At 62.8% G+C, this 228,659-nt stretch carries 208 protein-coding genes and 7 pseudogenes (2 of these 215 cut by a window edge); 145 read left to right on the top strand and 70 right to left on the bottom strand.

Features of this window, described 5'->3' with window-relative positions:
• The 7 genes and pseudogenes from VG99_RS15945 to VG99_RS10900 form a co-directional block, all read right to left on the bottom strand.
• Positions 1 to 732: pseudogene (locus VG99_RS15945) on the bottom strand (hypothetical protein) (it extends 273 nt beyond the left edge of the window).
• 193 nt (positions 733 to 925) lie between these two features.
• Positions 926 to 1,390, bottom strand: coding sequence for a DUF3304 domain-containing protein (locus VG99_RS10925; RefSeq protein ID WP_044499919.1), 465 nt, complete (start codon positions 1,388 to 1,390; stop codon positions 926 to 928).
• Between the two features lie 194 nt (positions 1,391 to 1,584).
• On the bottom strand, positions 1,585 to 2,334 hold the full coding sequence (locus VG99_RS10920) for an HPP family protein (RefSeq protein WP_044499917.1): 750 nt from the start codon (positions 2,332 to 2,334) through the stop codon (positions 1,585 to 1,587).
• The gene (locus VG99_RS10915) at positions 2,276 to 5,866 is read right to left on the bottom strand and encodes a T6SS effector BTH_I2691 family protein (protein WP_044499915.1); all 3,591 of its coding nucleotides are present in this window, start codon (positions 5,864 to 5,866) and stop codon (positions 2,276 to 2,278) included. The genes VG99_RS10920 and VG99_RS10915 overlap by 59 nt, the downstream gene beginning before the upstream one ends.
• Positions 5,863 to 6,738, bottom strand: a complete 876-nt coding sequence (locus tag VG99_RS10910; RefSeq protein ID WP_044499914.1) for a DUF4123 domain-containing protein — start codon at positions 6,736 to 6,738, stop codon at positions 5,863 to 5,865. Before VG99_RS10910 ends, VG99_RS10915 begins: the two co-directional genes overlap by 4 nt.
• Positions 6,735 to 7,445, bottom strand: a pseudogene (locus tag VG99_RS10905) (bacteriophage T4 gp5 trimerisation domain-containing protein); the annotation flags it as partial. The pseudogene VG99_RS10905 and the gene VG99_RS10910, both read right to left, overlap by 4 nt.
• A 309-nt stretch (positions 7,446 to 7,754) precedes the next feature.
• Positions 7,755 to 10,163 carry a penicillin acylase family protein gene (locus VG99_RS10900; protein ID WP_044501604.1) on the bottom strand — a complete coding sequence of 803 codons (2,409 nt, stop codon included), beginning with the start codon at positions 10,161 to 10,163 and terminating at the stop codon, positions 7,755 to 7,757.
• Positions 10,164 to 10,285: 122 nt separating this feature from the next.
• Between VG99_RS10900 and VG99_RS10895 the strand changes: the two genes are divergently transcribed.
• Genes VG99_RS10895 through mnmH form a run of 3 tightly spaced genes read left to right on the top strand, consistent with a single transcriptional unit; the run spans position 10,286 to position 13,488 of the window.
• Positions 10,286 to 11,287 (top strand): patatin-like phospholipase family protein, encoded by a 1,002-nt coding sequence (locus VG99_RS10895; RefSeq protein WP_044499913.1) that lies wholly within the window; start codon positions 10,286 to 10,288, stop codon positions 11,285 to 11,287.
• Positions 11,288 to 11,344: 57 nt separating this feature from the next.
• On the top strand, positions 11,345 to 12,382 hold the full coding sequence (selD, locus tag VG99_RS10890) for a selenide, water dikinase SelD (protein ID WP_044499912.1): 1,038 nt from the start codon (positions 11,345 to 11,347) through the stop codon (positions 12,380 to 12,382).
• Positions 12,382 to 13,488: a tRNA 2-selenouridine(34) synthase MnmH gene (gene mnmH, locus VG99_RS10885; RefSeq protein ID WP_044499910.1), complete on the top strand. Its 1,107-nt coding sequence runs from the start codon at positions 12,382 to 12,384 to the stop codon at positions 13,486 to 13,488. Before selD ends, mnmH begins: the two co-directional genes overlap by 1 nt.
• A 29-nt stretch (positions 13,489 to 13,517) precedes the next feature.
• Here mnmH and VG99_RS10880 read toward each other — a convergent pair whose 3' ends face one another.
• From VG99_RS10880 to VG99_RS10870, 3 genes are all read right to left on the bottom strand, one after another.
• Entirely contained in the window at positions 13,518 to 14,090 is a 573-nt protein-coding gene (locus VG99_RS10880) for a Smr/MutS family protein (RefSeq protein WP_044499909.1), read from the bottom strand.
• A 60-nt stretch (positions 14,091 to 14,150) separates the two neighbouring features.
• Positions 14,151 to 14,924, bottom strand: a complete 774-nt coding sequence (locus VG99_RS10875) for a hypothetical protein (protein ID WP_044499907.1) — start codon at positions 14,922 to 14,924, stop codon at positions 14,151 to 14,153.
• 72 nt (positions 14,925 to 14,996) lie between these two features.
• Positions 14,997 to 15,764: a sulfite exporter TauE/SafE family protein gene (locus VG99_RS10870; RefSeq protein ID WP_204216717.1), complete on the bottom strand. Its 768-nt coding sequence runs from the start codon at positions 15,762 to 15,764 to the stop codon at positions 14,997 to 14,999.
• Positions 15,765 to 15,880: 116 nt separating this feature from the next.
• On the opposite strand from VG99_RS10870, the gene aroC reads away from it, so the two are divergent.
• The 4 genes from aroC to VG99_RS10850 are packed head-to-tail and all read left to right on the top strand — an operon-like array spanning position 15,881 to position 19,140.
• Positions 15,881 to 16,972 carry a chorismate synthase gene (gene aroC, locus VG99_RS10865; RefSeq protein ID WP_044499905.1) on the top strand — a complete coding sequence of 364 codons (1,092 nt, stop codon included), beginning with the start codon at positions 15,881 to 15,883 and terminating at the stop codon, positions 16,970 to 16,972.
• Between the two features lie 44 nt (positions 16,973 to 17,016).
• Positions 17,017 to 18,159, top strand: a complete 1,143-nt coding sequence (locus tag VG99_RS10860; RefSeq protein WP_044499904.1) for an MFS transporter — start codon at positions 17,017 to 17,019, stop codon at positions 18,157 to 18,159.
• A gap of 34 nt (positions 18,160 to 18,193) precedes the next feature.
• Entirely contained in the window at positions 18,194 to 18,379 is a 186-nt protein-coding gene (locus VG99_RS10855; protein WP_044499902.1) for a PLDc N-terminal domain-containing protein, read from the top strand.
• The gene (locus tag VG99_RS10850; protein ID WP_044499900.1) at positions 18,376 to 19,140 is read left to right on the top strand and encodes an SDR family oxidoreductase; all 765 of its coding nucleotides are present in this window, start codon (positions 18,376 to 18,378) and stop codon (positions 19,138 to 19,140) included. The genes VG99_RS10855 and VG99_RS10850 overlap by 4 nt, the downstream gene beginning before the upstream one ends.
• A 66-nt stretch (positions 19,141 to 19,206) precedes the next feature.
• On the opposite strand, the gene VG99_RS10845 is transcribed toward VG99_RS10850, so the two are convergent.
• Complete coding sequence (locus VG99_RS10845; protein WP_044499899.1) at positions 19,207 to 19,980, bottom strand: ferredoxin--NADP reductase; 774 nt, start codon at positions 19,978 to 19,980, stop codon at positions 19,207 to 19,209.
• 108 nt (positions 19,981 to 20,088) lie between these two features.
• Here VG99_RS10845 and VG99_RS10840 point away from each other — a divergent pair, with 108 nt between their 5' ends.
• The gene (locus VG99_RS10840) at positions 20,089 to 21,021 is read left to right on the top strand and encodes a LysR family transcriptional regulator (RefSeq protein WP_044499898.1); all 933 of its coding nucleotides are present in this window, start codon (positions 20,089 to 20,091) and stop codon (positions 21,019 to 21,021) included.
• Here VG99_RS10840 and VG99_RS10835 read toward each other — a convergent pair.
• Both VG99_RS10835 and VG99_RS10830 read right to left on the bottom strand, forming a co-directional pair.
• The gene (locus VG99_RS10835) at positions 21,015 to 21,551 is read right to left on the bottom strand and encodes a glycine zipper 2TM domain-containing protein (protein WP_044499896.1); all 537 of its coding nucleotides are present in this window, start codon (positions 21,549 to 21,551) and stop codon (positions 21,015 to 21,017) included. The genes VG99_RS10840 and VG99_RS10835 overlap by 7 nt on opposite strands.
• 80 nt (positions 21,552 to 21,631) lie before the next feature.
• Positions 21,632 to 22,519 carry a LysR family transcriptional regulator gene (locus VG99_RS10830; RefSeq protein WP_044499894.1) on the bottom strand — a complete coding sequence of 296 codons (888 nt, stop codon included), beginning with the start codon at positions 22,517 to 22,519 and terminating at the stop codon, positions 21,632 to 21,634.
• 141 nt (positions 22,520 to 22,660) lie between these two features.
• On the opposite strand from VG99_RS10830, the gene leuC reads away from it, so the two are divergent.
• The 16 genes from leuC to VG99_RS10750 all read left to right on the top strand — a co-directional run bounded on the left by leuC (position 22,661) and on the right by VG99_RS10750 (position 41,004).
• Entirely contained in the window at positions 22,661 to 24,094 is a 1,434-nt protein-coding gene (gene leuC / locus VG99_RS10825) for a 3-isopropylmalate dehydratase large subunit (RefSeq protein WP_044499891.1), read from the top strand.
• Positions 24,091 to 24,738, top strand: coding sequence for a 3-isopropylmalate dehydratase small subunit (gene leuD / locus VG99_RS10820; protein ID WP_044499890.1), 648 nt, complete (start codon positions 24,091 to 24,093; stop codon positions 24,736 to 24,738). The genes leuC and leuD overlap by 4 nt, the downstream gene beginning before the upstream one ends.
• 24 nt (positions 24,739 to 24,762) lie before the next feature.
• On the top strand, positions 24,763 to 25,845 hold the full coding sequence (gene leuB / locus VG99_RS10815; RefSeq protein WP_044499888.1) for a 3-isopropylmalate dehydrogenase: 1,083 nt from the start codon (positions 24,763 to 24,765) through the stop codon (positions 25,843 to 25,845).
• A gap of 79 nt (positions 25,846 to 25,924) precedes the next feature.
• A complete protein-coding gene (asd, locus tag VG99_RS10810; RefSeq protein WP_044499886.1) occupies positions 25,925 to 27,037 on the top strand; it encodes an aspartate-semialdehyde dehydrogenase in 1,113 nt (370 codons plus the stop codon).
• An 86-nt stretch (positions 27,038 to 27,123) separates the two neighbouring features.
• Complete coding sequence (locus VG99_RS10805) at positions 27,124 to 28,143, top strand: aspartate-semialdehyde dehydrogenase (protein ID WP_044499884.1); 1,020 nt, start codon at positions 27,124 to 27,126, stop codon at positions 28,141 to 28,143.
• A 218-nt stretch (positions 28,144 to 28,361) separates the two neighbouring features.
• Positions 28,362 to 31,145 carry a motility hub landmark protein FimV gene (locus VG99_RS10800; protein ID WP_044499883.1) on the top strand — a complete coding sequence of 928 codons (2,784 nt, stop codon included), beginning with the start codon at positions 28,362 to 28,364 and terminating at the stop codon, positions 31,143 to 31,145.
• 3 nt (positions 31,146 to 31,148) lie between these two features.
• Complete coding sequence (gene truA / locus VG99_RS10795; RefSeq protein ID WP_044499882.1) at positions 31,149 to 32,006, top strand: tRNA pseudouridine(38-40) synthase TruA; 858 nt, start codon at positions 31,149 to 31,151, stop codon at positions 32,004 to 32,006.
• A gap of 57 nt (positions 32,007 to 32,063) precedes the next feature.
• Positions 32,064 to 32,678 carry a phosphoribosylanthranilate isomerase gene (locus VG99_RS10790; RefSeq protein ID WP_044499881.1) on the top strand — a complete coding sequence of 205 codons (615 nt, stop codon included), beginning with the start codon at positions 32,064 to 32,066 and terminating at the stop codon, positions 32,676 to 32,678.
• Positions 32,671 to 33,888 (top strand): tryptophan synthase subunit beta, encoded by a 1,218-nt coding sequence (trpB, locus tag VG99_RS10785; protein ID WP_044499880.1) that lies wholly within the window; start codon positions 32,671 to 32,673, stop codon positions 33,886 to 33,888. The genes VG99_RS10790 and trpB overlap by 8 nt, the downstream gene beginning before the upstream one ends.
• 10 nt (positions 33,889 to 33,898) lie before the next feature.
• A complete protein-coding gene (gene trpA / locus VG99_RS10780; protein ID WP_044499879.1) occupies positions 33,899 to 34,702 on the top strand; it encodes a tryptophan synthase subunit alpha in 804 nt (267 codons plus the stop codon).
• A gap of 54 nt (positions 34,703 to 34,756) precedes the next feature.
• Positions 34,757 to 35,671, top strand: coding sequence for an acetyl-CoA carboxylase, carboxyltransferase subunit beta (gene accD, locus VG99_RS10775; protein ID WP_044499878.1), 915 nt, complete (start codon positions 34,757 to 34,759; stop codon positions 35,669 to 35,671).
• Positions 35,671 to 36,954 (top strand): bifunctional tetrahydrofolate synthase/dihydrofolate synthase, encoded by a 1,284-nt coding sequence (folC, locus tag VG99_RS10770; RefSeq protein ID WP_044499877.1) that lies wholly within the window; start codon positions 35,671 to 35,673, stop codon positions 36,952 to 36,954. The genes accD and folC overlap by 1 nt, the downstream gene beginning before the upstream one ends.
• Positions 36,955 to 37,587: an SPOR domain-containing protein gene (locus VG99_RS10765; protein ID WP_044499875.1), complete on the top strand. Its 633-nt coding sequence runs from the start codon at positions 36,955 to 36,957 to the stop codon at positions 37,585 to 37,587. It begins immediately after the preceding gene.
• A gap of 133 nt (positions 37,588 to 37,720) precedes the next feature.
• Entirely contained in the window at positions 37,721 to 38,203 is a 483-nt protein-coding gene (locus tag VG99_RS10760; protein WP_044499874.1) for a CvpA family protein, read from the top strand.
• Between the two features lie 57 nt (positions 38,204 to 38,260).
• The gene (gene purF, locus VG99_RS10755; protein ID WP_044499873.1) at positions 38,261 to 39,766 is read left to right on the top strand and encodes an amidophosphoribosyltransferase; all 1,506 of its coding nucleotides are present in this window, start codon (positions 38,261 to 38,263) and stop codon (positions 39,764 to 39,766) included.
• A gap of 17 nt (positions 39,767 to 39,783) precedes the next feature.
• On the top strand, positions 39,784 to 41,004 hold the full coding sequence (locus VG99_RS10750) for an O-succinylhomoserine sulfhydrylase (protein ID WP_044499872.1): 1,221 nt from the start codon (positions 39,784 to 39,786) through the stop codon (positions 41,002 to 41,004).
• Between the two features lie 43 nt (positions 41,005 to 41,047).
• Here VG99_RS10750 and VG99_RS10745 read toward each other — a convergent pair whose 3' ends face one another.
• Positions 41,048 to 42,013 carry a GGDEF domain-containing protein gene (locus tag VG99_RS10745; protein ID WP_044499868.1) on the bottom strand — a complete coding sequence of 322 codons (966 nt, stop codon included), beginning with the start codon at positions 42,011 to 42,013 and terminating at the stop codon, positions 41,048 to 41,050.
• Complete coding sequence (locus VG99_RS10740) at positions 42,010 to 43,068, bottom strand: response regulator (protein ID WP_044499866.1); 1,059 nt, start codon at positions 43,066 to 43,068, stop codon at positions 42,010 to 42,012. The genes VG99_RS10745 and VG99_RS10740 overlap by 4 nt, the downstream gene beginning before the upstream one ends.
• A 218-nt stretch (positions 43,069 to 43,286) precedes the next feature.
• On the opposite strand from VG99_RS10740, the gene VG99_RS10735 reads away from it, so the two are divergent.
• Positions 43,287 to 43,571, top strand: a complete 285-nt coding sequence (locus VG99_RS10735) for a ComEA family DNA-binding protein (protein ID WP_052508782.1) — start codon at positions 43,287 to 43,289, stop codon at positions 43,569 to 43,571.
• Positions 43,572 to 43,615: 44 nt separating this feature from the next.
• Here the strand turns inward: VG99_RS10735 and VG99_RS10730 are convergent, their stop codons facing one another.
• Entirely contained in the window at positions 43,616 to 45,055 is a 1,440-nt protein-coding gene (locus VG99_RS10730) for a methyl-accepting chemotaxis protein (RefSeq protein ID WP_044499862.1), read from the bottom strand.
• A gap of 222 nt (positions 45,056 to 45,277) precedes the next feature.
• Here VG99_RS10730 and rnd point away from each other — a divergent pair, with 222 nt between their 5' ends.
• Together rnd and VG99_RS10720 are read left to right on the top strand one after the other, a co-directional pair.
• Complete coding sequence (rnd, locus tag VG99_RS10725) at positions 45,278 to 46,429, top strand: ribonuclease D (RefSeq protein ID WP_044501602.1); 1,152 nt, start codon at positions 45,278 to 45,280, stop codon at positions 46,427 to 46,429.
• Positions 46,426 to 46,719: a YcgL domain-containing protein gene (locus VG99_RS10720; RefSeq protein WP_044499861.1), complete on the top strand. Its 294-nt coding sequence runs from the start codon at positions 46,426 to 46,428 to the stop codon at positions 46,717 to 46,719. Before rnd ends, VG99_RS10720 begins: the two co-directional genes overlap by 4 nt.
• Here VG99_RS10720 and VG99_RS10715 read toward each other — a convergent pair whose 3' ends face one another.
• Entirely contained in the window at positions 46,720 to 47,121 is a 402-nt protein-coding gene (locus VG99_RS10715) for an NINE protein (RefSeq protein WP_044499859.1), read from the bottom strand.
• Between the two features lie 68 nt (positions 47,122 to 47,189).
• On the opposite strand from VG99_RS10715, the gene VG99_RS10710 reads away from it, so the two are divergent.
• Genes VG99_RS10710 through VG99_RS10700 form a run of 3 tightly spaced genes read left to right on the top strand, consistent with a single transcriptional unit; the run spans position 47,190 to position 50,246 of the window.
• Entirely contained in the window at positions 47,190 to 48,548 is a 1,359-nt protein-coding gene (locus VG99_RS10710; protein WP_082050030.1) for a YcjX family protein, read from the top strand.
• Positions 48,545 to 49,573 carry a TIGR01620 family protein gene (locus VG99_RS15525; RefSeq protein WP_052508780.1) on the top strand — a complete coding sequence of 343 codons (1,029 nt, stop codon included), beginning with the start codon at positions 48,545 to 48,547 and terminating at the stop codon, positions 49,571 to 49,573. The genes VG99_RS10710 and VG99_RS15525 overlap by 4 nt, the downstream gene beginning before the upstream one ends.
• On the top strand, positions 49,560 to 50,246 hold the full coding sequence (locus tag VG99_RS10700) for a hypothetical protein (protein ID WP_044499857.1): 687 nt from the start codon (positions 49,560 to 49,562) through the stop codon (positions 50,244 to 50,246). Before VG99_RS15525 ends, VG99_RS10700 begins: the two co-directional genes overlap by 14 nt.
• A gap of 9 nt (positions 50,247 to 50,255) precedes the next feature.
• On the opposite strand, the gene cmoB is transcribed toward VG99_RS10700, so the two are convergent.
• Together cmoB and cmoA are read right to left on the bottom strand one after the other, a co-directional pair.
• Entirely contained in the window at positions 50,256 to 51,227 is a 972-nt protein-coding gene (gene cmoB / locus VG99_RS10695) for a tRNA 5-methoxyuridine(34)/uridine 5-oxyacetic acid(34) synthase CmoB (RefSeq protein ID WP_044499853.1), read from the bottom strand.
• Positions 51,224 to 51,964, bottom strand: coding sequence for a carboxy-S-adenosyl-L-methionine synthase CmoA (gene cmoA, locus VG99_RS10690; protein ID WP_044499851.1), 741 nt, complete (start codon positions 51,962 to 51,964; stop codon positions 51,224 to 51,226). Before cmoA ends, cmoB begins: the two co-directional genes overlap by 4 nt.
• A 257-nt stretch (positions 51,965 to 52,221) precedes the next feature.
• On the opposite strand from cmoA, the gene VG99_RS10685 reads away from it, so the two are divergent.
• Positions 52,222 to 52,755, top strand: coding sequence for a type IV pilus assembly protein FimV (locus VG99_RS10685; protein WP_044499850.1), 534 nt, complete (start codon positions 52,222 to 52,224; stop codon positions 52,753 to 52,755).
• Positions 52,756 to 52,829: 74 nt separating this feature from the next.
• On the top strand, positions 52,830 to 53,996 hold the full coding sequence (locus VG99_RS10680; protein WP_158023915.1) for a type IV pilus assembly protein FimV: 1,167 nt from the start codon (positions 52,830 to 52,832) through the stop codon (positions 53,994 to 53,996).
• Positions 53,997 to 54,029: 33 nt separating this feature from the next.
• Here the strand turns inward: VG99_RS10680 and lon are convergent, their stop codons facing one another.
• Positions 54,030 to 56,429, bottom strand: coding sequence for an endopeptidase La (lon, locus tag VG99_RS10675; protein ID WP_044499847.1), 2,400 nt, complete (start codon positions 56,427 to 56,429; stop codon positions 54,030 to 54,032).
• A 148-nt stretch (positions 56,430 to 56,577) separates the two neighbouring features.
• Here lon and putA point away from each other — a divergent pair, with 148 nt between their 5' ends.
• Positions 56,578 to 59,730, top strand: coding sequence for a bifunctional proline dehydrogenase/L-glutamate gamma-semialdehyde dehydrogenase PutA (putA, locus tag VG99_RS10670; protein WP_044501599.1), 3,153 nt, complete (start codon positions 56,578 to 56,580; stop codon positions 59,728 to 59,730).
• Between the two features lie 54 nt (positions 59,731 to 59,784).
• Complete coding sequence (putP, locus tag VG99_RS10665; protein WP_158023914.1) at positions 59,785 to 61,248, top strand: sodium/proline symporter PutP; 1,464 nt, start codon at positions 59,785 to 59,787, stop codon at positions 61,246 to 61,248.
• 27 nt (positions 61,249 to 61,275) lie between these two features.
• Here the strand turns inward: putP and VG99_RS10660 are convergent, their stop codons facing one another.
• A complete protein-coding gene (locus tag VG99_RS10660; protein ID WP_044499844.1) occupies positions 61,276 to 63,291 on the bottom strand; it encodes a S9 family peptidase in 2,016 nt (671 codons plus the stop codon).
• A 67-nt stretch (positions 63,292 to 63,358) separates the two neighbouring features.
• On the opposite strand from VG99_RS10660, the gene VG99_RS10655 reads away from it, so the two are divergent.
• Entirely contained in the window at positions 63,359 to 63,724 is a 366-nt protein-coding gene (locus VG99_RS10655; protein ID WP_158023913.1) for an MFS transporter, read from the top strand.
• A 2-nt stretch (positions 63,725 to 63,726) separates the two neighbouring features.
• Here the strand turns inward: VG99_RS10655 and VG99_RS10650 are convergent, their stop codons facing one another.
• The 4 genes from VG99_RS10650 to cysK all read right to left on the bottom strand — a co-directional run bounded on the left by VG99_RS10650 (position 63,727) and on the right by cysK (position 67,798).
• Positions 63,727 to 64,305, bottom strand: coding sequence for a TetR/AcrR family transcriptional regulator (locus VG99_RS10650; RefSeq protein ID WP_044499842.1), 579 nt, complete (start codon positions 64,303 to 64,305; stop codon positions 63,727 to 63,729).
• 195 nt (positions 64,306 to 64,500) lie between these two features.
• Positions 64,501 to 64,707, bottom strand: a complete 207-nt coding sequence (locus VG99_RS10645) for a cold-shock protein (RefSeq protein WP_036989629.1) — start codon at positions 64,705 to 64,707, stop codon at positions 64,501 to 64,503.
• Positions 64,708 to 64,968: 261 nt separating this feature from the next.
• Positions 64,969 to 66,708 (bottom strand): bifunctional isocitrate dehydrogenase kinase/phosphatase, encoded by a 1,740-nt coding sequence (gene aceK / locus VG99_RS10640; protein WP_044499841.1) that lies wholly within the window; start codon positions 66,706 to 66,708, stop codon positions 64,969 to 64,971.
• Positions 66,709 to 66,823: 115 nt separating this feature from the next.
• Positions 66,824 to 67,798 carry a cysteine synthase A gene (gene cysK, locus VG99_RS10635; RefSeq protein WP_044499839.1) on the bottom strand — a complete coding sequence of 325 codons (975 nt, stop codon included), beginning with the start codon at positions 67,796 to 67,798 and terminating at the stop codon, positions 66,824 to 66,826.
• 102 nt (positions 67,799 to 67,900) lie between these two features.
• On the opposite strand from cysK, the gene VG99_RS10630 reads away from it, so the two are divergent.
• The 7 genes from VG99_RS10630 (at position 67,901) to VG99_RS10600 (ending at position 75,351) form a co-directional block, all read left to right on the top strand.
• Positions 67,901 to 68,977, top strand: a complete 1,077-nt coding sequence (locus tag VG99_RS10630; protein ID WP_044501597.1) for a DUF748 domain-containing protein — start codon at positions 67,901 to 67,903, stop codon at positions 68,975 to 68,977.
• A gap of 121 nt (positions 68,978 to 69,098) precedes the next feature.
• Positions 69,099 to 69,944 (top strand): AAA family ATPase, encoded by an 846-nt coding sequence (locus VG99_RS10625; RefSeq protein WP_044499838.1) that lies wholly within the window; start codon positions 69,099 to 69,101, stop codon positions 69,942 to 69,944.
• A gap of 75 nt (positions 69,945 to 70,019) precedes the next feature.
• A complete protein-coding gene (locus VG99_RS10620) occupies positions 70,020 to 71,198 on the top strand; it encodes a vWA domain-containing protein (protein ID WP_044499837.1) in 1,179 nt (392 codons plus the stop codon).
• Between the two features lie 404 nt (positions 71,199 to 71,602).
• The gene (locus tag VG99_RS10615) at positions 71,603 to 71,821 is read left to right on the top strand and encodes a DUF1653 domain-containing protein (RefSeq protein WP_044499835.1); all 219 of its coding nucleotides are present in this window, start codon (positions 71,603 to 71,605) and stop codon (positions 71,819 to 71,821) included.
• A gap of 98 nt (positions 71,822 to 71,919) precedes the next feature.
• Positions 71,920 to 74,535 (top strand): type I DNA topoisomerase, encoded by a 2,616-nt coding sequence (gene topA / locus VG99_RS10610; protein ID WP_044499834.1) that lies wholly within the window; start codon positions 71,920 to 71,922, stop codon positions 74,533 to 74,535.
• 11 nt (positions 74,536 to 74,546) lie between these two features.
• A complete protein-coding gene (locus tag VG99_RS10605) occupies positions 74,547 to 75,050 on the top strand; it encodes a DUF6586 family protein (RefSeq protein WP_044499833.1) in 504 nt (167 codons plus the stop codon).
• A gap of 61 nt (positions 75,051 to 75,111) precedes the next feature.
• Positions 75,112 to 75,351, top strand: coding sequence for a hypothetical protein (locus tag VG99_RS10600; protein ID WP_044499831.1), 240 nt, complete (start codon positions 75,112 to 75,114; stop codon positions 75,349 to 75,351).
• Positions 75,352 to 75,386: 35 nt separating this feature from the next.
• Here the strand turns inward: VG99_RS10600 and sulA are convergent, their stop codons facing one another.
• Positions 75,387 to 75,881 carry an SOS-induced cell division inhibitor SulA gene (gene sulA / locus VG99_RS10595; RefSeq protein ID WP_052508778.1) on the bottom strand — a complete coding sequence of 165 codons (495 nt, stop codon included), beginning with the start codon at positions 75,879 to 75,881 and terminating at the stop codon, positions 75,387 to 75,389.
• Positions 75,882 to 75,895: 14 nt separating this feature from the next.
• A complete protein-coding gene (lexA, locus tag VG99_RS10590; protein WP_044499830.1) occupies positions 75,896 to 76,507 on the bottom strand; it encodes a transcriptional repressor LexA in 612 nt (203 codons plus the stop codon).
• Between the two features lie 168 nt (positions 76,508 to 76,675).
• Here lexA and VG99_RS10585 point away from each other — a divergent pair, with 168 nt between their 5' ends.
• The 3 genes from VG99_RS10585 to nagZ all read left to right on the top strand — a co-directional run bounded on the left by VG99_RS10585 (position 76,676) and on the right by nagZ (position 78,961).
• Positions 76,676 to 77,317: a TetR/AcrR family transcriptional regulator gene (locus tag VG99_RS10585; protein WP_044501595.1), complete on the top strand. Its 642-nt coding sequence runs from the start codon at positions 76,676 to 76,678 to the stop codon at positions 77,315 to 77,317.
• Positions 77,318 to 77,439: 122 nt separating this feature from the next.
• The gene (locus VG99_RS10580; protein ID WP_044499828.1) at positions 77,440 to 77,922 is read left to right on the top strand and encodes a L,D-transpeptidase; all 483 of its coding nucleotides are present in this window, start codon (positions 77,440 to 77,442) and stop codon (positions 77,920 to 77,922) included.
• Positions 77,923 to 77,974: 52 nt separating this feature from the next.
• Positions 77,975 to 78,961: a beta-N-acetylhexosaminidase gene (nagZ, locus tag VG99_RS10575; protein WP_044501594.1), complete on the top strand. Its 987-nt coding sequence runs from the start codon at positions 77,975 to 77,977 to the stop codon at positions 78,959 to 78,961.
• A 10-nt stretch (positions 78,962 to 78,971) separates the two neighbouring features.
• Here the strand turns inward: nagZ and mfd are convergent, their stop codons facing one another.
• Positions 78,972 to 82,475, bottom strand: a complete 3,504-nt coding sequence (gene mfd, locus VG99_RS10570) for a transcription-repair coupling factor (RefSeq protein ID WP_044501593.1) — start codon at positions 82,473 to 82,475, stop codon at positions 78,972 to 78,974.
• A gap of 207 nt (positions 82,476 to 82,682) precedes the next feature.
• On the opposite strand from mfd, the gene VG99_RS10565 reads away from it, so the two are divergent.
• From VG99_RS10565 to sthA, 11 genes are all read left to right on the top strand, one after another.
• Entirely contained in the window at positions 82,683 to 83,663 is a 981-nt protein-coding gene (locus VG99_RS10565; protein WP_044499827.1) for a TerC family protein, read from the top strand.
• A gap of 123 nt (positions 83,664 to 83,786) precedes the next feature.
• Complete coding sequence (locus VG99_RS10560; RefSeq protein ID WP_044499826.1) at positions 83,787 to 85,226, top strand: glyceraldehyde-3-phosphate dehydrogenase; 1,440 nt, start codon at positions 83,787 to 83,789, stop codon at positions 85,224 to 85,226.
• Between the two features lie 313 nt (positions 85,227 to 85,539).
• On the top strand, positions 85,540 to 86,877 hold the full coding sequence (locus tag VG99_RS10555; protein ID WP_044499825.1) for a Na(+)-translocating NADH-quinone reductase subunit A: 1,338 nt from the start codon (positions 85,540 to 85,542) through the stop codon (positions 86,875 to 86,877).
• A gap of 3 nt (positions 86,878 to 86,880) precedes the next feature.
• On the top strand, positions 86,881 to 88,092 hold the full coding sequence (locus VG99_RS10550; protein ID WP_044499823.1) for an NADH:ubiquinone reductase (Na(+)-transporting) subunit B: 1,212 nt from the start codon (positions 86,881 to 86,883) through the stop codon (positions 88,090 to 88,092).
• Positions 88,085 to 88,876 carry a Na(+)-translocating NADH-quinone reductase subunit C gene (locus VG99_RS10545; protein WP_044499821.1) on the top strand — a complete coding sequence of 264 codons (792 nt, stop codon included), beginning with the start codon at positions 88,085 to 88,087 and terminating at the stop codon, positions 88,874 to 88,876. Before VG99_RS10550 ends, VG99_RS10545 begins: the two co-directional genes overlap by 8 nt.
• On the top strand, positions 88,873 to 89,547 hold the full coding sequence (locus VG99_RS10540) for an NADH:ubiquinone reductase (Na(+)-transporting) subunit D (protein WP_204216715.1): 675 nt from the start codon (positions 88,873 to 88,875) through the stop codon (positions 89,545 to 89,547). The genes VG99_RS10545 and VG99_RS10540 overlap by 4 nt, the downstream gene beginning before the upstream one ends.
• Positions 89,547 to 90,155 carry an NADH:ubiquinone reductase (Na(+)-transporting) subunit E gene (gene nqrE, locus VG99_RS10535; protein ID WP_044499819.1) on the top strand — a complete coding sequence of 203 codons (609 nt, stop codon included), beginning with the start codon at positions 89,547 to 89,549 and terminating at the stop codon, positions 90,153 to 90,155. The genes VG99_RS10540 and nqrE overlap by 1 nt, the downstream gene beginning before the upstream one ends.
• A gap of 16 nt (positions 90,156 to 90,171) precedes the next feature.
• Positions 90,172 to 91,395 (top strand): NADH:ubiquinone reductase (Na(+)-transporting) subunit F, encoded by a 1,224-nt coding sequence (gene nqrF / locus VG99_RS10530; protein ID WP_044499818.1) that lies wholly within the window; start codon positions 90,172 to 90,174, stop codon positions 91,393 to 91,395.
• Between the two features lies 1 nt (position 91,396).
• Positions 91,397 to 92,419, top strand: a complete 1,023-nt coding sequence (locus tag VG99_RS10525; protein ID WP_044499817.1) for an FAD:protein FMN transferase — start codon at positions 91,397 to 91,399, stop codon at positions 92,417 to 92,419.
• Between the two features lie 3 nt (positions 92,420 to 92,422).
• Entirely contained in the window at positions 92,423 to 92,656 is a 234-nt protein-coding gene (gene nqrM / locus VG99_RS10520; protein WP_044499816.1) for a (Na+)-NQR maturation NqrM, read from the top strand.
• A gap of 55 nt (positions 92,657 to 92,711) precedes the next feature.
• Positions 92,712 to 94,109: a Si-specific NAD(P)(+) transhydrogenase gene (gene sthA, locus VG99_RS10515; RefSeq protein WP_044499815.1), complete on the top strand. Its 1,398-nt coding sequence runs from the start codon at positions 92,712 to 92,714 to the stop codon at positions 94,107 to 94,109.
• Between the two features lie 17 nt (positions 94,110 to 94,126).
• On the opposite strand, the gene VG99_RS10510 is transcribed toward sthA, so the two are convergent.
• From VG99_RS10510 to VG99_RS10500, 3 genes are read right to left on the bottom strand one after another with little or no spacing between them, the layout of a single operon-like run.
• Positions 94,127 to 94,864, bottom strand: coding sequence for a glycerophosphodiester phosphodiesterase (locus tag VG99_RS10510; RefSeq protein WP_044499813.1), 738 nt, complete (start codon positions 94,862 to 94,864; stop codon positions 94,127 to 94,129).
• An 8-nt stretch (positions 94,865 to 94,872) separates the two neighbouring features.
• On the bottom strand, positions 94,873 to 95,169 hold the full coding sequence (locus tag VG99_RS10505) for a hypothetical protein (protein WP_044499812.1): 297 nt from the start codon (positions 95,167 to 95,169) through the stop codon (positions 94,873 to 94,875).
• A complete protein-coding gene (locus VG99_RS10500) occupies positions 95,166 to 95,744 on the bottom strand; it encodes a PilZ domain-containing protein (RefSeq protein WP_044499811.1) in 579 nt (192 codons plus the stop codon). The genes VG99_RS10505 and VG99_RS10500 overlap by 4 nt, the downstream gene beginning before the upstream one ends.
• Before the next feature lie 87 nt (positions 95,745 to 95,831).
• On the opposite strand from VG99_RS10500, the gene VG99_RS10495 reads away from it, so the two are divergent.
• Together VG99_RS10495 and lolD are read left to right on the top strand one after the other, a co-directional pair.
• A complete protein-coding gene (locus tag VG99_RS10495) occupies positions 95,832 to 97,076 on the top strand; it encodes a lipoprotein-releasing ABC transporter permease subunit (protein WP_044499809.1) in 1,245 nt (414 codons plus the stop codon).
• Positions 97,069 to 97,758: a lipoprotein-releasing ABC transporter ATP-binding protein LolD gene (gene lolD / locus VG99_RS10490; RefSeq protein ID WP_044499808.1), complete on the top strand. Its 690-nt coding sequence runs from the start codon at positions 97,069 to 97,071 to the stop codon at positions 97,756 to 97,758. The genes VG99_RS10495 and lolD overlap by 8 nt, the downstream gene beginning before the upstream one ends.
• On the opposite strand, the gene VG99_RS10485 is transcribed toward lolD, so the two are convergent.
• The gene (locus VG99_RS10485; RefSeq protein WP_044499807.1) at positions 97,759 to 98,283 is read right to left on the bottom strand and encodes a DUF2062 domain-containing protein; all 525 of its coding nucleotides are present in this window, start codon (positions 98,281 to 98,283) and stop codon (positions 97,759 to 97,761) included. It lies immediately after the preceding gene.
• A 101-nt stretch (positions 98,284 to 98,384) separates the two neighbouring features.
• Between VG99_RS10485 and VG99_RS10480 the strand changes: the two genes are divergently transcribed.
• The 7 genes from VG99_RS10480 to murB are packed head-to-tail and all read left to right on the top strand — an operon-like array spanning position 98,385 to position 104,846.
• Entirely contained in the window at positions 98,385 to 100,691 is a 2,307-nt protein-coding gene (locus VG99_RS10480) for a DNA internalization-related competence protein ComEC/Rec2 (protein WP_044499806.1), read from the top strand.
• Between the two features lie 24 nt (positions 100,692 to 100,715).
• Positions 100,716 to 101,396 carry a MotA/TolQ/ExbB proton channel family protein gene (locus VG99_RS10475; RefSeq protein ID WP_044499805.1) on the top strand — a complete coding sequence of 227 codons (681 nt, stop codon included), beginning with the start codon at positions 100,716 to 100,718 and terminating at the stop codon, positions 101,394 to 101,396.
• A 2-nt stretch (positions 101,397 to 101,398) separates the two neighbouring features.
• A complete protein-coding gene (locus tag VG99_RS10470) occupies positions 101,399 to 101,830 on the top strand; it encodes an ExbD/TolR family protein (protein WP_044499804.1) in 432 nt (143 codons plus the stop codon).
• 23 nt (positions 101,831 to 101,853) lie between these two features.
• Positions 101,854 to 102,858, top strand: coding sequence for a tetraacyldisaccharide 4'-kinase (gene lpxK, locus VG99_RS10465; RefSeq protein ID WP_044499802.1), 1,005 nt, complete (start codon positions 101,854 to 101,856; stop codon positions 102,856 to 102,858).
• A 13-nt stretch (positions 102,859 to 102,871) separates the two neighbouring features.
• A complete protein-coding gene (locus tag VG99_RS10460) occupies positions 102,872 to 103,057 on the top strand; it encodes a Trm112 family protein (protein ID WP_044499801.1) in 186 nt (61 codons plus the stop codon).
• Positions 103,058 to 103,059: 2 nt separating this feature from the next.
• The gene (kdsB, locus tag VG99_RS10455) at positions 103,060 to 103,824 is read left to right on the top strand and encodes a 3-deoxy-manno-octulosonate cytidylyltransferase (protein WP_044499800.1); all 765 of its coding nucleotides are present in this window, start codon (positions 103,060 to 103,062) and stop codon (positions 103,822 to 103,824) included.
• Positions 103,821 to 104,846 (top strand): UDP-N-acetylmuramate dehydrogenase, encoded by a 1,026-nt coding sequence (gene murB / locus VG99_RS10450; RefSeq protein ID WP_044499799.1) that lies wholly within the window; start codon positions 103,821 to 103,823, stop codon positions 104,844 to 104,846. Before kdsB ends, murB begins: the two co-directional genes overlap by 4 nt.
• Before the next feature lie 72 nt (positions 104,847 to 104,918).
• Here the strand turns inward: murB and rne are convergent, their stop codons facing one another.
• The gene (gene rne / locus VG99_RS10445; protein WP_076939749.1) at positions 104,919 to 108,248 is read right to left on the bottom strand and encodes a ribonuclease E; all 3,330 of its coding nucleotides are present in this window, start codon (positions 108,246 to 108,248) and stop codon (positions 104,919 to 104,921) included.
• 531 nt (positions 108,249 to 108,779) lie between these two features.
• Between rne and rluC the strand changes: the two genes are divergently transcribed.
• From rluC to VG99_RS10430, 3 genes are read left to right on the top strand one after another with little or no spacing between them, the layout of a single operon-like run.
• Positions 108,780 to 109,748, top strand: coding sequence for a 23S rRNA pseudouridine(955/2504/2580) synthase RluC (rluC, locus tag VG99_RS10440; RefSeq protein WP_044501591.1), 969 nt, complete (start codon positions 108,780 to 108,782; stop codon positions 109,746 to 109,748).
• Position 109,749: 1 nt separating this feature from the next.
• Positions 109,750 to 110,424, top strand: a complete 675-nt coding sequence (locus VG99_RS10435; protein ID WP_044499798.1) for an HAD-IA family hydrolase — start codon at positions 109,750 to 109,752, stop codon at positions 110,422 to 110,424.
• Positions 110,425 to 110,457: 33 nt separating this feature from the next.
• The gene (locus VG99_RS10430) at positions 110,458 to 111,426 is read left to right on the top strand and encodes a S49 family peptidase (RefSeq protein ID WP_044501590.1); all 969 of its coding nucleotides are present in this window, start codon (positions 110,458 to 110,460) and stop codon (positions 111,424 to 111,426) included.
• Between the two features lie 8 nt (positions 111,427 to 111,434).
• Here the strand turns inward: VG99_RS10430 and VG99_RS10425 are convergent, their stop codons facing one another.
• The gene (locus tag VG99_RS10425; protein ID WP_044499796.1) at positions 111,435 to 112,013 is read right to left on the bottom strand and encodes a Maf family protein; all 579 of its coding nucleotides are present in this window, start codon (positions 112,011 to 112,013) and stop codon (positions 111,435 to 111,437) included.
• 257 nt (positions 112,014 to 112,270) lie between these two features.
• On the opposite strand from VG99_RS10425, the gene VG99_RS10420 reads away from it, so the two are divergent.
• From VG99_RS10420 to VG99_RS10365, 13 genes are all read left to right on the top strand, one after another.
• Positions 112,271 to 112,657 (top strand): YceD family protein, encoded by a 387-nt coding sequence (locus VG99_RS10420; protein ID WP_052508777.1) that lies wholly within the window; start codon positions 112,271 to 112,273, stop codon positions 112,655 to 112,657.
• Positions 112,658 to 112,676: 19 nt separating this feature from the next.
• Positions 112,677 to 112,859 (top strand): 50S ribosomal protein L32, encoded by a 183-nt coding sequence (rpmF, locus tag VG99_RS15780; RefSeq protein ID WP_074778555.1) that lies wholly within the window; start codon positions 112,677 to 112,679, stop codon positions 112,857 to 112,859.
• A gap of 3 nt (positions 112,860 to 112,862) precedes the next feature.
• Positions 112,863 to 113,885, top strand: coding sequence for a phosphate acyltransferase PlsX (plsX, locus tag VG99_RS10415; RefSeq protein ID WP_076939748.1), 1,023 nt, complete (start codon positions 112,863 to 112,865; stop codon positions 113,883 to 113,885).
• A 63-nt stretch (positions 113,886 to 113,948) separates the two neighbouring features.
• Positions 113,949 to 114,896: an ACP S-malonyltransferase gene (gene fabD, locus VG99_RS10410; protein ID WP_044499793.1), complete on the top strand. Its 948-nt coding sequence runs from the start codon at positions 113,949 to 113,951 to the stop codon at positions 114,894 to 114,896.
• A 1-nt stretch (position 114,897) separates the two neighbouring features.
• Positions 114,898 to 115,641 (top strand): 3-oxoacyl-ACP reductase FabG, encoded by a 744-nt coding sequence (fabG, locus tag VG99_RS10405; RefSeq protein ID WP_044499792.1) that lies wholly within the window; start codon positions 114,898 to 114,900, stop codon positions 115,639 to 115,641.
• 172 nt (positions 115,642 to 115,813) lie between these two features.
• Positions 115,814 to 116,050 (top strand): acyl carrier protein, encoded by a 237-nt coding sequence (acpP, locus tag VG99_RS10400; protein WP_044499790.1) that lies wholly within the window; start codon positions 115,814 to 115,816, stop codon positions 116,048 to 116,050.
• Positions 116,051 to 116,242: 192 nt separating this feature from the next.
• Positions 116,243 to 117,481: a beta-ketoacyl-ACP synthase II gene (gene fabF, locus VG99_RS10395; protein WP_044499789.1), complete on the top strand. Its 1,239-nt coding sequence runs from the start codon at positions 116,243 to 116,245 to the stop codon at positions 117,479 to 117,481.
• Positions 117,481 to 118,326 (top strand): aminodeoxychorismate lyase, encoded by an 846-nt coding sequence (gene pabC, locus VG99_RS10390; RefSeq protein ID WP_239419888.1) that lies wholly within the window; start codon positions 117,481 to 117,483, stop codon positions 118,324 to 118,326. Before fabF ends, pabC begins: the two co-directional genes overlap by 1 nt.
• Positions 118,327 to 118,334: 8 nt before the next feature.
• On the top strand, positions 118,335 to 119,402 hold the full coding sequence (gene mltG, locus VG99_RS10385) for an endolytic transglycosylase MltG (protein ID WP_044501588.1): 1,068 nt from the start codon (positions 118,335 to 118,337) through the stop codon (positions 119,400 to 119,402).
• Positions 119,399 to 120,031 (top strand): dTMP kinase, encoded by a 633-nt coding sequence (tmk, locus tag VG99_RS10380; protein WP_044499787.1) that lies wholly within the window; start codon positions 119,399 to 119,401, stop codon positions 120,029 to 120,031. The genes mltG and tmk overlap by 4 nt, the downstream gene beginning before the upstream one ends.
• Positions 120,024 to 121,019, top strand: coding sequence for a DNA polymerase III subunit delta' (locus VG99_RS10375; RefSeq protein ID WP_076939747.1), 996 nt, complete (start codon positions 120,024 to 120,026; stop codon positions 121,017 to 121,019). Before tmk ends, VG99_RS10375 begins: the two co-directional genes overlap by 8 nt.
• 51 nt (positions 121,020 to 121,070) lie before the next feature.
• Positions 121,071 to 121,427 (top strand): PilZ domain-containing protein, encoded by a 357-nt coding sequence (locus VG99_RS10370; protein WP_044499786.1) that lies wholly within the window; start codon positions 121,071 to 121,073, stop codon positions 121,425 to 121,427.
• Between the two features lie 2 nt (positions 121,428 to 121,429).
• Positions 121,430 to 122,209: a TatD family hydrolase gene (locus VG99_RS10365; protein ID WP_044499784.1), complete on the top strand. Its 780-nt coding sequence runs from the start codon at positions 121,430 to 121,432 to the stop codon at positions 122,207 to 122,209.
• A 4-nt stretch (positions 122,210 to 122,213) separates the two neighbouring features.
• On the opposite strand, the gene wrbA is transcribed toward VG99_RS10365, so the two are convergent.
• From wrbA to VG99_RS10350, 3 genes are all read right to left on the bottom strand, one after another.
• Entirely contained in the window at positions 122,214 to 122,813 is a 600-nt protein-coding gene (gene wrbA, locus VG99_RS10360) for an NAD(P)H:quinone oxidoreductase (RefSeq protein ID WP_044499783.1), read from the bottom strand.
• A 76-nt stretch (positions 122,814 to 122,889) separates the two neighbouring features.
• A complete protein-coding gene (locus VG99_RS10355; RefSeq protein ID WP_044499781.1) occupies positions 122,890 to 123,588 on the bottom strand; it encodes a pirin family protein in 699 nt (232 codons plus the stop codon).
• Positions 123,589 to 123,906: 318 nt separating this feature from the next.
• Positions 123,907 to 125,058, bottom strand: a complete 1,152-nt coding sequence (locus VG99_RS10350) for an aminotransferase class V-fold PLP-dependent enzyme (RefSeq protein WP_044499780.1) — start codon at positions 125,056 to 125,058, stop codon at positions 123,907 to 123,909.
• 172 nt (positions 125,059 to 125,230) lie between these two features.
• Here VG99_RS10350 and VG99_RS10345 point away from each other — a divergent pair, with 172 nt between their 5' ends.
• Positions 125,231 to 125,869, top strand: coding sequence for a TetR/AcrR family transcriptional regulator (locus VG99_RS10345; RefSeq protein ID WP_044499779.1), 639 nt, complete (start codon positions 125,231 to 125,233; stop codon positions 125,867 to 125,869).
• Between the two features lie 51 nt (positions 125,870 to 125,920).
• The gene (locus VG99_RS10340) at positions 125,921 to 126,943 is read left to right on the top strand and encodes an amidohydrolase family protein (protein ID WP_044499778.1); all 1,023 of its coding nucleotides are present in this window, start codon (positions 125,921 to 125,923) and stop codon (positions 126,941 to 126,943) included.
• A 40-nt stretch (positions 126,944 to 126,983) separates the two neighbouring features.
• On the opposite strand, the gene VG99_RS10335 is transcribed toward VG99_RS10340, so the two are convergent.
• Positions 126,984 to 128,672, bottom strand: coding sequence for a carboxylesterase/lipase family protein (locus tag VG99_RS10335; protein WP_052508776.1), 1,689 nt, complete (start codon positions 128,670 to 128,672; stop codon positions 126,984 to 126,986).
• 182 nt (positions 128,673 to 128,854) lie between these two features.
• On the opposite strand from VG99_RS10335, the gene VG99_RS10330 reads away from it, so the two are divergent.
• From VG99_RS10330 to VG99_RS10275, 11 genes are all read left to right on the top strand, one after another.
• Positions 128,855 to 129,754, top strand: coding sequence for a radical SAM protein (locus tag VG99_RS10330; protein WP_044499774.1), 900 nt, complete (start codon positions 128,855 to 128,857; stop codon positions 129,752 to 129,754).
• Positions 129,751 to 130,365: a DUF4823 domain-containing protein gene (locus tag VG99_RS10325; RefSeq protein WP_044499773.1), complete on the top strand. Its 615-nt coding sequence runs from the start codon at positions 129,751 to 129,753 to the stop codon at positions 130,363 to 130,365. Before VG99_RS10330 ends, VG99_RS10325 begins: the two co-directional genes overlap by 4 nt.
• A gap of 30 nt (positions 130,366 to 130,395) precedes the next feature.
• Positions 130,396 to 130,986, top strand: coding sequence for a DUF1285 domain-containing protein (locus tag VG99_RS10320; RefSeq protein WP_082050028.1), 591 nt, complete (start codon positions 130,396 to 130,398; stop codon positions 130,984 to 130,986).
• A 184-nt stretch (positions 130,987 to 131,170) separates the two neighbouring features.
• Entirely contained in the window at positions 131,171 to 133,324 is a 2,154-nt protein-coding gene (locus VG99_RS10310; protein WP_158023912.1) for an adenosylcobalamin-dependent ribonucleoside-diphosphate reductase, read from the top strand.
• A 75-nt stretch (positions 133,325 to 133,399) separates the two neighbouring features.
• Complete coding sequence (locus VG99_RS10305) at positions 133,400 to 134,095, top strand: TSCPD domain-containing protein (protein WP_044499768.1); 696 nt, start codon at positions 133,400 to 133,402, stop codon at positions 134,093 to 134,095.
• Between the two features lie 372 nt (positions 134,096 to 134,467).
• A complete protein-coding gene (locus VG99_RS10300; protein WP_044499767.1) occupies positions 134,468 to 134,941 on the top strand; it encodes a hypothetical protein in 474 nt (157 codons plus the stop codon).
• A complete protein-coding gene (locus VG99_RS10295) occupies positions 134,938 to 135,504 on the top strand; it encodes a hypothetical protein (RefSeq protein WP_052508775.1) in 567 nt (188 codons plus the stop codon). The genes VG99_RS10300 and VG99_RS10295 overlap by 4 nt, the downstream gene beginning before the upstream one ends.
• Positions 135,505 to 135,556: 52 nt before the next feature.
• Entirely contained in the window at positions 135,557 to 136,351 is a 795-nt protein-coding gene (locus VG99_RS10290) for a hypothetical protein (protein WP_044499765.1), read from the top strand.
• 53 nt (positions 136,352 to 136,404) lie between these two features.
• Positions 136,405 to 137,100 (top strand): C39 family peptidase, encoded by a 696-nt coding sequence (locus tag VG99_RS10285; protein ID WP_044499764.1) that lies wholly within the window; start codon positions 136,405 to 136,407, stop codon positions 137,098 to 137,100.
• Between the two features lie 51 nt (positions 137,101 to 137,151).
• On the top strand, positions 137,152 to 137,895 hold the full coding sequence (locus tag VG99_RS10280; RefSeq protein ID WP_044499763.1) for a hypothetical protein: 744 nt from the start codon (positions 137,152 to 137,154) through the stop codon (positions 137,893 to 137,895).
• Positions 137,896 to 137,976: 81 nt separating this feature from the next.
• Complete coding sequence (locus tag VG99_RS10275) at positions 137,977 to 139,167, top strand: autotransporter domain-containing protein (protein WP_052508846.1); 1,191 nt, start codon at positions 137,977 to 137,979, stop codon at positions 139,165 to 139,167.
• 3 nt (positions 139,168 to 139,170) lie between these two features.
• Here the strand turns inward: VG99_RS10275 and VG99_RS10270 are convergent, their stop codons facing one another.
• Positions 139,171 to 140,496, bottom strand: coding sequence for a sigma-54 dependent transcriptional regulator (locus VG99_RS10270; protein WP_044499761.1), 1,326 nt, complete (start codon positions 140,494 to 140,496; stop codon positions 139,171 to 139,173).
• Positions 140,497 to 140,675: 179 nt separating this feature from the next.
• Between VG99_RS10270 and VG99_RS10265 the strand changes: the two genes are divergently transcribed.
• A complete protein-coding gene (locus tag VG99_RS10265) occupies positions 140,676 to 142,235 on the top strand; it encodes a DNA recombination protein RmuC (protein WP_044499760.1) in 1,560 nt (519 codons plus the stop codon).
• A 41-nt stretch (positions 142,236 to 142,276) separates the two neighbouring features.
• On the opposite strand, the gene rnk is transcribed toward VG99_RS10265, so the two are convergent.
• Positions 142,277 to 142,684: a nucleoside diphosphate kinase regulator gene (gene rnk / locus VG99_RS10260; protein WP_044501582.1), complete on the bottom strand. Its 408-nt coding sequence runs from the start codon at positions 142,682 to 142,684 to the stop codon at positions 142,277 to 142,279.
• 187 nt (positions 142,685 to 142,871) lie between these two features.
• Between rnk and VG99_RS10255 the strand changes: the two genes are divergently transcribed.
• The 5 genes and pseudogenes from VG99_RS10255 to VG99_RS10235 form a co-directional block, all read left to right on the top strand.
• Positions 142,872 to 144,212, top strand: coding sequence for a TAXI family TRAP transporter solute-binding subunit (locus tag VG99_RS10255; protein ID WP_044501581.1), 1,341 nt, complete (start codon positions 142,872 to 142,874; stop codon positions 144,210 to 144,212).
• 97 nt (positions 144,213 to 144,309) lie between these two features.
• Positions 144,310 to 145,227, top strand: a complete 918-nt coding sequence (locus VG99_RS10250) for an AAA family ATPase (protein WP_044499756.1) — start codon at positions 144,310 to 144,312, stop codon at positions 145,225 to 145,227.
• Positions 145,227 to 146,186: a DUF58 domain-containing protein gene (locus VG99_RS10245; protein WP_044499755.1), complete on the top strand. Its 960-nt coding sequence runs from the start codon at positions 145,227 to 145,229 to the stop codon at positions 146,184 to 146,186. The genes VG99_RS10250 and VG99_RS10245 overlap by 1 nt, the downstream gene beginning before the upstream one ends.
• Complete coding sequence (locus VG99_RS10240; protein ID WP_044499754.1) at positions 146,183 to 148,228, top strand: transglutaminase TgpA family protein; 2,046 nt, start codon at positions 146,183 to 146,185, stop codon at positions 148,226 to 148,228. The genes VG99_RS10245 and VG99_RS10240 overlap by 4 nt, the downstream gene beginning before the upstream one ends.
• A 90-nt stretch (positions 148,229 to 148,318) precedes the next feature.
• Positions 148,319 to 148,648, top strand: a pseudogene (locus tag VG99_RS10235) (DUF3429 domain-containing protein); the annotation flags it as partial.
• Positions 148,649 to 148,779: 131 nt separating this feature from the next.
• Here VG99_RS10235 and VG99_RS10230 read toward each other — a convergent pair.
• Positions 148,780 to 149,121 (bottom strand): zinc ribbon domain-containing protein YjdM, encoded by a 342-nt coding sequence (locus VG99_RS10230; RefSeq protein ID WP_044499751.1) that lies wholly within the window; start codon positions 149,119 to 149,121, stop codon positions 148,780 to 148,782.
• Positions 149,122 to 149,912: 791 nt separating this feature from the next.
• Between VG99_RS10230 and VG99_RS10225 the strand changes: the two genes are divergently transcribed.
• Positions 149,913 to 151,586 carry a sodium:solute symporter family protein gene (locus VG99_RS10225; RefSeq protein WP_044499750.1) on the top strand — a complete coding sequence of 558 codons (1,674 nt, stop codon included), beginning with the start codon at positions 149,913 to 149,915 and terminating at the stop codon, positions 151,584 to 151,586.
• A gap of 58 nt (positions 151,587 to 151,644) precedes the next feature.
• Entirely contained in the window at positions 151,645 to 151,776 is a 132-nt protein-coding gene (locus VG99_RS16320) for a putative transporter small subunit (protein ID WP_239419885.1), read from the top strand.
• A gap of 9 nt (positions 151,777 to 151,785) precedes the next feature.
• On the opposite strand, the gene VG99_RS10220 is transcribed toward VG99_RS16320, so the two are convergent.
• The 6 genes from VG99_RS10220 to VG99_RS15520 all read right to left on the bottom strand — a co-directional run bounded on the left by VG99_RS10220 (position 151,786) and on the right by VG99_RS15520 (position 158,368).
• Positions 151,786 to 153,984, bottom strand: coding sequence for an FUSC family protein (locus tag VG99_RS10220; RefSeq protein ID WP_044499748.1), 2,199 nt, complete (start codon positions 153,982 to 153,984; stop codon positions 151,786 to 151,788).
• A gap of 93 nt (positions 153,985 to 154,077) precedes the next feature.
• Entirely contained in the window at positions 154,078 to 155,997 is a 1,920-nt protein-coding gene (locus VG99_RS10215) for an FUSC family protein (protein ID WP_044499746.1), read from the bottom strand.
• A complete protein-coding gene (locus VG99_RS10210) occupies positions 155,987 to 156,454 on the bottom strand; it encodes a MarR family winged helix-turn-helix transcriptional regulator (RefSeq protein ID WP_204216713.1) in 468 nt (155 codons plus the stop codon). The genes VG99_RS10215 and VG99_RS10210 overlap by 11 nt, the downstream gene beginning before the upstream one ends.
• Before the next feature lie 81 nt (positions 156,455 to 156,535).
• The gene (locus VG99_RS10205) at positions 156,536 to 156,979 is read right to left on the bottom strand and encodes a CopD family protein (protein WP_044499744.1); all 444 of its coding nucleotides are present in this window, start codon (positions 156,977 to 156,979) and stop codon (positions 156,536 to 156,538) included.
• 32 nt (positions 156,980 to 157,011) lie between these two features.
• Positions 157,012 to 157,893, bottom strand: coding sequence for a mechanosensitive ion channel domain-containing protein (locus VG99_RS10200; protein WP_044499743.1), 882 nt, complete (start codon positions 157,891 to 157,893; stop codon positions 157,012 to 157,014).
• Positions 157,894 to 157,972: 79 nt separating this feature from the next.
• Positions 157,973 to 158,368 carry a lysozyme inhibitor LprI family protein gene (locus VG99_RS15520; protein WP_052508774.1) on the bottom strand — a complete coding sequence of 132 codons (396 nt, stop codon included), beginning with the start codon at positions 158,366 to 158,368 and terminating at the stop codon, positions 157,973 to 157,975.
• A gap of 289 nt (positions 158,369 to 158,657) precedes the next feature.
• On the opposite strand from VG99_RS15520, the gene VG99_RS10190 reads away from it, so the two are divergent.
• Genes VG99_RS10190 through VG99_RS10175 form a run of 4 tightly spaced genes read left to right on the top strand, consistent with a single transcriptional unit; the run spans position 158,658 to position 164,050 of the window.
• Positions 158,658 to 159,842 carry a glycosyltransferase family 1 protein gene (locus tag VG99_RS10190; RefSeq protein WP_044499741.1) on the top strand — a complete coding sequence of 395 codons (1,185 nt, stop codon included), beginning with the start codon at positions 158,658 to 158,660 and terminating at the stop codon, positions 159,840 to 159,842.
• On the top strand, positions 159,830 to 161,086 hold the full coding sequence (glf, locus tag VG99_RS10185; RefSeq protein WP_239419882.1) for a UDP-galactopyranose mutase: 1,257 nt from the start codon (positions 159,830 to 159,832) through the stop codon (positions 161,084 to 161,086). Before VG99_RS10190 ends, glf begins: the two co-directional genes overlap by 13 nt.
• A 25-nt stretch (positions 161,087 to 161,111) precedes the next feature.
• Positions 161,112 to 162,260, top strand: coding sequence for a beta-galactosidase (locus VG99_RS10180; protein ID WP_044499740.1), 1,149 nt, complete (start codon positions 161,112 to 161,114; stop codon positions 162,258 to 162,260).
• On the top strand, positions 162,257 to 164,050 hold the full coding sequence (locus VG99_RS10175) for an ABC transporter ATP-binding protein (RefSeq protein ID WP_044499738.1): 1,794 nt from the start codon (positions 162,257 to 162,259) through the stop codon (positions 164,048 to 164,050). Before VG99_RS10180 ends, VG99_RS10175 begins: the two co-directional genes overlap by 4 nt.
• Here VG99_RS10175 and VG99_RS10170 read toward each other — a convergent pair.
• Entirely contained in the window at positions 164,041 to 164,886 is an 846-nt protein-coding gene (locus tag VG99_RS10170) for an MBL fold metallo-hydrolase (protein WP_044499736.1), read from the bottom strand. The genes VG99_RS10175 and VG99_RS10170 overlap by 10 nt on opposite strands.
• A 350-nt stretch (positions 164,887 to 165,236) precedes the next feature.
• On the opposite strand from VG99_RS10170, the gene VG99_RS10165 reads away from it, so the two are divergent.
• A complete protein-coding gene (locus VG99_RS10165) occupies positions 165,237 to 166,145 on the top strand; it encodes an alpha/beta hydrolase family protein (protein ID WP_044499735.1) in 909 nt (302 codons plus the stop codon).
• 62 nt (positions 166,146 to 166,207) lie between these two features.
• Here VG99_RS10165 and VG99_RS10160 read toward each other — a convergent pair whose 3' ends face one another.
• Both VG99_RS10160 and VG99_RS10155 read right to left on the bottom strand, forming a co-directional pair.
• A complete protein-coding gene (locus tag VG99_RS10160; protein ID WP_082050027.1) occupies positions 166,208 to 166,927 on the bottom strand; it encodes an extensin-like domain-containing protein in 720 nt (239 codons plus the stop codon).
• Positions 166,928 to 166,965: 38 nt separating this feature from the next.
• The gene (locus VG99_RS10155; RefSeq protein ID WP_044499734.1) at positions 166,966 to 167,526 is read right to left on the bottom strand and encodes a sugar O-acetyltransferase; all 561 of its coding nucleotides are present in this window, start codon (positions 167,524 to 167,526) and stop codon (positions 166,966 to 166,968) included.
• A gap of 135 nt (positions 167,527 to 167,661) precedes the next feature.
• Here VG99_RS10155 and VG99_RS10150 point away from each other — a divergent pair, with 135 nt between their 5' ends.
• Both VG99_RS10150 and VG99_RS10145 read left to right on the top strand, forming a co-directional pair.
• Positions 167,662 to 167,943: a hypothetical protein gene (locus tag VG99_RS10150; protein WP_052508773.1), complete on the top strand. Its 282-nt coding sequence runs from the start codon at positions 167,662 to 167,664 to the stop codon at positions 167,941 to 167,943.
• A 5-nt stretch (positions 167,944 to 167,948) separates the two neighbouring features.
• Positions 167,949 to 168,836 carry an AEC family transporter gene (locus VG99_RS10145; protein WP_044499731.1) on the top strand — a complete coding sequence of 296 codons (888 nt, stop codon included), beginning with the start codon at positions 167,949 to 167,951 and terminating at the stop codon, positions 168,834 to 168,836.
• A gap of 13 nt (positions 168,837 to 168,849) precedes the next feature.
• Here VG99_RS10145 and VG99_RS10140 read toward each other — a convergent pair whose 3' ends face one another.
• The 3 genes from VG99_RS10140 to rimO all read right to left on the bottom strand — a co-directional run bounded on the left by VG99_RS10140 (position 168,850) and on the right by rimO (position 171,256).
• Positions 168,850 to 169,344, bottom strand: a complete 495-nt coding sequence (locus VG99_RS10140) for a PaaI family thioesterase (RefSeq protein WP_044499729.1) — start codon at positions 169,342 to 169,344, stop codon at positions 168,850 to 168,852.
• An 80-nt stretch (positions 169,345 to 169,424) separates the two neighbouring features.
• Complete coding sequence (locus VG99_RS10135) at positions 169,425 to 169,745, bottom strand: thioredoxin family protein (RefSeq protein ID WP_204216760.1); 321 nt, start codon at positions 169,743 to 169,745, stop codon at positions 169,425 to 169,427.
• A gap of 164 nt (positions 169,746 to 169,909) precedes the next feature.
• The gene (gene rimO / locus VG99_RS10130) at positions 169,910 to 171,256 is read right to left on the bottom strand and encodes a 30S ribosomal protein S12 methylthiotransferase RimO (RefSeq protein ID WP_044499726.1); all 1,347 of its coding nucleotides are present in this window, start codon (positions 171,254 to 171,256) and stop codon (positions 169,910 to 169,912) included.
• A gap of 161 nt (positions 171,257 to 171,417) precedes the next feature.
• Here rimO and VG99_RS10125 point away from each other — a divergent pair, with 161 nt between their 5' ends.
• The gene (locus tag VG99_RS10125; protein WP_052508772.1) at positions 171,418 to 171,801 is read left to right on the top strand and encodes a hypothetical protein; all 384 of its coding nucleotides are present in this window, start codon (positions 171,418 to 171,420) and stop codon (positions 171,799 to 171,801) included.
• A 279-nt stretch (positions 171,802 to 172,080) separates the two neighbouring features.
• Here the strand turns inward: VG99_RS10125 and VG99_RS10120 are convergent, their stop codons facing one another.
• From VG99_RS10120 to VG99_RS10110, 3 genes are all read right to left on the bottom strand, one after another.
• Positions 172,081 to 172,299 carry a YgdI/YgdR family lipoprotein gene (locus tag VG99_RS10120; protein WP_044499724.1) on the bottom strand — a complete coding sequence of 73 codons (219 nt, stop codon included), beginning with the start codon at positions 172,297 to 172,299 and terminating at the stop codon, positions 172,081 to 172,083.
• Between the two features lie 142 nt (positions 172,300 to 172,441).
• Positions 172,442 to 175,036, bottom strand: coding sequence for a bifunctional aconitate hydratase 2/2-methylisocitrate dehydratase (gene acnB / locus VG99_RS10115; RefSeq protein WP_044501575.1), 2,595 nt, complete (start codon positions 175,034 to 175,036; stop codon positions 172,442 to 172,444).
• Between the two features lie 293 nt (positions 175,037 to 175,329).
• Positions 175,330 to 176,190 (bottom strand): universal stress protein, encoded by an 861-nt coding sequence (locus VG99_RS10110; RefSeq protein ID WP_044499723.1) that lies wholly within the window; start codon positions 176,188 to 176,190, stop codon positions 175,330 to 175,332.
• Between the two features lie 170 nt (positions 176,191 to 176,360).
• On the opposite strand from VG99_RS10110, the gene VG99_RS10105 reads away from it, so the two are divergent.
• Positions 176,361 to 176,972, top strand: coding sequence for a MiaE family protein (locus VG99_RS10105; RefSeq protein ID WP_044501574.1), 612 nt, complete (start codon positions 176,361 to 176,363; stop codon positions 176,970 to 176,972).
• Between the two features lie 77 nt (positions 176,973 to 177,049).
• Entirely contained in the window at positions 177,050 to 177,868 is an 819-nt protein-coding gene (locus tag VG99_RS10100; protein ID WP_044499720.1) for a substrate-binding periplasmic protein, read from the top strand.
• A gap of 11 nt (positions 177,869 to 177,879) precedes the next feature.
• On the opposite strand, the gene VG99_RS10095 is transcribed toward VG99_RS10100, so the two are convergent.
• A complete protein-coding gene (locus tag VG99_RS10095) occupies positions 177,880 to 178,827 on the bottom strand; it encodes a LysR family transcriptional regulator (protein ID WP_044499719.1) in 948 nt (315 codons plus the stop codon).
• Positions 178,828 to 179,005: 178 nt separating this feature from the next.
• Here VG99_RS10095 and VG99_RS10090 point away from each other — a divergent pair, with 178 nt between their 5' ends.
• Positions 179,006 to 180,214, top strand: coding sequence for an acyl-CoA dehydrogenase (locus tag VG99_RS10090; RefSeq protein WP_044499718.1), 1,209 nt, complete (start codon positions 179,006 to 179,008; stop codon positions 180,212 to 180,214).
• Positions 180,215 to 180,358: 144 nt separating this feature from the next.
• Here the strand turns inward: VG99_RS10090 and infA are convergent, their stop codons facing one another.
• The 3 genes from infA to aat all read right to left on the bottom strand — a co-directional run bounded on the left by infA (position 180,359) and on the right by aat (position 182,182).
• Positions 180,359 to 180,577, bottom strand: coding sequence for a translation initiation factor IF-1 (gene infA / locus VG99_RS10085; protein ID WP_036989719.1), 219 nt, complete (start codon positions 180,575 to 180,577; stop codon positions 180,359 to 180,361).
• Between the two features lie 128 nt (positions 180,578 to 180,705).
• The gene (locus VG99_RS10080; RefSeq protein ID WP_044499715.1) at positions 180,706 to 181,413 is read right to left on the bottom strand and encodes an arginyltransferase; all 708 of its coding nucleotides are present in this window, start codon (positions 181,411 to 181,413) and stop codon (positions 180,706 to 180,708) included.
• On the bottom strand, positions 181,406 to 182,182 hold the full coding sequence (gene aat, locus VG99_RS10075) for a leucyl/phenylalanyl-tRNA--protein transferase (protein WP_076939746.1): 777 nt from the start codon (positions 182,180 to 182,182) through the stop codon (positions 181,406 to 181,408). The genes VG99_RS10080 and aat overlap by 8 nt, the downstream gene beginning before the upstream one ends.
• Positions 182,183 to 182,359: 177 nt before the next feature.
• On the opposite strand from aat, the gene VG99_RS10070 reads away from it, so the two are divergent.
• From VG99_RS10070 to VG99_RS10025, 10 genes are all read left to right on the top strand, one after another.
• Positions 182,360 to 184,762, top strand: coding sequence for a DNA translocase FtsK (locus tag VG99_RS10070; protein ID WP_052508771.1), 2,403 nt, complete (start codon positions 182,360 to 182,362; stop codon positions 184,760 to 184,762).
• Positions 184,763 to 184,786: 24 nt separating this feature from the next.
• On the top strand, positions 184,787 to 185,425 hold the full coding sequence (lolA, locus tag VG99_RS10065; RefSeq protein WP_044499713.1) for an outer membrane lipoprotein periplasmic chaperone LolA: 639 nt from the start codon (positions 184,787 to 184,789) through the stop codon (positions 185,423 to 185,425).
• Between the two features lies 1 nt (position 185,426).
• A complete protein-coding gene (locus tag VG99_RS10060; protein ID WP_044499712.1) occupies positions 185,427 to 186,761 on the top strand; it encodes a replication-associated recombination protein A in 1,335 nt (444 codons plus the stop codon).
• Positions 186,758 to 187,129 carry a fluoride efflux transporter CrcB gene (gene crcB / locus VG99_RS10055; RefSeq protein WP_044499711.1) on the top strand — a complete coding sequence of 124 codons (372 nt, stop codon included), beginning with the start codon at positions 186,758 to 186,760 and terminating at the stop codon, positions 187,127 to 187,129. Before VG99_RS10060 ends, crcB begins: the two co-directional genes overlap by 4 nt.
• A 38-nt stretch (positions 187,130 to 187,167) precedes the next feature.
• Positions 187,168 to 188,451 carry a serine--tRNA ligase gene (gene serS, locus VG99_RS10050; protein ID WP_044499710.1) on the top strand — a complete coding sequence of 428 codons (1,284 nt, stop codon included), beginning with the start codon at positions 187,168 to 187,170 and terminating at the stop codon, positions 188,449 to 188,451.
• A gap of 117 nt (positions 188,452 to 188,568) precedes the next feature.
• Positions 188,569 to 189,963 carry a siroheme synthase CysG gene (gene cysG / locus VG99_RS10045; protein WP_044501571.1) on the top strand — a complete coding sequence of 465 codons (1,395 nt, stop codon included), beginning with the start codon at positions 188,569 to 188,571 and terminating at the stop codon, positions 189,961 to 189,963.
• A 12-nt stretch (positions 189,964 to 189,975) separates the two neighbouring features.
• The gene (corA, locus tag VG99_RS10040; protein ID WP_044499709.1) at positions 189,976 to 191,040 is read left to right on the top strand and encodes a magnesium/cobalt transporter CorA; all 1,065 of its coding nucleotides are present in this window, start codon (positions 189,976 to 189,978) and stop codon (positions 191,038 to 191,040) included.
• A 134-nt stretch (positions 191,041 to 191,174) separates the two neighbouring features.
• Positions 191,175 to 192,851, top strand: a complete 1,677-nt coding sequence (locus VG99_RS10035; protein WP_044499708.1) for a carbon starvation CstA family protein — start codon at positions 191,175 to 191,177, stop codon at positions 192,849 to 192,851.
• A gap of 32 nt (positions 192,852 to 192,883) precedes the next feature.
• A complete protein-coding gene (locus VG99_RS10030; protein ID WP_204216759.1) occupies positions 192,884 to 193,129 on the top strand; it encodes a cory-CC-star protein in 246 nt (81 codons plus the stop codon).
• Between the two features lie 9 nt (positions 193,130 to 193,138).
• On the top strand, positions 193,139 to 194,146 hold the full coding sequence (locus VG99_RS10025) for an ArsA family ATPase (RefSeq protein ID WP_044499706.1): 1,008 nt from the start codon (positions 193,139 to 193,141) through the stop codon (positions 194,144 to 194,146).
• Between the two features lie 21 nt (positions 194,147 to 194,167).
• Here VG99_RS10025 and VG99_RS10020 read toward each other — a convergent pair whose 3' ends face one another.
• Entirely contained in the window at positions 194,168 to 195,700 is a 1,533-nt protein-coding gene (locus VG99_RS10020; protein ID WP_052508770.1) for a L,D-transpeptidase family protein, read from the bottom strand.
• A 260-nt stretch (positions 195,701 to 195,960) separates the two neighbouring features.
• On the opposite strand from VG99_RS10020, the gene VG99_RS10015 reads away from it, so the two are divergent.
• The 3 genes and pseudogenes from VG99_RS10015 to VG99_RS16480 form a co-directional block, all read left to right on the top strand.
• Positions 195,961 to 196,704 (top strand): murein L,D-transpeptidase catalytic domain family protein, encoded by a 744-nt coding sequence (locus VG99_RS10015; RefSeq protein WP_044499705.1) that lies wholly within the window; start codon positions 195,961 to 195,963, stop codon positions 196,702 to 196,704.
• Positions 196,705 to 196,816: 112 nt separating this feature from the next.
• Positions 196,817 to 198,289, top strand: a pseudogene (locus VG99_RS16485) (cache domain-containing protein); the annotation flags it as partial.
• A gap of 339 nt (positions 198,290 to 198,628) precedes the next feature.
• Positions 198,629 to 199,156, top strand: a pseudogene (locus tag VG99_RS16480) (methyl-accepting chemotaxis protein); the annotation flags it as partial.
• Here the strand turns inward: VG99_RS16480 and VG99_RS10005 are convergent.
• From VG99_RS10005 to VG99_RS09995, 3 genes are read right to left on the bottom strand one after another with little or no spacing between them, the layout of a single operon-like run.
• Entirely contained in the window at positions 199,126 to 200,622 is a 1,497-nt protein-coding gene (locus VG99_RS10005) for an efflux transporter outer membrane subunit (RefSeq protein WP_420848296.1), read from the bottom strand. The pseudogene VG99_RS16480 and the gene VG99_RS10005 overlap by 31 nt on opposite strands.
• Complete coding sequence (locus VG99_RS10000) at positions 200,622 to 203,696, bottom strand: efflux RND transporter permease subunit (protein ID WP_044499699.1); 3,075 nt, start codon at positions 203,694 to 203,696, stop codon at positions 200,622 to 200,624. The genes VG99_RS10005 and VG99_RS10000 overlap by 1 nt, the downstream gene beginning before the upstream one ends.
• Position 203,697: 1 nt before the next feature.
• Positions 203,698 to 204,774: an efflux RND transporter periplasmic adaptor subunit gene (locus VG99_RS09995; protein ID WP_044499697.1), complete on the bottom strand. Its 1,077-nt coding sequence runs from the start codon at positions 204,772 to 204,774 to the stop codon at positions 203,698 to 203,700.
• 301 nt (positions 204,775 to 205,075) lie between these two features.
• Between VG99_RS09995 and VG99_RS09990 the strand changes: the two genes are divergently transcribed.
• From VG99_RS09990 to arfB, 10 genes are all read left to right on the top strand, one after another.
• On the top strand, positions 205,076 to 205,624 hold the full coding sequence (locus tag VG99_RS09990; protein ID WP_044499696.1) for a hypothetical protein: 549 nt from the start codon (positions 205,076 to 205,078) through the stop codon (positions 205,622 to 205,624).
• Entirely contained in the window at positions 205,624 to 205,950 is a 327-nt protein-coding gene (locus VG99_RS09985) for a winged helix-turn-helix domain-containing protein (protein ID WP_044499694.1), read from the top strand. Before VG99_RS09990 ends, VG99_RS09985 begins: the two co-directional genes overlap by 1 nt.
• A gap of 17 nt (positions 205,951 to 205,967) precedes the next feature.
• Positions 205,968 to 206,858: a MotA/TolQ/ExbB proton channel family protein gene (locus VG99_RS09980; protein ID WP_082050025.1), complete on the top strand. Its 891-nt coding sequence runs from the start codon at positions 205,968 to 205,970 to the stop codon at positions 206,856 to 206,858.
• A gap of 2 nt (positions 206,859 to 206,860) precedes the next feature.
• Positions 206,861 to 207,295, top strand: a complete 435-nt coding sequence (locus tag VG99_RS09975; RefSeq protein WP_044499691.1) for a biopolymer transporter ExbD — start codon at positions 206,861 to 206,863, stop codon at positions 207,293 to 207,295.
• A 325-nt stretch (positions 207,296 to 207,620) separates the two neighbouring features.
• On the top strand, positions 207,621 to 208,019 hold the full coding sequence (locus VG99_RS09970) for an energy transducer TonB (RefSeq protein ID WP_044499689.1): 399 nt from the start codon (positions 207,621 to 207,623) through the stop codon (positions 208,017 to 208,019).
• A 25-nt stretch (positions 208,020 to 208,044) separates the two neighbouring features.
• Positions 208,045 to 210,621 (top strand): ankyrin repeat domain-containing protein, encoded by a 2,577-nt coding sequence (locus tag VG99_RS09965; protein ID WP_158023910.1) that lies wholly within the window; start codon positions 208,045 to 208,047, stop codon positions 210,619 to 210,621.
• Positions 210,622 to 210,679: 58 nt separating this feature from the next.
• Entirely contained in the window at positions 210,680 to 212,218 is a 1,539-nt protein-coding gene (locus VG99_RS09960; RefSeq protein WP_076939745.1) for a phospholipase D family protein, read from the top strand.
• Between the two features lie 71 nt (positions 212,219 to 212,289).
• Positions 212,290 to 213,285, top strand: coding sequence for an Lnb N-terminal periplasmic domain-containing protein (locus VG99_RS09955; RefSeq protein ID WP_044499681.1), 996 nt, complete (start codon positions 212,290 to 212,292; stop codon positions 213,283 to 213,285).
• 76 nt (positions 213,286 to 213,361) lie between these two features.
• Positions 213,362 to 214,081 (top strand): glutamine amidotransferase-related protein, encoded by a 720-nt coding sequence (locus tag VG99_RS09950; protein ID WP_044499680.1) that lies wholly within the window; start codon positions 213,362 to 213,364, stop codon positions 214,079 to 214,081.
• A gap of 83 nt (positions 214,082 to 214,164) precedes the next feature.
• Positions 214,165 to 214,578, top strand: coding sequence for an alternative ribosome rescue aminoacyl-tRNA hydrolase ArfB (gene arfB / locus VG99_RS09945; protein ID WP_044499679.1), 414 nt, complete (start codon positions 214,165 to 214,167; stop codon positions 214,576 to 214,578).
• 4 nt (positions 214,579 to 214,582) lie between these two features.
• On the opposite strand, the gene VG99_RS09940 is transcribed toward arfB, so the two are convergent.
• Complete coding sequence (locus VG99_RS09940; protein WP_044499678.1) at positions 214,583 to 215,440, bottom strand: PA4780 family RIO1-like protein kinase; 858 nt, start codon at positions 215,438 to 215,440, stop codon at positions 214,583 to 214,585.
• Positions 215,441 to 215,521: 81 nt separating this feature from the next.
• Positions 215,522 to 216,739: a serine hydrolase domain-containing protein gene (locus tag VG99_RS09935; RefSeq protein WP_044499675.1), complete on the bottom strand. Its 1,218-nt coding sequence runs from the start codon at positions 216,737 to 216,739 to the stop codon at positions 215,522 to 215,524.
• A gap of 169 nt (positions 216,740 to 216,908) precedes the next feature.
• On the opposite strand from VG99_RS09935, the gene VG99_RS09930 reads away from it, so the two are divergent.
• Positions 216,909 to 217,283 carry a YkgJ family cysteine cluster protein gene (locus VG99_RS09930; RefSeq protein WP_044499673.1) on the top strand — a complete coding sequence of 125 codons (375 nt, stop codon included), beginning with the start codon at positions 216,909 to 216,911 and terminating at the stop codon, positions 217,281 to 217,283.
• 100 nt (positions 217,284 to 217,383) lie between these two features.
• On the opposite strand, the gene VG99_RS09925 is transcribed toward VG99_RS09930, so the two are convergent.
• Complete coding sequence (locus VG99_RS09925) at positions 217,384 to 219,048, bottom strand: electron transfer flavoprotein-ubiquinone oxidoreductase (RefSeq protein WP_044499671.1); 1,665 nt, start codon at positions 219,046 to 219,048, stop codon at positions 217,384 to 217,386.
• A gap of 308 nt (positions 219,049 to 219,356) precedes the next feature.
• On the opposite strand from VG99_RS09925, the pseudogene VG99_RS16220 reads away from it, so the two are divergent.
• A pseudogene (locus VG99_RS16220) lies at positions 219,357 to 219,539 on the top strand (electron transfer flavoprotein subunit beta/FixA family protein); the annotation flags it as partial.
• A pseudogene (locus VG99_RS16215) lies at positions 219,513 to 219,662 on the top strand (electron transfer flavoprotein subunit alpha/FixB family protein); the annotation flags it as partial. The pseudogenes VG99_RS16220 and VG99_RS16215, both read left to right, overlap by 27 nt.
• Before the next feature lie 83 nt (positions 219,663 to 219,745).
• On the opposite strand, the gene lpxH reads toward VG99_RS16215, so the two are convergent.
• Both lpxH and VG99_RS09910 read right to left on the bottom strand, forming a co-directional pair.
• Positions 219,746 to 220,471: a UDP-2,3-diacylglucosamine diphosphatase gene (lpxH, locus tag VG99_RS09915; protein WP_044499668.1), complete on the bottom strand. Its 726-nt coding sequence runs from the start codon at positions 220,469 to 220,471 to the stop codon at positions 219,746 to 219,748.
• A 9-nt stretch (positions 220,472 to 220,480) separates the two neighbouring features.
• On the bottom strand, positions 220,481 to 220,975 hold the full coding sequence (locus VG99_RS09910) for a peptidylprolyl isomerase (protein WP_044499666.1): 495 nt from the start codon (positions 220,973 to 220,975) through the stop codon (positions 220,481 to 220,483).
• A 178-nt stretch (positions 220,976 to 221,153) separates the two neighbouring features.
• Between VG99_RS09910 and VG99_RS09905 the strand changes: the two genes are divergently transcribed.
• On the top strand, positions 221,154 to 222,821 hold the full coding sequence (locus VG99_RS09905; RefSeq protein ID WP_044499664.1) for a glutamine--tRNA ligase/YqeY domain fusion protein: 1,668 nt from the start codon (positions 221,154 to 221,156) through the stop codon (positions 222,819 to 222,821).
• Between the two features lie 3 nt (positions 222,822 to 222,824).
• Positions 222,825 to 224,210: a cysteine--tRNA ligase gene (cysS, locus tag VG99_RS09900; protein ID WP_044499662.1), complete on the top strand. Its 1,386-nt coding sequence runs from the start codon at positions 222,825 to 222,827 to the stop codon at positions 224,208 to 224,210.
• Between the two features lie 57 nt (positions 224,211 to 224,267).
• Here cysS and VG99_RS09895 read toward each other — a convergent pair whose 3' ends face one another.
• Positions 224,268 to 225,680, bottom strand: a complete 1,413-nt coding sequence (locus VG99_RS09895; protein WP_044499661.1) for an alanine/glycine:cation symporter family protein — start codon at positions 225,678 to 225,680, stop codon at positions 224,268 to 224,270.
• A 152-nt stretch (positions 225,681 to 225,832) separates the two neighbouring features.
• Between VG99_RS09895 and VG99_RS09890 the strand changes: the two genes are divergently transcribed.
• The 4 genes from VG99_RS09890 to VG99_RS09875 form a co-directional block, all read left to right on the top strand.
• Positions 225,833 to 226,741 carry an AEC family transporter gene (locus VG99_RS09890; RefSeq protein WP_044499659.1) on the top strand — a complete coding sequence of 303 codons (909 nt, stop codon included), beginning with the start codon at positions 225,833 to 225,835 and terminating at the stop codon, positions 226,739 to 226,741.
• Positions 226,742 to 226,941: 200 nt separating this feature from the next.
• Positions 226,942 to 228,069: an NAD(P) transhydrogenase subunit alpha gene (locus VG99_RS09885; RefSeq protein WP_044499657.1), complete on the top strand. Its 1,128-nt coding sequence runs from the start codon at positions 226,942 to 226,944 to the stop codon at positions 228,067 to 228,069.
• 2 nt (positions 228,070 to 228,071) lie between these two features.
• Positions 228,072 to 228,395 carry an NAD(P) transhydrogenase subunit alpha part 2 gene (locus tag VG99_RS09880; protein WP_044499656.1) on the top strand — a complete coding sequence of 108 codons (324 nt, stop codon included), beginning with the start codon at positions 228,072 to 228,074 and terminating at the stop codon, positions 228,393 to 228,395.
• 6 nt (positions 228,396 to 228,401) lie between these two features.
• On the top strand, positions 228,402 to 228,659 hold the 5' portion of the coding sequence (locus VG99_RS09875) for an NAD(P)(+) transhydrogenase (Re/Si-specific) subunit beta (protein WP_044499655.1). It continues 1,158 nt past the right edge of the window; the window shows 258 of its 1,416 coding nt (coding positions 1–258); it begins with the start codon at positions 228,402 to 228,404; its stop codon lies off the right edge, out of view.

The following is a 228,659-nucleotide window of genomic DNA, read 5'->3' as shown; positions in this document are numbered from 1 at the left end:
ACGAAGAACAAACCATGCAAGACATCCTTGATATCACCCTTGCGCAGGCTGGTCACGATGGACGCTATCTGTGTTTCTTCATAAGGTCGTTTTCCGAGGCGAGTGTCTGGAACTGCGTCCGGGCCGACTTCCATATAACTCCGAATACATTCCCAGAGGCACATGGCGGTAGTGCCGCCGCCACAACTGAAGCCAATGCTGTAGTGTTTATCCGATTCATAAGCCTTCGGATCAGGATTGGTGAAACCGACCATCAGCAGCCCTTGAGTCGTTTTGCCGTGCTGCCCGATGTTGTCCACTGCCACGGCCTGCGCCTCAACCTGCTCCCACGGCACTATCCAATGGCTACCATCCTTCAAGGTCACGCATACCACACGCCGCTGCCGGTTGAAGCGGGTCGGTGGGGGGACTGGTTGGGTCAAGCTATAAGCAATGATCAGAGCGGGTATACCAAGAATAACCCCTCCTCCGATCAAAGATCAGTTGAGTCAGCTCTGGAAGCGGTTCCCGGGTATAGGCTCCCACCAATAGAAAAATCATAAATACCGGCCACATAACCATCACTGCCGAGCCGATACTGTACTCGCCAATATCAAGAAACACGTCGTTCTTGCGCCAGATGATATTCAGCATGTCGCTGGCTGGTTGGCCAGTCGGAATATGTGGCGGGGCAAGGTAGTCATCACGGGAGAACAGGCCCTTTCTGCTGGTGCCTCCTGCGGGTTGAATCATACGGAGTCCTTGGGCTGCAGATACCTAATACTATCCAGCCGATAAGGCCCGGTCCGCTCCAGCGCGACGCTAGTATCTCCCGGGCGCAGCTCGATTATTTCGCCCTCGCTGAGCAGGGCATCAGGACCCAGGGTGTAGGCTATTCCACGGTTCCCACCTATCACCGCCTCCATATCATGGAAGCTCCGGTTCGTCATTGAGCATTCCTTTGATAATAGTAGTCCGCCAACTCTTCTTTCAACGGACTACCGGCGCTTTGGTTCCAGCCCAAACGTACCTGGTTACCTGGCAGGAAATGTACATGCAGCGCGTCATCGTTCCGCTGCCTGGGAGGGTTTGGAACTTCTATTTCATAGCGCTCCTCCTTCAGGCCTTCATCGAACTGCTCCTGGGTAACATCTACAATCCAGACTACCTTCAAGGTGTCTCCACGGATGCGCCAGCAGCAGGTAACCCCGCCATTCCCCCCCCAGTTGTCATTGACCCAAAAACTAAAAACTGGCCGATCCGTATGGTTATATCCATAGAGAAAGGCGTCCCCCGGGCGCTGGTATTGCCAAAGTAGATAGCCGCCGATCATAAGCAAGTAAAAGAGGATCACCATTGGCCAGCGGATGGCCTTGGGGATGGATAACCACTTTCGGTAGAGGTTAGTCATCGATTCCCCCAAACTCCGATATCAGTGTTATACGCTCGGGCCTTCAACGACCATTCCGCCAATGCCGGCTCATCCTTGTACTGCCAGTCCAGCTGGGGAGGCAGCGTCAGGGGTTTGGGTGTAAACATCTGCAGTCTCCGTTGCAACCAGCTGCGTCTTTTCGGCTGGCAATCTCCATGGGCAATATCACGCCATCAGGCATAGATGGGGATATAGGCCTCTTCATAGGGCGTGGATTCGGGCAGTTGCTCGCGGATGATGGTAATCAGGTCGTCGAGCTGGGCTTTGCGGCAGTAGAGTAAGCGGTCCGTATCAATCATCCGCCCCTTTCCTTCGTCGGACATTGGATTGAAGTAGGTAAAATCCAAACCTATGATCGCGCGCCGCCGGAATACGATCATCCTGGTAAAATCAGTCCACGGATGAAAACCCTGGTGAAACTGCTCATGCATCCTTCGGAACTGACTGGACGTCCCCATCCGCAGGTACATCAGCCCCATCAAGCCCGGCCCGGCAATGGCGCCGATCAGCGCCGCCGGGTGCACCGTGGCCAACATCAGCATCGCCACGCCGGTAATGCCGCCCGCCCACTTCAGCAGCCGGGGCAGCCACTCGGGAAATTCCTTCCATTCGCAGAACTCCAGCCCGGAGGAAGTGAGCCGGTAGGCGAATTTGGTTGTCTGGTGGGTCATGCTGAAAGCCCCACTCATGACAACCATATAAAGCAAGCCACCAATAAGTAACTGATCCCCCAGATCCGATGCCATTGATGGAAGCAACCAATAAAGACAGGGTATTTGAACGATCAAGAAGAAGGCTGCAATTCCATTGGCAATATCTGTGTTATAGGGCCGAGCCTTCAGCGACCACTCGGCCAGAGCCGGCTCATCCTTGTGCTGCCAGTCCAGTTGTGGCGGCAAGGTCAGGGATTTGCGTGAGAACATCTGAAGTCTCCATAAAAGGTGCTGGCAGGGTAATCATTTGTGGCTTTACGACGGCGCGTGAGAGGAGCTCTCCTTCCACAGGGCTATTCGACAGCGGATCGCTGATCAGCTCGGCGGTTCGGGTTGCGTTCATCAGGTTGGCTCTGAACATGAAGCGCATGGGTTCACGTGCCTTGTCCAGTTCCGGGTAGCTCAGTTCAAGCTCAACATAGGAAGCACCGCTGACCGGTATCCAGGTGCGCCAGTGGTAATAACTGGCCTCAGCGGTGTAACCAAGGTCACCCGGTAGCTTGTCGTTGTTATCAACGGGGGGCATATGTGAAAGCGGGTCGTCCTCCAATGTCGGGCTCCAGTAGCCACCGCCCAGGCGGTCGTATGCCTGCTGTTCCAGCGCGATCACGCTTTTGCTCCATAGAAACCCGCCGGTCTTGCGCACAAATACGGCCCTGATCTCGCAACTCTGGCCTGCCAGCTGGGCAGGCAGGCTGATCTGCAGCCAGGCACCATCGAGCCCATTCCAATGGGGGTTATTGGTCGAGCGGACGCTGACGCCCGGGGTCAGACAGATCTGCGCCAGTTGCCACAGACTCTGCCCGTGGGCTTCATCGGTGTAATCCATCGGAATGGCGGCCCTTCCCCAGTAGCTCTGGTACAACCAGAGTCGCAAACCCTCACGGTGATAGAGGCTGACCAGTACGCTGGCGACCAGATAGATCAGACCTACAATGGCCAGCAAGCCGACCATCCAGCCACCCATGACCCAAGCGAAGTTAAAATACAAGCCTGAGAGACTGCCAAACATCTGGATAGAGCCCAGGAACCCCATCGCATAAAGTGAGCCTAACTGCAGGTTGAGGGCCACGGTCTGCTCCTGGCTGGTCGCCCGCTCCATCTGTCGGTCGATCTGCGCAATCTCGCTTGCTGCCGCAATGACATTCAGTGCCGCCATGCCAACGGTGCGGGCAATAAGGCGCTGGGCGAGTTTGGCGTGGGTAAATTGGCTTTCTTTCAACCAAACTCGTGCCCCTGCCTGGGCCAGTTCAAGTGTCTGGCCTCGGATCACCCCCACCATATTCCCAACTCGCGCCCACATCGGCATCACCATCAGCGCCATCAGCAGCGAGCCGGCAGTAGCCAACGAGGTGAGCAACTGGTTCTTCTCCGCACCGGTGAGGTAGCCGTCGTAATGCACCGCATGGGTGGTCACCATCAAGTTCCACAGGCCCAGGCCGGCCAGTAGCGCGGGCAGCGTTCCGCCCAGATTGAGATCGACCCAGGCTTTGGTGCGAGCGGCATAGGCAGCGGGGCTGGTCGCCTTGAGGTGCAGCTGGGTTTGCACTTCGGACTGGCCAACCGTAAACAGCAACACCTCAAGCTGTTGAACGCTGAGCGTGGTGCTGCGGGACTGGCCTTTCAATACGCCATATACATGCCGGGGCCGGTTATTTTGGTGGTCCTGCATCGCCACATCCAGTGCTCGCAGATCCTTGCGCGCTGACTTCTTGTCGTACCAATTGCCTGATCTTCTCAGTGTTCCTTGCTGACCTCGCTGCTGCTTGGCTATTGCCTGTTGGTCCATGGTCCATTGCTGCTGCTCACGGGGGAAGTTTTCGTTAAGCTTCAAGGCGACCATGTCAGAAACCTCATGGCTTACCACGATCTGGGTGAGCGAAAAGCGCAGTACTCGCACCGCCGTCGCCTGGTTATTGGCCTGGGCCTGAAGTGCCGGCAAGAACAAGGTCGACAGTCGATTCCACACGTCACGGGCGGTCTCAAGCGTGGCCTGACGCAGCGCGTCCATGCTCAGGCGAGCGGTCTCCGACAGGGACTGATAGAGGCGGCTGTTTTGCACCGCTTCCAGGCTGAGTACATCCTGGGCATTCCCCACACCTTTGAGCATGCGCTGCCAGAAGTCACCCCCGGTATTGATCTGACCACTGATGTCAGGCTGTTGCCCCAGACCGTCGATTGTTCCGTTGGTGCTGTAGTTGTAGGCGATCTGTTCCAGGGCCTGGGCCAGTTCCTGGTTGAAATTGAACAATGCCAGACCTACAAGACTGTTTTCCTCGGCCACCTGGCGGTACAGCCATGACTGCCCCTGGAATTCGACCTGGGCCAGCCGCATGATGCTGTTGTTCAGCGCGGGCGAGTCCACTTCATCGCTGCTGCAGCCCCCCAGGCTTTGCGCGATTCCTTCGACCCATTCAAGCAGCTCGACGCTCTGTTGGGCGTTACAGGTATCGTGAAAAAGCGCTTCGGGTTCCGGCCGGAGACGTTCCAGCCAGCGTATCAGGTCGGTCTCGCAAGCCTGGACGTGACGACGCAGACGCAGCAACTCGTCAGCACGCTCATTCAGGAAGGTGCAGACTTCGTCATAGCGAACATCGTTACGCCAGGTGTTCTTGGCCTGCCAGTCCCTGGACATGTCGCCCCATGCCGGATGGTTGTGCGACACCTGCCACTTGTCGCGCATGATATCCACATCGATCTGGTGTGCGTGCAAGGCGCCGGCAACCGCACCTAACTCAGCATACGCGCCACCATGCGCATAGGCATAGCTGGTGAGAAAGCGGTGCGCATCGGCAGTGAATGCAAGCCGCTGCTGCAGGTCGTCCTTCACCGCCGTCGGCATGACTGCGTCCAGGTCGACGCCGCAGGCCTGATGCACAGCCAGAGCACTTTGAATGGTGTTGCGGTACTGGATGTCGAACTCGCCGATCTCTGCCAGACGACCGTTGAGCTGCATGTTCAGATCCTGAATGACCGCCAGAGGATCATCCAGCGCGATAAACAAGGCCGTATCCTGATCCGGTACCGCGCCCAACACCTGAGCATCGCTGATGCCGGGTTTGACTTGCATGGCCGGGTGTTCGCTGTTCGGCTCCCCCGTGGTGGGCACGAAGGTCGTCTCGAAACCGGGGACCGCTCCGGCGCTGCTGATATCGGCTACACAGTCGCCCAGAGTGCGCAACGGGGCGCCATGGGCAATCTGCAGGCCGTTGCAGTAGCTGCCCAGATCCAGGTCGCGCATCCACTGCGTCTGCTGCTGAACATTGCTGCGCATTCGTTCGCAGATGCGCCATGTCCATTGCATCGGCGAGTAAGCCAGGCGCAGACGACTGCTGCGCGGGTAAAGCAGATAGGGTCGGGGCTCGCCGGCATTGTCGCGCGCGTCCTGCCCCAGCTCCCGCTCTGTCCAGACCATCCGGGTGAACAGATGGCCCTGTACGCGGTACTCATGAAAGGTGCGCGCCACTTCGTCCCAGACATACAACCAGCCATCACGCAGCTGACGCAGTGTATAGCTGCGCGACTCCAGAGGCGGCAGATGCCCGGCGTCGAAACCTGTCGGCAGAGGATTCGGCCCCTGTGACGAGCCCTTGGCAGGCGACTCATCCAGTGCATAGCGTACCGGGAAGATCGCCACTTCCTGTGCACGCAGCGGGCACTGTGCATTGGCACTGGCAGGCTTGTCCTCGAACTGCTGATTGCGTTGGGCCTGCGCGAGGGATAGCGGATGTGCGACCGTCATGAAAGTCCCTTCTGCTGACAGTTGAGAAAATCGGCTTCGAAAGCCTGAATGCGTGCATCCGGAGGGACGCGCTTCATATGAGAGTTATCAGTCAGCCAGACGGCATACCGGCCCTCCTCGGCACTGCACACCTCATCGCCGAGCCGAGCATGCAGTTCCAACCAGATGGCGATACTACGTTCGGTCGTCAACCCCCAGGCCTGGGCGGCCTGATATTGTCGGACAATCCAGTCGCCCCAATGATTGCCATGCTTGTCCCTGAAGTCAGGTTGGGTCTGCTCAAACCAGCTATCAAGCCGGTCAGCAAAGCGTCGCTGGTAGGCCTGTTCCAACGCATGGATCTGTGGTTCCTCCAGGTGGTCGAGCTTGGCGCGTAAAAGTGAGCTCATGTGCACGGGCGAATGAAACCTGAGCCACTTCGTTTGTTCCAGAACCTCCCATCGAGGTCTGTGGGCCGCCATTCGCCATTCATCTATCGGTCCCAGTATGGTAGACAGTGCCCCTGGGCTATAGCTGGCTAACCAGAATTGAGCTACCAGCGGATCGGCAAAACGCAGCAGACTGTCACTCGCCAGCGTATCGCTGACCTGTACGAATTGCCGCAGGTGGTCGGCCACCACCAATATTGGCGCCTTGCTACGCAGTACCGACGCGCAGGCCTGCAATGACAGGTCGTCCTCCAAATTCATCAGCAGCCCACTGCTCGAGAGTGGCTGCACCAGCACAGGTCCAATATCGGCCAGCTCCCGCCAGGGAGTGCATGCGTACAGGGGCTCAACCTCCAGCGGTTCATCCTGTAGATACAGCCAGGGCAGGAGCTGCTCACGTAGTACACCGTCAAACAGTAGATAGGACTGGGTAGCTGTACTCATTGCCCAGTTCCTTCCGCCTGCGCCGGCTGTTCGGATTGCTGGCAGATGTCGCAGCGCGGCGCCACACGCATCAATGCCTGACGCTGCGCCTGCACCAACAGGTTGCCGCCTTCTGCCACCTTGGGCGCCACCGTTTCCCCCGGCATCAGTGGCTTGGCTCCTGAGCCTTTGCCCGGGCTTCCACCTGAATTCATCTTCACGCTCGGCCCCACCAACGTGACTCCACTCGGATCGATCTTCAAGAAGCTGCCACCGACCTTGAAGGTAATTTCGCTGCCGGCATCGAGGACGACCTTGAGGCCGCTGGAAAGGTGGATTTCTTGGCCGGCTTCGATGAACTGGCCTTGGCCAAGCTTCACATGCTGATTGCCCACCACCGTCAGGTGATCGTCGGCCTTGATCTCGGTCTTGCGATCAGCGTGGGTAGTGTGGTGCTCCTCAGCCAGGAGTTCGGTGTAACTGTTGGCTTCGACGCGGTCGTGGCGTTCGTGGCCGACGCGGATGTGCTGGTCGTGCTGGATGTTCTGGTCCCAGTCGCGCTGGGCGTGGATGAAGATCTGTTCTTCACCGGCCTTGTCTTCGATGCGCAGTTCGTTGAAGCCCTCGCCGCCGGGGCTGCTGAGGGTCTTGAAGACGCTTCTTGTCTTGTGTTCTGGCAGGGGGTACGGGACTTGATGCGTCTTGTGGTAGAGGCAGCCGGTGACGAGCAGCCCTTCGATATCCAGGTCCGGCCGTTCGCTCACCAGGTCCAGTTCGAAGCAGTAGGGCTGGCTGATGGCTTCGGTACCCTGGAAGGCCAGCACCTTGAAGTCGTGGTCCAGGTGGGGCATGGCGAGGGTGAAATGGGCGGTATTGGCCGGGGCGAACATCCTGTTTCCCTTTGTCTGACGAAACAAAGTGGCCGTTATAGCAGAGGCTGGCTCAAGAATCGCTTCGGGGAATCAGGATTGTGCGGCAGTTGGCAAACGCAGGGGGGCTGAAGCCGGAACGGGGCGTTCCGGCTTCAGCATCGGCGGCTATCGACGGGCCGGGCGCAGGGTCAGTTGGTCAGGCAGGGCGTGGATACCCAGCCAATCAAACAGTTGGGTTCGATAGTTGCCCTGGGCAAACAATTGGGCCTGGTCGTCATAATGGGGGTCGAAAGGATTGCCGGATTGCCCCAGCGGGTTGATGCCCAGGGCTGATTCCAGGTTGCCAAGGTCGATCAGGCGGCGGGTCGAGGGGCCTGCTTCCACTTCGTAGCGCTCGCCGCCACGTTTGAAGGCCATGTTGTTCATGCTGCCATCGGTTCCGCTGACCGTTACACGGGCGCTGTTAAGCCGTCCGGCAAAGGGGATCTTGTCTGCCAGGGGATGCTTGTGCCGCAGGCTGGCGACGCTGCCCCAGGTCCATTTCTCCGGGGTCATGCCCAATTGTTCGCTCAGCCCCTCGATGGTCCTGATCCAGGCCTGTTCGATGGCCGACTGTCGGCCATCCATGATGGGTTGCTGGCGATTGTCCCACCAGGGCGAAGCGGGTTTCCAGAATAGGCTGGCGAGTGTTTTCCGGGCCATGAAGGTATCCCGGAAGTGCTCGTAATGCTCACCCAGTTCATCGGCGAACAGTGCTGCCATGAGATTGTCTTCCCACCGCTGATACAGCAGGGCGCCGACGCTTTCAGGGGTGAAGCGACCATCCCAATCAGCCAGTATCTGGCGGGCCCGTTCGGCGACGGGGCGTAGGTCCTGGTCGAGCAGTGTGCTTTCGAGCAGGGGCAGGGCGTCCTGCGCCATGGCGACTGCATGGGGGCGATGGCTGTCCAGCTGCATGGCTTTGAATACGGAAAAGTCGAGATTGTCCCGGCTTTCCAGCAATTCGCCCAGGCGCTCGGCGCGTTCCGCAGGCGCGTAATAGCCGGGCACGACGCGCCGCAGGCTGGGCTCGGGGAAGGGGTTGTTGGCGCTGTAGATGATGCCGGAAGGCGGGTTGACTACCCGCGGATTAGCGCTGAAGGGCTGGTAACCAAGAAAGTCGTCCCGGCGATTGCTGCCGTCCAGCAGGCTGAAGCTGTTGTTGCTGTTGGGCCAGCGTTTCAGGCGGCCCGTGGCCCACATGGCGATGTTGTCGTTGACGTCGGCATAGATGACGTTGAGTCCCGGGGACCAGTGAAGCGCGGCGGCCGCTTCGAATTCGGCCAGGCTGGTGGCCCGGGCGTAGCGATAGAAGGACTCGGTGGAATCGCTGCCGGGGGTGAGGAAGGTCCAGAACAGACTCACCGGCTGGGGCGCCGGACTGCCGTCCTCTGCCGGGGTCGTCAGATGATCATTGATGATAGGACCATGGCGCGAGCTGCGCAGGCGCACCAGCCGATCCTCCTGGCCGCGGACCTTGATGACTTCCTCATGCACCGTCAGGTTCTGCCAGCGCTCACCGACGCGCACCTGGTTGGGGTTGTCGGGATTGACCCGTTCCCGGTAGAAGTCGATCTCGTCGTTCATCAACATGGTCAGGCCCCAGGCGTGATGGCGCGTCTGGCCCAGCAAAGGGAAGGGCAGACCGGCCAGGAAGTGGCCATAGACCTCATGTTCAGGGGTGCGGATATGGGCTTCATACCATACCGCCGGGACGGCAAAGCCGATGTGCGGGTCGTTGGCCAGCAGCGGACGGCCGCTGGCGCTGAGGGCGCCCTTGACCACCCAGGCGTTACTGCCCTGAAACTGCCCTGCGGGCAGCCGTTCCTGCACCTGGGCCAACTGATCCAGGACCGGTTTCAGCAGGTCGACACTCATCGGGTTGCTTGCGGGGCGCGGCGGCAGTCCTTCCGGTGCGCCGGGCACCAGATCCTGCACATGGCGCTCACCGAGCGTGCCGCGGACATGATCCACCAGCGCATCGGTACGGAAGGCCTCGGCGAAGGAGTACGCCATGTAGCCCATCACATGGGCAATATCTTCGGTCGAGAAGTAATCCGGCTTGGTCAACAGGGCGCGGTATTCCACGGGAATGCGGCCCTGGTCGATATATTGGTTGATGCCGTCCTGATAGGCTTTGATCAGCCGGACATGGGGACGATCTGTTTGCTGCTCCAGCTGTGCAGCGTACTGGCGGGCGTGTCGGCTGATGCCAAGGGTACGGAAGAACTTGTCAGTGGCGTAGCTCTCCTGGCCGAACAGCTCGGCAAGACGCCCGCCGCCGATCCGCCGCAGGATGTCCATCTGGAACAGGCGGTCCTGGGCGTGCAGGTAGCCGAGGGCGCGATAGGCATCTTCCTCATGCTGGGCATCGATGTGGGGCACCCCCCAGGCATCGAAGTACACCGAGACCTCTTCCTGCAATCCCTTCAAGCGTAACGAACCGCTGCGCTGGGCTTCGGCGCTGTGCAGAATCCAATGGCCGAGGGTCGTCAGCGCAACGGCGACGATGAGCACGGCGGCAATGATTTTCAAACAGAAACGGGTGCGAGGCTGGATCACGGCTGGCCTTGTAACAGAGAATGGTTCCTGAGCGGGGCATCATGCTGAGACAGCGACCCGGCGTCAATCGGGATTCAATACGGAGATGAGGAAATATGACCCAGAGCGTAGCACTGGTGCTGGGAAGCGGGGGCGCCAGAGGGTACGCCCACATAGGCGTGATCGAAGAGATCGAGCGACGCGGCTATTCGATCGAATGCATTGCCGGCTGCTCGATGGGCGCGGTGATCGGTGGGGTGTATGCCGCCGGCGGCCTGCAGGCCTACCGCGAGTGGGTGTCCGGGTTGGCCTATCTGGATGTGCTGCGGTTGCTGGACTTCGGGTTTGGCAGTCTGGGCGCCATCCGCGGAGAGCGAATCTTTGCGCGGTTGCACGAGATTGTCGGTGATATCAGGATCGAGGAGTTGCGCATCCCCTTCACGGCGGTGGCCACGGATCTGACCAACCAGCAGGAAGTGTGGTTCCAGCAGGGCAGCCTGCAGCAGGCGATGCGTGCCTCGGCGGCCATCCCCAGTCTGTTCTCCCCGGTACGCCAGGGCAGCCGCGTGCTGGTCGACGGCGGCCTGTTGAATCCGTTGCCGATCATCCCGGTCGTCTCGGCCCATTGCGACCTGATCATGGCAGTCAATCTCAACGCCAACCATGCCAACGGCTACGTCTTGCCGGTCATCGAACGGCCTGCGCCGATCCGCCAGCAGCTGGAGCAGTGGATGGACTCTTTGAGCCTGCGCAACCTGCTGCATTGGCACAGCGCTGAAGAGGATGACCCGCAGGGCAAGCTCGACTATGTCAGTGAAGAGGTTACCCCCGCTGAAGCGGCTGCGAGCCGCAGCGAGGATGAGACCAAGCCGGTGCAGGCGGACATTCCCATCGGTCCGGCCAGCATGCTGGAACTGGTCAACCTGTCCTTCGAAACCATGCAGGCGTCCTTGACCAAGTACAAGATCGCTGGCTACCCGCCCGATGTGGTGTTCGACATACCCAAGCGGTTGTGCAAGTTCTTCGAGTTCCAGCGCGCCCCGGAACTGATCGAGTTGGGCCGTATCATTGCCAGCGATACGCTTGATCGGTTCGAGCAGGGCAAGCCGCAGGTTTGACAGCAGGCTGGATGTCGGCCTGTTAGAATGCGCGCTGAGTTTTCAGCGGAGGCAGTCATGACCGATACAGTGCGCTTGACCGAGTACAGCCATGGGGCTGGCTGCGGTTGCAAGATTTCCCCCCAGGTGCTGGATGAAATCCTCGCCAGCCACCAGCCGGCGCCGGATTATCCCCAGCTCTGGGTGGGCAACAGCAGCCGTGATGACGCCGCGGTCTTCGGTCTGGATGATGAGCGGGGCATTGTCAGTACCACCGACTTCTTCATGCCCATCGTCGATGATGCCTACGATTTCGGGCGCATCGCCGCCACCAATGCCATCAGTGATATCTATGCCATGGGCGGCACGCCGCTGATGGCCATTGCTATCCTCGGTTGGCCGGTCAATGTGCTGCCTGCCTCCGTCGCCGCCCAGGTCATGGCCGGCGCGCGAGCGGTCTGCGCCGACGCCGGCATGCCTTTGGCGGGCGGGCATTCCATCGACGCACCGGAGCCGATCTTCGGCCTGGCGGTGACCGGGCAGGTTACCCGCCAGCAACTCAAGCGCAATGATACGGCCCGGGCCGGTGCGCGCCTGTATCTGACCAAGCCATTGGGCATCGGCATCCTCACCACCGCCGAGAAACAGAAGAAGCTGCGCGAGCAGGACATCGGCGTGGCGCGGGACCTGATGTGCCAGCTCAACCGCATCGGCGCCCGCTTTGCACAGCTCGACGGGGTACAGGCCATGACGGATGTCACCGGCTTCGGCCTGTTGGGGCACCTGGCGGAAATGGCCGAGGGCTCCGGTGTGCTGGCGCGGGTTACCGAGTCCGCCGTGCCGCGGATCGAGGGCGTGGAGCATTATCTGGCCGCTGGCTGTATCCCTGGCGGCACCGGCCGCAACTTCGCCAGCTATGGGCACAAGCTGGCCGACATGCCGGAGCAGTGGCGCCAATTGCTCTGTGACCCGCAGACCAGCGGTGGGCTGCTGGTGGCAGTTGATCCGCAAGCCGAAGCTGGATTCCTGGCTGTGGCCCAGGAGGAGGGCCTGGCCCTGCAGCCCATCGGTGAGCTGTTGGAGCATCAAGGTGGTCACTGGGTCGAGGTTGTCTGATGCGGGATAACAGCGACGACTACCGCAGCCTGTTCCTGGCCAAGGTGCCGATGATGGACGTGCGCGCGCCGGTTGAGTTTGGCAAGGGCGCCTTCCCCGGTGTGATCAATCGCCCGTTGATGAATGATGAAGAGCGGCGGTTGGTGGGCACCTGCTACAAGGAGCGGGGGCAGGAAGCGGCCATTGCGCTGGGCCACAAGCTGGTCAATGGCGAGCTGAAGGCGGCGCGCATTGCGGCCTGGCAAGCCTTCGCTGAGGCGCATCCCGACGGCTATCTGTATTGCTTCCGCGGTGGCTTGCGCTCACAGCTGGTGCAGCAATGGCTGGCCGAGGCCGGGGTTGAATATCCGCGGGTAATCGGCGGCTACAAGGCCATGCGGCGGTTTCTTATCGACACCCTTGATGAGGCCGTGCGCGATTGTCCGCTGCACCTGGTGGCCGGCCTGACCGGCACGGGCAAGACCGAAATCATCACGGCACTCGACAACAGCCTTGATCTCGAGGGGCACGCCCATCACCGCGGCTCGAGTTTCGGCCGCCACGCCACGCCGCAGCCGACGCAAATCGATTTCGAGAACCGTCTGGCGATCGAGGTGCTGCAGGTTCGGGCGCAGGGTGCAGGCAGCCTGGTCCTGGAAGACGAGGGTCGCATGGTCGGCAGCTGTTCGGTGCCCCTGGAGCTGTACCGCACCATGCAGACGGCGCCGCTGGTGTGGTTGGAAGACAGTCTCGACAACCGGGTGACGCGCATCCTTGGCGACTATGTCATCGATATGCATGCCGAGTTTGTGACGCAGCACCCGCACGACGCCGAGCTGGCATTCGAGGCCTTTGCCGAGTACCTGCTGGGTAGTCTGCTCCGCATCCGCAAGCGCCTGGGCCCGGAGCATTTCCAGACGCTGGATGAACTGATGCGCCAGGCCCTCGAGGAGCAACGGCGCAGCGGTGATGTCCAGGCCCACCGGGGCTGGATCGAGGGGCTGCTGCGGGATTACTACGACCCGATGTACGCCTATCAGCGTGGGGCGAAGGAAGAGCGGATCGTGTTTGCCGGGGAGCGGGACGCGGTGATCGGGTATTTGCGAGAGGCTGCGCTGTCGTCCTAGCAGCCGCGCCTCGCGGCGCTGGGCGCTGGTCAGTCGTCCCGGCCTTCGAGCATCTCACGTCGTAACAGCACGTACACCGACCCGGTCCCGCCGTGGCGGGGCACGCAGGAGGTGAATCCCAGCACCTTGGGGTGTTGCCGCAGCCAGGTATTGACGTGGCTCTTGAGAATCGGGGTGCGGCCATCCTTGCGCTGCGCCTTGCCATGGGTGACACGCACACAGCGGATCTCCAGCTGGGTGGCCTCCGCCAGGAATTCCCACAACAGCTCCCGCGCTTTCTCAACGGTCATGCCGTGCAGGTCGATGCTGCCGTCGAAGGGAATCTGACCGGTCTTCAGCTTGCGCAGCTGGCTTTCCTGCACGCCATTGGCGGTCCAGGCGAGTTCTTCCTCGGGCGCTACATCAATCACGAAGTGGTCCGATAAACCGTCGACCCGAGTTCGTGCCTGCGGCTGGGTTGCCCGCTGGCGCAGCGCCTGCAGTTGCGCACGGTCGCTCCGCGGCTTGCCGGTGTCGGCGCGGTCGGTGGTGATGGGTTTTATCCCCCGGGTGGCCTGGCGGAACAGCTCCAGGTCATCCACGTCGTCGTTATCCTGGGTCATGGTGGCGGCTAGGTCGGCTCGATGAACAGGGCGGCAGTTTACCAGATCAGCCAGTGCCGATCAGCGCAGGACCACCCACAGCAGCATCAATGCCTGGAAAATGGAGAACACAATCAGGCAGCCGATGGCGAAGCGATGGCCGATATCGTTGCGCTTGTACTCGTCCAGGGTGGCCTGCAGGGAGGTCAACTGGCCCTGCTGCTGGCGGTTAAGGGTCTCCTGTTCGCGCAATTGCCGCAGGGTATCGGCAATGTGCAGTTGCTGGACCCGCTCCACATTCCAGCTGGCCACCAGGTCCTTGACCCGGTTGGCCTGCGCCTTGCCTTCGGTGCGCGCATCATTGGTCCAGGTCAGGTGAAAGCCCGCCCGTTTGAACAGACGCTCGCGGATCTGCCGGGATTCTTCGGTGGGTACCTCGCTGGCTTGGAGCACGATGGGCGTCACGGCGTAATCAGCACAGTGGCGTTGGCACCAGTCGATCAGTTGCGCCAGCATGAAGCCGGCCAACCCGCGCTGGGGCGGGAATATACGCAGCCCAGTCAACGGACCGAAGCGCACCCGCTGGTGGCGATGGTCGATCAGTACCTCGATGAAATTGGTATCCGGCGGCACGGTTTCATCTTCGATCCGCAACTGCAGGCGCAGCAATTCCAGCTGGGCTACACGTTCGCGCGTGACGGCGATCTGGGCCAGGCGCTCGCCATGCAACATGAGCCGGCCCTTGAATACCGGCTTGAGCTGGATCCAGTAGAATTCCGACGGCCGCGCGTGGGCGAAGGGATCGCGCACAGGTGGCGTATCGGGCGCCGCTGAATGGGTCTGGTCATCGTTCATGGATGGGATTCCTGCCTGCATACCCCGTTATCGGCGGCGCGCTATGGTTCTTGAATGGGATTCGCCGGGCTGTCACCCGCTTACCGCCTGCCAGATCAAGCGCAGGGCGAGCAGGGTCAGCAGGGCGTTGAAAATCAGCGTGAAGCGCCTGTCCGTAAGCCGTCGCAGCAGTTTCAGACCAACCCAGGTGCCCACCGCCCCGGCGGCAATCATCAGCAGGATCAGGCCCAGCCACTCGGCAAAGACAAATCCGGCGGCGCCATAGATGATCGCCTTGGGCGCGTGCTGCAGGCACATGGCGGTAGCGAAGGTGGCGACGGTGGAGAAGCGTTCGCCTTTCTGCTGCTGTTTGACAAAGGCGGCGACCAGCGGGCCGGTAGCGCCGACAAACAGGCTGACAAAGGTGGTAACGGCCGCCGCTACCAACGTACCCACCGGGCCAGTGGCCACCGCCGGGATCGGCGGGCCCCAGCACAGCAGCAGGATGAAGCCAGCAATACAGAGCTGCACCAACGCCAGCGGCAGGTCGACCAGGAACAGGCTGCCCAGCCAGGCACCCAGCAGCGCGCCGGGAGCGAACCAGAGGATCAAGCGCAGGTTGATATGGCGCAGAGTCATGCTCGCGCGGCTGAGGTTGGAGCCCAGCTGGACCATCCCGTGGACGGGAATGATCGCCGCCGGTGGCATGACAATCGCCATGATGGCCAGCAGCAATACACCGCCGCCGATGCCCAGCGAGGCGGTAACCGCCGAGGTGAGGGCAGACACTGCAACCAGCACTGCGCTGGTCAGCGGCGGCAGGGCAGCGGGCAGCAGGAGATCCAGCAGTGCTTGCATCATTGACTCGGCTCGTCGGGGGCGGGCGGTCAAGACTACCGCCGCCATCCCAGGCTGTCACCCATGCCGGCCGAACGTTATACTGCCTGCCTTTCACTGATCTGGAATGGATGGCACGCATGGCCGGAAACACCTTTGGTACCCTGTTCACCGTCACCACTGCAGGCGAAAGCCATGGCCCGGCACTGGTTGCCATCGTCGATGGCTGCCCGCCGGGGCTGGAGCTGACTGCCGCCGACCTGCAGGCGGACCTGGACCGGCGCAAGCCTGGCACCAGCCGCCATACCACCCAGCGTCAGGAGCCGGACGAGGTGGAGATCCTCTCCGGGGTGTTCGAGGGGCGCACCACCGGCTGCCCGATCGGTCTGCTGATCCGCAATACCGATCAGAAGTCCAAGGACTACTCGGCGATCAAGGACCTGTTCCGTCCGGCCCATGCGGACTACAGCTATCACCACAAGTACGGCACGCGCGACTACCGTGGCGGCGGGCGCTCTTCCGCCCGGGAGACTGCGATGCGGGTCGCGGCCGGCGCCATTGCGCGCAAGTATCTTGCCAGCCAGGGCATTACTGTGCGTGGCTATATGAGCCAGCTGGGTCCGATCGAGATTCCCTTCAAGAGCTGGGAGTCGGTCGGTCAGAACGCCTTCTTCAGCCCCGACTCGGACAAGGTGCCGGAGCTGGAAGCCTATATGGACCAGCTGCGCCGCGACCAGGATTCGGTGGGTGCCAAGATTACCGTGATCGCCGAAGGCGTACCGCCGGGTCTGGGCGAGCCGATCTTCGATCGCCTGGATGCAGAGCTGGCCTATGCGCTGATGAGCATCAACGCGGTCAAGGGTGTGGAGGTGGGCGCGGGTTTTGCTTCGGTCAGCCAGCGCGGCACCGAGCACCGCGATGAGCTCACGCCGGGCGGGTTCCTAAGCAACAACGCCGGCGGTGTGCTGGGCGGGATTTCCTCCGGCCAGCCGATCATCGCCCACCTGGCCCTCAAGCCGACCTCCAGTATCACCACGCCGGGCCGCTCCATTGATGTCAACGGCAACCCGGTCGACGTAATCACCAAGGGGCGCCATGACCCTTGTGTCGGGATTCGGGCAACGCCCATCGCTGAAGCCATGATGGCCCTGGTGCTGATGGATCATCTGCTGCGCCATCGCGCTCAGAACGGTGACGTGCGCGTCGATACGCCGGTGCTTGGCCAGCTCTGACTGCGCGATGAGGCAGGCTTTGCTGTGTAAGGCAGGGCCCTGAGGTGCTGCCGTACTGGCGACTGTCCAGCTTCTATTTCTGCTACTTCGCCCTGTTGGGCGGGGTGGCGCCTTTCCTGTCACTGTATTTCCATCATCTGGGGTTTTCCGCGGCGCGCATTGGCGAGCTGGTGGCCATCCCCATGTTGATGCGCTGCATCGCGCCCATTCTCTGGGGCTGGCTGGGCGATCGCAGCGGCCAGCGGCTGTTGATTGTGCGGCTGGGCGCCTTGCTGACCGCGGTTACCTTCACCGGCATACTCTGGCGCCAGGATTATCTGTGGCTGGCGCTGATCATGGCATTGCACAGTTTCTTCTGGCATGCGGTGCTGCCCCAGTTCGAAACCATCACCCTGGGGCATCTAGGGGAACAATCGGCGCGCTACAGCCGGATCCGCCTGTGGGGTTCGGTGGGCTTCATCGTCACCGTGGTGGTGCTGGGGCTGTTGCTGGAGCGCTTCAGCCCGGCGATCTATCCCCAAGTCATGCTTGGCATCATGCTAGCGATTTTCCTCTGCAGCCTGCTGGTGCCGCCAGCGCCGCGCCAGGCAACACGACCCGCCGCGGCCGCCGAGGGATTCCTCCGGCAATTGCGCCGGCCTGGGGTGCTGGCGTTCTTTCTCAGCGCCGGCCTGATGCAGCTATCCCATGGTCCTTACTACACCTTCCTGACCCTGCATCTGGAGGCGCTTGGCTATGGCCGTGGTGTGATCGGCGCCATGTGGGCCCTGGGTGTGGTGGCGGAGATCATCCTGTTCCTGGTGATGAGCTCGGTGCTGGCCCGCTTCTCGCTCAAACAGTTACTGGTTGGCAGCTTTGTCCTGGCGGCACTGCGCTGGCTGCTGTTGGGGTTGTTGGCGGATAACCTGGTCTGGCTAACGCTGGCGCAGCTACTGCACGCGGCTACCTTTGGATGTTTCCATGTCGCCGCCATCCATTTTGTCCACCGCAGCTTCGGCGAGCAGCATCAGGGCCAGGGGCAGGCGTTGTACGCTACGCTGTCCGGCTGTGGCGGGGCGCTGGGCGCGCTTTATTCCGGGTACAGCTGGCATGGCCTCGGCGCCGGCTGGACCTTCGCCCTGGCCAGCCTGGCGGCAACGCTCGCAGCGCTGCTGTTGTGGCGCCGGATGCCTGCCCAGCCGGGCTGATAGTCTATAGTGGGCAACAACGGAGGTTAGCTGAATGAACACCAACTTCATTGTCGTGATGGGCGGATTGGCCCTCTTGCTACTGGCGCTGTCCGCCATCAGCAGCATTGCCCAGAGCACCGAGTCGCGTTCCCGCAAGACCGGTTGGATTGCGCTGGTAGCGCTACTGCCGCTGGTAGGCTGGGCAGTCTGGTGGCGCAAGGGGCCGAAGCGGCCATGAACAACGACCTGACCGCACGGGTGGCGCTGGTAACTGGCGCCGCACGGGGAATCGGCAAGGGCATTGCCATCAGTCTGCTGCGCGCGGGCTGGTCCGTGGTGCTGGGCGATGTGGATGAAAGCGAGGGTCTGGCCGCGGCGGAAGAGCTGGCGCGGCTGGGGACGGTGGAATTCGTCCCGCTGGATGTGGCGGATGAGGCCAGCGTGCTGGCGGCGGTGGAGCAGATCGAGGAAGACTTCGGGCGGCTTGATGGCGTGGTCAACAATGCCGGACTGGCCGACCCCGACAACGGCCCGCTGGAACAGCTCAGCCTGGAGGCCTGGAATCGCTTGCTATCGGTCAACCTGACCGGCGCCTTCCTGGTTTCCCGGCAATGCATTGGGTTGCTTCGCGAGAGCGGCGGCGCCATCGTCAATATCGCCTCTACCCGGGCGCTGCAGTCGGAACCCAACACCGAAGCCTATGCCGCGAGCAAGGGTGGGCTGGTGGCACTGACCCACGCGATGGCGGTGAGCCTCGGCCCGGATATTCGCGTCAATGCGGTCAGCCCTGGCTGGGTCGACACCCGGCCCGACGCGCTCCAGGCCAGCGACCCGCTGCGGCAGGTAGATCACGAGCAGCATGCAGTGGGGCGGGTAGGGCAGCCGGAGGATATGGGTGAACTGGTGGCCTTTCTGCTGAGTCCGGCGGCGGCCTTCATCACCGGCCAGAATATCGTTGCCGATGGCGGCATGACCCGGCAGATGATTTATCGGGAATAACCACAGTAGCGGCAAAAAGAAAGGCGCCCGGATATGATCCGGGCGCCTTGACCTGCAGGGTCGTGATTACTTCTCGACGAAGGCGCGCTCGATGGCGTAATGCGCCTGAACGCCCTGGCGGGATTCCTGGAAGCCCCAGCCGTCCAGAATGGCAGTGAGGTCCTTGAGCATGGCCGGGCTACCGCAGAGCATGAAGCGGTCATCCTCCAGGTTGGGCTTGGGCAGGCCGATATCTTCGAACAGTTTGCCACTGACCATCAGGTCAGACAGGCGGCCTTGGTTGCGGTAGGGCTCCCGGGTCACGGTGGGGTAGTAGATCAGTTGCTCGCGCACCTGCTCACCGAAGTACTCGTGGTTGGGCAGGTCTTCGGTGATCAGTTGCTGGTAGGCCAGTTCGCGCACCCAACGGCAGCCGTGGGTGAGGATGACCCTGTCGAAGCGCTCATAGGTTTCCGGATCCTGGATGATGCTGATGAAGGGCGCCAGGCCAGTACCGGTGCTGAGCAGGTACAGGTTACGGCCGGACAGCACGTTGTCCAGTACCAGGGTGCCGGTGGGCTTGCTGCTGACAATGATGTTGTCGCCTTCCTTGATGTGTTGCAGGCGCGAGGTCAGCGGACCGTCCGGTACCTTGATGCTGTAGAACTCCATGGTGTCTTCATAGTTGGGGCTGGCAATACTGTAGGCGCGCATCAGCGGCCGACCGTCCACCTCCAGGCCGATCATGATGAAATGCCCGTTCTTGAAGCGCAGGCCCGGGTCACGGGTAGTCTTGAAGCTGAACAGGGTATCAGTCCAGTGATGAACACTGAGCACACGTTCGGTTTTGAGGTTGGACATCCAGGTTGTTCTCCGCGTGGGATGGTTTTGAATTGCGGCCATTCTAGCGCCCAGCTAATCTACCGGTTAAATGACTTATTTTAATTTGCATATCCGGAAAAACCGATAATGAAATATACCCTGCGGCAGCTGGAAGTTTTCCTTGCCACGGCCTTCCACGAGAACCTGACCCGTGCCGCAGACAGCCTGGCGATGTCGCAATCGGCTGCGAGCAGTGCCTTAAGGGATCTGGAGGGGCAATTCGACGTCCAGCTGTTCGACCGGGTCGGCAAGCGGCTGCAGCTGAACGAGCTGGGGCGCAACATTCGCCCCAAGGCCCAGGCCTTGCTGGAGCAGGCCAAGGGGCTGGAGGCAGCCCTGGCGGGGCATGAGGAGATCGGCCATCTGCGAGTCGGGGCCACCATGAGTGTGGGCAACTACATTGCCGTGGGCATCATGACGCGCTACATGCTGGAGCAGCCCGGCGCGCGGGTCGAATTGGAGGTGGCCAACACCTCGAGCATCGTCAGCAGGCTGGTCAACTTCGAGCTGGACCTGGGGATGATCGAGGGCGAGACCCGGCACCCGGACCTCAAGATGCTCTACTGGCAGGAAGATGAACTGGTGGTGTTCTGCGCTCCCGACCATGAATTGGCGGGTAAGCCCTGGTTGACCGATGAGGACCTGGTGCAGGCCGAGTGGATCGTGCGGGAGCAGGGGTCCGGTACCCGGCAGAGTTTCGAGTGGGCGCTGCATGGCTTGCTGCCGCAGCTGAATATCAAGCTGGAGTTGCAGCATACCGAGGCGATCAAGCGCGCGGTTGAAGCGGGGCTGGGGGTCGGCTGCCTGTCGGCAATCACGCTGGGCGATGCCTTCCGCCGGGGCACGCTGGTGCCGTTACCGGTACCGCACCGGGACTTCAAGCGGGGGCTGTATTTCGTGCGTCACCGCAACAAGTTCATCAGCGCGGGGATGCGCCGTTGGCTGGAATTGTGTCAGGAGGAATCGCAGGAAAGTGAAGGGTCCGGCTCGGGGAGCCGGACCCCTCGGGAGACTTACTGACCGGCCAGGACCAGCTGGCCGTCCTGCAGCGGGATGGTATCGCCGGGGTGGCGGTCCATGCGCACGGTGCCGTTCTTGTCACCGATGCTGTAGTCAACCTGATAGCCGACAACCTTCTCGTTGTTGTCGTACACGGTTTCACAACGCTCTTCGGTGGTGGTGTAGGTATTGCCTTGCTGGATGCGCTCCTGGGTCTTGTTGCCGGCGTACCCGCCAGCGGCCGCGCCGGCGACCGTGGCGATCTTCTTGCCGGTACCGCCGCCCACCTGGTTACCCAGCACGCCGCCGATGACCGCACCCGCTACGCTACCCAGCACCTGGTGCTGGTCCTTAACGGGCTTCTGCCGGGTGACCGTTACCTGCTCACAGACCTCACGGGGAATGCGCTCGTTTTCCTTGATTTCCACTACATTGAGCACCTGCGCGTGGGTCGGCGTCCGGTCCGCTAGTGCGTTATAGCCGGCGATGGCGCCGCCAGCCGTAGCCACTACCGCGCCGATGACGATGCCTGACAACATTGACTTGTTCATGATGAATCCCTGTGCACTACGTTGATCTGCTGCGGATACCCGCATCTGTTACGACTGAGACAACCAGCTCGGGGACAAGTTCAGGTCACAGTATCGCTTTCCCGCTCCGTATGCAGCAGCTCGATCAGTGCGCGGCCGGCATTGGACAAGGTCCTGCCGCTGTGATGGATGCAGCCGAGGTCCCTGACCAGGCGGGCGTCGGGCACCGGCAGCACCCGCACCTGGCTATCGATCATGGTACGGGGCAGCACGCTCCAGGCCAGGCCGATGGAGACCATCATCTTGATCGTCTCCATATAGTTGGTGCTCATGCTTACCTGCGGGCTGACCCCGTGACGCTCGAACAACTGAGCAACAACGTTATGGGTAAAGGTATTGCCCCCCGGAAAGACTGCGGGATAGGCGGCAAGCTGGCTCAGTTGCACCTCCTGACGGCCGGCCAGGGGGTGCTCCGGGGCGACCACGAACTCCAGCTGGTCCAGCCAGATGCGGGTGGCGATAAGCGGTGGCTCTACCTGTGGTGCCAGGGTGATGACCGCCAGTTCGATTTCTCCCTGCAAGACCTTGTCATAGGCCACCTCCGAATCGAGGAAGTCGATATCCAGTACCACGCCGGGGTAGGCCTTGGTAAACCGGCGCAGCACCGGCGGGAGCCGATGTAGCCCGATATGGTGACTGGTGGCCAGACTCAACCGCCCCTGGATGCTGGCGGACAGATTGCCCAGGGCGCGGCGCGTGTCGTTGAAAGTGTTGATGATCAGCTCGGCCCGGGGTTGCAAGGTGCGGCCGGCCTCGGTCAGGCCGACATGTTTGCCGATGCGGTCGAACAGGCGCACACCCAGTTGCTGCTCCAGGGTCGCGATGCGCTTGCTGATCGCCGGCTGGGTCAGGTGCAGTTGCTCCGCCGCGCGAGAAAAGGAGCCGGTGGCGGCGACGGCAAGAAAGGCGGCGAGATTGGCAGTATCCATTCAGGATTCCATATGGTTATCCAATGCATGAATATAATGAATTTGTTTTATTAATGGCCAGCTTTTACTATCGCTAGGTCATTAGAAACTGCCGGCCAGCTCTGCTGGACCGACAGACATCAGCCGATTCAGGAGACGAGCATGTCCGCCAAGACGCTCTACGACAAGCTGTGGGATAACCACTTGGTCAAGCAACGGGACGATGGTTCCGCGCTGCTGTACATCGATCGCCATCTGTTGCACGAGGTGACCTCGCCCCAGGCCTTTGAAGGTCTGCGTCTGGCCGGCCGCAAGCCGTGGCGCATCGACGCCAACCTGGCGACCCCTGATCATAACGTGCCCACCGACAACCGTGCCGCCGGTGTGTCCGGGATCGAGGATGAGGTCTCCAAGCTGCAGGTGGTGACCCTGGACCAGAACTGCGATGACTTCGGCATCCTTGAATTCAAGATGACTGACCGTCGTCAAGGCATCGTGCACGTGGTCGGTCCGGAGCAGGGCGCCACTTTGCCGGGCATGACCATCGTCTGCGGCGACTCGCATACCGCCACCCACGGTGCCTTCGGCGCCCTGGCCCACGGTATCGGCACCTCGGAGGTCGAGCATGTGTTGGCGACCCAGTGCCTGGTGGCCAAGAAGATGAAGAACATGTTGGTCAAGGTCGAAGGCGAGCTGGGCTTTGGCGTGACCGCCAAGGACATCGTACTGGCAGTGATCGGCAAAATCGGCACCGCCGGTGGTAACGGCCACGCGATCGAGTTCGCCGGGTCGGCCATTCGCAGCCTGTCGATGGAAGGCCGCATGACCGTCTGCAATATGGCCATCGAGGCCGGTGCCCGGGTGGGGCTGGTGGCCTGCGATGAAAAGACCATCGCCTACGTCAAGGACCGTCCCTATGCGCCCAAGGGCGAGGATTGGGACAAGGCGGTTGCCGCCTGGCAGGACCTGGTATCCGACGCCGAGGCGGTATTCGATACCGTGGTCGAACTGGACGCCACCCAGATCAAGCCGCAGGTATCCTGGGGCACCTCCCCGGAGATGGTCGTGGCAGTGGATGCCAATGTGCCGAACCCGTCGCGGGAGACCGATGCGGTCAAGCGCAGCGGCTACCAGCGTGCACTGCAATATATGGGACTGGAGGCTGATCAGCCGATCACCTCGATCAAGCTGGATCGGGTCTTCATTGGCTCCTGCACCAACTCGCGGATCGAGGATCTGCGCGCGGCGGCCGTGGTTGCCAAGGGCCGCAAGGTGGCCAATACCATCAAGCAGGCCATGGTCGTACCCGGGTCTGGCCTGGTGAAGGAGCAGGCCGAGCGTGAAGGTCTGGATGTGATCTTCAAGGCCGCCGGTTTCGAATGGCGTGACCCGGGCTGCTCCATGTGCCTGGCCATGAACCCCGATCGCCTGCAGCCGGGCGAGCACTGCGCCTCGACCTCCAACCGCAACTTCGAGGGGCGCCAGGGTAACGGTGGGCGTACCCATTTGGTCAGCCCGGCGATGGCGGCCGCAGCGGCGATTGCCGGCCATTTTGTCGATGTACGTGACATGCTTGCAGAGGAGGTAGGCGCATGAAGGCCTTTACCACACATACCGGCCTGGTGGCCCCGCTGGATCGGGCGAACGTCGATACCGACCAGATCATTCCCAAGCAGTTTCTCAAGTCGATCAAGCGTACCGGCTTCGGCGCGAATCTGTTCGACGAGTGGCGCTACCTCGACGAGGGTTACCCGGGGCAGGACAACGCCAGTCGTCCGCTGAACCCGGACTTCGTGCTCAATCAGCCCCGTTACCAGGGCGCCAGTGTGCTGTTGGCACGGGAGAACTTTGGCTGCGGTTCCAGCCGCGAGCATGCTCCCTGGGCGTTGGACGAATACGGTTTCCGCGCCGTCCTGGCCCCGAGCTTTGCGGATATCTTCTTTAATAACAGCTTCAAGAACGGATTGTTACCCATTGTTTTAAATGAAAAAGATATTGACGAGCTGTTCCAGCAGGCAGAGGCTGAAGAGGGATATCAGCTGACCGTTGATCTACAGGCGCAGACCGTTACCCGACCGGATGGCAAGCAGTACAGCTTCGAGGTCGACGAGTTTCGCAAGCACTGTCTGCTCAACGGCCTGGACGATATCGGCCTGACCCTGGAAGACGCCGATGCGATTCGCGCCTTCGAAGAAAAGCATCGGCGGTCCCAGCCATGGTTGTTCGACGCCATCAAGTAAATCGGCTTTTTCCAAGGAAAAGATATGAGCAAGAAGATTCTGGTTCTCCCCGGCGACGGTATCGGTCCGGAGATCGTTGCCGAAGCAGTCAAAGTGCTGGACGTGGCCAGTGAGAGGTACGGTCTGGGTGTCGAGCTGAGCTATGACGACCTGGGTGGCGCCGCCTATGACCGCTACGGCACTCCCCTGGCCGATGAAACCCTGGAGCGTGCCCGCCAGGCTGATGCCATCCTGTTGGGCGCCGTGGGTGGCCCGAAGTGGGATACCATCGATCCGGCCCTGCGCCCCGAGCGCGGGCTGTTGAAGATTCGTTCCCAGCTTGAGCTGTTCGGCAACCTGCGCCCCGCGCTGCTGTATCCGCAGCTGGCTGATGCCTCCACCCTGAAGCCCGAGGTGGTGTCCGGGCTGGACATCCTGATCGTCCGCGAGCTGACCGGCGGTATCTATTTCGGCTCGCCCCGCGAGCGCCGGGTGCTCGATAATGGCGAGCGCCAGGCCTATGACACCTTGCCCTACAGCGAGAGTGAAATTCGCCGCATCGCCACCGTCGGCTTCGATATGGCGCGGCTGCGCAACAGGAAGTTGTGCTCGGTGGACAAGGCCAACGTCCTGGCCTCCAGCCAGCTGTGGCGCGAAGTGGTCGAGGAAGTGGCCAAGGATTACCCGGACGTGGCGCTGTCGCACATGTATGTCGATAACGCCGCCATGCAGCTGGTGCGTGCGCCCAAGCAGTTCGATGTGATCGTCACCGACAACATGTTCGGCGACATCCTGTCGGATCAGGCTTCCATGTTGACCGGCTCCATTGGCATGCTGCCTTCTGCCTCGTTGAATGCGCAGAACAAGGGCATGTACGAGCCCTGCCACGGCAGCGCGCCGGATATTGCCGGACAGGGCATCGCCAACCCGCTGGCCACCATATTGTCGGTATCCATGATGCTGCGCTACAGCTTCGCTGAAGCGGCGGCTGCCGATGCCATCGAACAGGCTGTCAGCCAGGTGCTGGACCAGGGCCTGCGTACCGGTGACATCATGGCGGCCGGCTGTCGTCAGGTCGGTACCCGGGAAATGGGTGACGCCGTGGTCGCGGCGCTGAAAAACCTGTAACCTGTCGCATTGCTTAATTTGCGCCCGGCGCTGACCGGGTGCAATTGTCGAGAATTTTACCCCGTGGGGGTCTGCAGTTATGAAACAAGTTGGTCTGATCGGTTGGCGGGGCATGGTAGGTTCCGTGCTCATGCAGCGTATGCGTGAAGAGAATGACTTTGCGTCCATTGATCCGGTGTTCTTCACCACCTCCAACGTGGGTGGCACCGGACCGGATATCGGCAAGTCGATTCCTGAATTGAAAGATGCCTACGACATCGAAGCCCTCAAGCCGATGGACATCATCATCACCTGCCAGGGTGGTGACTACACCCATGAGGTCTACCCCAAGCTGCGCGCCGAGGGCTGGAAAGGCTACTGGATCGATGCCGCGTCCGCGCTGCGCATGGAAGACGAATCGATCATCGTGCTGGACCCGGTCAACCGCCGCAATATCGACCAGGCCGTGCGTGACGGCGTCAAGACCTTCGTTGGTGGCAACTGCACCGTCAGCCTGATGCTGATGGGGCTTGGCGGCTTGTTCGAAAACGGCCTGGTCGAATGGATGAGCGCCATGACCTATCAGGCGGCCAGTGGCGCCGGTGCGCAGAACATGCGTGAGCTGATCAAGCAGATGGGCGTGATCAATGGCTCGGTGGCGGAGCAACTGGCCGACCCGGCCAGCGCCATCCTGGATATCGACCGTCAGGTTGCCGCTACCCTGCGTGACGACAGCTTCCCGGCCGACAACTTCGGGGTGCCGCTGGCGGGCAGCCTGATCCCTTGGATCGACAAGCAACTGCCCAACGGTCAAAGCCGCGAAGAATGGAAGGCTCAGGCCGAGACCAACAAGATCATCGGCCGTAGCGGTCGTCCGATCCCGGTCGATGGTATCTGTGTGCGTATCGGCGCCATGCGTTGCCATAGCCAGGCGCTGACCATCAAGTTGAACAAGGATGTGCCGCTGGCGGATATCGAAGCCATGCTGGATGCGCACAATCCCTGGTCCAAGGTGGTGCCCAACGAGAGGGAAGCCAGCGTCCGTGACCTGACTCCGACTGCCGTGACCGGCACCCTGAAGGTGCCGGTAGGTCGTCTGCGCAAGCTCAACATGGGCTCGCAGTACCTGTCCGCCTTTACCGTTGGCGACCAGCTGCTGTGGGGCGCGGCGGAGCCGCTGCGTCGCATGCTGCGGATTCTGCTCGAGGGCTGAGCCGCCGGGCAGCGCAAGTAATCGGGGCACCCCCGCTGGTCGGGGGTGCCCTTTGTGTTTTCAGGATTCAACGAGAATTTCTTCATATGAGCAAGACCGGTGATGTTGCGATAGTAGGTGTGAGCGGCCTGGCAGGTGAGACCCTGCTGAACGTGCTGGATGAGCATGAGTTTGCCTTCGGCCAGATCCACCTGCTGGACATCGAGGATCGTGCCGGCAGCCGGCCCATGCTCAGGGGCCAGAGCCAGCGGGTCGAGGTGCTGGAGCGGTTCGACTTATCCCGGGTAGCCCTGGTGCTGTTCCTCGATCCGGATCTGGCGACCGGCTGGGCAGCCCAGGCCGTGGCCGCCGGCTGTCTGGTGCTGGATGCCTGTGGTGCTTTCCGGGGCGACGCCAGCGTGCCGCTGGTGGTCGCTGAGGTCAACCCGCAGGCGCTGGAGAAAGTACGCGCCGGTGGCATCGTGTCCTGTCCCGATGCTCAGGTAGTACAGACGCTGGTGGCACTGCAGCCGCTGGTGGCCGAAGCCGGCCTGCAGTCGATCACCATTGCCACCTACCAGTCCATGTCGACGGTCGGCGGCGAGGAAGTCGAGGCGCTGGCGCTGCAGACCAGTCGTCTGCTCAACGGCCAGCCGGCGGAAAAAGGCGCCTTCGACAAGCAGGCGGCATTCAACCTGCTGCCCCGCATCGGTGAGCTGGATGAGCAGGGCGTTAGCAGCGCCGAACAGATGCTGGCCGAAGACGTCCGCCGCATCCTGCAGCTGCCGCAACTGCCGGTATCCGCCACATGTGTGCTGGTGCCGACCTTCTTCGGTAGCGCCCAGGTCATGCAGCTGCGCACCCGCGATGCGCTGACTGCCAAGCGCGCCGCCACCCTGCTGCGCAAGGCGCCGGGCGTCAAGCTCCTGGATCGCCCCAGCGCCGGGGGCTATCCGACGCCGGTAGCCGATGCCACCGGCACCGATCAGGTGTGGGTAGGACGGCTGCGCCAGGATTCCCTGGATCCGGTCAGTATCAGTATGTGGCTTGTGTCTGATAATTTGCGCAAAGGTGTCGCACTCAACGCCCTTGCGGTCGCAGACTTATTGATAAAAGACCATTTGTAATCGATACTTGCTGCTGGTTTTTGAGTAGTCGCTTGCGCTACTGTCCGGGTAGATATTGATTTAAGCTCGACTTGTTGCGGTCACCGTGCGCCGGTGGGGGAGTCAGTAGCTGTCGGAGCGTCATCTCCAGTTGAGGTGCTTTCGCGGCTGACTGAGCCGGTGGTGCGGTGATGGAGTTCATGGACGCGTGTATAACGATAAAGCAAAGGATCTTCGCTATGGTTCGTAAACTGGTTTTGGCTGTTGCCGCAGCTAGTGCCCTGATGTCATCCAACATGGTCCAGGCGCTGGGGGTTGGCGAGATCAACCTGCGGTCAGCCCTGAATCAGCCGCTGGAAGCCGAAATTGAATTGCTGCAGGTGCGCGACCTGTCGAGCAGCGAGATCCGTCCGCTGCTGGCATCGCCCGACGACTTCGGCAAGGCGGGTATCGAGCGCTCGTTCTTTCTCACCGATCTGACCTTTACTCCGGTGGTCAGGCCGGACGGCAAGGCCGTCATCCGGGTAACCTCGAGCCGCCCGGTCAAGGAACCCTACCTGAATTTCCTGATGGAAGTGCGCTGGCCTTCCGGTCGGGTACTGCGTGAATTCACCCTGTTGCTGGATCCGCCGCTCTATCAGCCTACCCCGGTCACCGCCAGCGCGCCGGTAGCGCCGTCGGCCGCCCGGTCCGCAGGCAACATCGTGCGTTCCGCACCGTCCCCGCAGAACGCTGCGCCGGCGGCTCGCAGTCAGGCGCCGCGCGCCGCAGCGGCCAGCCAGGCTTCTGCTCAGGCCGCCGGGGAATGGCAGACCAGCCGCGCCGATACGCTGTGGGAAATCGCCCTCAAGAGCCGCCCGCAAGGCGCCAGCGTCCAGCAGACCATGCTGGCGATCCAGGACCTCAACCCCACCGCGTTCATCGGCGGCAATATCAACAATCTCCGGGCCGGTCATACCCTGACCCTGCCCACTGCCGAGCAGGCTGCGGTACGCGATCATACTGAAGCAGTTGCCCAGGTCGCCAGTCAGACCGCGGCCTGGCGTAACCGCCAGCCCGCTGCCGAGCCCGCAGCGCGGCAACTGGACGCCCGCGAGCGTGATGTCGCCGGCGCAGCCCCCGTGCGTACCCGCAATGAAGACTCCCTGCGGCTGGTGTCGGGCGTCGACGAGGCAGATGAAAACAACACGGATTCGGCCGCCGATGGCGAAAACGGCAGTTTGCGGGACGCGCTGGACCGCACCAAGGAACAACTGGATTCCACCGAACGGGAAAAGGCCGAGATTGCCGACCGCCTGGCGGACCTGGAAGGCCAATTGGAAACCCTGCAGCGCCTGTTGAGCTTGAAAGACGCACAACTGGCAGCGTTGCAAAGCGAGCTGGGTGGGAACGGCGAGCTGCCGGACATCCTGCCGGTGCCAGCCGAAGAGGGTGGCGCTGACGCCGCGCTGGCAGGCGATCTTGAACCGCAGGAAGCGCCCGCCGAGCAGGCGGATGCCAGCGTCGAGGCGAACGCCGAATCCACAGATAACCCCGAATCCACGGATAATGCCGCGCCTGGCAATGACGAGACCGCCGGTGACGAGCTGCTGGCGGTAGCGCCGGTCGCGACCCCGGCCGATGCGCAGCCGGTCACCGAGCCAGAGGTTGTCGCGCCGGGGCAGCCGGCTCCGGCCTCCGCGGTTTCCGCGGGCGATGCCCAGCAGCAGGCCGATAGCGGCTCTCCCGAGGCGCTGCTGCAGCGCTTCATGCAGAACCAGACCCTGTTGCTGGGTGCCGGCGCGGTAGCGCTGCTGCTATTGCTGTTGATCCTGATGGCAGTGGCCCGGCGTAATGCCCGCCGCGAGGCCGAGCTGACCGACAGTTTTAGCGGGCAATCGGCGACCGACAGCAGCGCCACCGATGCCGGTATCGAGGGCAATGACTTCAATGTGGCCCTGGCCGAAGCCCAGGATAATACCCCCGACGAACTGGATATCGCCGAGGATCCGCTGGTGGAGGCGGATGCGCTGATCGCCTACGGCAAGCTGGACCAGGCGGCCGACGCGCTGCAATCGGCCATCTACGAGGAGCCCGAGCGCACCGACCTGCGGCTCAAGCTGATGGAAGTCGAGGCGCTGCGCGAAAACCCCCAGGGGTATGCCGTGCAAGCCGAGGCCCTGCGCCGCATGGGTGTAGATGACGCGGCTGTCGAAATGATGAATGCCCGCTACCCGCTGATGGCTGCCGGTCTGATGACGGGCGCAGCGCTGCTGTCGACAGCCGCCGAAGAGCCCGTCGAGGAACCTGCTGCCATCGAAACCGATATCGAGCTCGAGGAAAGTGAAGCCCCGGCCGAGCCCGGTGAGTTTGACTTCACCGACTTCGGTCTTGAAGAAGAGTCCGCTGCTTCGCTGGCGGATACCCAGGTCGAGTCCGAGGTAGGCTTTGATCTGGATTTTGACCTGGACGCCGACGAACTGCAGGAAAACCCGGACCAGGCGCTGGATGCTGCGCTGACCGATCTTGCCGCCGCTGAGCCGCAGGAGCCTGCGGTCATCGAGCCGGCGCCACTCGATGACTTCGAGCTGAATCTGGATGATGAACTGCAGGCCGACAATCTGCTGGCCGAGTTCGAGGCGATGAGCCTTGCCGGTGCGGACAACGAGTCAGCGGCGTCTGCGGCCGGGGAGAAGGAAGATGACTTCACCCTCACCGACGAGGACCTGGCGGGCTTCGAGGCTGAGCTGCAGGCGGTCATGGGCAATGCCACGGCCGACCAGCGAGATGATCAGCCGCTGGCTGGCAGCGACCTCGCCAACGGCTTTGATGGAGATACCATGGCTACCGACGGCCTCGGTGATGACGATGATTTCGACTTCCTGGCAGATACCGATGAGTGTGCCACCAAGCTCGACCTGGCCCGCGCCTATATCGATATGGGCGACGAGGAGGGCGCGCGGGATATCCTCGCGGAAGTGGTGGAAGAAGGGAATCAGCAACAGCAGCAGGACGCTCGGGAAATGATGGAGCAACTTGGCTGATAAATGAGTAGTACAACTGAAGATGCGGCCGCCCCCGAGGCGGCCGCTGTTGTTTCGAGAGTCGCAGCCTGCGTGGAATACAGCGGGACGGCTTACCGCGGGTGGCAACGCCAGCAACCGGGCGTACGCAGCGTGCAGGAGGAGGTCGAGAAGGCCCTGTCGCGGGTCGCCAATCATCCGGTTCAGCTGTTCTGTGCCGGGCGGACGGACGCCGGCGTGCATGCGTCCTGCCAGATCATCCATTTCGACAGCAGCGCCCAGCGCGAGCCAATGAACTGGTTCCATGGTGCCAACGCTAACCTGCCCCACGATATCAGCCTGGTCTGGGCCAAGCCGGTGGGGCTGGATTTCCATGCGCGCTTCTCGGCCATGGCCCGGCGCTACCGCTACGTGATCTACAACGATCCAGTGCGGCCGGCCCAACTGGGGCGCGAGGTTACCTGGAATTACCGGCCGCTGGATCTGGAACGTATGCAGGAGGCCGCCCAGGCGCTGGTGGGGGAGCATGATTTCACCTCCTACCGGGCGATCGCCTGTCAGGCCAAGTCGCCGGTGAAGACCATCCACCATCTCAAGCTGATCCGCTTCGGCAAGTTCATCGTGCTGGATATTCGCGCCAATGCGTTTCTTCATCACATGGTGCGCAACATTGCCGGTGTGCTGATGCAGATCGGCTGTGGCGAGCGGCCGATCGACTGGGCGGGCGAGGTGCTGCATGCGCGCAACCGCCGGACCGGCGGGCTGACCGCGCCGGCGTTCGGCCTGTATCTGGTCGACGTGACCTACGCCGATCATTTCGAGCTGCCCAAGCGTTACATGGGGCCGCATTTCCTCTCGGCGCTCAATGAGCTGGACGACTGACGGCCCGCGACCGATCTGCTACTATCGTCTGCTTTACTGGATCACGGGACAGGCCCCATGGCACGTATCAAAATCTGCGGCATCACCCGGGTCGACGATGCCCTGGCGGCGGCCCAGGCTGGCGCCGACGCCATCGGCCTGGTGTTTCACCCGGGCAGCCCGCGGGCCGTGAGTATCGAGCAGGCCCGGACCATCGTCGCGGCGCTACCGCCCTTTGTCACCACCGTAGGGCTGTTCGTCGATGCGGAGCAGGCCACCATCCAAGCGGTGCTTGCGCAGGTACCGCTGGATCTGTTGCAGTTTCATGGGGATGAACCCGATGATTTCTGCCAGGGTTTTAACCGCCCCTACATCAAGGCCGTCCGGGTGCGCCCGGGCGACGATCTGAATGCGCTGGCGGCCAAATGGCCGGGCGCCTGCGGTATCCTGCTGGACAGCTACAAGCCCGGCGTGCCCGGGGGCACCGGAGAGACCTTCGACTGGTCGATGATTCCTTCCCAGCGGTCCTGGAGACTGATCCTCGCCGGTGGCCTGCAGGCGCAGAATGTGCGACAGGCGATCGACCAGACCGCGCCTTGGGCGGTCGACGTCAGTGGTGGCGTCGAGGCGAACAAGGGCATCAAGGACATAGCGAAAATCAACGCTTTTATTCACGAGGTGAAGCGTGTCTGATTCAAATTCTATCGATTTTGCGAGCGTACCTGACCAGCGGGGCCACTTCGGTCCCTACGGCGGCCGTTTTGTTTCCGAAACGCTGATGGACGCGCTCGATGAGCTGGAAACCCTGTACGAAAAGCTCTCCAAGGACCCCGACTTCCAGGCTGAATTCGACCGCGATCTTGCGCACTACGTCGGTCGCCCGTCGCCGCTGTATTTCGCCGAGCGGTTGAGTGCCAGGATTGGTGGCGCGCAGATCTGGCTCAAGCGCGAAGACCTGAACCACACCGGCGCGCACAAGGTGAACAACACCATCGGCCAGGCCCTGCTGGCCAAGCATATGGGCAAGCCCCGGGTGATCGCCGAGACCGGCGCTGGCCAGCATGGGGTGGCCACTGCCACCGTCGCGGCCCGCCTGGGCCTCAAGTGCCAGGTCTACATGGGCGCCGAGGACGTCAAACGCCAGACCGTGAACGTTTATCGCATGAAACTGCTCGGCGCCGAGGTGATCCCGGTCACCTCCGGCTCGAAAACGCTGAAGGACGCGATGAACGAAGCCATGCGCGACTGGGTCACCAATATCGACGACACCTTCTACATTATCGGCACCGTTGCGGGCCCCCATCCCTATCCCAAGCTGGTGCGGGACTTCCAGTGCGTCATCGGCCGCGAGGCCCGTGAACAGTGCCAGGCACAGGCGGGGCGCCTGCCCGACGCACTGGTCGCCTGCGTGGGTGGTGGCTCCAATGCCATCGGTCTGTTCCATCCGTTCCTGGAAGACCGCGACGTGGCCATGTATGGCGTCGAGGCTGCCGGCGACGGCCTGGAAACCGGTCGCCACGCGGCGCCGCTAAATGCGGGCCGCCCGGGCGTGCTGCACGGTAACCGTACCTACCTGATGGCCGACGAGAACGGCCAGATCACCGAGACCCACTCGGTCTCCGCCGGCCTGGACTACCCGGGCGTGGGGCCGGAGCACAGCTGGCTCAAGGATGTTGGCCGGGTCAATTATGTTGACGCCACCGACACCGAGGCCCTGGCTGCCTTCCGCGAGCTGACCCAGGTCGAAGGCATCATGCCGGCACTGGAGTCCAGTCATGCGGTGGCCTATGCGATGAAACTGGCAGCGACCATGCGTCCCGACCAGATTATCGTGGTGAACCTGTCCGGTCGTGGCGACAAGGACATCCATACTGTCGCCGGTATCGACGGCATCAGCGTCTGAAGAGTGTGATATGAGCCGAATCCAACAATGTTTTGACGCCCTGCGTGCCTCCGGCCGCAAGGCGCTGATCCCCTACATCACCGCCGGTGATCCGAATCCGGAAATGACCCTGCCGCTGATGCACGAACTGGTCGAGGCCGGGGTGGATGTGATCGAACTGGGCATCCCGTTCTCCGATCCGATGGCGGACGGCCCGGTGATCCAGCTGGCCATGGAACGCGCGCTGGCCCATAACGTCAGCCTGCGCCAGGTGCTGGATATGGTCGCGGCGTTCCGCACCACCAACCAGACGACCCCCGTGGTGCTGATGGGGTATCTGAACCCCATGGAGCGCATGGGCTATGAAACCTTCGCCAAGGCCGCCGCCGAGGCGGGGATCGATGGCGTGTTGACGGTGGACCTGCCGCCGGAAGAGGCGGAGGAAGTCGCACCGCTGTTCCGTGAACACGGCCTGGACTGCATTTTCCTGTTGGCGCCGACCACCACCCTGGCTCGGGCACGGAAAATCTGCGAGCACGCCAGTGGGTATGTCTATTATGTTTCACTGAAAGGTGTGACCGGATCGGCTGCGTTGAACGTCACCGAGGTAGCAGACAAGCTGGCGCAACTGCGGACCGTGACCGACCTGCCGATCGGTGTCGGTTTCGGTATTCGTGATGGCGCCTCCGCTGCCGCAGTAGCGGGTGTGGCCGATGGTGTAGTGGTGGGGTCGGTATTGGTCAACCATATCGCCAACCATGTCGGCGAGCCCGAGCGGGCCCGTGCCGGCATCACCGCGGTGATCCGCGAAATGCGGGCGGCCATGGATCGCTGAGCGACAGCGCATTCGACTATTTTTGGTGAAGCAGACAACAGATAAGGATTGGCAATGAGCAACTGGCTGGTGGACAAACTGATTCCTTCCATCGTGCGTTCCGAGGGGCAGAAGAGCAGTGTGCCTGAGGGCCTGTGGCGCAAGTGCCCCTCCTGCGACGCGGTGCTGTACCGCCCCGAGCTGGAAAAGAATCTGGAGGTTTGCCCCAAGTGCAGCCACCACCTGCGGATCAGCGCCCGGCGCCGGCTGGATATTTTCCTCGATGCCGACGGCCGCACTGAAATTGCCGCTGAGCTGGAGCCGGTCGACAAGCTCAAGTTCCGCGACACCAAGAAGTACAAGGATCGCCTGGTGGCGGCGCAGAAGCTGACCGGCGAGAAAGACGCGCTGGTGGTCATGCAGGGCGCGCTAAAGGGCATGCCCCTGGTGGCCAGCGCCTTCGAGTTCAACTTCATGGGTGGCTCCATGGGCAGCGTGGTCGGCGCCCGTTTTGTTCGCGGCGCCGAGATTGCCCTGCGCGAACGCATTCCCTATGTCTGCTTCCCGGCCTCCGGCGGGGCGCGGATGCAGGAAGCGCTGTTCTCGTTGATGCAGATGGCCAAGACCAGTGCCGCCCTGGCGCGCCTGAAAGAAGAGGGGATTCCCTTCATTTCGGTAATGACCGATCCGGTCTACGGTGGCGTATCGGCCAGTCTGGCGATGCTGGGTGACCTGAACGTGGCTGAGCCCAACGCGCTGATCGGCTTTGCCGGGCCGCGGGTGATCGAGCAGACCGTCCGGGAAAAACTGCCATCGGGCTTCCAGCGCAGCGAATTCCTCCTGGAGCATGGTGCCCTGGACATGATCATCCCGCGTCATGAAATGCGTGACCGTCTGGCCAGCATCCTGGCGATGCTGACCAACCAGCCGACCCCCGTCACGGTTGACCTCGAGTTGCCGGCAGTCGACGGCGAAGCGGCCGGCGCCTGATGGCCGAGCTGGGTCTGGCCGGCTGGCTGACGCGGCTCGAGCGCCTGCATCCGGCAGAAATCGATATGGGCCTGGAGCGTGTGGCTGAGGTGGCCACGCGGCTCCAGGTGCTGAACCCGGCACCGCTGGTCTTTACCGTTACCGGTACCAACGGCAAGGGGTCCACCTGCGCTGCACTGGACACCCTGCTGCGCCATTCCGGCCGGCGCAGTGGTTGCTATTCATCCCCCCACCTGATCGCCTACAACGAGCGCGTCAGCATTGATGGCCGGCCGGTCAGCGATGCCGATCTCTGCGCGGCCTTTGCGGCCATTGACCAGGCCCGTGGCGATATTTCCCTGACCTACTTCGAGTTTGGCACCCTGGCTGCCCTATGGCTGTTCCAGCGCGCCGGCCTGGACGCGGTGGTGCTCGAAGTGGGGCTGGGCGGGCGGCTGGATGCGGTGAACGTGGTAGACGCCGATGTGGCGGTCGTCACCAGTATCGGCCTGGACCACAGTGATTACCTGGGTGACAGTCGCGACTCGGTCGGCTACGAGAAGGCCGGCATCCTGCGTCCCGGCCATCCGCTGGTGTGCTCGGAAACCGACCTGCCGCCACGCTTCCTCGAGCAGGTTACGCGGCTCCAGGCGCCCATGCTGCAGCGCGGGCGGGACTATGGCTGGGAGAGCCGCCAAGGCGGTCGTTGGCAACTGCACGGGATCGATGGCAAGGGTACCCGCCGTGAATTGCCTGTCGACGCGGTTCGCCTGCCGCGGGACAACCTGAGCTCCGCGGTCCAGGCGTTCTGGGCGGCCGGGCTGGATATGACGGACGGGCAGATCGCCACGGCGCTGGTGGCCAGCTACGTACCCGGGCGGCTTGACCAGCGCACGCTCGAGTGGCGCGGCCGGCCGCGGCAATTGTTGCTGGACGTGGGGCACAACCCCCAGGCCGCGACCTTTCTGGCGAGCCATCTGGCGGACCAGCCCGCCCGTTGCCAGGCCGTATTCGGGCTGCTGGCGGACAAGGACCTGGCGGGTATATTGCAGCCGCTGCAGGGGCAATTCGGCAGTTGGGCTGTGGCTCCGTTACCGACACCCCGCTCCCGGGACGCCCAATCCCTGGCCGCGGAACTCGGTGCGGCGGGCGAGGGCGCACAGGCCTTCGCCTCGATTGGCGATGCCATCGGCTGGCAGTTGGACCATAGCGCCGATGATGAAAAAATCGTCGTGTTCGGGTCGTTTTTCTGCGTCGCCGAGGCCATACTCTGGCTCAACAATCAGAGCGGTGGAGACAGATAAATGGACGAAGGCCTCAAGCAGCGTATTATCGGCGCGCTGGTGTTGGTAGTGGCGGCAGTGGTATTCCTGCCCATGTTGCTGTCCGGTCAGGATGAAACCGAGCAGGTGGAAGTGACCGTGCCTGATGCACCGGTACTGGATGATCGGGAGATGGCCGCGGCGGCGGCGCCACCGCTGCCTGAACCGGCACCGGTACCGGACATGCCCCAGGCGATTGTCGAGTCGCAGGACAGCCCGGCAGAGACGCCGCTGCCCGACACGGCGGCTATCGAGCCGGTCACCGTGGTGCCCGAGCCGGAAGCGCCGGTCGCGGCCCCTGAGCCCGAGCCGGCCCCGGCCCCGGCGCCGGTGGAGCAACCTGCTGCAGCCGCCACCCCGGCCGGCGGTTGGGTGATCCAGCAGGCCAGTTTCTCCAACGACGCCAACGCCGACAGCTTCCGTCAGACCCTGGCCGGCCAGGGCTACAATGCCTACACGCGTTCAGCCCAGTCCGGTGGCAAGACCATCGTACGCGTCTACGTCGGGCCGCTCGAAAGCCGCGAAGCGGCTGCCCGGGTGCGTGACGAGTTGCAGCGCCGGCACCAGAACAAGGGGCTGATCCTGGCCCAGGACGACAGTAATCGCGCCCGTTGATCAGTTTGTCCGGGACGGGCAGGGCAGCTGCAGAGGCGCCCAGCCCGCCTACCGGGTACTTGTTTGTGATTGCCGGTTTCGGTGCCTGCCAGGGCTCTGTTAGAATGCGTTTTTCGTTATTGGATGCCTCACAGTGACATTGACCGGCGTAGACTGGGTGATACTCGCCGTAGTTGCCGTTTCCACCTTGATCAGCTTGACCCGCGGCTTCGTCAAGGAAGCGCTGTCCCTGCTCAGCTGGATTATTGCTGGCCTGGTGGCCTGGATGTTCGGTGGGGCATTGGCCGATCTGCTGGTCGACTACATCGCTACGCCATCCATCAGGGTGATCACGGCCTGCGCTATCCTGTTCGTGCTGACCCTGGTGCTCGGCGGTCTGATCAACTATCTGATTGGCCAACTGGTGCTGGTGACCGGTCTGACCGGCACTGACCGTTTTCTGGGCATGGTATTCGGCGCGGCCCGGGGCGCGCTGCTGGTGGTGATTGCCGTCGGCCTGCTCAGCCTGGCGCCGGTCCAGGCTGATACCTGGTGGCGTGAATCGACCCTTATTCCGCATTTCCTGCTGGTGGCAGACTGGTCAAAGAATCTGATTCTCGGCTTCGTCGGCCGTTGAAACCGGGCGTGCACGATCGCCGGTTCTTCTTCAAATTCAACGAAAAGGTGTTTAGGCATGTGTGGCATTGTTGGCATTGTGGGCAAGTCGAACGTCAACCAGGCGCTCTATGACGCCCTGACCGTCCTCCAACATCGCGGCCAGGATGCCGCCGGCATTGTGACCTGTGATAGCGGCCGGCTGTTCCTGCGCAAGGATAACGGCCTGGTACGTGATGTATTTCATCAGCGCCACATGCAACGTCTGATCGGCACCATGGGTCTGGGGCATGTACGTTATCCCACCGCGGGTTCCTCCACCTCGGCCGAGGCGCAGCCGTTCTATGTGAACTCCCCCTACGGCATTACCCTGGCGCATAACGGCAACCTGACCAACGTCGAGCAGCTGTCCAAGGAGCTCTACGAGTCGGACCTGCGTCACGTCAACACCAATTCCGACTCCGAAGTGCTGCTGAACGTGTTCGCCCATGAGCTGGCCCGCGAGCGCAAGCTGAACCCCACCGAGGAAGACATCTTCAACGCCGTGCGCACGGTCCATGACCGCTGCCGGGGTGGTTACGCGGCCGTGGCGATGATTACCGGCCACGGTATTGTCGGCTTTCGCGACCCCCATGGCATCCGTCCGATTGTCTATGGCAAACGGGAAACCGAGCAGGGTGTCGAATACATGGTCGCCTCGGAAAGTGTCGCGCTGGACGTGCTCGGCTTCGAGACCATCCGCGACCTGGCGCCCGGCGAAGCGGTCTTCATCACCGTGAACGGCGAGATCTTCACCCGCCAGTGCGCGACCAACGCCACCTACGCACCCTGCATCTTCGAGCATGTCTACCTGGCGCGTCCGGACTCCATCATCGACGGCGTGCTGGTCTACAAGGCGCGCCTGCGCATGGGCGAGAAGCTGGCCGAGAAGATCCTGCGCGAGCATCCGGACCATGGTATCGATGTGGTCATCCCGATCCCCGATACCAGCCGGACCTCGGCGGTGGAGCTGGCCAATCACCTGGGCGTCAAGTTCCGCGAGGGCTTTGTCAAGAACCGCTATATCGGCCGTACCTTCATCATGCCCGGCCAGGCCGCGCGGAAGAAGTCGGTGCGCCAGAAGCTCAATGCGATGGAACTGGAGTTCCGCGGCAAGAACGTACTGCTGGTGGATGACTCCATCGTCCGCGGCACGACCTGCAAGCAGATCATCCAGATGGCCCGCGAAGCGGGGGCGAAGAAGGTCTATTTCTGCTCGGCGGCCCCGGCGGTGCGCTATCCCAACGTCTACGGCATCGACATGCCGTCGGCCCATGAACTGATCGCCCACAACCGCACCACCGAGGAAGTGGCCGAGCTGATCGGCGCGGACTGGCTGGTCTATCAGGACCTGGACGATCTGGTGGACGCGGTGCGTGAAGGCAATCCGGCGATCAGCGATTTCGATTGTTCGGTCTTCAATGGCGAGTACGTGACCGGCGACATCAACGAAGCCTATCTCGGCCGGATCGAGCAGTCGCGCAATGATGCGGCCAAGGCGATTACCGACGTCGAAAACGCGCAGATCGGTCTGCACAACAACTGATCATGGCGGAGACCAAAATGACATCCGATTGGCAACCCGGGCGGCTGGACAGCGATCTGCAGGACGCCGGTTTCGACACCCTGGCGGTGCGGGCCGGCCAGCAGCGCAGCCCCGAAGCAGAACATGGCGAAGCGCTGTTCCTGACGTCCAGCTATGTATTTCGCAGCGCCGGTGATGCCGCCGCGTGCTTTGCCGGCGAACGGGCAGGTAACGTCTACTCCCGTTACATGAACCCGACGGTGCGCACCTTCGAACAGCGGATTGCGGCCTTGGAAAATGCCGAGCAGGCGGTGGCCGCGGCCTCGGGTATGGCCGCGATCCTGGCGACCGTGATGAGCCTGTGCAGCGCCGGGGATCATATCCTGGTGTCGCGCAGTGTATTCGGCGCGACGGTCAGCCTGTTCGACAAGTATTTCCAGCGGTTCGGCGTGCAGGTCGACTATGTCACCCTGGCGGATCTGGACGGCTGGCGCGCTGCCTGCAAGCCCAATACTCGCCTGTTCTTCGTCGAGTCGCCGTCCAACCCGCTGGCCGAGCTGGTGGACATCCGCGGGCTGGCTGCGGTGGCGCGGGAGCAGGGCGCGCTGCTGGCAGTGGATAACTGCTTCTGTACCCCGGCGCTGCAAAAGCCTCTGGATCTGGGTGCCGACATCGTCATCCATTCCGCCACCAAGTACATCGACGGCCAGGGCCGCTGCCTCGGCGGCGTGGTAGCCGGGCGCAAGGAGCACATGCAGGAGATCGTGGGCTTTCTGCGCACCGCCGGTCCGACCCTGAGCCCGTTCAACGCATGGGTTTTCCTCAAGGGACTGGAAACCCTGCGCCTGCGGATGCAGGCCCATTGCGCGGCTGCACTGGAGCTGGCCCTGTGGCTGGAGCAGCAGCCCCAGGTCGAGCGGGTCTACTACGCCGGATTGCCGAGCCATCCGCAGCATGAACTGGCCAGGACGCAGCAATCGGCCTTCGGCGCGGTGGTCAGCTTCGAGATACGTGGCGGACGGGAAGCCGCCTGGCGCTTCATCGACGCGACCCGGTTGATTTCGATTACCGCCAACCTGGGTGATGCCAAGAGCACCATCACCCATCCCGCCAGCACCACCCACGGTCGTCTGAGCGCGGAGACCCGCGAGGCTGCCGGCATTCGTGAGGGACTGATTCGACTGGCGGTTGGCCTGGAAGAAGTGGCGGACTTGCGCGCCGACCTGCAGCGCGGACTGGAAGCGGCCAGCCAGGCCTGATCCTTCTAGGGCCGCCTCGTCCGCAGGTGCGACCAGGCGGCCGCTACGGCCGCTCGGCGCCGCTCAAGCTGGTGCGGTTACGGCCTTTCGACTTGGAATGATACAGCGCCTGGTCAGCTTCTTCGATCAGGCCGTTGTAGCCGGCGGTCTCGTCATGGGTGCAGGCGACGCCAAGGCTGACGGTACAACTCAACGTCCGCCCCTCGTGGGTGATCTGCAATTGTTCGATGCCGGCGCGCAGCCGTTCGGCAAACCTGGCGGCGCCTGCCAGCGTGGTATCGGGTAACACTACCCCGAACTCCTCCCCCCCGTAACGTCCGGCCAGATCGGTATCCCGGACCAATTGCCGTGTCACTTCCGCGACTTGCCGGATCACCTCATCCCCTGCCCGGTGGCCGTGGGTGTCATTGAACTGCTTGAAATGGTCGATATCGAAGAGAATCAGGCTGACCGGCGTGCCGTACCGGCTGTGGCGCGCGAACTCATGTTCCAGGCAGGATTCCCAGTGGCGGCGATTGAGCAGGCCGGTGAGTCCGTCATGGATGGCCAGCGATTGCAGCTGGGCGTTGGCTGCTTCAAGTTGCAGTTTGTTGACCGCCACATTGGTGACGTCATAGATGATCAGGCAGACCTGGTCGGATGTGCCGTTGACCGTGCGCAGGGGCAGGATGGTGACGTTCTGGTACATGATGTCCGCCAGCCCGGTGATCGGATGGTAACTCTTGAACCGCATCAGGTAGGGTCGCTGCTCCCAGATGGTGAATGCCCGGGTGCCAAGCATGATCGCCGTCTCCACCTTGTGGGTGAACCAGGGCTGATCGATCTCGGGGAAGAGCGAAAACAGTGACTCCCGCGCTACCTGGCTGGCGGTCTTGCCCGAGTGATTCTCCATGAAGCTGTTCCAGGCCTGGATGCAATAGTCGCGGTCCAGCACCACCACACCGACATCGATACTCTGGATAATGTCGAGCATCCAGTGCAGTTCGCTGATATCAAGGCTGGCGGTCATGGGCGATGGTCCTGCAGATCATGCAGCATTTCGACCCGCTGCTGCAGACGGGCGACCGAGTCCTCGGTAAACAGCAGCATCAGATCGAAATGAATGTCGTGGTCTTCCAGCGCGTAACTGATCTCCACCGCCAGGGTCTGCTGCCAGCGGGGCCGGTTGAGGCGGATCAGTTCGTCAATGGTGCAGTGCTGTCCGAGCAGCAAAGGATGCCCCAGGGACAGCTGGATGCCCAGCTGTTCGGACAGGCCGCTGAGGCAGGCGCCGGTGATGATCGCCGCGAGATCCAGCAGCAACTCCGGATGCGAGCTGGAGTCCAGTTCGCTGTCCAGCAGGCCGGCCACATCGGCGATCGCCGAGTCATGGAAGATGAGCAGGGCCTCGCCCGCGATACCGCCGCCAATGTAGCCCTGGCAGATGGCGGAGACCCGGTGATTGCCCTGGGCATCGGCCAACGTCATTTGCAGTTCGGCAGCTTCCAGCAGGTTGACGTTGGGCACGGGGAGGCGGATGAAGACCTTGAGTACCCGGCCGAGCAGTTCGGCGGCGCGCCCCATGGCGATATTCGATAGCTCACGGAAGGCATCACGGAAGCTCACCGAGGGCAACAGGTGCTGGGGCTCCTGGGCGCCAGGGCGGGCGGCGGCGGGCTCCATGCCCAGCGCGAGCAGGGCGCCGGCCAGCTCCGCCGCGTCCACCGGTTTGCGCAGAAAGGCGCGGGCGCCCAGCTCCTTGGCGCGGCGGATCGCCTCTTGCTGCACATCGCCGGAGATAACGATGACCTCCGCCGGCAGTCCCTCGTCTCGTATCTGAGCCAATACGTCGAAACCGTTCATTTCCGGCATGGTCAGATCGAGCAGCACGATCCGCCCCTGGCCCTGGCGAATCAGCTCCAGTCCGCGTCGACCATCTTCCGCCTGGCTTATGCGCAGAGGCCAATTTGCGGGCAGGCTGCGAATCAACTGTTTGCGGGCCATGCTCGAATCGTCACATACCAACAGAGGTATGGCATCATCCACTGAGGCTGTCCTTTTCCGAAAGAGGTTGATTGGCGGCATAATGCCATTATCCAGGGCGCCGTGCCATCCCTTTGGTCGGAGGCTCAGGAGCGGAAACGGACCAGATTGAGACACTTCTCACAGATCCGGCTGCCGGGGCTTTTGTTGCTGCGGTATTGCGCGTACTTTTCACCCTGCCGCAGGGAAGCGTGTCCGTTGTTTGATGTCCGGCTTTTCTCCCTTGCAATGCGGTATCAATCATTCAAAGGAGATGCAAAATGAAGACTATTCTCGCCGCTGTAATCCTCAGCCTGTCCGCCTGGTTCGCGGTGCCGGCATTGGCCGAAGTGCCGGCCACCCCCCTGGTTACCGTCAATATCAATAGCGCCAGCGCAGCAGAAATTGCCGAAACCCTGAAGGGCATCGGTATGGCCAAGGCCGAAGCGATCGTTGCCTATCGCCAGGAAAACGGTGAATTCGAGTCGGTCGACCAATTGGCTGTGGTCAAGGGTATCGGTCCGGCTACCGTCGAAAACAACCGTGAGCGGATCGCGCTGCAATAAGTGCCCGGGCCGCTACCGGTGGCATGCCGGTGGCGGCCCGGATATCAGGTCTTCAACCTGCCAACCGCAGCTGTCAACTGATGGGCGAGGGCGGCCAGTTGCTCGCTGGTAGCGGCGCTTTGCATCGTCTGGCTTACCGTTTGCTCGGTCACGTCCCGGATCTGCACTATGCTCTGGGTGATGGATTCGGCCACTTCGCTCTGCTGTTCCACGGCGAAGGCGATCTCGCTATTGCCATTGCTGATCTGACTTACCGCGGCGGTAATCTCGGCGAGCGATGAGCCGGCCTGTTCCACCTGTTCCACCGACGCATGGGTCAGGCGGGCGCTGTCCTGCATATCCGCCACCGCGTCATGGGTCCCCCCCTGCAGCGCCTCGATCATGCGCTGGATCTCGTCGGTGGAGTTCTGGACGCGCTGGGCCAAGGCCCGCACCTCATCAGCGACCACGGCAAAGCCCCGCCCGGAATCGCCCGCCCGCGCTGCCTCGATTGCCGCATTGAGCGCCAGCAGATTGGTCTGCTCGGCAATGTCGCGGATCACTCGCACCACGCCGCTGATCTCCCGGCTATGGCCTTCCAGCGTCTGCATATGCTGGGTGCAGCGCTCGATACTGGTGGCCAGGCCGGTGATGGTCTGGCTGACGCGCAGCACCTGGTCGCGGCCTTCCCGGGCCAGGGCATCGGCCTGCGCCGACTGATCCCGGGTGACGGCACTATTGCCGGCAATGTCCTGGACGGTGGCGCTCATTTCGTTGACGGCGGCCGCGACCATGTCGGTTTCGCCCTGCTGGGTGACCATGCCATTCTTCACTCCGCCCATCAGCCGCGCCATTTCATCGGTACCCTGCTCCAGCTGGCTGGCCGCCTGGCGCACGGTGCCCACTACCTCCTGCTGGGCGCTCTGCATGGCATTGAAAGTCTGCGCCATGGCACCGACTTCATCCCGCGACGCCACCGGCGCCCGCAGGGTGAGGTCACCGGTTTCCTGCACCGTCAGCATCACATCGCGCAGGGCCAACAGATGACGGGTGATGAAGGAAATCAGCAACTGGGAAACGGCCAGCACCCCCAGCATCAGTACCAGCACCACCAGGGCGTAGAGCGGCGCGCGGTCCAGCAGCAGCGCGACGTAATCCTGCCGTTCGACGCCCAATAGGCGAGCGTCACCGTCGTGCTCGACCAACCAGGCACCCTGCATGGCACCGGCGGTCGGCGACAAGGCCAATTGATCGGCTGTCATCCAGGTGGGGCCACTGCGGGCGGGCGCGGCGGTGGTGGCGGCGGGTAGCCAGTGCAGGCCGGCCGGCAAGGGGGCTGTCGGAGCAAGAACGAGCAGCTCCCGGGCCAGCTCCCTGCGCACTTCATGAATGCGGTCCTGCTCTACCCCGAGCGCCACCAGCACCAGCAGCATGGTGCTGACAAAGGTGACGCTATTGACAGCCCAGAACTTGTATTTGAGCTGCAGGTGCTGAAAAAACGCCATGTTGACTCCCGAGAACTGATGATGGCCGCTGCCGCGCGGCGATCGCTGGCACGCATTGTAGGTCTACATGGCTATGTATCGGTTGATGCGGGTCAATCTTGACCCCGGTCACAAAAATACCGGGAAAAAGCCCGGGCCAGGCGTCTATCCGGCCCATTTAACGGCCCGCTCGGGGAAGTCGGTCGGTTATACTGTCGCATTAGTCAAGGAACCATATTTATGATGTCAACCGAGGCCAGTCCTCTCATGATCGACCAGAATGCCGAGCTGGCCGATTGGTGCAAGCAGTGGTTGCAGTTGCCCTATGTGGCGGTAGATACCGAATTTGTTCGTACCGAAACCTACTTTCCCATTCCCGGACTGATCCAGATCGGCGATGGCGAACGCGCCTTCATGATCGATCCGCTGGCTATCACTGACTGGTCCCCGCTGGTTGAGCTGCTGGAGAGCCCATCGGTAGTCAAGGTCCTGCACGCGTGCAGTGAGGACCTGGAAGTGTTCCAGCATCTGTGCGGCGCCTTGCCTGCGCCCCTGTTCGATACCCAGCTGGCTGCGGCTTTTCTGGGCATGGATTTTTCGATGGGCTACTCGCGACTGGTGAGCGATCTGCTGGGCATCGAACTGGCCAAGGAAGAGACCCGCTCCGACTGGTTGCAGCGCCCGCTGAGCGCGCGCCAGTTGCAATATGCCGCCGATGACACCATTCACCTGGCCGCCATCTATCGCATCCTGGCACCGCGGATCGAGGCCGCCGGCCTGACCGACTGGTTGCTGGAAGATACCGCCGAGATGGTCGCCAATGCCCGTACCCTGGTCGAGCCTGCCCAGGCTTACCGGCGGATCAAGCAGGCGTGGCGGCTGAAGCCGGCCGAGCTGGCGGTTCTGCAGGTGCTGTGTGAATGGCGCGAACGCCAGGCGCGGCAGCGCGACCAGGCCCGCAATCGGCTGCTGCGGGAGTCGACCCTGTGCCCGCTGGTCCAGCGTCAACCCGACTCCTTGCAACAGTTGGCGCGGTTTGAGGATATGCACCCGCGTACCGTACGCCAGGATGGCCAGACCATCATCGAGCTGATCCAGCAGGCCCGGGCGATCCCGCCGGCACAATGGCCGGAGCCGGTACCCGAACCGCTACCGGCTGACGCCAACCGGCTGCTGAAGACCCTACGCAAGGTCGGCCAGCGCCACGCGGAACGGCTGGGCATGGCCAGTGAGATCGTACTGCGCAAGAAGGTGCTCGAAGCCCTGGTACGCACCGGGTATCCCTGTGGGCCCTATAGCCTGCCGGCAGAACTGACCGGCTGGCGGCGGGAGCTCATGGGCGAGGAGTTATTGGCGTTGGCGAATCAATTTTCAAGCAGAGGGCAACCCGCATGAAAACACTCTGTTCCATCTATCGCAGCCCCCGCAAACAGGGCATGTACCTGTACGTACCGCGGGAAAAGGGCGTCAGCCAAGTGCCCGAGCAGCTGTTGAAGCTGTTCGGCAAGCCCGAGCACGCCATGGATCTGGTGCTCAGCGAAGAACGCAAGCTAGCGCGTGAGGACATCCTGCAGGTCCTGGATAACCTGAAAAACCAGGGCTATCACCTGCAGATGCCGCCCAAGCAGGAAGACTGGATCGTCCACCTGCCCGATGAGCTGCTTACCCGTAACGACCCGGTCTGATCACCAGGCCTTTTCCATGTTCTTGACCGAGATCTGCTCGTTGAGCGTCCAGTAGTCGTAGAGCACGCCCAGCAGGAAGAGGCCGCCGGTGAAGAAGTAGATGATGGCGGTGATCCACTTGCCCATGTACAGGCGATGGGCGCCGAACACGCCGAGGAAGGTCAGCAGGACCCAGGTCAGGTTGAAGTTGATTCGACCGCTGCGAAACCTGTGGTCCGCCTGGCGGTCCATGGAGGGGATCAGGAACAGGTCGATGATCCAGCCGATGAAGAACAGGCCGAGGGTGAAGAAGTAGAGCGTGCCGGTCCAGGGCTTGCCGTAATAGAAACGGTGGGCGCCCATGAAACCGAAGATCCACAGCAGGTAACCGACCGCCTTGCTGTGTGTGTCTGCATATGCCATTGAAATTTTTCCCTTTCCGCGTTGTGCGATACTGCCCATAGACCATAAATCATTTCGGGAGTGCCTGCATGCCAGGAATAAAACAACCGCAGTGGCTGGAGCAGGTCCGGGAACAGGCCATGAGCCTGGGCAACCCGCATCTACGGGTAGGGGTCACCGGTCTCAGCCGGGCGGGCAAGACGACTTTCATCACCAGCCTCATCAACCAGCTGGAAAATCATCAGCGCGGGTTGCTGGCGCGGCGCTCGCCCTTCGATCGACTGGAGGCGGTGCGTTGGCAGCGCGATGGCGTGGAACAGCCGTTCGCCTATCTGCAGGCGCTGGAGACCCTGGCCGGCGACCCACCGAGTTGGCCGCAGTCCACCCGGGACCTGTCGCGCGTCGTCATCGATCTGCGCTTTCGCCAGACCGGGCTTTTGCAGCGCGTCCAGCCCAGTCGCTCCCTGCGCATCGAAATCCTCGACTATCCCGGTGAATGGTTACTCGATCTGCCCCTGTTGGGAATGGAATATGGCCAGTGGTGCGAGCAGATGCGCGAATGGCTGGACACCGAACCCCGGCGCGGTATCGCCGGGCCGCTACGGGACGCCTTGGCCACTATCGACCCCCTGGCACCCCAGGATCAGGAGCGGCTGGCAGAACTGGCCGCCGCCTGGACCGATTTTCTCCAGCGCAGCCGCAGCGAAGCGGGCCTGTCGCGCAACCAGCCGGGACGCTTTCTGCTGCCCGGCAGTGGTATCGCCGCGGACATGCTGCTGTTCGTCCCGCTGCTCACCGCCAATCGCCATACCCGCGGGCCGGCCGATAGCTGGTGGGGCGCCTGTGAAGCACGTTTTCGCTACTACCGCGATTATGTAGTGAAGGGTTTTTATGATGAACACTTCAGTCGCCTGGATCGGCAGATCCTGCTGGTGGACATGCTCGGCCCGATGGACGCCGGCCAGGCAGCCCTGACGGACCTGAAGGGCGCGCTGGAAGCGGTGCTGCAGAGCTTCCGTTATGGCCGCAACAGTCTGCTCAGTCGCCTGTTCCGGCCGCGTATCGGCCGTTTGGCGGTCTGTGCCACCAAGGTCGATCAGGTCACACCCAGCCAGCAGCGGGCCGTGCAACAGTGCCTGGAAGACTTGCTGACCGACAGTCTGGCGGATGTGCGCCACGGCGGTGTACGGGTGCGCGGCTTCCCGCTGGCGGCGATCCGCGCCACGCGCCAGGAAGGCGATGCCCTGGTGGCGGGCCTGACCGGGCAGGCCGGGTGGGTCCGTTACCAGCCGGGTGGCATCCCGGAGCACCTGCCGCTAGACCTGCGGGTCAGTGGGCCGGAGCTGCTCGACCTGCGGCCGCCGGCGGGCCTGCACCGCAACGAACCCTTTCCGCATTACCGCATGGATGAACTCATCGGCTGGATGGTGGAGGGTCACGCATTATGAACGAGCCACCCAAGACCCGCATCCTCGAGACCCTGGAACAGCCGGCTACCGCTGAAGAGCTTGGTCGCACCCGCATTCTCGGCGATGCCACGCCGACCCTGCGGGAAGAGACCCTGGCGGCGGAACTGCCCGAGCCGGGACTATTGAACGCGCCACCGCGTAGCCGCTGGCCCGCCCGGCTGGGTAAGCTGGTGGGGGCCATTGTGATTGGCGGCGTCGCCCTCGAATGGGGTCAATGGACCCTCGCCGCCTGGCATTGGCAACCATTGGCCGGCACGTTGGTCGGGCTGCTCGGCCTGGGCCTGGCCGGCACGGGTCTCAAGGCGCTGGTCGACGTGCACCGCCAGCGCGCGCGCTTAACGGACCTTGAGCAGCTGCGCCTGGAGATGCAGGCGGCGCTGGCGGACCCGCGCGAGCGCCTGGCCGTCGATTGGCTCGAGCGACTGCAAGCGCTGTATCGGGACACGCCACTGCACTCGCGCCTGACCCTGGCCTGCGCTGATCTGGATAGCTCCCACAGCGCCGACGAGGTCAGCCGCCGGCTGAGTCTGTTGTTCTACCAGCCGCTGGACGAACAGGCCCGGCGCATGTTGCGCCGGGAGGCGGTCGGCACCGGCCTGCTGGTTGCGACCAGCCCCTGGGTAACGGTCGACCTGCTGCTGGTGGTCTGGCGCAATGTCCGGATGATGCAACGCATCGCCATCTGTTACGGCCTGCCCATTACCCAGTTGAGCAGCTGGCGCCTGGCGCGCCATGTGCTGCGTAATATCGCCCTGGCCGGGGGCAGCGAGATGGCCATCGGCGCGCTTAGCGACAGCCTGCTGTCCGGGCTGCTGGAAAAGCTCGCGGCGCGGGTAGGGCAGGGCATCGGGGTGGGCCTGTACAGCGCACGGCTGGGGCACTTCACCCTGGATCTATGCCGGGCGGTGCCCTTGCCCAATCGCAGCGGGCTGGTCGAAGACAATCGTGGCATCATCCAGGGCATCAGGGAGCGGCTGGGGAAGGTAACGGATGACCGAGTTTAAATCGCGCCGACGCTGGCTGGCGGAGCGCTGGATGGAGCGCCAGCGGGACCTGCTGGGTGGTCGCTGGTCGCACCTGCGTGAGCAACTGCTCCCGGCCAGTTGGCCGGCCCGCTGCGTGCGGGCGCAGGGCCTGCCCGAAGGGCAGTTGGGCGATTGGCAGCCCCAGCCCGGGTCCAGCAGCGCGGAACTGGCCCTGCTGCTGCGCGCCGTGCCGACAGCGCAACGCCCGCTGCTGGCCAGCCTGCTGGATGCCCCGAGCACCGGGCTGCTGGCGCTGGTGGAGGCCGTCGAGCGGCTGCAGCTGGATTGGCGCCAGCGGTTCGATCCGCTGCACAGCCATCGGGAATATGCCGCCCAGTTGGAAACCCTGGTCCGCTTGCTGGAGCTGGCACCGGCGGCGCGTTCCGCCTACCTGGAAAACGAGCGCAAGGTTTTCCCTGCCATCGATAGCCTGCTGTTCGAGTCATTGCCCCTGCGCCTGCGCACCGACATGGCCAACCAGCACGTTATGGGCAGCGGCGCCTGCCTGCACTGGTGGCGGGATCGGCTGCTGGCCCGGGCCGGCGTACCAGGGTACGACCTGGCGGGGCTGGGGGCGGACGATTGGCCCGATATACCGCCCGCCTGGTTCGCCCTCGGCTGGATCTGCGGCTTGCGCCAACCCGGCCCCTGAGCGAGACGTTCAGGGGCGCGTAGCGACCAGCGTGGCGCGCAACGGGGCGGGTAGCCCTTCGCAGGTCAGGTCAGGATTCGCCGGATCGAGGAAGTCGGGCAGCGACTGGAAGCGCATCCACTCGGTGCTGCGCTGTTCCGCCACGCTGGTGCGGTTCAGGTCCACGCAGCGCACATCGCGGTAGCCGCTGCGGCGCAGGAAGCGTTCCAGCATCGGTACCGAAGGCAGGAACCAGACGTTGCGCATCTGGGCATAACGATCCTCGGGGATCAGGCACTGTTGCTCGTTCCCCTCGATCACCAGCGTTTCCAGCACCAATTCGCCGCCCGGGCGCAGGCAGGCCTTGAGTTGGAGCAGATGATCCAGCGGTGAGCGGCGGTGGTAGAGCACGCCCATGGAAAAAACCGTGTCGAACCCCCCGGTCGGTTCCGGCAGTTCTTCCAGGGTAAAGGGCAACTGCCAGACGGGAGCCGCGGGCAGGTAGCGGCGGATGGCTTCAAACTGGGTCAGGAACAGCAGGTTCGGATCCACGCCAATGACCATGTCGGCCCCGGCCTGCCACATGCGCCACATGTGATAGCCATTGCCACATCCCACATCCAGCACCCGCTTGCCCGCCAAGTCGATGTGTGGGGCAACCCGATCCCATTTCCAGTCCGAACGCCATTCGGTGTCAATATGCACGCCAAACAATTCAAAGGGCCCCTTGCGCCAGGGGTGCAGACCTTGGAGGGTCTCGCGCAGCTGCTGCTGTTGCGCCGTGCTCAGCTCATCGGCGGCGCCAATACGCACGCCGTGCTGCCATTCGAGCAGGCGCGGCTGGAGGTCCGGCAACTGGCTCAGGCAGGCCTGCCAGCGGGCCAGGTCGCCATGGCGGTGAGCTTCGGCGACACGGCGTTCGAGGGCCGCCGGCAGATCGGCCAGCCAGTTCTGCAGCGGGGTATTGCTCAGGTCGCGGTACAGCGGGGAATAATCGATCACACGTGGGCCATTATCGAACCGAAATTGAGACACTGGAACCAGAGGCAGGCATGGCCGAATCCGGCTGCCTGCAACCGCTCGAAATGCGCCTGCTGGGTATCGAGCAACATCACGTTCTCGATGGCGCTGCGCTTCTGGGCGATTTCCAGGTCGCTGTAGCCGTTGGCCCGCTTGAATGCGTAATGCACCTGCTCCAGGTGCTGCTGGGTAAGGGGCTCGGCGAAGCGGAATTTTTCCGACAGGATCAGCACGCCGCCGGGCAGCAACGCCTGGCGAATGCGCGTAAGCAAGGCCAACCGGTGTTCGGGGGCAATGAACTGCAGGGTGAAGTTCAATACCACCACCGAGCAGGGTTCCAGCTCCAGCGTCAGGATATCGCCATGGACTACCGTCGCGGGGACCAGCTCTTCCATCATGGAATCCTGGGCGGCGAGGTATTCGCGACAGCGCACCGTCATGGCTTCGGCATTGTCCACGGCAATGATCCGGCAGTCCCGGTCGCGCAGATGGCGGCGCATGGACTGGGTCGCAGCGCCAAGGGAGCAGCCCAGGTCATAGATCAGCGTTCCCGGCTGGGCGTATTGCGCAGCGATGACGCCGATATTCTCGACTATGGTGGGATAACCTGGAATCGACCGTTTGATCATGTCGGGGAAGACCCGTGCCACGTTATGATCGAATACGAAATCACTCACCTGCGGCAAGGGAGCAGCGAACAGCTTGTCTACATCGCTCATTGAAGGGTCCGGCTGGCATCGGCAAAACGCAAGTTTACCTCAACTCGGCCAGTCATACCGAGAGGCGCATCAGCGTACCGCGGGTGTGTCGTCAAACAAACGACAATATTGTGAAGTAGTTGGCCAGATAAGTAATTTATTTGACGAAAGACCGGTCAGCCGATTCGCACTTGTCAGCTCTGATGGCATAATGCCTCGCCCGGAGCCAGCCGGTTCAACGCTGGCGACCGTAACCAAGCAAAGCAAGGAAGGGTGATATGGACGTCCATCGTCATGTGATTGTCGGAGTGGCCTCGCTGGCTGCCCTCTACGCCGGCGCCAGCCACGCCCTGGGGCTGGGGGAAATGCGCCTGGAGTCCGCCCTGCACCAACCCCTCAGTGCGATCATCGAAGTGCATGGTGCCGAGGGTCTGGCGCCCACCGATATCGTGGTGACCCTGGCGGATGCCGCAACCTTTGCGCGGGTAGGTGTCGAGCGACCGTATTTCCTCAGCGACCTGCGTTTTACCCCGGTGGTGGTGAATTCGCAGCTGGCCGTGCGGGTTGAATCGAGCCGGCCGGTCAACGAGCCCTATCTCAATTTCCTGGTGCAACTGCATCGCCCCAGCGGTCTGCTGCTGCGCGAATACACGGTGCTGCTGGACCCACCCATGTACCGTCCGGCGCCCGTGCTGGCCGGCTCGGCGCGCACGCCCCAGAGCTGCCCGACCTGGCCCCCCAGCCCGGCGCCAACCGGTATCGGACTACCGCGGGCGACAGCCTGTGGACCGTCGCCCAGGCAACCCGGCTGAACGAGTCGATATCGGTCGCCCGGCAGATGCGTGCTATCCGTGCTCTCAATCCTGAGGCTTTCGTCAATGGCGATATGGATAAATTGCGTGCTGACCGGGAGCTGATTCTACCTACGGCGGGGCAGATGGGAGTCGATGCAGCCCCCGCGCGGGTTGCCGAGGCCGCACCCCCGCCGACGCGTGCGGCGCGGGAGGTAAACCCGTCAACCGGCGGGCTCGCCGCTGACGGCGCCGACGATTTAACCCGGGCGCAGCTGCGGATCGAGGAGCCGGCGCTGGAATCGGCGGTGGCTGACAACGCCGAGGTGCACAGCCGGCTTGCCGCCCTGGAATCACGCTTCAGCACCATGCTGGCGGAACTTGAGGCGCGCGACCAGCTGATTGCCAGCCTGGAGGCGGAACTGGAAATTTTGCGCGGCGCGCAACAGGCCGCGCTGGCCGAGCCGATGGCGGCGCCAGACGCAGCTCCGGCCGCTGACGAAACGGCGGCGACCGAGCCGCCGGTAGCCGGGGCGATTGACTGGCAATCGCCAGCGGCGGAAGGGGTAGCCCTGGAGGAGCCGGTCGCCGCGACGCCGTCCTTGTTCGAGCGTGGCTGGATGGTCCTGCTCGCCCTGCTGGCGGCGATCGCGGCGTTGATCCTCTACCGCCGTCGCCAGGAGCCCCGGTCCGAGCAACCCGATAGCCCGCGTCCGCTTCCGGTTGCGCCGACCCAGCCGGGCACCCGCGCTGCCGACCCGCTGGAGGGCGTGGAGCTGTATCTGACCTATGGCCGGTTTGCCGAGGCACGCATTCTGTTGGACAAGGCCATCAAGGCCGAACCGCAGCGCCTCGACCTGCGCTTCGAACAGTTGGGGGTGCTGGCGGCGCTGGGCGATGCGCCGGCCTTTGCCGAGCAGGCGCAGGCTGTGCTCCAGCTTGGGGGCGATCCGGCACGGGTCGCGCAGTTGAAGGCGCGCCTGCCCCAGGCCGACCGCGAGCTGGCGAGCAACACGGTGGAGCCGGTGCGGGCGCCGACGACGGATTTCGGTACAGCCGATACAACCGACCTGGACATGGATTTTGATCTGAACGCCGATTGGCAGCTCATTGATGGGCTGGGCGCCAAGATGGCGCGGGCGGAGATGACTGATCGGGACTTCCAGAGCAACCTGACCGACTTCCCCGAGGTCGGTGAGCTCGATGAGGATTTCTCGGAGCACTTCCAGCAGGCGGGGCGCAAGCCCGGTAACGAGCGCTGACAATGGGGCTGGCAGTCGCCAGCCCCGCTTGCTTCAGGCGAACAACACCTTTGCCACGTCGGTGTAGCGTGCGGCGAAGTGGATGGTCATGCCCTGTTTCAGATAGGCGGGCAGCTCGTCATAATCGCCCCGGTTGGCCTCCGGCAGGATCAGCTCGAAAAGCGCTTGCCGGCGCGCGGCAATGACCTTCTCGCGGATGCCACCGACCGGTAACACCTGCCCGGTCAGGGTGATTTCGCCGGTCATCGCCACCCCCGTTTTCGGCGCCTGGTTACGCGCCAGGGACAGCAGGGCGCTGGCCATGGTTACCCCGGCGCTGGGGCCGTCCTTGGGCGTTGCGCCTTCAGGCACGTGCATGTGGACGAAGGCTTCATCGAAGAACGCCCGGTCGGCCTGGTAGGTAGCCAGGTTGGCGCATATGTAGCTGTAGGCGATTTCCGCCGACTCCTTCATCACTTCGCCCAGTTTGCCGGTGAGCTTGAAGCCCCGGTTGAGCGAGTGCACCCGGTTGGTCTCGATCGGCAGGGTGGCCCCGCCCATGGAGGTCCAGGCCAAACCGGTCACCACCCCGACGCCCTTGAGGGTCTTTTCCGTGCGAAACGCGGGCGTGCCGAGCAATTCTGGCAGGTTCTCCGGCTTGATACTCAACTTCTGCTCGGGATCCTCCAGCAGCGTCATTACCGATTTGCGTACCAGTTTTGCCAGTTGTTTTTCCAGGTTGCGCACGCCGGCTTCCCGGGCATAGCCCTCGATCACCTGACGCAGGGCGCGGTCGGTGATACGCAGCTGACTCTTGCGCAGCCCCGCCCGCTCCAGTTGCCGCGGCCACAGGTGATGCTTGGCAATCGCCAGCTTCTCCTCGGCGATGTAGCCCGACAGGCGGATCACATCCATCCGGTCCAGCAGCGGGCCGGGAATGCTGTCCAGGGTATTGGCGGTACAGACGAACAGCACTTTTGACAGGTCCAGGCGCAGATCCAGGTAGTGATCGAGGAACTGGCTGTTCTGCTCCGGGTCCAGCGTCTCCAGCAGGGCCGAGGCCGGGTCGCCCTGGTGGCTGCTGCCGAGCTTGTCGATCTCGTCCAGCATGATCACCGGGTTCATCACCTTGACCTCTTTCAGCGCCTGCACGAACTTGCCGGGCATGGCCCCGATGTAGGTGCGCCGGTGGCCCTTGATCTCGGCCTCGTCGCGCATGCCGCCCACGCTGAAGCGATAGAAAGGCCGGCCCAGACTCTCGGCGATCGAGCGGCCGATGCTGGTCTTGCCGACGCCAGGCGGACCGACCAGCAACATGATGGAGCCACCCACCGAACCCTTGAAGGTGCCCAGCGCGAGAAATTCGAGGATGCGCTGCTTGACGTCTTCCAGGCCGTCATGGTCGCGGTCGAGGATGCGCCGGGCGCGCTTGATGTCGAGGCTGTCCGTATGGGTCTGGCCCCAGGGCATGGCTGTTGCCCAGTCCAGGTAGTTGCGCGTGACGGCATACTCCGGTGAGCCGGTTTCCAGTACCGACAACTTGTTGAGTTCCTCCTCGATCTTCGCCTGGGCTGCTTCGGGCAGCTCCTTGCCAGCCAGCCGCTCGCGAAACTGTTCGATATCGGCGGTGCGATCGTCCTTGGACAGGCCCAACTCCTTCTGGATGACCTTGAGCTGTTCCTTGAGGAAGAATTTACGTTGCTGGTCGCTGATGGTGCGGTTGACCTCGGCGCTGATCTCACCTTGCAGCCGGGCAACGTCGATCTCCTGCTTGAGCAGCACCAGTACCTTCTGCATGCGGCGCAGCACCGGGATGGTATCGAGCACATCCTGCAGCTCGCTGCCCTTGGCGGAGGTCAGTGCGGCGGCAAAATCCGACAGCGGCGACGGCTGGTTCGGGTTGAAGCGGTGCAGGTAGTTCTTCAGCTCCTCGCTGTACAGCGGGTTCAGCGGCAACAACTCCTTGATCGAGTTGATCAGGGCCATGGCATAGGCGCGCACTTCATCGCGCTCGTCGCTGGGCGATTCGGGGTATTCCACTTCCACCAGATAGGGCGGTTTGCGGCTCAACCACTGGGTGATGCGCACCCGGGTCAGACCCTGGGCAATGAACTGGATCTTGCCGTCTTCCTTGACTGCCTGGTGAATTTTTACCGCGCAGCCGGTCCGGGGCAGTAGTTCGGGATCGAGCGCGCCATCGGCAGGCAGGGGCTGATCGACCCAGAACAGGGACAGGGCATGGTGAGGGGTGTTGGCTACCCGCTCGATGGTTTCCGACCAGGGGGATTCATTAACCACCACCGGCATCACCTGGGCAGGGAAGAAGGGTCGGTTGTTGATAGGCAGTAGATACAGCTTCTGCGGCAGGCGCTGGTCAGGCAACACCAATCCGGTTCCGGGCTGGTTGTCGCTGTTCTGCTCGATGTAGTCCCGCACGTCGTCCTGATCAGTCATGAGGCACCCTTGTATGAATGTCGTTATACAGAGGTGGTGCCGATCCCGGGGATTTCAATGGCCAGCCCTGCGGGAGCGGCGGACGCACCGGCATCCGCCTGATTTGGCGACTATGCTGAACGGGGATTACCGGCCGGAGCTCGATTCCATGTTCAGGGCAGACAGTGTGCTTGATGGTGACTTCCTTGGCAGCAAGGCCGACGACTACCTTGCCATCGTCAGCGACCACTATGCGGTGGACGAGGCGGCTTGCCTGCAGCAACTCATGGTGCTGGCCGAACCCGAGGATAGGCTCGCCGTGCGCGAGTGGGCGCGGCAACTGGTCGAGGCGGTACGCGGCGCCGACAACGCCGTTGATAGCCTGGATGCGCTGCTGCAGCAGTACAGCCTGGAAGCCCGCGAAGGTGTGATGTTGATGTGCCTTGCCGAGGCGCTGCTGCGGGTGCCTGATGCGGCCACCGCAGACGCGCTGATCCGTGACAAGCTCAATGCCGCCCAATGGGACCGGCACCTGGGCCAGAGCGAGCATGCCCTGGTCAAGGCCGCGGCCTGGGGGCTGGCGTTGACTGGTCGGGTGATGACTTTGGAAACGTCGGCGGCGGACACCCCGGGCACCGTTTTACGCCATCTCATCCGGCGCAGTGGCGAGCCGGTCATCCGCGCGGCGCTGCTGCAGGCAATGAAGATCATGGGCCGGCAATTCGTGCTTGGCCGCAACATCGATGAGGCATTACGAAATGCCCGTCGCCAGCGGGACAAGGGCTACAGCTATTCCTTCGATATGCTGGGCGAGGCGGCGTTGACCCGCGCCGATGCGGCCCGATACCTGGCCGACTACCAGCAGGCCATCGCGGCGTTGGCGGCGGACAGCTATACGGGAAACGCGCCGCGACCCACCATCTCGATAAAGCTGTCGGCACTGCATCCGCGCTACGAGGCCGGGCACGAGCAGCAGGTGCTGGAGGAGCTGGGAGCCAGCCTGCTGACACTGCTACGGCAGGCCCGCGCCGGTGGTGTCGGGGTTACCCTGGACGCGGAGGAGGCCGACCGCCTGGAGCTGTCGCTGCAAGTCTTCGCCCAGGCCTATCGCCATCCGGAACTGACCGGCTGGCAGGACTTCGGTATGGTCGTGCAGGCCTATTCCAAACGGGCGCTGCCGGTGCTGTGCTGGTTGACCCTGCTGGCACGGGAGCAGGGCAGTTGCATACCGGTGCGGCTGGTCAAGGGCGCCTACTGGGACAGCGAGATCAAAGCGAGCCAGCAGGCCGGGCTGGAGGGCTACCCGGTATTTACCCGCAAGGAGGCCACGGATGTGTCTTACCTCGCCTGTGCCCGCTATCTGCTGGGCCCGCATACCCGCGGCCTGATCTACCCGCAGTTCGCCACCCATAATGCCCACACGGTGACCAGCATCCTGGCCATGGCGGCTGACCGTGAATTTGAATTCCAGCGCTTGCACGGCATGGGCGAAGCGCTATATGACACGCTAATGGGTATCCACCAGTGCCCGGTACGGATCTACGCACCGGTTGGTGCGCACCGGGACCTGTTGCCTTACCTGGTGCGGCGCCTGCTGGAAAACGGAGCTAACTCCTCCTTCGTCCACAAGCTGGTGGATGCCCGGGTGCCGGTGGATTCGTTGATTGAACACCCCCTGCAGCGGCTGAGCGGCTATGCCACCCTGGCCAATCCGAAGATTCCACTGCCGCGGGATATCTACCCGCGCCGCCGCAATGCGCGGGGCGTCAATCTGGCTATTCGCAGCCACTGGCAGCCGTTGGCGCAGGAACTGGCCCAATGGAGGTCCAGACAGTGGCGCGGCGGGCCAATCGTCAACGGGCGGCGGCTGGTCGGCATTGGCCGGGCGGTATGCTGCCCGTGGAATCTGCCGCACCAGATCGGGGAGGTGAACTGGGCAACCTGCCCGCAGGTGGGTGCGGCCATTAGTGACTTGGTATCGGCCTTCCCGGAATGGAATGCGCGCCCGGTAGCGGAGCGGGCGCAGATCGTGGAGCGCTTTGCCGACCTGCTGGAGGAGCACCTGGCCGAACTCATGGCACTGTGCAGCCTGGAAGCGGGCAAGAGCTTGCAGGACGGGTTGGACGAGGTGCGCGAGGCGGTGGACTTCTGTCGTTACTACGCCCACCGGGCGCGGCAGGATTTCGCCGTGGTGGACCTGCCCGGCCCAACCGGCGAAAGCAACGAGCTGTACCTGCAGGGGCGGGGCGTGATGGCATGCATCAGTCCGTGGAATTTCCCGGTGGCGATATTCATCGGCCAGGTGACCGCAGCGCTGCTCGCCGGCAACACCGTCGTCGCCAAGCCGGCGGAGCAGACCTGCCTGCTGGCTGTGCGCTGCGTTGAGCTGTTGCTGGGGGCGGGTCTGCCGCCCCAGGTGCTGGCGTTGTTGCCCGGTGACGGCGAACAGGTCGGTAGTGTGATCGTCGCCGATCCGCGTATCGCCGGGGTGGTCTTTACCGGATCCATGGCCACGGCGCAGCGTATCAACCGCGCGCTGGCCGAGCGCGCCGGGCCGATCGCCACCCTGGTTGCCGAGACCGGTGGGCAGAATGCGATGATTGTCGACTCGACCGCCTTGCCCGAGCAGGTGATCCGGGATGTGCTGCATTCCGCGTTTACCAGTGCCGGGCAGCGTTGCTCGGCCCTGCGCGTGCTGTTTCTGCAGGAAGAGATTGCCGACAAGGTGATCGAGCTACTCAGCGGCGCCATGGCCGAGCTACGGGTGGGCGATCCTTCACGGCGTGACGTGGACCTGGGGCCGGTAATCGATGCCGAAGCGCGGCAGGCGCTGCAGGAGCATATCGACCGGCTCACCGCGCAGGGACGCTTGATTGCCCAGGCGGGCGTACCAACTGACCTGCGGGGCCACTTCATCGCACCATCAGCGTTCCGGCTGGAGCGGCTGGATCAACTCGAACGCGAGCACTTCGGCCCGATTCTCCATGTAATTACCTGGCGTAGCGGCGAGCTGGATAATATCATCGCGCAACTCAACCGCTCCGGCTTCGGGCTGACCCTGGGTATTCATACCCGCAACGAGCAGACCGCGGCCTATATCGATCAGCGGGTGCGGATCGGCAACGTCTACATCAACCGCAACCAGATCGGCGCGGTCGTCGGGGTCCAGCCGTTCGGGGGGCAGGGCCTATCGGGCACCGGGCCCAAAGCGGGCGGGCCGCATTATCTGCTGCGCCTGGCCACCGAGCGTACCCGCACCATCAACACAACGGCAGTAGGGGGCAATGCCAGCCTGCTGTCATTAGGCAATGGCGAGCCATGAGGCACCGGAGTTGATTCGCCAGACTGAAAAAGGGAAACAGAAATGACCGGGAACATGACTATCCTGACCGCCACCTTCGTGGTGTATATAGCGGTGATGCTGGCGATCGGCTTCATCGCCTATCGGCGGACCAGCAACCTGTCCGACTACATTCTTGGCGGTCGCAGTATCGGCCCCGGTACGGCAGCGTTGTCCGCAGGCGCCTCGGACATGAGCGGCTGGCTGCTGCTGGGTCTGCCCGGCTACGCGATGGTGGCCGGTTATGAGGCGAGTTGGATCGCCATCGGGCTGCTGGCGGGTACCTGGTTGAACTGGCTGCTGGTGGCCCGCCGCCTGCGGATCTACTCCCATGCGGCGGGTGATTCCGTGACGCTGCCAGCCTATTTCGAAAACCGTTTCGAGGACAAGACCCGGTTGCTGCGGATCATCTCGGCGATCTTCATCCTGCTGTTCTTCCTGTTCTACACCAGTTCGGGGTTGGTGGCAGCGGGCAAGCTGTTCGAGAGCTCCTTCGGCTTCAGTTACGAGGTCGCGGTGGTCATCGGCGTGCTGACGATCATTTCCTATACCTTTTTCGGTGGCTTCCTGGCAGTAGCCTGGACCGACGTGATCCAGGGACTGCTGATGGCAGCGGCGCTGGTGGCGGTCCCCGTGATGGCCCTGAGCAGCGTGGGCGGGCTGGGTGAAACCCTGGCGGTGGTGGAGGCGCAGAACCCGGCCTTGCTGGACCCCTTCACCGATGCCGAGGGCAGCCCCCTGGGCTTCATCGCGATCATCTCGCTGCTGGGCTGGGGCTTGGGCTATTTCGGCCAGCCGCATATTCTGGCGCGTTTCAAGGCGATCAAAAGCGAGGATGACCTGCCGACCGCACGGCGCATCGCAGTGCTCTGGTCGGGCCTGTGTCTGGTGGCGGCACTGGCCACCGGCTGGGTCGGGATCAGCTACTTCGGTAATGAAGGTCTGGCCGATGCCGAAACCGTCTTCCTGGCGTTGACCCAGGCGGTGATGCATCCCGTGGTGGCCGGCCTGCTGCTGGCGGCGGTGCTGGCGGCCATCATGTCGACTGCCGACTCCCAGCTGCTGGTGTCATCCTCGGCGTTGGCGGAAGACTTCTACAAGGCGCTGTTCCGCCGCGCAGCATCGCAGAACGAGTTGGTCTGGGTCGGGCGTTTTGCGGTGGTGCTGATTGCCGCCATTGCGCTGGCCCTGGCGTTCAATCCCGACAGCACCGTACTGGGCCTGGTGTCCTACGCCTGGGCCGGGTTCGGCGCCGCCTTCGGTCCGGCCATCCTGCTGTCGCTGTTCTGGCGGCGGATGAACGGCGCGGGCGCCCTGGCCGGCATCATCGTCGGTGGCTTGACGGTGGTGATATGGAAACAGATCGACAGCAGCGGCCTGTATGAAATCATCCCCGGTTTCATCCTGGCCACTGTCGCCATCGTTGTGGTTTCACTGGTGACGCCGGCACCGGCCCGGAGTGTGGGCGAGCTGTTCGATCAGGTCGGCGGACGCTCCTGACGGGCTAGCGCCCGCTAGCGAAGGCAGTCAGGCTTGACTGCCTTCGATGATAGCCAGCAGAAAGCTGTACTCTTCGGCCAGCTCCTTCATCGACTGGTAGCGCCCGCTGGCGCCGCCGTGCCCGGCACTCATCTGGGTGCGCAGCAGCAAGGGTCGATCATCGGTCTTGCAGTGCCGCAGCTTGGCGACCCACTTGGCCGCCTCCCAGTACTGCACCCGCATGTCGTGGTAGCCGGCCGTCACAAACAGCGCCGGGTAAGCCTGCTCGCGGACCTGCTCATAGGGCGCATAGGCGCGGATGCGCTCGGCCACCACCGGATCATTCGGGTCACCCCATTCCTCGTATTCGCCGATGGTCAAGGGCAACGCCGGGTTGTTCATGGTGTTCCAGACATCGACAAAGGGCACATCGGCCACTGCGGCGGCAAACAGCTCGGGGCGCTGGTTGATGACGTTGCCAATCAACAGTCCGCCGGCGCTGCCACCGGCGATCACCAGCTTGCTGCTGTCGGTGTAGCCAGCGGCAATCAGGTGCTCGGCGCAGGCGATGAAGTCGTTGAAGGTATTGGTCTTGTGCTCCAGCTTGCCTTGCTGGTACCAGGCTTCGCCCATATCGGCGCCGCCGCGTACGTGGGCAATGGCAAAGACCCAGCCGCGGTCCAGCAGCGACAGGCGGGCATGGGAGAACCAGGGGTCCATGCTGGCACCGTAGGCGCCGTAGCCATACAGGTAGAGTGGGGCCGGGGCAGCAAGGCTTGCCGCGCGGCCAACCAGGCTGATCGGCACCCGGGTGCCGTCCGGCGCGGTGGCCCATTCCCGGCGCACGCTGTAGTCCTCTGCCTTGAAATGGCCCTCCACCGGTGTTTCCTTGAGAACGCTCTGCGCGCCGCTGGGCAGGTGCAGGGCACGTACCTGCGCGGGGCGGTTCAGCGATTCATAGCGTAGCCGTATATGCTCGCTGGCATATTCCTCACCGCCCTGGACATGCAGGCTATAGACCGCATCCGGCATGCTGACCTGATAATGGGCACCGTTGGCAGGGCGCACTTCAAGGTGGGTCAGGCCGCCGTCGCGGTAATGCAGCAGCAAGCCATGTTGCTGGACGCTGAAGTCCTCCAGGGTCCGCTGCGGGTCCACCTCTACCAGCAGCTCCCAGTTACGCCGCAGCGGGTGCTGTGGGTCGGTGCGGTAGAGGGCAAAATTCTCGCCACGGTCATTGCTGCGGATCAGCAGACCCTGGGGGCCATGATCCACGTGATATTCATGGCCGGCCACCCGGCGGCTGAGCAGTTGCCAGTCCCCGGCCGGCTGATCGGCGGAGACCACCCGCACCTCGCTGGTGTTCTTGCTGTCACTGGCGAGGATCAGCCACTGCTCGGAACTGCTGCGATAGGCGTGCAGGTAGAACCGCTGGTCGGCTTCATGGTAGACCCGTACCGCCGGCGTACCGAGCTGCAGGCGCCAGAGGGTCGATGGGCGGGAGGCCTCGTCCATGCTGATGGCGAACAGGGTAACGCTATCATTGGCCCAGACCAGGCTGCCATCGGCGTCATCCAGGGGCAGTTCGCTGATGTTGCCGCTGTCCAGGTGCTTGAGATACAGGCAGTAGGTCTCATCACCCTGGCGGTCAAGGCTGTAGGCAAGCCAGTGGTGATCCGGGCTGATGGCAAAATCCCCCAGCTGGAGAAAATCATTGCCGGCCAGCTCGTTCAGGTCCAGCAGCAGTTCTTCCCGGTTGGGATCGGTCTGCAGACTGCCGTCTGCGGGCCGTGGGCAACGGAAGTAGCGGGGGTACTCGGCACCCGCTTCGGTGCGTTGGTAATACAGCCAGGGCCCCCACACGGCGGGCAGGGACAGGTCGGTTTCGCGAATACGCCCGCGGATTTCCTCGAACAGCTGGTTCCGTTGATCGTTATGGGTGCTCAGCCACTGCTCGGTATGGCTGTTCTCCGCATGCAGATGAGTGATCACTTCGTCGAGGTCGCGCTGTTCCAGCCAGGCATAGGGATCAGGCGTCGCATCACGGCGAGTTGATAACGGCATGGTTGTAGGACTCCAGGGGCAAAAAAGCTATTATAGTCGCTCGTTTATCGACAATCGGTCAGTCAGCATGTTCAACGAGTCGGAATACCAGACAGTGTGGATGATTTATCTCGCCGCTGCAGCCTGCGGTTGGCTGGTCTGGACGCAGATGACCCGGTGGATAGGGTGGTGGTTCGTGCGCGAGCCGCTGTGGCTGCTGATGGCGGTGATTCTGTTCACGCCCTCGCAGGTCGATCCGCTGGAACCGGGATTGGCGCCTGCGGCCATCGGCTGGCTGCTGGATGTGCTGTTGGGCAGCGGCGAGCATGCGCCGAAGCTGCTGGGTGATCTCGCGCTGGGGCTATTGGTGGCGACGCTGGCCTATATCGGCTTGGTCTGCCTGCGGGTGGTCTGGCGCCATTGGCGGAGCGGCCGCAGCCACCCCGCCCGCTAGGCTCAGTCTTCGCTGTTCTGCTCGTACATGATGCGTGCCAGGCGCATGATCTGCTCCTGGAATTCGGTGCGCTGGCTGTCGGTCATCGGGCAGATGCCGATCTGTTCGAACAGCCGGTAGCCCCGCACGGAGAAGAACAGCACGGCCGCCTGGGCCAGCCCCAGGGGTGACTTGGCCAGGATGTCGAATAGCCCCTGAATGTCATCCGAGGTGGTTTGCAGCAGCGCCGGGTTGCTGGCAGCGGCGGCAAAGATCGCCGAGTCGAGGTTCTTCTCCTCGGTGGACTCGCTCATGTTACTCAGCAGCAGGGCTTTCAATTCCCGCATGGGTTCGTCGGGCAATACGCTTTCATAGGCGCCCCAGCGCACGCGGAAGCGCTCCAGCCGGTGCTCGATCATGGCCGCCAGCAGTGCTTCGCGATCGGGAAACAGCGTGCTGAGGGTGGACTCGTCAACACCGGTGCGCTCGCTCAGGGTGGCGAATGTCAGCTGGGAAGCACCCAGCTCACTGACAATGGCCTCCGCAGCGCGGAACAGGCTCAAGTGAAGAGAGTCGGTCGGTTTGTGATTGGTGCTGTCCACTGCGAGAACCCCTTTTTCTGGACGTCTGGAAGGAGGTTGCGAGCAGGATGGTCCACTGCTGCCCTCGAATGGGCATAGGGTACGATGTCGGGGCGGTGCAGGCGAGCTATTTTTGCCCGGTGGCAGGGCGATGCGGGGGGGCGGCAGGCAATAAAAAACCCGGCCGAGGCCGGGTTTTTCTATTCAGATTCGGGATTAGCCGATGATCTGAATGTTCGCAGCTTGCTTGCCCTTAGGACCAGTAGTGATGTCGAAAGACACCTTCTGGTTCTCGGCCAAGGATTTGAAGCCCTGAACTTTGATCTCGGAGAAGTGGGCGAACAGATCGTCACCACCGCCGTCCGGAGTAATGAAGCCGAAGCCTTTAGTGTCGTTGAACCACTTAACTGTACCAGTTGCCATTTCGGATAATTCCTATCAAATTGAAATACTTGAGCAAAGCTCAATTAAAGCGTGGGAATCAAAGATTGCGAGAATGACAAACTTACGTACTAAAAGTGCGCTTGCAGCCTACTACTCTATCTCTTGAAAACCTACGCGCTCACTTTGCACGGGAAACTGAACCAAGTCAAGATAATTGCTTGGAAGAGTTCGCCGATACAAACGAACGAAATTCAGTATACGTCAGTTTGCGGAAATAGCACGCCTTTCGTCGGATAATTTTCATGTGGCCTCGCAACCCCCGTCAGCCCTGTCCTGCAGGCGATGGTAGGGGTACACATCGATCACCTTGCCCGCCAATATCTGCTGCTGCAGGCCCTTCCAGAAGTCGGCATCGAACAGCTCACCATGCAGCTGGCTGAACAGCCGACGCTGCCGTATGTCGGCAAACAGGAAGACCGGAAACTCTTCGGGGAACACGTCATGGGGGCCAACCGAGTACCAGGGTTCCGAAGACAGTTCCTGCTCGGGGTACAGCGGCTCGGGTATATGCCTGAAGTTGACCTCGGTCAGGTAGCTGATCTCGTCATAGTCATAGAACACCACGCGGCCGTGGCGGGTCACGCCGAAATTCTTCAGCAGCATGTCGCCGGGAAAGATATTGGCCGCTGCCAGCTCCTTGATGGCCTGGCCGTAATCGATCAGCGCTTCGCGGATCTGGGCTTCGCTGGCGTGCTCCAGGTAGATGTTCAGCGGGGTCATGCGCCGCTCGGTCCAGCACTGGCGGATCAGTATGGTCTCGCCCTGGTCGATCACCGTCGATGGAGCGACCTCCAGCAGCTCCTGCAGGCATTCCGGCTCGAAGCTGGTGCGGGCAAAGCGGAAGTCGGCAAAGTCCTGGGTATCGGCCATGCGCCCGACCCGGTCGTGCCGCTTCACCAACCGGTATTTCTCGATGACAGTGGCCCGGCTGATGTTCTTGGACGGGGCGAACCTGTCCTTGATGATCTTGAACACCGTATTGAAACCGGGGAGGGTGAATACCGTCATGACCATGCCGCGTACCCCGGGGGCCATGATGAATCTGTCCTCGGGGTTGCGCGCCATGTAATCGATCAGCGCACGGTAGAACTCCGATTTGCCCTGCTTGTAGAAACCCAGGGCGGTGTAGAGCTCGGCGACCTGCTTGCCGGGCAGCAGGCGCTGGAGAAAGCCGATCATCTCCACCGGCACCGCGACGTCCACCATGAAATAGGAACGGGTGAAGGAGAAGATGATCGAGACCTCGGACTCGTCGGTGATCACCGTATCGACGCTCACGCCCTCGGGTTCACGGTGCACCAGGGGCAGCACGAAGGGCCAATGTTCCCCCTGGCTCAACACCCGACCGACCAGGTAGGCGCCCTTGTTGCGGTAGAACACCGGCTGGATCAGCTCCACGGTCAGGCCATGATCCAGCTGCGCCCAGTCCGGCAGGCCCTGCCGCAGGCAGCGGACGATCAGCTGGCAATCCCGGTCGAAATCCGCCCAGGGCACATCGAAGGTGTACTGGTCGAGGATCTGCCGGGCGAGGCTGGTCAGGCACCCGCCGGAGATGAAGCCGCGGGTCAGGGGCACCCGGGAAGGTTTGCGCACCGGTGGGCGGGTAGTGTGGACGAACATGGTGCGATCACTGATCTGGTCATGCCGGTGCATCTTGAAGAACACCGAGTTGAACCAGGTTTCCGCCAGGTCATCGTCGAAGCGGTCTTCGATCAGTGCTATGTAGGCCTGCTTGATGGCCGGCCAGCGATCCGCATCGAGGATGTCGCGGCATGCCGGGTCGGCGGAGAGCCGATCCCGCGTCTCGAACACACGCTCATCGTAGAGGTTGATCCGCGCGGTGGACGTTTCCTGTATTTCCGTCCATTGGGCGTTCTCGAACCGGGCGCGGGCGCCCAGGGTCAGCTCCTGGAAGGTCGCTCGATAATCATCGAAGGCATCCAGCAGGCGTTGGGCAATATGCGCGGCGGTATCGGACATGGGGAACCCTGTATGACAAATCCTTGAGGGGCCCAGAATAGCCAGTCAGTAGAGTCGGCGGAAGAGCTGGGATGGATTTGGTACCGGCGGATGCGCCGGTACCGGTGCCGCGCGATCAGGGCATGAGTTCCTGATCGGTGAACAGGTCGGCAAACAACATGGTCGACAGGTAGCGCTCACCGGAGTCCGGCAGCACCACCACTATGGTGCGATTCTGCATCTGCGGTTCCTCGGCAATGCGTACCGCGGCCGCCATCGCCGCGCCGGAGGAGATGCCGCAGAGAATACCTTCCTCGCGCATGATCCGCAGCGCCATGTCCCGTGCCTCGTCATCCGTGGTGAGCTCCACCCGGTCAACCAGGCTCAGGTCCAGGTTGCCCGGAATGAAGCCGGCACCGATGCCCTGGATCTTGTGGGGGGAGGGCTTGATCTCTTCCCCGGCCATGGCCTGGGTAATAACCGGCGAGCTGACCGGCTCCACCGCCACCACGGTAATGGCCTTGCCGCAGGTCTGCTTGATGTGCCGGGCAACCCCGGTCAAGGTTCCGCCCGTGCCCACACCCGATACCAGCACGTCGATGCCACCTTCGGTGTCGCGCCAGATTTCCGGCCCGGTGGTCTTCTCGTGAATTGCCGGGTTGGCGGGGTTCTCGAACTGTTGTAGCAGGATATGCGTATCCGGCGCAGCCTGGGTGATTTCGGTGGCCTTTTCGATCGCGCCTTTCATGCCCTTGGCGGGTTCGGTCAGCACCAGCTCGGCGCCCAGCGCCTTGAGCACCTTGCGTCGTTCCAGGCTCATGGACGCCGGCATGGTCAGGATCAGTCGATAGCCCCGGGCCGCCGCGACGAAGGCAAGGCCGATGCCGGTGTTCCCGGAGGTAGGCTCGACAATGGTCATGCCTTCCTTTAATAGCCCGCGGGACTCGGCGTCCCAGATCATGTTGGCACCGATCCGGCACTTGACCGAATGGGAAGGGTTACGCCCCTCGACCTTGGCCAGGATAGTCACGCCATGGGGGGCGAGGCGGTTGATCCGTACCAGCGGCGTGTTGCCGATGGATTGGGAGTAGTCTGCAAAAACATGGCTCATGGGATCTCTCCTTGTTATGGGGGCGGGCCGGACCAGCCTATGCCGGGCATTAGCGGGCGTCAATCGGTGGAACTACCGATGATCACGCAAGTCAACTCTCGTATGAACAAAACCCTGCGTATCTCCCTTGTAACAGCAGCGGTGCTTGCCCTGCTGCTGATCATACTGCACCTGATACTGCCCTGGCTGGTGCGGGAATATCTCAATGACAAGCTCGCCGACATGGGCGATTACCGCGGTCATATAGAAGATGTCGACATGACCTGGTGGAATGGTGCCTACCGGATCAAGGAGCTGGTCATTACCAAGGCCGATGGGGCGCAGCAGGTGCCCTTTGTCGACTTGCCGATCATGGACATCAAGGTGCGCATGCGGGCGCTGTGGAAGGAGGGCGTGCTGATCGGGGTCGTTGATCTGCACGAGCCGGAACTGAACTTCGTGGATGGCGAGTCCGAGGCCGAGAAGCAGACCGGTGAGGGTGTCGACTGGCGCGCTCAGCTGGAAGACATGGTCCCGGTGCGGCTGAACGAGGTAAACGTGCATAACGGCACCTTGCACTTCCGCAATTTCTCCAGTGACCCCCAGGTCAATATCAGTGCCAGCGCCATCCAGATGACGGTGCGCAACCTCACCAACGCCCCTGACGCCCAGGGCCAGCGCAGCGCAAGCATGGAAGGAACCGCCAGCTTCCTCGGGCACGCGCCGCTCGAAGCCTCTGCACACTTCGACCCATTGGGGCGGGTGGACGACCTGGATCTGCGGTTACGCATGTTGAATCTCGACCTGACGCGCATCAACGACTTCGCCAGCGCCTATGGCAAGTTCGACTTCCGCGCCGGCGAAGGCGACCTGACCATGGAGATCGACGTCGAGGATCGCCAGCTCACCGGCTACATCAAACCTCTGCTGCGCAACGTGGACGTCTTCGACATGGAGCAGGATCTGCGTGATGAAGACAAGGGCTTTTTCCGCGGCCTCTGGGAGGCGGTGGTGCACGGCGGGCAGGAGGTGTTGCAGAACCAGCGCAAGGACCAGTTCGCCACCCGTATCGAACTGGATGGCAGTCTGGACAATGCCGAGGTCAGCGCGTTCCAGGCCATTATCCAGATCCTGCGCAACGCCTTTGTCGAAGCCTTCACGCCGCGCTTTGAACAGGCGCTGGGTGAAGAAGAGGAGTAACTGCCATTCACTGAGTGAATCCTGCCTGTGCGTTTACACCTCTTCGGGGCACAGGCTATAGTCCGGGGCTGAGAAAATAACGTGAATGCCCACTGGCCGGGCTTATCCGAAGGAATTCCCCATGAAGTTCGAAGGTACCCAATCATACGTCGCCACCGACGACCTGAAACTCGCCGTTAACGCCGCCATCACCCTCGAGCGCCCCCTGCTAATCAAGGGCGAGCCGGGCACCGGCAAGACCATGCTCGCCGAGGAGCTGGCCGAATCCCTGGGTGCCAAGCTGATCACCTGGCACATCAAATCCACCACCAAGGCGCATCAGGGCCTGTACGAATATGATGCGGTCAGTCGCCTGCGCGACTCCCAGCTGGGTGTGGACAAGGTGCACGACGTGCGCAACTACATCAAGAAGGGCAAGTTGTGGGAAGCCTTCGAATCCGAAGAGCGCGCCATCCTGCTGATCGACGAGATCGACAAGGCCGACATCGAGTTTCCCAACGACCTGCTGCAGGAACTCGACAAGATGGAGTTCTTCGTTTACGAGACCAACGAGACCATCAAGGCGAAGCAGCGCCCGATCATCATCATTACCTCGAACAACGAGAAGGAACTGCCCGACGCCTTCCTGCGCCGCTGCTTCTTCCACTACATTGCCTTCCCTGACAGGGAAACCATGCAGCGCATCGTTGACGTGCACTACCCGAACATCAAGAAGGAACTGCTCAGCGAGGCGATGGATATCTTCTTCGACGTGCGCAAGGTGCCCGGCCTGAAGAAGAAGCCCTCTACCTCCGAGCTGGTCGACTGGCTGAAACTGCTCATGGCCGACGACATCCCCGAGGCGGTATTGCGTGACCGTGACCCGACCAAGGCCATCCCGCCGCTGTACGGCGCGCTGGTGAAGAACGAGCAGGACGTGCAACTGCTTGAGCGGCTGGCCTTCATGACGCGGCGACAGAACCGCTGAGTGCTTTCACCCTCTCCCCAGCCCTCTCCCGTCAAGGGAGAGGGGGTTGTTCCGAGTATCACTGAGGGGCGATAGATGCTACTCAATCTATTCAATGAGATGCGTGCAGCCAAGGTGCCGGTATCGGTGCGTGAGCTGCTGGATCTCATCAATGCGTTGAAGAACCATGTGGTGTTCGCCGACATGGATGAATTCTACTACCTGGCGCGCACGATAATGGTCAAGGACGAGCGCCATTTCGACAAGTTCGACCGGGCCTTCAGCGCCTATTTCAACGGCTTGCAGGATCTCAATGAGCTGCTCGAAGCCCTGATCCCCGAAGACTGGCTGCGTAAGGAGTTCGAGCGCCTGCTCACCGATGAGGAGCGCGAGCAGATCAAGTCACTGGGCGGCCTGGACAAGCTGATCGAGGAGTTCAAGAAGCGTCTCGAGGAGCAGAAGGAGCGCCACGCCGGCGGCAACAAGTGGATCGGCACCGGCGGCACCAGCCCCTTTGGCTCCGGCGGCTACAACCCCATGGGTATCCGTGTCGGTGATGCGGGCAAGCGCCAGGGCAGGGCGGCCAAGGTCTGGGAGCAGCGCGAGTACAAGAACCTCGACGATCAGGTCGAACTGGGCACGCGCAATATCAAAGTGGCGCTGCGCCGCCTGCGCAAATTCGCCCGCACCGGTGCGGCGGAAGAGCTGGATATCGACGGCACCATCGACCACACTGCCCGTGACGGTGGTCTGCTGAACATCCAGATGCGCCCGGAACGGCGCAACGCGGTGAAACTCTTGTTGCTGTTCGATATCGGCGGCTCCATGGATTCACACATCAAGGTCTGTGAGGAGCTGTTCTCAGCCTGTCGTACCGAGTTCAAGCACCTGGAATACTACTACTTCCACAACTGCCTCTATGAGTCGGTATGGAAAGACAACATGCGGCGCACCCAGGAGCGCATCCCGACCATGGATGTGCTGCATAAATACGGCTCCGATTACAAGGTGGTAATCGTCGGCGATGCGGCGATGGCACCCTACGAGATCACCCAGCCGGGCGGCAGCGTCGAGCACTGGAACGAAGAAGCCGGCCACGTCTGGCTCACCCGCCTGCGGGAGAAGTTCCCCAAGACCATCTGGATCAACCCCTACCCGAAAGATGCCTGGGGGTACACCACCTCCACCCGCATCATTCAGGATCTGATGGAAGACCAGATGTATCCGCTGACGCTGGAAGGGCTGGAGCAGGGGATGCGTTACCTGGCCAAGTGATCTGGTTTGGCTTGTGAGTCGTGCTTATAGATGATGGGCGGTCGCATTGTTGTGAGCTAAGTGCAACGCTGCGCTGGTGACTGCCCTGTCCGGACGCGCTCAAGCCATCCATGGGCGCTCATTGGTGGCCTTCCCTGGCCACCAAACGGTCCGGACAGGGCAGTCACCAGCACTGCGGGTAAAGTGCAGCGTTGCCTGAATGAACACCTGGTTTTTCTTCAGCAGCGCGGAGTATCCTGCCGCGTTTGCCGGTCGGGTCAGGCAGACCGTCGGTTGCCAGGGATGGCAACCGCGAGCTACATGGACGTACTTGCTGCGTGTCTGCCTGGCCCGACCGGCAAATGCGGCCACGCCCGCCCTGGCAACAACACCATTCCCGCGCAACCTTTTAACGAGACTCACGTATGAATCTGAAACCAGGCCGCTATCGCCACTATAAAGGCAAGGACTACCAGGTGATCGGAGTTGCTCGGCATTCCGAGACCGAAGAGCCGTTGGTGGTCTACCGTACCTTATATGGCGAATTCGACCTCTGGGTCCGACCGCTGGGCATGTTCATCGAAAAGGTGGTCGTGGATGGCAAAACATATCCACGCTTTACCTTTATCAGCGAAGACGTGTAGGCTCTGGCCCTCCAGACAGCCTGCGCCCTTGCCAGGCATCGTTGGCGCCTCGCCCGTTCGGGCCGGCCTTTTGATTTGATTGAGGAATACTGTTACCCATGGGAAAAGCACTGGTCATTGTGGAGTCACCGGCCAAGGCCAAGACGATCAACAAGTATCTTGGCAACGACTTCGTGGTGAAGTCGAGTATCGGGCATATCCGCGACCTTCCTACCAGCGGCAGCAGCAAAACCGAGAGCAAACCCAAGGCTACGCGCAGCAAGGCAGCATCGGACCTGGACAAGGAAACCAAGGCCCGGATGCAGCTGGTCAACCGTATGGGCGTCGACCCGGAGAACGGGTGGAAGGCGCATTACGAGATCCTGCCGGGCAAGGAAAAGGTCATCGACGAACTGCGTCGACTGGCCAAGGATGCTGATACCATCTACCTCGCAACGGACTTGGACCGCGAAGGGGAAGCCATCGCCTGGCACCTGCGCGAATCCATCGGCGGCGATGAGAGCCGCTACCGCCGGGTAGTGTTCAACGAGATTACCAAGAAAGCCATCCAGGAAGCCTTCTCCGAACCGGGCGAGCTGGACATGAACCGGGTCAATGCTCAGCAGGCGCGACGCTTCCTCGACCGCGTGGTCGGCTACATGGTGTCGCCGCTGCTGTGGCAGAAGATTGCCCGCGGCCTGTCAGCCGGCCGGGTGCAATCGGTGGCGGTCAAGCTGATCGTCGACCGTGAGCGGGAAATCCGCGCCTTCGTGCCCGAGGAGTTCTGGGAAGTTCACGCCAACCTGAATACCCCCAAGAGCGAATCCGTCCGCTTCGAAGTGGTCAAGGAAAATGGCGAGACCTTCCGCCCGCTGAACAAGGCGCAGACCGACCAGGCACTGGCACAGCTGCAGGGGGCCGCCTACAAGGTGGTCAAGCGCGATGCGCGCCCCACCAGCACCAAGCCCGGCGCACCCTTCATTACCTCCACGTTGCAGCAGGCCGCCAGTACGCGCCTGGGCTTCAGCGTGAAGAAGACCATGATGATGGCCCAGCGGCTGTACGAAGCGGGTTATATCACCTATATGCGGACCGACTCGACCAACCTGTCGGCCGACGCGATTAGCATGGCGCGGGGCTATATAGAGAAGAGCTTCGGTACCCAGTACCTGCCCGAGACACCGAATGTCTATGGCAGCAAGGCCAACGCCCAGGAAGCGCACGAGGCCATCCGGCCCTCCGATGTGAAGCTCAAGTCCACCGAGCTCAAGGGCATGGAGCGTGACGCCGAGCGCCTGTACGAGCTGATCTGGCGCCAGTTCGTGGCCTGCCAGATGCCGCCGGCCAAGTACCTGTCCACCACTATCACCGTGCAGGCAGGGGATTTCGAGCTGCGTGCCCGTGGCCGCATCCTGCAATTTGACGGCTTCACCAAGGTGTTGCCGCCGCTGGGCAAGGGCGGCGAGGACGAAGTGCTGCCCGACATGCAGGTGGACAACCAGCTCGAGCTGATCAAGCTCGATCCCAAGCAGCACTTCACCAAGCCGCCGGCGCGTTTTTCCGAAGCGAGCCTGGTCAAGGAGCTGGAGAAGCGCGGGATCGGTCGGCCGTCGACCTATGCCTCGATCATCTCCACCATCCAGGAGCGCGGCTACGTTACCCTGAACAACCGCCGGTTCTATGCCGAGAAGATGGGCGACATTGTCATCGAGCGGCTCAACGAGAGCTTCCCCAACCTGATGGATTACGGCTTCACCGCGCGCATGGAGGAATCCCTCGATGACGTGGCCCAGGGCGAGGTGGTATGGAAGCGGGTGCTGGACGATTTCTACTCCGATTTCAGTCTCAAGCTCAAGGCCGCCAGCTCTGCCGATGATGGCAAGGGGATGCGCGCCAATATGCCGACCCCGACCGACATCCCCTGCGTCGAGTGCGGCCGGCCGATGATGATTCGTACCGCCTCCACCGGCGTGTTTCTCGGTTGCTCGGGCTATGCCCTGCCGCCGAAGGAGCGCTGCAAGGCGACCGTCAACCTGGTACCCGGCAACGAAGTGGCTGCCGACGACGAGGAGGGCGAATCCCGTATCCTGCGCGCCAAGCGCCGGTGCCCGATCTGCGCCACAGCCATGGACAGCTACCTGGTCGATGAGCATCGCAAATTGCATGTGTGCGGCAACAATCCGGACTGCAGCGGCTTCGAGGTGGAAGAGGGGCAGTTCAAGATCAAGGGCTATGACGGCCCGGTGATTGAGTGCGATAAGTGCGGCAGTGAAATGCAGCTCAAGACCGGCCGTTTCGGCAAGTACTTCGGCTGTACCAACAGTGCCTGCAAGAACACCCGCAAGCTGCTGAAGAGCGGCGAGGCGGCGCCGCCGAAAATGGATCCGGTGTTGATGCCGGAGCTGCGCTGCGAGAAAGTCGACGACGTCTACGTACTGCGTGATGGCGCATCGGGACTGTTCCTGGCCGCCAGCCAGTTTCCGAAGAATCGGGAAACAAGGGCGCCCCTGGTGAAGGAGCTGCTGCCCCATCGGGAGGCAATCGATCCCAAGTATCACTTCCTGCTCGAGGCGCCAGTCGCGGACCCCGATGGCAACCCGACGGTGGTTCGCTACAGCCGCAAGAGCAAGGAGCAGTACGTACAGAGCGAGGTTGAAGGCAAGCCCAGCGGCTGGCGCGCGTTTCACGACGGCAAGAACTGGGTGATCGACGACGGGCGCAAGCCCAAGCGCTGAGCGGAGGCGTTATGGCGAACGAAATCTATACCCGTACCAATCAGGCGTTGTCGTTCGCCCGTCTGGCGCTGGCGTCCTGGGAGTCGGTCGAAGGTTCAGCCGATCTGGGTGCGGCCACCCAGGTGCGCTATCACCGTGAACATGTGCTGTTCCATGGCTACCGCGCCGTGCTGGCGCTGATCCATGAGGTGGCCGAGCGTTATCGCTGGCCGCTGCTGGATGCCCGGAGTGTGGAAGAGATCGTCCACGGTGGATTGGCCGAGCGTTTTCCGGGCCCGGAACTGGGTGAGCTGACCCAGCTGGCGCAGGATGAGGGCAGTTGGCTGGCTGGTCTGTTGCGGGCCTGGGAACAGTTGTTCGCCCCGGCGGTGGCGCCTGGACGCCCGGTTACCGGCGAGTTGATTGCCAGCACGGCCGTCCCGGCGGGGGAGTGGGGGCTGGATGAGGCAGGCGCGGCGCTCGCCGCGTTGGCCGCGCTGGTCGATCGCTATCGCCAGGATATGCAGGAATGGTGAGCTGTGGTCCGGTCAGTGTGGCTGTGTTACCCTGCGCGGCTTGACTGACAGGAGACGTACCATGCCTTCCCCCTTTCTCGAAATTGTAGAGCTTGCCGATGGCACCGTCGCGTTGCGCCGCCCGGATGAAGAGGGCCGGCCGCTACTGGTCATCGAGTTTTCCGAAGAGGCGAGGGATTTTTTGCAGGGCAACTACGTGGAAGTAGCCAAGGCGATGATCAACACCGGCATGCAGATGGCCGGCCAGATCATGGAAGAAGATCCCGACCTCGAGCTCGATGAGCACCGCGTCCTGCACTAACCCCCCCCATGGCTGCAGCCGGCCGGGCTCCCCCGTCAGGCCAGGCCCGCGCTACCCAAGCGTACGTTGAGACTGGCGCAGTATCCCGCGCGTGCCGCGGCTTCCAGCCGGCGGTGAGTGCTGGCCCGGGGCGGCAGCCAGCTGACTACCGTATGGCTGTAACCCAGTCGCAGAATCTCGCAACAGAGCTCCAGCGTATCCATGCCATGCTTGGGACGAATGATGAGTATGCGCTGTGGGTCCAGGCCGGACGTCCGCAGCCATTTATGGCTGACCGGCAGCGGTGGATCGATGAGGGTCAGCCAGCCGGGGCGACTGGCCTGACTCAAGTCTCGTAGCACCGGGGCCAGCCACTGCAGGCACTGGCGCGGCGCGCCGTTCAGGCAGATCTCGCTGAATCCGGTATCCTCCGGCTCGCTGGCCGGCAGTACCGCACTGGTCAGGCCCCGGGCCTTCAGGCGGGACGACATCATCACCTGGTGGAACAGGTCTGACTGGGCGACTGAATCTTTGTTTCGCGCATACTGCATAGTGGCGTACTCCCTCAGTGGCGTATCACACCGACGCTCAAACCTTCGATAATCAGCTCCTGCTCGCGCAGGTCGACCTCTATGGGGGCAAACTCCGGGTTCTCGGCAATCAGGGACACCTTGCGGCCCTGCTTGTGGAAGCGCTTGACGGTCACTTCATCGTCCAGCCGTGCCACCACAACCTGACCATTCCTTGCTTCGCTGGTGCGATGTACCGCCAGCAGGTCGCCATCGAGAATGCCGATGTCCTTCATGCTCATGCCCCGCACCCGCAACAGATAGTCGGCGCGGGGGCTGAAGAAATCGGGGCTGATACGACAATGATCCTCGATATTCTCCACCGCCAGGATGGGCGCCCCGGCAGCGACCTGGCCGATGACGGGCAGGGCGTCGTCACGGCTCAGCGGTTCACTGTCGGCAGGCAGCCGGATGCCCCGGGAGGCGCCGGGAATCATCTCGATGGCACCCTTGCGGGCCAGCGCCTTGAGATGCTCCTCCGCTGCGTTCGGGGAGCGGAAGCCCAACTGGCGGGCGATTTCCACCCGGGTGGGCGGATAGCCATTGGCGCCCATGTACTCTTTCAGGAAGGCCAGAACCTCCTGTTGCCGCGCCGTCAGTTTGATCATGTCGATTACCTGTCTTTTTATACAGTCATTGGGATTATATACAGTTGTTCTGCGAGGGCAAGGAGTTTGACCTGTTTGCGGTATCGGCGGGGTATGGTAAAAGGTCCTGATTGACAGCAGGTTCGTTTGAAACGTATGTTTCAAACAAATGTATTCGGAGAGATGGTCGTGGCACAGTCTGAAACAGTCGAGCGCATTCTGGATGCCGCGGAGCAGTTGTTCGCCGAAAAGGGGTTTGCAGAGACTTCGCTGCGGTTGATCACCAGCAAGGCTGGCGTCAACCTGGCTGCGGTCAACTACCATTTCGGTTCGAAGAAATCCCTGATCCAGGCAGTGTTCACCCGGTTCCTGGATCCCTTCGTGCATAGCCTGGAGCAGGAGCTCGATCGCAACGAGCAGGCCGGCAACCCCGATCTGAGCCTGGAGGCTCTGCTGGAGATGCTGGTGCGCCTGGTGTTGGCGGTCAAGCCGCGCAGTGGCCACGACCTGTCCACCTTCATGCGACTGCTGGGGCTGGCCTTCAGTCAGAGCCAGGGGCACCTGCGTAAGTACCTGGGGGAGGTGTACGGCAAGGTGTTCCGCCGTTACATGGGGCTGGTGCTGCGCAGCGCCCCGGAGTTGCCGCCGGAGATGCTGTTCTGGCGCGTGCATTTCATGCTGGGCAGCGCCGCGTTCACCCTGTCGAGCATGAAGGCGCTCAAGGCCATCGCCGAGGCGGAATATGGCGAGCGGGCCGGTACTGAAGAAGTGCTTCGGCAGATGGTGCCGTTCCTCGCGGCCGGCATGCGTGCCGGACCCTTATCCGAATAGTCGCATCGTCACGCTTTGGCTGGGTTGACTGTCCGCACCCAGAGTAGCTGCAGCGCCCGGGCGGGGCTTACTTCCGGCGATGTGATCCGCTATCGTGTGCTCCTTGAACCGCGGGAGTGACCATGCAGCTGGACCTGATCCACATATCCATCGAACAGCAGCTGCTGACCGGTTTTGCGGCCGGCCAGCAGCGCTGTCGTTTCTCGATATCCACGGCAAAGAACGGTGCCGGTGAGCGCAATGGCAGCGGCTGTACCCCCCGCGGGCGCCACCGGGTGCGCGCGCGCATCGGTGCCGGGCAGCCCTTGGGCGCTGTGTTCATCGGCCGCCGCCCGACCGGGGAAGTCTGGTCGCCGGCGCTTGCCGCAGACCATCCCCAACGTGACTGGATCCTGACCCGGATCCTCTGGCTCTGCGGTGAGGAGCCCGGCTTCAACCGTGGCGGAGAATGCGACTCTCAGCGGCGCTACATCTACCTGCATGGCACCGGCGACGATCAGCCCATGGGCGTGCCCCTGTCCCATGGCTGCATCCGGCTGCGCAACACCGATATGCTGGCCCTGTTCGACATGACGCCGGCCGGTTGCCTGGTCGTCATCGACTGATCTCTGATAACCCCTGACTCCAAGGAGCATTGCATTGAAACACGGCGCACTGATGCTGGACCTGGCCGGCACCTGGCTGACCCCTGAAGACCGTCACTTGCTGCGGCAGCCGGAGGTAGGCGGGATGATCCTGTTTGCCCGCAACACCGAGTCCCCGGCGCAGGTGCGCGAGCTGGTGCGCAGCATTCGAGCGGTGCGTGCAGACATGCTGATTGCCATCGACCAGGAAGGCGGGCGGGTGCAGCGGCTGCGGCGTGAGGTATTGCGCCTGCCGGCCCTCGGCCGTATCGCGGCCAGCCAGGATGCCGAGCCGGCACTGCTGGCAGAAGCGGCGGCCTGGTTGATGGCAACCGAGATGCTTGCCTGCGGCATCGATATCAGTTTTGCGCCGGTGCTGGATCTCGATTACGGCCGCAGCCAGGTGATCGGCGATCGCTCCCTGGGCGCGGACCCGCAACAGGTCAGCCAGCTTGGGCAGGCTTATATCAAGGGGCTGCACGAGGCCGGCATGGCCGCTACCGGCAAGCATTTTCCCGGGCACGGCTGGGCGGAAGCGGACTCGCATTTCGACTTGCCGGTGGATGAGCGCAGCGAGGCGGCAATCCGTGAGTCCGACCTGCAGCCCTTCGCCGCGCTGGCAACGCTGCTGGACGGCATCATGCCGGCCCACGTGGTCTATCCCGCGGTGGACGCATTGCCGGCGGGGTTTTCCCGCCGCTGGCTGCAGGACATCCTGCGGGCCGAGCTGGGTTTTCGCGGGGTGATCTTCAGTGACGACCTGACCATGGCCGGCGCCCATGCAGTAGGGGGCATGGCGCAGCGGGTGGATGCTGCCCTGGCGTCAGGCTGCGACATGCTGTTGGTCTGCAACGACCGGGCGGCCGCCGAGCAGGCGCTGGTGCACGCGCAGCGTAGCGGCATGCAGCCCTCGAGTCGGCCCCAGGAGCTGCTTGCCCGGCAGGTCGTCGGCAGCGACTACAAGGCCCAGCCGCACTGGCGGCAGGCCGTTGCCCTGCTGCGGGACGCGGGCCTGCTCTGAGCGGCACGGCCTAGTGCTTGCCTTTGGCCTTGGCGTTGCCCTTGGCAGCTGCCGGGGCCGCCGGCACCTGCTGTAGGCGGTCAATCAGCGCTTCCACCGTATTCAAGCGCAGGGTGGCGTTGGCCATGGGGGCGCTGAAGCGGAAGACACTGCCGCCGTCCAGGCGATACCGCTGCGGATTGTCCTGAATCAGCCGGATCAGGGTCAGCGGATCGACGCTGGTATCGGCGGTGAACTCGACCCGCCCGTGCTCGGCGCCCACATCGATCTTGCTGATGCCCAGCGGCGCGCAGCGCAACTTGAGCGCGGTGACCCGGAACAGGGTCTTGACCTGTTCGGGCAGCAGGCCGAAGCGGTCGATCATCTCCACCTGCAGATCCTTCAGGTCGTCATCGTTATTGGCGTTGGCGATGCGCTTGTACAGGGTCAGGCGGGCATGCACGTCCGGCAGGTAATCGTCGGGGATCAGTGCGGGCAAGCGCAGGTTGATATCCGGGCCGCCGCTGAGCGGGTTCTCCAGTTCCGGCTCCTTGCCCTGCTGGATTGCCTTGATCGCCCGTTCCAGCATGTCCATGTAGAGAGTGAAGCCCACCGCCTGTATCTGGCCGCTCTGGCCTTCACCCAGCAACTCACCGGCGCCGCGGATTTCCAGGTCATGGGTCGCCAGGGTAAAGCCTGCTCCCAGGTCCTGCGCGGCGGCGATGGCCTCCAGGCGTTTCTCGGCGTCGCCGGTAAGCTTGCGTCCCGCGGGTGTCAGCAGATAGGCGTAGGCCTGGTGGTGGCTACGCCCGACCCGACCGCGTAATTGATGCAACTGGGCCAGACCGAACTTGTCGGCGCGCTCGATGATGATGGTGTTGGCACTGGGCACGTCGATGCCGGTCTCGATGATGGTCGAGGTCACCAGGATATTGAAGCGTCGGTGATAGAAGTCGCGCATCACCTGTTCCAGCGCCCGCTCGGGCATCTGGCCGTGACTGATGCCGATACGCGCCTCCGGCACCAGCTCGGCCAGGTCGGCGGCGCACTTCTCGATGGTCTCCACCTCGTTATGCAGGAAGTAGACCTGCCCCCCGCGCAGCAATTCGCGCAGGATGGCTTCCTTGATGACGGCCGGCTGCTGCTGCATGACGAAGGTCTTGACCGACAGCCGGCGGGCCGGCGGCGTGGCGATGATCGACAGGTCGCGCATGCCGGTCATGGCCATGTTCAGGGTGCGCGGTATTGGCGTGGCGGTGAGGTTGAGAATGTCCACCTCGCTGCGCAGGGCCTTGAGGCGTTCCTTCTGCCGCACGCCGAAACGGTGCTCCTCGTCGATGATCACCAGCCCCAGGTCCTTGAACTGCACATCGCCCTGGAGCAGCTTGTGGGTGCCGATCATGATGTCGATCTTGCCCTCGGCCAGGTCCTGCACTGCGGCCTTGACCTCCTTGGCGGACTTGAAGCGGGAGATGACTTCCACCTGTACCGGCCAATCGGCGAAACGGTCCTTGAAGCTGTTGTAATGCTGCTGGGCGAGCAGGGTAGTGGGCACCAGCACAGCTACCTGCTTGCCGCTATGCACCGCCAGGAACGCGGCGCGCATCGCCACTTCGGTCTTGCCGAAGCCGACATCGCCGCAGACCAGGCGATCCATCGGTTGCGGGCTGGTCATGTCGTGCATGACCGCGTCGATCGCCGCCTGCTGGTCGGCGGTCTCCTCGAAGGGGAAGGCGTCAGCGAACGTTTGGTAATCCTGTTCCGGCTGGCTGAAGCTGAAGCCCTTGCGCGCGGCGCGGCGGGAATAGACATCCAGCAGTTCGGCCGCCACGTCGCGGACCTTTTCCGCGGCCTTGCGCCGGGCCTTCTGCCATTGCTCGGAGCCGAGGCGATGCAGCGGCGCAGTATCGTCATCGGCGCCGGTGTAGCGGGCGATCAGGTGCAGGTTGGCGACCGGCACGTAAAGCGTCGCCTCGTCCGCGTATTCGAGCTTCAGGAATTCGGCCTCCTGACCTTCGACGCTGAGGTTGACCAGGCCGCGGTAGCGGCCCACGCCATGGTCGATATGCACCACTGGCGCGCCTTCGCGCAGTTCGGTGAGGTTGCGGATGAGGGTATCGCCCAGGTCCGTGGCCTTGCCACGGCGGCGGCGCTGCATCACCCGCTGGCCGAACAGCTGGCTCTCGGCGATCAGCGCAACCGCGGGCTGGTTGCTCAACAACCCCTGGTCGACCGGGGCGATCATGATGGCGCAGCCGACATCGCTGGTGGCGAACTGCGGCCAGCTGTCTACCTGGGTGGGCTTGATGTTGATCCGGCCCAGCAGGTCCAGCAGCGCCTCGCGGCGCCCGGCAGTCTCGGTGACGAACAGTGAGCGGCCGTTGAAGTCATGGAGAAAGCGCTGCAGCTCGCGCAGCGGGTTTTCCTGCTTGCTGTCCAGGGGCAGTTCCGGCGGCACGCTGCAGTCGAAATTGGTGACGCCGGCCGCCGCGGGCAGCGGCTCGTCATGGCAGGTAATGCGCGGGTAGTTCTTGATCAGCGCGAAGCACTCTTCCATCGGCAGGGATAGCTCGGCGGGGGGCAGCAGCGGCCGGGTGGGGTCGATCGCCTGCTCCTCGTAACGTACCCGCACATCGGTCCAGAATTGCGTGGCGCTGTCTTCGATACCGGGCAGGCTGAACAGTAATGTATTGGCCGGTAGATAGTCGAACAGGGTGCCCAACTCTTCGAAGAACAAGGGCAGATAGTATTCGATGCCCGGCGGAACCACGCCGCCACTCAGGTCCTGGTAGATCGGACAGCGACGGTGGTCGATCTCGAAGCGCTCGCGAAAGCGCGCCCGGAAGCCGGTCAGAGCGCTCTTGTCGAGGGGGAATTCCCGGGCCGGCAGCAGGTGGATCTGCTCGACCTTGTCGATGGAGCGCTGGCTTTCCGGATCGAAGGTGCGCAGGGTCTCGATTTCATCGTCGAACAGGTCAATCCGGTAGGGCAGGCGACTGCCCATCGGGAACAGGTCGAGCAAGGCGCCGCGCACCGCATAGTCGCCGTGTTCATAGACCGTATCGACACAGCGGTAACCGGCGGCGTCCAGGTCCTGGCGCATGCGCTCGATGTCCAGCCGCTGGCCGACTTCCAGCATGAGGACCGATCCGCCGAGAAAGGGGCGCGGCGGTAGGCGGTGGAGCAGGGTGATCATCGGCACCACGAGGATGCCGCGGGTCATCTGCGGCAACCGGTAGAGGGTTTCCAGGCGTTGGGAAATGATGTCCTGGTGCGGCGAGAAACGATCGTAGGGCAGGGTTTCCCAGTCGGGGAAACTGGCCACCGGCAGGTTGGGCGCAAAGAACCGCAGCTCCTGCTCCAGGCGATCCGCCATGGCGGTATCCCGGGTGATGACCAGGCTCAGGCCTGGGTGGCGGGCGGCGCCCTCGGCGATGGCCAATGCCCGCGCCGCGGCGGGCAGGTTGCCCCAGGCCAGGCGGTTGCCGAGGTTACTGGAAAGCGGGGCAGTGAACAGTAATGAGGTGTCAGGCATGCTGGTGGGCTTGTCTTGTTTCGCAAAAGCCACAGTTTAACCTTCCGGGCGCATCTGTGCCTGGTTGCGGCTGGTATTTGTCCCCTTGTCGAACCTACAGCACAGGAATATCATCCGCATTGAGTGACGCCGGGCCCCTCTGGCGGTGGTTGGTCCCACCGTGATGTCGGAGTCATAGTTTGTTCAAGCTTTGACAGGAGGGCCCCTATGGAGCCTCTGATGGCGTTTCTGACCGACCCCTTTCTTGGCACTGCAACCTGGCAGTGGCTGCTGTTCCTGGCCATCGTTCTGGGTATCCTTGCGTTCGATCTCGGTGTGCTGCATCGGGAAGAGCATGAAATCGAGGTGCGGGAAAGCTTTCTGTTATATGGCGGCTATTTCACAGTCGGCTTGCTGTTCGGTCTCTGGGTCTGGTTCCAGATGGGCGCCGCCAGTGCGCTGGAGTTCTACACCGGCTTTTTGATCGAGCAGTCGTTGTCCATGGACAACGTGTTCGTCATGGCGATGATCCTTGGTTTCTTCGGCATTCCCCGCATTTATCAGCACCGGGTGCTGTTCTGGGGCATCCTCGGAGTGATCGTGCTGCGGGCGATCATGATCGGGCTAGGGGCGGCGCTGGTGCAGGAATTCGAGTGGATCCTCTACCTGTTCGGGGTGTTCCTGCTGTTCTCGGGCATCAAGATGTTCCTCAGCAAGGACGAGGAGGAGCACCCGGACCTGTCACAGAACCGCCTGGTCAATTTTATCCGCCGGCATTTCCGGGTGACCGATGACCTGCATGGTTCGAAGTTTTTCGTGCGCCTGCCAGGCCAGACCGGCAAGGCCGTACTCTATGCCACGCCGCTGTTCCTGGCGCTGGTGCTGATCGAGCTGGCAGACCTGGTGTTCGCCGTGGACAGCGTCCCGGCGATCTTCGCCATCACCCAGGACCCTTTCATTGTCTATACCTCAAACATCTTCGCCATCCTCGGCCTGCGGTCGCTGTACTTCGCCCTGGCCGCGATGATGCACCGCTTCATCTATCTGAAATATGCGCTGGCTCTGGTGCTGATCTTCATCGGCTGTAAGATCCTGCTGCACGGCCTGGACATCAAGATCCACGCCGCCGTATCGCTGGGCGTGACCTTTGCGCTGCTGGCTGGTGGCGTGTTGCTGTCGCTGTACAAAACCCGCCGCGGCGCTGTCTGAGGCTCGAGCGACTGCTCCCTGGGCGGATCGGGAAGCAGTCGTTTGTGTTCGGTGATTGCCTCTCTCGTCCGCTCGCCGCATAATATTGGCCCTTTAAGCTCCCTGACCCTGGAAGGAAAAGCCGTGACTCAAGCCCAATACGAGCAATGTCTGGAAAACTGGACCGACCGTGAAGCGACTGCCGAAGCGATGATTCCGTTGATCGGGCGTTTGTACCGTGAACACAACGTGGTCACCTCGATCTACGGCCGCGGCCTGGTTAATCGCTCCGTCATCAGCCTGCTCAAGTCCCACCGCTTCGCCCGGCAGATCGATGATAACGAGCTCTCGGTACATGACACCTACCCGGTGATCAAGGCACTGCTGGACCTGGATCTGGGGCCGGCGTCCATCGACCTGGCGCGCCTGACCAACAAGTACGCCCAGGAAGGCAATGGCGATCTCGACGCCTTCCTGCGCAAGGAACTGGCCAGTGTCATCGGTCGCAAGGGCGAGCAGCGCCAGGGACGGGATGTGGTGCTCTACGGTTTTGGCCGTATCGGCCGCCTGCTGGCCCGCATCATGGTCGAGAAGGCCGGTGCCGGTGACGGCCTGCGTCTGCGCGCCATTGTCGTGCGCAAGGGTGCGCCGAACGACCTGTCCAAGCGTGCCAGCCTGTTGCGCCGCGATTCGGTACACGGCTCCTTCCAGGGCACTATCACCATCGATGAAGAGAACAACACCCTGACCGCCAACGGCAACCAGATCCAGGTGATCTATGCCAGCGATCCGGCGAGCATCGACTACACTGCCTATGGCATCAATGACGCCATCATCGTCGATAACACTGGTGTGTGGCGTGACGAAGCCGGTCTGTCCCAGCACCTGAAATGCCCTGGCGCGGCCCAGGTCGTGCTGACGGCGCCAGGCAAGGGTGATCTGAAGAACATCGTGCATGGTATCAATCACGCGACCATCACCCCGGAAGACAAGATCATTTCCGCGGCGTCCTGCACCACCAACGCCATTGTGCCGGTGCTCAAGGCTATCAACGACAAGTACGGCATCCTCAACGGTCACGTCGAAACAGTTCATTCGTACACTAACGACCAGAACCTGATCGACAACTTCCACAAGGGTAATCGCCGGGGTCGTAGCGCGGCATTGAACATGGTCATCACCGAGACCGGTGCGGCCAAGGCGGTCGCCAAGGCGCTGCCGGAGCTGTCGGGCAAGCTCAGCGGGAATGCGATCCGCGTCCCGACGCCGAACGTCTCCATGGCCATTCTCAACCTGAATCTGGAGAAGTCCACCGATCGCGACGAGGTGAACGACTACCTGCGTCACATGGCGCTGCACTCGGAGCTGCACAAGCAGATCGACTTCACCAATAGCCAGGAAGTGGTATCCAGCGATTTCGTTGGTTCCCGCCACGCTGGCGTGGTGGATGCCGAGGCAACCATCTGCAATGACAACCGGGTCATCCTGTACGTGTGGTATGACAACGAGTTCGGCTACAGCTGTCAGGTAGTGCGGATTCTGGAAGATGTGGCCGGGGTTAACCCGCCAGCCTTCCCGGCATAACATGCAGTAACGAAAAAGGGCGCTTCGGCGCCTTTTTTCATGCCAGCTGTCCGGCTGCCACGGGGCCTGCGCGCCGCTCTTCTCAGTCCCCGGCCGGCACCGGCCGGAGCCCCCGGTGCCAGGCCCTGGCACCACTTTAAAAATCCGCCTCTTGAGTAGCTTTGCCTGAGCATGATCTTTATACTTGGCAGGATTTTTTGATCGGGTCGTGGTCGCGTTATCTGACTGTTTCTGCTTGTTCGGCGGAGCGATTGCCAGCTCTGCGCGGTGCCATTGCCTGCTAATAATTCCACTTCGTGATTAGGCTAATCGTATGATAAACATCAAACGGGGCTTGGACCTGCCAATCACCGGCTCACCCGAGCAACGTATTGAAGACGCCCGTCCTGTCAGAAGCGTTGCGGTTGTAGGTTTCGATTACCACGGTATGAAACCTACCATGGAGGTGCAGGTTGGTGATCGGGTGCAGGCGGGACAGATCCTGTTCAGCGACAAGAAAACCCCTGGGGTGATCTACACCGCACCGGCCAGCGGCGTCATCAGCGCGGTCAATCGTGGCGAGAAGCGTGTTCTGCAGTCGGTGGTTATTGATGTCGAGGGTGACGACGCAGTCGACTTCGGCAGTCACAGCGCGGATAGTCTGGAGGGTCTCGAGCCCCAGGCGGTACGCGACAAGCTTGTCCAGTCCGGTCTCTGGACCGCCCTGCGCACCCGGCCCTACAGCAAGGTGCCCGCGGTAGACGCCGTTCCTTCCTCGATTTTCGTTACCGCCATCGACACCCATCCGCTGGCTGCCGATCCGGCCGTGGTGCTGCAGACCTGCGCCGCGGACTTCGAGAATGGCCTGAAGGTGCTGGCCCGTCTGGCCGGCGTCTGGCTGTGTGTCGCCAATGGCGCCTCGATCCCGGGTAGCAACATCAACGGAGTGCGTACCGAAAGCTTCGCCGGCCCGCATCCCGCCGGCCTGCCGGGCACCCACATCCACATGTTGGACCCGGTCAGCGAGACGCGCCAGGCGTGGCATATCAATTACCAGGACGTGGTTGCCGTGGGGCGCCTGTTCACCAGTGGTCGGCTGTCCAGTGAGCGCATTGTTGCGCTGGGTGGCCCCCAGGTCGAACGTCCGCGACTGCTGCGCACCGTACTGGGCGCCAACCTGGAAGAGCTGGTCGCCGGTGAAGTGATGCCCGGCAACAACCGGATCATTTCCGGTTCCGTGCTGGGTGGACGCCTGGCACGTGGCGCGGCCATGTTCCTGGGTCGTTACCACCTCCAGGTATCGGTTCTGCGTGAAGGCACCGAGCGTGAAGTCCTGCATTACCTGCGTGCCGGGGTCAACAAGCATTCGATTCTGAATATCTTCATTTCGAAGCTGATCCCCTCCAAGCGCTTCGACTTCACCACCAGCACCAACGGTAGTGCGCGGGCGATGATCCCGGTGGGCAACTACGAAGAAGTCATGCCGCTGGACATCCTCCCGACCCAGCTGCTGCGCGCACTGATCGTCGGCGATACCGAGGTGGCGCAGAAGCTCGGCTGTCTCGAGCTGGATGAAGAGGATCTGGCGCTGTGCAGCTACGTCTGTGCAGGCAAGTACGAATATGGCCCGATCCTGCGTGACAATCTCACGCGCATCGAGATGGAGGGTTGATCGATGGGACTGCGCAGTTTTCTTGACAAGATAGAGCATCATTTCGAGAAGGGTGGTAAGCACGAGAAGTGGTACGCGCTTTACGAAGCGGTGGACACCTTCCTGTACAAGCCCTCCAGCGTGACCAAGACCACCGCCCACGTGCGCGACGGTATCGACCTCAAGCGGATGATGATCACCGTCTGGTTGTGTACTTTCCCGGCAATGTTCTTCGGTATGTGGAACGTGGGTTACCAGGCCAACAGCATCTTCGCGGTCAATTCCGAGTTGCTCGAGGCCCAGGAGGGGTGGCGGATCGGTCTGATCGCCATGTTGGCCGGGTTCGATCCAGCCAGCATCTGGGACAACATTGTTCATGGCGCCACCTGGTTCCTGCCTATCTATGCCGTGACCTTCATTGTCGGCGGCTTCTGGGAGGTGCTCTTTGCCTCCATCCGCAAGCATGAGGTCAACGAAGGCTTCTTCGTCACCTCGGTGCTCTTTGCGCTGATCCTGCCGCCCGATATCCCGCTGTGGCAGGTTGCCATGGGTATCAGCTTCGGTGTGGTCATCGGCAAGGAGATCTTCGGCGGTACCGGCAAGAACTTCCTCAACCCCGCCCTGACCGGCCGTGCCTTCCTGTTCTTCGCCTACCCGGCACAGCTATCCGGCGATGCGGTATGGACCGCCGTGGATGGCTTCACCGGTGCCACGGCGCTGAGTGTGGCGGGCGCCGGTGGTATCGACACGGTGGTGAACAGTGGATTGAGCTGGATGGACGCCTTTATCGGTACCATGCATGGCTCCATTGGTGAAACCAGCACTCTGGCCATCTTCATTGGCGGCGCCGTGCTGCTCATGACCAAGATCGCTTCCTGGCGCATTGTCGCCGGGGTCATGATCGGCATGATCGCGCTGAGCACCCTGTTCAATACCCTGGGCTCGGATACCAATCCGATGTTCTCCATGCCCTGGTACTGGCACATGGTGACCGGTGGCTTTGCCTTTGGTCTGATCTTCATGGCCACCGATCCGGTGTCGGCCTCGATGACCAATCTGGGCAAATGGATCTTCGGTGCGCTGATCGGTGTCATGGTGGTGCTGATCCGTGTGGTCAACCCGGCCTTCCCGGAAGGCATGATGCTGGCGATCCTGTTCGCCAACCTGTGTGCACCGCTGATCGATCACTTCATCGTTCAAGCCAATATCAAGCGGAGGCTGGCACGCAATGTCTAGTCCAAACGAATCTACCGCCCGCACGCTACTAGTCGCCCTGCTGGTGTGTCTGGTCTGCTCTGTCTTTGTGGCGGGCGCCGCGGTCGCCCTGCGGCCGATCCAGATCGAGAATAGCCAGCTCGACAAACAGCGCAACATTCTGGCGATTGCCGGGATCGGCGATCCCGGTATGTCCGGACCCGAGGTACAGGCCCTGTTCAACGAGCGCATCATTGCGCGCCTGGTTGATCTGGAAACCGGTCGTTTCAGTGATGAACACGACCCGCAGACCTTCGACCCGGTCGCTGCCGCCAAAGACCCGGCCATGTCGAAGAACCTGACCGGGGGTGAAGACATCGCCTCGATCAACCGCCGCGAGAACTTCAGCGTGGTGTACATCGTCGAAAGCGACAATCAGGAGATGGAAACACTGATCCTCCCGGTCCGCGGCTATGGTCTCTGGTCGACGCTGCATGGCTTCCTGGCCCTGCAGGGTGACCTGAACACCGTCCAGGGTTTTGGCTTCTATCAGCACGCCGAAACACCCGGCCTGGGTGGCGAAGTGGATAACCCTAACTGGCGCGGCCTGTGGCCCGGCAAGGAAATCTTCAATGACGACGGCCAGCTGGCAATTCGCGTCATCAAGGGCAATGTCGACGCGTCGAACCCGAACGCCGACCATCAGGTCGACGGTCTGGCGGGCGCTACCTTGACGGCCAATGGTGTAAACAACCTGCTGCACTACTGGTTGAGCGAGAACGGCTTCGGATCCTTCATCGATAACCTGCGTTCAGGGGAGGCTTGAGCATGTCACAGCCGACAGTCAAACAGGTCCTGCTGGACCCGGTTTTCAACAATAACCCCATCGGCCTGCAGATCCTCGGGGTCTGCTCCGCCCTGGCGGTAACTTCGAATCTGAATACCGCCCTGGTAATGTGTATCGCGCTGACCCTGGTGACCGGGTTCTCCAACCTGTTCATCTCGATGATTCGCAGTCAGATTCCCAGCTCCATCCGGATGATCGTGCAGATGGTGATCATCGCCTCGCTGGTTATTCTGGTAGACCAGGTGCTGAAGGCCTATGCCTACTCGCTGTCCAAGCAGCTATCGGTGTTCGTCGGACTGATCATCACCAACTGTATTGTCATGGGGCGTGCCGAGGCATTCGCCATGCAGAACCCGCCCGTACTGTCGTTCTTCGATGGTATTGGCAACGGCCTGGGCTACAGCGTGGTGCTGATCGCCCTGGGTATCGTGCGGGAGCTGTTCGGTGCGGGCAAACTCATGGGTTACACCATTTTGCCGGTGGTCAACGATGGTGGCTGGTACATGCCCAACGGCATGCTGTTGCTGCCTCCGTCTGCGTTCTTCCTCATCGGTCTGTTCATCTGGGCACTGCGCGCCTGGAAGCGCGAGCAGGTTGAAGAGCCGACCTATCGCATGGCGCCGCAGGTTTCCGAGCGGGAGGCATACTAATGGAGCACTACATCAGTCTGTTCGTCAAAGCCGTGTTCGTTGAGAACATGGCCCTGGCGTTCTTTCTCGGCATGTGTACCTTCATTGCCATCTCCAAAAAAGTGGAGACGGCTATTGGTCTGGGTATCGCGGTCATCGTGGTACAGGCCATCACCGTACCGGCCAACAACCTGATCTTCACCTACCTGCTCAAGGACGGCGCACTGGCCTGGGCCGGCCTGCCGGATGTGGATCTGAGCTTCCTGGGCCTGCTGAGCTACATCGGTGTTATCGCCGCGATCGTGCAGATCCTCGAGATGCTGCTGGACAAGTTCGTGCCGGCACTCTACAACGCCCTGGGCGTGTTCCTGCCGCTGATCACGGTGAACTGCGCGATCATGGGTGGCACGCTGTTCATGGTCGAGCGGGACTACAACCTGTCGGAGAGTGTGGTCTACGGCTTTGGGTCGGGTACTTCCTGGGCGCTGGCGATTGCCCTGCTGGCCGCCATCCGCGAGAAGCTCAAGTACAGCGATGTTCCCGATGGGCTTCAGGGTCTGGGCATCACCTTCATTACAATCGGACTGATGTCGCTGGGCTTCATGTCTTTCTCTGGCGTACAGCTGTAAGGAAGGGAGTGAGCAGATGAATTATGAAATTTTTCTCGCCATCGGCATGTTCACGGCCATCGTGCTGGCGCTGGTGGTGGTGATTCTCCTCGCGCGCTCCAAGTTGGTGAGCAGCGGGGATGTCAGCATCGAGATCAACGGCGAACGTACCATTACCGTGCCGGCGGGCGACAAGCTGCTGGGCACCCTGGCGGCCAACGGCATCTTCCTGTCCTCCGCCTGTGGCGGCGGCGGTACCTGTGCCCAGTGCAAATGCGTGGTGGAGTCCGGGGGCGGCGAGATGTTGCCGACCGAGGAGTCGCACTTTACCCGCCGTGAAGCCAAGGAAGGGTGGCGCCTGTCCTGCCAGACCCCGGTCAAGCAGGACATGAAGATCGAGATCCCGGAGGAAATTTTCGGGGTCAAGAAGTGGGAATGCGTGGTGGAGTCCAACCCCAACGTGGCGACCTTCATCAAGGAGCTGACCCTGCGTCTGCCTGAAGGGGAGAACGTCAACTTCCGTGCTGGTGGTTATGTTCAGCTGGAGTGTCCGCCCCATACCGTGCACTACAAGGATTTTGACATCCAGCCGGAATTCCAGGGGGATTGGGACAAGTTCGACCTGTGGCGCTATGTGTCCAAGGTCGACGAGACGGTCATCCGCGCCTACTCCATGGCCAACTACCCGGAAGAGAAGGGCATCGTCAAGTTCAACATCCGGGTGGCGTCGCCGCCGCCTGGCCGTGACGATGTGCCCCCGGGCCAGATGTCCTCCTACGTCTTCAGCCTGAAGCCGGGCGACAAGATTACCGTGTACGGTCCCTTCGGTGAGTTCTTCGCCAAGGACACCGATGCGGAGATGGTCTTTGTCGGTGGCGGGGCCGGGATGGCGCCAATGCGCTCGCACATCATGGACCAGCTGCTGCGCATCAAGACCAAGCGCAAGATGTCGTTCTGGTACGGTGCCCGTTCCCTGCGCGAAGCCTTCTATGTCGACGAGTACGACAAGCTGGCGGCCGAGCATGAGAACTTCGAATGGCATCTGGCCCTGTCGGATGCGCTGCCGGAGGACAACTGGGAAGGGCCGACCGGGTTCATCCATAACGTGTTGTACGAGAACTATCTCAAGGACCACCCGGCTCCTGAGGACTGCGAGTTCTACATGTGCGGGCCGCCCATGATGAACGCCTCGGTTATCAAGATGCTGGAAGACCTGGGCGTGGAACCGGAGAATATCCTCCTCGACGACTTCGGCGGCTAGTATGCCACGTCGTTTTGCCTGGCCCGTTGGTGCTGTTGCCCTGGCAGCAGTCCTGACGGGCTGTTTCAATTCTGCCGAGCCGGTTTCTGAAATCCATGGCCTGACCATGGGCAGCACCTACTCGATCAAATGGGTGAGTGCCGAGCAGACGCCCGCGCCGGACGAGGTCAAGGCGTCCGTCGATCAGTTGCTGGAGGAGTTCGAATCGGTAGCCTCTACCTGGCGACCCGATTCGCAACTGTCCCGGTTCAATGCGGCCCCGGCCGGCAGCTGTCAGCCCATGGCCCAGTCGATTCTTGATATAGTGACCCTGGCCGAGCAACTGCACGAGGCCAGCGACGGCGGTTTCGATATCACCCTGGATCCTTTGCTCCAACTGTGGGGCTTTCACGGTGAGACCGGGCCGCAGCGCGTGCCCAGCGAGCAGGAGCGGGCTGAGGCCCGGGCTCAGACCGGGCACCAGCATCTCCATGTGCGGGATGGGCAATTATGCAAGGATGTGGCGCTGCAGCTGGACGTCAGCGGCCTGGCAGCGGGCTACATGGTCGATGAGGTGGTTGAACACCTGGCGAGCATGGGCATCCAAGATTACATGGTGGAAATCACCGGCGAACTCAAGGCCGACGGCACCAAGCCCGGCGGCCGACCGTGGCGCATTGCCGTCGAGGAGCCGCGCGATGACAGCCGGGTGGCGCAGGTGGTACTGCCATTGCGCGGCCTGGGGGTGTCCACCTCCGGTGATTACCGGAATTATTTCGAACATGAAGGTCAGCGCTACTCGCATACCTTCGACCCCCTCACCGGCAGCCCGGTCATGCATGACCTGGCGGCGGTGACGGTTCTTCACCCTTCGGCAGCCTGGGCGGATGGGCTTTCCACCGTCCTGCTGGTAAAGGGATCGGATCTAGGCTGGGAGTATGCCCTCGAGCATGAACTTCCGGCATTGTTCGTCATTCGCGAGGGCGACGGCTTCGTGTCGCGGAGTACGCCCCAGTTCACCGCTCTGCATCAGAGCAAGGAGTAAATCATGGTTTGGGTACTGGCTTTTTCATTGATGCTGCTGAGCGTCGCCGGTATGGCTGTGGGTGTCATGATGGGGCGCAAGCCCATTGCCGGTTCGTGCGGCGGCATTGGCGCCACCGGCTTGGACAGCAGCTGCGGCATTTGCGGCGGCAACCCGAACAAGTGTGAGGAATCGCGTCAGGATACCGGTTCGATCAAGGGTGCGGCGCTCGGCTACGAGGCCACTCGCAAGGACTGAAGAGCGCGCCGCATCGACTATTTTGACGTACTGACTGTTACAGGACCGATTTTGCATGGCTGTGTATAACTATGATGTAGTGGTGCTGGGCGCGGGCCCGGCGGGTGAAGGCGCAGCGGTCAATGCCGCCAAGAATGGGCGCCGGGTCGCGGTGGTGGAAGAGCGCAATATGGTCGGCGGCAACTGCGTCCATCTGGGCACCATCCCTTCCAAGGCGCTGCGTTATTCCGTCAAGCAGATCATCCAGTTCAACACCAACCCGATGTTCCGGGTGGTGGGCGAACCGCGGGATTTTTCCTTTCCCGAGGTGCTCAACAGCGCCGAGAAGGTCATCACCCGCCAGGTACGCTCGCGCAACAGCTACTACGCGCGCAACCGTATCGACCTGTTTTTCGGCAAGGGCAGTTTTGCTGACAACCATACCGTCGAGCTGGTGAACGCCGAGGGTGCGGTGGATCGTCTGACAGCGAAGGAAATCATCATCGCCACTGGGTCGCGTCCCTACCGTCCGGCGGATGTGGACTTCAACCACCCGCGCATCTACGACAGCGACACCATCCTGCAGCTGAACCATACCCCGCGCACCCTGATCATCTACGGCGCCGGGGTCATCGGTTGTGAATACGCCTCGATCTTCTGCGGCCTGGGCGTCAAGGTCGATCTGATCCACAACCGTGACCGGTTGCTGAGCTTCCTCGATGACGAGATCTCTGATGCGCTGAGTTACCATCTGCGCAACAGCATGGCCCTGATCCGCCATAATGAGGAGTATGAAAAGATCGAAGGGCTCAACGGCGGCGGGGTAGTGTTGCACCTGAAGTCGGGCAAGAAGATCAAGGGTGACGCGCTGCTGTGGTGTAACGGTCGCTCCGGTAACACCGACGGCCTGGGGCTGGAGAATATCGGCCTGAAGGCCAACAGCCGGGGCCAGATCCTGGTCGACGAAAACTACCGCACCGAGGTGCCGAATATCTATGCGGCCGGGGATGTGATCGGTTGGCCGAGCCTGGCCAGCGCGGCCTTCGACCAGGGTCGCTCGGCGGCGGGTAACATCGTCGAGAATGATAGTTGGCGGTTTGTCGATGATGTGCCGACCGGCATCTACACCATTCCGGAGATCAGTTCGCTGGGCAAGACCGAGCGTGAACTGACCAGCGAGAAAGTGCCCTACGAGGTGGGCCAGGCGTTCTTCAAGAACATGGCGCGGGCGCAGATCAGTTGTGAGCCGGTGGGCATGCTGAAGATCCTGTTCCACCGGGATACCCTGCAGGTACTGGGTATCCACTGCTTTGGTGACCAGGCGTCGGAGATCGTCCACATCGGCCAGGCGATCATGAGCCAGGAGGGGGAGGCCAATACCATCAAGTATTTCGTCAATACCACCTTCAACTTCCCGACCATGGCGGAAGCCTATCGGGTCGCGGCCCTGGACGGTCTCGGCCGGCTGTTCTGAGGGTCAGCCCGGCGCGCTTAACGAGTCGCGTCGGGCGCCTCGCCCAGCACCTGCATTGCCAGTTGGGGGACATCCGTGATCAGGCTGTCGATACCCATATCCCGCAGCCGCAGCATCAACTGCGGCTCATTCACCGTCCACACGGACACATGCAAGCCCTCACGCTGGGCTTGGGCAACCCGGGCGGGGGTGCAGAGCTTCCAGTTCAACACCAGAAAGCGACAGCCGTAGCGCAGTGCGCTTTTCACCGGATCCAGAAAACCGTATTCCTCCACCAGGCCGGTGGGCAGCCCGTAACCCTGCTGCTGCACATGGCGCAGTAGCGTGCGGCTCGAGGAGGTGATCACCACCTTGTCCTGCAGGCCGAACTCAGCCACCAATGGCGTAACCGCTGCCATTACCCGGCGGGATTGGGCGGCCGAGCCGCTCTTGACTTCCAACTGGTAATGGTCGAACTCCGGACAGCTGCGAAACAGCTGCTCCAGGGTGGGAATGGGGCAGGGTTCGGCCCAGCCGGGTAGGCCGAGCCGGGCATCCAGGCGCATGAGTTGTGCGGCGGTATGGGCAGCGATCTTGCCCTTGATGCCGGTGGTGCGCTTGAGTGTGGGGTCATGGATGACCATCAGTTGATGGTCGGATGACAGGTGCAGGTCCAGCTCGACGCGGGTGACACCGGCCTCCAGGGCTTTGCGAAAGCTTGGCAGGGTGTTTTCCGGCGCTTCGCCGCGGGCCCCTCGATGACCGTAGATGAGCATGGGTTTCCTCAGTGGGCGGGCTTATGCTGGCGGACGCTGTGTACCACCTTGTCATGTTCGAAATACACACTGAAGCCGTCGTAGTCCCAGCGGCTGATCGGCGGCGTGCCCACGGCGGCATGGCGGGTTACGGGCTCGCCATGTTGCTGGCGTACGGTGCTGGCAGCGGCGCCCCGTTGCGGCAGGCTGAGTCCCTGTTGCGCCGCCTGCTGGCCCACCGGGATGGTCAGCGTGTCGGCCTGGGCCTGCATGCCCGTGACGGTGAGCAGGCTGGTAGCGAGGAAGAGGGGCAGTGTGTATTTCATGGCGAAATCCTTTCGTTATCCTTGGCGGCACGAATATCCTGTGCCTGCTTTTGCATTATATGCCGGGCCAGCAACTGGCGCTGGGCCTCGGTGAACCGCTCGAAGCTTACCTGTATCAGATAGTCTCCGAAAGAGCTGGCGGGGCGGCAATCGGCTACCTGCACAGGCGCGCTCAGGCCAATGGGTGTGGGCAGCAGCAACCGCAGGGCAAGCCAGCTGCCGATGGGCAGGGGCATGTCAGTGGTAAAGCTCAGGCCGGCTTCGCTCAGGATCACCGGGACGGTGGTACCCATGTCGTCAGTCAATTGCAGAGCCAATGCCCGGCCGATCAGCTCGATCCGCTTGCTGAGAATCTTCAGGTAGGCGGCGATGGTACGGTCACGCTCGCCAATCTGCCGCAGTAGCGGCTGGGCGTCGTGCTCCAGCAGATGCAGCTCGCCCAACAGGCCAAACAAGGGAGAAGTCTCCTCGGTTGCCTGGGCGGTGGGCGCCTCGGTGGGCCGGTAGTCCAGCGACAGCTGATCCTGGATCTGGAAATAACCCGCATGCACATCGATAGTATTGTTGCTTTGCATGTTCAGCCCCGTTTACCGAAACCGGAATCAGTGTAACATGGCAGCCCGAACTGCCACTCACCAAGGCTTTTCCCGATCAGGTACTCCATGTTCAGACCTCTGCCTTTCTTTATCGGATTGCGCTATACGCGCGCCAAACGCCGTAACCACTTCATTTCCTTCATCTCATTGATCTCCATGCTGGGGCTGACCCTCGGGGTTCTGGTGATGATTCTCGTCTTGTCCGTGATGAATGGTTTTGACCGGGAACTGCGTACCCGCATCCTCGGCATGGTGCCCCATGCCAGCATCAACGGTTATCAGCCGATCGATGATTGGCGGTCCCTGGCGACCGAGCTTGAAGCCCATCCTGGCGTAGCCGCGGCGGCGCCCTTCATCCAGTTGCAGGGAATGCTGACCCATAACGGCAGCGTCGCGCCGGTGCTGGTCAGCGGGGTGATCCCGGAGGCCGAGGCGCAGGTCTCGATCATTGAAGATCACATGGAGTCCGGCTCGCTCAACGATCTGCAGGACGGCGAGTTCGGCATCATCATCGGCGAGCTGATCGCCCGGCGCTTCAGTGTGATGCCCGGCGACAAGCTGACCCTGGTCCTGCCGGAGGCCTCCGTCACGCCCGCCGGGGTCTTCCCGCGCCTGAAGCGTTTCCACGTCACCGGCATCTTCAAGGTCGGCGCCGAGCTCGATGGCTCCATGGCGATGATCCACGCCGGGGATGCGGCGCGCCTGAGCCGCTGGACACCGGGCCAGATGCAAGGCGTGCGCCTGCGCCTGCACGACCTGTTCCAGGCGCCCCAGGTGGCCTGGAATCTGGTCGAGCAGTTGCCGGGCAACTATTACGCCCAGGACTGGACCCGGAGCCACGGCAACCTGTTTGCGGCGATCCGCATGGAGAAGACCATGATCGGCCTGCTGTTGCTGTTGATCGTGGCGGTGGCGGCGTTCAATATCATCTCCACGCTGGTCATGGTGGTCACTGACAAGAAGGCTGACATCGCCATCCTGCGCACCCTGGGAGCCTCCCCGGGCACCATCATGGGCATCTTCATGGTGCAGGGCTCGGTGATCGGGGTGGTGGGTACCCTGGCCGGCGGCGTACTCGGCGTGCTCGCCGCGCTGAATGTCTCGGCGCTGGTGGCTGGCCTAGAGCGGCTGCTGGGCACCCAGTTCCTCAGCTCCGATGTCTATTTCATCAGCTACCTGCCGTCCCAGTTGATCTGGACGGATGTCGTGATCATCTGCACCGCCGCCCTGGGCATGAGCTTCCTGGCGACGCTCTATCCGGCCTGGCGTGCATCCCGTACCGAACCCGCGGAGGCCCTGCGTTATGACTGATGTAGTACTGGAGTGCCGGCAGCTGAGCAAGCACTACGCGGTCGGGCCGCAGCGCCTGCAGGTCCTCGACAGCATCGACCTGAGCCTGCGGGCCGGTGAGCGTATCGCCATTGTCGGCAGCTCCGGCTCGGGCAAGACCACTCTGCTGAACATGCTGGGCGGCCTGGATACGCCCAGCACCGGTGAAGTCTGGCTGGCGGGCCAGCAGATGTCGGCCCTCAAGGAAGGGGAGCGCGGCAAGTTGCGCAATACCGGCCTGGGCTTCGTCTACCAGTTCCATCACCTGCTGGCCGAGTTCACCGCCCTGGAGAACGCTTGTATGCCGCTACTGATCGGCGCCACGCCGATTGCCGAAGCGCGGGAGCGGGGCATGGCGATGCTGGAGCGGGTTGGCTTGTCAGCCCGCGCCGGGCATAAACCGGCGGAGTTGTCGGGGGGGGAGCGGCAACGGGTAGCCATAGCCCGGGCGCTGATCAACGAACCCGCCTGTGTGCTGCTGGATGAGCCGACCGGTAACCTGGATCAGCATACGGCCCGTGGCGTCCAGCAACTGATGCTGGAGCTCAGCCAGCGACTGCACACCGCCTTTCTCGTGGTCACCCATGACCTGGCCCTGGCGGGGCAGATGGATCGCGTGCTGACACTCAATGAAGGCCGGCTGATGGAACGTCAGCTGAGCTGATCAGGACTGACGACGGCGTCGCATTTTGCGGCGCTGCCAGTTGCGCGATACCCAGAAACGCCAATATAACAGGGTCCCGGCGTAGCCGAGCCCGGCCAGCACGATTCCGGATAGCAAGGAGCCGAGCAGCATGGGTTGCCAGATGTGCTGCAGCTCCGTTGTCAGCCAGCTGAGTGACAACTCCATGGGCATGGTGCGCTCGGGCGCGCCGAGCAATAACGTACCGATCTTGTACTGAATGAAAAAAACCGGTGGCATGGTGATGGGGTTGGTCAGCCAGACCAGGCCCACCGAGATCGGCAGGTTGCCGCGAATGAAGATGGCGATGCACGCCGACAGCAGCATTTGCAGCGGGATCGGCAGCATCGCAACGAACAGACCCGTGGCCACGGCCCGCGCAACACTGTGGCGGGTGATATGCCAGATATTCGGATCTTGAAGGATCTTCCCTAAAAAACGCAGCGACTTGTTGCGTTGGATCCGTTCCGGACTGGGCATGTAGCGTTTGAGTAGCTGGCGCGGCATCGCAGACTGATCGGCGGAAGGGTAGGCTGCAATTATGCATGCATTCCCGCGCGTCGACTACCATCCGCCGCCGCATTCACCATCACAGGATGTTTCCGCGCATGGATGTGCCATTGCTGCTGGTCGCACTGATCGCCGGCATGCTGTTACCCCTGGGGCTCTCCGGGCTGCCACCCCTCTGGCTGGCAGCGGCGCCGCTGGTGCTGGGTGCGGCGCTATGGCGCAGGTCTCAGTGGCGCTGGCTGGGCGCCCTGGGAGTGGGCCTGCTGTGGTCCTGCTTCATCCACTCCCAGTTGCTGGCACAACGGTTGCCACCGGAGCTCGATGGTGTGCGCACCGAGATTGTGGCCCGGATCCAGGGCCTGCCGGAAGCGACCGAGACCGGCTGGCGGCTGGCACTGACCGATGCACGACTGGTTGCCGATGACCAGACGCTGCCGCCGCTCCGGGCGCACTGGTTTGACGGCCAGCCTACCAACCCCGGGGAGCTGTGGCGCTTCGAAATCACCCTGCGCCGACCCGCGGGCATGGCCAACCCGGGCGGCTTCGATTACGAAGCCTGGCTGTATGCCCAGGGCGTGGGCGCCTTGGGCAGTATCCGCCACGGCGAGCGACTTGCCGAAGCGCCCCGGTTCGCCGGGTTTGCGGCGCTGCGCCAGGAGATCCGCTCTCGCATGACCACGGCGCTGGCCGAGCAGGCCGGTGGTGCCCGGCTGATTGCCCTGGTGGTAGGCGATAAAAGCGTGCTGGACCGGGATGACTGGCTGGTGCTGCAGGCAACCGGTACGGCGCACCTGATGGTTATTTCCGGGCTGCATGTCGGCATGCTGGCGGCCGCAGTGTTTGGCCTGGTGATGCTGCTCGGTCGGCTGGGCCTGGTGAATTGGCCCTGGCCGCGGCTGTGGTTGGCTACCGTGCTGGTGATTCCCATCGCGGCGATCTACGCGCTGCTGGCCGGGTTTGGCGTACCGGTTCAGCGTGCCCTGCTGATGATCAGTCTTGGCTTGCTGGTCCAGCTGGTCTACCGCCGACCGCGTCTGTGGACGCTCTGGTTGCTGGCCTTTGCTGCCGTGGTGGCCGGCAACCCTGGTGGCCCGCTGCGGGCGGGCTTCTGGTTGTCCTTCATGGCGGTCGGACTGTTGCTCTATGGCATGGGCGCGCGCCTGGGCTCAGCGTCTCTCTGGTGGCGCTGGGGGCGGGCACAGTGGGTCGTGTTCGTCGGTCTGTGGCCCTGGCTGATGTGGTGGAACATGCCGGCGAGCCTGAGCGCGCCGCTGGCCAACGTGCTGGCGATCCCCTGGGTGAGCCTGTTGGTGGTGCCGGCAGCCCTGCTGGGTACGGTACTGGAGTTGCTGTTCGACTTTCCCTGGTTGTTGAAAGGTGCGGCGGTAACCTTGAACGCCCTGTTCGAGGGCCTGGACTGGTTGGCCCAGTGGCGCGGGGCAGAGCGTCTGCCCACGCCATCCTGGTCTGGGTTCCTGCTGGGGCTGGCTGGCGTTGCGGCCTTGCTGAGTCCCTTGGCGCGGCTGCTGTGGGTGCCGGCGATGGCCTGCCTGCTGGCCCTGCTGATGCCGTTCCATGAGCGGCCCGCTGCGGGCCAGCTGTGGGTGACGGTGCTGGACGTGGGGCAGGGCCTGTCGGTGCTGTTGCAGACGGAGCATCACGATCTGCTCTACGACACCGGTGCGCGGTTCAGCAGTGGTTTCGATCTGGGCGAGGCAGTGGTGCATCCGGCGCTGTTGGCGTTGGGCGTGCGCAAGCTCGATGTGATGCTGATCAGCCACGCCGACAATGACCATGCCGGTGGGGCGCCCTTCATCGCGGCGCATCTGCCGGTGGGGCAAACCCTGGCCGGCCAGCATGCGGCCATTGATCCGCTGCTCCAGGCGCAACCCTGCATGCCGGGGGATAGCTGGCAGTGGGACGGCGTGCGTTTCGAGATCCTCTATAGTCAGCCGCCGCCCGCACCACCCAACGAACAGTCCTGTGTACTACGCGCGGTGGCAGGTGACACCGCGGTGCTGCTGCCCGGCGATCTGGGTGTGAGCAGCGAATACCAGATGCTTGACCAGATGCTGCGCGCTGATCTGTTGCTGGCACCCCATCACGGCAGCCGCAGTTCCTCATCCTATGCCTTCATTCGTGCGGTACAGCCACGCTGGTCGGTGTTCAGCGCCGGGCGTCACAGCCCGTACGGCCATCCCCATCCGCTAGTCGTTGCACGTTACCGCGAACTGGAAGCAGAACCGGTTTATACTGCCACCGCCGGAGCGATACGCTTCGTCCTGGATGACGCAGGGAAGGCCCGCCGGGAATGGTCCTGGCGAGAGCGTGCACGACGCTTCTGGCATGAAGATCAAGCAACGGGGCGGCTGGCTGAACAGCTATCCGGGCCCGTGCTAGAGTAAGCAAATTTTCTGGAGGGAACGCCTGTGTGGGAACTGATCAGTGCCGGTGGTTGGCTGATGTTGCCGATCATATTGTCATCCGTGGTGGCCCTGGCCATCGTTTTCGAACGTCTGTGGGCGCTGCGCAGTAGCCGGGTGGCGCCACCCAATCTGCTGGGTCAGGTATGGCGCTGGATCAAGGACGGGCAGCTGGATGCGGCCCGCATCAAGAGCCTGCGGGCCGACTCGCCGCTGGGCGAAATCCTCGCTGCCGGGTTGGCCAACACCCGCCATGGGCGGGAGATCATGAAGGAAAGCATCCAGGAAGCCGCCACCAAGGTTATCCATGAGCTGGAGCGCTACCTCAATACCCTGGGTACCGTCGCGGCGATCACGCCTCTGCTCGGTCTGCTGGGCACCGTCATCGGCATGATCGATGTGTTCACCGCGGTGATGGTCCAGGGCACCGGTAACACCGCGGTGCTTGCCGGCGGCATCTCCAAGGCGCTGATCACCACGGCTGCCGGTCTCACCGTGGCCATCCCGGCCCTGTTCTTCCATCGCTTCTTCGTGCGCCGGGTTGATGAACTGGTGGTGGCCATGGAGCAGGAAGCGACCAAGCTGGTTGAGGTGGTGCAGGGCAATCGCGAAGCTGAGCCGAACGGCAACGATGTGGCGGCCGATCCGGTCATTCGCCGTGCAGCCAAGACTGCCCAGGGGAATTGAGCATGAATTTTCGACGCGCCCGGCGGGAGGAGGTTGGAGTCAACCTGACGCCGCTGATCGACGTGGTGTTCCTGCTGCTGATCTTCTTCATGGTTTCCACTACTTTCACCCGGGAAACCCAGCTCAAGCTCGACCTGCCGGAGTCCGCTTCCGGGGAGCCGGTGGAAAACCGCAACCTGGAGCAGATCGAGGTGCTGATATCGGCGGCCGGTGAGGTCACCATCAACGGCAAGAGCCTGATCGATCCGGGATTGCAGAACCTGCAGACCGCCCTGCAGCGGGAGGCGGGCGGCAATACCGGGCTGCCGGTGGTGATTACCGCTGACGCCAAGGCGAGCCACCAATCGGTGATCACCGTCATGGATGCGGCGGGCCAACAGGGGTTCAACCGCCTGCGCCTGACCACCAACGAGATGGAACCCTCCGCGCAGTGAAGAAAGGGTCGCTGGAAGCGTTCATGCTGCGCTCCTGGTATCAGGGGCGCCGCTGGTTGGCACTGCTGCGCCCACTATCGGCGCTGTACCAGCAGGTAGCCGAACGCCGCCGCCAACGCTTCCTGGCTGAGCCGACGGCCAGTTGGCAGCCGCCGGTGCCGCTGATCGTGGTGGGCAACATCACGCTCGGTGGCACGGGCAAGACGCCGATGGTGATCTGGTTGGTAGAGCACCTGCGGGCACAGGGTTGGCGGGTCGGCGTCATCAGTCGGGGATACGGGGCGGAGCCGCCCACGCTGCCCTGGCGGATTCGCCCTGAGCTGGACGGCCCTGAACAGGTCGGCGACGAACCGCTGCTTATCGCTCGTCGCTGCCAGGTCCCGGTGGTCATCGATCCGGACCGCCCGCGGGCTGGCCGCCATCTGCTTGAGCAGGCGCAGGTGGATATCATCATCAGTGACGATGGCCTGCAACATTACGCCATGGGCCGTACCCTGGAGGTGTTGATGCTGGACCACGCGCGCGGCCTGGGTAACGCTCGTTGTCTGCCCGAGGGCCCGTTGCGCGAGCCCGCCGTACGGCTGGCGTCGGTGGACCTGATCGTGCGCAACGGCGCCACCGCCGACGGCGACAATGGCTTTGCCATGCAGTTGCAGGCCACCGAGCTGGTGAACCTGGTGACCGGCCAGCGGATCAGCCCCAGTGCATGGCCATTGGCGACCCGGGTGCAGGCGGTGGCGGGTATCGGTAACCCTGAGCGCTTTCGCCGCACCCTGGAAAGCCTGGGTTTCACTCCCACCCTGCAGGCGTTTGCCGACCACGCCGGTTACAATGCCGACAGTTTTGCCGGCTTTGATCACGGCGAGCCGTTGATCATGACCGAAAAGGACGCGGTAAAATGTGTCGGCTTCGCCCGCGACCATTGGTGGTATCTGCGCGTCGATGCCCACTTGAGTGACGCCTTTGCCGCGGCGTTGCATCTGCAGCTGGATGGCCACCTGCCGCCCAGCTGTTCTACTTCCCCCTGACCGGAGTCTGACGATGGATCCCAAACTGCTCGATATCCTGGCCTGCCCGCTGTGCAAGGGCCCGCTGGTACAGAATCAGGACAAGACCGAACTATGGTGCCGCGCCGATGGCCTGGCCTACCCGGTACGCGATGGCATTCCCGTCATGCTGGAGACCGAAGCCCGGGCCCTGGACGCGGATGAGAGGCTGGGCAACTGATAATGTTCCACGTCATCATACCCGCCCGTTTCGCCTCCACCCGGCTGCCGGGCAAGCCGCTGCAGGACATTGCTGGCAAGCCAATGATCCGCCACGTCTGGGAGCAGGCCCGCAAAAGCGGTGCGGCCACCGTGACCGTGGCGACCGATGACGGGCGTATCGTCGATGCCTGCCGGGCCTTTGGCGCCGACGTCGTTATGACCCGGGCTGATCATCCCTCCGGCACTGACCGGTTGCAGGAAGTGGTCACCCAGCTGGGTCTGGAAGCGGACGCCCACGTGGTGAACGTGCAGGGCGATGAGCCGCTGATCCCTCCGGCGCTGATCGACCAGGTGGCGGCTAATCTGCGGGCCTTTCCGGCGGCGAGTATCGCCACCCTGGCTGAACCGCTGCAGGATATCGATACGCTGTTCAATCCCAACGCGGTGAAGGTGGTAACCGATCACCAGGGATTCGCCCTGTATTTCAGTCGCGCGCCCATGCCCTGGTGCCGGGATGACTTCGCTGCCGGGCGACCGGAGCAGCTGCCACAGACCGCGCCCTTCCGTCGGCATATCGGCCTGTATGCCTACAAGGTCGGCTTTCTGCATGACTACGTGGGTTGGCCGGCCAGCCCGCTGGAAACCGCCGAGTCCCTGGAGCAACTGCGGGCCCTGTGGTTCGGTTGTCGCATCCATGTGGCTGATGCCTGCGAAGTACCGCCCGCGGGTGTGGATACGATCGAGGACCTGCAGCGGGTGCGGCAACTGCTGGCTGTCGCCGAATGATGCCGGAGATGTTCTGCGCGGCAGATCTGCGCAGCTTCAACACCTTCGGTATCAGTGAACCAGCCGAGCGGCTGGTGCTGGTGGACAACGAGCAACAACTGCGCGGTGCGTTGGCGCTGGCTGACCGGGAAGGCTGGCCGGTGACCCTGCTGGGCGGCGGCAGCAATATGATCGTCGCAGGCTCGGTGCGCGGGCTGGTGATCGGCATGCGCAGCCGCGGCCGGCGCGTGCTGCGCCGGGGGCAGGGGAGTGCCGTTATCGAAGGGGAGGCGGGGGAGAACTGGCACCGGCTGGTTGGCTGGAGCCTGGATCAGGGGCTCCACGGGTTGGAGAACCTGTCGCTGATTCCCGGCACCCTGGGCGCGGCGCCGATGCAGAACATCGGTGCCTACGGCGTGGAGCTCTGTGATCTGTTCGACAGCCTGGACGCCCTCGATCGTACCACCGGAGAAGTGTGCCGGTTCGAGCGTGACACCTGCCGCTTTGGCTACCGCGACAGCCTGTTCAAGCAGCAGGCGGGACGCTTCGTCATCCTGCGGGTACGCCTGCGGCTCTACACTCAGCCTGCCCCCCGACTCGACTACGCCCCGCTGGCGGCCGCCTGGCAGGCCACCGGCCTGGCTCGTCCCGATAGCCGCGTCGTCAGCCAACTGGTCTGCCAGATCCGCCGCAGCAAGCTGCCGGACCCGGCTCAGCTGGGTAATGCCGGCAGCTTTTTCAAGAATCCGCTGTTGCCGCCGGAGCAGGCGGCATCCCTGCTGGCCACCTGGCCGGCCATGCCGCATTACCCCCAGGGCGATGGCAGCGTCAAGCTTGCCGCTGGTTGGCTGATCGAGCAGGCTGGCTGGAAGGGCCATTGCAGGGAGCGGGTAGGGGTGCACCGGGAGCAGGCGCTGGTGCTGGTCAACCTGGGGCAGGCCCGGGGAGTGGATGTCATGGCACTGGCCGCGGATATCCAGCGGGATGTGCAGGCCAAGTTCGGTGTGGCATTGGAGATGGAGCCCCAACTGATCGGCGGCTGAGGTCGGTTACAGAAAGGACGCAAATAAAAAGGGGATGCCATTGGCATCCCCTTTTTGTTACCGCTTCAACGCTCAGCCCTTGGGTGTATCCGGGTGATTGTCTTTTTCTTCCGGCGCTTCCTGCTGCTCGGGCTCGTTGGTGGCCGGATGCTCGGGTACCGCGCCTTCTGCCGGGTCAGGCAGGGAGGTGTCCGCGGCGGCCTCGGTCGCCTCGGTCGATTGCCGGTCCTCGGCCGGCTGGGCCTCGGGCAACTGCTCGATCACTTCCTGGGCCTCGGCCATGGCTTCGGTTACCGGCTCGGCGGCTGCGGGTGCAGCTTGGGCACTGGCTTGCTCTGCAGGGGCCTGGGCTGGGGCTTCAGCTTGCGCTTTGGCTTCAGCTTCGGCCTGCTCGGCCAGACGCTTGGCCTCCAGCCGGCGCTTGCGGATTTCGCGCGGGTCATTAAAGGCGCGACCGCTCTCGGTCAGGGCAGGAATAACCGGCTCAGCCTGCTCGGCGGGTTGCGGAGCAGCTTCCGGCTCGGCGACCTGCTCTGGCTCGGGTGCTGATGCCTCGGCAGCCGGCGCCTCTTCCAGTTCCGCCGCCTTGGGGGCTTCGGGTTCGGCAGCTACCGGAGCTTCCACGGCGGGCTCGGCTTCAACAACCGGAGCAGCTGGTTCGGCTTCGACCGGTGCTTCAATCGCAGCGGGCTGCTCGGCAACGGTAACCGGCTCGACGGGCTCGGGTGCGGCGGGCTGCTCGGCAGCTGCCTCAGGCTCCGGCGCAGCCTCGGCTGGTACCGGGGCGTCCTCGCGCTGGGACTGGTTGAAGGCCTCGACGGCATGCTCGATCGACTGCTCGATGTCGGATACCGCCTGGGTCAGGCCAGCCTCAACGGGCTGCTTGACATCAGTCACCGACTCGGTAGCCGGGATGGCGGCCTCGACAGCGGGCTCGTTGATCATCTCTGCCGGCTCGTGGCCCTCGCTGGCGGCTACCGCTTCGGTGACCGCCACGGCAGCAGCTACTGGCACTGCAACTTCACCTGCAGCACTGGCGCGCTGCTCAGCGGTCACCGGCTTGCTGGTCTTGTCGGACTCAGCGGTGTCGCTGGGCTGGCCGTTGGCCGCCAGGTTCTCGGCGTTCTGCTCGTCCTGGGCAGGACGGCTACGACGGTTGTTGCGGCGGCGCTGGCTGTTGCGCGAGCGACGCTTGGGACGATCACCCTCGGCGGCGACATCGCCGTCAAGCTGCTCGGTGGCCTGTTCGACTGGCAGCTCCTCCTCCTGCACCGCTGGCTGTTCGGCCTGGCGCTGTGGGCGACGCTCCTGGCGGGCGGGTGCCTGGACCTGCTCGGGGGTAGCGGAACGCTGCTCGCTGGTCTCGCTGACGGCAGCCGCAGTGGGGCTGCGACGGCGGCGACGAGTAGTGCTGCCTTCTGCTGGCTTGCTGCTAGCCTGCGGAGCATTGTCCGGCTCGGCGGCCACTTCGCTTGGCTTGCGCTCGCTGCGCTGGGGCTTCTCGCTACGCTCGGCGGCGGCTTCGTTACCGCGGCCACCGCGACCGCTGCGGGCGTCACGCTCGGGGCGTGGGCGACGATTGCGGTTGTTCCGGCGCTCACCGGAGCGATTGTCGTCGCTGGCGGGCTTGCGGTTGGTGGGCGCTGCGGTCTGCTTTTCGCTGGCTTCCTCCGGACGGCTGTCCTGGGCAAACATGCCCACGAGCGACTTGATCAGGCTCTTGATCAGACCCGGCTGGGATTCCTGGATGGCCTTGTTGGCGGCGGCGACCGGCGCCGGTGCCGGGGCGGGCGTAGGCGCAGGCCGGGTGTGGGCAAGGGTCTTGACCGCCGCTTCCTGGCGCACGATAGCGCGGGTCTGGCTGACCTGGACCGGCTCTTCGTGCTCGGCCTCGGCAGTCATGGTGTAACTGGATTCGCTGTTGAGTACCGCTTCCTGGTCGTCGCGCAGGCGCTGTACGTCAAAGTGGGGCGTGTCCATGTGCGGGTTCGGCAGGACCAGCAGGCGAACCTCGGTGCGGGCTTCGATCTTCGCCAGCACGTCACGCTTCTCGTTGAGCAGGAAGGTAGCGATGGACACCGGCACGTGGGCGCGAACCTCGGCGGTCCGGTCCTTCAGGGCCTCCTCCTCGATCAGGCGCAGTACCGACAGCGACAGCGATTCAACGTCGCGGATGGTGCCGCGGCCGTTACAGCGGGGGCAAACGATGCCGCTGGTTTCGCCCAGGGACGGACGCAGGCGCTGGCGGGACATCTCCAGCAGGCCGAAGCGGGAGATGCGACCGACCTGGACGCGGGCACGGTCGGCTTCGAGGCTTTCACGGACGCGCTCTTCCACGGCGCGCTGGTTCTTCGCCGGGGTCATGTCGATGAAGTCGATGACAATGAGGCCGCCGATGTCACGCAGGCGCAGCTGGCGGGCGATTTCCTCAGCCGCTTCCAGGTTGGTCTGCAGGGCGGTTTCCTCGATGTCGCCACCCTTGGTGGCACGCGCCGAGTTGATGTCGATGGAAACCAGGGCTTCGGTGTGGTCGATGACGATCGAGCCGCCGGAGGGCAACTTCACTTCACGCTCGAAGGCGGTTTCGATCTGGCTTTCGATCTGGAAACGGTTGAACAGCGGGACGCTGTCTTCGTACAGCTTGACCTTGCTCGCGTACTGCGGCATGACCTGGCTGATGAAGTTGAGCGCTTCTTCCTTGACGGTTTCGCTGTCGATCAGCACTTCGCCGATATCCTGGCGCAGGTAGTCGCGGATGGCGCGGATGATGACGTTGCTTTCCTGGTAGATCAGGAAGGTACCGTTACGTTCGGTGGAGGCGGTCTTGATGGCTTCCCAGAGTTGCAGCAGGTAGTCCAGGTCCCATTGCAGTTCCTCAGCGCTGCGGCCCAAACCTGCAGTGCGGACAATCATGCCCATGTCGGCGGGAACGTTGAGGCTGTTCAGGGCTTCGCGCAGTTCGTTGCGCTCTTCACCTTCGATACGACGGGAAATGCCACCGGCGCGGGGGTTGTTCGGCATCAGTACCAGGTAGCGACCGGCCAGGCTGATGAAGGTGGTCAGTGCGGCGCCCTTGTTGCCACGCTCTTCCTTGTCGACCTGGACGATGACTTCCTGGCCTTCCTTGAGAACTTCCTTGATATTGACGCGGCCTTCAGGCTGCTTGGTGAAGTATTCGCGGGAGATTTCTTTCAGCGGCAGAAAGCCGTGTCGTTCGGAGCCGAAGTCGACGAAGGCCGCTTCCAGGCTGGGTTCGACGCGGGTAATGCGCCCTTTGTAGATGTTCGACTTCTTCTGTTCGCGGGCGCCGGATTCGATGTCCAGGTCGTACAGCTTCTGGCCGTCTACCAGCGCTACGCGCAACTCTTCGGGCTGAGTTGCGTTGATCAGCATTCTTTTCATGAAGTACCGTTGTGTATCCAATGCTTCCGGAACACGAGTACGGCACCTGATTCTTCCGTTAGGTGTCAGGCGTGTGTTTCTGCTTGGGCCAACCTTGCCCTTGTTCAGAATTCAAATTGCCGTGCCGTTGGGCAACAGCAGTTCAGTCTGTCTATGGCGAGTACAGAGAAACTTCTTTTAGGGAGGAATCAGCCGGACTGGGACGGGGACACACATCATTGCAAGTGTCAGCGCTCGTCACATCATCCTGAAGCTGTGCATCTCCACCTAATCACTTGCCCATCTGAATCGGTGCCGCTCGTCGTCTTCGGGGAGCGGGTTAATATTCTGCTGGCCTGTGGCCTGCAGCATGTTTTCAGCGAGGTTCGCCGGCGCTGTTTTTGGCCTGGCGAAGGCTCTACATCAGTGTTTCTGGGAAGACCGCCATCGCCTCGATCGCTGTTGCCTTCCAGCTGCCTTTTGCGCAGCTCGTCGGACTATAGCAGCATTAATCAAGTGCTTCAATTGCATGAAAAAATGTATCATGCGCCGATGAAAATCGAAGAATCCGTTATTTCCGCCGCCGTGCAGACCGACCTGATCACCGAAGACCAGGCCGGCCAGCGAATCGACAATTATCTGCTGACCCGTTTGAAGGGCGCGCCCCGCACCCTCATCTATCGCATCCTGCGCAAGGGCGAGGTGCGGGTGAACAAGGGGCGGATCAAGCCCGAGTACCGCCTGCAGGCCGGCGACAGTATCCGTATCCCGCCCGTGCGCCTGCCGCAGCCCGATGAGCCAGCGCTGGTGGGGCAGGGCATTCTCAATGCCCTGGAGAAGAGCATCCTCTTCGAGGACAAGGGGCTGATCGTGGTCAACAAGCCTGCTGGTCTGGCCGTGCATGGCGGCAGTGGGCTGGACTTCGGGGTGATCGAGGCGATGCGTCAGCTGCGACCCGAGCTCAAGCAGCTGGAGCTGGTGCACCGCCTGGACCGTGACACCTCGGGCTGCCTGATGATCGCCAAGAAACGCAGCATGCTGCGGCATCTGCACGCGGAGCTGCGCGGCGACGGCGCCGGCAAGGGTGTGACCAAGTGCTACCTCGCGCTGGTGCGGGGTCGTTGGCCTTCAACGATAAAGAAGGTCCATGCGCCGCTGCTGAAGAACAATCTGCGTTCGGGCGAGCGCATGGTGGAGGTCAACCCGGAGGGTAAGGAGTCACTGACCGAGTTCCGGGTCATTCGCCGGTTCGGTGACTTCGCCACCCTGGTGGAGGCGCGGCCCATCACCGGGCGCACCCATCAGATTCGTGTGCATGCTCGCCACGCCGGCCACCCGATTGCCGGCGACCCCAAGTACGGGGATGATGAGTTTTCGAGAATCATTCGAGAAAAGGGTGGCAAGCGGTTGTTTTTGCACGCCGTTTCCCTTGCAGCTGAACTCCCGGAAGGAAAGCTGCAGGTCACTGCTGAGCCTGGCGATGTCTGGGACCGCACGCTGAGCCGATTGGCAGAGGAGTGACATGAATACCTTGATCTTCGATTGGGACGGCACGCTGGCCGACTCCATCGACAATATCGTCGTCGCCATGCAGCGGGCAGCGGTGGACGTGCAGTTGCCCCCGCGGTCGGTGCGCGAGGTGCGCGACATTATCGGCCTGGCGCTGCCGGACGCGGTGGTCGTGCTCTACCCCGAACTTGCCGGCACTGCCTTGGCGGAGCAGTTGATTCAGGCTTACGCCGACAACTACCTGACGCTGGAACAGCGCCCGTCACGGCTGTTCGATGGCGTGCGTGAAGCACTGGATGACTTGCGTAGCCGCGGTTTTCACCTGGCGGTCGCCACTGGCAAGGGGCGCCGAGGTCTGGACCGGATGCTGGCTACCCACGGGCTGGAAACGTATTTCGATGTAACGCGCTGCGCCGATGAGACCGCCGGCAAGCCTCATCCGCGGATGATCGAGGAAATCCTTGGCGAGCTGGATGTTGTCCCGGGTGAAGCTTGCATGGTGGGCGACAGCGAGTTCGACATCCGCATGGGGCACAATGCTGGCGTGACCCCGGTAGCGGTGACCTACGGGGCGATGACCCAGGCCCAGCTGCTGCGCTGCGCGCCGGCGCATTGCGTCGATTCCTTTGATGAATTTCATGGCTGGGCGTTGCCGCGGTTCCGCAATGCCCAACTCACAGAGGTGTGATAGATGGAACAGAACCAATGGACTGAAGGGCCGATGGTCGAGCGCAATCAGATCAAGGCAGAAAAGGAAGATCGCAAGGCCTGGGAACTGCTGGAAAAATCCCTGCTGGCGTCGGTGCAGGAGCAGCGCCGCTCGCGCCGCTGGGGGATCTTCTTCAAGAGTCTGACCTTTCTTTACCTGTTCGGCGCGCTGTTCCTGTTCTCACCGTTCGGGAGTATCGATGGTGGTGGGGCCGGCAAGCCGCATACGGCTCTGATCGAGGTGCGTGGCACCATCGCCGATCAACAGGAAGCCAGTGCCGACAACCTGGTGACCAGCCTGCGCCGGGCGTTCGAGGACGAACAGACCCGCGGTGTGGTGCTGCGCATCAACAGCCCGGGCGGTAGCCCGGTGCAGGCCGGCTATGTATACGATGAGATCAAGCGGCTGCGCGCGCTGCATCCGGAGATCAAGTTGTATGCCGTGATCGCCGATATCGGTGCTTCCGGTGCCTATTATATTGCGGCGGCGGCGGACGAGATCTACGCCGACAAGGCCAGCCTGGTCGGTTCGATCGGGGTGACTGCCGCCGGCTTCGGCTTTGTCGAGACGCTGGGCAAGCTGGGCGTGGAGCGGCGTACCTATACCGCGGGCGAGCACAAGGCGTTTCTCGACCCCTTCCAGCCCGAGCGCCAGGATGAGCGGGAATTCTGGCAGACCGTCCTGCAGACCACCCATCGGCAGTTCATCGATCAGGTCAAGCAGGGGCGGGGCGATCGACTGCAGGAACACCCGGACCTTTTCAGTGGCTTGGTCTGGTCCGGCGAGCAGGCATTGGAGTTGGGGTTGATCGACGGCCTGTCCAGCGCCTCGGCGGTTGCCCGGGATCTGGTGGGTACCGAGGAGTTGGTGGACTTCACCCACCGCGAGTCACCGTTCCAGCGCTTCTCCCGGCAGTTGGGTACCAGCATAGGCAATACCCTGGCAACCCATCTCGGGCTGACTGCGCCGACCCTGCGCTAACAGCTTTATCAAGGCAGCGGGACGCCCTCGTTGCGCAGCATCTCGCACAGCCTGATCAGTGGTAGTCCGATCAGGCTGTGCGGGTCATCCCCCTGTAACGCACTGAACAGGGATATACCCAGCCCCTCCATCTTGAAGCTGCCGGCGCAATCATAAGGCTGCTCCCGTTGCAGATAGCGTTCAATGCTGTCCTCATCCAGCTCGCGGAAACTCACTCTGAAAGGCTCGCTGGCCAATTGATGTTGCCCGGTGGCGCTGTTGAGCAGGCAAAGCGAGGTGGTAAATTCTACGGTCCGGCCGCTGCAGCGTCGCAACTGCTCCCGCGCTGCGGTGTGGTGGCCAGGTTTGCTGACCGGGCGGCCATCGAGCAACAGCACCTGGTCGGAGCCGATGATCAGATGGTCGGGGAAGCGCTCTGCCAGGGCGCGTGCCTTGCCCAGGGCCAGGCGCAGGGTTAGCTGCACGGGTGTTTCGCCGGGCAGGACGGCTTCATCCACCTCAGGTGCGGCATGAACGAAGGGCAGGCCGAGGCGTTCCAGCAGGGCACGGCGGTAGGGCGAGCTGGAGGCGAGAACCAGACTGGTCATCATGGGGTCCTTGTGCGGAAATTGGGCTATTCTAGCGGCATCGGGCCCGGTCGTGCCGGGACTGCAGTTTTTCATCAAATAGTTTTGACAGCGGCCTCCGCGGTGCCTAGAATTGCGCGCTTATGTCTGGACCCATACCTGCACACATAGAACCACGTCGGCTGGTTGACCGTGGGGTCGTTCTGAAAGGGACTGTACCCACCGCCAACATGCCCCGTCTCAACGCCTTGCTTGACGCTCCTGCTGGAGATGTTCAGGTGGAGCTCGCATTTGTGCGGGACGAGCAGGGAATCAGTGCCATGCACGGGCATTACCAGGTAGCAGTGGCGCAGGTTTGCCAACGCTGTCTGAGCCAGGTGGTGCTCGAGCTGGATACCGAGTGTGATGTGGGTTTTGTAACGAGTGACGAGGCGGCAAAAAATCTGCCCCGGCACTATGAACCGGTTATTGTGGATGAGGAGGCGCTCGATCTGCATGCGCTGATCGAGGATGAACTCCTGCTGGCTCTGCCGGCAGTGCCAATGCATCCGTTGGAAACATGTCAGCACCCGCCGGGCTACCAGCCTGATACCGCGGAGCCTGAGGAAGAAGCTGAAAAGCCCAACCCCTTCAGTGTGTTGGCCAAGTTGAAACGTGATACCTGAAGCTTAGGAGCTTAAAGTCATGGCTGTACAGCAGAACAAAAAGTCTCGTTCCGCACGTGGTATGCGTCGTTCGCACGATGCACTGACCTCGGCGGCTCTGTCCGTAGATCAAACTACTGGCGAGACTCATCTCCGTCACCACGTGTCCCCGGACGGCTTCTATCGTGGCCGTCAGGTGGTCAACAAGGACAACGACGAATAAGTCTTGTCCACGTCAGTCCGCTTAGCGATTGATGTGATGGGCGGGGACTTCGGTCCCCGTTGCATTATCCCCGCCGTTGCCCGTTGTCTCCAGCAGATTCCCGGGTTCAATGTTGTTCTGGTCGGTTCGTCCGAACCCATGACCAGCCTGTCCCGTGAATACCGTCTGCCCGAAGATCGGGTCAGCTTCGTGCATACCTCCGAAACCATCCTCGCCGATGACCTGCCTGCCAGTGTACTGCGCAGCAAGCGGGATGCATCCATGCGCGTGGTCATCGAGCAGGTGCGCGACGGCTTGGCCGATGGTTGCCTGAGTGCCGGTAACACCGGCGCGCTCATGGTGCTGGCCAAGACGCTGCTGGGCACGGTGGAAGGCATCCAGCGGCCGGCGATCATGGCCGCGCTGCCGGCGGCTGGCAGGTGGTGCCACATGCTGGACCTGGGCGCCAATGTCGATTGCACGGCGCGGCAGCTGTTCGAGTTCGCGGTAATGGGTTCCGAAGCGGTCGCCGAGCTCAGTGGTATCGAGCGGCCGCGGGTCGGGCTGCTCAATATCGGCAGCGAGATCAACAAGGGATCGCTGCGGGTGCGCGAGGTCTCCGAATTGCTGCGCGATAGTCGTACCTTGAACTATGTAGGCCATATAGAAGGTCACGAATTGTTCCAGGATCGTGCTGACGTGGTGGTCTGTGACGGCTTTGTCGGTAATGTGGTGGTCAAGGCCAGCGAAGGTCTGGCCGGCTACCTGCAGGCTGAGCTGCGGCGGGCACTGTCCAGCAACTTTGCGCTGCGCCTGATGGCGCCCTTGCTGCGCCGCGCCCTCCAGCCCATGGGGGAGCGCCTCGACCCCAATCGTCACAATGGGGCGGTCCTGCTGGGGCTGCAGGGCGTGGTAGTCAAGAGTCACGGCAAGGCGGACCAGCAAGCGCTGGAAGTGGCAATCAGTCAGGCGGTAACGGCCTGCCGTTCGCAGATGCCCCGGCGTATCGCCGCTCGCCTGGCCCGGTGCCGGGATGAGCTATTGTGACCTGGCTGACCCGCCAGTCATCCTAAGCGGACGATTTCTTTCAATGACAATGAGGAAGGTTGCATGACTCAAACCCTCGCTTTCGTATTCCCCGGACAGGGTTCCCAGGCGGTTGGCATGCTGGCCGGCCTGGCCGAACAACACGGGCTGGTGGGCGAAACCTTCGCCGAAGCCAGTGATGCGCTGGGATATGACCTGTGGCAACTATGCCAGAACGGCCCGGACGCCGAGCTGAACCGTACCGACCGTACCCAGCCGGCCATCCTGGCCGCCTCCATCGCCTTGTGGCGGCTGTGGCAAGCCAATACCGAGGTTCGTCCGGCATTCGTCGCCGGCCACAGTCTCGGCGAGTACTCTGCGCTGGTAGCCGCCGAAGTCATCGGTTTTGCCGATGCGCTGCGGCTGGTGGAGCGGCGCGGTCAGTTGATGCAGCAGGCGGTGCCGGAGGGTGAGGGCGGTATGGCTGCCATCCTCGGCTTGACTGACGAGCAGATCATCCAGCTGTGCGCTGAAGCAGCCCAGGGCGACGTGGTCAGCGCCGTCAATTTCAACGCGCCGGGTCAGGTAGTCATCGCCGGCCAGGCCGCTGCCGTGCAGCGCGCCATCGAGGCCTGCAAGTCGGCGGGTGCCAAGCGCGCCATTGCGCTGCCGGTCAGCGTGCCGTCCCATTGCGCGCTGATGCGTCCAGCCGCCGAGCAGCTGGCCCAGGACTTTGCCGGGCTGGCCTGGCAGGCACCCCAGATCACCCTGGTACAGAATGTAACCGCCCGGCCGGCGGCAGACCTGGACGGGCTGCGGCAACAGTTGATCGAGCAGCTGTACAGTCCGGTGCGCTGGGTCGAGAGCATCGAATACATTGCCGCCCAGGGTGTCACCGACCTGGTCGAGTGCGGCCCTGGCAAGGTGCTGTCCGGTCTGAACAAGCGCTGCGCCAAGGGCGTGGCCACCCATAATCTGGATAGCGTTGACGGCTTTGCCGACGCCGTCGCCCGCCTAGTCGAAGGAGTTTGATATGAGCCTGGAAGGAAAAGTAGCGCTGGTCACCGGCGCCAGCCGTGGAATCGGGCATGCCATTGCCCGTGCACTGGCCGCCCAGGGTGCCACCGTGATCGGTACCGCAACCAGCGATACCGGCGCCCAATCCATTGCCGAAAAACTGGCGGCTGCGGGTTATAAAGGCACCGGCATGACCCTGGATGTACGTGATCCGGCGTCGGTGGCTGCGGTGCTCGAGCGCATTGGAGCCGACTACGCGGCGCCGGCTATCCTGGTCAATAATGCCGGTATCACCGCTGATAATCTGCTTATGCGCATGAAAGATGATGAGTGGGACGATGTCATCAATACCAACCTGGGTTCGGTCTACCGTCTGTCCAAGGCGGTATTGCGGGGCATGACCAAAGCCCGCTGGGGACGTATCATCTGCATCAGTTCCGTGGTGGCCGGCATGGGCAACGGCGGTCAATCCAACTATGCTGCAGCCAAGGCCGGCATGGAAGGCTTTGCCCGCGCCCTGGCCCGCGAGGTTGGGTCGCGTGGGATCACCGTGAACGCGGTGGCACCTGGATTCATCGATACGGACATGACCCGTGCGCTGAACGACAACCAGCGTTCGGTCATGCTCGAACAGATTCCGCTGGGGCGTCTCGGTCAGGCTGAAGAGATCGCCGCAGTGGTAGCGTTTCTTGCCGGTGAGCCGGCTGGATACATTACCGGGGCAACTATCCCGGTGAATGGCGGTATGTTCATGGGTTGATCCTTCGGCCGCCACAGGGCGTTCGAAGGCGTAGACTGGCGGAATTCCGGCCCCTCTGGGTCGGGCCATTTTGATACAGAAGCATTTCCAGCTTGAAATCTCGGGAATTCTTTCTATAAACTACCCGCAGTCCGGCTTATCGGAACTGCAAAATCAGGAGTGAGAACAAGGTATGAGTACCATCGAAGAACGCGTCAAGAAAATCGTTGCCGAGCAGCTCGGCGTCAAAGAAGAAGAAGTAACCAACAGTGCTTCCTTTGTTGAAGATCTTGGCGCTGACTCCCTTGACACCGTTGAGCTGGTAATGGCTCTCGAAGAGGAATTCGAGACCGAGATTCCGGATGAAGAAGCCGAGAAGATCACCACCGTGCAGGAAGCAATCAACTACGTGAACGCTCACCAGAAGTAATCACGCAGTCTGCTTGCAGGTCGAAAAGGCCGCAGTCCTGATATCAGAGCTGCGGCCTTTTTGTTCGTGCGCCTTTTGCCGAATGTCTTCGGAAACAGCGAGTAACGTGCAGCGATGATCATTCAGTTGCCGCGCCGCCCCTTTATGCGGACAATAGCCCGCTGTCGAATGAGTTGAATTAAGGAGTCTCCCTTGTCGCGTAGACGCGTCGTGGTAACCGGCCTGGGCATGTTGAGCCCGCTGGGGAATACGGTTGAAAGCAGCTGGCAGGCCGCTTTGGCAGGCAAGAGCGGCATCGCGCCGATCGAACATATGGACGTGAGTGCCTTCGGCACCCGTTTCGGTGGCTCCATCCGCGATTTCGATATCGAGCCTTACATGTCGGCCAAGGAGGCGCGCAAGCTGGATCTGTTCATCCAGTATGGTATCGCCGCCTGCATCCAGGCCATGAACGACGCCGGCCTGGAAGTCACCGACGACAATCGCGATCGCATCGGCGTCTCCATGGGGTCGGGCATCGGTGGGCTGACCAATATCGAGCGTAACCACGAGCTGCTGCTCAACAGCGGTCCGCGCCGGATCTCGCCGTTCTTCGTGCCCGGCTCGATCGTCAACATGGTCGCCGGTTACCTGTCGATCCAGTATGGCCTGCGTGGCCCGAACTACGCGCTGACCACCGCCTGCACGACCGGTACGCACAGTATCGGCATGGCTGCCCGCAATATCGCCTATGGTGAAGCGGAAGTGATGATCGCCGGCGGCTCTGAAATGGCCACCAGTGGCCTGGGCCTGGGCGGTTTCAGCGCCGCTCGCGCACTGTCGACCCGCAACGACGAGCCGACCCGGGCCAGCCGCCCGTGGGATGCCGAGCGCGACGGTTTCGTGCTTTCCGATGGTGCCGGTGCCATGGTGCTGGAGGAGTACGAGCACGCCAAGGCCCGGGGTGCCCATATCCATGCCGAGGTAATCGGCTTCGGTATGAGCGGTGACGGCTACCACATGACAGCACCGCCGGAAGATGGTCGGGGCGCGGCCATGTGCATGAGCAATGCCCTGCGCGACGCCGGCGTGGCGCCGGAAGAGGTAGGTTACATCAACGCCCATGGCACCTCGACAATGGCTGGTGATCTGGCTGAGACCCGTGCGGTGGCCTCGGTGTTTGGTGATCATGCCCATAAACTGGCCATGAGCTCGACCAAGTCCATGACCGGTCACCTGCTGGGTGCGGCCGGTGCCGTGGAAGCCATCTTCAGTATTCTCGCGCTGCGGGACCAGGCCGCGCCACCCACCATTAACCTGGAAAACCCGGGTGAGGGCTGTGATCTCGATTATGTCGCGCTGGAGGCCCAGGCCCGTCCACTCGACGTGGTGATTTCCAACTCCTTCGGCTTTGGTGGTACCAACGGCAGTCTGGTGTTCCGCCGAGTCTGATGGACGCCACCGGGATGGCCACGCCCTGCGTTACCGATTGCCTGGTCAATGGCGTGCCGACCAGCGCGGTGTCGGTCCGGGATCGTGGCCTGGCCTACGGTGACGGCCTGTTCGAGACCATCCTGGTGCGCCGTGGTGAACCCACCCTGGCGCAGTACCACTTTCGCCGCCTGAGCCGGGGCGCTCGGGTATTGCGGATCCCGCTGGATCTGGCGCTGATCCAACAGGAGGTCGCGCAGCAGGCGGCCCAGCTCGGCGAGGGGTTGCTGAAATTGACCGTAACCCGGGGTGCTTCCCAGCGGGGCTACGCCATGCCGACCCGGCCCGAACCGGTACGTATTCTGCAGTCCTCCCCCTTGCCTCACTATCCCGCCCGGAATGCCGAGCAGGGCATCCGTCTGTTTCCTTGCGTCACGCGCCTGGGTAACCAGCCGCTGCTGGCAGGTATCAAACATCTCAATCGGTTGGAGCAGGTCCTGGCGCGCAGCGAATGGCAGGATGATGTGCATGCGGAGGGGTTGGTCCTTGATCTGGTCGGTAATCCGGTCGAAGGCACCATGAGCAACCTGTTCATTCGCCTGGATGATGCCTGGATCACCCCGGCACTGGATCACTGCGGTGTGCGCGGCGTGATGCGGGACTACCTGATTGATCAACTCGCGGAGCAGGGCGAAGCGGTGACGCAGCGCCAGGTGAAACATGATGAATTGCTGCGCAGCACGGAAATCTTTTGCTGCAACAGCGTGTTTGGCGTCTGGCCGGTGATAGCCCTGGCCGATCACCAGTGGGCAGTAGGGACGCAGACACGGCGGATCCAGGCCCTTGCAAAGCAGGTCTTGAGTTGAAGTTTTTCATGAAAATAGTTTCGAAACTCATTGTTTTAACAGTGGTTTTGTTTGTTGGCGCCGGCGTGTGGGGCTATTACACCCTGAACGCGACCCTGAACCAGCCCCTGCAGATCGAGGTGGCCGACACCCTTGATGTGCCGCCTGGCAGCACGCCGGCCCGGGTGTTCTTTGGCCTGGAGCAGCGAGGTGTGATCGAGCGGGCCAGCTGGGTGCGTCGCTACTGGCAATGGCAGATGCCCGACACCATATTGCAGGTGGGTGAATACCGCCTCGCGCCCGGCATGCCCGTGCGGCAATTGCTGTCGCAGCTGCAGCGGGGCGAGGTGGTGCAGCGCAGCGTCACGCTGGTCGAGGGCTGGAGTTTCAGCCAGTTTCGCACCGCCCTGGCCAGCGCCGAACGTCTGCAGCACAGCCTTCCGGATGACTGGAGCAACTCCCGGGTCATGGCCGAACTGGAGTTGGAGCATGACCACCCCGAAGGGCTGTTCTTCCCCGACACCTACCAGTACACCCTGGGCATGAGCGACCGCGATATCCTGCTGCGCGCCTATCAGCGCATGCAACAGGAGCTGGAAGCCGCCTGGGCGCAACGTGCCGAGGGCTTGCCGATCGAGACGCCCTACGAGGCGCTGATCCTGGCCTCCATCATCGAGAAGGAAACTGGCGTACCCCATGAGCGGGGCGAGATCGCCGGGGTATTCACCCGCCGCCTGCAGAAGGGCATGCGCCTACAGACCGACCCCACGGTGATCTACGGCATGGGCGAAGACTGGCAGGGCAACATCCGCCGCAGTGATCTGCGCCGCCCGACGCCCTACAACACCTACACCATTGATGGCCTGCCGCCTACGCCGATCGCCATGCCGGGGCGGGATTCGTTGCGTGCGGCGGTCAACCCGACGCCCGGCAAGTCGCTGTATTTTGTCGCCCGTGGCGATGGCTCCCATGTGTTTTCCGAGACCCTGCAGGAGCACAACCGAGCCGTGCGGCATTTCCAGATCCTGCGCCGGGCACCCAATTATCGTTCCAGCCCGCCGCCGGCGGAGCCAGCAGACAGCGGGGCGGCACCATGAGTGGACTGTTCATCACCTTCGAGGGGCCGGAAGGCGCCGGCAAATCCACCAACCTCAAGGTCTTTGCCCAGGCCCTGAGCGAAAGGGGGTGCGACCCTCTGCTTACCCGTGAGCCGGGCGGTACACCGCTGGCCGAGCGCATCCGCGAGGTGCTGCTGAGCCTGCATGACGAACCGATGCACGCCGATACCGAGCTGTTGCTCATGTTCGCCGCTCGGGCCCAGCACCTCAATGGCCTGATCCGGCCGGCGCTCAACGAGGGGCGGGTGGTCATCAGTGATCGCTTTACCGACGCTACCTATGCCTATCAGGGCGGCGGCCGCGGTATCGATAGGCAGCGAATTGCCGCCCTGGAAACCTGGGTGCAAGGCGAGCTGCGCCCTGACCTGGTCGTTATTTTCGACGTGCCGGTAGAGCTGGGCTTGGCCCGCGCGCGCGCGCGCAGTGAGCTGGACCGCTTCGAGCGGGAACAGCAGGCGTTCTTCGAGGCCGTGCGCGCGACCTATCTGGCCCGGGCGGCCGCGGAGCCACAGCGCTACCGGATTATCGATGCCAGTGGTGATCTGGCTGCGGTACGCGCGGCCATGCAGCCGGTCATCGACGAGGTCCTGGAGCGTTACCATGGCTGATGCCGCGGCCAGGCCCTGCCCCTGGCATATGCCCGCCTGGGAAGCGCTGACCGCCGGCAGTCGCCATGCCCACGCCTTCCTGTTTGCGGGCCTGCCGGGTGTCGGCAAGCGGCTGTTCGCCGAGGCTTTCGCCGCCCATCTGCTCTGCCTGCAACCGGTGGCCTCCCATGCCTGCGGTCAGTGCCGCAGCTGTTTGCTGCAGCAGGCAGGCAGCCACCCGGACCGGCTGGTAGTGGAGCCGGAGGAGCAGGGCAAGGCCATCCGTATCGATGCGATCCGCCAGCTTGGCGACTTCATCGGGCAGACCGCGCAGCAGGGCGGGCGCAAGGTCATCATCCTGCATCCCGCCGAAGCGATGAACCTCAACGCCGCCAACGCCTTGCTCAAGTCATTGGAAGAACCCACGCCCGACACCTATCTGCTGCTGGTCAGCGACCAGCCCAGCCGCCTGCTGCCAACGATCCGCAGCCGCTGCCGCGTGCAGCCGTTGATCACCCCCGGCCATGCCGAGGCGCTGGCCTGGTTGCAGCATAGCCTGCCGGACCTGAGTCCCGAGCAGCACGCGGCCTTGTTGCTGATGGCCGGCGGCGCGCCCCTGCGCGCGGTAGCCCTGCAGGCCATCGACGCAGCCAGCCTGCGCGAGCAGGTGGTGGAGGGCGTGAAGGCCCTGCTCAAGAGCCAGCAGTCGGCCTCCCAGTTGGCCGAGCGCTGGACCAGCGTGCCGCTGGAGCTGCTGGCCGACTGGTTCTGTGACTGGACCCTGGACCTGCTGCGTCTGAAGACGGGCGCGGCCGACGTGCCGGTCAATGCCGATATGGACAAGGTGCTGCCCTTCATGGCCCGCCATCTGCAGCTGCCCGCCTTGCTCGATTGGCAGAGCTGGTTGCTGCAACATCGCGGCATGCTGCTGGGCAAGGCCAACCTGAATCGGGTGCTGTTCATCGAAACGCTGCTGATCCGGTGGAAACAGCTGCTGGAAAGACGCTAATCTTGTCACGGGGGCTGCCCCCATGCCGACGTATCAAACAAGGACACCGATATGAGCATTGCGACTGCGCCAGGACCCCGCAACGGCATTCTTTCACTGACCATCAAGGACAAGTCAGTGCTGTATGCGGCCTACATGCCCTTTGTCAAACACGGCGGGATGTTCATTCCCACCAACAAGTCCTATCGCCTGGGCGATGAGGTCTTCATGTTGCTCAACCTGATGGAGGAGCCGGAGAAGATTCCCGTCGCTGGCAAGGTCATCTGGATCACTCCACGGGGTGCCCAAGGCAACCGTGCGGCCGGCATCGGCGTGCAGTTCAGTGACCAGGACAATACCGCCCGTAGCAAAATCGAAACCTACCTGGCCGGCGCGCTCAAGTCCGACCGCCCGACCCATACCATGTGACCATGCTGATAGATTCCCACTGCCATCTCGACCGCCTTGACCTCACCGCCCACGACGGCTCCCTCGACAATGCCCTCAATGCCGCGCGGGCGCGGGGTGTCGGCAAGTTCCTCTGTATCGGGGTAGACGCCGCCAATGCGCCGGTGGTCAAGGCATTGGCGGAGCAATACGACGATGTCTGGTGCAGCGTCGGGATCCACCCGCTGGACCTGTCCCGCAACGACCCGACCGATCTTGTCTGGCTGCTGCAGGCGCTGGACCATCCCCGGGTGGCTGCCATCGGCGAGACCGGGCTGGACTATCATTACCAGCCGGAGATGGCCGAGGCCCAGCGGGACTCCTTCCGTTATCATCTGCAGGCAGCGGCGACCACCGGCAAACCGGTGATCATCCACACCCGGGAGGCGCGGGAAGATACCCTGGCAATGCTGCGTGAGGCGGACCTGGCGAATGCCGGCGTGCTGCACTGCTTTACCGAAGACTGGGACATGGCCCGGGCCGCACTGGACATGGGGTATTACATCTCGTTGTCGGGCATCGTGACCTTCCGCAATGCTGACGCCCTTCGGGATGTGGCCCGGCGCATTCCGGCCGACCGCCTGCTGGTCGAAACGGACTCGCCCTATCTCGCGCCGGTGCCACATCGCGGCAAGCCCAACGAGCCGCAGTTTGTCTGCGAGGTGGCGGCGTTCCTTGCCGAACTGCGTGGGGAGCCGGTAGAGCAGCTGTGGGCCACCACCACCGCCAATTTCCACCGGTTGTTCCCGCTGACGGCCGCCTGAGTATTCAACCTTTCAGTTTGGCAGCTACCTCGGTCACCATCTTGCCCTGGTGGCGGGCGATGGCCAGCTCGCGCTCGTCCGGCTGGCGTGAGCCGTCGCCACCGGCGATAGTCGAGGCGCCATAGGGCGTGCCGCCGCCCACCTGGGAAATGTCGAACAGTTCCGGCGTGGTATAGCCGGTTGGCACTATCACCATGCCGTGGTGGGCCAGGGTGGTCCAGGTTGAGGTGATGGTCATTTCCTCGCCACCGCCAGTGCCGGTGGAGGTGAACACGCTGGCCACCTTGCCGGCCAACGCGCCCTTGGCCCAGAGGCCGCCGGTCTGGTCGAAGAAGGTGCGCATCTGGCCCGACATATTGCCGAACCGGGTAGGGGTGCCGACGATAAGCGCATCGTAATCCCCCAGCTCGGCCGGGCTGGCTTCGGGCGCCGGCTGGTCGGTCTTGCCGCCGGCCGCCGCGAATACCTCGGCAGGCATCGTTTCGGGCACCCGCTTGATGGTTACCTCGGCGCCGGCCACGCTGCGGGCGCCCTCGGCAATCGCCTGGGCCATGGTCTCGATATGGCCGTACATGGAATGATAGAGCACTAGCACCTTGGTCATGTCCTACTCCTCTGACTGGGTTGCCGCCGCCAGGTAAGGCCAGCGGAAGCGTTGGTTTCGTCGAATTTGATCCGTCTCAGATTACGTCTACCAGAACGATTTCGCTGTCCTCTTCGGCGGTCACCTGCAGGCGGCTTTCATCCCGTATGGCCACGCCGTCGCCAGCGCTGGCCGTGACCCCGTTGATGTCGATCCGTCCGCTGGCGGGGACCAGGTAGACCTTGCGCCCCGGTGCGACAAGGTATTCGGCCGCTTGTCCTGCCTTGAGCGTAGCAGCTACCAGGCGTGCGTTGGCGCGGATGGGCAGGGCGTCGCTATCGTCGGCAAGGCCACTGGCCAGGGCGACGAAGGCACCACTGCGCTCGCCCCGCGGAAAGGGGCGGGTACCCCAGGAGGGCGGCAGGCCCTTTTCATCCGGCAGAATCCAGATCTGGAACAGGCGGGTTGCCTCGTCTTCCAGATTGTATTCACTGTGGGTGATGCCGGTCCCGGCGCTCATCACCTGTACGTCACCGGCCCGGGTGCGCCCCTGGTTACCCATGCTGTCCTGGTGAGTAATGGCGCCTTCACGCACGTAGGTAATGATCTCCATATCCCGATGGGGGTGTCCCGGGAAGCCGGAATGGGGCGCAATGGTGTCGTCATTCCACACCCGTAGTCGGCCCCAATGCATGCGATGCGGGTCATGGTAGTTGGCGAAGGAGAAATGGTAGCGAGTATCCAGCCAACCGTGCTGGGCGCTTCCCAATTGCTGATAGGGGCGTAGTTCGATCATGGCTGCCTCCGGGGTAATGATGCACGCAATGATCTATCAGGCCGCCGGTAATAAACAACGCAAAATCCCTGTCAGACATATCGACCATTTCGATGTATCCCTGGGTCAAAAAAAACCCGAATTCCGGGGGAGAAATTCGGGTCAAGACCATTAGGAGTGATACAGAATCGGGCAGTGCCGGTTCTGCCAGGAGCGGCATGTGGGGGATACGCCGCGCCTGTTATGCAAAGTATTGCCGAGATTTGCCGCATTTCCAGTCAGTTTGTCGCCGTGTTTAAACCTATTCGAAATAAGGTGCACAGGCTTATCGTGACCAGTTCACACCGGGCGACGGGATAGGACATCCCGCAGGATATCCAGCGCCCGGTCCAACACCCCCTGGGGCGTGTAGAAATGGGGCGACCAGCGAATACCACCGCCCCGGGCTGCGCATATCACTCCCGCTTCCTTCAACTGCTGGAACAACCAGTCGGTATCGCAGCCGTCGACCTGGAAGGTCACAATACCAGCGCGGCGCTCGGGTGTGACCGGGCTGAGGATACGCAGGCCGGGCAAACGCCCCAGCGCCTGCAACAGGTAGGCTGTGCGTTGTTGCAGGGCCTCCTGGATTCGCCGCTCCCCAACCTCGAGCAGCAGCTCAAGGCTGGCCGACAGCGCCTGCTGGGCAAGGGTATTGGGGCTACCCGGTTCGAAGCGGCGCGCGGTAGTGGCTGGCACCCAGTCCTCCCGGTCATAGTCGCCCATGGCTTCGACCATATGCCAGCCGAACTGCAGCAGCTTCAGGCGTTCCCGGGCCGTGCGGCGGCAATAGAACACGCCGAGGCCTTCGGGCCCAAGCAACCACTTGTGACCATCGGCCATGGCGAAATCGCAATCGATGGCCTGGACATCCAATGGCAGGGCGCCCAGGGACTGGATTGCATCCACACAGTAGAGAATATTGCGCTCGCGGCAAGCTTGACCCAGGCGCACCAGGTCCATCCGCAGGCCGCTGGCGTATTGCACAGAGCTGATGCTCAGCAGCCGGGTGGCGGGGCCCATGGCCGCAATCAGCGCGGCCTCCGGATCATCGCCGTCGAGGCTGACCTGGCGCACGGTGACGCCACGGCCCTCCAATGCCTGCCAGGGGATCCGGTTGGAGGGAAATTCCTGATCGCTGATCAGGATCTCGTCGCCCTCGGCCCAGTCCAGCCCCATCGCCACCAGCGATAACGCCTCGGAGGTGTTCTTCACCAGGGCAATGTCACCCTTGCTCGGCGCGTTGAGCAGGGTCTGCAATTGCCCGCGCAGGCGATGTTCCAGTTGGATCCAGCGCGGGTAATCCGTCGCGCCCCGATGGATGTTTTCCTGGGCAAAGGCCGTTACTGCCTCCGCGGCACGCTTGGGCCAGGGGGCGACCGCCGCGTGGTTCAGATAGCAGATGGCGGGGTCCTGGGGAAATTCATCATCCCATTGCAGTTCATGGAGCATGGTCGGGTCCTGTGCGGGTGCGTATTGCTCTGGATAATAGCGCGCCTGGGGGGAAACGGAACCTGATCACAGAAAAGCCATGGCCTTTCGGTCATATTAATACCGAAAGTGTGCAACGGGTCATGAAATTGGCATAATGCCTACTCTTCGTCACGCCCACGCAGGAAGCCATATGCAGAATGAGTCACGCAAGGTCCGGGAGTTCCGCCGCCGCGAACAGGAAATCCTCGCTTCGGCGCTGCGGTTGTTCCTGGAGCAGGGAGAGGACAGTGTCACCGTCGAGATGATTGCCGATGACGTGGGTATCGGCAAGGGCACCATTTACAAGCATTTCAAATCCAAGGCCGAAATCTACCTGCGGCTGATGCTCGATTACGAGCGCGACCTGGCAGAATTGCTGCATTCGGAAACCATCGAGACCGACCGTGAGGCCCTGTCCCGGGAATATTTCGCGTTCCGCATGAGCGATCCCGAGCGCTACCGGCTGTTCGACCGGCTGGAGGAGAAGGTCCTCAAGACCAATCAGATGCCGGAGCTCGTCGAGGAGCTGCATCGCATACGCGCGTCCAATTTCAATCACCTGACCGGGGTTATCCAGGTCCGTATCGATGATGGCAAGCTGGAAGACGTGCCTGCGTATTTCCACTACTGCGCGGCCTGGGCGCTGGTGCATGGCGCCATGTCAATGTATCACTCGCCATTCTGGCAGGAGGTGATCAAGGATAAGGAGGGCTATATGCAGTTCCTGATGGACATCGGGGTGCGCATGGGCAATCGCTCCAAGCGCCGGCGTGACGGCGAGCCTGCCTGAGCAGCGCTGAACTCCAGACGAAGCGGCGGGTCTATTCGGACAGCCGATTCAATGAGGAGTACCCGCTTGCCCCCATTCCGTTCCGCCCTGTGCCTGCTCGCTGCGCTGGCGGTGTTGCCAGCCCAGGCACGTGACTACGAATACGCCGACGCCCATCTGCATTATGTCGATTTCTTCCAGGAAACCGACGGCATGGCCAAGCTGTTGAAGCAGATGGATGAGCACGACATCGAGCATGCGATGCTCAGTGGCATCTCGGTCGCCAAGAAGTGGCATGAGGACGAGCCCCGCCGGCCTCGCTACTATGCCGGTGACGATGCTGGTGCCTATTGGTACAGCGCCACCGATCATATTGTTGCCCATGCCCTGCAAGAGCTGGATGCGGAGCAACGCAAGCGTTTTCATCCGTTTCTGACCGGTTTCAATCCCAACGACAAGAATTCGGATGAACATGTACGTCGGCTCCTGGAAACCTATCCGGGAATGTGGAAAGGGATAGGTGAAATTTTCACCCGCCATGACGACCTGACGGCCCTCACCCAGAGCGAAACACCCCGGGCCAACAGCGAGGCGCTGATACGTATCTATCACCTGGCCGCCGAACATGATCTGCCGGTCATGATCCATAGCAACATAACGTCCAAGCGCGAGCGCAACCCCCTCTATCTTCCCGAATTTGAAGTGGCATTGCGTGATCACCCCTCGGTGCGGTTCATCTGGGCGCACGCGGGCACCAGCAAGGAAATACACCGGCATCAGCAGAAGCTGGACTTTCTCTTCGAAGAGCTGGAGCGGATGCTCGGCCTATACCCCAATCTGTATATCGACCTGTCCTGGACCGTGCTGGAACCCTATATGCTGGACAAGAACGGAAAGCCGGAGCCTGACTGGGTGAAGCTGGTGGAGCGATATCCGGATCGCTTCATGATCGGCTCGGATGTGGTAGGTCGCTTCGATAATCTGGGCAAGCACATACAGGCTTTCGATGTGTTTCTGAATGCGCTGGATGAAAATGTGGCCCGCAAGGTGGCCCGGGATAACTTCCTGGCGATATTGCCCGGGCGGGGAGAGTAAGAGGCGCGGCGCCGACGTTAGTCAGCGCCGCTGTGAGGACTCACTGAGGTAATACATCTTCTTCAGGCAGTACCGGTGGCGCGTTCCAGTAGCCACACTGGTGAGCTGCGTCGAAAGCAGCCTTGGATGAGGCCGTGGGGGTCGGCGCGACAAGATTGTTAACAAAGCCGGCGTCGGACACAGGATCCCATGCCGGTAGGCTACCGCTGCCATCGGTGCCGTTCGGGCCGATAGCTGGGTCGTCCCCATAGCGCGCGAAGTTGGTCCAGTACGAGGCCATATGCTCAGCGAGAGCAAGATGGTCCTCGGTAGCCCCGCGCTCCGTCAAAGTCTCGTTGGAACTCAGCACAAACTGAATTTCAGCCGTGTGGGTGGCGCCCAGCGGGAAGGGCGCCGCTAAGCCAGGCAATGCCGGTGCGTTGCGCTCGGTGAACCAGTAGCCCCATGTGGGTACCTGATCCTTTAGCAATTGCCATTGGGTGCTGTTAGGACAGTTGAAGCGCCAGTCGGTACCAATCGCAGCGTGTGCAGCGATGTATTTATCCGGGGCCGGCAATGACGCGAACCTGGCGAGATAGTCGCTGGCAATCTGCTCAGCATCGAGCCTCGGGTCTTCTTGCAATAAAGTGCCAACCGAATTGGCGTAGCTGGCATCCTTCACCGCGTCGCTTAAAGCAGGGGCCAGCACGGCACGGAGGGCGTCGTCCGCATCTGCCAGCGCAAGCAGGGTAAATAGCGAACCCTCTTCCAGGTTGCTTCCGGAGATAACCGGGACTTTATTGAAGTCGCCTGTGGCAAGCGCCTCAATGATGGATACAGGCAGGGTCGGGGTCCCGGTCACGGGCAGATAATTTCCTGCCTGCGCCGCCAGGATGTCCTCCACGGTCTGGCTACGCAAGCAGCCCAGCAGGTCATCTGATGTGGCGCAGCCGAGTTTGGCCAGTGTTTCGGTGGCGAAGGCATATTGACCCGCAGCCAGAGGCAGCTGGGTGCCGTTGTACGCGCCGCTCTGGATAATGGCCTTGTGGAACAGCCCCTCCGCCCCCGGTGAGGCAATCTGACTGGCAACGCTGTGGCCACCTGCGGACTCACCGAACAGGGTTACGTTGTCCGGATCGCCATCAAAGGCCGCGATATTCTCCTGAACCCAGCGCAGGGCCAGTTGCTGGTCCTGCAGGCCGAAGTTGGAGTTCTCAAGATCGGCGTGCGGCAGGAAGCCCAACGCTCCCAGGCGGTAATTCAGGGTAACGACTACGACGCCTTTCTCGACCAGACGCTGTGGGTCATAGGTCTCTCCGCCGTCGCCATAGATAAAGGCGCCACCGTGAATCCATACCATCACAGGATATTCGCCGGGCTCCTCGGGAGCGTAAACGTTGAGAAACAGACAATCCTCATTGACACTGGCCTCGCCGAAGGGGCTGGCAAGCTGCGGACAGGCGCTGCCAAAGGACTCGTCGAGCTGGATTGCCTTGCTGTGGGCAGGCGGGAATTCCGGACTGCCAAAGCGTTCCGCGACGCCATAGCGGATGCCACGATAGACTTTCATGCCGGATGCGTTGATGCCCACGTAATCGCCCTGGGCGGTGCTGACCCTCAGTGGATCGCGCTCACTCTTGCTGCTGCCACCGCCGCCGCTCGATAAACAGCCGCTCAGACTGACGGCCAGCACGACCGCCGATACAGTTGACAGCATGAAGCCGGTGGGTTTGGTCCTGTTCTTTTGCATCGTTATGTTCCGTATATGTTGTTATTAGTTCTCAATGGCACAATGCCTGCTCCGTAGGGGAGACATTAAAAGAAATCGCCCCAGCTGCGCCAAACCCATTCGGGTGATGGCGGCGCCGCCGTGCTCGATACAGTGGGCCGCTATCCTGTAGACTGCCCGTCGCATCGTGATTTGGAGGTCGCATGTCTGCCCAGTCCCACTTCCCCATTGCCTATGTCGAACCGGTCTTCCGGCCACCGAGCGAGGCGCACTCCCTGATCCTGCCGGTCACCAACGGCTGCTCCTGGAACCAGTGCACCTTCTGCGACATGTATACGGCGCCCCAGAAAAAGTTTCGCGCCCGTGACGAGCAACAGGTGCTGGATGAGATACGTCGTTGTGGGGAGCAACTCCTGGTGCAGCGGGTGTTCCTCGCTGACGGTGACGCCATGGTGCTGCCGACCCATCGGTTGCTGCGGATTCTCCAGGCGATTGCCGAGCATATGCCGGAAGTACACCGGGTCACGTCCTACTGCTTGCCCCGCAATCTACGGCGCAAGTCGGTGGAGGAGCTCAAGGCCCTGCGGCAGGCTGGCCTGCGGATGCTCTATGTCGGCGCCGAGTCCGGGGATGACGAGGTGCTGCGGCGGGTGAACAAGGGCGAGACCTTCGATTCCACGGCCGAAGCATTACTCAAGGCCAGGGAGGCCGGGATCCAGACCTCGGTGATGATTCTCAATGGCCTGGGCGGGCGCTCGCTGAGCGAGCAGCACGCGGCCAACTCTGCCCGGCTGATGAATCTCGCCCAGCCGGAGTACCTGTCCACCCTGGTGGTCAGTTTCCCTAATGGGCTGGAGCGCTACCGGGAGCAGTTTCCGGATTTCCAGCCACTGGACCAGGCTGACCTGTTCCGCGAGATGGAGCAGTTCCTGGCCGCCCTGGAGCTGGACAACACGGTCTTTCGCAGTGACCACGCGTCCAATTACCTGGTGCTCAAGGGCGTATTGGGAGCTGACAAGGCGCGCATGCTGGCCCAGGTGCGTACCGCAATCGCGCACCCTGACCATGCTGGGCTGCGACCGGAATGGATGCGCGGCCTATGACCGCCTTCCGCGTTATTCCGCATTGCCTGTTCGCACTGATGGCTGCGTTGCTGTTGGCTGCCTGCACCCCCTCGCAGATGAAGGAAGAAGGGCGTTTCTATCTCAGCGATGCGGGGCTGCTGGATCACTATCAGATTCGCCGCAGCGGCAATTTCCGGCTCCAGGCCGACTCCCGGCTGTATATTGCCCAGAGCCACTTCGTGCCGGTCGGCCATGCCTACGCACGACCCAACATCCTCGCCGAGGAGGGGCTCGCTGCGGCGGTACAGGTGTTCCCCATGGTGCGCCGGGCCGAGCAGCCGCTGGGACTGAATGAGGCGCTGATGCAGGCGCGCCAGTACGGGCTCGACTATCTGCTCTACACCCGTTTTGCCAGTGCCCAGAGCAGCGCCGGGGCGCAACCGACGCCCCAGCAGGCCAGCGAGGGCCATGTGGGCCGGGACGAGGTGGTGCTGCAGCTGATGCTGCTGGAAGCCGGCACCGAGCGGCTGATCGATTTTGCCACGGTCACCAGCCGCACCGGTTTCCTGGCCTTCTACAAGTCCCGTCCAGAATACCTGCTGCGGGAACCGATGGAAGACTACACCCGTCAACTGCTGGGTAGCCGCTGACGGCCTGAATTCCAGATAGCGAGGCAATCCATGGACAATCGACAACTCCCACCCCAATCACTGCTCGACAGCCTGCCGGAATCGATCACCGCCGACCCGAGCGAGCCGGCCCCGGTGCACCTGTGGCAGCCGGAACTCAGCGGCGAGCTGGACATGCGCATCACCCGTGACGGCACCTGGTATCACGAAGGTGGGCCCATCACCCGCAAGTCCCTGGCGCAGCTGTTTTCCGGCATCCTGCGGCTGGACGAGGATGGGCGCTACTATCTGGTCACGCCCGTGGAGCGCTGGGCCATCAAGGTGGACGATGTGCCCTTCGTGGCGGTGCGCCTGGCGGTAGAAGGGCAGGGCAGCGAACAGCGCCTGACCTTCACCACCAGTCTCGGCCACAGCATCCTGGCAGGCGAGGCGCACCCCATCACCGTGACGACCGATGCCGCGACCGGCGAGCCGTCGCCCTACGTGCTGGTGCGCAGCAATCTGCAGGCGCTGATCCACCGCAATGTGTTCTACGAGCTGGCAGATCTGGCCGTCGAGGAACAGGTCGATGGCCAGCCGCGGGTAGGTGTCTGGAGCGATGGAAAGTTCTTTCCGATAGATGGCGCACCGGCCAGCGCCTGAGCTGTGCGCCTTGGGCAAAGTCAATACCCTGGAGGTAAAAAGCGTCGGCGATTTCCAGTTGATATTTACCATATCTGGGACTAGGATTCGCACTTACGCACAACCAGTAGTGGTTTTCGGGCGCAGGGAAGAGAAGGCGTGCGCGTTTGTCAAGCCCGTAAAGCACTGATTCCAGGAGAATATGATGAGTCAAACAGCCAAGGTTCAACGTCTGCATAACGTCGTCACCGCCATCCCCATGCAGCCGGCCTCGGAAGATATCTGGGATACCAAATATCGGCTCAAGACCAAGGACGGTGTTGCCATCGACCAGACCGTCGATGAGACCTATCAGCGGGTCGCCCGCGCGCTGGCCGAAGTCGAAGCACCGGAGTTGCGCGAGGAGTGGTACGAGAAGTTTCTCTGGGCCCTGCGCCATGGCGCCATCCCCGCCGGCCGCATTACCTCCAACGCCGGCGCGCTGGAACACAAGCCGGCCACCTCGACGATCAACTGCACCGTGTCGGCGACCATCGGCGACTCGATGGATGACATCCTGTCCAAGCTGCATGAAGCCGGGCTGACCCTTAAGGCCGGCTGCGGCATCGGCTACGAATTTTCCACCCTGCGACCGCGGGGCGCCTACGTCTCCGGCGCCGGTGCCTACACCTCCGGCCCGCTGTCGTTCATGGATATCTACGACAAGATGTGCTTTACCGTGTCCTCTGCTGGTGGCCGCCGTGGTGCACAGATGGCCACCTTCGATGTCGGTCATCCAGATGTGGCCGACTTCATCCGCGCCAAGCGCGAGGGCGGCCGGCTGCGGCAGTTCAACCTGTCGCTGCTGATCACCGAGGAGTTCATGCAGGCGGTGGAGTCGGACAGTGAATGGAAACTGGCCTTCCCGTTGAGCGCGGGCGAAGCGGAAGCCGACGGCATTGACATCAATAACGGTGAGCAGGTTATCTGGCGCGAATGGCCGAATAACGAGCGTTATGTCACCCGCGACGACGGCCTGGTGGCCTGCCGCGTGTTCCGCACCATGAAGGCGCGGCGCATCTGGGACATGATCATGACCTCCACCTACGATTTCGCCGAGCCGGGCTTCATCCTGATCGATCGCGTCAACGAGATGAACAACAACTGGTTCTGCGAAGAAATCCGCGCCACCAACCCCTGTGGCGAGCAACCGCTGCCGCCCTACGGTGCCTGCCTGCTGGGTTCGATCAACCTGACCCTGTTCGTCCGTGACCCCTTTACCGAGCGGGCCCGCTTCGATTGGGACGAGTACCGCAAGGTGGTCGACATCTTCACCCGCATGCTGGACAACGTCGTCGAGATCAACGGCCTGCCGCTGGAAGAGCAGCGCAACGAGATCTTCCGCAAGCGCCGCCACGGTATGGGGTTCCTGGGCCTGGGCTCGACCATGACCATGCTGCGCATGCGCTACGGTGATGCCGCTTCGCTGGAGTTCACCGAGCAGGTTTCCCGGGAGATGGCCCTGCAGGGCTGGCGCACCGGTCTCAAGCTCAGTGAGGAGAAGGGCCCGGCCCCGCTCATGGAAGAAGAGTTCACCGTGACCGGCGCCATGCTGGCCAAGCGTCCGGAAATGAAGAAGGACGGCTTCAAGGTTGGTCAGAAGGTCAAGGGCAAGGTGCTCTGGGCCAAGTACAGCCGCTACATGCAACAGGTCGCGGGCGAGGATGCGGCGTTGGTCGAGGCGCTGGCGGAGCAGGGTTGCCGTTTCACCCATCACAGCTCCATCGCCCCGACCGGGACCATTTCCCTGTCGCTGGCCAACAACGCCTCCAACGGTATCGAGCCGAGTTTCGCCCATCACTATTTCCGCAACGTGATCCGCGAAGGCAAGAAGTCCAAGGAAAAGGTCGATGTGTTCAGCTTCGAACTGCTGGCCTACCGGGAATTCATCGACCCGCAAGCGCTGCCGGACATGCAGGCCGCCTCGCGCAACCTGCCGGACTACTTCATCGCCGCCGATGACGTGAAGCCCACCGAGCACGTGGACGTGCAGGCAGCGGCGCAGAAATGGATCGACTCGTCGATCTCCAAGACCGCCAACGTGCCGACGGATTATCCCTACGAGGACTTCAAGGATATCTACCTGTACGCCTATCATAAGGGCCTCAAGGGCTGCACCACCTTCCGCTTCAATCCGGAAGCCTTCCAGGGCGTATTGGTGAAGGAGCAGGACCTGGCCAACACCACCTACCGCTTCAAGCTGGAAGACGGCAGCATCATCGAGGCCAAGGGTGGGGAAGAAATCGAGTACGACGGCGAAATGCACTCGGCGGCCAACCTGTATGATGCGCTCAAGGAAGGCTACTACGGCAAATTCTGAGCCGCCAGGGACTTGCGTCGCCCGGCTGAACTGACAATATAGCCCCGCCAATGTGCGGGGTGAGGATGATGGACAATGGCACTCAAGATAACCAGCAAGATTGTTGACTACGCAGTGGTCAAGCCGGACGAGCCGGCCAAGGCGCCCGAAGCGGCTGCGCCTGCCTATGTCGAGATGCACGAGAAGCTCAAGCGCCCCGAGTTTCTCGAAGGTTCGACCTACAAGATCAAGACCCCGACCTCCGAGCACGCCATCTACGTCACCATCAATGACGTGGTGCTCAACCCGGGCAGCGCCCACGAGACCCGCCGGCCCTTCGAGATCTTCATCAACTCGAAGAACATGGAGCATTACCAGTGGATTTCGGCGTTGACGCTGATTATCTCCGCGGTCTTCCGCAAGGGTGGCGACTGCACCTTCCTGGTCGAAGAGCTGAACAGCGTGTTCGACCCCAAGGGTGGCTACATGAAGCGTGGTGGGCGCTGGATGCCCTCCCTGGTCGCGGAGATTGGTGATGTGCTGGAGCGCCACCTCAAGCGCATCGGCATGATCGAAGACGAGATGGATGAGCACCAGCGCGCCTATCTCGAGCAGAAGCGTGCCGAGTTCACCAGCGTCAATGCCCCCGCGCAGACCGCCGCTGACTGCGATGACAGTGCAGAGGTCTATCCACCCGGTGCCCAGATGTGCGGCAAGTGCCACACCAAGGCCGCGGTGCAGATGGACGGCTGCATGACCTGCCTGGCCTGTGGCGATAGCAAGTGCGGTTGATGTCCTGACTATGCATTGCGCCGGTGCGACCGGCGCAGTGTCTTGCCTTATCCCGACGGGCATTCGCCGGTCGCTCCGCTCATATCTGATACACCCAATCCCCCTGTAGGCCACTGAACTGGCTATCGGCACCGGACTGTTTCAATTTCGAGACTTCCCGGGAAGCCCCGCAAGCGCAGCACAGCGCGGGTTTGCCCGCTCTTAACCCGTTCAGGCGGCCAGGCCTGTCTCAGTTCTGAAACAGCTGTCTTCTGCCGGCCGGCTGAAACATCTCTAACTCTCTGAATTATCGAGCCTTTCAAATTCCGGCCCGGACCTTGCTGTGGTCATGGCATGTACGGTTGCAGCCGTTTGCTAAAGGGACTTCCTGCCATGAGCTCAACGCTGTCCGCATTGCTGATCCAACTGCCGGTTTGCCTCGTGGGTTTGGCCCTGGGTGTGGCGGCCCAGTTGCCGGTCCACGGCGCCGAGGGCGACATCATCCTGTCCCGGCAGGTCCAGCCGCGTGCTGCCGCCCGGCAGGAGCTGGTGCCGGACCCCAACCCGCAAGTCGTCAACCCCCGGCGCGATGTCCTGCTCGAGCGCGCCCTGGAGTCGGGGCTGGCGCCCACGGAAATCACGGACCGGGACTTTGCCGGGATCACCAGCGGCAGCCGTTTCTCCGGCGCTTTCGATGTCATACCGGCTGGCGTTTCCGCTTCCCATCCGGCGCCCGCCGGCGGTGGCGCAGCGGGGTTCAACCCTGCGCGGCATGCGGGTGGTACGGCGGGACGGGCAGGGGGGCAGGTCAATCGGAGTATTCAGCAGGGGCTGCGCCCGCTGCAGATCCTGGGTGGCGGCAAATGATCGGCTTACGCCTGCTGGCGGGGCTCGCTGTGATGCTGGCAGTCGGGGCCCAGGCCGCCGATGGCACGGCGTCCATCGACCGCAGCGCGGCGGGTTATCAGGGGGTGCTGATGATCAACCAGGCCAGCGGTAGCCAGCAGCAAGCCAATGCCCGGGCCGTGTCGGCCGGCGCCATGCCCGAACTGAAGGTGGAACAACACCGCAGCGCCTTGACCGCCGCCGACGCCGCGGCCGACTTTAGCGCCCGTATCCGTGGCGCCTCGTTCAGTGGCGGCAGTGGTGTCCTGGGCATCAATCAGGGGGCTGGCGTGGGCAACCAGCAGATCAATGGGTTTCGGCTTGGGGCAGCAGACCAGCCCGAAAGCCTCGACGACACCGTACTGGCGCAGAGCGCCGCCGGGTCGTCGTTCAGTTCAGCTGTGGAATCACCTGGGGTTGGGGAGCGACTGGTGGAAATCGATGACCAGGCCTTTTCCGGTAGCCGCGGGGTGGTTCAGCTGAATCAGGGTGCCGGGGTTGGCAACCGCATGATCAACAACCTGGGTATCCGGATAGTGGAGTAGTTGTACACGCAGTCCTACTGAAATTGATTGTAAGCACACAAGGAATAGATCGATGAAAACAACAAGCAAGCTTGCACCCATCGCGTTCGCAGTCGCTGCCACCCTGTCATTCGGTGCCATGGCCGGCGGCGGTCACAACAACGAGCCGGAGGGGGAGCCCTCCCAATCCACGGCATCGATTCTTGATGTCCAGGTGAGTCTGGGCAACAGCGTGGTGAACGAAGGCACGGAGAATAACGCCAAGGTCCAGGGCGCCCTGGACAGCTCGTCCGGTAACGCCGGGGTCAACGTCGCCGCGGGTGATACCAACCAGCAGGCCAACGCCGCGGCAATTTCCACGGCGGATGCCAGCTTCGTGTTCGGCAATACCGCGACGTCCAGCATCGCCATCGGGCAGGTCAACGGTGGTAATGCCCTGGCTAACCTTGACGTCACCAACAACGCCAACGTCGAAAATACCGCCAATACCTATTCGGGTAACCTCGGATTGAACGTGGCGGCGGGCTCCTTCAACCAGCAGAAGAACGACGTGACCATCGCCTCGTCGGAAGCTGCGCAGAATGCCGAGGCCTCCGTCGGGGTGCTGCAGGTAGCGGTGGCCAGTACCACCTATAACGGTGTCGAGGCGGGAGACTACAGCCTTGACATGGTCGCGGCGGGCCGTCCCGGACAGGGTGGCGGTCATGGCGGTTCACCCACCACCAACCAGGATGTGCAGAACAACGCCAACCTGCTCGGCTCGCTCAACAGCGTATCGGGCAACGTGGGTGTGAACATCGCCGCTGGCGGTACCAACCAGCAGAGCAACTCGTTGTCCATCGCAGCCGGCTGCTACGCCTGCCCGTAAGCGGTACCGGACCCGGGGTGTCCCGGGTCCTTTCCCATCCTGGACCAACGCCGATGACCTATCCACTGGCCCTGCTATTGACCGTTCTGCTGTTGCAGCTGTGCTGCGCTGGCGCGCAGGCAACACCGAAACCCTTTGCCGCCTTGCCCGGTGGCGGTCTGGTCTTCAAGCCGGTCATGAGCATGCGCGAGCGGCGTTTCGCCAATCTGGTGCAACAGAAAACCGATTTCAGCTGTGGCGCAGCCGCCATGGCGACCCTGCTGAACGAAGCCTATGGCCGGCGGTTCAGCGAAGAGGATGTTATCCAGGGCATGCTGGCCGGGGCCGACCCGCAGCAGGTCCGCACCATGGGCTTCTCCATGCTGGACATGAAGCGCTACGCCCAGGAGCTGGGGTTGCGGGCACGGGGCTACCGATTGCAGCCCCAGCAACTGATAGAAGTGAAAGTCCCCGCCATCGTGCTGATGGACATCCGCGGCTACCGGCACTTCGTGGTCATGCAGACCAGCAACGATGGCTGGGTGTATGTCGGCGATCCGGTATTGGGACACAAGAAAATGATGCTGGAAGAATTCGCCCAGGGCTGGAACGGCATCGTGTTCGCCCTGATTGGTCCCGGGTATGACCGGCAGAACGCGTTGCTCACGCCGCCCGAGCCGCTGACCGCCCGCCACCGGCTGGACCAGTTTGCGCCGGTGAAGGATGCCGAGTTGATGGAGTTCGGTTTTCTGCAAAGTGATTTTTTCTGAGCATCACCGCGAATTTCCCCGGGTGGATGACGGTAAGCAAGGAGAAGCAGCATGAAGTCTTTTGTATGGCTGGCAGCCTGGATGATGGCCCTGAGTGTACCGGCCAGCGCCGACAATCCTTTCCGCGCCGCGGAACTCGATGATGAGGAGCTGGCGCAGTTGCGCGGACGCTATGTCATGCCAGGCCGGATCATCCATTTCGGCGTGACCATGAGCAGCCTCTGGGAAAACAGCGCCGGTCAGACGATCGGCGCCGAGGTGACCTTCCGGCTTGATGATCAGGCCCAGCCGAGCTTGCACGTCACCCAATTAACGCCCCCGGGAGACGATCAACCCCAGGGTGGGGCGGTAATTCCCGGTAATGGCCAGGTGGTAGGGGGAGCGGGGTTGACCGGGGTCCAGGGCATTTCCCAGAGCGTGCGCAGCGCCGGCGACTTCAATGACGGGCTGAATAATCTGGAGATAGTCATCACCAAGGGAGGCGGGGCCATTGAGCGGGACGCTGGCGCCCAACCCTGGAGCGGTGCCACCGGCTTCAGCGGCGCCGCCGGCGAGGTGTTGGTCAGCACCCGCAACGGCGGCTTGCAGATCCAGCTGGATGCAGGCGCCCAGGGCCACACGTTACAGCACATCGGCGGTGGCAATATCACCCAGCAAGCCAACTTCAGCGGCAACCTTAATTCGGCCCGCAACCTGGCGACCCTGAACGTGGCCTTGCGTGATCTGCCGCTGGGCCAGGATCTCGCCAATTGCACTCTGGAGCAGCTGCGCGCACTGCGTCCCGGCGGTTACTGAACAACCAGAATCAGAACAAGGAAGAAGATCATGCGCAGAGTGGCGGGTGGGGTCCTGCTGTTGGCAGTGACCGGTAATCTGATGGCCCAAGGCAATGATGAGCAGCTGTTGCGGCAGGAACTGGACCTGCTGCGCCAGCGCTATGAGGCGCAACAGAACGCCTTGATGATCCTGGAGCAGCGCCTGCGCCAGCTTGAGGGTGCATCAAGCGCCGCCGCGCCCGCAGCGCCAGCGTCGGCGCGGGTGGCGGCGGCCAGCCAGGGGCAGGGTGGGAGCGCGGCGGGCTACGGCCAGACCCTGCGCGACAACGCGGAGCCGCCGCCCAGCGTGGAAGCGCTGTACCAGGAAGCCAGCGGTTTCTTCGGGGGTGGCAGCTTCAGTCTCGAGCCGGGGTTTACCTACAGTCATTACGATACCCGTCAATTATTTCTCAATGGCTTCCTGGCCCTCGATGCGATCTTCCTCGGTAATATCGGCGTGGATGAAATCAATGCCGATACCTTTACCTTTGATCTGACCGCCCGCTACAACTGGCGCCAGCGTTGGCAGTTCGATGTCAACGTGCCTTATATCTATCGGGAAACCACCTACCGCTCGGCCGGTGCTGGCGGTGCCAGTTCGACGTACAGCGAGCAGATGGTGGAGGGCGGTCCGAAGCTGGGTGATATCAGCTTCGGGCTAGCCTACAAGTTCATGGATGAGCAGCCCGGCCGGCCGGATGCGGTGCTGAGCTTGCGGGTCAAGGCGCCGACCGGCGATCATCCCTACGGCATCAAGCTGGACCAGGTACCCGGCAATGATAACCTGACGGTTCCGGAATCATTGCCCACCGGTAATGGGGTCTGGTCAGCGACGGCGGGGGTCTCGCTGGTGAAGACCCTGGATCCGGCGGTCATGTTTGCCAACCTGGCCTATACCCATAATTTCGACGAAGACTTCGATGACATCAGCGCCCAGCGCGATGTCGAGGTACCCGGCAGCGTCAAGCTCGGTGATTACTTCCAGTTCGGCCTGGGCATGGCCTTTGCGCTGAACGAGCGGATGAGCCTGTCCCTGTCATTTTCCGAGCTGATCAGTCGCAGTAGCCGCATCCGCTATGCCGATGGCGGCTGGCAGACGGTCAATGGCAGCGATGCCAATGCGGCCTATTTCAATATCGGCATGACGCTGGCGGCCAGCAATCGGCTGACGGTGGTGCCTAACCTGTCGATGGGGTTGACGCCCGATGCGCCCGACTTCAGTTTGAGCCTGAAGTTTCCCTATTACTTCTGAGGATCAACGCAGCTGGTGCTTGTGCAGCAGCCGATACAGCGTCGGGCGGGATATCTGCAGTTGCCGGGCGACCTGACCCATGTTGTTGGGGTAATGGCTAATGGCGGCATGCAGTGCCTGACGCTCGGCCCGCAACACCCAGGTCTGCAGGCTGTCGACGCAGGGCTGCGCCGCGGCCGCCAGGCCGAGGTCTGCCGCCTCGATCTCCCGCCCCTCTGCCAGCACCATGCCCCGCCGGACCCGGTTGGCCAGCTCCCGGGCATTGCCTGGCCACGGATGGCGTAACATGGCAGCAATCGCATCGCTGCTGAAATTGCGCGGCCGACAGCCGGTTTCGGCGGTATAGAGTTTGGCGAAATGGCTGGCCATGGGCACGATATCGGCCTGCCGCTCGCGCAGGGGAGCGGTGCGGACTTCCAGTACATTCAGTCGGTAATACAGGTCCTCGCGGAATTGCCCGGCACTGATTGCCTGTTCCAGATCCACATGGGTCGCCGCAAGCACCCGCACATCCACGCTGAGGGGGCAGGTACCGCCCACACGTTCGATCTGCATTTCCTGCAGGAAACGCAGCAGGTTGGCTTGCAGTTCGAGGGGCAGGTCGCCGATCTCATCCAGGAACAGGGTGCCGCCATGGGCGGACTCGATACGGCCGACCTTGCGCTGATGGGCACCGGTGAAGGCGCCACGTTCATGGCCGAAGAGTTCCGACTGGATCAGGTGCTCCGGAATGGCGCCGCAGTTCACCGCAATGAAGGGGCCGTGTTTGCGGCGCGAGCCGGCATGCAGGCCGCGGGCCACCAATTCCTTGCCAGAGCCGCTTTCGCCGCGGATCATCACCGGCGAGTCGGTAGGGGCTATACGCATCACCAGGTTGCGCAGTGCCCGGGCCTTGTCGCTGGTGCCGAGAAAGAGCTCCTCGCTGGGCCAGGCCTGCTGCTGATAGCGTCGTCGCAAGCGGGCCATGCCGCAGGCGCGGCCGAGGGCAATATGAATCCGCGAGTTGTCGAAGGGCAGGGTGTGGTAATCGAGGAACCACTCGGCAACGAACTGTGCCACTCCGGGTTGTTCCAGCAGGTCTGGCGGGATTGCCACCACCCACTGGATACCGGTCTGGCTGAGCACATGCTTGAGCCGGCCGAGGTTGGCCAGGTGGGCGGCCTGCAGCCTGAGCAGGCCCAGGTCGCAGTGCGGCTGGCCCAACTGCTCCAGCGTGGCGGTGAGCACTTGCCAGCCAGCATCACTCAGTCGCGTATGCAGGTCCAGGCAGTCGCTACAGGGGTCCACCAGCAATAACCGGTGGGGTGACGTATTGGCCACGTCCAGCATGACGATCCTTCGTTCGATGACGTTATTATTGTGCGGGGGCGTTGCCTGAACATAGCAGATGCCCGCCAGACCGCAACCTCTTGATCACCCATCCGGGGGTTGAGCGGCAGGCAGCCGCCCAACGGTTACATATTCAGTCATACGCAGGGATAATAGCGGGCAGCCAAAGGAGACAACCCATGCCCCTGAATCAAGCCCCATTCCTATTGCCCATGCTGTGCCTGGCCCTGCTGGGTGGCTGGCTGGTGACCGGCTGGGTATTACTGGGTCGCGAGCGGCGCCTGCAAGATCGCCTTGATCATCTGCTGGAAGAGAACCGCGCCCAGCAACTGGAGCTGCACCAGCAACTGGGAGGCCAGTTGAGCCTGGAAACCCGGCTCGAGCACCTGCAGGAATCCGTGACCCGCCTGGACGCCGAACGTGACCGGCTGGCCGTACGCCTGGCCGATGCCGAGACCCAGTGCAACGAGTGGCAGCGTACCGCCGAGCGCTACCAGGCGCAGGCGCAGGAGCAGCAGCGCCAGAGCGAGCAGTTGCAGCGCGAACGCAGCGCCCTGGACCAACGGCTGCAGCAGCTGCAGCAGGTTCATGAGCAACTGCGGGTGGAGCACTCCACCCTGCAGACCACCCTGAACCAGCGCCAGCAGCATTTCGACGAACAGCAGCAACTGCTCAAGGACAGCCGCGAGCAGCTCAAGCTGGAGTTCGAGCAACTGGCCGGGCGTATCTTCGAAGCCAAGGGCCAGACCTTCACCCAGACCAGCCAGCAATCGCTGGATGCGCTGCTCAAGCCCTTCCGCGAGCAGATCGACCAGTTTCGCAGCAAGGTCGAGGATATCCATCACAAGGATACCCAGCAGCAGGCGGCCCTGGCCCAGGAACTGCAGCACCTCAAACAGCTCAACCAGCAGATCACCCAGGAAGCCCACGACCTGAGTACCGCGCTGCGCGGCCAGAAGAAAACCCAGGGTAACTGGGGCGAGCTGATTCTGGAAAACGTACTGGAGCGCTCCGGCCTGCGCGCCGGCGTCGACTTCAAGCGCGAAGTGAGCATGACCGCCAGCGATGGCCAGCGCCAGCGTCCCGATGCGCTCGTCTACCTGCCCCAGGGCAAGCACCTGATCATCGACGCCAAGGTGTCGCTCAACGCCTATACCCGCTACATCAATAGTGAAGACGAAACCGAGCGGCGTGTCGCCCTGGCCGAGCACGTGCATGCCTTCGGCCAGCGGATCCGCGAGCTGGCCGAGCGCAATTATTTCGATCTGCCGGGACTCAACGCGCCGGAGATGGTGTTCATGTTCGTACCCATCGAATCAGCCTTCGTCGAAGCCCTGAGAGCCGACGAGACCCTGTTCCAGAAAGCCATCGAGCAGAATGTGCTGGTGGCGACCCCGACCACCCTGCTGACCAGCCTGAATATCGTGCGCCAGCTATGGCGCTTCGAGGACCAGAACCGCCACACCGCCGAGCTGGCCGAGCGGGCGGCGCGCATCCACGACAAGTTGCGCACCTTCCTCGGCAGCATGGACCAGATCGAGAAGGGCCTCGACCGGGCCGGGGACGCCTATCGCCGGGCCCGCGACCAACTGCTCAATGGCCGTGGCAACTTGGTTAAGCAGGTGCAGGATTTCAAGGAGTTGGGCGTGTCGGTCAAGGGTGAATTGGGCGAGCACTGGACTGATCGTGCCGAGCTTGAGCTCGGCCACGATACACCGGCAGCGGATACGCTGGGTTGAGATTCGCTAGGGAAGAGAGAAACCCGGCAGGGCGCCGGGCTTTACAGATGGAAGTCGCCGCTGGCTTCGGGCTGGTATTCGATGTCGATGATCTTGAGCTTGAGAGGACGGCCATTGGGGCCGGCCCAGTCGATGCTCTGGCCTTTCTTCAGGCCCAGCAAAGCGATGCCCACCGGGGCGAGGACCGAGATGGTACCTTCCTTTCCGGCCTTGTCGGGGTAGACCAGGGTCAAGACCATTTCGCGGCCGCTGGTTTCATCCGCGAAGCGCACCGTGGAATTCATGGTGACCACATCCGGAGCGACGCGCGTGTGACTTACGACCTTCGCTCGCAGCATCTCGTTTTCGAGTGCCTCCAGCAGATCGATCGGCGCGTCCATGGTATTCAACACCTCATCCAGGCGTTGGACATCCAGACGGGTGAGCACGATAGAGGGTGATTTGCTCATGGCGAACAGCATTACTCCTTGTAAAGAACAATAAAGAATCGGCAGTTGGGAAATACAGGTAAAGAAGCCAACAGGACATCGGCATGGATAGACAGTACCAGAAAGAAGACTTCTTGCAAGCTCCCCGCCGGTTTTGCTGGCGGACCGCCGCCGATTTCAGACCGGCGTTGATGATGGGGAAGGTGAGATGCGAGTGATGAAGCAGGTAGCGCTGTTCGTGCGCACCAATCTATGGATAGTGCCGCTGGCGTTGTTGATCGCCTGGGGGCTGTTCCGCTTTCTCGATCCGGCGCCGCCGCGCAGTCTGGTGATGACCACGGGGGTGGAATCCGGCGGCTATCACAGCTTTGCCCTGGCCCTGCAGGAGCGGCTGGCCGAGGAGGGGCTGACGCTGGAACTGCTGACCAGCAGCGGTTCAGTGGAGAATCTGGAGCGCCTGACCGATGGCAGCGGCGCCGTGCAGCTGGGACTGATCCAGAGCGGCACCACCGGCTTGGTCGAGCAGCGCCAGCGCGAGCAATTGACCGGGCTCGCCGCGATCTACCATGAGCCGCTCTGGCTGTTCCAGCGGCGGGGCGCGGGCATTACCCAGTTATCGGATCTGCACGGCCGGCGGTTGTCGGTCGGCAGCCTCGGCAGTGGCACCTGGGCGGTGGTGCGCAGTCTATTCAACCAGTACGGCGAGCAGGTCGGCGAGGCGGATATTGCCGCTGGCCATTGGCAGCGGCTATCAGCCACGGCCTCGCTCAACGGGCTGCGCAGCGGCGAGCTTGATGCCGCCTTCTTTGTCCTGCCGGTGGCCAATGCGACGGTGCAACAATTGTTGGCTGACCCGGAGCTGGAGCTGGTCGACCTGCAGCAGACCGAAGCCCTGGCCGCACGGCTACCTTTCCTGGATATCCTGAGCATCCCCCGGGGGTTGCTGGACCTGGGCCGTGATATCCCCGCCCAACGCACTGAATTGTTGTCGCCGGTAGCAACCCTGGTGGCCAACGAAACGCTGCATCCGGCGCTCACTTCGCTGGTACTCAGGGCAACCGCCGAGGTGCTGCGCCAGGGCAGCCTGCTCGACCCGCCGGGCAGCTTTCCCGCCGCCACGCCCATGGAGCTGGAGCTGACCGGTGAGGCGGCCTACTACCACGAGCATGGCGTACCGCTGCTGCAGCGCTACCTGCCGTTCTGGATTGCCTCCATCTTCGATCGCTACGTGGTGCTGCTGATTCCCTTTATCGTCATCATGCTGCCGCTGCTCAAGAGCATGGGGCCGCTGTATACCTGGCGCATGCGTGCTCGGGTCTACCGCTGGTACGCCGACCTGCGCCGGGTGGACAAGTTGATCCACACCGGCGGCATCAACCAGGTGCTGGAGCGGGAGATCGACAGCCTGGTGAGGCTGGAGGACGAACTGACCCGGGTTGACGTGCCCTTGTCCTATGCTCATGAACTCTACAGCCTGCATCTGCACGTGGGGTACATGATCAGCCGGTTACGGCAGATGCGCGATGAGTCTGGCGCATCCGCGGGCTGACCGCCGCTGAGTCCACGGTGTGTATCCATTCGTTGCCCGGGGTTTCAACCGCAGCGGGCTGGTCTAAGATGAGGTGGCAGCCAAACGAGAGGTGAACATGAAGGATGTGTTGAGCAAGGCAACGGACGCAATCAACCACGTACTGCTGGGCAAACAGCATGCGGTCAAGCTGGCGGTGGCCTGCATACTGGCGCGGGGGCATCTGCTGATCGAGGATCTGCCGGGGATGGGCAAGACGACCCTGTCCCAGGCCCTGGCCCGGGTGATGGGGCTGAGCTATCAGCGCATCCAGTTCACCAGCGACCTGCTGCCCGGGGACATTCTCGGCACCTCGGTGTTTGATCGCAATACCGGCGCCTTTGTCTTCCATCCGGGGCCGATATTTGCCGAGCTGGTGTTGGCGGATGAGATCAACCGGGCCACGCCCAAGAGCCAGAGCGCCCTGCTGGAGGCCATGGAGGAGGGGCAGGTCACGGTGGATGGCGCCACCCGACCGCTGCCCGACCCCTTCTTTGTCATCGCCACCCAGAACCCGGCGTCCCAGGGCGGCACCTTCGCGCTGCCCGAATCCCAGCTGGACCGCTTCCTGATGCGCCTGTCCCTCGGCTATCCGGCCGCGGCAGCGGAAAAGACCCTGCTGCTGGGCGGTACCGGCCGGGCACGCCTGGACGATCTCACCCCAGCGCTCACCCGTGCCCAGTTGCTGGCGCTGCAGGCTGCCGTGCCGCAGGTAACGGCAAGCGAGGCGGTTATCGATTACATCCTGCGGCTGGTCGCGCGCACCCGGGAAAGCAAGCTCTGCGCCTGGGGGCTGTCGCCCCGGGCCAGTCTCGGGTTGCTGGCGGCGGCGCGCGCCTGGGCCATGCTGGAACACCGGGCCTACGTGATCCCGGAGGATGTCCAGGCGGTGCTGCCGGCGGTGGTCAGCCACCGGCTGCGGGCCAGTGACGACCCTGCCGGGCACGGCGGTGGCAGCCTGGCCCAGCGGCTGCTGAATGAGGTCCCGGCGGTTTGATGGCTCGGCTGAGCGGCCAGACCAGTGCCCTGTTCCAGCGCTGGTTGACCAGGCGCATTCCGGCGGCCAGCCGGGTACGGCTGAATCACCGGCGCATCTTCATCATGCCCACCCGCGCCGGAATGGGGCTGCTATTGCTGTTGGTGATCATGCTGATCGGTGCGATCAACTACCAGAACAGCCTGGTCTACGCGGTGGTGTTCCTGCTCGGCAGTCTGTTCTGGATCGGGCTGCACCATACCTATCGCAATCTTGCCGGCCTGGAACTGCAGGCCGGCGGCAGTCTGCCCGTCTTCGCCGGCGAGGCGGCGGAGCTGCCCCTGACGTTGCTCGCCCCCCGGCGGGAATACCAGGCTATTACCCTGTTCTGGCCGGGTACCGATCGCCGCCAGGTGGACGTCGAGCGTGAATTGGGGGCGGCCTTGCCGCTGTATCATCCCACCACCCAGCGCGGCTGGTTGCGGCCGGGCCGCCTGCGGGTGGAAACCCGCTATCCGCTGGGCTGGTTCGTCGCCTGGAGCCTGGTCGACCTGGACTGGCGGGTATTGGTGTATCCGCAACCCCTGACGCTGCCCTTGCCCGGTAGCCGGGCGGCGGAAGCGGGCGATGGTCATCAGTTGCTCGCCGAAGGGGTCGATGATTTCCAGGGGCTGCGGGCCTACCAGCCCGGCGATTCGAGGAAACGGCTCGACTGGCGCGCCTGGTCCCGGGGGCAGGGTCTGCACAGCAAGGTCTTCGCCGAACCCCAGCAGGACAGCCTGTGGCTGGACCTGGCGCACACCCCCGGCTCCTCGGTAGAACAGCAACTGAGCTGCCTGGCCGGCTGGGTGCTGCAACTGGAAAGCCTGCGCCGGCCCTACGCCCTGGCCTTGGGCGAGCAGCGCATCGGCCCTGGCCAGGGTGAGGCCCACCGGGACAGCTGCCTGCGCGCCCTGGCACTGCATGGGGTGGCGCCATGACCGGCCATGCACTGATCCCGCGCAACAGCCTGGTCTGGCTGCTTACTGCGCAGGTGGTGGCCCTCGCTCCGCACCTGCCCCGGCTGCCGCTCTGGGTGGCCGTATTGTGGCTGGGTTGCGCCCTGTGGCGGGTGCAGATCCAGCGTATGCGCTGGCGCTACCCGGGATTGCTGGTGCGTGTGCTGGCGCTGCTGCTGGTCACCGGTGGGGTATTCCTGGCCCAGGGCACGCTGATCGGCCTGGATGCCGCGGTCATGCTGCTGCTCATGCTGTTCATGCTCAAGCTGCTGGAGATGCGCCGGCCCCGTGATGCACTGGTGGTCATCTACTTGGGCTTCTTCATCGTCGCCACCGCCTTCTTGTTTGACCAGAGCATTCCCCTGGCCCTGTTCCAGTGCTTTTCCTTGCTGGTGCTGGTCGCCGCGCTGGTAGGTCTGCAGCAGACGCCGGGGCGCAACGATCCGGCGCGGGCCATGCGCACCGGCGCACTCCTGCTGTTGCAGGCTGTGCCTTTGATGGTGGTGCTGTTTGTGCTGTTCCCGCGCATGGGGCCACTGTGGTCGGTCAATGCGCCGGGTCAGCAGGCCCGGACCGGCCTGGCGGAGAGCATGGCCCCCGGGGATATTGCCGAGCTGGCCCGTTCCGGGGAGCTGGCGTTCCGCGCGGCCTTCGACGGCGCGGTGCCGGCGCAGCCACAGTTGTACTGGCGGGCCCTGACGCTCAGTCGCTTCGACGGGCGCAGCTGGAGCCGCTCGCGCTTCAATTCGGCCGGCACGCCACCGGACTGGGAGCCGCAGGGCGATCCGGTCAGTTACCGGGTGGTGGCCCCGGCCAGCAACCAGCCCTGGGTGTTCAGTCTGCGCGGGGCGAGTTCAACGGATGAACGCCTGGTACTGACCGGCGATTACCTGCTGCAGGCGCGGCGCCCCCTGGCCCAGGCGATGTCCTATGGCGCCAGTTCACGGCTGGACAGTTTGTTGCAGCCCGGCGGACTGGACCCACTGCAGCAGCGGATCAATCTGCAGTTGCCGGAGCAGGGTGATCCGCGCAGTCGTGCCTTTGCCGCCCAGCTGCGCCAGGCTTATCCTGATGATGCGGCCCTGGTACAGGCGCTGTTACGTCATTTCAACCGGGAACCCTTCCATTACACCCTGCGCCCCTCACCCTTGGGGCAGCATTCCAATGATGAGTTCCTGTTCGATAGCCCGCGTGGTTTCTGCGTGCATTTTGCCGGCGCCATGACCTTCGTATTGCGGGCGGCGGGAATTCCGGCGCGGATCGTCGCCGGCTACCAGGGCGGTGAAATGAATCCCCGGGGCAATTACGTCCTGGTCCACCAGTTCGACGCCCACGCCTGGGTGGAGGCCTGGTTGCCGGGGCAGGGCTGGGTATCGGTCGATCCGACCTTCCAGGTGGCCCCTGAGCGCATCGAGCGGGGGCTGCAGGAAGCGTTGGCCGGGGAGGGCAGCTTTCTCGAGGATTCGCCCCTGGCGGCCGCGCGTTATCGCAACATTGGCTGGATCAACGATATGCGGTTGTTCTGGGACGATATCAACTACCAGTGGCAGCTGCGGGTGCTGGGCTACCAGAGCGAACGGCAGCTGGACTTCTTCCGCCGCTGGCTGGGCACCACCGATTGGCAGCGGGTCGGGCTGATCTCCCTGGGGCTGTCGCTGTTGATAGCCTTGCCCATGGCCCTGTGGATCCTGCGGCCGGATCGTCAGCCCCGCGACCCGCAGCGGCGCGCCTGGGTCAAGCTGAACCGGCGGCTGGGCCGTCTGCAATTGCAGGCAGCTACCGGTGAAGGCCCCCGCGCCTGGCAACAGCGCCTGGAACACGCGCTGCCGGCACAACGGGACGAACTGGGCGCTTTCTTCGATGAATATGTGCGGCTGGGTTATGCCACCCCGCCCGGTGCCCCCACGCCAGCGGCCACCCAACTCAACCTGGCCCTGCGGGCCCTGCTGCAAGCCTTGCCACGCACCCGTCCGCGGCGGCCCATCACGCCGTTGGACTTGCCTGGAGAGGGGCCGCGGTTGTAATGTGATGCGCTCTATTGCAGGGTCAGACAGGAGCCATCAGTGCACCCTTTCAATGCCTCACGCCCACCCGGGCTCGCCATTGGGCTGGCCATGGCTGGATTGCTGCCCTTTGTCACGGGTGCGTTGGGTCTCTGGGTGATTCCCGAAGGCTGGCGTATCTGGGTGATGGAAGAGTTGATGTCCTTTGCCGCTGTCATGCTGGCCTTCATGGGGGCGCTGCATTGGGGGCTGGCGATGCGTGCCGACGAGTCGAGCCGCGACGCACCCGTGCAATTGGGATTGTCGGTCATTCCCCCGCTGCTTGGCTGGCTGGCCCTGAGCCTACCGATCGATCTGGCTGTACCGCTGTTCTTCTTCGCCTTCGCCGCCCTCTATTACGCAGATATCTGGGCGGTCCGGCATGGCCTGGCGCCGGCCTGGTATACCACCCTGCGCAAACCCTTCAGCCTGGTTGCCGTCGGCTCGATGGCGGTGGCCTGGGCAGCCACCCTGGTGAAAGGCTAGCGCTGGGACACCCGATGCAGTAGTGATAGTGCTGCATCGGGACCGGCTCAGCTCTTCTTGACGAACTCGGACTTGAGTTTCATCGCGCCGATACCGTCAATCTTGCAGTCAATATCGTGGTCGCCGTCGACCAGTCGAATGTTCTTTACCTTGGTCCCTACCTTTACTACGGAAGAAGAACCCTTGATCTTCAGGTCCTTGATCACGGTAACCGAGTCGCCGTCCTGAAGAACATTGCCGTGCGCATCGGTAATAACGCGTTCATCACTAGCGGCGTCGTGGTTAGCCTCTTTCGACCATTCGTGGGCGCACTCCGGGCAAACATACATGGCGCCATCTTCATAGGTATAGGCGGAGTTGCAGGAGGGACAGTTAGGAAGCGTACTCATGATATTACCTTCTTCGGAAGCTGGCTCGGAGAGCCTGGGAACCTTGCTGGGCTGGCGCGGACACTACCATGCAGGGGGAGCCTTGTCCATTTACAGGGCCCGCCCCATGGGGGCTGCAGACCTTTACGCAGCGGCTGTCGGCGGCCGTGGCCAGGAGCCAAGGTTGTAGCAACGGGGGTGGTACTGTAGAATCCGTCCATCGGCCAGGTCGGCATGACGCTGAAGCAGAGGTTCTGCGCAGCCCCTGATGCAGTTGAAAAAACATGTTTCAGGTTGCACTTCACTGCATGTCGGCCCAGGCTATTTCATTGTTTGCCAGAGAAAAACCCGGGTGATCAACCCGATAAGTGTTTGGTTATGTTTGCATCACTTCAGGAGATGTTCGTAAAGCCAGCCATATAAAATGGACAGAAGTAACATCGGAGAATAAATAATGTCTATGTTCAACTACCGTGATAGTGCATTAGTTTCAAACTTCAGTCTGAAGACCGCGTTTTCCAACCTTTCGGCCTACAAAGGCTACCATTAGCATTCCTGTTGCCCTCTGCTGTAGGAATCTCTGAACAGCGATATCGCTCGGCCGTGCTGATAGTTTCCAGAGCCTGAACCAGGCGCTCCATTGTATTCAGCCGGGTCCCGGCACGCTGCGTTTTCCAGAGCATCCTTGTCATCGTCGTTTGTCGTGCGCTTCCCCTTATGCGCAGCGGCACGATCCTGTTCTTTTTTTGCGGTTCGGTTGCGCCCCCTTCGGGGTGGATGTCCGTTGCCGCGGGAAGCCACGAGGTCATGCAGTGAATTCCGAGTTGTTTCAATTTTCCACCACGACAGTGCTGCTGTTGTTGATCGCCTTCTACGGCGGTACCTATCTCCTGTCCACCCGGATCAAGCAGGATGACGGTGATGCCGACGGTTTCATGGTCGCCAACCAGCGTATCGGCCTGGGTATGGGGGCGGCGAGCATGACGGCCACCTGGATCTGGGCGGCCTCATTCTATGCGGCAGCCACCTCCGGCTATACCTACGGCGTCTCCGGCCCGCTGCACTACGGCTTCTGGGGCGCGCTGATGATCCTGTTCATCTATCCCTTCGGACGCCGTTTCCGCGAACTGGCCCCCAACGCCCACACCCTGGGCGAGCTTATCCATGCGCGCCACGGGGCCTCCAGCCAATTGATTCTGGCGTTCTCCAATATCCTTGGCAGCATCATCAGCCTGATGGTCAACCTCACCGCCGCGGGGGCCCTGGTGTCGGTATTGTCGCCGCTGTCCTTCCAGGCGGGGATAGTGATCGCCGGCCTGGGTGTGCTCAGCTATACGCTGTATTCGGGCTTCCGGGCGTCGGTGTTCACCGATTTTGCGCAGCTGATGGCGATGATGGCGATTGCCGTGGTGATCATCCCCGCGGTGCTGTTCGCCATGGGCGGGCCGGCGGTCATGGCGGATAACCTGTCGAACCTGACGGCCGAGCAGGTCAATATCTTCTCCACCGAAGCCTTCCTCCACCAGGGGGCACCCTATTTTGTGGCGGTGCTGGCCTACGCTATCGGTAACCAGACCATATCCCAGCGGCTGTTCGCCGTGGACGAATCGCATATCAAGCCCACCTTCATCACCGCCACCATCAGCTACGGCGCCATCGTCATCGGCCTGGGCATGATTGGTCTGATGGCCTTGACCCTGGGTGTCGAGCCGCTGGATGGCAACATGAACAACCTTATCCCGCAGATGGTGTCCAGCTATCTGCCGCCGGCATTCATCGCGCTGTTCTTCATCCTGGTGATCGGTTCGCTGTCGTCCACTGCCGACTCGGACCTGTCGGCGCTGTCAGCGATCATGATGGCGGATGTCTACGGCAAGAACATCGCCAAGGGCCGGGCCAACCCGAAGAAGATGCTGCTGATCGGACGCATGACCATGATTACCGCCACTGTGCTGGGCATGATCTTCGCGAGCTTCTCGCTGGATATCCTGGTGATGCTGGTGTTCGTTGGTGCGCTGTGGGGCGCCGTGGTGTTCCCGGTCATTGCCAGCTGCTTCTGGAACCGGGTAACCAACGCAGCCTTTACCTGGGCGGTGATCGTCGCCCTGGCGATCTTCTGCCTGGTGCGCTTCGAGCTGCTGGCCATGACCGGCGTGCTGGCGATTGGCGTCGAGTTGCTCGCCGCGGTCGGTGCCGGCGTGGTCGGTGGACTGATGACCTTTGGTTTCTTCGGCAAGCGCATGGGCGTCATTGCGTTCTTCATCGCCACGGCGGTGGTGGCCTGGATTGGGGTAGGTAACCTGCGCGAGTTCACCGTGCTGTTGTCCTCCCTCACCGCCTATGGCGTGAGCACCCTGGTCTGCATCGGGGTCAGCCTGATGAGCAGTGAACGCTTCGACTTCGATTTGATCCAGCAGCGTGTGACTGACTACAACCTGCCCGCGGAAGACCAACCTGCGGCGGTCGATGCAGTCGTTACCCGCTGAGGATCCGTTATCCGTCCCCGGAACGGGGGCGGTATCTTTATCTAGCAAGGAGAATAATATGGAAACTATCGTTCTGGGTTCTTACATTCTGGTCTGGCCGGCGATCACCCTGGGCATGCTCGGGCTGATCAGCTACGCGGTGGTCCGGGACTATCGCGAAGCCAAACGCACCAACGCGGACATGGTATAAGTCCGCCGTTCACGGTCGGGCGGGTGAGCCTTCGGGCTCCCCGCCGTCCCCGGCCTGCAAGGCCGCGTCCGCATCGTTGCGGATACGTTGGGCCATCTCACACGCCAGATCCAGACGTCGCAATATCCACGGCCGCAGGTCGTAGACGAAGGGATCAGTAAAAGCAGTTTCCTCCAGCCACGCCCCCGCACTGAGCGACGCTCCGGCTTCCGCCTGGGGCCTGCCCGCCAGCAACCTGTCATTGATCTCGTTTCCGGCCAGTTGCAAGGCCTCCTGGATCTGTTCCTGTCCCTGCTGCAGCCGCAGTTGCAACAGCATGGTCTTGACCGTGGTCAGCTGCGCGAGCAACTGATACCCATGGCCGAGAAAGGCCTCCAGCGCTTCCAGGTTCGGCCGCACCGCCCGTGGCTCGGCGAGCGATCTACGGGTGGCCTGCACCAACGCTGACAGGCTGTCATAGGTCTCCTTGCGCGCCAGCCGCCACTCCAGCTCCGGCTCGTCATCCACCGCGTTGAGATAACCCAGGTTCAGGGTGATCTGCGCGTGCCGCGCCTGCGCTGCCAGTGTGCGGTTGACCAGCGAAGGAATCTGCCCGCGCTCCCAGGACGGAAGTACATAGCTGAAGGCCCAGGCGATACCGACGCCGATCAAGGTGTCGGCAATACGTTCCAGCGCATTGAATACCGGCACGTCGGCGGCGCTGAGCAGGTGCGCCTGCACCAGGCTCAGTACCGTGGCCGACACGGCGGTGACCAGATAGCGGCGGATGGCGAAGGAATGCGACACGGCCTGGGCAATGGGCACTATCACCAGCAGCGCCCAGGTGGGTGCGCCACTGGACAGGATCGCGCCGGCCAGGACGCATCCCAGCAGGGTGCCGGCGACCCGGCTGTTACGCCGCTCCAGGGTCTGCGACAGGCTTCCGCGCAGGACCACGACGATGGTGACCAGGATCCAGTAGCCATGGGTGGCCCAGGGCAGCGCGAGGGAAAGTAGGTAGCCGACCCCCACCGCCAGCGCCCCGCGCAGCGCATGGCGCAGTGGCGGGGCATCCCAGCGCCAGAGCACCAATACCGGGCGCAGGGACCAGTTGGTCGGGCTGACAAACAGCTGCCAGGCGGTGCGTACCGCTGCCAGATCCGGCTCGACATCGCCGCGGGCCAACCGATTGAGCCGCAGGATCTCGTCATTGATATTGCCCACCCGGTTGGTCAGTCCCCGCATCAGAGTGGTAGGCGAGGGCCGGTGAGAGGAGTGTTCCGGCGATTCCAGTTGCAGACGGTTGAGTGCCGCCAACGCCGGGCGCAGGTCGCTCAGCGGAGCCGGCTTGCGACCACGGAGCAGGGCATCGGCCATGATATCGACCTCATCGGCCATCTGGTCGATGACCCCGCGGATGGACGTGAGGGCTGCGGCCGCCTCGGGCCGGGACTTGATCAGGTCCAGGTCCAGTTCGCTGGCCAGCAGGTGGTCGCGCATTTCCAGCACGTTGATCAGCATCGCCGCCAGGCGTTGCCGCTGGCGGGTGCGGGGTGATTCCAACAGCAGGTCACGGGCGGCCTGCAATTGGTCGGCCAGCGCCGCCTGCTGGCGCATCAGTTGCCCGGCCGATGGAGTGTCCGTGGCGGGGTCGAAACGGTCTGCCTGGGTGCGCATCAGCTGGCTCAGCGACAGCATCGACTGGGCCAGCAGTTGCACTCGATAGCGCCCGTTGAGCAGCATGTTGGCCAGGGTCGAATACACCACATAGCAGGTCGACCCGAGGGCGAAATACAGGCCGGTCTGGATCAGCGAGCCCTGGTTGAGATGCTGGGGCACTGCCATGGAGAAGATCATGGCAAACATGATGGAGATCACGATGGGCACCCCGCGCTGACCCCAGGCGCCCGCCAGGAAGGCGCAGAAGGTCGCCGGCACCAGCAGCATGCCCAGGTACAGCGGTTGGCTGAGCAGCGCCTGGACGCTGAGAAACAGCGGCAGCCCCAGCAGCGCTGCGGGCAGCAGGCTGAGCAGCTTGCCCCGGCGGGGCAGGGCGTGATCCGGCGGAATACAGATGATGGCGCCCACTGTGGCGACCGAGGCCGGGAACTGGCCAAACAGCAGGAAGGTGCCGGCTGAGACCAGCAACAAACCGAAGCCGGCGGATACCCCGGTAGTGACCTGGGAACTCAGTAATACCCGCAGCGCCTTGTCGAACCGCCTATTCATGGATGCCCCTTCACAGCTGATTCCAATAGCATAGACGTCCCCCTGCGCTGGGAAGCTACGGTGCCTTGGCACAGGCGCGCCGGGGAACAGTTTTCAGCGGAAAAACACGGCCTGGGCCTGCAGACTGCGGGCGGCGTTCTCCACCTCCCAGGCCGCCGGGTGGCCGGTGCCCCACAGATGGCTAGCCAGTTGCCGCAGCGCGGCGGCGGCCGCCTCCGGGTCCTGCCGCAGTCGCTGTAAACGCCGGAGCGTGGTGGTGGCGCCCCGTTGGACCAGCTCATCATCCGGAACTTGACGCAGCTCATGGAGCAGCGGGATCGCATTACTCACTGCCATGGCCGCCAGGGCGCCGTCGGTAACCGGGCGCAGTGGATCACCGGTGCGCCCGGTGTGCTGGATCAGTTTGAGTATCCGGTGGTACAGGCGGGCCTGGCGGATCGCCTGGCGCTCGGTTGCGGTCTGGCGGCTCACCATGGCGGCCAGTTCCCGCAACATCAGATCGGTCAGATGACACTGGCGGCGCCGGGCATCGGTCGGCCAGATGGTCTTGAAGGCAAGGTAGGCCAGCAGCGGTCCACAGACCACCGCCGCAGCGGTGCTGGCCGAGGTGGTGAAGCTGTCACTCAGCGGATAGAGCGGGCGGGACAGCAGCAACAGTGCCATCACGTAATCCATCGACCCGGTCATCCAGCGTGGGTGTGCGTAGAAGGGCGTGATCAGCACAATGAAGGGGATCAGGGTCGCCACCAGTTGCCATTCCGCCGTGAGGTGCGGCCAGACCAGCCAATGGCAGCCAAGGGCCGCAACGGCGGCGACCGCCTGCCAGATGAAGATATGCCCCATGATATGGGCGGGCGTTTCGAAGGTGGAAAACAGCGCGATCATCACCGACACGCCCAGCATCAGGTAGGCTCCCACGCCCCAGCCGGTCACCACCCAGACCCCGCCCACCACCAGCAACAGGCCGGTGGCACGGCACATGGCCTGGCGCGCGCCGATCCAGTCGCGGTGCAATACTACCTTGCTGCGCAGCGGCATCGACCCGCTGCCGGTGCCCTCCAGCGCCGCATTGTCCCGCAGTGCATCGCGCAGCTGGCACAGCACCGCGGCGGTCACTGCGTCGTCGGCACACCGGGTCAGGGCCGTCTCGAGGGCCTGCAGGCAGTCATCGCCCCAACCATTGAGGTCCAGCGCCCGGGCCGCTTGCGCCAGCGCCTCGGCCAGACCGGTATTGGCGGGCAGGTTAAGTGAGTTGCGCAGCCAATACACGCCACTCACCTGGGCCTGCACGAGTGCGCGCAGCGCGCGGACGCGGCGGTGGTTGCGCAGCGATCCGGCCTGGCTGCTGGCAAAATTCTCCTCGGCGCTGGCGATCTCCTGCAACAGGGTGTGGGCGACATCAGCCCGGGCGCGCTGGTCCGACCCGGTAAAGCGGGCGGCCATGTCCTGCAGCAGCTGGGCGGTGGTCCGGCGTACCCGGCCGCTGAGAGGATCCTCGGCACGCCGGGACGTACAGAGCAACCCCACCAGCAGGCCCACCAGGACCCCGGTCATGACGGTCAACAGCCGGTCGCTGCCGAGTGCCATGATCTGTCCCGCCGGTTGCTGGGTATGGAGTAGCGCTACCATGCTTGCCGAATAGCCGGAAAGCAGGGCGCCGTAGGAAATCAGGCCATGCAGCAGATTGCCGACGCCCACACAGAGGCCAACCCACAGGGACAGGCTGATGACCAGCAGCGGCAGGTTATCGCCGGCGACCAGCACCAGGCCGATGCCGAACGCGGTACCCACCACCGTACCAACGGCGCGGAACAGGCTTTTCTCCACCAGCATGCCGCGTACCGGCTGGGAAACCGCCCACACGGTCATGGCTGACCATTGGGGATGCTCCAGGCCGATCAGCCAGGCCAGCACCAGGGCCAGGCCGGAGGCCAGCGCAGTGCGCAGCGCAAAGTTCCAGCGGGGTATGTCGAAGCCAAAGCGTGACAGCTGGGCATATATTCTATTGCCCATGGCCGGTGCTCTCGGCCATCAGCGCCAGACGGTCCTTGATGCGGTCGAAGCCGCCGAGCATGGCGAGCAATTGTTCATCATCCAGGTCCTGCAGCATCTCCCGTTCGATACGCTCCAGGTGATCGCGGATAGTGTGGACCATCTGCTGTCCATCGGCGGTGAGCATGACCAGCTTGACCCGGCGATCATCGGGGCAGGGGCAGCGCTGGATATGGCCCCGGCTCTCGAGGGTGTCCAACAGCCGCACCAGGCTGGAGCCGTCGATGCCGACCAGCGCGGCGAGGGCCTTCTGGCTGACCCCATCACCGGATTCGGCCAGGTGGATGAGGGGCGACCAACTGATATCGGCGAAACCGGCCGCGGCCATCTTCTGGTCGAGGCTGCGCCGCCATAGGCGGGACAACATGACGAAGTGGATGCCGAACCGGTTGCGCGGGCAGGGTGTATGTATGACCAATGATTTGAATCCAAGCTAATTGGACCGAAATCATAACACGCCGTGGAATGCCTGGATATGCCGCCCGGGCGGGTCAGTCGGCTACAACCAGGGTCCGGTACGGAAAGTGGTACCGACCACCACGAACGCGACCCCGAGCAACGTAATCAGGCGGATACGCCGGGCCATGACCGGCAGGGTATCGGCTGTGAGGTTGGGGATCACCCGAATGCGGGCATCCAGGGCAATCGCCAGGGTCAGGGCCAGCAGCGTGAGTTTCATCAATATCAGTCGGGTGACGAAGTTGTCACCCGCGAACCAGGCGCTGACATCCGGTATCAGGGTATGGGCCAGCCAGAGACCGGTAACCACCTGGGTCGCCAGGGCCGCCATGCCCCATTTCTCGTAGGCGCCTTCAAAGGCCAGCAGGTCGGCAAGCGACCGTTCCCGTAGGATGCGCGGCAGCAGCGCCAGGGCGAGTACCAGGTGCCCGCCGGTCCAGAGGGTGGCGGAGACGATATGCAGAACCAATACGTATTTGTACATGACACTTCCTTGCTGGTGTACGCCCAGGCGGGTCAGTCGGCCGCAACTGGCTGCTCCGCCGGTTCGCGGCGGCGGGAAAAATCGTTCTCGGAGAATACTTCGGTGAGAATGGCCTGTTCGATGAAGTTGCGCTCACCGGCCTTGGCCGGAATCCGTACCGTCAGGTGGATTTCACCGGCGACCGGGACCTGGATGGTCACCCGGGGGTCGACCGAGGGCATCATCAGGCCGCGCTGGTTGCCGATCTTGCTCATGTAGCGGCGCACCAACTCCAGATAGGGTTCGCAATGGCGGGCAGCCGAGGCCAGCAGCGCCTGTTGCGCCGCCTGCCAGTTGTCCTCGCGCTTGAAGGGCACGGTGAACACGTGGAAGTCGTAGTGGGTCGTGAAGCTTTCGTTGATCACCGGCTCCGAGACGAACAGGGCATTGGGAATGACGATGCGGCGCCCGGTGCGCTGATGCAGATGCTTGCCGGGGCCGACCTCGAGAATGGTCGTGGCCAGCAGATTCTGGTCGATCACATCGCCGCGCAGATCCTTGATCTGGATCCGATCGCCGAGCACAAAGGAGCGTGAACCACTCTTGAGCAGCGAGCCGGTAAAGCACAGGATCAACTCCTTGGTCGCGACCACGAAGGCCACCGCGATGGCGACGATGGACAGCGCCAGGGTCCGCAGCTCCTCGCCCCAGATCATCACCAGACCGAGCAGCAACAGCAGCAGGAAGCCGTTGCGCGAATTGACCAGCCAGCGGCCACGCAATTCGGGTGAATTCACCGTGCGCTGGATGAAGCGGGTGGTCAGTGCCCGCAGGATGACCACCGTCACGATCAGGATGAGCGAGCTCGCCAGCAGGCTCAAAACGCCGTCGGAAATGACGAAGTTGTCCGGCAGCCAATCCACATTGTCAAACATGTTGCGTATCCCTGGTTACAGTCAGGCAGGAATGATCTGCTGTCATGGGAGCGCCGTCAATCGATGCGCGCAGCTCCGCTCAGTAGGGAAAATACGCCTCCAGCTCGGTAATGCGCTGGGCAGCCCTGGCCTCCATGCAATTGAGGTACACAGCGGTGCGGATACTGCCACCGGCGTACAGGGAAAACTGCGCGTCACAGTCAGCCTTGCGATAGGCCAGCCACAGGCGCTGGGCCGCCCGTACCTGTCCCTGTACCGCCTTGGCATTGTCCAGGCCCGCATCCGGCGCTGCCAGCTGGTCCATGAGCTGCTGGTATACCGCATTGAGCCGGGCTTCGGTCTGCTCCTGTTGCGCCCCGGTGCAGGCGTTGATCTGCTGGGTGGTCAGGGCATCACTGCAATCTGTGGTGGACTCGTCGGCGCTGCTGCAACTGGCCAGCAGTACCAGGAGGGGTAGAACCTTGCAATGCTTCATCGGTATGCCTTTGGCTGGGTGTGCTCGATCACGTGGGGATGGTAGCAGAGCTGCAAACAAGCACCGTAGAAAGTCTGAACCGAATGCGTTCTGGCTGCGTCAATAAATCTGGGTGGTGACATTTCCCCCCTTTCTTGACTCCCGCGCAGGGCTGTGCGGGCTTCTCCAGGGACTCCCGAGAATACATATAAGCAATTCTGTAGCAGAGCTTCCGGCTTCTCGGATGACCTGATCGTGTGCGTCTGGAAAGGACTCCATAGGCCCCATGAGTACGACGAGGTGCATATTCATGAGCTGGGCAGGACCCTTCCAGTACGACATCGGTAAATCCCGCGAGCCGCGGCTGCCGCCCGGCGAGCTCGCATTCGATCGGCAGCGCCCGACCTTGCTCGTCCTGTCCCACCTGCGCTGGAGTTTCGTGTATCAGCGGCCGCAACACCTGATGTCGCGGTTTGCCCGGGAGTTCAACGTCTTGTTCTTTGAGGAGCCGATTCCCAGCGAAGACGGCCAGCCGCGACTCGAGGTGCGCAGCGAGGAGAACGGGGTGCAGGTGCTGATCCCGCGGCTGCCCGAGGAATGCCAGGGCGAAGCCGCCCGGGCATTGCAGCGCGCCATGCTGGATGACTACCTGGCAAGGCTGCAGGTCGACAGTCCCATGCTCTGGTTCTACACCCCCATGGCCCTGGATATCGCCGGGCACCTGCCGGCGTCCCTGATCGTCTATGACTGCATGGATGAGCTGTCGGCCTTTCGCGGCGCGCCGCCGGAACTGGTCGAGCGGGAGCAGGCCCTGCTGCAACGGGCGGACCTGGTATTTACCGGCGGCTACAGCCTATGGGAAGCCAAGAAGGCCCTGCACGATAACGTCCACGCCTTTCCGAGCAGTGTCGATATCGACCACTTTGCCAGGGCCAGGGCGCGCCAGGACGAGCCGCAGGACATGCAGCCCATTCCCAAGCCGCGCTTGGGTTTCTATGGCGTGATCGACGAGCGCCTGGATATCGAATTGCTGGACCAGGTCGCCCAGCTGCGCCCCGACTGGCACATAGTGCTGGTCGGCCCGGTGGTCAAGATCGATCCGGCAGCGCTGCCTCAGCGCGCCAACCTGCATTATCCCGGGGCCCGGACCTACGAGGAGCTGCCGGCGTACCTGTCCAGCTGGGATGTGGCGATCATGCCCTTCGCGTTGAACGAGTCGACCCGCTTTATCAGCCCCACCAAGACCCCGGAATACCTTGCCGGCGGCTGCCCCGTGGTGTCCACGCCGATCCGCGATGTGGTGCGTACCTATGGCGATACCGAGGTGGTGCACATTGCCGCCACCCCGGCCGAATTCGTTACCGCAGCGGAACAGGCACTGGCGGCGGCAGCCGACCGCGATCGCTTCCTCACTGCGGCTGATTCAGTCCTCGGCGATATGTCCTGGGATCACACCTGGAGCTTGATGATGGAGAAAATGAAATGGGCAATGTAACCATGCGCGGTAACGGTCATGATTCACTGTCGGGTCTTTCCCCCACGCACTTTCCGGGTGTGCTCAAGGAACCCGTACCGGTGCGCAGTCGCGGCTTCGATTATCTGGTGGTCGGCGCGGGGTTCGCCGGCAGCGTGCTGGCCGAGCGACTGGCCAGCGGGCTGAACAAGCGGGTGCTGGTGGTGGATCGCCGTCCGCACATTGGTGGCAATGCCTACGATTACCATGACGATGCCGGGGTCCTCATCCACCGCTACGGACCCCATATCTTCCATACCAACTCCCAGCGCATTGTCGATTACCTGTCGCGCTTCACCGAGTGGCGTCCCTACGAACACCGGGTGCTGGCCGAGGTCGACGGGCAGCAACTGCCGATCCCGATCAACCGCACCACGCTGAACAAGCTCTACGCACTGGACCTGGCCAGCGAGGCTGACGCGGAGGCGTTCCTGGCCAGCCGCGCGGAGCCGGTGGAGCATATCCGTACCAGTGAGGATGTGGTCATCAACCAGATCGGCAGCGAGCTGTACCAGAAGTTCTTCCGCGGCTATACCCGCAAGCAGTGGGGGCTGGACCCTTCGCAACTGGACAAGATGGTCACCTCCCGGGTGCCGACCCGCACCAACACCGATGACCGTTATTTCACCGACACCTTCCAGCAGATGCCCAAGCATGGCTATACCCGAATGTTCGAGCGGATGCTCGCGCATCCGAACATCAAGGTCATGCTCAATACCGACTACCGGGAAATCCGTAACGAAGTCGACTACGACCATCTGGTCTACTGCGGCCCCATCGACGAGTTTTTCGACTACCGCTTCGGCAAACTGCCGTACCGCTCCCTCCAGTTCAAGCACGTCAGCCTGGATCAGGAGCATTTCCAGTCGGTGGCCGTGGTCAACTACCCGGACGAGAGCGTGCCCTATACGCGGATCAGCGAATACAAGCACATGACCGGGCAGGTGCACCCCAAGACCAGCATCACCTATGAGTATCCCTCCGATCAGGGCGACCCCTACTACCCGGTGCCGCGCCCGGAAAACGCCGAGCTGTACAAGCGTTATCAGCAGTTGGCCGACAGCCTGGAGGATGTCACCTTCCTCGGCCGGCTTGGCACCTACAAGTACTACAACATGGATCAGGTGGTTGGCCAGGCGCTGGCGCTGTACAAGCGTATCGAGGAGCGCGCCCGGGCCGGTACGGACGAGGCGTCGTCCCGTAGTCTGGTAAAACAGGGTATCTAGACGGCAACGCACAAGAGGAATCTGGATGCACCAAGCGAGTCTGTTTGACAGTTTTTTTCTCGGCGGCTTCGAGTGCTCGAACCACCGGCGCAGCGATGGGCGACGGCTGGACCTGATCGACGTGACCGGTCATGAACAGTGGGCCGAACAGGATTACGCGCTGCTGCGCCAGCACGGCCTGCGCAGCATCCGCGACGGGCTGCGCTGGCACCTGATCGAGCCGACGCCGGGGCAGTATGACTGGTCGAGCTTCCTGCCGATGCTGCAGGCCGCAGAGCGGCAGGGTAGCCAGATCATCTGGGATCTGTGCCACTACGGCTGGCCAGATCACATCGATATCTGGCGCCCGGGCTTTGTCGAGCATTTTGCCCGCTATGCCGCAGCGGTGGCGCAGTTGGTCAAGGATGAGAGTGACCGGGTGCCGTTCTACTCGCCATTGAACGAAATTTCCTTCTGGTCCTGGGCGGGTGGCGACGTCGCCTACTTCAACCCGATGGCAAGGGGCCGCGGCTTCGAGCTCAAGCATCAACTGGTGCGCGCCACCATTGCCGCCATCGACGCCATACGGGAGGTCGACCCGCGGGCCCGTTTCGTGCAAGTGGATCCGGCCATCCACGTGGTGGCGCCCAACGACCGGCCGGGCCCGGTGCGCGAGGCCGAGGATTTCCGCCTGTCCCAGTTCCAGGCCTGGGATATGCTGTGCGGCACACTCTGGCCGGGGCTCGGCGGGGGACCGGAATACCTGGATATCGTCGGGGTCAACTATTACTCGGATAACCAGTGGTATCTGAACGGGCCGCCAATCGAGCGCAACAGCCCGGATTACCGGCCGTTCCGCGGTATCCTCGCGGAGATCCACCATCGGTATCGCCGCCCGTTGCTGGTCGCCGAAACAGGGGCCGAAGGGGATGTGCGTGGCGACTGGCTGCACTATGTGAGTGAGCAGGTATGGCTGGCGATGCAGCAAGGCGTGCCGGTGGAGGGCATCTGTCTCTATCCCGTGGTGGATTATCCCGGTTGGACCGATGACCGTCACTGCCCGGTGGGTTTGTTCGGCTTCCCCGATGCCAACGGCGAACGCCCGCTGCACCAAGGGCTGGCAGACGAATTGCAAGCGCAGCAGGTGCGCTTCAATCCCCACACCGAACCCGCCATCCTGACCAGCAGCCCATGAGCGTACTGCAGAATCATTCAGCGGCCCGGGAGCCGCCCCTGCCCAACCGTACAGTCCCTTTCCTCTGGCACTACGTGACCACGCGCCCCTGGCATTTCGGCGGCCTCATGGCCCTGGTCATCGGTGCCGCTGGCTGCGCCGTGGCGGTGCAATACGGCATGAAGCTGCTGGTGGACGCCATGGCCGCGGACACCCGGCAGGCGTCGGTCTGGACGCCGCTGCTGCTGTTTCTTGGGCTGATCGTGCTGGAGAACATTCTCTGGCGCCTGGCTGGCTGGCTAGGCTGCCGCACTGTGGTCGCCAGCGTCGTCGATATCCGCGTCGATCTGTTCCGCCACCTCACCGGCCACCCGATGCGCTACTTCAACGAGCACTTTGCCGGCTCCCTGGGTAACCGCATTTCCGCCTTGGGGGCCGCCGCGGGGGCCATCTATGGCGGTCTCGCCTGGAAGATCATCCCGCCAGTGGTGGACTTTCTCGGCGCCGTGGTGCTGCTGCTCACCGTCGACCCACGCATGGCGCTGGCGCTGGTGATCTTCGTGGCGATCGTCGCGGTGCTGATCACCGGCTTCGGCATTCGGGGGCGTTCCAAGCACCAGCGCTTCGCCGCCCAGGCGGCACGGGTGGGCGGCGAGCTGGTGGATGCGGTGTCCAATGTCTGGACCATCAAGGCCTTCGCCGCCCGGGACCGGGAAAGCGAACGCCTGGCCCATGAGATCGGCTATGAGGCGCAGGCCCAGCGGCGCAGCTGGATGTACCTGGAAAAGGCCCGGGTGCTGCACGATATCTGCCTGGCCTTGATGGCCGGGGGCATGCTGGTCTGGGCGATTTCCCTGTGGCTGGACGGGCAGGTGACGGCTGGCGACGTGGTGTTGGTCAGTGCGCTGACCTTCCGCATCCTGCATGGCTCCCGGGACCTCGCCCTGGCGCTGGTGGATGCAACCCAACAGGTCGGCGCCATCGACGACACCCTGCGCATCATAGTGCAGCCCCACGCGCTGGATGATCCGCAGGTGAAGTTGGCGCTGGCAGCGGGTGAAATCAGCATCGAGCATATCGGCTACAGTTACCCCGACGGGCGCCGGGTATTCGATGATTTCAGCCTGCATATTCCGGCCGGGCAGAAAGTGGGCATCGTCGGCGCGTCGGGCGCCGGCAAATCCACGCTGATCAGCCTGATCCAGCGGCTCGATGATGTGCAGAACGGCAGGATCCTCATCGACCGCCAGGATATTCGCACCGTCAATCAGGACAGCCTGCGGGACAAAATCGCCGTGGTGCCGCAGGAAACGGCCCTGTTCAACCGCAGCATCCGCGAGAATATCCGCTACGGCCGCCCGGAGGCCACCGATGACGAGGTGATAGCCGCCGCACGCCAGGCCTACTGCGATGGCTTCATCCGTGAGCTGCCCCAGGGCTATGACACCCTGGTAGGGGAGCGCGGGGTGATGCTGTCCGGCGGGCAGCGGCAGCGCCTGGGCATCGCCCGGGCCTTCCTCAAGGATACTCCGCTGCTGATCCTGGACGAGGCCACCTCGGCGCTGGACAGCCAATCGGAGGCCGAGATCCAGATCGCGCTCAACGACCTGATGCACAACCGCACCGTGGTGGCTGTGGCCCACCGGCTGTCCACGCTTGCCTCCTTCGACCGTATCGTCGTGCTCCGCGATGGCCGGCTGGTGGAGGAGGGCACGCCCCAGGAGCTACGTCAGCGCGGCGGTGAGTTCGACGCGCTGTGGCGGATGCAGGCCGAAGGTTTCAACCGTGATCCGGCGGAGGACTACCCCTGACCTGAGGCCGCGCCTGCACGCAACTGATCCAGCTCCACCGCGTCATGGCTGCAGAAAATGCGTACCTCGCCGCGGTGGTCCACCGATAGGTCGCGCAGCCGCCGCTGGTTCTCCAGGCGCTGGCGGCGGTCGGCCTCCATCATGGTTTGATAGAAGCGCAGCCCCGGGGTGCAGCTGCGCTCGCGCTGGCCAATTTCGCCACGGTAGAAGTAGGCATCACCCGCATGCAGCAGCCAGCTGTCTCCGGTGTCGATGGCGATACCCGCGTGGCCCTGGGTATGCCCGGCCAGGGGGATCAGCAGGATTTCGGGAGGCAGGCCGATCAGATCACGTACGGCATCGAACCCGTGCCAGGGCTGGCCGGCAGCTTGATAGAACTGCCAGTTGACCCCATGGGCCCATTGCTGCCCCCGATAACGCTTGCTGCCGATGAAACCGCCAGCGCTGCGAGCGGCATCGATTTCCCGCTGCATGACATGGACCACCGCCTGGGGAAAGTCGGACAGACCGCCGGCATGGTCGAAATCCAGATGGGTCAACACGATATGCCGAACGTCTTCGGCAGCGAAGCCCAATTGCCGGACCTGGGCCAGCGCCGTATACCGCTCCTCGAACTGGATATTGTTGAATACGGTAAAAAAACGACTCAGCCGCCGATGGGGATGAAGAACATCGCTGGTGCCAAAACCGGTGTCAACCAGCACCAGCCCGTGATTATCCGTTTCGATCAACAGGCAGTGGCAGACCAGGCTCGCCGTCAGCCCCTTGCTGAAACCATCAAACAGCGCGCCACCGACCGGACACATGCAACCGCAGTTCAAATGATGAATTCGCATTGGCATATCCTCCTGTGAAGAGTTAGAGGCGGTGATATTCCGGAGTTCAACAAGATTGCGCCAAGTATTGCGACCATGTGATTGGCGGTGGTTTCGCCATCACTCGAAAGAGTGATGTGGCAAAATATAACCCCTTGTTTTAATTTCGTATTATCTGGTTGTTCGGTTGCGCTTATAACTATCTGCGCCGCGCACTTAACCCATGCGGGTGAACTTTCCGGTTCGGCATTGACGCACCGGACAGCAGCTCAAATACTTCTGTGCTGTTGATGGAAGTTCTCTTATTCGGGACATCAGCACTTGGCGGTATATGCAATTAACAATAATTTGAAACTATCCCTGGAGTAATAATGATTAATAAGAAACTATCCCAAACGCTGCTCTCAATGGCAGCCGCGGGTGCGCTGATGTTCTCCGCTTCCGTCTTTGCAACCAATCCACCCACCGACGAGCCAACCAACCCAGGCCAATCCTATGAACGTGGCCCAGATCCGACCGTAGCCTTCCTTGAGGCTTCCAGCGGCCCGTACAGCGTGCGCACCAGCCGGGTGTCCGGGCTGGTCAGCGGCTTCGGTGGCGGTACCATCCACTACCCAACGGGTACCACCGGCACCATGGCGGCGATAGTAGTCATCCCCGGGTTTGTGTCTGCCGAGTCCTCCATCGACTGGTGGGGCCCCAAGCTGGCGTCCCATGGCTTCGTGGTCATGACCATCGACACCAACACCGGCTTCGACCAGCCACCGAGCCGCGCCCGGCAGATCAACAACGCGCTGGACTATCTGGTGGATCAGAACAGCTCTCGCACCAGCCCGGTCAACGGCATGATCGATACCGAGCGCCTTGGGGTCATCGGCTGGTCCATGGGCGGTGGCGGCACCCTGCGCGTCGCCAGCGAAGGGCGCATCAAGGCAGCCATCCCGCTCGCACCCTGGGATACCACCCGCTTCAGCGGCGTACAGGCGCCGACGCTGATCTTTGCCTGTGAGTCCGACCTCATTGCGCCGGTGCGCAGTCACGCCTCGCCGTTCTATAACCAACTGCCGAACGACATCGACAAGGCCTATGTCGAGATCAACAACGGCTCGCATTACTGCGCCAACGGCGGCGGGCTGAACAACGATGTGCTGAGTCGTTTCGGTGTGTCCTGGATGAAGCGCTTCCTGGACAACGACACCCGCTACAGCCAGTTCCTGTGTGGCCCGCGCCACGAGTCTGACCGGAAAATCTCGGAGTACCGCGGCAACTGCCCGTACTGATCCCGGGAGTGAACAGAAAGCCGACCCCACGGGTCGGCTTTTCTGTGCATATCGTCTGGCCCTCAGCGGCAGAAGCCGAAGCCGCTGGCATCGAAGTGGAAGTGGTTTTCGTGGGGCTGGTTGTAATCGGGGCCCAATACCGTACCGAAGTAACCACAGGCAGCCTCATGGGCCTGCTTGAGGAATGCCGACTTGTTGGCGGCATCCTGATCATCCCAGTGCTTCAACACCGATACCTGCTCGCCATTCTCGAAGCGAAACCCGGCCACATCGAAGGCATTGGCCGTCGCATGCTGACTGCGGCGCGCACCCTCTCGGTGGTAGATATTGCGGCAGGCGAAGCTGCCCAGATGGTCGACCCGTACCAGCGGGCTAGCCAGATGCTGCTGCGCCAGGGGCTGCAACTGTTGACGCTCGAACATGACCCAGGCCACGGCGACGGGGCAGGTGACGGTGAAGGTGGAGCTGAAGCGCACCCCGGTGCGCGTGACCCGCACCACATTGCTAAGAGGACAGCCGGCGACTGGGGTGTAGTCGTCCAGCGCCAGGTAGTCGATGGCGCCATCCGGGGCCGTCTCCAGCACAGCCAGGCATTGCTGGGGATCATCCCTGAGCTGCGCCAGCTTCCATTTGCTCACTACCGTCATGGGGTGGTCGATAGCCAGGGGTTGCCAGGGATGCCATTCGGGCGGGATGTGGTCCCAGGGGCGAGTCAACACGGCTGCGGCAATAATCCCCAGCACCAATAGCCATTTCAGCAGACGGAACAGGGCGGTCTTCAACAGCAGGCCTCCTGGTTGCTTGGGAAGTCACGGGTGCGTTACTGGGGCACCAGCGGACGGATAACGCGCGCGGGATTACCCGCCACCAGTACATCCGGCGGTACGTCCTTGACGACCACGCTGCCGGCGCCAACCACCGAACGCGGCCCGATGGTCACGCCCGGGCAGATGATCGCCCCGCCGCCGATCCAGACGTCGTCACCGACCGTTATCGGGCGGGCATACTCCAGCCCGCTCCGGCGCTCGGCAGCGTCCATTGGGTGCAACGGGGTATTGAGTTGCACCGCCGGGCCGAGCAACACGTTGTTGCCGATGGTTACCGGGGCGACATCCAGGATGATGCAGTTGACGTTGAAAAAGACCTGGCGACCCAGGCTGATGTTCCAACCGTAGTCACAGAAGAACGGCGGCATGATGACCGCATCGGTCGGGGCGTGGAACAGTTGCGCCAGCAGCTCGGCGCGTTCGGCGTCGGCATCCGGCGGCAGGGTGAGCAAGCCCTGGGTTAACTCACGGGCTCGGCGCCGGTCGGCCACCAGCTCGGGATCCTGCCCGTCGTACAGCTCACCGGCCAGCATCTTGCTTTTCTCACTCGGCATGGTCTCTCCCGTTTCCAGTCGCTGTCCATTCAGACCAGAGCGGCTGCTGAAAGTGCGGCTTGTGTGCGATCGCGAGCCCCGGGAAGTGCTTGATTCTGGTATGGTTGCCACCTGTTTTGCTTGCCGGGAATGCCCATGTCCACTGCCGATCCGATTCCCTACGCCGGGACCGAGACCCTGAGTCTGCGCCAGCTCGATGAGCTCAACGCCCAACCCAAGGGCACTACCTTCCGCTGGTTCAAGGTCTGCGAAGCGCAACTGGCTGAAGGCGTGGATTACTTCCTGTTGCCGGCCGATGACCATGGGGCGCTGATCGACAGCCTCAAGGCCAGCGGCAAGGTCTATCCCGGTACCCGCCATCTCCTGCTGCTGACCCGCCGTGGTTACCAGCAGCTGCGTCAACGATCGTTGAGTTGATATCCATGTTCATTGAACTCTTTGCAGTAATGGCCCCGGTACTCATCGTCGCCGGGATCGGCTACGGCTGGGCGCGTTCGGGCCAGGCCTATCCCACTGAATTCGTCACCCGCCTGGTCCTCAACGTCAGCACGCCCTGCCTGGTGCTTTCGACCCTGAGCCGCGCCGAGGTCGATGTGCAGGTCTTCGGGCAGATAGCCCTGGGCTGTGTAGCGATCACCCTGTTGATGGCGATGGTCGGCTGGGTGCTGAGCCGGACGATCAATGCCGACCCCAAGGTGCTGGTGCCGGCTTACATGTTCCCCAACACCGGCAACATGGGCCTGCCGATCAGCCTGTACGCCTTTGGCGAGCCGGGGTTGGCGCTGGCCGTGGCGTTCTTTGTGGTGCTGTCGATAGGGCATTTCAGTGTCGGCATGATCCTGGCGGGCGCGGCCGAATCCTGGCGGCGGTTGCTGCTCAATCCGGTGATCGTCAGCCTGGGCGTGGCGCTGGTGGTACTGCTGCTTGACCTGCAGTTGCCCCGTTGGCTCGGTAATACCATCGATCTGCTGGGGAGCATGAGCATTCCCATGATGCTGCTGACCCTGGGGGTATCGCTGGCCAGCATTCGACCGAAACAGGTAGGCAAGGGCATGGCCCTGGGCGGGCTGCGCATGCTCTGCGGCGCCCTTATTGGCTGGGCCATTGCGCTGGCCCTGGACCTGCCGCCGCTGGCCCAGGGGGTACTGATACTGCAGGCGGCGATGCCGGTCGCGGTGTTCAACTATCTGTTTGCGGTAAAGGCCAACCGGTCACCGGAAACCGTCGCCAGCCTGGTCATCTGCTCGACCCTGCTGTCGTTTCTGCTGATTCCGCTATTGCTGGCCTTCCTGCTGCCGATGGTCGGCTGATCAGCCCGGGGCGCTAGGCGTCGCGCCCATGGGCTTGGGCGGCCAGCTTGCCGGCGTCGACCCGCACGAAGGTGGAGTCGCCAATGGCTGTCAGCACATCGCCGGCATAGATCTCGCAGATGATGCGGCTCTTGCGGGCGAGGGGGCCCTCCACCCGGGCGCGCAAGCTCAACTCCACCCCCATGGGGGTCGGCTTGATGTACTTGATGCCCAGCTCGCCGGTCACACAGTTGATCTCGTTCGGAGCGTTGCCCAGCGCCTGTTCCGTGCGCAGGTGATAGGCCATGGCGGTCCAGTTGGAATGGCAGTCCACCAACATCGCCAATAATCCGCCATAGACCAGGTCAGGCCAGCCGCAGTACCTGGCCTCCGGCAAATGTCGCGTGACTACATGGACGCCGTCCGGGTCCCAATGGCTCTTGATCTGCAACCCATGGGGGTTGGCGCCGCCACAGCCGAAACAGACGCCGTGGGGCGCGAGAAGGTCCTGCAATGCCTGTGTTGTCATGAAATGCCTTGTTCTGATCATCCGGAGCAAGGCAATAGTGTGCCCGTCAGGACGCTAAAAGGCTACGCCAGCGGGGCAGTTCAGCTGCAGAGCTTGCCCATGGCCTGCAGGATCGACTCGGCATCCCGCGGTCGCACCAGGCGTTCTACTTCCTCGCCATTACGCAGGAAAATCAGCGTCGGCCAGAGTTTTACCCGGAACGAACGACCGAGGCGCCGGCCGGGACCATCCTCCACCTTGATATGGCGCAGCTCGGGATGGGCCGCGAAGGCCTGTTGCAGCGGCGCCTGGGCGGCGCGGCAGTGACCGCACCAGTCGGTGCCGAATTCCACCAGGGTCGCCCCCGGTAGCGCGTCGACTTCCTCGCGGGAAGGGGCCTCTTCCGAGTAGCTGGTTATCATCGCCATGGCATCCTCCTGAGTGATCGGAACGGCAGCACATTCTGCCTCCGGCTCGCGGGCCGGTACAGCTTGGACTGTATTTGCCGGCTCGGGTGCCCCGAATCGGCAACCGCAGGGCAGGGGGTCAAACGAAAACCGGGGCCATGGCCCCGGTGCGCTTCAGCTCAGACCAGCTCGGCCCAGAGGTCATATTCGTCGGCCGCAGTGACCCGCACGCTGACGATATCGCCGGGCTTGAGCGGCTCATCGCTGTCGATATAGACATTGCCGTCGATTTCCGGGGCATCGGCCATGGAGCGGGCGATCGGACCTTCCTCATCCACTTCGTCGATCAGCACCTGGATGGTCTTGCCGATCTTGAGCTGCAGGCGGGCGGTGGAAATGGCCTGCTGATGGGCCATGAACCGGTCCCAGCGCTCCTGCTTGATCTCATCCGGCACGGCTTCCAGGCCCAGCGCCTCGGCGGGCGCGCCGTCCACTGGGGAATACTGGAAGCAACCAACGCGATCGAGCTGCGCTTCGGTCAGCCAGTCAAGCAGGTACTGGAAGTCCTCCTCGGTCTCGCCGGGGAAGCCGACAATGAAGGTGGAGCGAATGGTCAGTTCCGGGCAGATCTCCCGCCACTTCCTGATGCGGGCCAGGGTCTTGTCTTCGAAGGCCGGGCGCTTCATGGCCTTGAGTACCTTGGGGCTGGCGTGCTGGAAGGGGATATCCAGGTAGGGCAGGATCTTACCCTCGGCCATCAGCGGGATCAGCTCGTCGACGTGCGGGTAGGGGTATACGTAGTGCAACCGTACCCACACGCCCAGCTCGCTCAGCGCCTCGCACATCTCGGTCATGCGAGACTTGACCGGGCGGCCATTCCAGAAGCCGGTGCGGTACTTGATATCCACACCGTAGGCGCTGGTGTCCTGGGAGATGACCAGCAGCTCCTTGACCCCCGACTTGACCAGGCGTTCGGCTTCGCCGAGCACCTCACCCACCGGCCGGCTGACCAACTTGCCACGCATGGACGGAATGATGCAGAAGCTGCAGCTGTGGTTGCAGCCTTCGGAAATCTTCAGATAGGCATAGTGGCGTGGCGTCAGCTTGACGCCCTGGGGCGGTACCAGATCGATCAGCGGATTGTGGTCAGCCCGGGGCGGCACGACTTCATGGACGGCATTGACCACCTGCTCGTACTGCTGCGGCCCGGTCACCGCCAGCACGCTGGGGTGCACGTCGCGGATGGCCCCTTCTTCCACACCCATGCAGCCGGTCACGATAACCCGACCGTTCTCGGCAATGGCTTCGCCAATGGCGTCCAGGGATTCGGCCTTGGCCGAGTCGATGAAACCGCAGGTGTTGACCACCACCACGTCAGCTCCTTGGTAGGTCGGTACGACCTGGTAGCCCTCGATGCGAAGCTGGGTAAGGATGCGTTCGGAATCGACGAGTGCTTTCGGGCAGCCGAGGGATATGAACCCTACACTGGGGGCGCTGTTCTTGGTTGAGGCAAGAGTGTCTGTCATCAGGGAGCCATGGGTGTCAGGAAAAAACGTCGCGTATTCTAGCCGCGTGGCCCTGCGCCGCGCTATAGCCGAGGCGGCCGTCGGTCGCTGATTGCGCCGTTATGTTCCCGTCGGTGTCGCGACTATACTTTCTCCCATCTTTTTACTATTCGGAGCTTCCCATGCACTCAACCTTGCTGCGTTACGCCGTCATCGTCGCGGCGCTTCTGCTGCCGGTCGCCGCCTGGGCCGATAGCGAGCCCGCGCAAGCGCGCCAGCTGCTGTCCAGTCTGCTGACGACAGTGGCTGAAGAGGATTACCAGGCGTTTCGCACATTGGGTACGGCCGACTTCCAGGCAGCCATTCCCGAGGCTGAATTCAATCGGGTGGTTGATGCCATGGCCGATCGGGTACAGCAGGGATACGAGGCGGACTATCTCACTCACTTGAACCAGCAGGGGTACCGGGTGGAGATCTGGAAGATCAGCTTTGCCGACGGTGGCGACGATACCCTGGCCAGACTGGTGGTATTCGAGGGCAAGGCGGCGGGCTTTCTTCTGCAGTAGCGGGACGTCGGGTCGAGCTGCTGCCCGACCTCGGAGATCGTGTCAGGGCTATTTTCTCTTGCGCCGCAGGCGATCCAGCAGTACGCCACGTTCACGCCAGGACGCTATCTGTCGATCGAGGAATAATAGATAAGTGCGCCGGCGGGCACGTCTTCTGCGGGATTTCCGACGCGTCCGGGAGCGCCGTACATTTGCCATGGTTGTTCCCTTGTTGTGGTTATGGGAAAGAGTTTGTCAGCGACAGGCGCCCCGCGGGAAGCCCCGCAGGGCATGGCACGTTCAACGTTCCTTGATTTCGCGCACATCGCCCTGCGGAATCTGGTTGTCGCGACCACTGTGGTCTTCGTATTCGATCATGCCGGTGTCCTCATCGATTTCCGGCTTGTTGTCCGCTTCGATGATCTGACCTTCGCTGGTCCGAATCAGGTGATCATTGGAGCAGCCCACCAGAGCAAACATTCCGGAGATGCAGACCGTGGCAATTAACCATTTCTTCATGTTGTAGTCCTCTTGTTTGCGTCAATTAATCAGTGCAAGTACAGAAAATCTGACAAGAATCTGCAGCTTCCGGTTCCGCTTGATATAACGCAAAAAAGAAACCCCGCACGAGGCGGGGTTTCTTTTACCGATTACAGGACTCTCAGATTTCGGTTACCGGAATGCTGGCGGCAGCCTTCTGGTAGGACTCGATTTCGTTGAAATTCATGTAGCGGTACACCTCGGCAGACATGCTGTTGAGGTCCGACGCGTAGGTCATGTACTCGTCGACATTCGGCAGGCGGCCCAGGATAGCGGCAACCGAGGCCAGTTCGGCCGAGGCGAGGAAGACGTCGGCGCCATCGCCCAGGCGGTTCGGGAAGTTCCGCGTGGAGGTGGAGACCGCAGTCGAGTTCGCCTTGATCCGCGCCTGGTTACCCATGCACAGCGAGCAGCCGGGCATTTCCATGCGCGCACCAGCCTTGCCGTAGATGCCGTAGTAGCCTTCCTCGGTCAGCTGGAACTGATCCATCTTGGTCGGCGGCGCCAGCCACAGGCGAGTCGGCAGGGCGTTCTTGTTCTTCTCGAGCAGCTTGCCAGCGGCACGGAAGTGACCGATGTTGGTCATGCACGAACCAATGAACACCTCGTCGATCTGCCGGCCCTGTACCTCGGACAGCAGACGGGCGTCGTCCGGATCGTTCGGCGCGCAGAGGATCGGCTCGCGGATATCGGCCAGGTCGATTTCGATGACCGCTGCGTACTCGGCGTCGGCATCGGCCTCCATCAGCTCGGGCTTTTCCAGCCAGGCTTCCATGGCCTGGGCGCGACGTTCGATGGTGCGGGCGTCGTCGTAACCGTTGGCAATCATCCAGCGCAGCAGGGTGATGTTGGACTTGAGGTACTCGGCAATGGCCTCTTCCGGCAGCTTGATGGTGCAACCTGCAGCAGAACGCTCGGCGGAGGCGTCAGACAGCTCGAACGCCTGTTCAACGGTCAGACCGGTGAGACCTTCGATCTCGAGAATGCGGCCGGAGAAGATGTTCTTCTTGCCTTTCTTCTCGACGGTCAGCAGGCCTTCCTGGATCGCGTAGTAGGGGATGGCATGGACCAGGTCGCGCAGGGTGATACCCGGCTGCATTTCACCCTTGAAGCGCACCAGTACCGATTCCGGCATATCCAGCGGCATGACGCCGGTGGCAGCAGCGAAGGCGACCAGACCGGAACCGGCCGGGAAGGAGATGCCCATCGGGAAGCGGGTGTGGGAGTCGCCACCGGTGCCGACGGTGTCGGGCAGCAGCATGCGGTTCAGCCAGCTGTGGATGATGCCGTCACCCGGACGCAGCGCGACACCACCACGGTTGTGGATGAAGTCGGGCAGGGTGTGGTGGGTGTTGACGTCGATCGGCTTCGGATAGGCCGCAGTGTGGCAGAAGGACTGCATCACCAGGTCAGCGGAGAAGCCCAGGCACGCCAGGTCCTTCAGCTCGTCACGGGTCATCGGGCCAGTAGTGTCCTGGGAACCGACGGTGGTCATCTTTGGCTCGCAGTAGGTACCAGGGCGAACGCCCTCGACGCCACAGGCCTTGCCGACCATCTTCTGCGCCAGGGTGTAACCCTTGTTGCTGTCGGCCGGAGCGACCGGCTTGCGGAACAGGTCGCTGGCACCCAGGCCCAGTTCAGCGCGGGCTTTGTCAGTCAGGCCACGGCCGATGATCAGCGGGATACGGCCACCGGCACGCACTTCGTCGAGCAGCACCTGGGTCTTCAGTTCGAAGGTGGTGATGACTTCGTCAGTGCCGTGCTTGCAGACTTTACCTTCATAGGGGTAGACGTCGATGGCGTCGCCCATGTTCAGGTCGTTGCAGTCGAACTCGATCGGCAGGGCGCCAGCGTCTTCCATGGTGTTGTAGAAGATGGGGGCGATCTTGGTGCCGAAGCAGAAACCACCGGCGCGCTTGTTCGGTACGTAGGGAATATCGTCGCCGAAGAACCACAGCACCGAGTTGGTGGCGGACTTGCGGGAGGAACCGGTACCAACCACGTCACCGACGTAGGCAACGGGCAGGCCCTTGGCCTTCATGGCTTCGATCTGTTTCAGCGGGCCGATGACGCCTGGCTCGACCGGCTCGATGCCGTCACGGGCCATTTTCAGCATGGCCTGGGCGTGCAGCGGGATGTCAGGACGCGACCAGGCATCCGGAGCAGGGGACAGGTCATCGGTGTTGGTTTCGCCGGGGACCTTGAATACGGTCAGGCTGATCTTTTCCGCAACGGCCGGGCGGTTGGTGAACCATTCGCCGTCAGCCCAGGACTGCAGGACTGCCTGGGCATACTGGTTGCCTTTCTTGGCGCGGTCGGCCACATCGTGGAAGGCGTCGAACATCAGCAGGGTGTGCTTGAGTTGTTCGGCGGCGGTGGCAGCCAGCTCGCTGTCGTCGAGCAGCTCTACCAGGGTGGCAATGTTGTAGCCGCCCTGCATGGTGCCCAGCAGCTCAACGGCGCGGACCTTGTTCAGCAGCGGGGAAGTGGCTTCGCCCTTGGCCACTGCGGACAGGAAGGCAGCCTTGACGTAGGCAGCTTCATCCACTCCCGGCGGAACGCGGTTGGTGAGCAGATCAAGCAGGAATTCTTCTTCGCCAGCCGGCGGGTTCTTCAGGAGATCAACCAGACCAGCGGTTTGTTCGGCATTAAGCGGCTGAGGCACGACGCCTTGGGCGGCGCGTTCTTCAACGTGTTTGCGATAGGCTTCAAGCACAATAATTACCCTCATCAGTCTGTTCCGTTTGTGACGGAACGGTCATCCTCACGGACCTGGGATGCCGAAAATAGGGATGGGTGCAAGCGCAGGCCCGATCTGGTGGGGGGCAACCTGGTAACTGGGGTAACAGAATATGGTTGCGGGCAAACGCCTGTACACATGCACTCACGGCGGGCAGGAATTCTACAGGATTACCGGCACAAAGTTAAGCTGGCCGCGCTAGAACCTGTGCCGAGGGAAAGGGCAAGGGGCAAAAGGTCGCGGCCCCGGACAGGCCGCGACGCGGTGGTTTATTTTTCCAGCAGCTCTTCCAGATGGGCAATCATGTCGTCGGGCTTGAGTACCAGTACGTCGCCCACCAACTGATCGAGCACCACCTCGGCGGTATTGCCGATCAGGGCGCCGGAAATGCCGGTACGGGCAACGGTGCCGATCACCGTCACACTGGCACCGATCTGCTGCGCCACCTTGGGAATCAAGGTGTCCGCCGGGCCTTCATCGATGTGCAGGTTGGTTTCGGGAATGCCGTACTGGTCGCGGTAGCGAGTTGCCTTGTCGGTATAGATGCGCACGATATTCTCACGCAGCTGATACACCGGGTTGGCGGCCGACAGCATGGGCGCCGGGTGCGCGCTGATCAGGTGCATCTGGCCGTTGACCATCTCGGCGATATCCGCGGCGTAGCGCACTATGGTGTCGTGCAGCACGTGGTGTTGATCATCGTGATTACCGAGATCGACGGCGGCGAGCACATTGCCATGCATCCACGAGGCACTGTCCTTGGCCAGCAACACGGGCGCCGGGCACTGGCGCAGCAGCTTCCAGTCGTCCGGTGTCAGCAGCGCCTTCTTCAGCGGGTTGTCCGGCAGGTGCTGCTTGATCACCAGTCCGCAGCCCTGGGCGCGAAGTGTGTGGATGATGGTATCGGTCAGGTTGGAGTGCCACGCCTGGGTATAGCTGGCCGTGACCCCGGAGGTTTCCAGGCCGGCGCACAGCTCTGCCAACAACGGCTTGAGGTCACGCCGATTCTCGCATGCCAGCAGGTGCAACTCGGCACCGATGAAGGCCGCGATCAGCCTGGACCTTACCAGCGCTACGTTATCCTCCCTGGTGGGGTCGATGACAACCAGTATTCGTTTGATGGCTTGCATGGGACTCTTCCTTTCAACGGAGCATGGTGCTTGCGGGCTTTCGGGTTCCCTCATTAACAATGTAGACGCTTTTTCCGGTCCTGCCGTTGATGTGGGTCAACGCGGCGGGTCTGACAGGCTGCACGGTATGAACGTATAATCGCCGGTTGATCCACTGAATGCGTGAAGACATGACACTCCCTGACGAATTGCTCGCCTTTCTCGGGCGCCGTACCCCGGATGCCTGGGTGCAACAGGCGCTGCAGCACCCCGAGGAGCTGCTGATTGACCATGCCAACTGTGAAAAGAAGGCGGCCTCGACAGCGTTGAACCTGATGTTCCGCTACATCGACAAGCCAGACCTGCTGCAGAAGATGTCGCGACTGGCCCGGGAGGAGCTGCGGCATTTCGAGCAGGTCACGGCACTGATGGGCAAGCGCGGCGTGGTCTACCGCGGGTTGTCCGCCAGCCATTACGCCCAGCGTCTGCGCCAGCATGTGCGCACGGTGGAGCCGGGGCGGTTGGTGGATACGCTGATTGTCGGTGCCTTTATCGAGGCGCGCTCCTGCGAGCGCTTCGCCAAGCTGGCGCCCCACCTGGACGAGGAGCTGGGCGACTTCTATCGCTCGCTGCTCAAGTCCGAAGCGCGGCACTATCAGGATTACCTCAAGCTCGCCCGGGATTATGCTGACGGGTCTATCGACGAGCGTATCGCTCTGTTCGCTGCCGTGGAGGCGCAGGCCATCGTCGAGGATGATGCGGAATTTCGCTTCCACAGCGGAGCGGTCGAGGCCGCCGCCTGATTCCTCGCTATACTGCGGACAGTAACGGCACCGGGAGAGCGGCAATGGGGCGACAGGGGAAGGGCAGGCGCGGGCTTATGGTCGCGGCAGCGGGGATGCTGGCGTGGCTGGGAGCTGCACCCGTGTTGGCGGCCGGCGGCGTCTGCGAGCGCATCGTGGTGACTGGCAATGCGCAATACCCGCCAGTGCTCTGGGTAGACCCCGAGGATCCCAAGCGCCTCACCGGTGCCGCCGTCGAGCTGCTGGAGAAGGTGCTAGACGGCAGCGGTATTCACGTGGAGGCCCTGCACGTGGGCCCCTGGTCCCGCGCCCAGGAAGAAGTACGCAGCGGACGGGTGGACATGCTCGCCGGTGCCTTCCTTACGCCCACCCGCCTGGGTGACATGGACTATGTGCACCCGCCGTACATGGAGGTGCCCAGCGTCATCTTCGTCAAACGGGGCAAGGCGTTTCCCTATGGCGGCTGGGATGACCTGCGTGGCAAGCGCGGCAGCTCCCTGGTCAACAACAGCTTCGGCGATTCCTTCGATACCTATGCGGCCGATCATCTGGATATCCGCATGGTGCCCTCCATCCAGCAATCCTTCGAACTGCTGGTTCGCGAGCGGGTCGACTATGTAATCTACGAGCGGCACCAGGGGCTGGCCCTGGCCGCGCAGCTGGGTATCCGGGATCAACTGGATATCATTGAGGGCTCACTGATCACCGAGGCGCTGTATTTCACGGTGTCGCATAACTCGGCGTGCAACTCGCCGGCGCTGCGGGCAGCACTGGCCCAGGGTATGCACCGGCTGGCCGGCCAGGGTGAGCCGAGAAAACTGCTGGAGAAGTATCGGGTGATCTGGGAGGGCCAGTTTGCGCCGGCGCCCCAGCCAGAGGCGCCGACGCTCGAATAGCCGGAGGCGGCTCAGCTCTGGGGCAGCAGCTCTGCTTCCCGCTCCTTGTTCATCTTGCGCTCGAGCTGCTGCGACAACTCGATGATCTGCTCACGCATCCAGCGGTTGGCCGGATCCTGATCCGTGCTCTCATGCCAGAACAGGTGGGTCTGGATCGGCGGGATATCATCAATCGGCAGCTTCACCCAGTGCAGATTGTGGCGCAGGGCGAAGCGTTCGCTGACCGTCATGACCATGTCTGTCGACTCCAGCACCAGCGGCGCCATCTGGTAATGCTGCGAGCGCAGCACCACCCGCCGCTGGATCCCCATCTTGCCCAACGCCAGGTCTACATGGCCGAGGCCGTTACGGCGGCTGGAGATGTGGATGTGCGACTGCCCCAGGTAATCGTCCAGGGTGATCTTGTCCTTGCTGGCCAGCGGGTGCCCCTTGCGCATGATGCACACGTAACGGTCTTCGAACAGCTTGACGTGGCGCACCTGAGTATCGGTGTTCAAGGGTGCGTCGATGGCGAAATCCAGGCGACCTGCGGCCAGTTCCTTGGTGGTTTCCCGCCGGCGGGTGAGGAAGCTGTCGATATTGATGCTGGGCGCCAGGCGGCGGATGCGTGCCGCCAGGTGCGGCAGAATCACCGCCTCGGTGAGGTCGGTCATGCTGATGCGGTAGGTCTTGTTGGCCTGGTCGGGATTGAAGCTGCGGCTCTCCTGAACCGATACACGCAGCAGCTGCAGGGCATGGCGCACGGGCGTGATGATGTTCTGCGCCATGGGTGTCGGCACCATTCCCTGGGCGGTACGTACGAACAGCGGGTCATTGAAGGTGTCGCGCAGGCGTGCCAAGGCATTGCTCACCGCAGGCTGGGTAATGCCGACGATCTGCCCGGCGCGGGTCAGGTTCGCTTCGGTGTAGATGGCATCAAAAACAATGAACAGGTTCAGGTCCACTTTACTGAGGTTCATCGCTGGGTCCTTCATTGGGCTTGTTTATAGGCTCTTATAGATACAGACGGGGTCGAGTATATATGGCTTATGAATCTTTATACACGCCGAAAATAGGTTAGATAAATTCCCCCGCCTCATCTACCTTTTTCATGACTCAGATACATATGCATAACAAAACAGAAAAAGGCGCATGACTATGAATTTCGGATACTCCCCCAAGGTTGCCCAGCTGCGCGAGCAGGTTGATGCCTTCATGCAGGAGCATGTGTTTCCTGCGGAAGCGATTTTCCACCAGCAGGTAGCCGAAGGTGATCGTTGGCAGCCCACCGCCATTGTCGAAGAGCTGAAGGAGAAGGCGCGGGCGGCGGGACTGTGGAACCTGTTCCTGCCCGAGTCGGAGTTGGGCGCCGGCCTGACCAACCTCGAATACGCTCCGCTGGCTGAACTCATGGGGCGTTCGGGCCTGGCGTCCGAGGCTTTCAACTGCAGCGCGCCGGACACCGGCAACATGGAGGTGTTGGTGCGCTACGGCACCGAGGAGCACAAGAAGCAGTGGCTGGAGCCGCTGCTGGCCGGCGAGATCCGCTCCTGCTTCGGCATGACCGAGCCGGGCGTGGCGTCCTCGGATGCGACCAATATGCAGGCCAACGCCCGTCGCGAGGGTGACGAGTGGGTGATCAATGGCCGCAAGTGGTGGACCTCCGGCGCCTGCGATCCGCGCTGCAAGGTGATGATCTTCATGGGCCTGACCAATCCGGACGCGCCGCGCCACCAGCAGCACTCGATGATCCTGGTGCCGATGGATGCCCCCGGGCTGAAGGTGCTGCGTCCGCTGCCGGTGTTCGGCTACGACGACGCGCCCCATGGGCACGCCGAAGTCATCCTGGAAAACGTGCGCGTACCCTATACCAACGTGCTGCTGGGCGAGGGGCGGGGGTTCGAGATTGCCCAGGGTCGCTTGGGGCCAGGGCGTATCCACCACTGCATGCGGTCGATTGGCGCCGCCGAGCGGGCGCTGGAGTTGATGTGCCGGCGCTCAGTGGAGCGGGAAGCCTTCGGCCGTCGCCTGGCCCAGTTGGGTGGCAATATCGACCTGATCGCCGAATCCCGCATCGAGATCAACCAGGCGCGGCTGTTGACGCTGAACGCGGCCTACATGATGGATACCGTGGGTAACAAGGTGGCCAAGAGCGAAATCGCACAGATCAAGGTAGTAGCGCCGAACGTCGCCCTGCGGGTGATTGATCGGGCCATCCAGATGCATGGCGGGGCAGGGGTGTCCGAGGATACGCCGCTGGCCCATATGTATGCCATGCAGCGGACCCTGCGCTTGGCCGATGGGCCGGATGAGGTGCACCGCGCTTCGATCGGCAAGATCGAGCTGGGTAAGTACATGCCGCGCTGATACCGCTGTCAGGCAGCCCAAGCCGTGTGCAGACGCCAGTTTGCACGCGGTTTTCTGCGTTCACCAGAGGAGGGTAGAGCCGGCGGGAATCAACCATCGCCCCTGACAGGTCGCCGGGGCGTTACGGATACGCTGCGCTGAGAATCAGCGGGCGCGGTAGGTGATGCGACCCTTGGTCAGGTCGTAGGGCGTCAACTCAACACGCACCTTGTCACCGGTCAGGATGCGGATGTAGTTCTTGCGCATCTTGCCTGAAATGTGGGCAGTCACGACGTGGCCGTTTTCCAGCTCAACACGGAACATGGTGTTGGGCAGGGTGTCCACGATGGTGCCTTCCATTTCAATACTGTCTTCTTTCGCCATTAAGCAAAGGCCTCTCAATTTGTTGCATTAGGCGGGCCGTCGGAATGAGAGCCCGCAAAAAAGGTGAGCAATTGTGCCTCAAAAGGCGGCAACAGCCAAGTTTTGCCGGTATTTTTGCCCGGGCCGGGCTAGTTGACCCGCACCCAGCGCTGGTTGATGAGCATTTCCAGGGGCCGATATTCGGTCTTGTAGCTCATTTTTCGGCAGTTGCGGATCCAGTACCCGAGATAGACCGCGGGCAAGCCGACCTGGCGGGCCTGCTCGATCTGCCAGAGGATCGCATAGCGGCCTAGACTGCGGGGCGCCTCGTCGGGATCGAAGAAGGTGTAGACCGCCGACAGCCCGTTGTTCAGCCGGTCGGTCACGGCTACCGCCAGCAGGCGGCCATCCAGCCGGAACTCGTTGAATTCGCAAAACCCGTCTTCACTGACCAGAAAGGAGCGAAACTGTTCCCGGCTCGGTGGATACATGTCGCCATCGCTGTGACGGGCGATGATATAGCGGGAATACAGCTGGTAGAGCTCCTCGGTCATGGCCGGGCGCCGGCGGGTCACCTGCAGGTCGCTGTTGCGCTTGAGAATCCGCTTCTGCTGACGGTTGGGCACGAAGTCGGCGGCCGGTATGCGCGCCGGCACACAGGCGCGGCACTGGGCGCAGTGGGGGCGATACAGGTGCTCGCCGCTGCGCCGGAAGCCCAGCTCGGACAGCTGGCTGTAGGTCTCCGGGTCCAGTGGTTGCTGCGGGTCGAGGAACAGCGTCACCGCCTGCTCGTCGCTCAGGTAACTGCAAGGGTGCGGCTGGGTCGCATAGAATTTCAGGTGCGCCAGATCAGTCATGGAAGGTCGCTCTGGAATCGTCTGCCGTGGGTTGCCTGAGTATAGAAGCTGCACCGTCGCCTTCCATCGGATACTCCTCGGGCATGTCCTGCCAGCAGGGGCGGACGTGTTCAGCGCACAACCTGGCCAACGTCTGGCTGAATACCGCGCGGGAGATCGTCGTGGCGCCCAGGCTTTCCAGGTGGTCGGTGGGCATCTGGCAGTCGATCAACTGGCAGCCGCGCTGTTGCAGGGTCCGGACCAGGCAGATGAAGCCGGTTTTCGAGGCATTGCTGCGGCGGCTGAACATGGACTCGCCGAAGAACACCCCACCCAGGGCCACGCCATAGAGTCCGCCAACCAGTTCGCTACCTTCCCAGACCTCCACCGAGTGCGCGATATTGCGTTGGTGCAGCCGCAGGTAGGCGCTCTGCATATCGGGGGTGATCCAGGTGGCGTCGGTATAGTTTCGGGGCTCGGCGCAGGCTTGCATTACCGCAGGGAAGTCCCGGTCGAAGGTCACCCTGAAGGTCGTCTTGCGCAGGAACTTGGCCATGCTGCGCGAGATATGCAGGGCGTCGGGCACTAGTACGGTGCGGGGATCCGGCGACCACCAGAGCAGTGGTTGGCCTTCCTCATACCAGGGAAAGATGCCCTGGCGGTAGGCGGCAACCAGGCGGGCAGGGGCGAGGTCGCCGCCTACCGCCAGCAGCCCGTTGGGGCTGGCCAGCGCTTCGCTGGATGGAGGAAAGTCCAGGATGTCCGGATCCAGCCACCTCAGTTCAGTCATCGCAAATCCCGTGTGGTTCGCATTTTCAGATAAATGGAATCTTCAAAGGTTTATCAAAAAGCAGCGTTAAGTTATTGTCCTCAATCAAGATAGTTCCCGGACTTGGAGGAACGCAACCCATCTTTACAGGTCAACTCAACTGAGTTTTGCAGAACCTGTACAATAAGCGGCTGAATCATGACGGAAGCCAGAGCATTGAAGGATACCCGATCCCATAAAGGCCAGCACTTCGCCTGGCAAGAACAGCTCAGCCTGCGCCTGCGTGAAGGGGCGCTGCTGGGGATGATCGCCCTGTGCCTGTACCTGTGCATGGCGTTGTTCACCTATGACGCCAGCGATCCAGGCTGGACGCGCAGCAGCGGTACCGTGGCCGTGCAGAATGCCGGCGGCAGCATGGGTGCCTGGATTGCCGACGTGCTGCTGTTCGTGCTCGGGTACCTGGCCTATCTGTTTCCGCTTATTGTGGCCGTCAAGGTATGGCAGATGTTCCGTCGGCGCCATCTGCCGTTCGTCTGGAATGGCTGGCTGTTCTCCTGGCGGTTGATCGGTTTCGTGCTCACCCTGCTGGCCGGCACCGCGCTGGCGGCGCTGCATGGCAGCGCAGCGGACGGTTTTCCCGAGGGCGCCGGGGCGGGCGGTGTGCTGGGTCAGCTGCTGAGTGACATGGCCTTCCCGGTGCTGAACATGCAGGGCAGCACCTTGCTGTTCCTGACCCTGTTCCTGTTCGGCTTGACGGTATTTACCAACCTGTCCTGGTTCAAGGTGATGGACCTGATCGGTCGGCTCACCCTGGACCTGCTCGACCTGCTCAAGCGCGCCGGCAACAACTGGCTGGCTCGCCGCGCGGCGCAGCGGGCCGAGCCTGACTATCCCTCTTCGCCAGCGGCACCGGCGGCACGGCGCGAACCCAGCGTGGCCGCCGAGGAAAAACGCCAGCCCGTAGCAGCCCCGAGCAAACCGGCGCCGGCCCAGGAGAAACGCCCAGCACCGAAGATCGAACCGCTGGGCAGCCAGCCGACGCCCGCCAGTGTCCGTGCGCCGAAGGAAAAGGCGGCGCCCTTCAGTGCCGGACCGGTGGAGCCGGGCTCGCTGCCTCCGATCGCGCTGCTGGACCCGCCGAGCAAGCTCAACAAGGGCTTCTCGCCCGAGTCGCTGGAGGCCATGTCGCGTCTGCTGGAAATCAAGCTGAAGGATTTCGGTGTCGATGCGGAAGTGGAAAAGGTCCAGCCTGGCCCGGTTATCACCCGTTTCGAAATCCAGCCCGCGCCCGGCGTCAAGGTCAGCAAGATCTCCAACCTGGCGAAGGACCTGGCCCGCTCGCTGGCGGTGATCAGTGTGCGGGTGGTGGAGGTCATTCCCGGCAAGACCACCGTCGGCATCGAGATTCCCAATGAAGACCGGGAAATCGTGCGCCTGTCCGAGGTGCTGCAGACCCGAGAATTCGAGGAAGCTACCTCGCCGGTGACCCTGGCCCTGGGGCACGATATTGGCGGCAAGCCGATCCTGGCGGACCTGGCCAAGATGCCTCACCTGTTGGTGGCGGGCACCACCGGCTCGGGTAAGTCGGTAGGGGTCAACGCCATGCTGCTGAGCATCCTGTTCAAGTCGCCCCCGGAAGAGGTGCGGCTGATCATGATCGACCCCAAGATGCTGGAACTGTCGATCTACGAGGGCATTCCGCACCTGCTGTGCCCGGTGGTGACCGACATGAAGGAGGCCGCCAATTCGCTGCGCTGGTGCGTGGCGGAAATGGAGCGGCGCTACAAGCTGATGGCGGCGATGGGCGTGCGTAACCTCGCCGGCTTCAATCGCAAGGTGAAGGATGCGCAGAATGCCGGCGAACCGCTGAGCGACCCCCTGTATCGGCGGGAAAGCATGGATGACATTGCGCCCGAGCTGGAAACCCTGCCGGTGATCGTGGTGGTGATCGACGAATTCGCCGACATGATGATGATCGTCGGCAAGAAGGTGGAAGAGTTGATTGCCCGGATCGCGCAGAAGGCCCGGGCCGCGGGTATCCACCTGATCCTCGCCACCCAGCGCCCCTCGGTGGATGTGATCACCGGTCTGATCAAGGCCAACATCCCCACCCGCATGGCGTTCCAGGTGTCCAGCAAGATCGACTCGCGGACCATCCTCGACCAGGGCGGGGCGGAGCAGCTGCTTGGCCACGGCGACATGCTCTACATGCCGCCGGGCACCAGCCTGCCGGTGCGGGTGCACGGCGCCTTTGTGTCCGACGGTGAAGTGCACCGGTTGGTCGATGAGTGGAAGGCCCGTGGCGAGCCCGACTATATCCAGGATATTCTCGATGGCGCCGACGACGGCGGCGGTGGTAGCTTCGATGGCGGCGGCATGGGCGGTGGCGATGGGGAAGAGGAGGACGCCCTCTACGATGAGGCGGTGCGCTTCGTGACCGAAAGTCGTCGGGCCTCCATTTCTGCCGTGCAGCGCAAGCTGAAAATCGGTTACAACCGGGCCGCCCGCATGATTGAATCAATGGAAATGGCCGGGGTCGTTACCCCGATGAATACCAATGGCTCGCGCGAGGTGATCGCGCCGCCTCCCGTTCGCGACTAGCATCAGCGGAGCAAGCACCCCAAGATGATCAGCAATCTACTGCGTTCCACCCTCACCGCCGTCTGCCTCGCCGCGCTGCCCCTGGCGGCGCTGGCCGATGCCCAGGCCGAAGCCGCCAAACGGTTGAATGAGCTGCTGTCCAGCGCCCAGACCATGACCGGCGGTTTTTCGCAGATGACCCTCAGCGCCAATGGCGCCAACCTGCAGGAAACCACCGGCACCCTGGCGCTCAAGCGTCCCGGCAAATTCCGCTGGCATACCGATCCGCCCCTGGAGCAGGTGCTGGTCTCCGATGGCAAGCAGATCTGGCTGTATGATCCGGATCTGGAACAGGTCACCATCCAGGCAATGGACCAGCGCCTGAGCCATACCCCGGCGCTGCTGTTGTCCGGCGATGTCAGCCAGCTGCAGGAAAACTTCGACATCCAGTGGACCGAAGGCGGCAGCGTGCAGGATTTCACCCTGACCCCGAAGGAAGCCGATTCCATGTTCGACAGCCTGCGGTTGTCGTTCAGCAATGGTGTCATCAATGATATGCAGATGAGCGACCCGGTCGGCCAGCGGACCAATATCCTGTTCCGCAACGTCGAGCTGAACCAGGCGCTGGGCGATGCCCAGTTCACCTTCGAGGTGCCGGACGGAGTCGATGTCATCAGTGAGTGACATGGATCTGTTTGCCGGGCAAACCCCTCGCCATCAGCCGCTGGCAGCGCGCATGCGCCCGGCCAGCCTGGATGAGTACACCGGTCAGCAGCACCTGCTCGGCGCCGGTCGGCCACTGCGCGTGGCCCTGGAGCAGGGGGCGCTGCATTCGATGATCTTCTGGGGGCCGCCGGGCGTGGGCAAGACCACCCTGGCCAAGCTCCTGGCGACGCTGACGGATGCGCATTTCGTTACGATTTCCGCCGTCCTGGCCGGGGTCAAGGATATCCGCCTGGCGGTGGATCAGGCACGGCAACACGCCGCGCAAAACGGGCGGCAGACGATCCTGTTCGTTGATGAGGTGCACCGCTTCAACAAGGCCCAGCAGGATGCCTTCCTGCCCTTTGTCGAGGATGGCACCCTGTTGTTCATCGGCGCGACCACCGAAAACCCCTCCTTCGAGCTGAACAATGCGTTGCTGTCCCGGGCCCGGGTCTACGTCCTCAAATCCCTCGACCAGGCGGCGCTGGAAGCCTTGCTCGAACGTGCCCTGAGCGATGTGGAGCGGGGGCTGGGCGCGCATCGGCTGACTCTCGACCCCGACGCCCGGGAGGTGCTGATCGGCGCGGCAGATGGCGACGCGCGCCGCCTGCTCAACCTACTGGAGATTGCCGCCGACCTGGTGGAGGATGGCGGCACCATCGATATGCCGTTGGTGGCCGACCTGCTGAATGACAACCGCCGACGCTTCGACAAGGGCGGCGAAGCCTTCTACGACCAGATCTCCGCGCTGCACAAATCCGTACGCGGCTCCAACCCGGATGCCTCACTGTACTGGTTTGCGCGAATGATCGATGGGGGCTGCGACCCCCTGTACATCGCCCGTCGGGTAGTGCGTATGGCCAGCGAAGACATCGGCAATGCCGACCCCCGCGCCCTGACCCTGTGCCTGAATGCCTGGGATGTGCAGGAGCGCCTGGGCAGTCCCGAAGGGGAGCTGGCGGTAGCCCAGGCCATCGTGTATCTCGCCTGCGCACCCAAGAGCAATGCGGTCTACAAGGGATACAAGATGGCGCTGCAGGACGTGGCGAACCAGCCGTCCCTGGAGCCGCCGTTGCACCTGCGCAACGCCCCGACCAAGCTGATGAAGGAGCTGGGCTACAGCCAGGGCTACCGTTATGCCCATGACGAGCCGGAAGCCTACGCGGCCGGCGAAGACTACTTCCCCGAGGAGCTGGAGCCGCGGCGCTATTACCAGCCGGTCAGCCGCGGGCTCGAGCTCAAGATCGGCCAGAAGCTCGAATATCTGCGGTCGCTGGATTCCGCCAGCCCGAACAAGCGCCGGGGCCAAACGTGATCACCACCCTGGCGGCCATCGCTTTGGGTGGGGCGCTGGGCGCTTTATCCCGCTTCGCTATCGGCGCCGGGGTCGGCCTGCTATGGCCCGGCGCCTTTCCCCTGGGGACCTTGCTCATCAACCTGCTCGGATGCCTGGCAATCGGTGTACTATACGGCCTGTGGCTGGATCGCCCGGAGCTGTCGCCGCTGCTGCAGCAGGGACTGATGATCGGTTTTCTCGGGGCCTTCACCACCTTTTCGACCTTCTCGCTGGACGCCTGGCGTCTGCTGGAGAATGGCCAGGGCCTACTGGCTCTGGGATATGTCCTGCTCAGTGTGTGCGGCTGCCTGATCGCCACCTGGGCCGGCCTGATGCTGACCCGCTAGTCGCCAGGCTGTAACCTGCAACCATAAGATGATGCCCGATGCTTGATCCAAAACTGGTCCGTAGCCAACCCCAACTGATTGCCGAACGCCTTGCCACCCGTGGTTATGAGCTGGACGTCAACCTGCTCGAGTCACTGGAAGCGCGCCGCAAGGCGGTCCAGACCCGTACCGAAAGCCTGCAGGCCGAGCGCAACAGTCGCTCGAAATCCATCGGCCAGGCCAAGGCGCGGGGGGAGGACATCCAGCCGCTGCTGGCTGCAGTGGATCGCATGGGTGAGGAACTGAGTGCAGCCAAGCTGGAGCTCGATGGCATCCAGGCCGAGCTCGACGCCATCATGCTGAGCATCCCCAACCTGCCTGCGGAAGGGGTGCCGGTGGGTGCCAGTGAGGATGACAACGTCGAAGTGCGCCAGTGGGGTACGCCCCGGGCGTTCGACTTCGAGGTCAAGGACCACGTCGCCATTGGCGAGCAGTATGGCTACCTGGATTTCGAGACGGCGGCCAAGCTGTCCGGTGCGCGTTTTGCATTGATGCGCGGCCCCATTGCCCGGCTGCACCGCGCCCTGGCCCAGTTCATGCTGGACCTGCACGTCAACGAGCACGGCTACGAAGAGGTCTATACGCCTTACCTGGTGCAGGCGGAGGCGCTGCTGGGCACCGGCCAGTTGCCCAAGTTCGAGGAGGACCTGTTCAAGGTGCCCCGCGGCGAAGACCAGCGCGACCTGTACCTGATTCCGACGGCGGAAGTGTCCCTGACCAATATCGTCAGCCAGAGCATTCTGGATGCCGACAAGCTACCGCTGAAGATGACCGCCCACACCCCATGCTTCCGCAGCGAAGCCGGTTCCGCCGGTCGTGACACCCGCGGCATGATTCGCCAGCACCAGTTCGACAAGGTCGAGATGGTGCAGGTGGTGCGTCCGGAGGATTCCGACCGCGCCCTGGAAGAGCTTACCGGTCACGCCGAGGACGTGCTGCAGCGCCTCGGCCTGCCGTACCGGGCACTGGCCCTGTGCACCGGGGATATGGGATTCGGCGCGGTGAAGACCTATGACCTGGAAGTCTGGATTCCGAGCCAGAACAAATACCGGGAAATCTCCTCCTGTTCCAACTGTGGCGACTTCCAGGCACGCCGCATGCAAGCCCGTTGGCGGAACCCGGAAACCGGCAAGCCGGAACTGGTGCACACCCTCAACGGTTCCGGGCTGGCCGTCGGCCGGACCCTGGTCGCGGTGCTGGAGAACTACCAGGAGGCCGACGGCAGCGTAACCGTGCCCGAGGTGCTGCGCAGCTATATGGGCGGACTGGAACGTATCGGCTGATAATGCTGATTGCGCCGGGCGGCGCTCCTACCCATCGGCGGCGGAGCGCTCGCATCGCCCGGGCGGTAGCGGGCCGACCCGGAGCTGACGCTGGCAGCTCATTTCGGAGAAATGCATATGGATTTTTTGCCTCTGTTTCATCAGTTGGGTGGTCGGCTGGTACTCCTGGTTGGCGGTGGTGATGTCGCCCTGCGCAAGGCGCGTCTGCTCAGGGAGGCCGGGGCGGCCCTGCGGGTGGTCGCGCCGGAGGTCGAACCGGCTTTGCGCGAGCTGAGCGACCAGGGCCAGGGCGAGTGTCATCTGCGCGGCTACCGCACCGAGGATCTGGACGGGGTGGTGCTGGTTATCGCCGCCACCGATGACCGGGACATCAATGCCCAAGTCTCCGCTGAGGCCCAGGCCCGCCATCTGCCAGTCAACGCAGTGGACGCGCCGGATCTGTGTACCGTGATCTTTCCCGCCATTGTCGACCGTTCGCCGCTGATGATTGCGATTTCCAGCGGCGGCCACGCGCCGGTGCTGGCACGCTTGACCCGCGCCCGCATCGAAACCCTGTTCCCCCACGCCTGGGGTCGCTTGGCCCAGCTCGCCCAACGCTTCAGGGCGCAGGTCAAGGCCGCCTTTCCCGGTATCAATCAGCGCCGGGTCTTCTGGGAAGACGCGTTCCAGGGTGATATTGCCGAGCGGGTATTCTCCGGGCGCGATGCCGAAGCCGAGCAGCTGTTGGTCGAGCGTCTACAGCAGCAGCGGGGCCAGTCCTACCAGGGCGAGGTCTATCTGGTGGGAGCCGGCCCGGGTGACCCGGACCTGCTGACCTTCCGCGCCCTGCGCCTGATGCAGCAGGCCGACGTGGTGCTGCACGACCGGCTGGTGCCGGATACCATCATCGATCTGTGTCGCCGCGACGCCGACCGTATCTATGTGGGCAAGGCCCGCTCCGATCACGCCGTACCCCAGGAAGAGATCAATCAGCTGCTGGTGCGGCTGGCGAAAGAGGGCAAGCGGGTATTGCGGCTCAAGGGCGGCGATCCCTTCATCTTCGGCCGGGGCGGGGAGGAGATCGAGGAGCTGGCGGCTAATGGTATTCCGTTCCAGGTGGTGCCGGGCATCACCGCCGCCAACGGCTGCTCCGCCTATGCCGGCATTCCGCTGACCCACCGCGACCATGCCCAGTCGGTGCGCTTTGTCACTGGGCACCTCAAGGATGGCAGTACCAATCTGCCCTGGCAGGAGCTGGTCGTACCCGGGCAAACGGTGGTGTTCTACATGGGCCTGGTCGGGCTGCCGGAAATCTGCCGGCAACTGATCGCCCATGGCCGCACGCCGACCACACCGATGGCGTTGATCCAGCAGGGCACTACTGCCAACCAGATGGTATTGACCGGCACCCTGGCGAGCATGCCGGCGCTGGTCGAGCAGACCGAGATCAAGCCGCCGACGCTGCTGATCGTTGGCGAAGTGGTCGCCCTGCGGGAAAAGCTCAAGTGGTTCGACACCCAGGCCCAGGGCTGAGCGGGAGCGAGCATGGCACGCAAACTGGTCGTGAAACGGGGCGCCAAGGTGGGCTCCCCACCCGGCACCCTGGTGCACATCGGCAAGCACAAGCCGGACCGTGCGGCTATCCAATTGATCGAATACACCCCCGACGCCTTGGGCGAGTCGGTGATCGAGGATCTGCCCGGCTATCGGCGGGAGGGGCAGGACGGGCGAATCAGCTGGCTCAATGTGGCCGGGGTCAGCGACGCGGCGGTGGTGGAAACCCTGGGAGCGCTGTTCGAGCTGCATCCACTGGTGATGGAAGATATCCTCAATACCGATCAGCGGCCCAAGGTGGAGGATTACCAGGGTTACCTCTATATCGTGCTGCGCATGCTGCAGTTCGATGAAGCGCGCCAGCAGATTCACTCGGAGCAGGTCAGCCTGGTGCTGGGGTCCGATTACGTGCTGTCATTCCAGGAGCGGCCCGGGGATGTCTTCGATGGCATCCGCGAGCGTCTACGCGCGGGGCGGCGTATCCGCTTCATGCGTACCGATTACCTCACCTATGCCCTGCTCGATGCGGTGGTTGATCATTATTTCGAGATGCTGGAGTTCATCGGCGAGCGGGTCGAGGCGCTGGAAGACCAGCTTATCGCCAATCCCGGTCCGGACACCCTCGCGCGCATTCATCATTACAAGCGCGAGATGCTGTTGCTACGCAAATCCATTTGGCCGCTACGCGAAGTGCTCAGCCGGCTGAGCCGCGACGACAGCGCGTTGATCACCGACGAAACCCGCCTGTATCTGCGCGATGTGCATGACCATACCATCCACGTCATGGACAGCATCGATACCATCCGCGAATTGCTGGTGAGCATGCTGGATCTGTACCTGTCCAGTGTCAGCAAGCGCACCAACGAGATCATGAAGGTGCTGACCATCTTCGCCAGCCTGTTCATGCCGCTGACCTTCATCGTCGGAATCTATGGCATGAACTTCGATGTGATGCCGGAGTTGCGCTGGGCCTGGGGCTATCCGGCAGTCCTGGCGGTCATGTTGCTGATCATTATCGGGCTGCTGGCGTTCTTCCGGCGCCAGCGCTGGCTCTGAGACGCAGCGAACGAACTGGCTTGGTCGCCGCCTGCGAAAACCGGTTACCGCTGCGCAATCGTGGGCTATCATGATGTCTGCTGCCGTTCTCTTCTGGCTGAGCGCCCTGATCATATAAAAATAAGGAGCTTGGAATGAGCGCTGTAATCGTACTGCTCGCAGGACTGGTGATGATGGCATTGGGGTACTTTGTCTACTCCAAATTCATCGCCGAAAAGATCTTTCGCCTGGACCCGAATTTCCGTACCCCGGCCCATGAGCTGGAGGATGGGGTCGACTTCGTCCCCACCAACAAGTATGTGCTCTGGGGTCATCATTTCACCTCGGTGGCGGGGGCGGCGCCCATTGTCGGGCCGGCCATCGCGGTGATCTGGGGCTGGGCACCGGCATTCGCCTGGGTGGTGTTTGGCACCATCTTCTTCGCCGGGGTGCACGATGCCGGGGCGATCTGGGCGAGCATCCGCAACAAGGCCCGCTCGGTTGGCTCGCTAACCGGGGATGTGGTCGGCAAGCGGGCTCGCAGCATTTTCATGATCGTCATTTTCCTGCTGCTGTTGATGGTCAACGCGGTGTTTGCCGTGGTAATCGCCAACCTGATGATGTCCTTCCCCTCGGCGGTGGTGCCGGTGTGGGGCGCGATCATTGTGGCGCTGGTGGTCGGTCAGTTGATCTACCGCCGCAAGATCGGGCTGATTACCGTATCGATTGTCGGGGTGGCGGCGCTCTATGGCCTGATCCTGCTAGGGCCGTCCGTGCCGCTGCAGATGCCCGCCGAAGTCGCCGGGGTTTCCGGCAATGCCATCTGGATCCTGTTGCTGTTCCTCTACGCTGGTATTGCGTCAGTGCTGCCGGTCTGGATGCTGTTGCAGCCGCGGGACTATATCAATGGCCTGCAGCTGTTTGTCGGCCTGCTGATTCTGTACGGCGCCATCCTGGTGCTCAACCCGAGCATGGTCGCGCCGATGATCAATGACAATGTGCCTGCCGGTACGCCCTCGATTATCCCGCTGTTGTTTGTCACCATTGCCTGCGGCGCGATTTCCGGCTTCCATGGCCTGGTGTCCTCTGGCACCACATCCAAGCAGCTCAACCGCGAGACCGACGTTCGCTTCGTTGGCTATTTTGGCGCGGTGGGCGAGGGCATGCTGGCCCTGGCTGCCATCCTGGTAGCCTCCGCGGGCTTTGCCAGCCTGGCTGACTGGCAGGCGATGTACTCCGCCTTCGGGCAGGGTGGGGTGACCGCCTTCGTCCAGGGCGGGGCCTATGTCATTTCCAATGCACTGGGTGTGTCGGATGTGCTGGCCGCCACCATGCTGACGGTGATGGCGGCGCTGTTTGCCGGTACCACCATGGACACCGGCCTGCGGCTGCAGCGTTACATCTTTCAGGAGTGGGGCGAGATCTACAATATCGACTGGATGAAGAAAGGGCTACCGGCCACCATCCTGGCGATTGCCTCCTGCCTGTTGCTGGCCTTCGGTGCTGGCGGGGCGGACGGCTCCGGCGGCATGCTGATCTGGCCGCTGTTCGGCACCACCAACCAGTTGCTGGCTGGCCTGACGTTGCTGGTGATCACCGTGATGCTGGTGCACCTGCGGCGGCCAATCAAGTACACCCTGGTGCCCTTGTGCTTCGTGCTGGTCATGACCGTGATTGCACTGGTTCTGCAGCTGCGGACCTTCTACGAGCAGGGCAACTACTTCCTGCTGATCCTGGATATCGTCGTGCTGGTCGCCTCGATCCTGGTAACCATGGAGTGTGTGTCGGCGCTGAAGCGTCACCGCGCGATCGCCGCCCGGGAACAGCCGTGAGCATCGAGCGTGGCCCGAAGCAGCGGGGCTGGCTGGACCAGGCCCGCTTCTTTCTCGAAGAGGCCTACGGCAGTCGTTACCGGGGCGCCATTGCGCGTGCCCGGCGCGACGAAGATGACCTCTTCATGCTGCTGGTGTTCGCCGAGATGATGGGCGTGCCCAACCCGGCCGCCTATTACACCCTGGAGCTGCAGCCGTTGTTACTGGAGCGCTTCCATGACTGGCATCGGCGCATGGGCATGGAGCATTCGCCGCTCGACCACTTCCGCTGTTGCTGAGAGACAAGCATGTTTGATCTGTTGAACCGCCGGCTGGTCTGGGTGGGTGGCAAGGGCGGCGTCGGCAAGACCACGGTGTCTGCCGCGCTGGCGGTGCTCGCTGCCGAGCGTGGCAAGCGCTGCCTGATCGTATCGACGGACCCGGCCCATAGTCTGGGCGACGTATTTGCCCGCCAGCTGGACGACAAGCCCCGGCGCATCCTGCCGGACCTGGACGCGATGGAAATCGACCCGGACGCTGAGGTCGATGCCCATCTGCGGCGGGTCATGCAGCAGATGGAAGGGTTTGCCGCTCCGGAAATGTTGGGCGAACTCAGGCGCCAGATGCAGCTGACGCGCCAGTCTCCGGGCACCCAGGAAGCGGCATTGTTGGAGCGTATTGCCCGGTTGATCAACGACCCGGACAGTGCCTACGACCTGATCATTTTCGATACCGCGCCCATTGGCCATACCCTGCGCCTGCTGTCGCTCCCGGAGGCCATGGCGGCCTGGACCGACGGCCTGCTGTCGCACAATCGCAAGTCCGCCGAATTGGGCAAGGTGCTCCAGCATCTGACGCCCAAGGCCGGGCGCGACATTGCCGGCCCCTTCGACGACCCCGGGGAAGACTCATTAAGTCGTCTGGATCGGCGGACGCGGGATATCGCGCAGACCCTGCTGGACCGTCGCCGATTATTCCATCAGGCCCGGCGCAAGCTGGAGGATCCTACGGTTAGCGGCTTTCTGTTTGTCATGACCCCTGAGCGGCTGCCGATTCTGGAAACCGTACGGGCGGTTGCGACCTTACAGGAGGTGGGGATTCCGGTCGTGGCCACCTTGGTCAACCGGGTCATTCCCGAGGATGCGGACGGTGATTTCCTGCGTCGCCGGCGCGCGCAGGAGGCGGTCTATCTGCAGCGCATCGATAGCGAACTGCAGCAACTGCCGCGCCCCCGCCTGCCCTGGTTGGAGACCGACGTGCAAGGTCTGGATATCCTGCAGTCCCTCGCGGGCCGCCTGGCTGCGCTGGGTTTCTGAACCAGCGCACCAGCTCACGACTCAGTTCACCGTCGTGGCCGCCACAAACGCCTTGCCGAGCGCTGGATCCATGGCATAGGGATCGGGTAGATAGCGCACCTTGCCGTCTTCCAGCACCTGCACCGTCCAGTAGCCAAGAATCACCTGGGGGCCATCCTTGATGCGGATTTCATGGGTGTTGCCGGTGGCCAGCTTATCGCTGATCTGCCCGCGCTGACCGGCATCCAGGCTATCGAACAGGTAGTCGGCCAGCTCGCTGGCCTGTTCCACCCTGACGCAACCGGAGCTGACGTTACGGGCGGCGCGCTCGAACAGCGACTGGCTGGGTGTGTCATGGAGAAACACGGCAAAGGGGTTCTCGAAGCGGAAGACCATCTGCCCCAGCGGGTTGGTCGGCCCGGGTGGCTGCCGGAGCATCACCCCCTGGGGCGCGTTCCAGTCGATACCCATGGGGTCCAGGCGGTTCCCCTGAAAATCCAGCACCTGCAGGTCACGCTCGGCGAAATAATTGGGGTTGGCCCTGATCGCCGGCAACTTGTCCTGGCGCAGGATGGTGGGCGGTATGGTCCAGCTGGGGTTGAGTGTGACCCGGTTGATGCGCGACACCAGCAGCGGGGTAGCCCGGTCGGCGGTGCCCGATTGCACCCGGGACTGCCAACGCACTTCGTTGCCTTCAAACACCACCGCGTAACTCCCCGCAGAATTTACCAGCAGGGCGTGGTGGCCTCGCAGGGCGTCGAGCCAGCGCAGCCGCTCCAGGTTGATGCGTATCTGCCGCAGCCGGTCCTGCGGGGTGATGTTCAGCGCGGCGACGGTCCGCTTGCCGACAACGCCATCGTTTTGCAGGCCATGGGCCCGCTGAAATGCCTTCACCGCCTGCTGCAAGGCGTCGTCGTAGATCAGCGGCTGGGCGCGCACCGGTTCGGAGTAAGGAACGACCGGGTCGGTGAGCGGGCCGGCAGAGGGCGCCTCCCAGGGCAGGAAACCTTCCAGCATCAGTCGTTGGGCAAGCTGGGGCAGGCGTGGGTCGGTGTTCCCGGGTTTGATGGAAGGCCCCTCGGGGAAGGGAGCGAAGGCGACGGGCTCCTTATCCAATTCACGGTAAGCGCGGCGCAGCGCACCATACTGGGGCAGGGTCGGTCGGGCACGATCAAACGCACGGGTAACATCGGCCAGGCCCAGGACACCCAGCTCAGCAACGCTGGGTCGCGTGGGCGGGGTGTAATTGTCCGGTCGCCACAGCGGCTCATGATCGTCGGGGTTCAGCCTCCCGCGACTCAAGTGTTCCAGCGCCTGGAGGAAGGTGGCGGTTACCCGCAGGTCGGCGCACACATCCGCCGGCTGCTCGGCGAAGGCCAGGGCATATTCCCGCCGCTCCAGGCCATCGCTGGCAAGCTCCAGCAACTCCTCCTGGAGGCCTTGCAGCCGCTCCTCGTCCTGCCAGGCGGGGATGTATCCATTGGCCTGATAGAGCTGGCCCAGCGCCTCGCTGAGGGGCATGCTGCGCAGCGGCGGCAACCCGGGGCAGCGCGCCTCGACGTCTTGGTCCAGCATTTCCTGTATGGGCGTCAACGCAACATCGACGGTGAATTCTGCCTGGGCGGGCACGACCGCCCAACTTAGGCAACTGACGAATAGCACTGTACATTTTTTGAACAACAGGTAATCTCCCAACCACTATTTTGGGGGGCGCATCTTCATCCGGCCTTCACGCAGTATAGGCAAAGCCACGCGTGGTCCTTCCAGAAGCCGGGGTTGTGACCTGTTTTTTATATTTATTTTGGCTCTTCCCTTTTGAGCCAAGGGGTAACCAGATGTTCAATCGTCTACGCCGTGTTGGCGTACTGACCGCTGCTTGTCTTGCATTGGTCACCGGCCCTGTGGCCGCCTTGGAAACTGCCAGAACCCATCCCAGTGTCCAGCCTTATCCGCAAACCTCACTTACCCAGATTCTTGCCACCCAGGCGCCGGAGCTGAACCCGCGGGTGCTGCATACGGCCGTATCGGCAATGCAGTGTGCGGTCAGCAGCGGTGCCGAGCCAGCCGAGCGGCTGGCGGTGATCGACTTCTCCCTGCCGTCCACCGAGCAACGCCTGTGGATCTTCGACCTGGAGACCCAGACCCTGCTGCTGCAGGACCTGGTCGCCCACGGCCAGGGCTCGGGGGATAACCTGGCGAGCGCCTTTTCCAATGTCGAAGGGAGCCACCAGTCGAGTATCGGCCTGTTCCGCACCCAGGAAAGCTACTTTGGCAAGCACGGCTATTCCCTACGCATGGATGGCCTGGAGCCGGGCATCAACGACCTGGCCCGGCAGCGCGCCATCGTCATTCACCCGGCTGACTATGTTGATCCGAGCTGGATCGAACGCCATGGGCGTATCGGTCGTAGCCATGGCTGCCCCGCGGTACGCCCGGAAGTGGCGAGCATGGTGGTTGATAGCCTGAAGGGCGGCCAGTTCATGTTTTCCTGGTATCCGGATGACCACTGGCTGGCCACCTCCGAGTTCATCAACTGCCCGGCCAGTGAAGATCGGAACCTGATGGCACTGAATCGCTGAGTAACCACGACAGGCCGGCAACCAATAATGGCCAGTTGCCGGTTTGTCATCAATCTGCAATCCGGTTTTCCTAGCATGCAGCGCACATTCCATCCGCTGCGTGCTGCCTGCCATGACCATTTCCACCCGCTTGATGCTGGGCTCCTGCCTGCTGACCATCCTCGCCGTTGTGCTGTCCTCGGGCATTACCGGATGGTTGGCGCTCGATCGCAGCACCGAGGTGGTCGGGCGCAGCGTTGAGAATCAATTTCTGGCGGTGGCCGCTGGCCGCCAGAGCAGTGTCAGCAGTCAGTTGCAGAGTCATCACGACCTACTGCTTTCCGTCGCCAACAGCCGCATGACCCAGGAAGCCATCTACGGCTTCGTCCGCCCCTTTGTTTCCTATCGCTATGAAGTAACCCCACCGCCGCTGGAGCAACTGCGCCAGCGCATGGCTGCCTGGTACCAGGAGCAGTACCAGCCGGTCCATGACCAGCGCACCGGGGGTGGCAGGCTAGCGGTCACCGATTGGGTGCAGGACATTCGGCTGGAAGGGCTACTGCTGCAGCAGGCCTACATGGCCGACAACCCCCACCCGGTCGAGCAGCTGGGCGAGATGGTCGACCCGCAGGACGCGACCATCTATGGCCAGCAACATGTACGCTACCAGCCCAGCTTCCGCGAGATAACCCGTCGCTACGGCTACCACGACCTGATGTTGGTCGACGCGGCCAGCCACGAGGTCATCTATAGCGTGAACAAGGGACCGGTGTTTGCCACGTCCCTGACGGATGGCCCCTTCGCCCAGACGGCGTTGGCCGAGCTGGTGAGGACCATGGCCCATGACCCACAGGCCGGCGAGTTCAGCGTTTCCCGCTTCTCGCTGTTTGCCGGGCACTTCGACGAGCAGGTGGTGTTCTTCGGTGTGCCGGTCTTCCACCCGGTCTACAGTCCGGATCGTCCGCTTGGCTACCTGGTGGCGCAATTGCCTGCCGAGCGCTTCACCGCCCTGATGACGGCCGACCAGCACTGGGAGGAGATCGGTCTGGGTAGCACCGGCGACGCCTACCTGGTGGCCCCGGATGGGCGCCTGGTTACCGAGCCGCGGCCGCTGCTGACCGAGGGCGATGCCGCACTGGCGAGGCTGGACCTGTCCGCCCAGGCGCCGGAAGCGGCGGCGGACATCCGCCGTCATTCCGCGCTGAGCGGCCGCTATGTCTTCAACAGCGCGGCGGTGGAGCGGGCGCTGGCCGGCGAGTCGGGCCTCGGCCAGCTGCCCAACCCCTTTGGCACCCCGGTATTGATGAGCTGGCAACCCCTGCAGCTGGGCCAGGTGACCTACGCCCTGATTACCGAACAATCCCTTGCCGAAAGCTATGGCGCCGTGGCCTCCATGCGCAGTGACATTATCCTGAGCATAGTATCCGCAGTACTGGGCATGGGTTTGCTGGCAGCCGTGGCGTCCTGGCTGTTGACGCGGCTGGTAGCCAACCCGTTGCGCAGGCTGTCGGCCTCGATTCTCGGTATCGCCGCGCAGCGGGACATGACCGAGCGCATGCCCGAGCGGGGCGACGATGAGATCGGCAGCATGTCGCGCGCGCTGAACCAGTTGTTTGAAACCTTTGCCGGGCTGATTGCCCGCATCCGCTCGACAGCGGAGCAGACCGCGGGGGCAGCCATCCATAACCTCGGCATCAGCCAGCACTGCCGGGATGTGGCGCTGGCGCAACGCCGGGCGCTGACCGAGCTGGATGCAGAGTCGACCGCGCTACAGCAATCGATCCGCGAGGTGGCGCGACTGGTGGGCGAATCGGCTGACAGGGCGCGCCAGACCGATGCAAGCGCCGAGCAAGGATATGATTCGGTCTCCGGGGTCAGTCGCCTGATCCAGCAGCTGGCCGGCGAGGTCACCAGCTCCTGCGACAGCATGGGTCAGTTGCAACAAGCCGCCGACGATATCGTCTCGGTGCTCGATACCATTGAAGGCGTGGCGGAGCAGACCAACCTGCTAGCCCTGAATGCCGCCATCGAAGCGGCCAGGGCCGGGGACCAGGGCCGGGGCTTTGCAGTAGTGGCCGATGAGGTCAGGCGGTTGTCGCGCAGCACCCAGGAGGCCACGGGTCAGATCCAGGCCATGCTGGATCGCCTGCGCAGTACCGTCAATGACGCCGCATCAGGACTGGCGCGAGAGCAGGATACCGCTGCCCAGTGCCTGCAGGGCGCCGCCCAGGCGGAACGGCTGCTGGTACACATCCGCGATCAGGTAGCGGATATCACCCGCGCCAGCGGTGAAATCGACGGGGCGATTGAAGAGGAATGCCGCCGGGCACAGCGCATGGGCGAAAAGCTGGCGGACATCCATGTGCAGGCACACACCACAGCCAAGTCCATGACCGAACTGACGGCCAGCGCCCAGGCGCAACAGGAGTTGTCCACCGAGGTTCAGCGTGCCGCCGCCGAGTTCAAGGTCTGACCGAGCCCGGGCGCATTGCCTGCCTCGGACGTTGCCGGCGCTGGGTCAGGTTGCCAACCGCCGCCCAGCGCCACGAACAGTGCCACCTGGGCAGTAGCCAGTTCGGTGCGGCCGCTCAACTGACGTTGGCGCGCCTGCAGTAGCCCCCGCTGCGCATTCAGTACCTCCTGCAGGTTGGCTTCACCCAAGCGGTAGCTGGTGTCAGCCAGTTCTTGACTGCGCTGGTAATGGGCGCGCATCTGTTGCAGTGCCGCCAGGCGCTGGCGCTGACCGTCCACCCCAGCCAAGCCGCGCTCCACCTGTTCCAGGGCGTCGCCCAGAGCCGCGCGAAAAGCGACGTAGCTGGTTTCCCCAGCGACATCGGCCAGCTCTATGGCGGAGCGGCGGCGGCCAAAGTCGAAGATCGGCAGCCCGAAGGTGGCGCCCAGCCGGGTGAAGTTCGACACGCTGGACAACTCGTTATTCAGCGCCATGCCCGAGCGCCCCAGGGCGGCCTGGATCGCCAAGGTTGGGAACAGGTCGCGGCGGGCAGCCAATGACTGCGACTCGGCGCTGTCCAGCCGGGCCGCTTCGGCGATAAGGTCGGGACGTCGGCGCAGCAGGTCCAGGGGCTGGCCAGCCGGAATAGGTCCTTTGGCCAGGGGCACGCCAGCGGGGCCGGACAGCTCCCCGGCGCTGGTACCCGGCGGCTGGGCGAGCAGGGTATCCAGGGCCAGCGCGGCCTGGGCCAGGTTGAGATCCAGCTCACTCAGGTCCGCGCGCAGGGTGGCGTGCTCTGCGGCGGCGCTTTCCACATCCAGGCGGGTCACCTCACCGGCCTCGAATAACAGGTTGGCGATCCGCTCCAGTTCGGCCGCCAGCGCCATACCCTCGACCAGCAATTGCCGCTGATTCTGCAGGGCGCGCAGCTGGATATAGGCTTGGGCGGTATTCGCCACTACCGCCAGACGGGCGGCGATGGCCTCTGCTTCAGCCGAGCGCAGCTGGTGCGCGGCCGCCTGGTTGCGCGCGCGGGTGGCGCCGAACAGGTCCAGCTCCCAACTGGCCTGCAATGCCAACTCCCAGTTCTCGATGCGGATGTCGTCATCCAGGCCCAGATCCTGCAACGGGCCGGGTGGAACATCCCGGTCATTCTCGATGCGCTGGCGACTGGCGCTGCCCGGCAGATCGATGCTGGGTAGCAAGGCGGCGCGGGATTGGCGCAACTGGGCGCGGGCAGTGCTCACCTGCAACATGGCCAGCTCCACGTCAGGGTTGCGCTCCATGGCGCGGCTGACCAGCCGGGTAAGCGTCGGGTCGTCGAACATCTGCCACCAGGCGGCCAGGGCCTGCGGGGCGACCGATGCGCTCTGGCTGCGACTGAACCACTGCGCGGGTAGCTCCGGCTCCGCATACTCGGGAACGCTGGAACAGGCAGCCAGCAGCACGGCCAGACCGAGGACGGCGACGGGGCGGCGTGGGCGGATCATCGGGTTTCCTCCTGCCGCACTTTCATGAAGACGGCGTACAGGCAGGGCACCGCCAGCAGGGTCAGGGCGGTAGCGAAAGCCAGCCCCGCCATGATGGTGACGGCCATATTGGCGAAGAAGGGATCGAACAGCAGCGGCACCATGCCGACCACGGTGGTGCCGGCGGCCATGGTCACCGGGCGCAGGCGGGAGGTCGAGGCCTCGACGATGGCGGTCAAACGCGGGATCTCCTCGGCGATCTGCCGGTCGATCTCGTTGACCAGCACGATGGCATTCTTGATCAGCATGCCGGACAGGCTCAGCAGACCGAGCAGCGCCATGAAGTCGAATGACTTGCCGGTCCCCAGCAGCCCGAGGGTGACCCCGCAGATGGCCATGGGCACCACGGCCCAGATCATCAGCGGCTGGCGGACCCGGGCGAACAGCAATACGGTAACCAGCAGCATGGCCAGGTAGGGCACCGCCAGGGTATTCCCCAGTGCTTCCTGGGCGTTGGACGATTGCTCGAAGTCACCGCCCCATTCGAAACGGTACCCCAAAGGCAGCTCGATGGACTCGAGCAGCGGGCGGATGCGCGCGTGCGCTTCGTTGGTATTGTCGCCATCGAGCGGCTCGGCGCGGATGGCAATGGTCCGCTCCCGGTCGAAGCGGCGAATGACGCTATCCTGGCTGGTCAGGGCGATGCCGTCGGCAACCTGGCCGAGGGGCACATAGCGATTGCCGGTGGCACTCCAGACCAGCCGCTGCAGGACATCCTCGGCTGCCGGCCGGTCGTTTTCCGCGGCGCGCAGCACAATCGGGATCAACTCGTCCCGTTCCCGCAGTACGCTCGCGGGCAATCCCTCGCTGGCGAAGGCCAGGGCGCGGGCCACGCCCTGGCGGGTCAGACCTGCGTCCGCCAGGCGTTCCAGATCGAGCTGGGGTTGCACGGCGAGCACCCTTGGGCGCCAATCGTCGCGAATGTTCTGCACCTGCCCCTGATCCTGCAGACGGCGCTGGCCTTCGGCGGACAATTCACGCAACACCGCGATATCCGGCCCGCTGATCCGTGCTTCCAGCTTGGCTTCGGCATTGGGGCCGAACAGGAACTGGGCCGCATGCACGTTGGCGGCGGGATACCGCGGCGGCAGTGTCTGATTGATCTCCCGCACCAGGGTAGCGATACGCTCGGCATCGTCGGTGCGCACCAGAAAGTGCATCAACGAGGAGTCCGACTGTTCGGGCATGTAGGTCAGCATGAAACGTGATGCGCCAGCGCCGATGAAGGTGGATACATCGGTCACACCCTCCAGCTGCGCCAGGTACTGCTCGACTTCTTCGGCTGTGCTGGCGGTCTCGCGGATATGGGTACCGTTCTGCAGGAACAGGTTGACGTAGAACAGCGGCGTGCTGGAAGCCGGGAAGAAACTCTGCGGCACCTTGCCAAAGCCCAGCACGCAGGCCACCGTTAGGATGACCAGGGCGATCAGGGTCAGCTTGGCATGGCGCAGTAAACCGTTCACCGCCCGGCGAAAGTAATCATAGAGGCGCCCCTGATACAGCGAACCGTCATCCGCCGCCTCGTCGGACTGATCATCCTCAGCCTTGGCGCTGTCACGGCGCTCCAGCAGGTAATGGCTGAACAACGGCACGACCAGCAAGGCCAGCAGCCAGCTCAATAGCAGGGAGGTTGCGATGACGAAGAACAGGGAGAACAGAAATTCCCCGGTGACGTCCTGCGACAGGCCGATACCGGCGAAGGCCAGGATACCGATGATGGTGGCACCCAACAGCGGCCATTGGGTCTGCGCCAGGGTGCGCTGGGCGCCCTCGAGTACCGAGCGGCCGCGGCGCTGCTCGATCAATACGCCATCTGCTACCACCACCGCGTTGTCCACCAGCATGCCCATGGCGATGATCAGTGCGCCGAGGGAAATGCGTTCCAGCTCGATACCGAAGGTCCACATCAGCAGCAGCGTGCCCAGTACCGTCAGAAACAGCGTTGCGCCGATAATGACTCCGGTACGCAGGCCCATGGCGATGCACAGCACCGCCGCGACGATGGCGACCGAGACCAGCACGTTGAGCGCGAAGCTGTTCACCGCATCGTTGACGATGCTGTGCTGCTCATAGAGCGGATGCAGCTCCGCGCCCAAGGGCATGCGGTGTTGCAGTTCCTGGAGCTTGGCCTCGACCGTCTGGCCGACGCTGACGATATTGCTCCCGGAAATGCCGCTGATCCCCAGTGTGAGGGCGGGTTGGCCGTTGTGGCGGATGATTTGGCGCGGGCGTTCCAGATAGCCCCGCTCGATCCGGGCGATCGAGCCCAGCGTGATGCTCTGCGGACCCTGGCCGACCGGCAGCGCCCGCAACGCCTCCAGCGAGGTGAAGGCGCCGCTGGGCTGCAGCCGCAGGAACTGCTCGCCAGCCTGGACGCCGCCGGCATCCACTGCCGCGTCAGCGTCCGCTAGCGCCGCCATGATTTCGTCCGGGGCGATACGCAGCGCCGCCAGCTGCGCCTGGTCGATATGGATGAAGATCTGCTCTTCCTGCTCGCCGGTGATCTCGACCTTGCCCACGTTTTCTGCTGTCAGCAGCCCGCGGCGCAGCTCCTTGGCAAGCTCATACAGTTCCCGGTAGGTCAGTCCTTCGCCAGTCAGCGCATAGAAGATGCCATAGACATCACCGAAGTCGTCATCCACCACGGCGGGGCCGGCGCCGGGCGGCAGTTCGGCCTGGGCATCGCCGACCTTGTTGCGCAGATCATCCCAGATCTGCAACAGCGCATTGCCGGTATATCGATCCTGGATTTCCACCCGGATCTCGGCCAGGCCATCCATGGAACGGGAGCGGATTTCCTTCACCTCGGTCAGCCGCTGGATGGCGCTCTCCACCGGCTCGGTCACCTGCTGTTCGACCTCCAGGGCGGTGGCGCCGGGGTAGGGCACATTGATCACCGCCTGCTTGATGGTGAACTCGGGATCCTCCAGGCGACCAACCTCGAAGAAGGCGACGCAGCCGCCGACCAGCAGGATGAGGATCAATACCCAGGTGTTGACCGGCTTGCCGATGGCGTAACGGGCAAAATCCATATCAGTCCCGCCGTCTGGTTTCTATCACCTGGCCGTCGGCCAGCTTGCTGCCACCAGCCACGACCACCAGGGCGCCGTCGGCCAACGCACCGGATACCCGTGCGCGGTCGGCCTCGATGCCCTGCAGTTGAACCGGCTGGCGCTGCGCTTCGCCATCGGCAGCGAGCCAGACGTAATGTTGCCCGTCGGCGGCGGCCTGCAAAGCCGAGAGGGGCAACAGATAACTGTCGTCCGGGGCTGGTGGGGCCGGGCGCTGCAGTGCCACGCGCATCGACATGCCCGGCAGCAGGTTGTACTCCGCGGGCGGGGTGCCGCGCAGCACCAAGCGGTAGGTCCGCGCACCCTCCCGGGGCTGGGTGCTGTGTTCGCGATAAGTCAGCGGCAGGGTGAGCGCTTCGGCCAGCACCGGTTGTCCTTCCGCTTCGAGGTCAGGGCCCAGCGGTATGGCCAGGGCGGCGGCTTCCGGCAATTCGACACTCACCTCGATGTGCTGATTGTCCTGCAGGTGAAAGATCGGCGTGCCGGCATTGACCACCATGTCCGGCTCCACCAGACGCTGGGCCACGACCCCATCGAAAGGTGCGGTCAGCTCGCCGTAACCGATCTGGCGGGCGGCGGTGTCCCGTGCCACCCGGGCCGATACTAGCGCCGCTTCCAGCGGTTCGATGGCAGCCGGGGCGAGAATGCCTTCGGCCAGCAGCTTGCGCTTGCGAGCCAGGTCCGCCTCCAACTGCTGATGCCGGGCCGTGGCGTCGCGCAGCTGCAGCTGGTAGTCGGTGGTATCCAACTTGGCCAGGGCCTGCCCGCGGGTCACTCGTGCGCCCTCGGCGACCAGCACGCGTTCGACCCGACCGGCAACCTGGAAGGCCAGCTGGGTGGTAGTCACGCTCTCCACGACACCGGCGAAGCGCAGGGTCTGCGCTTGCGGAGACCCTGGCTCGACCTCGGCAACCATCACGATACGCGGCGGGGGTGGCGCTGGCTCCTCATCATCACCGCAGCCATGCAGCGTGACCATCATGACAGCGAGCAACGTCAGTCTGGCGGGGGTAAACCTGAAGACAGGGGGGCGCGGCATTCCTACTCCTGAGCGTGACGGCAGGGCCTGCACGAGACAGGCATCCGGGTTTCGGCTATCGGTGAGCGAACCGTTATCGGTCTTTCCTACCGGTTCGGTCTTCCACATAGAGTGCCGGTTGGCCACTGAGTTCAGCCGGTGACCCCGGCCGTTGACCGCTCGGCTGCACTTGGCCCGAGCAGGACGGGCGGGTGGTCATAATCGGCAAGCTGACTTTTATCGATACAGATGTTGCTTTTGTTTGCTCTGTTTCATAGAGTGCTTTACAGAACAAATACAAAAACAAATCAGAGGTGCCGGCATGCCCCCAACGGTGGAAGAAGCCGCCCAAGCGCTGCGTGAGATTGCCGTGATCCGGCATCGCGCTGCTGGGTTCCAGGATTACCAGGCCGAGTCCGGGCAGTTGCTGCTCTGGGGACTGGCCTATGTCATCGGGTTTGCGCTGTCTGCCTGCTTCCCTGATCACCTGCTGCTGGTCTGGACTGTCGTGGTCCTGTCGGCGGTGAGCATCGGCGTCCGGCTGGCCCGCCGAACCGCGCCGGAGACCGCTGGCGTCGCCTGGCGTTACCTGGCAATAATCGCCACCTTCGTACTCTTCTGCATCGTCCTCAATGTTGTTTTCTGGCCCCTGACACCCGAGCAGGGCGCGCTACTCGCTCCGCTGTTGCTCTCCGCCCTGTACATCCTGCGCGGTATCCAGCTGCGCCCTCGGTATACCGTCATCGGCTTGGTGCTCGGCGCCCTGTGCCTGGCGGGCTACCTGTGGTTGCTGCCGGTGTTCTGGCCCTGGATGAGCATGGCCTGCGGCGGCACGCTGATCATCTCCGGCCTGTGGCTCAGGAGCCAGTGATGCAAACACCCGACGAGATCATCCATCAGCCTGTGCGACTGAAAATCATGGCGGCGTTGAATACCCTGGATGCGGGCAAGTGGCTCGAATTTGTGGCGCTGCGTGCCATCGTCCAGGCCACTGACGGGAATCTCGGGGCCCATCTGACCACCCTGGAAAGCGCCGGGTATGTGCTGGTAAAGAAGGACTTTGCCGGCCGCAAGCCACGCACCCGCGTCTGCCTCAGCGCTGCCGGCCGCGAGGCCTTCAGCCGCTACGTGACGGCGCTGCACAGGATTCTCGCACCAACGGACCTGGATCCCTCCAGCTCTGCCGATTTCAAATAACAACAAACGAGGTTCATATGGAAAGCAAGACGCTTCGATCACGGGTTGGCCGCTGGCAGGGCAGGGTACGGATGGTTGGCCTGGTCACTTTGCTGGGGATTATCGGGATAACGGGCGGCATGGCGCTGGCCCAGGCGCCGGCCGACCCGGCAGCGTTAGCACCACCGCCGGTCGTTCAGGAGGCCGGGCCGGCGGCAGCAGCCGTGGCGATTGCACCTGATACGCCCGCCACTGGGGAGCGCTTCGGGGTGCGGGAGATGTTCCTGCAGGCCGATCTGGTGGTGAAGTCGGTCATGGTATTCCTGCTGTTCTGTTCACTGCTGACCTGGGCCATCCTGTTCGAGAAACTCTGGACCTTCGCTGCCGCCCGGCGCCGCAATCGGGAGTTCATTCGCGCCTTTCGCGGCGGCGATACCGCGCAGATGACCGAGCGGGCCAGCAGTAGCGCAGTCGGCCGCATCTGGCAGGCGGCGCAGACCGAACTTGCGCATTTTGCCCAGCACCGCAGCAATGACCTGTCGACCGATCAGATCAACCGCCTGCTGCAGCGCATGTCCTTGAACGCCAGTATCGTCCAGGAAGGGGACCTGACCCGGCTGGGTACCATGATGGGCGTGCTGGCGACAATCGGCGCCACGGCGCCCTTTATCGGGCTGTTCGGCACCGTGTGGGGCATCCTCAACAGTTTCGCCAGCATTGCCACCCTGAAAACCGCCAGTCTCGCGGTGGTCGCGCCGGGCATTGCCGAGGCGCTGCTGGCAACCGCGCTCGGCCTGTTTGCCGCCATCCCCGCGGTGATGATCTTCAACAAGTTCGCCCGGGACATCAACGGCTTTGTCGGCACCCTGGACAACTTCTGCGCCGAACTGCTGGCCAGCGTCTCGCGCCAACTGGATGAGGGGCGCTGAGCATGGCTATCCAGCTCGATTCCGGCCCAACGGTGAAGCGCCACAGCTATCAGCAGAATGCGGAGATGAACATCACCCCCTTCGTTGACGTCATGCTGGTGCTGCTGATCATCTTCATGGTTGCTGCGCCCCTGGCCACGGTGGACGTGCCGGTGGATCTGCCCAGTAACGCCGCGGCGCCCAGTACGCCGCCTACCGAACCGGTCTATATCAGCGTGCAGGCGAACGGGCAACTGTTCGTTCAGGAGCAGGCGGTCACGCTGGCGCAACTGGCTACCGCCACCCATGGGGTAACCGGGCAACGCCTGGACACCCGGCTGTTCCTCCGGGGCGACCAGGCAGTGGAGTACGGCACCCTGATGCGTGTGATGAACCAGCTGCAGAAGTCGGGTTATAGCCGCATCAGCCTGGTGGCCGCGGAAGAGCTGGTGCCCTGATGAACAGTCCAGGCCGATACCCGCGCGTCTGGATCATGCGCCTGGCAGTCATCGCGCTGTCGGTGCTGCTGCATGGGGCGCTGCTGGGCTGGCTGCTGACGCTGCGTACCAGCCAGACGGTAACGCCGCAGGCTCAGGTGGTGGCCGTGGAGCTGGTTGAATTGCCGCCTCCCGCCCCCGAACCCGAACCGGAGCCCGAACCGGAGCCCGAACCAGAGCCAGAGCCAGAACCAGAACCAGAACCAGAACCCGAGCCTGAACCGGCACCCGCGCCACCACCGCGTCCCGCGCCGCCGAACGCCCGGCACCGCCTGCCGGCCCGCCGGTGCATACCTTTGGCGCCAATCAGGAGTGGGCAGCCCCCGCGCCAACCACCGCGCCGGACCCAACAGCGGTACGCGGCCGGCCGGTCCCCTCGGCCTATGCCGACACGGTCAAGAACCGGGTCACCGCCCAACTGAAGCGGCCGGAAGGGTCGGTATACAAGCCGCCGCCGGGTTACAAGGGCGACCCCAATGATTTCAAGCGCCAGTGCTACATCCCTTATGAAATCACCGTGGATGCCAACGGTCGCGTGCTCAGTTACGAGATCGACCGGTGTGGCGACGAGCTGCTGGATGCGGCCGCGGAGCGGGCGGTGCGTGGCGCCGGGCCCTTCCCACCGCCGCCCAACCAGGGAGCCGAGAAATATGTCATCTACGGCACTGCCATCTTCATCAACTGACATCGTTGCAGGAAAGGACATCACCATGGCAGGAACAATGCTTCGCCCGGTTGCGCTGATCGCCGCTGTTCTATTAACCGCGTGCGCCGCACCGGTGCCACCGAAACCGCCTATCGACAAGACGCCCAAGGCGCCGTCAACCCTGGTGCAGACCCGGGCCAGCTTCGATTGCACGGGGGCGCTGCCGGCAGTGCACCGGCAAATCTGCACCGACGATCAACTGGCCCGGCTGGACAAGGAGCTGGTCGCGCGACAGCACCAGTTGCAGCAGGAGCTGGACCCAGTGGGCAGCCTGCTGCTGGCCGCCAATCACCGGCGCTGGCTGTTGAGCCGGGCCGAGCAGTGTGATCTGGTGGACGGGGAGCCGAGCGCGCAGGGCCGGGCCTGCCTGGTCTCGTTGTATCAACAACGGCTGCAGGCTCTGCAGACCTGGGCGCAGCCGGCTCCCGTGGCACCGGGCGGGGTACATGCTATGGCCAGCTATGCGGAGTTCCGACTGGCGGATAACCGCAGTCCGGGGCTATGTGAGCAAACCGGCGGCCAGCTGAACCAGGAGCTACGCCGCCACGGCTTGCCATCCCCCGCGGGTCTGGCCGGGATAACCCTGTTGGCCGGTAGTCATGGCCCGGCAGCGGAAACCGAGGTCGACGGTCAGCGGGTCCGGGTGGAGCTGTACAACGCCGGGCTGTATGCCGGGTATCAGACCCGGGCCCGGGGGCTCAGCGTCAATGGTCAGCCGTTACTCGACGACGCAACGCTGCCCCACTGGGTCGCGGAGCAACCGAATTATGGCGGCCGGGCCCATGCGGCCTCGTCCCAGACCGGCGATTATGGCGCCATTGATGTCTACCGCCGCGACGGGCGTACCTATGTGCTGGTCAATGAAACCTGGGGGTTCTACTCGCCCGCAGCGCGGGGTGAATCGGCCTACGCCGGTCTGTATCAACTGGAAGCCGGTAGCCTGCGCCCGCTGTGCCTGTACCAGACCTACCTGACGCCCCCGCGTACCAACACCCTGGCGGGGCTGGCGAGCTATGCCCGCTTGCAGAGTGAACTGGACGGGATCGCCGGCCCGCCACTGCCGGTGATGGCCCAGCATGAGCGGCGGGACAGCTTCCAGGCCTGGAAGGAGTGGCAATGGACGCTGCTCAACTTGCCCTTGCTGGGCGTCGATGCCCGCGCCCGGTATGGTCGCGACGGGGCGCTTCAGCAGCGCCATGACCAGGCTCTGGAAACCCTGTTTGATTGGTCCGAGCGCAACATCACCAACAAGCAGATCTATCGCCGGGTAATGCCGATGTTGCAGCCGGCCTGGCAGGAGCTGCAACAACTGTTCTCCGGGCAGGGGCTCACGGCGGCGGAGGCGCGTTCCGCTGCCGACCTGCTGTTGCACGAAACCCTGGCGCGGGCGATGGAAAGCCTCGCGGCACCAGCCGAGCCGGTAGCCCTGCCGCTATCGCCCCATGCCCGCTATCAGCCCCGTTACGCCTTCGCACCGGCCCCCGGCGAGCTCGAACGCGGCCGCCAGTTCGCCACCCTGCATAGCGTCCTGCTGAATAACGCACCGGCGCCGGTGGTCCGGGATTTCATCGCTTACGAAACCAATACCCTGGGCGAGCAACGCGGGCGCGGTGCCGATCAGAGCCCGGCGACCATGGCCGCCGTGTTGCGCCCGGACAATCTCCAATTGTTGCTGGAAGCGGGCTTCGACCCGGACCAGAGCAATGCCTGGGGCAAGACCGCGCTCATGAGCGCGGCTGAGCAGAACCAGCCCGCAAGCGTGCAGCGGCTGCTGGAGCGGGGCGCCAATGTGCACCAGGCCACCCGTATGCTCACCGGGGTCGGCGTCGGTGGACCGGAGCGGCGACAGGCCCAACAGGGGCGGCAGACCGCGCTGTTACTGGCGGCGGGCAACGCCGGCACGGAGGTGATTGCTGCCCTGCTGCAGGCCGGGGCCGCGCGCCAGGCGTGGGATGGCTATGATCGAGAAGTCTGCCAGGCGCTGCAGGGTAACCCGCAATTGAGCCCCGCGCAGCGAACCGAGCTGCAAGGAAGCCTGTGCGGCACCTACGCCCAGCTACCGGCCGCAGAGCGGGCCCGGGTGGATGTGCGCAAGGGTGACACCCTGGTGCACCAGGCAGCAGGACACGAGTACCGCATCAGCTTGCGCGAGCGCCCGGCCATGATGTTGTTCAGCCGTCCGCTGGCGACCACTGCGACCGACCTGGACCAGCGTCTGCGCCCGATGGCCGTGAAGATCGGCACCGCTGCCGTGCGTCGCGGCGGTATGAGCCTGACCGGCCCGCTGACCCTGCTTATTCCCGACCTGACCGGCACCGATGCCACGTCGCTGAAGATGCATGTCGGCTTCCCAGTGTCGAGCAATGGCGGGCACGTGGCCGGCTACGCTCTGCTGCAGCAGCCGCCGGCCAAGGTGCTGAGTGTGATGTTCGACACCCAGCGCAACGATGCCGCCGGTACCTGGCAGGCGCTCTATGCCGCCGCGCAGGCGCAGGGACTGACGCCAAGCAGTCAGGGCTATGTGGTATTGCATACCCGTGGCATGCGGGCGACAGAGTACCAACTGGTAGTGACCGATTAACGCTCAAGCCAACCGGCTGCTAGAATGGGCGCTGTCCCAGTGAGCATGGCGGAGCAGGGTGAAGACACGTAGATGGAAGGCGGTATGGTTGACCTGCGCACTGGTGATCTTGGCCGGGTGTGCCAGCTCATTGCCGGAGCAGAGCCAGCCGCCGAGCTTTGCCAGGGCGCCGGACCCTGACTCGGAAATCGGCCGATATGTCCGTGATCACCAGCCGGAGCGCAGTGCCGGGCTGTCCGGTTTCAGCCTGGTGCAGACCGGCACCGACGCGCTCGCCGCCCGCCTGGCGATGATCGACCGGGCCGAGCACAGCCTCGATCTGCAGTATTATATCTACCGCGGCGATGTCACCGGCGGCCTCATCGCCGAGCGCCTGCTCGATGCGGCCGACCGGGGCGTGCGGGTGCGGTTGTTACTGGATGACATCGGCAGCGGCCTGCGGGACTTCGACGTCGCCACGCTCAATCACCACCCGCACATCCAGGTGCGACTGTTCAATCCCGTTACCCTGCGCGGCAAGGTGCTGAAATACTTCAGCAAGATTGGCGAGTTCGGCCGTATCAATTACCGCATGCACAACAAGTTGATGATCGTGGACAGCCAGATGTTCATCACCGGCGGGCGCAACATCGGTGACGAATACTTTTCCCTCAGTGCGCGGGACTTCCAGGATATCGACATTCTCGGCATGGGGCGGATCAGCCAAGACGTGGCGCGCAGTTTCGATGCCTACTGGAACGCCAACGAGTCGGTGCCGGTGGAGCGCATGTTCCGCCATACCGGGGCCGAGGCCATTGCCAGGCTGCGCGCCAAGCTGGAGACGCACCGGGCAAACCACTCCGGTGGTGATTACCTGCAGGCCGTGGCCAGTTCCCCCTTCACCCGCGCCCTGCAGGACGACCGGATCGAGTGGCACTGGGGCACCGCCGAGTGGCTGAGCGACCCGCCCACCAAGGCGGACCCGGCCCACGCCACCAATCAGGTCCCTATCCTGGCGCGCAAGCTGGCCAATCATGCCCGTGAAAGTCAGGACGAGCTGCTGTTGATGTCTGCCTATTTCATTCCCGGCACCAGTGGCCAGGTGTTCCTGCTGGACCTGGTGGAGCATGGGGTGGCGGTCGAGGTGCTGACCAATTCCCTGGCGACCACCGATGTGCTGGCCGTGCACAGTGGCTACGCCAGTTACCGCAAACCGCTGCTCGATGGCGGTGTGCGTATCTGGGAGCTGCGTGCCCAGGCCGGTCAACGGGAGCGGACCAGCACTTTCCTCGGCGAGTCCCAGGCCAGCCTGCACGCCAAGGCCTTTGTCTTCGATCGGCAGAAGGTCTTCGTCGGCTCGGTGAATCTCGATCCGCGCTCGATCGTGCTCAATACCGAGGCCGGGGTGCTGGTTCACCAGCCGGAGCTCGCCAATGAACTGGTTGGACTGTTCCGGCACTGGACATCCGATGAGTTCGCCTTCGAACTGCAGCTGGATGATGGCGCGCTGCGCTGGGAAGCCGCCGGGGAATCCTGGGATCGGGAGCCCCATGCCAGCCGGTTTCGGCGGACAGCTGCCTGGTTCCTCGGCTGGCTGCCGATCGAGGGGCAGCTTTAGGCCTGCCCCCGGCTATCCCTGTTTCCATCCTTTGACGTAGGATGGGCCGATATTTTTCTCGCGGGCCGCACATGCTTCGATCCATTCTCCTGACCCTGGTCAGTCTGGTCATGATCCTCAGCAGCGTCTGGGCAGTGCTGGCGCTGTGGTTCCAGGCGCCGGGCGGCATGCTCGGCCGCGTCGGGCTCGGTGGTCTCTGGCTACTCTGTCTGCTGGCGCTGCTGTACTGGCTCTGGCTGGGCGGCAGCTGGTGGCAGAGTCTGCTGGTGTACCTGGCCATGGGCATTGTGCTGGCGGTGTGGTGGGGCAGCATCGAGCCGAGCAACCAGCGGAACTGGGCAGACGATCTGGAATACATCACCACTGGCGAAATCGACGGCCGGCAGGTCAGGTTGCACCACGTGCGCAACTTCGACTGGCGTACCCAGCAGGACTATGATGTGCGCTGGGAAACCCGTGACTACGATCTGGCGCGCCTGCGCTCGGTGGACATGATCACCTCCAACTGGGGGTTGGCGCCCATTTCCCACGTGCTGGTGTCCTTCGGCTTCGATGGCGGCGAGCATGTGGCGTTTTCCGTGGAGATCCGCCGCGAGCAACACGAAAGGTTTTCCGAACTGGGCGGGTTTTTCAAACAGTTCGAGTTGAGCATCATCGCTGCCGATGAGCGCGACATCGTGCGGGTGCGCAGCAACGTGCGCAACGAGGAGCTGGAGCTGTACCGGATCAACCTCAGCCCGACCGACGCGCGGGAGCTGTTCCGTTCCTTCGTGGTGCAGGCCAACCGGCTAGCCGAGCACCCTCGCTTCTACCATACGGTGACCGGCAACTGCACCACCATCGTGTACTCGATGATGAAAAAGATCGTCCACGGGCTACCCCTCGACTACCGGCTGCTGCTGACCGGCTACCTGCCGGCCTATGTGCACGAGGTGGGTGGCATGTTGCCGGGGCGTTCCCTTGCGGAACTCCAGCACCATGGCAACATTACCGAGCGGGCAAGGGCGGCGGATGACGACCCGGCGTTCTCGACGCGTATCCGCCAGCGCGTACCGGGTTGGGACTAGGGGGTATGGCGCTCCGCTGGCATGCCCATTGCAAATGTTCTGCGCCGCCAGGAATGTTCAGTCAGCGAGGTGAGATGTGAGAATCGGGATTCTGCAATGTGACGATGTAGTGACCAGCCTGCAGCCGCTGTACGGCAACTATCCGCAGATGTTCGCCGAGCAGTTGCGCGCGCAGTTGCCGGAGTGTGAGCTGCCGGTCTACCGGGTGCTGGATGGCGAGCTGCCTGGCAGTCACGACGAGTGTGATGCCTGGCTGATCACTGGGAGCAGGTTCGGTGTCAATGATGGGCTGCCCTGGATTGATGCACTGTGCGGTTTCGTGCGCACCCTGTGGGAGCACCAGCGTCCATTGATCGGCATCTGTTTCGGTCACCAGCTGATGGCCCGGGCGCTGGGCGGGACCGTGCGGCAATCGGAGCGGGGATGGGGCGTTGGCCTGTCCTTCAACCAGGTGATCGAACGCAAGGACTGGATGCAGCCCTTCCAGGCCCATCTTGATCTACTGGTCAGTCACCAGGACCAGGTCGTGATCCTGCCGCCCCAGGCCCAGGTGTTGGCCAGCAGCGAGTTCTGTCCCTACTACCTGATCCAGTACGGGGACTGCTTTCTCAGCGTCCAGGGCCACCCGGAATTCTGCAAGGATTATTGCCGGGATTTGATGAATCTGCGCGAGGGTGTGCTGCCACCAGCGCGTTTGCGGGCCGGAAGGGCTTCCCTCAGTGCCGACGCTGACAGCAACTTGATGATGGCCTGGATTGTCCGGTTCCTGCAGATGGCGCCCAGGTCCGCTAGCTGAGCCGTCCCCAACAGACCCATGGCAGACCGGCTCGCCCAAGTGCTGTACCCTTGTAGGCATCTGAGGCGCAGTGGGAGGAAGGAGTGGTCAGACTATCGGCAACGGTCGAGCTGGATGAGAACGAACTGGAGATTACGGCGATCCGGTCCCAGGGCGCGGGTGGGCAGAACGTCAACAAGGTTTCCAGTGCGATCCATCTGCGCTTTGACGTGCAGGCCTCCAGCCTGCCGGACTTCTACAAGGAGCGCTTGCTGCAGTACCGCGACGCACGCATCAGCAAGGACGGCGTGGTGGTGATCAAGGCCCAGCAATACCGGACCCAGGAAAAGAACCGCGAAGATGCGATCGCCCGGCTGGTCGAGCTGATCCAGGCGGCCACCGTGGTGGAAAAGACCCGCCGTCCCACCCGACCGACCCGGGCTTCGCAGAAGCGGCGGGTAGACAGTAAAACCCAGCGCGGCAAGATCAAATCCCTGCGCGGGCGAGTGGACGACTGATTGCTCAGTCGTCCTGCTCGTTCTGCATCAGCCGTTCCCGGCGCTCCTGCTCTTCGGCCATGACCGCCTTGATCTCCTGTACCACCGCATCGACGTCCGCCGCTTCCTGGTCATCCTCGAATTCACCGGTGAGCAGCGTCTCCGGGAGCAACTCGCCGGCTTCATACAGCGACCACATCTCGTCGGCGTAGCGGGTGTTCAGCAGGGCGGGGGCATATTGGCCGTAGTAGGCGGTCATGTTGGCAACATCCCGGCGCAACATGCTCAGGGCGTTGTTGTTGGCAGCCGCATCGACGGCCTGGGGCAGGTCGATGATGACCGGGCCCCAGCTGTCCACCAGCACGTTGAACTCCGACAGGTCGCCATGCACCAGGCCGACGCAGAGCATGCGCTTGACGTACTCCATGACTACGGCATGGTCTTCCTCGGCCTGCTCGGCGGACATCGAGACATCGTTCAGCCGCGGCGCCACCAGGCCCTGGTCATCGGTAACCAGCTCCATCAGCAGTACGCCATCGAAGCACCCATAGGGCTGGGGTACCCGCACGCCGGCGGCGGCCAGGCGGTAAAGTGCATCCACCTCGGCATTCTGCCAGGCGCTCTCCTGCTGCTCGCGGCCAAAGCGCGAACCTTTCTCCATGGCCCGGGCGCGGCGACTGCTGCGCACCTTGCGGCCTTCCTGATACAGCACCGCCTGCTTGAAGCTGCGCTTGTCTGCCTCCTTGTACACCTTGGCGCAGCGGATCTCGTTACCGCAGCGAACGACATAGACGGCAGCTTCCTTGCCGCTCATCAAGGGCCGAATGACTTCGTCGACAAGTCCGTCGTCGACCAGTGGCTGAATGCGTGGGGGTATTTTCATAGCGCCCTTATACCCTGAATTGCATCACTTTATAATCCCGGGGCACGCTAAAAATCATGTTGCATCCGTTAGGTCTGCGCTTCAATCGACCAGTGCGGCATACACCAGCGCGCGTAATTCCTGCCGAATCAGGTAGCTGGAGGAGGGAATCAGTTGGGTCATGAACACCACCAGCAGATCCTCGACCGGATCGATGAAAAAGGTCGTACCGGCCATGCCACCCCAGCCGTACTCGCCCACCGAGCCGATGGTCTGGGACTTGGCGATATCCGTCTTCACCGCAAACCCGAGGCCGAATCCCGAGCCATCGTAGGGCGTCTCGCTGAAGCCGCCGATGGAGATGCTCGGCAGGTCCACGCCATTGGGCAGGTGGTTCAGGCGCATGAATTCCAGGGTCTTGCGACCGATGATGCGGGCGCCGTCCAGCTCTCCACCATTGGCCAGCGCCTGGGCGAAGCGGTAGTAGTCGCCCAGGCTGGAGATCAGCCCGCCGCCGCCAGACAGGTAGCCGTGGCGCCGGGTGAAATGGGAAGTCTGCGGGTCGTCCTGCAGGCTGAACGTGTCACCCGACTCGTACTGATAGCAGGCGGCAAAGCGCGACAGCTTGTCTGCCGGTACGGTGAAGAAGGTGTCCTGCATGCCCAGCGGGTGAAGAATGTGCACATTGAAATAGTCATCCAGCGGCATGCCGGACAGTACCTGCACCAGATACCCGCACACGTCGGTAGCCAGGGAATAGTTCCAGGCGCTGCCGGGGGAGAACTCCAGCGGCAGGCGCGACAGCTCGTCGATCAGCTCCTCCAGAGTCAGGCCGGAATGACCATCGAGCTTGAGTTGACGGTAGGCGGCATCGACGTTGGTACGGCAGGAAAAGCCGTAGCTCAGGCCGGCCTGGTGACTGAGCAGGTCGCGGATGGTCATCGCACGGGCCGGTGGCTTGGTCACGAAGTTGGGGTGCACACCTGATTGGTAGACCTGCAGGTTGCGCCAGGAGGGAATGTATTTGTGCACCGGATCATCGAGCAGGAAGCGGCCCTGTTCATAGAGCTGCATCAGTGCAATGGAGGTAATGGGCTTGGTCATCGAATAGATACGGAACAGGGTGTCGCGGGTGGCAGGAACACCGCGTTCCACGTCCATCAGCCCCTGGGCCTGTTGCCACACGACCTGGCCCCGTCGCGCCACCAGGGTGGCGGTGCAGGGGAGCTTTCCGGGTTTGAGATAGTTGTTGTCGAGGTGATCGGCGATGCGATCGAGTTGGTGCAGGTCCATACCGGCGAGAAGGGAAGAATCTGACATCGGGATATCCATGCAATCGGCAAATGTTCCCGAATAGTAGCCCGAAAGGCCGGCGAGGGGCAGGGCGCATGGCGGGACTGGGACGAGTTATTTTTTCTTTCCCCTCTTGCGCACCAGAGGGCGACAGGCGTAAAAAATCGCACCCGAATCGAATGAGGAATGCGATGAAATGAGCGACTCCCCCTGCCTGAATTGCGGCGCCTGCTGTGTCACCTTCAGGGTGTCCTTTTACTGGGGCGAAACCGATGAAGTAGCCGGTGGCCTGGTACCGCAACGTCTGACCGAGCAGGTGACACCTCACCTCAGTTGCATGCAGGGCACCAATCAACCCTCACCGCGTTGCGTGGCACTGCTGGGGGAGGTAGGGGAGGGAGTGCGCTGCAGCATTTACGAAAAACGCTCGAGCACCTGTCGCGAGTTTCCCTTCCACGGGGAAAATGGCCAGGACAGCCCCGAGTGCCAGCGGGCCCGGGCGCTGCACGGCCTGCCACCGCTGCCCTCGAATCCGCGAGGCCCGGGGCTGGTGCCCACCGTCGCGGCCTGACGGCGCAGCAACACTCTATTCCTGGCATGAAAAAAAGCCCCGACAGATCACTCTGCCGGGGCTTTTTGGCTGCGCCTGAACCAGACGCAGTCAGCGGACATTACATATTGGGATAGTTCGGTCCGCCAGTACCTTCCGGAGCCACCCAGTTGATGTTCTGGGCCGGGTCCTTGATGTCGCAGGTCTTGCAGTGTACGCAGTTCTGGGCGTTGATCTGGAAGCGCTTGCTGCCATCGTCGTTGCTCACCACCTCGTACACGCCGGCCGGGCAATAGCGCTGCGCAGGCTCGTCATACAGCGGCAGGTTCTGCTCGATCGGAATGCTCGGGTCCTTGAGCCGGAGGTGGACCGGCTGGTCTTCCTCGTGGTTGGTGTTGGACAGGAACACCGACGACAGCTTGTCGAAGCTGAGGACGCCATCCGGCTTGGGATAGGCGATCTTCTTGGCTTCGGAAGCCTTCTTCAAGGTGGCGTGATCCGGCGTGGTGTCATGCAGCGTGAAGGGGATCTTGCCGCCGAACCAGTTCTGGTCGATGTAGTTGAACGCACCGCCGAACAGCGCACCATATTTGTGGATCGCCGGGCCGAAGTTGCGCGAGCGGAACAGCTCGTCATACAGCCAGCTGGCCTTGAAGCCATCGACATAGCCGGTCAGTTCATCACCACCTTCGCGGCCGGCCTTGAGTGCTTCCACCACAGCGTCGGCGGCAAGCATGCCGGACTTCATGGCGGTGTGGCTGCCCTTGATCTTGGAGAAGTTCAGGGTGCCCAGGTCGCAACCGATCAGGGCACCGCCGGGGAAGACCATCTTCGGCAGGGAGTTCAGACCGCCCTTGCAGATGGCGCGGGCGCCATAGGAGACGCGCTTGCCGCCTTCCAGGTACTGCTTGATTACCGGGTGATGCTTGTAGCGCTGGAATTCGTCGAAGGGCGACAGATGCGGGTTGCTGTATGACAGATCCACGATCAGACCCACCACAACCTGGTTGTTCTCGATGTGATAAAGGAAGGAGCCACCGGTGTTTTCGTTGCCGGTGATATCCATCGGCCAACCGGCGGTGTGCACGACCAGGCCTTGTTCGTGCTTGGCAGGATCGACGTCCCAGATTTCCTTGATGCCAATGCCGTAGTGCTGGGCATCCGCGTCGGACGCCAGGTTGTAACGCTTGATCAGCTGCTTGCCGATGTGACCGCGGCAACCTTCAGCGAACAGGGTGTACTTGGCGCGCAACTCCATACCGGGGGTATAGAAGCCTTCCTTCGGGTTACCTTCGCGGTCAACACCCAAATCGCCGGTGAGGATGCCGCGAACGATGCCGTTCTCATCGATCAGCGCTTCCTGGGCAGCGAAGCCCGGATACACTTCGACACCCAGGTTCTCGGCCTGCTGGGCCAGCCAGCGGCACAGGTTACCCAGGGAGATAATATAGTTGCCTTCGTTGTGCATGGTCTTCGGCACGAGGAGATCAGGCAGCTTGGTGGACTTCTCTTCGCTGGTCAGCATATAGATGTCATCACGCTTGACCGGGGTGTTCAGCGGAGCGCCCAGCTCTTTCCAGTCGGGAAACAGCTCTTCCAATGCACGGGGTTCGAACACCGCGCCGGACAGAATATGTGCGCCCACTTCGGAGCCTTTTTCCACGACGCAGACGCTGATCTCCTGACCAGCGTCAGTTGCTTGCTGTTTGATGCGGCAGGCGGCAGACAGACCGGCAGGGCCTGCTCCCACGATGACGACATCGAATTCCATGAATTCGCGTTCCACTATTTTTATCTCCTAACTCTTCGGCCGAATCGAAAAATCGCTTTATATTGAGATCTTCCGTGAATGCATAGCGGCGCATTATAGCAATCGCGCCTCGTCACACCAGTGTAAAGATGTAAAGCCCGGGCATTTTCAATACGACTTTGGCTGCATGGCTATTGACCCACCCGCATACCCTCGGCATGATAAGGGGCTTTACGAAATTCGTCATTCAGTCTTTTCGTGACTATATTCGATGGTGTGGTCACTTTTCAAGCCAGGCTTTTGCCTGCAATTACGCGACAACTACGCGGAAGAATGAGGTAACCATGAAGGTACTAGTAGCGGTTAAGCGGGTCGTTGACTACAACGTCAAGGTTCGCGTCAAGGCGGACAACAGCGGTGTCGACCTCGCCAACGTCAAGATGTCCATGAACCCCTTCTGCGAAATCGCCGTGGAAGAGGCCGTACGCCTGAAAGAGAAAGGTGCGATCCAGCACCTGGCAGGTATGAAGGATTCCAAGGTCATTGTTGCCATCAACAAGGACGAGGAAGCCCCGATCTTCCAGGTAGCGGATTATGGCCTGGTGGGTGACCTGTTTGAGCTGGTGCCGGAGTTGGCGAGTAAGGTTTAAAAGCAGCTGGAAGCTGGAAGCTGGAAGCGAAACCCCTGGTTCGAGAGAGCTGGGGGTTTTGTTTTTTGGGGAAAGAGGGCAGCTCAGCCCAACTCGAAACGCCCCAGCCGATAGCCGTCCTCATCCACCTCCAGCGCCCAGCCATTGCTGTCCCAATCCCCCAGCACAATCCGCTGTACGGGTTTGCCATCAACCTCCAGCTGATGCACCGCAGGGCGGTGGGTGTGGCCGTGGATGAGGGTGGATGTCCCATGCTCGCGCATTACCTTGAGTACCTCGTCGTGGTTGACGTCGGTGATCTCCAGCGCCTTGTAACGGGTGCGCTCCTGGCTTTCGTTACGCAGTTTGCGGCCGAGGCGGTGGCGGGTTTTCAAGGGGAGGTGGCGGAGGATGAACAGGCTCAGCGGGTTGCGGAGCCAGCGGCGTAGGCGAAGGTAATCGGTATCATCGGTGCACAGGCTGTCGCCGTGCATGAGCAGTACCGGTTCGCCATTGATCTCGATGACCGTGGGGTCGTTCAACAGGGTGCAGCCGGAGCGGCGGCAGAAGTCCCTGCCGATGAGGAAGTCGCGGTTACCGTGCATCAGGTAGATCGCCACGCCCCGGTGGGACAGGGCCAGCAGGGCGCTGCTGATCTGGTCGGCCAGCGGGTCGGGATTATCATCGCCCAGCCAGACTTCGAAGAAGTCCCCGAGGATATACAGGGCATCGGCGGCGACCGCACGGGTTTGCAGAAGATGAAGAAACGCCCGGGTGATATCCGGGCGTTGTGCTTCCAGATGCAGATCCGATATGAACAGATAGCGCATCTGAGGGTGTTACTCGACCAGTTCGGCGCGCTCGATGATCACGTCTTCAGCGGGAACGTCCTGGTGGCCGGAGCGGCTGGTGGTGCGCACGCCCTTGATCTTCTCGACCACGTCCATGCCTTCGCTGACCTTACCGAAAACGGCGTAGCCCCAGCCCTGGGAGGTGGGGGCGGTGTGGTTCAGGAAGCTGTTGTCTGCCACGTTGATGAAGAACTGGGCGCTGGCCGAGTGCGGGTCCATGGTGCGGGCCATGGCCACGGTGCCGACCGCGTTGCCGACGCCATTGTTGGCTTCGTTCTCGATCGGTGCGCGGGTGTCCTTCTGCTTCATGCCCGGCTCGAAACCGCCGCCCTGGATCATGAAGTTGCCGATGACGCGGTGGAAGATGGTGTTGTCGTAATGACCATCGCGCACGTACTGCTTGAAGTTCTCGACGGTTTTCGGCGCCTTGTCAGCGAACAGTTCAAGGGTGATAACGCCAAAGTTGGTATGCAGTTTGACCATGCGGTTGATCCTCGGAGTGATTGGAATAAAGGTGCCATGCTATCAGCTGGGGCGGATTCAGGCATCAGCTTGTTTAGGGTATGATAGGCGTCTTTTGGCCGGACGGATCCCGACCATCCATCCGCTGATCAATAGCCTAATGCCCAAGGCATTGCCCGACACGAGTCCTGAATCACATATGAACAAACCGGAATCCACGCCCCCAGCCCACTTTCTGCGCCAGATCGTTCAGGCCGACCTGCAAAGCGGCAAGCACTCCCAGATCGTCACGCGCTTTCCGCCGGAGCCCAATGGCTACCTGCACATCGGGCACGCCAAGTCGATCTGTCTGAACTTCGGGCTGGCACAGGAATTCGGTGGGGTCTGTCACCTGCGGTTTGACGACACCAACCCGGCCAAGGAAGAGCAGGAATACATCGACGCCATCAAGGCGGACGTACAGTGGCTGGGTTTCCAGTGGCACGGTGACGTGCGCTACGCCTCCGACTATTTCGACCAGCTCCATGCCTGGGCCATCGAGCTGATCAAGGCCGGCAAGGCCTATGTCTGTGACCTGACGCCGGAACAGGCGCGGGAATACCGCGGCAATCTGACCGAACCGGGCAAGAACAGCCCCTTCCGCGACCGCAGCGTCGAGGAAAACCTCGACCTGTTTGCCCGCATGACCGCCGGCGAGTTTCCCGATGGTGCCAAGGCGCTGCGGGCAAAGATCGACATGGCTGCGCCGAACATGAACCTGCGCGACCCGATTCTGTACCGCATCCGCCACGCCCATCACCATCAGACCGGTGACAAGTGGTGCATTTACCCCAGCTATGATTTCACCCATGGCCAGTCGGATGCCATCGAGGGGATCAGTCATTCGATCTGTACGCTGGAGTTCGAGGATCACCGGCCGCTGTACGAATGGTTCCTGGAGAATCTGCCGGTGCCGGCCCGGCCGCGCCAGTACGAATTTGCCCGACTGAACCTGAACTACACCGTCACCAGCAAGCGCAAGCTCAAACTGCTGGTCGATGAAGGTCATGTGGATGGGTGGGACGACCCGCGCCTATCCACCCTGAGCGCCTTCCGTCGCCGTGGTTATACCCCCGCGTCGATCCGCGAGTTCTGCGAACGCATTGGCGTGACCCGCTCGGATGCGGTGGTCGACATGGGCATGCTCGAGTTCTGCATCCGGGACGACCTGGACAACAACGCGTCGCGGGCCATGTGCGTGCTGCGCCCGCTCAAGGTCACCATTACCAACTACCCGGAAGGGCAGGTCGAGAACCTGACGCTGCCGCGCCATCCCAAGCAGGATATGGGTAACCGGACGCTGCCGTTCAGCCGCGAGCTCTACATTGACCAGGACGACTACATGGTCGATCCGCCCAAGGGCTACAAGCGCCTGGTGCCCGGCGGTGAAGTGCGCCTGCGCGGCAGCTACGTGATCCGTGCCGACGAGGCGGTCACCGACGCTGAAGGCAACATCATCGAGCTGCTGTGCTCCTACGACCCGGACACCCTGGGCAAGAATCCCGAAGGGCGCAAGGTCAAGGGTGTGATCCACTGGGTGCCGGCGGCAGAAAGCGTCGAGTGTGAAGTGCGGCTGTACGATCGCCTGTTCAAGACCCCGAACCCGGACAAGGGCGAGGAGGGCGCAACCTTCCTGGACAATATCAACCCGGACTCCCTGGTCGTGCTCAAGGGCTGCCGCGCCGAGCCATCGCTGGCCACGGCCACGCCCGAGGAGCGTTTCCAGTTTGAGCGCGAAGGCTACTTCTGCGCCGACAGCAAGGATTCGCGCCCGAACCACCTGGTATTCAACCGCACCGTCACGCTGCGTGATTCCTGGGGGCAATAACCGATGGCATTGCAGGTCTATAATACCCTGAGCAAGGCCAAGGAGGCCTTCAAGCCGCTGGATGGCAACCAGGTGCGCATGTATGTGTGTGGCATGACCGTGTATGACTTCTGTCATATCGGCCATGCCCGGGTCATGGTTGCCTTCGACGTGGTGTCGCGCTGGCTGCGTTTTCGCGGCTACGAGCTGACCTACGTGCGCAACATCACCGACATCGACGACAAGATCATCCGCCGCGCCAACGAGAATGGCGAAAGCTTCCAGCAGTTGACCGAGCGGATGATCGCCGCGATGCACGAGGACGAGGCGCGGCTGAACGTGCTGCGCCCGGACCAGGAGCCGCGGGCCAGTGAGCACGTCGAGGGTATGCACCGCATGATCCAGACGCTGATCGACAAGGGCTACGCCTACGCCCCCGGCAATGGCGACGTCTATTACCGGGTCGGCAAGTTCGCCGGCTACGGCAAGCTGTCGCGCAAGCGCATCGAAGACCTGAAGATCGGTGCCCGCATCGAGGTCGATGAAGCCAAGGAAGACCCGCTGGACTTCGTGCTATGGAAGGGCGTCAAGCCGGGCGAGCCGAGCTGGCCGTCGCCCTGGGGCGATGGTCGTCCGGGTTGGCACATCGAGTGCTCGGTGATGTCCACCTGCTGCCTGGGCGATACCTTCGATATCCACGGCGGTGGTCCGGACCTGGTATTTCCGCACCATGAGAACGAGATCGCCCAGAGCGAGGCGGCCACCGGCAAGCCCTACGCCATGAGCTGGATGCATGCCGGCGCCGTGCGGGTGGATGGCGAGAAGATGTCCAAATCCCTGGGCAACTTCTTCACCATCCGCGAGGTGCTGGAAAAATACCATCCGGAAGTGGTGCGCTACCTGCTGGTGGCCAGCCACTACCGCAGCCCGATCAACTACTCGGAAGATAACCTCAAGGAAGCCAAGAGCGCCCTGGAGCGTTTCTATCGCGCCCTGAAAGGGCTGCCCGAGGCGGCGGCTGCCGGTGGCGAAGCCTTTGCTGAGCGTTTCGCCGCGGCCATGGATGACGATTTCAATACGCCGGAAGCCTGCGCCGTACTGTTCGACATGGCCCGTGAAGTCAACCGGCTGAAGGATGCCGACCTGCACGCCGCTGCCGCACTGGCCGCGCGCCTGCGCGAACTCGCCGGGGTCGTGGGAATTCTGCAGTTGGAAGCCGATGCGTTCCTGCAAGCCGACGCCTCCAGTCGGATCGACACCGCCGAGATTGAAGCGCTCATCCAGGCCCGCCTGCAGGCCAGGGCTGACAAGAACTGGGCCGAGTCCGACCGTATTCGCGATCAGTTGGCCGCAATGGGTGTGGTATTGGAAGATGCCAAGGGCGGTACCACCTGGCGTCTGCAGGACTGATTCCTCCTCCTGCCGGATGCTGCTGCGCGCAAGGCGCAGCAGCATCCGGCCTTCGCTTTATCTCCAGATATTGTCGTCGAGCTGCTTGTCCAGCTCAGGGTAATCCGCCGACTTGAAAGTGGGCACCACCCCCTGCTTGCGTTGCTCGAAATAATCCTTGGTCAATTTGCTGACCGTGCCCGACAGCAGGACGATGGCAATCAGGTTGATGGTCGCCATCAGGCCCATCGAGGCGTCTGCCGCATTGAATACCGTCAGCACCGCTTCCCGCGCGCCCCAGACAACCATAACCAGTGCGGCAATCCGCAGTATGGTAATGCCCAGGGTGTTGCCACCGCCCAGATAGATCAGCGCATTCTCCGCATAGGTGTAATTCGCCACGATGGAGGTAAAGGCGAAGAACAGAATGGCGATGGCAATGAAGTAGTTGCCGGCACTGCCGATATGGACCTCAAGCGCCTGCTGGGTCAGCTGGATGCCGGTGACACCGTTGCCCGGCTCGAGGATCCCCGATAGCAGGATCATGATCGCAGTGGCGGTACAGATGATGATGGTGTCGATAAACACCCCGGCCGCTTGCACCAGGCCCTGGGAGGAGGGGTGGTGGGGCGCCGGGGTAGCGGTGGCTGCCACGTTGGGTGCCGAGCCCATGCCCGCCTCGTTGGAAAACAGGCCGCGCTTGATGCCGTTGAGCATGGCGGCGGTAATCGAACCGGCTACGCCGCCGGCGGCTTCCTCCAGGCCGAAGGCGCTGCGGATGATTGTCATGAAGGCGCCGGGCACCTCGGTAATATTCACCGCCAGTACGAACAGCGCCATCAGGACATAGGCCGCTGCCATGAAGGGCACCACATATTCAGCGAAGCGGGCAACCGAACGCAGCCCACCGAAGATCACCACGCCGGCGCACGCCGCGATGGCCAGACCGACCCAGACCTTAGGTAGACCGAAGGCGCTTTCCATGGCGTCAGCGATGGAGTTGGCCTGCACCGCATTGAAGATCAGTCCAAATGACAGGATCAGGCTCACCGCGAAGATCGCGCCTGCCCAAGGCGCTTTCAGTCCCTTGGCTATATAGAAAGCCGGGCCGCCACGGTACTGCCCCTTGCGGTCCCGCACCTTGTAGAGTTGCGCCAGGGTGCTTTCGGCATAGCCGGTCGCCATGCCCACCAGGGCCACAATCCACATCCAGAAGATGGCACCGGCGCCACCGAGGTAGAGCGCGACCGCCACCCCGGCGATATTGCCGGTCCCGACCCGGGAGGCGAGGCTGGTGCACAACGCCTGGAACGGGGAAATGCCGTGCTTGTCGCTCTGCCGGGCTCCCAGAATGGCGCGAACCATTTCCCCGAAGTGACGAAACTGAATGAAGCCAAGACGCAGGGTGAAGAATACCCCCACGCCCAATAGCCCGTAGATCAGTACGTAGCCCCAGAAAATGTTGTTCAGGAAATCGATGATTGCATTCATTAGCGTTCCTTTCGCGCGGTTGAAATGAGAATGTAGTCGTTGCGCTGGTATCCGCCACCGGGGCGGGGGATTGTCGGGCCACATTCTCGCATCATCCTGTTACACTTGCCTCCCCTGATTCGGACCCATGTCCGAGATGTCTGGAGATATAGATGGTCGTCGTCAATGCCCTGGTACCGGTTTTTGGTTTGATCTTTCTGGGCTGGTTTCTTGGCGCACGTCGCGTTATCCCCGTCGAGGGCCAGCAGACGCTGGGCATCATCACCTTCAAGCTGTTCATGCCGGTGCTGCTGTTTTCCGGCCTCGCCCGGGCCGATCTGGGCGAAGCACTTTCGCCCTTGTTGCTGATTCGCTACTACCTTCCAGCCTTCGTCGTGTTCATCCTGGTCAACCTGCTGGTACATCGGCGGTTGGGCCGACCGTCTTCCATGGGGCTGGCGGCCAGCTACTCCAACAATGTCCTGGTGGGTATTCCCCTGATCACGGTGATGCTGGGCGCGGATAGCCTGGTTTACCTGTTTGCCATCCTGGCATTCCACAGCCTGCTGCTGTTTACCTTGCAAAGCATCTATAACGCCTTCTGGGGTAACCAGGGCGATGGCAGGATCGACATCCGGGGATTGCTCGCCAGTCTCGCCAACCCGCTTATCATCGGATTGTTCATCGGCGGGTTGGTGAATCTCTCCGGTATTCCCATCCCGCAACCGCTGTGGCATATCGTCGAGATGCTGGCTGCGGCGGCGCTGCCGGTCGCGTTGCTGATGCTGGGTTTGAACCTGGCGAGCTATCGGCTCTACCTGAGCGGCACCATGGCCATGCTGACCGCTGCCAAGCTGGTGATCTTTCCGCTGTTGGTGCTGGGGGCGGGCTGGTTGATACCGGGGCTGAGCGCGGAGGCGCGTACGGTGCTGGTATTGATGGCCGCCTGTCCAACCGGGATCAATGTCCTGGCGTTCGCCATGGGCCGGGAAGATACCCGCATACTCGGATCGGTGATTTTCCTGTCGACGGTGATGGCGGCCGTCACGCTGCCGGTGTGGCTAATGGTGCTCGTCGATTGACTATCCCGGACTGTGCAGCGAATATGCCTGAATCCGACGGAAAAATGAGTAAATCCCCTGTTTGCGTCCTTCCCAGTGGAAAAATTGTCCGCAATTGCCCGCTTTTTTTCATTTGCACTACAAAAGTCTAGTTGCTCTTGGTGTATCCTTGCTCCCCGTTTTTCAGTGAATAAAACAAACAAGTAGGAAAAGGAGACCCCATGCCGGTCAGTCTGTTTGTCCCCGGGGAAACACGCGAACACGAGAAACGTGTAGCTCTGGTCCCCTCCGTCGCCGCCAAGTTGGCAAAGCTGGGCATTGAATGTTCCTTGCAACCGGGCGCAGGCCTGGCAGCTCGGATTCCCGACAGTGCCTTTGAGAAGGAAGGGGTGCAGATTACCTCCGCTCCGGCTAACGCTCAGCTGGTTTTCCGGGTCCAACCCCCGGAACTGGCAGATATCGAGCAGATGGCGCCGGGCACGGTATTGTGCTGCTTCGTCTATGCCCACCGCGAGCCGGAAATCGTCAAGGCACTGCGTGACCGCCAGATTACCTGCTTCGCCATGGAGCTGGTGCCGCGTATTACCCGCGCCCAGGCCATGGACGCGCTGTCCTCCCAGGCCGCGCTGACGGGTTACGCCGCCGGCCTGATGGCCGCCACCAGCCTCAACCGCATCCTGCCGATGATGACCACCGCCGTGGGCTCCCTGCGTCCGGCCAAGGTACTGGTCATGGGGGCTGGCGTTGCCGGCCTGCAGGCCCTGGCTACCGCCAAGCGCCTGGGTGCCATGATCGAAGGGTACGACGTACGTGCCGAGGTGAAGGAGCAGGTGGAATCGGTGGGCGGCAAGTTCGTCGATACCGGGGTCTCCGCCAGCGGCGAGGGCGGTTACGCCCGCGAGCTGACCGACGAGGAAAAGGCCCAGGTGGAGAAGGTGGTTACCCGCCATATCCAGCAGGCTGACGCTGTCATCACCACCGCTGCCATTCCGGGCCGCCCCAGCCCGAAGATCATCAGCGAAGCGCAGATCATGGGCATGAAACCGGGTGCGGTGATTATCGACCTGGCAGCGGAAGGCGGCGGTAACACTCCGCTGACCGTACCGGGTGAGACCGTGGAAGTGGGGCCGGCGACTATTGTTGCGCCGCTCAACGTCCCGAGCCGCCTGGCTGAACACGCCTCCGAGCTGTACGCCCGCAACCTGCAGAACCTGGTCGGCCTGATGGTCAAGGATGGCGAGCTGGCCATCGACTGGGAAGACGAGATTCTGGCCGGTGCGGTGCTGACCCATGCCGGTGAAATCCGCAACGAGGCCGCTCGCAAGGCCATCGAATCCGCCGAGGGATAATCATGGATCCAGTAACTACTATTACCGGCTTTGTCGCCCTGTATATCTTCATGCTGGCTGCGTTTACCGGCTACGAGATCATCGGTCGGGTACCGGCCATTCTGCACACGCCGCTGATGTCCGGCTCCAACTTCGTCCACGGCATCGTGGTGGTTGGCGCGATGTGGGCGTTGCTGAACGCCGGCTCCACCCTGGAGCAGGTGATTGGCTTCTTTGGCGTGCTGCTCGGTGCGGGTAACGCTGCCGGCGGCTATGTGGTAACCGAGCGCATGCTGGAGATGTTCAAGCCCAGCAACAAGCGCCCAGGTACAGCGGACAAGGAATAACAACAGATGAGTCAATTTATAATCGAAGCCGTTTATTTCCTCACGGCACTGCTGTTCATCTACGGTCTCAAACGCATGGCCAGTCCGGTCACCGCACGCTCGGGTATCCTGATTGCCGGTATCGGTATGGTGCTGGCTGTGCTGGCTGCCTTCCTTTACGGCTTCAACGTACGCGAAGCGGCCCAGGAACACCTGACCATGAACGTGGCCCTGGTGCTGATTGCGCTGGGTCTGGGCCTGGGTTGGGCCTGGTACAGCGGCAAG

The organism is Pseudomonas saudimassiliensis, from assembly GCF_000939975.1.
Taxonomy (GTDB): Bacteria; Pseudomonadota; Gammaproteobacteria; order Pseudomonadales; family Pseudomonadaceae; genus Halopseudomonas; species Halopseudomonas saudimassiliensis.
Note: the sequence above shows the minus strand (reverse complement) of the source record. Positions and strands in the feature narration are given on the sequence as shown.

Coding starts and splice junctions, on each gene's coding strand:
- VG99_RS10925 (WP_044499919.1), bottom strand. CDS start 1,390: ATGACTAACCTCTACCGAAAGTGGTTATCCATCCCCAAGGCCATCCGC.
- VG99_RS10920 (WP_044499917.1), bottom strand. CDS start 2,334: ATGTTCTCACGCAAATCCCTGACCTTGCCGCCACAACTGGACTGGCAG.
- VG99_RS10915 (WP_044499915.1), bottom strand. CDS start 5,866: ATGACGGTCGCACATCCGCTATCCCTCGCGCAGGCCCAACGCAATCAG.
- VG99_RS10910 (WP_044499914.1), bottom strand. CDS start 6,738: ATGAGTACAGCTACCCAGTCCTATCTACTGTTTGACGGTGTACTACGT.
- VG99_RS10895 (WP_044499913.1), top strand. CDS start 10,286: ATGACCCAGAGCGTAGCACTGGTGCTGGGAAGCGGGGGCGCCAGAGGG.
- selD (WP_044499912.1), top strand. CDS start 11,345: ATGACCGATACAGTGCGCTTGACCGAGTACAGCCATGGGGCTGGCTGC.
- mnmH (WP_044499910.1), top strand. CDS start 12,382: ATGCGGGATAACAGCGACGACTACCGCAGCCTGTTCCTGGCCAAGGTG.
- VG99_RS10880 (WP_044499909.1), bottom strand. CDS start 14,090: ATGACCCAGGATAACGACGACGTGGATGACCTGGAGCTGTTCCGCCAG.
- VG99_RS10875 (WP_044499907.1), bottom strand. CDS start 14,924: ATGAACGATGACCAGACCCATTCAGCGGCGCCCGATACGCCACCTGTG.
- VG99_RS10870 (WP_204216717.1), bottom strand. CDS start 15,764: ATGATGCAAGCACTGCTGGATCTCCTGCTGCCCGCTGCCCTGCCGCCG.
- aroC (WP_044499905.1), top strand. CDS start 15,881: ATGGCCGGAAACACCTTTGGTACCCTGTTCACCGTCACCACTGCAGGC.
- VG99_RS10855 (WP_044499902.1), top strand. CDS start 18,194: ATGAACACCAACTTCATTGTCGTGATGGGCGGATTGGCCCTCTTGCTA.
- VG99_RS10850 (WP_044499900.1), top strand. CDS start 18,376: ATGAACAACGACCTGACCGCACGGGTGGCGCTGGTAACTGGCGCCGCA.
- VG99_RS10845 (WP_044499899.1), bottom strand. CDS start 19,980: ATGTCCAACCTCAAAACCGAACGTGTGCTCAGTGTTCATCACTGGACT.
- VG99_RS10840 (WP_044499898.1), top strand. CDS start 20,089: ATGAAATATACCCTGCGGCAGCTGGAAGTTTTCCTTGCCACGGCCTTC.
- VG99_RS10835 (WP_044499896.1), bottom strand. CDS start 21,551: ATGAACAAGTCAATGTTGTCAGGCATCGTCATCGGCGCGGTAGTGGCT.
- VG99_RS10830 (WP_044499894.1), bottom strand. CDS start 22,519: ATGGATACTGCCAATCTCGCCGCCTTTCTTGCCGTCGCCGCCACCGGC.
- leuC (WP_044499891.1), top strand. CDS start 22,661: ATGTCCGCCAAGACGCTCTACGACAAGCTGTGGGATAACCACTTGGTC.
- leuD (WP_044499890.1), top strand. CDS start 24,091: ATGAAGGCCTTTACCACACATACCGGCCTGGTGGCCCCGCTGGATCGG.
- leuB (WP_044499888.1), top strand. CDS start 24,763: ATGAGCAAGAAGATTCTGGTTCTCCCCGGCGACGGTATCGGTCCGGAG.
- asd (WP_044499886.1), top strand. CDS start 25,925: ATGAAACAAGTTGGTCTGATCGGTTGGCGGGGCATGGTAGGTTCCGTG.
- VG99_RS10805 (WP_044499884.1), top strand. CDS start 27,124: ATGAGCAAGACCGGTGATGTTGCGATAGTAGGTGTGAGCGGCCTGGCA.
- VG99_RS10800 (WP_044499883.1), top strand. CDS start 28,362: ATGGTTCGTAAACTGGTTTTGGCTGTTGCCGCAGCTAGTGCCCTGATG.
- truA (WP_044499882.1), top strand. CDS start 31,149: ATGAGTAGTACAACTGAAGATGCGGCCGCCCCCGAGGCGGCCGCTGTT.
- VG99_RS10790 (WP_044499881.1), top strand. CDS start 32,064: ATGGCACGTATCAAAATCTGCGGCATCACCCGGGTCGACGATGCCCTG.
- trpA (WP_044499879.1), top strand. CDS start 33,899: ATGAGCCGAATCCAACAATGTTTTGACGCCCTGCGTGCCTCCGGCCGC.
- accD (WP_044499878.1), top strand. CDS start 34,757: ATGAGCAACTGGCTGGTGGACAAACTGATTCCTTCCATCGTGCGTTCC.
- folC (WP_044499877.1), top strand. CDS start 35,671: ATGGCCGAGCTGGGTCTGGCCGGCTGGCTGACGCGGCTCGAGCGCCTG.
- VG99_RS10765 (WP_044499875.1), top strand. CDS start 36,955: ATGGACGAAGGCCTCAAGCAGCGTATTATCGGCGCGCTGGTGTTGGTA.
- purF (WP_044499873.1), top strand. CDS start 38,261: ATGTGTGGCATTGTTGGCATTGTGGGCAAGTCGAACGTCAACCAGGCG.
- VG99_RS10750 (WP_044499872.1), top strand. CDS start 39,784: ATGACATCCGATTGGCAACCCGGGCGGCTGGACAGCGATCTGCAGGAC.
- VG99_RS10745 (WP_044499868.1), bottom strand. CDS start 42,013: ATGACCGCCAGCCTTGATATCAGCGAACTGCACTGGATGCTCGACATT.
- VG99_RS10740 (WP_044499866.1), bottom strand. CDS start 43,068: ATGCCGCCAATCAACCTCTTTCGGAAAAGGACAGCCTCAGTGGATGAT.
- VG99_RS10735 (WP_052508782.1), top strand. CDS start 43,287: ATGAAGACTATTCTCGCCGCTGTAATCCTCAGCCTGTCCGCCTGGTTC.
- VG99_RS10730 (WP_044499862.1), bottom strand. CDS start 45,055: ATGGCGTTTTTTCAGCACCTGCAGCTCAAATACAAGTTCTGGGCTGTC.
- rnd (WP_044501602.1), top strand. CDS start 45,278: ATGTCAACCGAGGCCAGTCCTCTCATGATCGACCAGAATGCCGAGCTG.
- VG99_RS10720 (WP_044499861.1), top strand. CDS start 46,426: ATGAAAACACTCTGTTCCATCTATCGCAGCCCCCGCAAACAGGGCATG.
- VG99_RS10715 (WP_044499859.1), bottom strand. CDS start 47,121: ATGGCATATGCAGACACACACAGCAAGGCGGTCGGTTACCTGCTGTGG.
- VG99_RS10710 (WP_082050030.1), top strand. CDS start 47,190: ATGCCAGGAATAAAACAACCGCAGTGGCTGGAGCAGGTCCGGGAACAG.
- VG99_RS15525 (WP_052508780.1), top strand. CDS start 48,545: ATGAACGAGCCACCCAAGACCCGCATCCTCGAGACCCTGGAACAGCCG.
- VG99_RS10700 (WP_044499857.1), top strand. CDS start 49,560: ATGACCGAGTTTAAATCGCGCCGACGCTGGCTGGCGGAGCGCTGGATG.
- cmoA (WP_044499851.1), bottom strand. CDS start 51,964: ATGAGCGATGTAGACAAGCTGTTCGCTGCTCCCTTGCCGCAGGTGAGT.
- VG99_RS10685 (WP_044499850.1), top strand. CDS start 52,222: ATGGACGTCCATCGTCATGTGATTGTCGGAGTGGCCTCGCTGGCTGCC.
- VG99_RS10680 (WP_158023915.1), top strand. CDS start 52,830: ATGGATAAATTGCGTGCTGACCGGGAGCTGATTCTACCTACGGCGGGG.
- lon (WP_044499847.1), bottom strand. CDS start 56,429: ATGACTGATCAGGACGACGTGCGGGACTACATCGAGCAGAACAGCGAC.
- putA (WP_044501599.1), top strand. CDS start 56,578: ATGTTCAGGGCAGACAGTGTGCTTGATGGTGACTTCCTTGGCAGCAAG.
- putP (WP_158023914.1), top strand. CDS start 59,785: ATGACTATCCTGACCGCCACCTTCGTGGTGTATATAGCGGTGATGCTG.
- VG99_RS10660 (WP_044499844.1), bottom strand. CDS start 63,291: ATGCCGTTATCAACTCGCCGTGATGCGACGCCTGATCCCTATGCCTGG.
- VG99_RS10655 (WP_158023913.1), top strand. CDS start 63,359: ATGTTCAACGAGTCGGAATACCAGACAGTGTGGATGATTTATCTCGCC.
- VG99_RS10645 (WP_036989629.1), bottom strand. CDS start 64,707: ATGGCAACTGGTACAGTTAAGTGGTTCAACGACACTAAAGGCTTCGGC.
- aceK (WP_044499841.1), bottom strand. CDS start 66,708: ATGTCCGATACCGCCGCGCATATTGCCCAACGCCTGCTGGATGCCTTC.
- cysK (WP_044499839.1), bottom strand. CDS start 67,798: ATGAGCCATGTTTTTGCAGACTACTCCCAATCCATCGGCAACACGCCG.
- VG99_RS10630 (WP_044501597.1), top strand. CDS start 67,901: ATGAACAAAACCCTGCGTATCTCCCTTGTAACAGCAGCGGTGCTTGCC.
- VG99_RS10625 (WP_044499838.1), top strand. CDS start 69,099: ATGAAGTTCGAAGGTACCCAATCATACGTCGCCACCGACGACCTGAAA.
- VG99_RS10620 (WP_044499837.1), top strand. CDS start 70,020: ATGCTACTCAATCTATTCAATGAGATGCGTGCAGCCAAGGTGCCGGTA.
- VG99_RS10615 (WP_044499835.1), top strand. CDS start 71,603: ATGAATCTGAAACCAGGCCGCTATCGCCACTATAAAGGCAAGGACTAC.
- topA (WP_044499834.1), top strand. CDS start 71,920: ATGGGAAAAGCACTGGTCATTGTGGAGTCACCGGCCAAGGCCAAGACG.
- VG99_RS10605 (WP_044499833.1), top strand. CDS start 74,547: ATGGCGAACGAAATCTATACCCGTACCAATCAGGCGTTGTCGTTCGCC.
- VG99_RS10600 (WP_044499831.1), top strand. CDS start 75,112: ATGCCTTCCCCCTTTCTCGAAATTGTAGAGCTTGCCGATGGCACCGTC.
- sulA (WP_052508778.1), bottom strand. CDS start 75,881: ATGCAGTATGCGCGAAACAAAGATTCAGTCGCCCAGTCAGACCTGTTC.
- lexA (WP_044499830.1), bottom strand. CDS start 76,507: ATGATCAAACTGACGGCGCGGCAACAGGAGGTTCTGGCCTTCCTGAAA.
- VG99_RS10580 (WP_044499828.1), top strand. CDS start 77,440: ATGCAGCTGGACCTGATCCACATATCCATCGAACAGCAGCTGCTGACC.
- nagZ (WP_044501594.1), top strand. CDS start 77,975: ATGCTGGACCTGGCCGGCACCTGGCTGACCCCTGAAGACCGTCACTTG.
- mfd (WP_044501593.1), bottom strand. CDS start 82,475: ATGCCTGACACCTCATTACTGTTCACTGCCCCGCTTTCCAGTAACCTC.
- VG99_RS10565 (WP_044499827.1), top strand. CDS start 82,683: ATGGAGCCTCTGATGGCGTTTCTGACCGACCCCTTTCTTGGCACTGCA.
- VG99_RS10555 (WP_044499825.1), top strand. CDS start 85,540: ATGATAAACATCAAACGGGGCTTGGACCTGCCAATCACCGGCTCACCC.
- VG99_RS10550 (WP_044499823.1), top strand. CDS start 86,881: ATGGGACTGCGCAGTTTTCTTGACAAGATAGAGCATCATTTCGAGAAG.
- VG99_RS10545 (WP_044499821.1), top strand. CDS start 88,085: ATGTCTAGTCCAAACGAATCTACCGCCCGCACGCTACTAGTCGCCCTG.
- nqrE (WP_044499819.1), top strand. CDS start 89,547: ATGGAGCACTACATCAGTCTGTTCGTCAAAGCCGTGTTCGTTGAGAAC.
- nqrF (WP_044499818.1), top strand. CDS start 90,172: ATGAATTATGAAATTTTTCTCGCCATCGGCATGTTCACGGCCATCGTG.
- VG99_RS10525 (WP_044499817.1), top strand. CDS start 91,397: ATGCCACGTCGTTTTGCCTGGCCCGTTGGTGCTGTTGCCCTGGCAGCA.
- nqrM (WP_044499816.1), top strand. CDS start 92,423: ATGGTTTGGGTACTGGCTTTTTCATTGATGCTGCTGAGCGTCGCCGGT.
- sthA (WP_044499815.1), top strand. CDS start 92,712: ATGGCTGTGTATAACTATGATGTAGTGGTGCTGGGCGCGGGCCCGGCG.
- VG99_RS10510 (WP_044499813.1), bottom strand. CDS start 94,864: ATGCTCATCTACGGTCATCGAGGGGCCCGCGGCGAAGCGCCGGAAAAC.
- VG99_RS10505 (WP_044499812.1), bottom strand. CDS start 95,169: ATGAAATACACACTGCCCCTCTTCCTCGCTACCAGCCTGCTCACCGTC.
- VG99_RS10500 (WP_044499811.1), bottom strand. CDS start 95,744: ATGCAAAGCAACAATACTATCGATGTGCATGCGGGTTATTTCCAGATC.
- VG99_RS10495 (WP_044499809.1), top strand. CDS start 95,832: ATGTTCAGACCTCTGCCTTTCTTTATCGGATTGCGCTATACGCGCGCC.
- lolD (WP_044499808.1), top strand. CDS start 97,069: ATGACTGATGTAGTACTGGAGTGCCGGCAGCTGAGCAAGCACTACGCG.
- VG99_RS10485 (WP_044499807.1), bottom strand. CDS start 98,283: ATGCCGCGCCAGCTACTCAAACGCTACATGCCCAGTCCGGAACGGATC.
- VG99_RS10480 (WP_044499806.1), top strand. CDS start 98,385: ATGGATGTGCCATTGCTGCTGGTCGCACTGATCGCCGGCATGCTGTTA.
- VG99_RS10470 (WP_044499804.1), top strand. CDS start 101,399: ATGAATTTTCGACGCGCCCGGCGGGAGGAGGTTGGAGTCAACCTGACG.
- lpxK (WP_044499802.1), top strand. CDS start 101,854: ATGCTGCGCTCCTGGTATCAGGGGCGCCGCTGGTTGGCACTGCTGCGC.
- VG99_RS10460 (WP_044499801.1), top strand. CDS start 102,872: ATGGATCCCAAACTGCTCGATATCCTGGCCTGCCCGCTGTGCAAGGGC.
- kdsB (WP_044499800.1), top strand. CDS start 103,060: ATGTTCCACGTCATCATACCCGCCCGTTTCGCCTCCACCCGGCTGCCG.
- murB (WP_044499799.1), top strand. CDS start 103,821: ATGATGCCGGAGATGTTCTGCGCGGCAGATCTGCGCAGCTTCAACACC.
- rne (WP_076939749.1), bottom strand. CDS start 108,248: ATGAAAAGAATGCTGATCAACGCAACTCAGCCCGAAGAGTTGCGCGTA.
- rluC (WP_044501591.1), top strand. CDS start 108,780: ATGAAAATCGAAGAATCCGTTATTTCCGCCGCCGTGCAGACCGACCTG.
- VG99_RS10435 (WP_044499798.1), top strand. CDS start 109,750: ATGAATACCTTGATCTTCGATTGGGACGGCACGCTGGCCGACTCCATC.
- VG99_RS10430 (WP_044501590.1), top strand. CDS start 110,458: ATGGTCGAGCGCAATCAGATCAAGGCAGAAAAGGAAGATCGCAAGGCC.
- VG99_RS10425 (WP_044499796.1), bottom strand. CDS start 112,013: ATGACCAGTCTGGTTCTCGCCTCCAGCTCGCCCTACCGCCGTGCCCTG.
- rpmF (WP_074778555.1), top strand. CDS start 112,677: ATGGCTGTACAGCAGAACAAAAAGTCTCGTTCCGCACGTGGTATGCGT.
- fabD (WP_044499793.1), top strand. CDS start 113,949: ATGACTCAAACCCTCGCTTTCGTATTCCCCGGACAGGGTTCCCAGGCG.
- fabG (WP_044499792.1), top strand. CDS start 114,898: ATGAGCCTGGAAGGAAAAGTAGCGCTGGTCACCGGCGCCAGCCGTGGA.
- acpP (WP_044499790.1), top strand. CDS start 115,814: ATGAGTACCATCGAAGAACGCGTCAAGAAAATCGTTGCCGAGCAGCTC.
- pabC (WP_239419888.1), top strand. CDS start 117,481: ATGGACGCCACCGGGATGGCCACGCCCTGCGTTACCGATTGCCTGGTC.
- mltG (WP_044501588.1), top strand. CDS start 118,335: ATGAAAATAGTTTCGAAACTCATTGTTTTAACAGTGGTTTTGTTTGTT.
- tmk (WP_044499787.1), top strand. CDS start 119,399: ATGAGTGGACTGTTCATCACCTTCGAGGGGCCGGAAGGCGCCGGCAAA.
- VG99_RS10375 (WP_076939747.1), top strand. CDS start 120,024: ATGGCTGATGCCGCGGCCAGGCCCTGCCCCTGGCATATGCCCGCCTGG.
- VG99_RS10370 (WP_044499786.1), top strand. CDS start 121,071: ATGAGCATTGCGACTGCGCCAGGACCCCGCAACGGCATTCTTTCACTG.
- VG99_RS10365 (WP_044499784.1), top strand. CDS start 121,430: ATGCTGATAGATTCCCACTGCCATCTCGACCGCCTTGACCTCACCGCC.
- wrbA (WP_044499783.1), bottom strand. CDS start 122,813: ATGACCAAGGTGCTAGTGCTCTATCATTCCATGTACGGCCATATCGAG.
- VG99_RS10355 (WP_044499781.1), bottom strand. CDS start 123,588: ATGATCGAACTACGCCCCTATCAGCAATTGGGAAGCGCCCAGCACGGT.
- VG99_RS10350 (WP_044499780.1), bottom strand. CDS start 125,058: ATGCTCCATGAACTGCAATGGGATGATGAATTTCCCCAGGACCCCGCC.
- VG99_RS10345 (WP_044499779.1), top strand. CDS start 125,231: ATGCAGAATGAGTCACGCAAGGTCCGGGAGTTCCGCCGCCGCGAACAG.
- VG99_RS10340 (WP_044499778.1), top strand. CDS start 125,921: ATGAGGAGTACCCGCTTGCCCCCATTCCGTTCCGCCCTGTGCCTGCTC.
- VG99_RS10335 (WP_052508776.1), bottom strand. CDS start 128,672: ATGCAAAAGAACAGGACCAAACCCACCGGCTTCATGCTGTCAACTGTA.
- VG99_RS10330 (WP_044499774.1), top strand. CDS start 128,855: ATGTCTGCCCAGTCCCACTTCCCCATTGCCTATGTCGAACCGGTCTTC.
- VG99_RS10325 (WP_044499773.1), top strand. CDS start 129,751: ATGACCGCCTTCCGCGTTATTCCGCATTGCCTGTTCGCACTGATGGCT.
- VG99_RS10320 (WP_082050028.1), top strand. CDS start 130,396: ATGGACAATCGACAACTCCCACCCCAATCACTGCTCGACAGCCTGCCG.
- VG99_RS10310 (WP_158023912.1), top strand. CDS start 131,171: ATGAGTCAAACAGCCAAGGTTCAACGTCTGCATAACGTCGTCACCGCC.
- VG99_RS10305 (WP_044499768.1), top strand. CDS start 133,400: ATGGCACTCAAGATAACCAGCAAGATTGTTGACTACGCAGTGGTCAAG.
- VG99_RS10300 (WP_044499767.1), top strand. CDS start 134,468: ATGAGCTCAACGCTGTCCGCATTGCTGATCCAACTGCCGGTTTGCCTC.
- VG99_RS10295 (WP_052508775.1), top strand. CDS start 134,938: ATGATCGGCTTACGCCTGCTGGCGGGGCTCGCTGTGATGCTGGCAGTC.
- VG99_RS10290 (WP_044499765.1), top strand. CDS start 135,557: ATGAAAACAACAAGCAAGCTTGCACCCATCGCGTTCGCAGTCGCTGCC.
- VG99_RS10285 (WP_044499764.1), top strand. CDS start 136,405: ATGACCTATCCACTGGCCCTGCTATTGACCGTTCTGCTGTTGCAGCTG.
- VG99_RS10280 (WP_044499763.1), top strand. CDS start 137,152: ATGAAGTCTTTTGTATGGCTGGCAGCCTGGATGATGGCCCTGAGTGTA.
- VG99_RS10275 (WP_052508846.1), top strand. CDS start 137,977: ATGGCCCAAGGCAATGATGAGCAGCTGTTGCGGCAGGAACTGGACCTG.
- VG99_RS10270 (WP_044499761.1), bottom strand. CDS start 140,496: ATGCTGGACGTGGCCAATACGTCACCCCACCGGTTATTGCTGGTGGAC.
- VG99_RS10265 (WP_044499760.1), top strand. CDS start 140,676: ATGCCCCTGAATCAAGCCCCATTCCTATTGCCCATGCTGTGCCTGGCC.
- rnk (WP_044501582.1), bottom strand. CDS start 142,684: ATGAGCAAATCACCCTCTATCGTGCTCACCCGTCTGGATGTCCAACGC.
- VG99_RS10255 (WP_044501581.1), top strand. CDS start 142,872: ATGCGAGTGATGAAGCAGGTAGCGCTGTTCGTGCGCACCAATCTATGG.
- VG99_RS10250 (WP_044499756.1), top strand. CDS start 144,310: ATGAAGGATGTGTTGAGCAAGGCAACGGACGCAATCAACCACGTACTG.
- VG99_RS10245 (WP_044499755.1), top strand. CDS start 145,227: ATGGCTCGGCTGAGCGGCCAGACCAGTGCCCTGTTCCAGCGCTGGTTG.
- VG99_RS10240 (WP_044499754.1), top strand. CDS start 146,183: ATGACCGGCCATGCACTGATCCCGCGCAACAGCCTGGTCTGGCTGCTT.
- VG99_RS10230 (WP_044499751.1), bottom strand. CDS start 149,121: ATGAGTACGCTTCCTAACTGTCCCTCCTGCAACTCCGCCTATACCTAT.
- VG99_RS16320 (WP_239419885.1), top strand. CDS start 151,645: ATGGAAACTATCGTTCTGGGTTCTTACATTCTGGTCTGGCCGGCGATC.
- VG99_RS10220 (WP_044499748.1), bottom strand. CDS start 153,984: ATGAATAGGCGGTTCGACAAGGCGCTGCGGGTATTACTGAGTTCCCAG.
- VG99_RS10215 (WP_044499746.1), bottom strand. CDS start 155,997: ATGGGCAATAGAATATATGCCCAGCTGTCACGCTTTGGCTTCGACATA.
- VG99_RS10205 (WP_044499744.1), bottom strand. CDS start 156,979: ATGTACAAATACGTATTGGTTCTGCATATCGTCTCCGCCACCCTCTGG.
- VG99_RS10200 (WP_044499743.1), bottom strand. CDS start 157,893: ATGTTTGACAATGTGGATTGGCTGCCGGACAACTTCGTCATTTCCGAC.
- VG99_RS15520 (WP_052508774.1), bottom strand. CDS start 158,368: ATGAAGCATTGCAAGGTTCTACCCCTCCTGGTACTGCTGGCCAGTTGC.
- VG99_RS10190 (WP_044499741.1), top strand. CDS start 158,658: ATGAGCTGGGCAGGACCCTTCCAGTACGACATCGGTAAATCCCGCGAG.
- glf (WP_239419882.1), top strand. CDS start 159,830: ATGGGCAATGTAACCATGCGCGGTAACGGTCATGATTCACTGTCGGGT.
- VG99_RS10180 (WP_044499740.1), top strand. CDS start 161,112: ATGCACCAAGCGAGTCTGTTTGACAGTTTTTTTCTCGGCGGCTTCGAG.
- VG99_RS10175 (WP_044499738.1), top strand. CDS start 162,257: ATGAGCGTACTGCAGAATCATTCAGCGGCCCGGGAGCCGCCCCTGCCC.
- VG99_RS10170 (WP_044499736.1), bottom strand. CDS start 164,886: ATGCGAATTCATCATTTGAACTGCGGTTGCATGTGTCCGGTCGGTGGC.
- VG99_RS10165 (WP_044499735.1), top strand. CDS start 165,237: ATGATTAATAAGAAACTATCCCAAACGCTGCTCTCAATGGCAGCCGCG.
- VG99_RS10155 (WP_044499734.1), bottom strand. CDS start 167,526: ATGCCGAGTGAGAAAAGCAAGATGCTGGCCGGTGAGCTGTACGACGGG.
- VG99_RS10150 (WP_052508773.1), top strand. CDS start 167,662: ATGTCCACTGCCGATCCGATTCCCTACGCCGGGACCGAGACCCTGAGT.
- VG99_RS10145 (WP_044499731.1), top strand. CDS start 167,949: ATGTTCATTGAACTCTTTGCAGTAATGGCCCCGGTACTCATCGTCGCC.
- VG99_RS10140 (WP_044499729.1), bottom strand. CDS start 169,344: ATGACAACACAGGCATTGCAGGACCTTCTCGCGCCCCACGGCGTCTGT.
- VG99_RS10135 (WP_204216760.1), bottom strand. CDS start 169,745: ATGATAACCAGCTACTCGGAAGAGGCCCCTTCCCGCGAGGAAGTCGAC.
- rimO (WP_044499726.1), bottom strand. CDS start 171,256: ATGACAGACACTCTTGCCTCAACCAAGAACAGCGCCCCCAGTGTAGGG.
- VG99_RS10125 (WP_052508772.1), top strand. CDS start 171,418: ATGCACTCAACCTTGCTGCGTTACGCCGTCATCGTCGCGGCGCTTCTG.
- VG99_RS10120 (WP_044499724.1), bottom strand. CDS start 172,299: ATGAAGAAATGGTTAATTGCCACGGTCTGCATCTCCGGAATGTTTGCT.
- VG99_RS10110 (WP_044499723.1), bottom strand. CDS start 176,190: ATGCAAGCCATCAAACGAATACTGGTTGTCATCGACCCCACCAGGGAG.
- VG99_RS10105 (WP_044501574.1), top strand. CDS start 176,361: ATGACACTCCCTGACGAATTGCTCGCCTTTCTCGGGCGCCGTACCCCG.
- VG99_RS10100 (WP_044499720.1), top strand. CDS start 177,050: ATGGTCGCGGCAGCGGGGATGCTGGCGTGGCTGGGAGCTGCACCCGTG.
- VG99_RS10095 (WP_044499719.1), bottom strand. CDS start 178,827: ATGAACCTCAGTAAAGTGGACCTGAACCTGTTCATTGTTTTTGATGCC.
- VG99_RS10090 (WP_044499718.1), top strand. CDS start 179,006: ATGAATTTCGGATACTCCCCCAAGGTTGCCCAGCTGCGCGAGCAGGTT.
- infA (WP_036989719.1), bottom strand. CDS start 180,577: ATGGCGAAAGAAGACAGTATTGAAATGGAAGGCACCATCGTGGACACC.
- VG99_RS10080 (WP_044499715.1), bottom strand. CDS start 181,413: ATGACTGATCTGGCGCACCTGAAATTCTATGCGACCCAGCCGCACCCT.
- aat (WP_076939746.1), bottom strand. CDS start 182,182: ATGACTGAACTGAGGTGGCTGGATCCGGACATCCTGGACTTTCCTCCA.
- VG99_RS10070 (WP_052508771.1), top strand. CDS start 182,360: ATGACGGAAGCCAGAGCATTGAAGGATACCCGATCCCATAAAGGCCAG.
- lolA (WP_044499713.1), top strand. CDS start 184,787: ATGATCAGCAATCTACTGCGTTCCACCCTCACCGCCGTCTGCCTCGCC.
- VG99_RS10060 (WP_044499712.1), top strand. CDS start 185,427: ATGGATCTGTTTGCCGGGCAAACCCCTCGCCATCAGCCGCTGGCAGCG.
- serS (WP_044499710.1), top strand. CDS start 187,168: ATGCTTGATCCAAAACTGGTCCGTAGCCAACCCCAACTGATTGCCGAA.
- cysG (WP_044501571.1), top strand. CDS start 188,569: ATGGATTTTTTGCCTCTGTTTCATCAGTTGGGTGGTCGGCTGGTACTC.
- corA (WP_044499709.1), top strand. CDS start 189,976: ATGGCACGCAAACTGGTCGTGAAACGGGGCGCCAAGGTGGGCTCCCCA.
- VG99_RS10035 (WP_044499708.1), top strand. CDS start 191,175: ATGAGCGCTGTAATCGTACTGCTCGCAGGACTGGTGATGATGGCATTG.
- VG99_RS10025 (WP_044499706.1), top strand. CDS start 193,139: ATGTTTGATCTGTTGAACCGCCGGCTGGTCTGGGTGGGTGGCAAGGGC.
- VG99_RS10020 (WP_052508770.1), bottom strand. CDS start 195,700: ATGCTGGACCAAGACGTCGAGGCGCGCTGCCCCGGGTTGCCGCCGCTG.
- VG99_RS10015 (WP_044499705.1), top strand. CDS start 195,961: ATGTTCAATCGTCTACGCCGTGTTGGCGTACTGACCGCTGCTTGTCTT.
- VG99_RS10000 (WP_044499699.1), bottom strand. CDS start 203,696: ATGGATTTTGCCCGTTACGCCATCGGCAAGCCGGTCAACACCTGGGTA.
- VG99_RS09995 (WP_044499697.1), bottom strand. CDS start 204,774: ATGCCGCGCCCCCCTGTCTTCAGGTTTACCCCCGCCAGACTGACGTTG.
- VG99_RS09990 (WP_044499696.1), top strand. CDS start 205,076: ATGCCCCCAACGGTGGAAGAAGCCGCCCAAGCGCTGCGTGAGATTGCC.
- VG99_RS09985 (WP_044499694.1), top strand. CDS start 205,624: ATGCAAACACCCGACGAGATCATCCATCAGCCTGTGCGACTGAAAATC.
- VG99_RS09980 (WP_082050025.1), top strand. CDS start 205,968: ATGGAAAGCAAGACGCTTCGATCACGGGTTGGCCGCTGGCAGGGCAGG.
- VG99_RS09975 (WP_044499691.1), top strand. CDS start 206,861: ATGGCTATCCAGCTCGATTCCGGCCCAACGGTGAAGCGCCACAGCTAT.
- VG99_RS09965 (WP_158023910.1), top strand. CDS start 208,045: ATGGCAGGAACAATGCTTCGCCCGGTTGCGCTGATCGCCGCTGTTCTA.
- VG99_RS09955 (WP_044499681.1), top strand. CDS start 212,290: ATGCTTCGATCCATTCTCCTGACCCTGGTCAGTCTGGTCATGATCCTC.
- VG99_RS09940 (WP_044499678.1), bottom strand. CDS start 215,440: ATGAAAATACCCCCACGCATTCAGCCACTGGTCGACGACGGACTTGTC.
- VG99_RS09935 (WP_044499675.1), bottom strand. CDS start 216,739: ATGTCAGATTCTTCCCTTCTCGCCGGTATGGACCTGCACCAACTCGAT.
- VG99_RS09930 (WP_044499673.1), top strand. CDS start 216,909: ATGAGCGACTCCCCCTGCCTGAATTGCGGCGCCTGCTGTGTCACCTTC.
- lpxH (WP_044499668.1), bottom strand. CDS start 220,471: ATGCGCTATCTGTTCATATCGGATCTGCATCTGGAAGCACAACGCCCG.
- VG99_RS09910 (WP_044499666.1), bottom strand. CDS start 220,975: ATGGTCAAACTGCATACCAACTTTGGCGTTATCACCCTTGAACTGTTC.
- VG99_RS09905 (WP_044499664.1), top strand. CDS start 221,154: ATGAACAAACCGGAATCCACGCCCCCAGCCCACTTTCTGCGCCAGATC.
- cysS (WP_044499662.1), top strand. CDS start 222,825: ATGGCATTGCAGGTCTATAATACCCTGAGCAAGGCCAAGGAGGCCTTC.
- VG99_RS09895 (WP_044499661.1), bottom strand. CDS start 225,680: ATGAATGCAATCATCGATTTCCTGAACAACATTTTCTGGGGCTACGTA.
- VG99_RS09890 (WP_044499659.1), top strand. CDS start 225,833: ATGGTCGTCGTCAATGCCCTGGTACCGGTTTTTGGTTTGATCTTTCTG.
- VG99_RS09885 (WP_044499657.1), top strand. CDS start 226,942: ATGCCGGTCAGTCTGTTTGTCCCCGGGGAAACACGCGAACACGAGAAA.
- VG99_RS09880 (WP_044499656.1), top strand. CDS start 228,072: ATGGATCCAGTAACTACTATTACCGGCTTTGTCGCCCTGTATATCTTC.